This window comes from Mycobacterium marseillense (genome assembly GCF_010731675.1).
Taxonomy (GTDB): Bacteria; Actinomycetota; Actinomycetes; order Mycobacteriales; family Mycobacteriaceae; genus Mycobacterium; species Mycobacterium marseillense.
Genome location: NZ_AP022584.1, coordinates 2116475 through 2345163 on the forward strand (window position 1 = coordinate 2116475; position 228689 = coordinate 2345163).

Consider the following 228689-nt stretch of genomic DNA (forward strand, 5'->3'; position numbering starts at 1 on the left):
TGGCTGCCGGGATAGACCACTTCCATCGGGTGCGGGTCGAAGGTCATCAACACCGTCGGCACGTTGCGCGCGCGCCCCGCCTTCACCGCATGAGCGATCAGTTCGGCGTGGCCGCGATGCACACCATCGAACACGCCGATGGTGAGCACACACCTGCCCCAGTCCGTGGGAATCTCGTCTTGGCCGCGCCACCGCTGCACGACCGCAAGCCTACGGCGCCGAGTGCCCGGCCGGGAGATCCAGAGGGCCCGACACCCGCGAGGGTGGCGGGGAACACGCCGGATCCGGATTGGGTTGCCTAAACTTTGTCGTTGTGAGGGCTGACGAAGAGCGTGGCGGTCTCACCGCGGTCGGCCAGGACTACCTCAAGGCGATCTGGAACGCCCAGGAGTGGTCGCTGGACAAGGTCAGCACGAAGATGCTGGCCGAGAAGATCGGGGTGTCGGCCAGCACGGCCTCGGAGTCGATCCGCAAACTGGCCGAGCAGGGCCTCGTCGACCACGAGAAGTACGGCGCGGTGACCCTGACCGAGGCGGGGCGGCGGGCGGCGCTCGAGATGGTGCGCCGGCACCGGCTGCTGGAGACCTTCCTGGTCAACGAGCTCGGCTACGCCTGGGACGAGGTGCACGACGAGGCCGAGGTGCTCGAGCACGCGGTGTCGGATCGCCTGGTGGCCCGCATCGACGCCAAGCTGGGGTTCCCGCAGCGCGACCCGCACGGAGACCCGATCCCGGCCTCCGACGGCCAGGTGCCCACCCCACCGGCGCGCCAGCTGTGGGCGTGCGGCGACGGGGACGCCGGGACGGTGGCCCGCATCTCCGACGCCGACCCCGAGATGCTGCGCTATTTCACCGACGTCGGCATCAACCTCGACTCCCGGCTGCGGGTCCTGACGCGCCGCGAATTCGCCGGCATGATCTCGGTGGCGATCGAATCCGGCGATGGCGACGAGACGACCGTCGACCTGGGCAGCCCGGCCGCGCGGGCGATCTGGGTGACGGCCTAGCTCTGTCCGCGAACGTAACGTGGCTGCGATTATCGGCGACGATTTTCGCAGTGCGATTACCCTCGCGAAGCTCAGTCGGCCAGTAATCCCTTGGCGATGTGGGTGACCTGCACCTCGTTGCTGCCGGCGTAGATCATCAGCGACTTGGCGTCGCGGGCGAGCTGCTCCACCCGGTACTCGGCCATGTATCCGTTGCCGCCGAACAGTTGCACGGCCTCCATCGCCACCTCGGTCGCCGCCTCCGACGAGTACAGCTTGATCGCCGACGCCTCGGCCAGCGTCAGCGGTTTACCGGACTGCTGGCGCTCGATGGTGTGAAAGACCATGTTCTGCACGTTCATTCGCGCGATTTCCATCTTGGCCAGCTTGAGCTGGATCAGCTGGAACTGGCCGATGTTCTTGCCCCACAGCGTGCGGCTCTTCGCGTAATCCACACACAGCCGGTGGCATTCGTCGATGATGCCCAGCGCCATCATCGCGATCCCGATCCGCTCGGCGGCGAAGTTGGCGCGGGCACTGTCGCGGCCGTCGCCGTCGGTGTGCTGTTCGCTCTCGCCGAGCAGCCGATCCGGGCTCAACCGCACGTTGTCGAAGAACAGCTCGCCGGTCGGCGAGGACATCATGCCCATCTTTTTGAACGGCTTGCCCTGCGTCAGGCCTTCCATGCCCGCGTCGAGCACGAACACCAGCACCGGGCGGTTGCGCTTGTCCACACTCGCGTCGCCCTCGTCGAGCTTGGCGTACACCACCAGGACGTCGGCGCAGGGCCCGTTGGTGATGAACGTCTTCTGCCCATTGAGGATGTAATCCTCACCGTCGCGTTTGACGTAGGTCTTCATGCCGCCGAACGCGTCCGAACCCGAGTCCGGCTCGGTGATGGCCCACGCCGCAATCTTTTCCAGCGTCATCAGCTCGGGCAGCCAGCGTTCCTTCTGGGCCAGGGTGCCGCGGCTCATGATGGTCGCCGCGCCCAGCCCGAGGCTCACCGACGCGGTGCTGAGCAACCCGATGCTGACCCGGGCGATCTCGGACACCAGCACCGCGATCATCGATCCCTGGGCGCCGCCGCCGAAACCGCCTGCGTCGTCCGGCTTTTCGTCGGACTTCTCGGCCGCCGGCGCCCCGTCGAGCTTGGCCCGCTCCCGGTCGAGCATCTTCTTGACCGACTCGGCGGCCATCGCGTCCAGCCCGAACTGGCTGAACAGCTTGCGCGCGATCGGGTAGGGCGACATTGCGCCGCTTTCCAATTCGTCGAGATGCGGGCGGATCTCTTTGTCGACGAACTGCCGAACGGCATCCCGGACCATCAGGTCGGTGTCGGACCACTCGATCATGGCGCCCTTAGCGTTCGGCGCGCTGGTAGGCGGTGACGACGGCGGCGCCACCCAAGCCGATGTTGTGTTGCAGTGCGGCGGTGACGCCCTCGACCTGTCGCTTGTCGGCGGTCCCGCGCAGCTGCCAGGTCAGTTCCGCGCACTGCGCCAGCCCGGTCGCGCCCAGCGGGTGCCCCTTGGAGATCAGGCCGCCCGATGGGTTGACCACCCAGCGACCGCCGTAGGTGGTGTCGTGGTTGTCGATCAGCTTGGGCGCCTCACCCGGTCCGCACAGGCCCAGCGCTTCGTAGAGCAGCAGCTCGTTGGCCGAGAAGCAGTCGTGCAGCTCGATGACCTGGAAGTCTTGCGGACCCAGCCCGGACTGGTCGTAGACCTGTTGCGCGGCTTGGACATTCATGTCGTAGCCGATGAGGTTCTTCGCGCTTCCGTCGAACGTCGAGGCGAAGTCGGTGGTCATCGCCTGGCCGACGATCTCCACGGCCTGGCCCGCCAGCCCGTGGCTGTCGACGAAACTTTCCGAGGCCAAAATCGCCGCGCCCGATCCGTCGGAGGTCGGCGAACACTGCAGCTTGGTCAGCGGGTCGGAGATCATCCGCGCCGCCAGGATGTCCTCGAGCGTGTAGGACTCCTGGAACTGGGCGAACGGGTTGTTCACCGAGTGCTTGTGATTCTTGTAGCCGATCTTGGCGAAATGCTCTGCGGTCGAGCCGTATTGCTTCATGTGCTCGCGGCCGGCGGCGCCGAACATCCACGGCGCGACGGGCATCGCGAACTCGTCGATCTCGGCCATCGCCTTGACGTGCTTGCCCATCGGCGATTCGCGGTCCTGAGCGCCGCCGCCCAGCGAACCGGGCTGCATCTTCTCGAAACCCAGCGCGATCGCGCAGTCGACGATGCCGCCGCGGATGGCCTGGGCGGCCAGGAAAAGCGCCGTGGAGCCGGTGGAGCAGTTGTTGTTGACGTTGACCACCGGGATCCCGGTCATGCCGAGCTCGTAGAGCGCGCGCTGCCCGGACGTCGAATCCCCGGCGACGTAGCCGACGTAGCCCTGCTGCACCTCGTGGTAGGCGATGCCGGCGTCCTTCAGGGCGTTGGTTCCCGATTCGCGCGCCATGTCCGGGTAGTCCCAGCCCTCGCGGCGACCGGGCTTCTCGAACTTCGTCATGCCGACGCCGACGACGTAAACCTTGTTAGACATCTTGCTGGACATCTTGCTGGACATCTTTGTCCCCTTCCGTATGCCGCCCAGACACTCAGTGTGCAACGTAGCCCAACCAACCGCTCGGCCGGGACCCGCTAGAGCATCGCCGGGCGGGATTCGATGGCCCGACTCCTCCTCAGTCCGTTCCGGACTGCATCGTCGCCGGGCGGGATTCGATGGCCCGACTCCTCCTCAGTCCGTTCCGGACTGCATCGTCGCCGGGCGGACAACAACGACCGACTTCGTCCCCGCGCCCTCGTCGCGCAGCAGCGCCATCACCCGGCCGTCGGGGCCGCACGCGGCGTAGACGCCGTCGATGCCGGCCGGCGGCAGGGACCGGCCGTTGCCGGCGGCCTCGGCCTCCGCGGCGGACAGGTCGCGGCGCGGGAAGATCAGCAGGCAGGCCTCGTCGAGGGTGTAGCTCAGCCGCGGCCGCTCCGCGAGCTCGTCGAGCGGATACGCCTGATCCAGCCCGAAGCGGCCGACGCGGGTACGCCGCAACGCCGTCAGGTGCCCGCCCACCCCCAGCGCGGCGCCCAGATCGCGGGCCAGCGCGCGAATGTAGGTTCCCGACGAGCAGTCGACCTCGACGTCGACGTCGACGACGTCTAGGCCCTGCGGCCGGGGACGGACGTCGCGCACGTCGAAGCGGTCGATGCGCACCGGGCGGGCCTCGAGCTCGACCGCCCGGCCCTCGCGGGCCAGGCGGTAGGCGCGTTTGCCGCCCACCTTGATGGCGCTGACGGTCGACGGCACCTGTGCGATGTCACCGCGCAGCCCGCCCACGGCGGTCTCGATCGCCTCGCCGACCAGGTGCCCGGCCGGGACGCTGTGCAGCGGTTCGCCCTCGGCGTCGTCGGTCGACGTGCTCTGCCCCAGGCGGATGGTGGCCGTGTAGGACTTGGTGGCCGCGGTCAGCAGGCCGAGGATCTTGGTGGCGCGCTCGACACCGATCACCAGCACCCCGGTCGCCATCGGGTCCAAGGTCCCCGCGTGCCCCACCCGGCGGGTGGAAAAGATCCGGCGGCAGCGGCCCACCACGTCATGGCTGGTCATCGCCGGCGGCTTGTCGACGACGACGATGCCCGGACCGCTCATAGGACGATGGCGGTGAGCACCAGCCCGCGCTCGACCGACCAGCGGCCCGCCAGCTCCGTCAGCGGTGGACCGGACAGCGCCGCCGGATCGATCAGGATCCGCGAGACGAAACTGCCCGTCGTCGCGCCGGGGCCGTCGGACTCGAACGTGATGTGAGCGTCCTCGAAGCCCAGCCACCGCTTGGTCAGCGGAAACCACGCCTTGTACGTTGCCTCCTTGGCGCAGAACAGGATTCGATCCCAATGCAGATCCCCCGACAGTCTGGCGGGGATCTCGGCGCGTTCGGCGGGCACGCTGATCGCGTTGAGCACGCCGTCGGGCAACACGTCGTGCGGTTCGGCGTCGATGCCTACCGAACGCAGCGCGTCCGTGCGGCCCACCACCGCGCCGCGGTAGCCCGTGCAATGGGTCAGGCTGCCGACCACGCCGTCGGGCCAGCAGGGTTCGCCCTTCTCCCCCTTGAGGATTGGCACGGGCGGCAGGCCGAGCTCGCCCAGCGCGATGCGCGCGCAGTGCCGCACGGTGATGAACTCGTTGCGCCGCTTGGCCACTGACCTCGCGATCAACGGCTCCTCTTCGGGCAGCGGCGCGAGATCGGGCGGATCGGAATACACCTCCGAGGAGGCCAGACCCTCAGAGGCCGGCAGCACGGAGGACACCAGCGTGTGCTCCCCCGTCATCGTGATTGCCGCTGCCGCAACCGTTCCCGGAACTGCGTGGCCTGCTGCCGCATCTCGGGGGTGATTTCGAAGTGGCCGCCGAAGTCGTTGAGGTCGCCCGGCGCGTACTGCGGATCCGGCAGCACCTGCCGCAGCCAGCTGGGCGGCTTGCGGCGCCGCCACTCCCGCGGATAGCCCACCGACACCTCCTCGAAGCGCACGTCGTCATACCACGTGGTGCGCGGGATGTGCAGGTGCCCGTAGACCGAACAGACGGCGTTGTAGCGGGTGTGCCAGTCGGCGGTCTTGGTGGTGCCGCACCACAGCGAGAACTCCGGGTAGAACAGCGCGTCGCAGGGATCGCGGACCAACGGAAAATGGTTCACCAGAACGGTCGGCGTCATCCAGTCCAGCTCTTCGAGCCGCCGCCGGGTGATCTCCAGGCGCTCGCGGCACCACGCCTCGCGGGTGGGGTACGGCTCCGAGGAGAGCAGGAACTCGTCGGTGGCCACCACGTTGCGGTCCCGTGCGATGGTCAGGCCCTCGGCTTTGCTCGTGGCCCCCTCAGGCAAGAAGCTGTAGTCGTAGAGCAGGAACATCGGCACGATCGTGGCCGGGCCGCCGCGCTCGGTCCAGACCGGGAACGGATGCTCGGGCGTGACCACACCCATCTCGTCGCACATGTTGACCAGGTAGTCATAGCGCGCCTTGCCGAAGATCTGCACGGGGTCGCGGGTAGTGGTCCACAGCTCGTGGTTGCCCGGCACCCAGATCACCTTAGCGAACCGGCGTCGCAGCAGGTCAAGGGCCCACCGGATCTCGTCGGTGCGCTCGGCGACGTCGCCGGCGACGATCAGCCAGTCCTCCGGCGACGAGGGATGCAGCGATTCGGTGACCGGCTTGTTGCCGAGGTGACCGGTGTGCAGGTCGGACACCGCCCACAGCGTCGGTTGCCCACCGTTGGTCGAGTCCTGCCCCGATCTCTGCCCAGCCACGAATAACCACCCTAACGACCCGAACCCGGCGGTCCCCTTTCGCGCCCGGTCAGCGGGTGAACTAGAACAAGTTCAGGTTTGCCTGTGACCTCGAGCGCGCGACTTGTACACTCCCCCGAAAGGACCGCTGCGGCGTCAGGGGGTGTCGTGTTCGCCAATGTTCGTCTGATGGGGGCGCTCGGTGCGCTGCTCACAGCGGCCATCGGGGGCACGGTGGGCTTGCTGTCCGGTTCCCCTGCCATGCAAGGCGGCGACGACCGCTCCGTCGAGCTGCGCTCGACCGCCCAGCCGATGGAAACCACGATGAAGAGCCCGATCGTGGCGACCACCGATCCGCGCCCGTTCGACGCGTGCGAGGACATCCCGTTCGACGTCGTCCAGCGGCTCGGGCTGGGATTCACACCGCCCGAACACGAGGACGGCCTGCGGTGCCACTTCGACGCCGGCAACTATCAGGTGGCCGTCGAGCCGATCATCTGGCGCACCTACGAGGCCTCGCTGCCCGCCGACGCCGTCGAGACGACGATCGCGGGTCACCGCGCCGCGCAGTACTGGGTGCTCAAGCCGACCTATCACAACAGCTACTGGTTCTACTCCTGCATGGTCGTGTTCAAGACCAGCTACGGGGTGCTGCAGCAGGCGCTGTACTACTCGACCGTCTACTCCGACCCCGAGGTCGACTGCATGCAGACCAACCTGCAGCGCGCCAACGACCTCGCCCCGTACTACAAGTTCTAGGGTGAGCATCACCTCGATCCGACCCGCCCAGCCGGCCCTGCATACCCTGAAACACCTGGGCGGCAAGGCCCTCGGCCGATTGCTGGGCCTGCCGCCGGCGACCACCGAATACACCGTGGAGCGCGTGCGCGTGCCGATGCGCGACGGGGTCGCGTTGGTGGCCGACCATTACGCGCCCGCCACCTCCACGGCCGTCGGCACCTTGCTGGTCCGCGGCCCCTACGGACGCGGTTTTCCGTTCACCCAGATATTCGGCGCGCTGTACGCGGCGCGCGGCTACCACGTGGTGCTGCAGAGCGTGCGCGGGACGTTCGGATCGGGCGGGGTTTTCGAGCCGATGGCCGACGAGATCGCCGACGGCGCCGATACCGTCGCGTGGCTGCGTGAGCAGCCATGGTTCACCGGCCACTTCGCCACTATCGGCATGTCGTACCTGGGATTCACCCAGTGGGCGCTGCTGCAGGACCCCCCGCCGGAACTGGCCACCGCGGTGATCGCGGTGGGTCCGCACGATTTCAACGAATCAGTTTGGGGTACAGGCGCTTTCGCGGTCAACGACTTCCTGGGCTGGAGCGACATGGTGGCGCATCAGGAGGACCCGCTGCGCGCCCGGTCCGCGCTGCGCCAGTTGCAGACCCGCCGCAAGGTGGCGCAAGCCGCCGCCGAGGCACCGCTGGGCGATGCCGCACGGGCCCTGCTCGGCACGGGGGCGCCGTGGTTCGAATCCTGGGTCGAACACAGCGATCCCGACGATCCCTTCTGGAATGCCTTGCGCTGCAACGAGGCGCTGGACCGCGTGCAGGTGCCCGTGCTGCTCATCGGCGGCTGGCAGGACATCTTCATCCGGCAGACGCTGCAGCAGTACGCGCATCTGCATGGCCGCGGGATCGACGTCGCGCTCACCGTCGGCCCCTGGACGCACACCCACCTGCTCACCACCGGGCTGGCCACCTGCGTTCAGGAGTCGCTGAATTGGCTCGACATCCACCTGGGCGACGTCCCCGCCGCGCGCCGACCCAGCCCGGTCCGGGTCTACGTCACGGGCGTCGACCGGGGCCAGGCCTGGCGCAGCCTGCCCGAGTGGCCGCCCGCCACCACTGAGCGCGCGCTGTATCTGCGGCCCGGCGGCTACCTGGGCGAGACCGCGCCGACGCTGAAAGGGCTGTCCCCGGCGACATTTCGGTATGACCCGGCCGCTCCGACACCCACCATCGGCGGCCCGCTGCTGTCCGCCAACGGCGGCTACCGCGACGACAGCCGGCTCGCGTCGCGGGACGACGTGCTGGCGTTCACCAGCGCCGCCCTCACCGAGGACGTGTACGCCTACGGCACCCCGGTCGTCGAGCTCGCGCACGGCGCCGACAATCCGCACGTCGACCTGTTCGTGCGGGTGAGCGAGGTCGATCCCAAGGGCCGGTCGCGCAACGTCAGCGAGGCCTACCGACGGTTGCCCGCCGCCGCGAAGACGAAGTCGGAGAAGGTCGTTCGTCTCGAGCTCGACGGCATCGCCCACCGCTTCCGCGCCGGCTCACGCATCCGGGTGCTGATCGCCGGCAGTTGGTCCCCGCGCTACGCGCACAACCTGGGCGGCGACGAACCGGTGCTGACCGCCCGGCGCGCCACCCCCGTGACCCACAGCGTGCGCTACGGGCGCTCCCGGCTGGTGTTGCCCGTCGGCCCGGCCGAGTTGTCAGCCAACGGCGGCGCGGACACGGGCGGCGACCGCGTCTAGCGCGGCTTTGCCATGAACGGGGTCGCGGACCGGCGCCGCCAACGGTCCGTGCACCGGCAGCTCCACCCAGCTCTTGCAGCCGGCGTATTCGGGGGTCCGGACGATGCGCACCGGCTCGGCCAACGGAGTCACCGACACCACCAGTACGGCCAGTTTGTGCTTGGGGCGAAAGTCCAGCCGGTCGGTGCGCACCGACTCGGGCGTCCAGATGTGCAGGTCCGCGATGCCGGCAAGGCCTTCTGACCGGTTAACCGGCACTGCCGCAACGACTTTCGCCGCGGCGCGGATCACCAGCTCGTCGTCGGTGCTGTCGGTGGCGGCGGGTTCGAGCAGGTCTTGATGTTCGGCGCGCACCCGCTCGGCGTGGCTGTGCGCGACCGTCGGGAACAACAGGAATTCGCGGGCGGCCAGTTCGAAGCGCTTCTCGCCGATGCCGCCCTTGCGCAGCAGTACCCGCTGGCGGCCGTCGAGCAGGGCGTGCACGGCGGCGCTCCACTCCTTGAGCGCGGGCATCGTGGCGGTCACCGTCATGGCGCACCGGCCAACCGGGCCACCACCTCGGGCCGGCGCAACGGCGGCACCGTCTTGGGCGGCTGACGGCGCGGAGCCAGCCCCGCGAGCAGCCGCGCCGTTGTCTCGGTCACCGCCGCGACCGCCTCCTCGAAGGCCTCGGCGTTGACGGCCGACGGGTGGGTGATGCCGCTGACCTTGCGCACGTACTGGCGGGCCGCCGCCGCGATCTCCTCGGCGGTGGCCGCCGGCTGTAGACCGCGCAGTTCGGTGATGTTCCGGCACATGATGCCCACGATAAGCGCTGCGCGCGGCGCTCTCCACCTCACGAGCAGACACCAAAGCACCTCCTGACCGGCGTGTCGTGGGGCCTTTGCGTCCGCTCGCGGGGCTATCTCTACGGTTGCATTCATGACCGACGAGATCCTGCTGATCGATACCGAGGAACGGGTCCGCACCCTGACCCTGAACCGTCCCCAATCGCGCAACGCGCTGTCTTCGGCGCTGCGGGACCGCTTCTTCGGGGCGCTGGCCGACGCCGAAACCGACGACGGCGTCGACGTCGTCATCGTCACCGGCGCCGACCCGGTGTTCTGCGCGGGACTCGATCTCAAGGAGCTCGGCGGTTCTTCGGCGCTCCCGGACATCTCGCCGCGGTGGCCGGCGATGACCAAGCCGGTGATCGGCGCGATCAACGGCGCCGCGGTGACCGGCGGGTTGGAGCTGGCGCTGTACTGCGACATCCTGGTCGCCTCGGAGAACGCCCGCTTCGCCGACACGCATGCCCGGGTGGGCCTGCTGCCCACCTGGGGGTTGAGCGTGCGGCTCCCGCAGAAGGTGGGCATCGGCCTGGCCCGGCGGATGAGTATGACCGGCGACTATCTGTCGGCCGCCGACGCGCTGCGCGCGGGCCTGGTGACCGAGGTGGTCCCCCACGAGCAGCTGTTGGGCGCGGCCCGCCAGGTCGCGGCGTCGATCGTCGGGAACAACCAGGAGGCGGTGCGGGCGCTGCTGGCGTCCTACCACCGCATCGACGACGCGCAGACCGGCGCGGGGCTCTGGCAGGAGGCGATGGCCGCCCGACAATTTCGGACCAGCGGCGCCGACATCGCCGCCAACCGCGAGGCCGTGCTGCAGCGCGGGCGGGCTCAGGTCCGCTGACCGGGGCGGTCCATTCCGCCGACCCCCCGCCACCCAATACGATCAGGTGATGCGCGCGGTCGTCGAAATCAGCAGGGCGCTCGCCGGCATGACGCTGGCGGCGTCGGCGATCGCGGTCGGTGCGCCGCACGCGGCCGCCCAGCCACCCCCGAAATTCCCGAATCTCGACGGCTTCACCGCCGTCCCGGCCGACGGCTACCTCAGCCCCGGTGCCGCGGGCGCCTCGCCGCGGATCAGTTTTTCCGCCCCATATGCGCTGGTCTGTGACTTCTACGGCGGGCCGGCGCCCGCGCCGCAACCCTCGCAGGACATCAAGTGCAAGGGCGACATGTCCGGCATGGACGACGTCCCCATCCCCGGGGGCCGCCCCCGGCCGGGCGACTGCGTGGTGGGTTCCGTCGACTTCAAGGGCCCCGGCTACCAGCTGAGCCGGATGTCCTACAGCGGATGCGACGGCAACCCGCCCGCGCTGCCCACGGGTGCCAAATTGTTGGCCGCGGGCCAGAAGCTGACCTACCTGAACGTCACCTGCGCGGTGGGCGCCGACAACCTGGTCGCCTGCCTGGACACCACCAGCGGCGATCACGGCTTCGTCCTGCAACGCTCGGGCAGCTGGGCGTTTTAGCCCGCCGTCGTGGCCGCCCAGCGGCCCGAGACCGCCCGCCAGCCCACGAAGATCAGCCGCAGCACCACGAACGTGGTCAGCCCGGACCAAATGCCCGCCAGCCCCCAGTCGAACACCAGCGACAGCCAGATCAACGGCAAAAAGCCGACCAGCGCGCTGATCACGGTGGCGGTGCGCATGAACGCCGCATCCCCCGCCCCCAGCAGCACGCCATCCAGCGCGAAAACTATTCCGGCAAAGGGTAATTGAGCCACCAGGAACCACCACGGCACGCTGATCGCGGCCAGCACCGATCGGTCGTCGGTGAACAGTTCGGGCAGCGCGGAGAACCCGACCGCGAACACCGCGGCCAGTAGCGCGGCGGCCGCCGTCGAGAACAGCGTCACCCGCCACGCCACCGACTTGGCATGCGCGGCGTCGCCGGCCCCCAGCGCGGCGCCCACCAGGGCCTGCGCCGCTATCGCCAACGAATCCAGCACCAGCGCAAGGAATTCCCACAGTTGCAGCACCACCTGATGCGCGGCCAGCGCCGAGGCGCCGAACCGGGCGGCGACCGCGCCCGCCGAAACGAAGCAGGCCTGAAAAGCCAACGTCCGCACCACCAGATCCCGGCCCATCACGAGCTGGGCTCGCAGCACGGCCCGGTCGAGCCGCAACGGTGCCCGCTCGGCCAGCAGCGCCCGCCCGAACAGCACCGCGGCCAGCCACTGGCCCACCAGATTGGCCACCGCCGATCCGGCCAAACCCCACTGCGGCAACCCCAGCCAGCCGTAGACCAACAGCGGGCACAGCAGCGCCGAAAGCCCAAAGCCGGCAACCACATAACGCAGCGGGCGCACGGTGTCCTGCACACCGCGCAGCCATCCGTTCCCCGCCAGCGACACCAGGATGGCAGGGGCGCCGAAGATCGCGATCCGCAGCCACGGCAGCGCCGCCGCGGCGATCGCCTCTCCCCCGCCTTTGCCGCCGGCGATGGCCGACACCAGCGGCACCGCGGCGGCCTGCACCACGATCACGACGAGCGTGCCCAGCCCCAGCGCCAACCACGTCGCCTGCACGCCCTCGGCCACCGCCGACGCCCGGTTCCCGGCGCCGAAGTGGCGGGCCGAACGTGCGGTCGTACCGTAGGACAGAAAGGTGAGGTCAGAACCCACCAGGCTGAGCAGCAGCCCGCCGATGGCCAGCCCGGCCAGGCTCAGGGCGCCGAGCCGGCCGACGACCGCGGTGTCGAAGAGCAGATAGAGCGGTTCGGCCGCGAGCACGCCCAGCGCGGGCAACGCCAGTCCGGCGATCCGACGGCCCCCGGCGTCAGGTCGATCGCCGTCGGTCACCCGAGCGCGGTGCGCAGCGCCACGACGGCGTCGTCGATCGTGCCGGTGGTCGAGTAGCCGGCCGCCAGCCGGTGCCCGCCGCCGCCGAACGCGGACGCGACCGTCGCCAGGTCCACCTCGGACTTGGCCCGCATCGACACCGACCACTGACCCGGCGCGATCTCCTTGAAGACCGCGGCCACCTCGGCCTGCTGCGTGGTCCGCACGATGTCGACGATGCTTTCGACTTCCTCCGGGCGCGAACCGATCCAATCCTGGTGGCCGACAACCGCATACACCAGACCCCGGCCGCCTGCCGCGTCCGGCAGCAACTGGGCCGACGCCAGCACGCGCGACAGCAGCGGCAGCCAGCCGAACGGGTGGGTGTCCATCAGGGTCCGGCTGATCGCGGCGTTGTCCACGCCGGCGTCGACCAGCCGGGCGGCCAGGCGAAGGGCACGCGCGCTGGCCCAGCGGAACGATCCGGTATCGGTCGTCAGGCCGGCGTAGATGCAGTGCGCGACGTCGGGATCGATGGGCTTGCCCCACGCGTCGAGAATGTCGGCGATCATCATCGTGGTCGAATCCGCCGACACGTCAACGAAATTGGCGGTGCCGAACATGTCATTGGAGGCGTGGTGATCGATCACCAGCACCTCGGCGCCCGAGACGGCCAGGTCGCTCAGCGCACCCAGCCGTTTGATGCTCGGCACGTCAACGGTGACAACGAGATCGACGTCGCGGCGCATCGCGTCCGGGCGCACCAGCAGCCGTCCGCCGGGCAGCGAGGCCAGCGATTCCGGCAGACCGGCGGGCTCGGCGAAACTGATCTCGACCCGCTTGCCGCATTTGTCGAGCACCAAACCCAGCGCCAAACCGGCGCCGATGGTATCGGCGTCGGGATGCACGTGCGCGATCACCGCGACGGTGGCGGCGTCCGACAGTAGTTCGACGGCGGTCGGCGCGTCGACGCGTGCTCCCACACCGGCCAGTTCAGTATTCGCGTTGGTCGTCGTCACCGATGCTCCCGTCGAGGCCGGGCTCGGCGCCCGATCCGCTATCCCGGTATGGATCGGCCTCCCCAGCCGGCTTGGCGCCCGAACGAACCCGCGCCAGATCAGCGTCCGCGGCGCGGGCCCGCGCCAGCAACTCGTCCATCCGTTGCACGTTGTCCGACGTGGTGTCGCGGGTGAACGTGAGGGTGGGCGTGAAGCGCACGCCGGTGCCCGCGCCGACCATGGTGCGCAGCGCGCCCTTGGCCCGCTCCAGCGCGGCCGCGGCGGCGCCGTAGTCCGGCTCGTCGTCCAGCGTGCGTCCCATCACCGTGTAGAACACCGTCGCGTCGTGCAGGTCGGCGGTGACCTTCGCGTCCACGATGGTGACCCCGTCCAGCCCGGGATCCTTGATCTCAAACTCGATCGCCGAGGCGACGATCGTGTTGATCCGCTTGGCCAGGCGGCGGGCCCGAGCGGGATCCGCCATCAGGCGCGTTCCTTCTGGACCAGCTCGTAGGACTCGATGATGTCGCCTTCCTTGATGTCGGAATAGCCCAGCGTCATACCGCATTCGAAGCCCTCGCGGACCTCGGTCACATCATCCTTTTCGCGTCGCAGCGAGTTGATCGTGAGGTTCTCGGTGACCACGACGTTGTCGCGCAGTAACCGGGCCTTGGCGTTGCGGCGCACCACACCGGAACTGATCATGCAGCCGGCGATGATGCCCACCTTGGAGGACCGGAAGATCGCCCGGATCTCGGCGCGACCCAGCTGGTTCTCCTCGTAGATCGGCTTGAGCATGCCGCGCAGGGCCTTCTCGATCTCGTCGATCGCCTGGTAGATCACCGAGTAGTAGCGGATCTCCACGCCCTCGCGGTTGGCCAGCTCGGTGGCCTTGCCCTCGGCGCGCACGTTGAAGCCGATGATCACCGCGTCCGACGCCGACGCCAGGTTGACGTTGGTCTCGGTGATGCCACCGACACCGCGGTCGATGACGCGCAGCGCCACCTCGTCGTCGATCTGGATGCCCATCAGGGCCTCCTCGAGCGCTTCGACCGTACCGGCGTTGTCGCCCTTGAGGATCAGGTTCAGCTGGCTGGTTTCCTTCAGCGCCGAGTCCAGGTCCTCCAGGCTGATCCGCTTGCGCGACCGTGCCGCCAGCGCGTTGCGCTTGCGGGCGCTGCGCTTGTCGGCGATCTGGCGGGCGATGCGGTCCTCGTCGACCACCAGCAGGTTGTCACCGGCGCCGGGCACCGACGTGAACCCGATGACCTGCACGGGCCGCGACGGCAGCGCCTCTTCGACGTCGTCGCCGTGCTCGTCGACCATGCGGCGGACGCGTCCGTAGGCGTCGCCGGCCACGATCGAGTCGCCCACGCGCAGCGTGCCGCGCTGGATCAGCACGGTCGCGACCGGTCCGCGGCCGCGGTCCAGGTGCGCCTCGATCGCGACACCCTGGGCCTCCATGTCGGGGTTGGCCCGCAGGTCCAGGGCGGCGTCGGCGGTCAGCAGGACCGCCTCGAGCAGCTGCTCGATGTTGGTGCCCTGCTTGGCGGAGATGTCGACGAACATCGTCTCGCCACCGAAATCCTCTGCCACCAAACCGTATTCGGTGAGCTGTCCGCGGATCTTGGCCGGGTCGGCGCCCTCTACGTCGATCTTGTTGACCGCCACCACGATTGGCACGTCGGCGGCCTGCGCGTGGTTGATGGCCTCCACCGTCTGCGGCATGACGCCGTCGTCGGCGGCGACCACCAGGATCGCGATGTCGGTGGCCTTCGCACCGCGGGCACGCATGGCGGTGAACGCCTCGTGACCCGGGGTGTCGATGAAGGTGATCGGCCGCTCGTCGCCGTCGTGCTCGACGGACACCTGGTAGGCGCCGATGTGCTGGGTGATGCCGCCCGCCTCGGCCTCGCGCACGTTGGCCTTACGGATGGTGTCCAGCAGTCGGGTTTTACCGTGGTCGACGTGACCCATCACGGTCACCACCGGCGGGCGCGTCTGCAGGTCTTCCTCGGTGCCTTCGTCCTCGCCGTAGGTCAGGTCGAAGGACTCGAGCAGCTCGCGGTCCTCGTCCTCCGGGCTGACGACCTGGACGACGTAGTTCATCTCGCTGCCCAGCAGCTCGAGCGTCTCGTCGCCCACCGATTGGGTGGCCGTCACCATCTCGCCGAGGTTGAACAGCGCCTGCACCAGCGAGGCCGGGTTGGCGTTGATCTTGTCGGCGAAGTCGGAGAGCGATGCACCGCGCGCCAGCCGGATCGTCTCGCCGTTGCCGTGCGGCAACCGCACACCGCCGACGACGGGCGCTTGCATGTTCTCGTATTCGGCGCGTTTCGCCCGCTTCGACTTGCGGCCACGCCGGGGCGCGCCACCGGGACGGCCGAACGCGCCGGCCGCGCCACCGCGCTGGCCGGGACGACCACCGCCGCCACCGGGACGGCCGCGGAAACCGCCGCCACCTCCGGGCGGGGCGCCGACTCCGCCGCCACCGCCGCGGTAGTTGCCGCCTCCCCCGTCACGGCCGCCGGGACCACCGGGCCGGCCGCCGCCGGGGCGCGGGGCGCCGGGGCGCGGCGGGCGACCCTGTCCGGCCGCACCGGCGGGCCGGGGGGGCATGTTGCCCGGCGAGGCGCCGGGTCGCGGCGCGCCCGGGCGGGGCGCCCCGGGGCGGGGCGCCGGGCGCGGGATGGGCCGGTCGACGGGCTGCGCCGACGAGAACGGGTTGTTGCCGACGCGCGGGGCGCGGGGCTTGGGGATGGGGCCGGGGCGCGGGCCCGGTGTCATGCCGGGGTGCGGCGCCTGGCCGGGTGCGGGCGGCTTCGGCTGGCCGGGCGACGGCGCCGAGGGCCGGCCCCGGTCGCGCCGGGGCGTCGCCGGGCGCGGCTCCGGAGGCCTGGGCGGCGGACGTCGCCGCGCCGCCGGGCTGGGCGGGCGATGCCGTCGCTTCGCCGTTGCCGCCGGCCTTGTTGATCGCGTTGTCGAGGGCCGCGTCGAGCGACTTGTCGCGAGCCTTGGCGTCCCCTGGCGCGGGGGCCTTGGCCGCGCCCCTGGCGGCCTTCGCGGGGGCCTTCGCAGAGCCTTCAGCAGCGGGCTTGCCGCCCCCGAAGGACTCGCGCAGGCGGCGAGCGACCGGCGCTTCTACCGTCGACGATGCGGATTTGACGAATTCGCCCTGATCATTCAGCCGGGCGAGGACTTCCTTACTGGTGACACCGAGTTCCTTAGCCAACTCGTGTACGCGGGCCTTACCTGCCACTACATCTCCTGTCTATGAGGCGACAGTCGTGGGGCCGGCGCCTCGGGTTTAGCTATGACGCATGGTCATCGGGACTTCACGGTGTGCTCATGTTCTTTGCTACCTGTTCTGTTGCCGGGCGATCGGGCGCACTCAGAGACTCTATGTGCTCGACCACCGCGGAGGTGTCCGGTGAACCGGTGATGCGCAGCGCTTTGGTGAAAGCCCGCCGCCGGATCGCCTGTTGCGCGCACTGCGACACGGGATGCAGCCACGCACCCCGCCCCGGCAGGCTACTGCCTGTGTCAACGATCACGGCGAATTCGCCGTTCCCGGTCGGCACAGCCACCACGCGAAGCAGTTCGACGGCCAACTCTCGCTTTCGGCACCCGATACACGTCCGCACGGGTCCACCCATGTGTCGGTGCGCCCTTCTGGGTTTCGGAGGCCGAAGGCTCACGCTGGATCAGGAGCTAGTCTAGCGTCACCGAATCGATGGTCAGAACCGCCCGAGGGTGGCCGGTGCGCCGCTAGCGGTCGTGGGCCATTCCGTGGGTGGCGCCGTGTTCGGGCTCGTTCTCCGGATGCCCGCCGGTACCGGCGGGCGAGTCCCCGCGGATGTCGATGCGCCAGCCGGTGAGCCGGGCGGCCAGCCGCGCGTTCTGCCCCTCTTTGCCGATGGCCAGTGACAACTGGAAGTCGGGAACGACCACCCGGGCGGCGCGCGCGGACTGGTCGATGATCGACACCGAGACCACCTTGGCCGGAGACAACGCGTTGGCGACGAAGCGGGCCGGGTCCTCGTCGTAGTCGATGATGTCGATCTTCTCGCCGGAGAGCTCGCTCATGACGTTGCGGACCCGCTGCCCCATCGGGCCGATGCAGGCGCCCTTGGCATTCAGGCCGGGAAGGTTCGACTTCACCGCGATCTTGGAGCGATGCCCGGCCTCCCGCGCCACGGCCACGATCTCGACCGACTCGTCGGCGATCTCGGGAACCTCCAGGGAGAACAGCTTGCGAACCAGGTTGGGGTGGGTGCGCGACAGCGTGATCAGCGGCTCGCGGGCCCCGCGGGTCACCCCGATCACGTAGCACCGCACGCGGTTGCCGTGTTCGTAGCTTTCGCCGGGGACCTGTTCGGCCGCCGGGATCACACCTTCGGACGCCTTGGTCTCGGTGCCCATCCGGACCACCACCAGGCCCCGCGCGTTGGCCCGGCTGTCCCGCTGGATGACGCCCGCGACGATCTCGCCCTCACGCGTGGAGAACTCGCCGTAGGTCCGCTCGTTCTCCGCATCGCGGAATCGCTGCAGCATCACCTGGCGTGCGGTGGTGGCGGCGATGCGCCCGAAGCCCTCGGGGGTGTCGTCCCATTCACTGATGACGTTGTCGTCTTCGTCGGTCTCGCGGGCCATCACCCGCACGACGCCGGTCTTGCGGTCGATCTCGATCCGCGCGTCGTTCTGATGCCCCTCGGTGTGGCGGTAGGCGGTGAGCAGCGCGGACTTGATCGTCTCGAGCAGCTCGTTGACCGAGATGCCCCGATCCACCTCGATCGCATGCAGTGCGGCCATGTCGATGTTCATCTGCGCCGCTCCTCCTCATCGCTACGCTCCGCATCGTCGCCGGCGCGGTTCATCTGCGCCCGCTCCTCCTCATCGCTACGCTCCGCATCGTCGCCGGCGCGGTTCATCTGCGCCCGCGCCTCCTCATCGCTACGCTCCGCATCGTCGCCTCGACCCGTACCCGCCAGTTCCAGTTCCGCTTGGGCCGGGGGCGAAAACTCCACCTGGACAACAGCTTTGACGACATCACCGAGCGGGATCTCGCGTATCGCCCAGTCCCGGCCCGCGCGCACCACCAGCGCGACGGCGTCCTCGTTCGTCTCGCCGATGCGCCCGGTCAGCGTGGATCCGTCGGACAGGGCGACGTCGACCTTGCGGCCGCGGGCGCGACGGAAGTGCTTGGCGTTGGTCAGGGGGCGGTCCACGCCGGGCGAGGAAACCTCGAGCACGTAGTGGTCGCCGATGGTGTCCAGTCCGTCGAGCAGCGCCGATGCCGAGCGCGACAGCGTGGCCGCGGTGTCCAGGTCGAGGCCGTCGTCGCCGTCGGCGATCACCGTGATGCGTGGGGGGCGGGTGCGCGCGTCGATGACCACGTCTTCGATCTCGTATCCCGCGCGCGCAAACTCTCCATCGAGTAGCTCGATCACCTGCGTCTGCGACGGTAGCCCGGTGGTCACGGCGAGCTCCTCATCTTGAGTTGTCCGGTCATCTGGCGGATGTCGCCGCCGCGATGGCTTCGCGTCCGGCTTCCGGTGCCCCGGCGGAGAACATGCTGGCTGTCCTCTGCGAGAACCAGCTATCCACGATACGCCAGGAATCGCGGATGGCGGCGCGATCGCGTGCTGGCTTCATGCCCGCCGCCGCACCGGTGGCAGGATGTGCTTGTGCCTAGCGCAGTTCCGTTCGTCAACCGGCGAGACGTCCTCTCCGGCGGCGTCGCCTTGGCCGCGCTGGGGGTGGTCTCCGCGTGCGGCAAGTCCGCGCCCAAGCCCCCGCCCGTCGAACAACTGCTAGGACCGTTGGACCAGGCGCGTCACGACAGCGCGCTGGCGACGGCCGCCGCGTCGGCCCTCGGGAACCCCCCGCAGGTCGCCGCCGCGCTGACGGTGGTGGCGAGCCAACGCGCCGCGCACGCCCGCGCGCTGTCCACCGAGATCTCGCGAGCTGCCGGCAAGCTCGCCGCGCCGTCTTCGAGCGAAACGACCAGCCCGAGTCAGGCCGAACCGGCCGGGCCCCCGCCTCCCCCGCCGCCGGTGGCCGATGTGATCAACGCCCTGCACGCCTCGGCCGACAGCGCGGCTCGCCTGGTGGGCACCGAATCCGGCTACCGGGCGGGCCTGCTCGCCTCGATCGCCGCGTCCTGCACGGCGTCCTACACCGTGGCGCTGGTGCCCGGGGGGCCGTCGATATGAGTTCGGGAAAGGACGCCGACAACGCCGCGCTGTCCGACGCGCTGGCCATCGAACACTCGACGATCTACGGCTACGGCATCGTCTCGGCGCTATCGCCGCCCAGCGTGAACGACATGGTGGTGGAGGCCCTCGAGCAGCATCGGCAGCGCCGCGACGACGTCATCGCGATGCTGACCTCCCGCAAGGTCACCGCTCCGGTCGCCGCGGCCGGTTACCAGCTGCCCCTGGTGGTCGGCAGCCCGGCGGACGCGGCGCGGCTGGCCGCGCGGATGGAAAACGACGGCGCGGGCGCGTGGCGGGTCGTCGCCGAGCACGCCGAGACCGCCGAGGACCGGGCGTTCGCCTCGACCGCGCTGATTCAGAGCGCGGTCATGGCCGCCCGATGGAACCGCGTGTTGGGCGCCTGGCCGATCACGACGAGCTTCCCGGGCGGCAACGACTAACCGTTGAGCACGGCGGCGATGTCGGTGGCCAGCGACGGCCCGGTCCCCAGCTCGCGGGTCTGCCCGCCGAAGCGGTCGCGCAGCTCCACCACGCCGTCCGCCCAGCCGCGGCCCACCACCACGATCCAGGGCACGCCCAGCAGCTCGGCATCCTTGAACTTCACGCCCGGAGACGCCTGCCGGTCGTCCAGCAGCACGTCGACGCCCAGGCGGTCGAGCTCGCCGGCGAGCTCGGTGGCCCCCGCGCGAGCCTGCTCGTCCTTGTTGGCGATCACCAAGTGGACGCCGAACGGGGCGACGGCCGACGGCCACCGCAGCCCCAGCTCGTCGTGGTGCTGCTCGGCGATCACGGCCACCATCCGCGAGACGCCCAGACCGTAGGAGCCCATGGTCAGGCGCACCGGCTTGCCGTCCTCGCCCAGCACGTCGGCGGTGAAGGCGTCGGTGTATTTGCGGCCCAGCTGGAAGATGTGCGCGACCTCGATGCCGCGCGCGGACACCAGCGGGCCCGCGCCGTCCGGCGAGGGGTCGCCGTCGCGCACCTCGGCGGCCTCGATGGTGCCGTCGGCGGTGAAATCCCGGCCGGCCACCAGCCCGACGACGTGGCGGCCCGGCTCGTCGGCCCCGGTGATCCAGGCGGTGCCGTCGACCACCCGCGGATCAACCAGGTAGCGAACACCGTTGTCCCGCAACGCTTTCGGGCCGATATACCCCTTCACCAGGAAGGGGTACTTGGCGAAGTCGGCGTCGTCGAGCAGCGCGTAGTCGGCCGGTTCGAGCGCCGCGCCCAGCCGCTTGTCGTCGACCTCGCGGTCGCCGGGCAGCCCGATGGCCAGCAGCTCCCAGTCCCCGCCCGGTTCGCGCACCTTGAGCAGGACGTTCTTCAACGTGTCGGCCGCGGTGACGGTTCGGCCCAGGTCGGCGGTGTTGGCCCAGTCCACCAGGGTGGTGATGGTCGGGGTGTCGCCGGTGTCGTGGACCACGGCCTCGGGCAGCCCGTCGATCGGTTGCGCCTCCGGGCGCGCGGTGACGACGGCCTCGACGTTGGCCGCGTAACCGGACTCCAGGCAGCGCACGAAGGTGTCCTCGCCGACCGGGCTTTCGGCCAGAAACTCCTCGGAGGCGCTGCCGCCCATGGCGCCCGAGACCGCCGAGACGATGACGTAGCGCACCTGCAGGCGCGCGAAGATGCGCTGATAGGCCTCGCGGTGCGCGTGGTAGGCGGCCTTGAGCCCGGCGTCGTCGACATCGAACGAGTAGGAGTCCTTCATCAGGAACTCCCGCACGCGCAGGATGCCGGCCCGCGGCCGCGCCTCGTCGCGGTACTTGTTCTGGATTTGGTAGAGCAGGACCGGAAAGTCTTTGTAGGAGCTGTATTCGCCCTTGACGGTCAGGGTGAACAGCTCTTCGTGCGTCGGGCCCAACAGGTAGTCGTTGCCGCGGCGGTCTTGGAGCCGGAACACCGAGTCGCCGTATTCGGTCCACCGGTTCGTCGTCTCGTAGGGCGCGCGGGGCAGCAGGGCGGGAAACAGGATCTCTTGCCCGCCAATGGCATTCATCTCCTCGCGGACGATGCCCTCGATGCGGCGCAGCACCCGCAAGCCCAGCGGCAGCCAGCTGTACAGGCCGGGCGCGACGGGCCGGATGTAGCCGGCCCGGATCAGCAGCTTGTGGCTGGCGACTTCGGCGTCGGCGGGATCGTCGCGCAACGTGCGCAAAAACAGCTGGGACATCCGGGTGATCACAGCGGGCTAGCCTAGCTTGCTGGGTGAGACTGACAGGCGGGGCCGCCGCTGGGTGTGAGCTACAGCTCCCCGGCGTCCATCGCTTCCTTGACCTCTTGCGCGTGCGCGACCTGGTCGGGGGTGTAGCCGATGAGCAGGGCCGCGGCGCCGACGATGACGGCCACACCGGCCACCCACAGCAGGCCGTAGGTATAGCCGTGGTCGAGCGCCTGCAGCTGCGCGTCGTTCATGGTCTTCACCGGGCCGGTGGTACCGCCCAAATACAGTGTCCGCGAAGTGATCACGGCCTGGATGACGGCCAACACGAGCGGGCCACCGAGGCTTTGCAGCATCAACGTCACCGCGGAGACGGGACCGATCTGGTCGAAACCCACGCCCGCGATTGCCGACAGCGTCAGGGGCACGACGGCCATCCCGATGCCGATCCCGCCGACCACGATGGGCAGCACCAGGTTGGGGAAGTAGGCGACGCCGCGGTGCATGAACGCCCAGCCGTACAGCATCGCCCAGAAGAGCAGGATGCCGCCGCCGATGGTCAACACCCGCGGCGAGAACCGCGACACCAGCTGGGAGGAAATGCCGAGGCCGATTCCCATCGCGATGACGAACGGGATGAAGCCGACGCCGGCGTGCAGCGCGCTGTAGCCGAGGATGTCCTGCACGTACAGGCCGATGCACACGGTCAGGCTGAACATCAGCCCGCCGGCCAAGAAGATCGCGATGAAGGTGACCAGGCGGTTGCGGTCACGGAAGAGATCGAACGGCACGACGGGGTTCTCCGCGGTGCGCTCCACGATGATGAAGCCCATCGCCGCGAGCATCGCCACCACCCCCGAACCGATGGTGGTGATCGACACCCAGCCCTTTTCCGGGCCCATCGAGAAGGCGAACACCGCGGCGGTGCACGTCAGGGTCGCCAGCATGGCGCCGGTGGCGTCCAGCTTCATCCGCTCCCGGTTGGTCTCGCGCAGCGCGGTGCGGGCCAGGTACATCATCACCAGGCCGATCGGCACGTTCACCAGGAACGCCAGCCGCCACGACACCTCGGTCAGCGCTCCCCCGACCACGAGGCCCATCACCGAGCCGACGGCCGTCATCGCGGCGAAGACCGCGGTCGCGAAGTTGCGCGCCGGCCCCTTGGGGAAGGTGGTCGCTACCAGCGCGAGGCCCGTCGGCGAGGCGATGGCCGACCCGACGCCCTGCGACAGCCGGGCGATGACCATGGTCGCCTCGTCCCAGGCGACCGCGCACAGTACGGAGGAGATGGTGAACAGCGCGACACCGACGATGAACGTGCGCTTGCGCCCGATGGTGTCGCCGAGCCGCCCGCCGAGCAGCATCAGCCCGCCGAACGTCAGCACATAGGCGGTGATCACCCAGCTGCGGCCGGCGTCGGACAGGCTGAGCTCGTTCTGGATCTTGGGGAGCGCGACGATCGCGACGGTGCTGTCCATCGTCGCAAGCAGCTGCATACCCCCGATGGCGATGACGGCCGCGATGAATCGTCGCGACGGCAGCCACGCCGGGTAGTACTTGCTGATGCGATTGGAGGCGGTCTCCGCCGGGGGCTTTGCGGCGGTCTCCGCCGTGCGCACCGGGGCCGGACGATCGGGGCGTGCAGACGTCCAGTTTTGGACAGCGCGCTCTGAGTCGTTGAGAGCCGTCATAAAGGGTTACCTTACAGTAATCTTAAGAAGCGTTTAAACCCCGAAAGCCGCCACAGCGCCGATCACGATGATCGCGGGAGGTCGGATACCCTCGGCGCGAATCTTTTCGGGCGTGTCGGCCAGGGTGGCCCGCAAAGTGTGTTGAGCGGCCGTCGTTCCATGCTGAACGACAAGCACAGGTGTATCCGCAGGTCGGCCACCACTTATGAGGGCCTCGGCGAAAAGTTCGATGCGTTCGACGGCCATCAGCAAAACAATCGTGCCCGACAGCGCGGCTAGCGCATCCCAATTCACTAACGATTCGGGATGCCCGGGCGGCAGATGGCCGCTGACCACCACGAACTCGTGATTGATCGCCCGATGAGTGACCGGGACACCCGCCAATGCGGGCACTCCTATGGCGCTTGTCACACCCGGCACCACCGTGACCGGGATCCCGGCGTCGGCGCACGCGAGCACCTCCTCGTAGCCGCGGGCGAAGACGAACGGGTCCCCCCCTTTGAGGCGCACCACGAAGCCGCCGGCCCGGGCCCGTTCGATCATGACGTCATTGATGGCGTCCTGGGCCATCGCCCGTCCGTAGGGGATCTTGGCGGCGTCGATGACTTCCACGTGTGGGGCCAGCTCGGCGAGCAGTTCCGGCGGCGCGAGGCGGTCGGCGACCACGACGTCGGCCTGCGCGAGCAGGCGGCGGCCCCGCACGGTGATCAGTTCGGGGTCGCCGGGACCGCCGCCGATCAGCGCCACGCTGCCCGCCACCACGTCGGCGCTCACCGGGCCTTCGGGCGTGATGACCCCGGTCTGCAGCGCCTCCCGGATCGCCGAGCGGATCGCCGCCGAGCGCCGGTGCTCGCCGCCGGCCAGGACGCCGACGGACAAGCCCGCATAGCTGAAAGACGCTGGCGTCACTGCGGTTCCCTCGACGGCGACGTCCGCACGGACGCAGAAGATCTGTCGGCTTTCGGCCTCGGCGACCACGGCCTCGTTCACGCGCGGGTCGTCGGTGGCGGCGATCGCGTACCAGGCTCCGTCGAGGTCGCCGTCGCGGTATTCGCGCAGTGCCAGGGTGATTCCGGTCATCGCCTCGACCGAGCGGGTGGCGCTGCGGGAGATGACATGCACGTCGGCGCCGCTGGCGATGAGCAACGGCAGCCGGCGCTGGGCGACGGTGCCGCCGCCGACGACGACGACCTTCTTGCCGGTCAGCCGCAGCCCAACGAGGTAGGCGCTCTCAGTCACCCGGCAAGCTTAGTGGTTGCCGTCGCCGGCGCCGCGCGCGTAACGCCACGGCGAAGTTCGGCCGGATTTTTCGCCGCGACGTTACATTCGCCGACGGGCGGGCCGGGCCGCGTGGGCGACGAAGCGCGCCACCGCCTCCGGCGCAGCGGCAGGGTGGGTGTGCAGATACGACGCGTGAACGCCGTCGTGCACGACGCCGTCGCGCACCGTCCCGCCCGCGTCGTCGGCGTCGGGGGCCCGGTACATCCATGCCGGCTGGTAGCTGTCGCTGAATGTGACTGCGGTGCGGTGGAATTCGTGTCCCACCGCGCGCTGGCCCGCGGTGTACAGCGGGGAGTCGGCCACGGCGACGGCGTCGCGGTAGGCCAGCGTCAACTGCGGGGTGAACCGGGCCTGCCCGTCCAGCACGCCGCACATCGGGTGGCCGTCGAGTTCGGCGGCCAAGTAGATCAGCCCGGCGCACTCGGCATGGACGGGCGCTCCGGCCGCGGCCAGCTCCTTGATCTGCCGGCGCACGACCTCGTTGGCGGAGAGCTCGGCGGTGAATTGTTCGGGAAAGCCGCCGGGCAACAACACCGCAGCGCTGCCGTCGGGCAACGCGTCGCTGAGCGGATCGAATTCGGCGACGTCCGCGCCGGCGGCCACCAGCAGCTCGGCATGCTCGGCGTAGCCGAAGCTGAAGGCCTTCCCCGCCGCTACGGCGACCGTGACGCGCTCGCCGACCCGTCGCTCCCCCACCGCGGCCGCCGGATCCCACGGCTCTCCCGCCGCCGGGGCCCGCGCCGCCGCGAGCACGGCCGCCAGGTCGACGTGGCGGGCGACCAACGCGGTCATCGCGTCGACCGCGTCTCGGGCCCGGCGCCCGTACTCCACGGCGGTGACCAGGCCCAGATACCGTGTGGGCAGCTCCAATTCGACGGCGCGCCCGATGGCGCCCAGCACCGGGACCCCGGCCTGCTCGCAGGCCTGCCGCAGCACTTGCTCATGCCGGGCCGAGCCGACCCGGTTCAGGATCACGCCGGCGACCCGGGTCGCGGTGTCGAACGTCGAAAAGCCGTGCAGCAGTGCGGCGATGCTCTGGCTTTGACCCCGTGCGTCGACGACCAGGACGACGGGCGCACCCAGCAGGCCGGCGACGTGGGCGGTCGACCCCGCGGCCGGGGCGGTGGCGGTGGGCCCGATCCGGCCGTCGAACAGCCCCATCACCCCTTCGATCACGGCGATGTCCGCGCCGGCGGCACCGTGGGCGTACAGCGGGGCGATGAGGCCCTCGCCGACCAGTACCGGGTCGAGGTTGCGGCCCGGCCGGCCGGCGGCGAGGCCGTGATAGCCGGGATCGATGAAATCCGGGCCCACCTTGAACGGCGCGACGGTGTGTCCCGCCTGCCGCAGGGCGCCGATCAAACCCGTTGCCACGGTGGTCTTTCCGCTGCCGGAGGCCGGTGCGGCGATGACCACGGCGGGAACACTCACCACTCGATGCCCTTCTGGCCCTTGCGCCCGGCGTCCATCGGATGCTTGACCTTGGTCATCTCGGTGACCAGGTCGGCGGCGTCGATCAGCGGTTGTGGGGCATCGCGTCCGGTGATGACGACGTGCTGGTGGCCGGGCCGCGATGACAACGTCTCGACCACCTCGTCGACGTCCACCCAGCCCCACTTCAGCGGATAGGTGAACTCGTCGAGCACGTAGAAGTCGTGGCGCTGGGCGGCCAGTCGGCGCGCGACCTCGGCCCAGCCGTCGGCCGCGGCCGCCGCGTGATCGATGTCGTTGCCCGGCTTGCGCGTCCACGACCAACCCGCGCCCATCTTGTGCCACTCGACCGGGGCACCGATGCCCTGCTGCTCGTGCACGTCGCCCAGTGCGGCGAATGCCGCCTCCTCGCCCACCTTCCACTTGGCACTCTTGACGAACTGGAACACCGCGACGGAAAGCCCGGCGTTCCAGGCGCGCAACGCCATCCCCAACGCCGCCGTCGACTTTCCCTTGCCGGTGCCGGTGTGCACCGCCAGCACGGGCGTGTGACGGCGCGCCCGGGTGGTCAGACCGTCATCGGGGATCTGGAGTGGAACTCCTTGCGGCATAACGGATTACCTTTCTCAGGCCACGTCGCGCACCGCACGCGTCAACGAATCGGCGTGTAGCTGTTCCAGCCGAACGGCCGGTGCACCGAGTTGGCGGGCCAGCTGCTCGGCCAGGCCCAGCCGCACATACGACGTCTCGCAGTCCACGACCACCGCGGCGGCGCCTTCGGCGACCAACCGCGCCGCCGCGGATCGGGTGCGGCCCAACGGATCCGGGCCGGCGGTGGCCCGGCCGTCGGTGAGCACCACCACCAGCGAGCGGCGGGCCCGGTCGCGCGCCTTCTCCCGGACGATCAGCTCCCGCGCGGCGAGCAGGCCTTCGGCCAGCGGGGTCTTACCGCCGGTGTCGAAGCGGGCCAGCCGCCGGCCCGCGATGTGCGCCGAGGAGGTCGGCGGCAACAACAACCGGGCGTCCTGGTGCCGGAAGGTGATCACGGCGACCTTGTCGCGGCGCTGATAGGCGTCGCGCAGCAGCGACAGGGTGGCGCCGCTGACCGCCGCCATGCGGTCCCGGGCGGCCATCGAACCCGAGGCGTCCACCACGAAGATCACCAGGTTGCCTTCGCGTCCCTCGCGCACGGCGCGGCGCACGTCGTCGGGCTGTGGCCGCAGCGGCCCGGCCCCGGCGCGCTCGGCGGCCGAGAGCAGCGTGGCGAACAGGTGCAGTCCGTGCCCACCGCAACTGGTGTCGTCGCCCTCGGTGGCGGCGATGACGCTGCCGCTGGCGTTGCGCGCCCGTGACCGCCGCCCGGGCGCGCCCTCCCCGACACCCGGGACGCGCAGCGCGCGGGCGCGGAAGGTTTGCGACGGCGGCGCGCTGGGTTTCGTCGTCGAGGGCTGCGCCGGCGTGCTGTCCCCCGAGTCCCGTTGTGGCCCATCCTGTTCGGTGTCCGCCGATTGGCCGCCGCCGGGTGGGTCGGGCTCGGGTTCCGGGTCAGAGCCGGCCTGCGCCAGGGCCTCGTCCAGCTGGTCGCGGTCGATACCCGGATCGTCGAAGGGATCGCGGCGGCGCCGGTGCGGCAGCGCCAGCTCGGCGGCCACCCGGATGTCCTGCTCCTCGACGGTGCGCGCCCCGCGCCAGGCGGCATGCGCGACGGCGGTGCGGGCCACCACCAGGTCCGCGCGCATGCCGTCGACGTCGAACGCCGCGCACAGCGCCGCGATGCGGCGTAACTCGTTGTCGGGCAACACCACGTCGTCGACGAGCGCGCGGGCCGCGGCGATGCGCCCGGCGAGCTCGGCGTCGGCGGCGGCGTAGCGCTCGGCGAAGCCGTCCGGGTCGGCCTCATAGGCCATGCGCTGCCGGATGACTTGCGCCCGCACGTCGACGTCGCGCGAGGCGTGCACGTCGACGGTCAGCCCGAACCGGTCCAACAGCTGCGGGCGCAGTTCGCCCTCTTCGGGATTCATCGTGCCGATCAGCACGAACCGCGCCTCATGCGAATGCGAGATGCCGTCGCGTTCGATGTGCACCCGTCCCATCGCCGCGGCATCGAGCAGCACGTCGACGAGGTGATCGTGCAGCAGGTTGACCTCGTCGACGTAGAGCACGCCGCCGTGCGCGCGGGCCAACAGGCCCGGCGAAAACGCGTGCTCGCCGTCGCGCAGCACGCGCTGCAGATCCAGTGAGCCGATAACCCTGTCTTCGGTTGCCCCGAGTGGCATTTCGACCAGGCCGGAGTCACTGCCGGTCGCCGCGGACAGTAACGCGGCCAGGCCGCGCACGGCCGTCGACTTGGCGGTGCCCTTTTCGCCGCGGATGAGCGCGCCGCCGATCTCGGGGCGCACGGCGCACAACAGCAGGGCAAGCCGCAGCTGGTCGTGGCCGACGATGGCGCTGAACGGGTAGGGCCTCACGGCTTGGCCGCCGGACCGGAGCCGGGCCGCAGCATGGGCACGTGCGGGACGCCGTCGTCGAGGAAATCGTCGCCGTCGCGCACGAATCCGTGCTGGGCGTACATGTCGGCCAAATACGATTGCGCGTTGATCCGGCAAGGGTAGTCACCCACCTCGGCCAGGGCCGCGCGCAGCAACCGGGTGGTGTGTCCCTGCCCACGGGCGCTGCGCTTGGTGCACAGCCGCCCGATGCGGAACGCCTTCTCGCCTCCGGGGTGCTCCTCCATCAGGCGCAGGGTGCAGATCACCTCGCCGTCGGCCCTCTCCAGCCAGAAGTGCCGGGTTTCGGCCAGCAGGTCGCGGCCGTCCAATTCCGGATACGGGATCGCCTGCTCGACGACGAACACCTCCACCCTGAGCTTGAGCAGCTCGTAAAGTGTCTGGGCATCAAGGTCTTTGGCCCAGATACGCCGCAGTGCTTCACTCAATTGCGCCGCTCCTCCTCATCGCTACGCTCTGCATCGTCGTCGACGCGACTCAACTGCGCCGCCCCTCCTCATCGCTACGCTCTGCATCGTCGTCGACGCGACTCAACTGCGCCGCCCCTCCTCATCGCTACGCTCTGCATCGTCGTCGACGCGACTCAACTGCGCCGCCCCTCCTCATCGCTACGCTCTGCATCGTCGTCGACGCGACTCAACTGCGCCGCCCCTCCTCATCGCTACGCTCTGCATCGTCGTCGACGCGACTCAACTGCGCCGCCCCTCCTCATCGCTACGCTCTGCATCGTCGTCGGCGCGACTCAACTGCGCCGCCCCTCCTCATCGCTACGCTCTGCATCGTCACCCAACCCCAGCACTTTCGTTCCCCACGCAAAAACCTCGTCGTACAGCGCGGGCTCGTCCGACAGCGACACCCCTAGCGACGGCACCATCTCCTTGAGCGCGGGCAGCCACGACTGAAAGCGGTCGGCGAAGCACCGCTGCAACACGCCGAGCATGATCGGCACCGCGGTCGTCGCCCCCGGCGAGCCGCCGAGCAGACCCGCGATGCTGCCATCGGCGGCCCCCACCACCACGGTGTCGAAGTCGAGCACCCCGCCTTTGCGCTTGTCGCGCCGGATCACCTGCACGCGCTGGCCGGCCACCGTCAGCTCCCAGTCCGAACCCACTGCGGTGGGCGCGAATTCGCGCAGCATGCGTAGCCGGTCGGGTTCGGAGAGCCGCAGTTGGCCGAGCAGGTAACGCACAAGAGTCAGCTGGGTGACACCGACGCCGAGCAGCGAGGCCAGGTTGTGCGGCTTTACCGAGCGGGGCAGGTCGGTGAAATGCCCGTGCTTCAAGAACTTCGGTGACCAGCCGGCGTACGGGCCGAACACCAGCCACGGCTTGCCGTTGACGTAGCGCAGGTCCAGATGCAATGCCCCCAGGGGCGGGGCGCCGGGCGCGGGCGCTCCGTAGACCTTGGCTCGGTGCGCGGCGGTGAGCGGCGGGTTGTCGGCGCGCAGGAACCGGCCGCCGATCGGGAATCCCGCGAAGCCCTTGACCTCGCTGATGCCGGACTTCTGCAGCAGCGGCAGCGCGTCACCGCCGGCCCCGACAAACACGAACTTGGCGTGACAGCGCCGCTTTTCGCCGGTGCGGCGATTGCGGATCGACAGCGTCCAGCCGCCGTCGGACCCGCGGGACAGGTTGCGGACCTCGTGGCCGAACAGGGCCGTCGCGCCACCTTGCACACAGAAACCGACCAACTGCCGCGACAGCGCACCGAAGTCGACATCGGTGCCGTGGGCGGCCCAGTTGAGCGCGGTCGGCGCGGCGAAGTCGCGGCGGGCGGCCATGAACGGCAGCCGACGGGCGAACTCTCCCGCGTCCTCGATCAATTCGACGCCGGCGAACAACGGGTTGGCCGCCAGCGCCGCGCGGCGCCGCCGCAGATAGTCGACGCGCTGCGCCCCGCGCACGAAGCTCGCGTGCGGGATGCGGGTCAGGAAGCGCCGATCGGTCAGGATGCCGTTCTCGACCGCGTAAGCCCAGAACTGGCGGGTGACCTGAAACTGCTCGTTGATGCGCACCGCTTTGCTGATGTCGATCGAGCCGTCGGCGCGCTGCGGGGTGTAGTTCAGCTCGCACAGCGCCGAATGACCCGTGCCGGCGTTGTTCCAGGGGCCGCTGCTTTCGGCCCCGACGGCGTCGAGGCGCTCCACGAAGGTCAGCGACCACTCCGGCTGCAGCCGGCGCAGCAACGCGCCCAGCGTCGCGCTCATGATGCCCGCGCCCACCAGCACGACGTCCGTGCGCGTGGTTGTGGCTAGCGATGACACCGGTGTGCTGGTCCTTCCCTCGACTGGGCCGATCCTCAGGTTATCCCGCGGCAAAGTGGGCGCGAACGACGTGCGGCGGCCCCATGCCCAGCAAAAGCTCTAAGCTTGCCTCGTGACTGGCTGGGTGCCCGATGTCCTACCTGGATATTGGCAGCGCACCATCGCGCTCGGCCGTGATCCCGCCGGTGAGGGCGACATCGTCGCGACCCTGATCCGGCGCGGACCCGAACCGGCGCAAGCCGGCGGCCAGACAGGTCCGGCCGGGCAAGCGGTGCTGGCGGTGCACGGCTACACCGACTACTTCTTCCACACCGAGCTGGCCGACCATTTTGCCGCCCGCGGCTTCGCCTTCTACGCGCTGGACCTTCACAAGTGCGGCCGCTCGCGGCGCGACGGCCAGACACCGCACTTCATCACCGACCTCGCCAACTACGACGCCGAGCTCGAGCACGCCCTGGACGCCGTGCGAGCGCAGGCGCGCAACATTCTGGTGTACGGGCATTCCGCGGGCGGGCTCATCGTGTCGTTGTGGCTGGCTCGGTTGCGCCGCCGCAACCCGGCCGCGCACGCCGACATTGCCGGCCTGGTGCTCAACAGCCCGTTCCTGGAGCTGCCCGGACCGGGCGCGCTGCGGCATTCGGCGACCGTGGCGCTGATCGCGGGTCTGTCGCGGGTACGGTCCAAGGGCGTGGCCCGGTCGCCGGGTGAGGGCGGCTACGGCACCACGTTGCACCGCGACTATGGCGGGCAATTCGACTACAACCTGCAGTGGAAACCCGTGGGGGGCTTCCCGATCACCTTCGGCTGGCTGCACGCTATCCGCCGCGGCCAGGCCCGGCTGCACCGCGGCCTCGACGTCGGAGTGCCGAATCTGATCCTGCGCTCGGACCACAGCGTGCAGGAAACCGCGGACCCGGCGTCCATGCGGTGTGGCGACGCCGTTCTCGACGTCACCCAGATCGCCCGGTGGGCGGGCTGTGTCGGGAACCGCAGCACCATCGTTCCGGTGGTCGACGCCAAGCACGACGTGTTCTTGTCGTTGGAGGGCCCCCGCGGCGTCGCCTATCGGGAACTGGATCTCTGGCTCGACGAGTACCTGCCCACCAACAACAGCGATGCCCCGGCGTCGTTCGGAAAGGGGTGACGGTGGAGACCTACGACGTCGCGATCATCGGAACCGGTTCGGGCAACAGCATTCTCGACGATCGTTTCGCCGACAAGCGGGTGGCCATCTGCGAGCAGGGCACCTTCGGGGGCACGTGCCTGAACGTCGGGTGCATCCCGACCAAGATGTTCGTCTACGCCGCCGAGGTCGCCCAGAGCGTCCGGGAGGCGGCGCGCTACGGCATCGACGCCCGCATCGAGCGGGTGCGTTGGGATGACATCGTCTCGCGCGTCTTCGGGCGCATCGATCCGATCGGGGTGAGCGGCGAGGATTACCGCAATGCCGCACCCAATATCGATGTGTACAAACAGCACACGCGGTTCGGTCCGGTCCAGGCCGACGGGCGCTACCTGTTGCGCACCGACGCCGGCGACGAGTTCACGGCCGACCAGGTGGTGATCGCGGCGGGGGCGCGGGCCGTGGTCCCACCGGCGATCCTCGAGTGCGGCGCGACGTACCACACCAGCGACACGATCATGCGAATCGCCGAACTGCCAGAGCATTTGGTGATCGTCGGCGGCGGTTTCGTCGCGGCCGAATTCGCCCACATCTTCTCCGCCCTGGGCTCGCGGGTCACACTGGTGGTCCGGGGCTCCACACTGCTGCGGCATCTCGACGACGTCGTCGGCGAGCGCTTCACCCGCATCGCGGCCAGCAAGTGGGAACTGCACACCCACTGCAACGTCGTCGGTGCCGAAAACCAGGGTTCGGGCGTCGCGGTGCAACTCGACGACGGTCGCACCGTGAACGCCGACGCGCTGCTGGTGGCGACCGGCCGCGTACCCAACGGCGATCTGCTCGACGCCGAGCAGGCCGGTATCACCATCGACGACGGCCTGGTGGTCGTCGACGAGTACCAGCGGACCACGGCGCGTGGCGTTTTCGCGCTCGGCGACGTCTCCTCGCGGTATCAGCTCAAGCACGTCGCCAACCACGAGGCGCGCGTCGTGCAGCACAACCTGCTGTGCGACTGGGACGACACCGACGCGATGGCCGTCACTGACCATCGCTACGTGCCCGCGGCGGTGTTCACCGATCCGCAGATCGCCTCCGTCGGGCTAACCGAAAACCAGGCCATCGCACAGGGTTTCAAGATTTCGGTGAAGATCCAGAACTACGGCGATGTCGCGTACGGTTGGGCGGCGGAGGACACGACCGGGATCGTCAAACTGGTCGCCGAGCGCGGCACCGGCCGCTTGCTGGGCGCGCACATCATGGGTGATCAGGCCTCGTCGATCATCCAGCCGCTGATCCAAGCGATGAGCTTCGGGCTGACCGCCCCGCAGATGGCCCGCGGGCAGTACTGGATCCATCCGGCGCTGGCCGAAGTGGTGGAGAACGCGTTGTTGGGCCTGGACTGACCTCAGCGCCGGCGCGGCCGGGCCGGCAGTGTGTCGTTTTGACACTGGGGACATACGCCGTGCAGCGTCAGACCGGCCGCCTCCGACAGCGCGAAGGAACTGCCCGCGATCGCATGCTCGAGCGCCAGGCTCAGCCGGCGGGCGGGCACCTCGATGATCGTGCCGCACTGCGTACACACCGCGTGGTGGTGCGGCGCGGTGGCCATCCCGTAGGTCGTGACACCCCCCTCGAGGGTCAGCGCGTGCAGCACCCCCTGATCGACCAGGGTGGTCACCGTGCGGTAGACCGTGGCCACGTCGGGCGCCTGGGCTCCCGGGGGCAGGAACTCACGCATCCTCTTGTCGATCTCGGCCACCGACAGGTGTCCGTTGACCGGTTCGAGCACCGTCAACACCTGGATCCGCGACGCCATCCGCCGCAGCCCGCGGGCGCGCAGCAGATCGCCGATCCTCTCGGTGACCGACGCGTCCGGCAGTGGCGACTTGGGCGTCACCGCTTCAGTGTCACGCCGCGGCGCCGGGATCGCCAGCTTTCGCCGCGATCGAGGGGCGCACGATTCTGCGATTCACTTGCATCTGGCGCGAGGCGGAACTTACAGTCGTGCCGGTTGTGCCTGCCCGATACCGCGAGGACGCGCCGGAAGGACCCCAGTGGCCAGCACCGAGATCGACCGCCGGCCGTCACGGACGACCAGGCTTCTCGGCGCCCTGACAACAGCGGAGTGGTGGCGCCTGGCCGCAATGCTGGCGGCCATCGTCGCGCTGCACCTGCTCGGCTGGCTCACCCTGGTGCTGTTGGTGGCGCCGGCCCAATACAGCTTGGGCGGCAAAGCTTTCGGCGTCGGCATCGGGTTGACGGCCTACACCCTGGGCATGCGGCACGCGTTCGACGCCGACCACATCGCCGCCATCGACAACACCACCCGCAAGCTGATGAACGACGGGCAGCGCCCGCTGGCCGTCGGCTTCTTCTTTTCGCTCGGCCACTCCACGGTGGTCTTCGGGCTGGCGCTGTTGCTGGCCTGCGGGGTGAAAACGGTCGTTGGGCCGGTCCAGGACGGCTCCTCGACGCTGCACCACTACACCGGGTTGATCGGCACCAGCGTCTCCGGCGTCTTCCTTTATGCGATCGCCCTGCTGAACGTCATCGTCCTGGTCGGCATCCTGCGCGTGTTCGCGCGGCTGCGCCGCGGCGAATACGACCCGGAGACCGACGGTGCCGAACTCGAGCGGCAATTGCAGAGCCGCGGATTGATGAACCGGGTGCTCGGCCGGCTCACCAAGTCGATCACCAAGTCGTGGCACTGCTACCCGGTCGGATTCTTGTTCGGACTGGGTTTCGACACCGCGACCGAGATCGCGCTGTTGGTGCTCGCCGGCACCAGCGCCGCCGCCGGGCTGCCGTGGTACGCCATCATGTGCCTGCCGGTGCTGTTCACCGCGGGCATGTGCCTGCTGGACACCATCGACGGCTCGTTCATGAATTTCGCCTACGGCTGGGCCTTTTCCAATCCGGTCCGCAAGATCTACTACAACATCACCATCACCGCGCTGTCGGTGGCGGTCGCCCTGCTGATCGGCAGCGTCGAACTGCTCGTCCTGTTCGCCGACCAATTCGGTTGGCGGGGCGTGTTCTGGAACTGGATCGGCGGCCTGGACCTCAACGCGGTCGGCTACGTCGTCGTCGGCATGTTCGTCGTCACTTGGGCGGTGGCCCTGCTCGTCTGGCGCTACGGTCGCATCGAGGAGAAGTGGGGCCCCGCCGATCTCGGGGCCGAATCCGCGACCTAGCGGCTCACCGGGCACGGCCGTTCGGGTGTAGAACAGTGCTCATGGGCTTCTTCGCGTCAGCCCAGCCCTCGGACGGACCCGGCGGACCGGTGATCCGCGGTGCATGAGCTGTCGCTGTGCGAGGCGATCGCCGGTCTGGTCAGAGATCACGCCGACGGTCGGCACGTCGACGTGGTACGCGTGCGGGTCGGCGCCCTTCGGCAGGTGGTGCCGGAGTCGTTGTCCTTCTGCTGGACGCTCGTGCGGGACGCCGAGGACATGCCGGACGCCGAATTGGAGCTCGAATGCGTCAGCGCCGAGGTGAAATGCCGGGCCTGCGGCCATCGCTCCGAGATCACCTCGCCGTGGTCGATCTGGTGTCCACGCTGCGACAGCTCCGACGTCGAGGTGCTGCGCGGCAACGAATTCCTGGTGACGTCCATGGATGTCTCGTGACCAGGGGCCCCCGCCGCCATCAGCGTCTTAGACGCGGCATCGAAAGGTGTTGAGCATGGGTAGGTTTCATCGGCACGACGACGGTACCGTGCACACCCACGAGCACGATCACCTGCCGCATGAACACGACCACGGCGACCACAGCCGCTACCGGACCGGCGGCCAGCGCATCGACGTCCTGGAGGCGATCTTCGCCGAGAACGATCTCCTTGCCGAGGCCAACCGGGCGGCGTTCGAGAGCAACGGGGTCCGCACCCTGAACCTGATGAGCTCTCCGGGATCGGGCAAGACCACGGTCCTGCAGGCGACGCTCGACGAACTCGCCGGCGAGCTCGCGATCGGGGTGATCGAGGGCGATATCGCCACCGATCTGGACGCGGCCAAACTCAGGGGCCGCGGCGCCCAGGTGTCACTGCTGAATACCAGCAACGGATTTGGCGGTGAATGCCATCTGGACGCGCCGATGATCGACCGCGCGCTGCCGGGCCTCGACCTCGCCGTCCTCGACCTGGTGGTCATCGAGAACGTCGGCAATCTGGTTTGCCCGGCCGAGTTCGACGTCGGCGAGCACGCCAAAGCCATGGTGTATTCGGTGACCGAGGGCGAGGACAAGCCGTTGAAATATCCGGTGATGTTCCGGTCGGTCGACGTCGTGCTGCTCAACAAAATCGACCTGGTCCCGCACCTCGATGTGGACGTGGACACGTACATCGCCCACGTTCGCAAAGTCAATGCGGCAGCGACGATTTTGCCGGTCAGCGCGCGCACCGGCGACGGCATGGGCGCCTGGTTCGGGTGGCTGCGACGCTTCGCCGCCGAGGGGACCTGAACGGGAGGGATTGCAGGGCGCGCTCCTGCGAAGCATTCGCAGGACAACCACCACCCAGTTGGCGCTCTTATTTTGTCGAATCATACAGGCGCTCAATGTTTTTCGCTGCTATAACACACATGACTAGTAATCGGTAACCACCAACCGTTGACAACGCTCGATAGCGGGAGTAGACCCAAAAAATAGCGCTGCGCAAGTGGGCCGACGGTCGACTCCGGCGGCGCAGGAGCCCCAGCCCGGCTCCGGAAAGCTGCAGCATGCCAACGGAAGCAGCAGTCAAGGCAGAACAAACACTGATTCACGTTCTCTGGATCAATGCGGGCCTCAGTTGTGACGGTGATTCGGTGGCGTTGACTGCTGCCACCCAGCCGAGCGTCGAGGAAATCGCGTTGGGCGCCCTGCCCGGACTCCCCCAAGTCGCCGTGCACTGGCCCCTGATCGACTTCGAATGCGGACCCAACGGAGGCGCGGACGACTTCCTCGAGTGGTTCTTCAAAGCCGACCGCGGGGAGCTGGAGCCCTTTGTGCTCGTCGTCGAAGGATCGATCCCGAACGAGAAGATCAAGGACGAGGGCTACTGGTGCGGGTTCGGGAACGACCCGGCCACCGGCCAGCCGATGACCACCAGCGAGTGGCTCGACCGCTTGGCACCCAAGACCACCGCAATCGTGGCGGTTGGGACCTGCGCCACCTATGGGGGCATCCACGCGATGGCCGGCAATCCGACCGGGGCGATGGGCGTGCCCGACTATCTGGGCTGGGACTGGACGAGCAAGGCCGGCATTCCTATCGTCTGTGTCCCCGGCTGCCCGATCCAGCCGGACAACCTGTCGGAGACCCTGACCTACCTGCTCTACATGGCGACCGGTCAGGCCCCGATGATCCCGCTCGACGACGCGCTGCGCCCCCAGTGGCTCTTCGGCAAGACCGTGCACGAAGGGTGCGACCGGGCCGGCTACTACGAGCAAGGCGACTTTGCGACTGAGTATGGTTCGCCGAAATGCATTGTGAAGCTTGGCTGTTGGGGGCCTGTCGTCAAGTGCAATGTGCCCAAGCGCGGATGGATCAACGGTGTCGGGGGCTGCCCCAACGTCGGCGGGATCTGCATTGGCTGCACGATGCCGGGATTCCCGGATAAGTTCATGCCGTTCATGGACGAGCCTCCAGGCGGCAAGATCTCGAGTACCGCGTCGGGTTTGTACGGATCCGTGATTCGCAGTCTGAGGGGTATCACGGAACGCACCGTCGACAAAGAGCCGCGGTGGCGCCACAACGGCGACAAACTCACCACGGGAGCGCGCCGCACCTGGTAGGTCACCTACCGGTTCGGCGCGCTCCTTTCTCCAGTTCAGAAATAGCCGTCGGCACAACAGCCAACGCGGAGGGTAGTAGCGCAATGACAACCATCGTTCCTGAGCCCACACATGCCACGCGGGAACCCGGCCAACTGGTCGACATGGCATGGGATCCCATCACCAGAATCGTGGGCAGCCTGGGCATCTACACCAAGATCGACTTCGAGAACAAAGAAGTAGTCGAGTGCCACAGCACCTCGTCGATCTTCCGCGGCTACTCGATATTCATGAAGGGCAAGGATCCTCGCGACGCCCACTTCATCACCAGCCGCATCTGCGGCATCTGCGGCGACAACCACGCCACCTGCTCGTGCTACACGCAGAACATGGCATACGGGGTCAAGCCGCCGCACCTGGGCGAGTGGATCGTGAACCTCGGCGAGGCCGCGGAATACATGTTCGACCACAACATCTTCCAGGAGAACCTGGTCGGCGTTGACTTCTGCGAGAAGATGGTCTCCGAGACCAACCCGAGTGTGCTTTCCCTGGCCGAGAAGGCTCCGGCACCGCACGCGGATGCGCATGGGTACAAGACGATCGCGGACATCATGCGCTCGCTCAACCCGTTCAGCGGCGAGTTCTACCGGGAGGCACTCGTGGTCAGCCGGTGGACGCGGGAGATGTTCTGCCTCATGGAGGGCCGCCACGTGCACCCCTCCACGCTGTACCCCGGCGGGGTCGGCACCGTAGCGACCGTCCAGCTCATGACCGACTACATGACACGGCTGATGCGCTACGTCGAGTTCATGAAGAAGGTCGTGCCCATGCACGACGATCTGTTCGACTTCTTCTACGAGGCGCTCCCCGGTTACGAGAACGTTGGGCTGCGCCGCACCCTGCTGGGCTGTTGGGGCTCCTTCCAAGACCCCGAAGTGTGCAACTTCGAGTACAAGGACATGGAGCGCTGGGGTAACGCGATGTTCGTCACGCCCGGGGTGGTGGTCGACGGCAAACTGCTCACCCACTCGCTGGTGGACATCAACCTGGGCATCCGGATCCTGTTGGGCAGTTCGTATTACGACGACTGGACCGACCAGGAGATGTTCGTCGAGACCGACCCCCTGGGCAACGCGGTGGACCGGCGTCACCCGTGGAACCAGCACACCAACCCGCACCCGCAGAAGCGGGACTTGGAGGGCGGCAAATACAGCTGGGTGATGTCACCACGCTGGTTCGACGGCAAGGACCACCTGGCGCTGGACACCGGCGGCGGACCGTTGGCCCGGCTGTGGGCGACCGCCCTGGCCGGCCTGGTCGACATCGGCTATGTCCAGGCGACCGGCAACAGCGTCAAGATCAACCTGCCCAAGACGGCGCTGAAGGGACCCGTCGAGCTGGAGTGGAAGATCCCCAAGTACGGCAGCAACACGATCGAACGGGACCGGGCGCGCACCTACTTCCAGGCCTACGCGGCGGCATGCGCTTTGCACTTCTGCGAGAAGGCGCTCGAAGAGATCCGCGCCGGGCGCACCAAGACGTGGGAGAAGTTCGACGTGCCCGACGAGGCCATCGGCTGCGGCTTCACCGAAGCGGTGCGCGGTGTGCTCAGTCACCACATGGTGATCCGGGACGGCAAGATCGCCAACTATCACCCGTACCCGCCGACACCGTGGAATGCCAACCCGCGCGACAGCTATGGCACCCCGGGCCCGTATGAGGATGCGGTGCAGGGCCAACCGATCTTCGAGGAGAACGGCCGGGACAACTTCAAGGGAATCGATGTCATGCGCACGGTGCGCAGCTTCGATCCGTGCCTGCCCTGCGGCGTGCACATGTACCTGGGAAAGGGCAAGTCCCTGGACAGACTGCACACACCCACCCAGTCACCCGTCGAGGAGTGACGCATGGTGGATCGCCCGGGGAAGTCCGCGAACGATGCGCAGTGGCGTGAGGCGGGTGATCGGATCCAGACGCTGCTGGATTCCTGTGCAGCAAGTGGGACCGCCGCGTATGACCGTGCGCAGCAACTGGTTCGCGAGGTGGTCGGGCTCTACGGCACCGGGCTGGAGCGGATCATGCGGGTGGCCGGCGATCCCGGGCCCGAACGGGGGCTGGTCGAGCGGCTGGCCACCGACGACCTGGTGGCCAGCCTGCTCCTGGTGCACGGCCTGCATCCGCACGACGTGCACCGCAGGGTCCGCGACGCGCTGGATCGGGTGCGGCCCTACCTGGGTTCGCACGGCGGCGATGTCGATCTGCTCGACATCGCGGACGGTCCCGACGGTCCGATCGTCCGGCTGGCGTTCACCGGCAGCTGCAAGAGCTGCCCCTCGTCGGCGGTGACGCTGGAGCTGGCCGTGCAGGACGCGGTCCACGCGGCCGCGCCGGAGATTTCGTCGATCGAGGTGGTGGCCGCCGCTGACACGACCACTCCGGCGAACGTCATTCCCGCAGAATCACTGCTGGCGCATCTGCATCCGAATGGCACCGGGCCGACCGACTGGCACCCGATGCCCGAACTGGCCGAGCTGGCGCCCGGCGAGGTCGGGGGTTTCGTGCTCGACGGCGGTACCACCGTGGTCGCCTGCCGGGTCGGCGACCAGACGTTCGCCTACCGGGACCACTGCCCGGTGTGTGACGACTCGCTGGCGGGCTCTCAACTGCACGGTCGGATGCTGCGCTGTGCGGGCTGCCGGACGGATTTCGACATTGTCCATGCGGGGGTGGATGCGAGCGGTGGTTCCACCGGCCATCTCGATCCGATACCGCTGCTGAGCCGCGACGGCGTGCTGTCGGTGGCGGTGCGGGCACACGTGCTGGGCGCACCGGCATGACCGCCGGCGACGATGCAGAGCGAAGCGATGCTGAGGAGCGGCGCTGATGACAAGCCCGTACGAAGTCCTGGCCGGCATCAGAGGCGACCGGCGCGCCCCCGAGCCGGCGGGCGAGCGCTGCGAGATGTGCGCGGAGTCGATCGCCGACGAACACCAGCACGTGGTCAACGTGGCCGGCCGGCAGCTCATGTGCGTGTGCCGTGCTTGTTATCTGCTGTTCACCGACTCGGAAGCCGACTTGCGCTATCGCGCGGTGCCCGACCGGTATCTGTCGTTTCCCGACTTCGCGCTCGATCGGCTGGTGTGGGAGACGCTGCAGATCCCGGTCGGGGTCGCCTTCTTCTTCACCAACTCGGCCCTCGGGCACACCGTCGCCTTCTACCCCGGGCCGGCCGGCGCAACCGAATCCGAACTGGATATGGAGATCTGGCACACCATCCGCAACGCCGACTCACGAGTAAGCCTGTTGGCCGACGACGTCGAGGCGCTGCTCGTACGCGTCGCCGACAGCGCCCAGGATGGCGAATTGGCAGAGCCCCAAACATATCTGGTGCCGATCGACGCCTGTTACGAATTCGTCGGACGTCTGCGCATGTTGTGGCGCGGCTTTGACGGCGGCCAGCAGGCCCGCGAATTCATCGACGGCTTCTTCGATCGGCTCGCCGCCCGCGCCGTAAAGACACCGCGATGAACGGCGCGCCGATGACTGTGAACTTCGCGGTGCAGGACGTGACGGCCGAACCGTATACGGTCAGCCCGATACTCACCGCCCGCATCGGCGTCACCGCCGGCGGTGACGACCCGGTGCATGCCATCGCCCTGCGGTGCCAGGTCCGGATCGAGCCGCTGCGCCGTTCCTACTCCGATGACGAGGCCGCCGGACTGACCGATTTGTTCGGCGGCCGCGAACGCTGGGCGAGCACCCAGCGCACCTTCCTTTGGCAACACTGCACCGCCATGGTGCCGGGGTTCACCGGCAGCACAACCGTGGCACTGCCGCTGGAATGCACCTACGACTTCGAGGTCGCCGCCGCCAAATATCTGCACGCGCTGCGCGACGGCACCATCCCACTGCAGTTTCTGTTCAGCGGAACGATTTTCGTCAACTCCGAGCGTGGATTCTCGGTCCAGCAGGTGTCGTGGGACTGTGAGGACCGCTATGCCATGCCGGTCACGGTCTGGCGCGACCTGATCGCACAGCACTATCCCAACAGCGGATGGATCCGGCTGAGTCACGAAACCGTCGCGGAGCTCGCCGGTTACAAGTCGGCCCACGGAATGCTCGACTTCGACCACGCGATCACCGCACTGCTGGATACCAGCGTTGATCACGAGGTGACCCGATGACGTCGAGCTGGGACCGGGCCCGCGCCGTTGCCGACGCGGTGCTCTACGAAGGCTACCTGCTCTACCCGTATCGCGGGACGTCGAGTAAGAACCAATCACGTTGGCAGTTCGGTGTTCTGGGGCCGTGCGACGCGGCCGACGCCGGCCTGGGCGAAGACGACAGTCTGTCCGCGCAGTTCCTGCTCGACGGCGCCCAGGCGCTGACGCTGGTGGTGCGTTTCTTGCAGCTACAGCATCGCCGCGCCGAGCGGGAAACCGGTTCCGGCGAGTTCGAGCCGGTCGACGAACTGAAAACCCCGGCCGGGTCCTGGCTGACGTGGGACGAAGCGGTGGAATGCGAAATCTCCTTCGGCCCGCTGACATTCGACGATCGGTCGCTGCCGGTGATGGCCGGCGCGGTGACCGATATCGAAACCCTCGACGGTGGCCGGCTGGTTCGCACCAGACGGGAGGTAGCCGGCGTATTGACCGTGACCAGCGAGCCCGACGGCGACCTGCGGCGCGTTTCGGTTCGGCTCAGCAATACCGGCGCGGCCGCGCGTGACAAGGACGACGCCATCGCACGCTCCATGATCGGGACGCATATTATCGCCGAAGTGGTTGGTGGTCAGTTCATCTCGCTGCTCGAGCCACCGGACGAAGCGGCCGATGCGGCGTCCCGCTGTCGGCAACATCGCTGTTTCCCGGTGCTGGCCGGGCCGCCGGGCACCGACGACATGCTGCTGATCTCACCGATCATCCTCTACGACCACCCGGAGGTCGCCGAACAGAGCGATACCGCTTTGTACGACTGCACCGAGATCGACGAGATCCTCACGCTGCGCGTGATGACGATGACGGACGAGGAGAAGGCGCAGGCCCGCGCGACCGACCCACGGGCCGCCCGGATCATCGACGAATGCGATGCCATGTCGCCCGACGCGATGGCCCGATTGCACGGCGTGCTGCGCGATCCGCACTCGCTCAATGTCCCGACGGGCCTGGTGCCCGAGATCCCCGAGGGTGTGGACTGGTGGGATCCACTGGCCGACAACGCCGTCCGCCCCGAGATCGACGCGGTGCTGGTGAACGGGATCCGGGTAGCGCGCGGCAGCAAGGTCCGGTTGCGGCCCAGGCGCAACGCCGACGCACAAGACATTTTCGTCGCCGGCAAGTCCGCCCGCGTTACGTCGGTGCACGAGGACGTCGAGGGCAACAAGCACGTCGCCGTGGTCGTGGACGAGGATCCGGCCGCGGACCTGCACGACTGGTACGGCCGCTATTTGTACTTCTCGCCCGACGAAGTCGAGCCGCTGCAGTCGCAGCACAGCACAACAATCCCCGAAGGGAGCTCACCATGGAAGTCCTAGGTTGGATCTTCATCGCCATCGTCGCGCTGGTGGTCGCGGTGGCGTTGGCACTAGGCGTGATGTCCGTGCCGGACGCTCGCCGCTATCTCAAGTTGAGGCGGATGTAGCCGACGAGGGTGCCACCATGACAGCGCGCATCCTGGTAGCCGGGATCGGCAACATCTTCCTGGGCGACGACGGATTCGGCTCGGAAGTGGTCCGCCATGCCGAACTGCCCTACGACGATCCGACGGTCCAAGTCATCGACTACGGAATCAGGGGCATGCACCTGGCCTATGACCTGCTCGAGGAGTGGGACATGCTGGTTCTGGTCGACGCCGTACCCAGCCAGGGCCATCCGGGCACATTGCACGTCTTTCAGGCCGACCACGACTCATCGCCCGAAACGAACGGGCTGGACGCTCACAGCATGGACCCGGCCGCGGTCTTCGCCAGCCTGCGGGCGCTGGGCGGGCATCCGCCCTACACAGTGGTCGTCGGCTGCGAGGCGGCCAGCGTGCAGGAGGGCATCGGTCTGACCGAACCGGTCGCCGAAGCCGTGCCCCGGGCGGCGCGGGCGGTGGCAGACATCGTCGCGGCGTTGCACGCCCCGTCACCCGCCGAAAAGGGGTGCTGAGCCATGTGTTTGGGGATACCGGGGCAGGTCATCACAATGCTGGACGGTTTCGAGGGACAACTCGCGCTGGTCGACGTCACCGGAGAACAGCGCAAGGTCAACGTCGGCATGTTGCCGGAAGAAAACTTCGCGCCGGGTGACTGGGTGATCATCCACATGGGCTTCGTCGTCGAGAAGACCGATCGGGCCGGGGCCGAACAGGCCATGGCCGGCTTGGAGTTGATGGGCCGGGGCGGCACCGACCCGAGACTGCGACCGGAGGCCCGTTGAGATGACCAAAGTGACCGAAGCCCCCCTGCTGTTGTCGTCGCCCGCCGAGACCCACGTTCGTCGGCACGTCACGGTGACCGGCGTGGTTCAAGGGGTCGGCTTCCGTCCGTTCGTCCATCGGATCGCGACCGAGCTGGGTCTGGCCGGGTTCGTCGGCAATGACTCGGGCGCGGTGTTTCTCGAGGTGCAGGGCCGGCCCGACCGGGTTACGGAATTCGGGCGCCGGCTGCGCGCCGAAGCCCCACCCCTGGCCCGGATCACCGACGTATGCGTGGCCGACCTCGTCGCCGACCCCGGGTGCGCACCCGAATTCCGGATCGTGCCAAGCCAACTGGCCGCCGGGACGACCACCCCGATCCCTCCCGACATCGCCGTCTGCGACGACTGCGTCGCCGAGTTGTTCGACCCGCTCGATCGCCGTTACCGGCACCCGTTCGTGACCTGTACCAACTGCGGGCCGCGCTTCACCATCATCAAAGAATTGCCGTACGACCGCCCGGCCACCACGATGTCGGCGTTCGCCATGTGTGCGCGCTGCGCCGGCGAATACCACGATCCGTCCGATCGCCGCTTCCACGCCCAGCCGATCGCCTGCCCGGACTGCGGCCCGACGCTGCGGTTCGGATCACCGGCCGGTCAGGTGAGCGGCGCGGACGCGGCATTGGCCGCCACGCAGAACGCGCTGGCAGCCGGCGCCGTGGTGGCCATCAAGGGAATCGGCGGCTATCACCTGGCCTGCGCCGTCGACAATGCTACCGCCGTCGCGGCATTGCGGACGCGAAAGGCCCGCGCCGCCAAACCCTTTGCCATGCTGGTCCGCGATCTCGATACCGCGCGCCGCTACGCCGACGTCGACGACACCGAGGCCGGGGTGCTGTCCGGTCCGGCCCGCCCGATCGTATTACTCAGGCGGCGCCCCCGCGCCCCGGTCGCCGACGCCGTCGCACCCGGCAGCCCGCTGCTGGGACTGATGCTGCCGTACTCCCCCATCCATCACCTGCTGCTCACACCGGTACCGGGCATCGCCGGACCGGTACCCGACGCGCTGGTGCTGACCAGCGCCAACCGCTCCGACGAGCCCATCTGCTTCACCGATGACGATGCGGTGCAACGACTCCCGGCACTCTGCGACGCGGTCCTCGACCATGACCGGGCAATCCATGTGCCGTGCGACGACTCGGTGGTGCGAGTTGTCACAGCCGCGGAAAGCGAGGAAGGCGCCTACGAACTGCCGATCCGCCGCTCCCGTGGTTACGCGCCGCTGCCGGTCGAATTGAACCTCGCGCCTCCGGCGGCGACCGCCGTGCTGGCCGTGGGCGGCGAGCTGAAGAACACCTTCTGCCTGACCGACGGTTCGCGAGCCTACCTGTCCGGTCACATCGGCGACATGGCTACCTGGGAGACGCTGCGCGCGTTCGAGCGCGCGGTGGGCCAGCTCAGCGAAATCCGAGGCGAACCGGTGCGTTTGGCCGCCGACCTGCATCCCGGCTACCACACCCGAAGCTGGGCCGAGCGCCACGCGGACGACCGCCCGCTCGATCTGGTCCAGCACCACCATGCCCACGTGGTGTCGCTGCTGGCCGAACACGGGCGCATCGGCGAGCCCGTCATCGGTGTCGCCTTCGACGGCACCGGTTACGGCTGTGACGAGACGATCTGGGGCGGTGAGATTCTCGCACTGGGAACGCGAAGCCACCGTTTCGTCCGGGCCGGCCACCTGTTGCCGGTACCGTTGCCCGGCGGCGACGCCGCGGTGCGCAATCCGTGGCGGATAGCGCTGTCCCAGTTGTGGGTGGCCGACATCGACTGGACCCCCGACCTGGCGCCGGTCGCTGCGGCGACCGACGACGAACTGCGCTTCACCCGTTCGCAATTGGAGACCGGGACGGGCTGCGTGCCCTGTTCGAGCATGGGCCGACTGTTCGACGCGGTCGCCTCGCTGCTCGGGGTGCGCCACCGCATCGACTACGAGGGACAAGCCGCCATCGAGCTCGAGGCGCTGGCGGAGTCGGTCGGCCATAGGTGCACGCTGCCGTCGTTGCCGTTGGCGGTGCGCCCCGACGGGGTGATCGATCCCGTCCCGATGGTGCAGACCATGGTCTCGGCGCTCTACGCCGGGACACCACCGGCCGTGCTGGCCGCGGCGTTCCATCGCGCGGTCGCCATCGCCGTCGCCGAAGTGGTCGCCCAGGTGGCCGGCGGCACTCGGTTGGTGGGCCTGACCGGCGGCGTGTTCCAGAACGTCCTGTTACTGAGCGTGTGCCGTGAGCTCTTGCAGCGGAACGGCTTTGAGGTGCTGACCCATCATATCGTCCCGCCGAACGACGGTGGCCTCGCTTTGGGGCAGGCCACGGTCTCGGTGCTGATCGCGCAGGAGGAGGTGTTGACTCGATGATGACCACCGCCATCGATCGCGGGCTGAGCGCCGAGCTGGCCGAAGTCCTCGCGGCCACCGCACTGACGCTGGCCAAACGATTCTCCGCGGGTGCCACCATGTGGTCCATCGCGCCGTCGTGGGAACCGCATGCGATGCACATCGCCGTCGAATTCGTGCATCCGGTGATCATGGGCAAACGCGCGTTGCCGGCGGTGGCGCTGACCGGGTCCGACCTGGTGGACCTGGTGCGGATATCGGTGCGGCCCGGCGACATCGTGGTCGCGGTCTCCGGCGCGGCCGACGTGCAGGTGCGCTCGGTGATGCGCCGCAGCCCGGCCTGGGGCGCTACCACGGTCTGGATCGGCAGCGGCGATCCGCCCGAGGCCGCCGCTGCCGATCACGTACTTTGGCTCGACGACCCCGACCCGCGGGTGCCCGCCACCGGTGGCTTCGTGCTGTTCTACCACCTGCTGTGGGAGCTGACCCACGTGTGCTTCGAGCACGCGGGATTGCTCAAACCCCAGGGCTGCGACGACGAAGCGGTTTGCGTGACGTGCAGCGACGAAGGCCGGCTGGGCGAGGTGGTGAGCGCTTCGGCCGACGGCCAGGCACGGATACGCACCGCCCGGGGAGTCGAGACCGTCATCACCACACTCGTCGGCCCGGTCGCTCCCGGCGAGCTGGTGCTGGTGCACGCCGGCACGGCGATCAGCCGCGTCTGCGACGACGATGCCGGCGCAGCCGGGATCCGAGGAGCAGCGCCATTAGGCCGCGTCTGCGACGACGATGCCGGCGCAGCCGGGATCCGAGGAGCAGCGCCATTAGGCCGCGTCTGCGACGAAGAGCAAGAAGGTGTTTCATGAGTCCCGCGGACGAACCCACCAACTTCCTGTATCCGTTCATCGACGCCGAAGAAGACGATCCGTCTTCGCTGCTCACCGATCTGGCCGCGTCGGCACAAGCCAAAGCGTCCGAGAGCCTGGCGCTGCGGCGCTCCACCCTGGAAGCCAACGCCGATCTGCTGGCGTCGGCCGCCACCGAATTAGCGCGGCGATTCGACACTGGCGGAAGGATGTTCACCTTCGGCAACGGAGGCAGCTGTACCGACTCCACCACGCTGGCGGCATTGTTCGCCCGACCGCCGCTCGGCAAGCCGCTGCCGGCGTGGTCGTTGACCGCCGATCAGGCGATCCTGACCGCACTGGGTAACGACGTCGGGTTCGAGTTGGTGTTCGCCCGTCAGCTGATCGCCCGCGCGAAGGACGGCGACATCGCGATCGCCATGTCGACGAGCGGCAATTCACCCAACCTGCTGACGGCGCTGGCCGAGGCCCGCCGGCGCAGCCTGTACACCATCGGTTTCTCCGGGTACGACGGTGGCGCCTTCGTGGACAACCCGAACGTGGACGCCTGCTTCGTCGTTCGTTCGCAAAGCGTGCACCGGATTCAGGAATCGCAGGCGCTGCTGGGTTATCAATTGTGGCTGGCGGTCCACGAACGTCTCGGCAGCGATCAAGATTTGATGAGGAGCGGCGTATGAGCACCTCAAAGGGTGACTACCTCTCATCGGGGCCACGGTTCGCCGAAGGTGACGTGATCGAGCGGATCGAATCCTTCCGCCGGCGTCGCCCCCGGCTGGTCGATGACCATGTGACCCTGGCGCACGGTGCGGGCGGCAAGGCGTCGGCCGCACTGGTGGACGCGGTGTTCGTGGAGGCGTTCCGCAATCCGGTGCTCGAGTCGCTGGGCGACGGCGCGATTCTCACCCTGCCCAGCGGCGAGCGAGTGGCGATGTCGACGGATTCGTTTGTGGTGCAGCCCAGGCGCTTTCCCGGTGGATCCATCGGCGAACTGGCCGTCTACGGCACCTGCAACGACCTCGCCGTGGCCGGGGCGGTGCCGTCGTGGATCTCGGCGGCGTTCGTGCTCGAAGAGGGTTTCGGCATCACCGAATTGAAAGAGATCGTCGCCGACATGGCCGCGGCGGCATCGGCCGCCGGCGTGCAGATCGTCACCGGTGACACCAAAGTGGTGCCCAAGGGCGCGGCCGACGGCCTGTTCATCACCACCGCCGGGACCGGCGTCATCCCCGCGGGCCGCGCCTTGTCGCCGCAGTCCGTGCGGGCCGGGGACAAGGTGCTGTTGTCCGGGTCGATGGGCGATCACGGCATGGCGGTCATGCTCGCGCGGGGTGATCTGGCCATCGAGGCCGACATCGCCTCCGACACCGCGTCGGTAAGCCCGTTGGTGGAACTGCTGATGGCGGCGGCCCCGTCCACCCGGTGGCTGCGCGACGCGACGCGGGGCGGGGTGGGCACGGTATGCAACGAGCTGGCCCAGGCGTGCGGCCTGGGGGTGTTGCTCGAAGAGGAGCGACTTCCCGTGGCGCCCATGGTCAATGGTGCCTGCGAGCTGCTCGGCATCGACCCGCTCTACGTCGCCAACGAGGGCAAGTTCGTCGCCGTGGTCGCGCCGCACGAGGCGCACGCCGCACTCGACGCGCTGCGTTCGCATCCGTTGGGCACCAATGCGGCCGAGGTCGGGGAAATCGTCACCGAACCCGCCGAAAGCGTAGTGCTGCGCACTGGGTTCGGCGGTACCCGGATCGTCGACATGCTCGTCGGTGATCCGTTGCCGCGAATCTGCTGAGAGGAGATAACCGCTCATGTGTCTTGGTATTCCGGGACGGATCGTGGAAATCACCGATCCTGCCAACTGTTTGGCGAAGGTAGACGTCAGCGGCGTACAGCGGACCATCAGCGTCCGGCTGCTGGAAAACGACATGCCGGTACCCGACGAGTGGGTGCTGGTCCACGTCGGGTTTGCGATGGCCAAGATCGACGAAACCGAGGCGCTGCTGACGCTGGCCGCCATCAAGAAGCTCGGCGACGCCTATACCACCGAAATGCAGGCCTTCGACTCGTCGGCCATCGTTTGACTAGGAGCTGCAATGAAATTCGTCGACGAATTCCGCGACCCCGCCGCGGCGCGCAAACTGCTGGTGGCCATCGAGCACTTGGCCGGGTCCGGCGGCGAGGAGTTCAAGTTCATGGAGGTGTGCGGCGGGCACACGCATACCATCTACCGGCACGGCATCGAACACCTGCTGCCCGACAACGTCGAGCTTGTGCACGGCCCGGGCTGCCCGGTGTGCGTGATCCCGATGGGACGCATCGACGACGCGATGTGGCTGGCCGGTCAGCCCGACGTGATCTTCACTTGTTTCGGCGACATGATGCGGGTGCCCGGCTCGCACGGCAGCCTGTTGGATGCCAAGGCCCGCGGCGCCGACGTGCGGTTCGTCTACTCGCCGCTGGACGCCTTGAAGATCGCGATCGACAACCCGGCCAAACAGGTGGTGTTCTTCGCGATCGGGTTCGAGACCACGGCGCCGTCGACCGCGGTGACACTCGTGCGGTCACGCGACCTGGGGCTGAGCAACTTCAGCGTGTTCTGCAACCACGTCACCATCGTGCCGCCGATCAGGGCCATCCTGGAGTCGCCGGACCTGCGGCTGTCGGGTTTCATCGGCCCCGGGCACGTGTCCACGGTGGTGGGCAACCGCCCCTACCGGTTCGTCCCGGACGTGTACCGAAAGCCGTTGGTGGTAGCCGGTTTCGAGCCGCTGGACATCCTGGCCGCGGTCGCGATGCTGCTGCGCCAGATCCGCGAGGGACGCTGCGAAGTGGAAAACCAGTACAAGCGCGTGGTGCCCGAGCACGGCAACCCGGCCGCGCTGACGTTGATGGGGAAGGTGTTCGCGCTGCGTCCGCACTTCGAGTGGCGTGGACTGGGTTTCATCTCGCAAAGCGCCCTGCGCCTGCACGACGACTTCGCCGAGTTCGACGCCGAGCTGCGGTTCGCCATGCCCGGGGTGCGAGTCGCCGACCCGAAGGCCTGCCAGTGCGGCGAGGTGCTCAAGGGTGTGCTCAAGCCTTGGGAGTGCAAGGTTTTCGGTACCGCCTGCACACCGGAGACGCCGATCGGAACCTGCATGGTGTCCCCGGAGGGCGCGTGCGCGGCCTACTACAACTTCGGCCGCATGCACCGCGACGCCGTCAAGCTGGTGGGGCGCACTTGACCGCTGACATGGGCGTCGAGATGTTCGCCCGCTACGCGTATGCGCCCAACGCGCTCGGTTACTGCGGTCCCCCGCTGGGTGCCACCCTGCGCGACGGGTCGGTCGCCGACGTGCGCAGGGCGGCGACGAAGTTCTCCGGCGCGTGGCCGTACCTGCGGGTGCTGTCGGAACTGACCGGCATCGCCGACCCGCTGGATTACCGCCTGGTCGAATCGTATTGGCTCGGCGGGGGCGTCGCCGCAGGTCTGGACCCACAGCAATTCTTCGACGCGCTGCTCGCGATCCTGGGCCCGCAGGCGGGCCATTACTGGTCGCATCTCACCCCGGACCTGGCATGCGAGGCCGCCGCGAACCACTGCTTTCACGTGTTCGGGATTTACCCGTGGACGCGGTTTTTGGGCCGAATTTCTGACGAGCAGCCGCTGCGCGTGCTGGACAACTGCCGAATCAGTCCCGGCACAGTGCTTTCCCGCGACGGTGACCGCGTCGAGGTGCTGTGCCGCGGGCTGGCCTGGGACGGCCGGGCGCTCACGCTGTCGCCACCGTCGGCGCGCGTGCTCGAGGTGTGGGCCGACGGCTACAGCGCGGTGCCCGACGCGGCCGCCGGTGATGTGGTGGCGATGCACTGGGGCCGGCTGTGCGGCCGGCTCTCGCCGGCGCAGCTGTGCGCGCTGACCGACAGCACCCACCGACAATTGCTGGTGACCGACCGGCGACTGGCGCGCGTCTAGCTTCGTCGTCAGACTGGCCCGGTGTCCGGTTCCCTGTGCGACGTGCTGCCCGCCGCGGCCGCCCTGCTCGGGGTCCCGGGCGCTGTCGACACGCTGGCGGTGACGGACCGGGCGGGCCCCGAGCGGATCGACCGGGTGCTCGTCGTGCTGGTGGACGGGCTGGGCTGGCACCTGCTCCCGCAGTTGGCCGGCGGCGCCCCGCTGCTGGCCTCCGTGCTGAGCGGCGCGACGGGGTGGCTGACCCAGCTGGAGTGCACCTTCCCGTCGACCACCCCGACCAGCCTGGTGTCCCTGGGCACCGGCGCGCTGCCCGGCGAGCACGGCGTTCTGGGCTTCACCCTGCGGGTGCCGGGCACCGAGACGGTGCTCAACCACGTCCGCTGGCGGGACGACCCCTCCCCGGCCGTCTGGCAGCCGGTGCCGACCTGGTTCCAGCGGCTCAAAGAGGCCGGCGTCAGCGCCCGCGCGGTGCTGCCGGCGCTGTTCCTCGGCAGCGGGCTGACCGAGGCCGCCTACCGCGGCGCGGAATTCCGCCCGGCCGGTCCGGCCGACGACTACGCGCGGCTGGTGGTCGACGACCTGCGCTCGGCGCCCGGGCTGGTCTACGGCTACACCGCCGAACTCGACACCGCGGCCCACGTCTTCGGCGTCGGTTCCGAGCAGTGGCACGCGGCGGCGACCAGCGTCGACGCGCTGCTCTCGCGCCTCCTCCAGGACCTGCCGCCGAACGCCGCGCTGCTGGTGACCGCCGACCACGGCGGCCTCAACGTCCCGCCGGAGGCCCGAGTCGACCTCGACGCCGACCCTGGGCTGGCCCAGGGCGTCCGGGTGGTCGCCGGCGAGCCCCGGGTCCGCTACCTGCATACCGAACCGGGCGCCGGGCCCGACGTGCGCGCCGCGTGGGCCGAGGTGCTGGGCGGCCGGGCCACCGTGTACAGCCGCGAGGAGGCGGTGAGCACCGGGATGTTCGGGCCGGTCGCCGCGGCCCACCTGGAGCGGATCGGCGACGTGGTGGTCGTCTGCTCGGGCGACACAGCGGTGCTGGCCAGCGCGCACGAGCCCCCGGAAGTGTCTCGCCTGGTGGGTTTCCACGGCGGAGCCAGCCCGGCCGAGATGGCGATCCCGCTGATCGTTTTCCGTCCCTAGCTGCGCCGACCGTGGATTCGGACCGACTTCACAGCTCGTTCCGACCGGTTTACCACGATTGACGTTGTACATTCGCCCCACTGTGTTGTTCCGGGGTGGCGGTGAAACTCGGCGGTGGCAATTCGCCACCGCGATCGTCGCAGCGCTGGGTGTGTTCGTCGCCCTGATCGCGGGTTCGTCGCTGCGGCCCCAGTTCGCCGCGGCCACCCTTCCGGAACCGGCCGCCTGGTCCGGTACGGCCCCGGGGGCCGGTGCGCAGGTACTTCCGCGGGGCCGTGACGCCGCCGTCGCCCGCCCGGCGCCGGCCGCTGCGCAGTCGTCGACGCCGGCGAACAACGCCGACAAGAAGCCGTTCCACAGCATGTGGATGACGAAGGAACGGCCCCAGCCCTGGAACCGTTCCTCAGCGCAATCGGCCCTGTCACCGACACCGACGACGTTCAGCCCGGCGCGGGCAACACTCGGCGACGCCCAATCCCGTTCTCCCACAACCATTCCCGCCGACCGAGATACCTTGACCCGGCTCTGCATCGCCCGCGTCTGATCGCTGCACGCCGCGCATTCGCGCGAAAGGCCTGGTAAACCCCCGTGTCTATCTCGTGAAGGACGCCCCCATGTTTTCGACCACCAACCACACCACCCTCCCCCGGCGGAGGCTGTAATGGATTTCGCGACGCTGCCACCGGAGATCAATTCCGGGCTGATGTATTCGGGTCCCGGCGCGGGATCGATGGTCGCGGCCGCCGCGGCATGGGACAAGCTCGCCGCGTGGCTGTGCACCGCGGCGGCCGACTACCGGGCGGTGACCGCCAAGCTGGCCGCGCACGGGGAGGGCCCGGCGTGCTCGGCGCTGCGCGAAGCCGCCGCCCTCTACGTCGACTGGCTGGACGCCAACGCCGCGCGAAGCCAGCGCGCGGCCGCCCAGCTCAGCGCGGCGGCCGGGGCGCACGAGGCGGCGTTCGCGGCGACGGTGCCCCCGCCGGCGATCGCCGGCAACCGCACGCGCCGCAAGGCGCTGGTGTCGGCGAACTGGCTGAGCCAGCACAGCGCGGCGATCGCGGACGTCGACACCGAATACGACGCCATGTGGGCACAGAACTCCGGCGCCATGTACGCCTACGCCGACGCCGCCGCCGGCGCGGTGACGTTGACCCCGTTCACCCCTCCCCCCGCGGATCCCGGTGCACAGGGAGATACTTGGTCGTTGAAGGCGGCGCCCGACGTCATATCGGCCGCACGCCAGGTGATGTCGGCCATCCCCGGCGCCATCAAGCATTTGTCGTCGGCATCGCAGACCACGTTCGAGGCGTCCCTCTCCTCGGTGACACCGTCGCTGTCGAAACTGAATTCGCTGACGGCGCCGTCGGATTTCGCGATCGGCCACCTGAATTCGATGAACAAGGCGGCGGCGCTGCGCACATTGTTCCCGAGGCCGGCCGCCGTCACCGGCGTGCACGCGCGGCTGGGCCGCGCGATGCCGCTCGGCGCGCTGTCGGTGCCGCGCACCTGGACGGCGGCCGCGGCCGGCGCGCAGGGGACGGGCGGGGACCGGCGGGCGACCGCGCCGGTGTGGCCACGGCCGGTGCCTACGGCGGTGAGAGCGGAGTCACGTAGGCCGAGCTGATGCCGCCGTCGACCAAAAACGTCGACGCCGTGATGAACGACGCGTCATCGCTCGCCAAAAACGCGACCGCAGCAGCGATTTCGCCGGGCTCGGCGAAGCGGCCCACCGGCACGTGCACCAGCCGGCGCGCCGCACGTTCGGGGTCCTTGGCGAAAAGCTCTTGCAGCAGTGGCGTGTTGACCGGCCCCGGGCACAGCGCGTTCACCCGGATGCCCTCCCGGGCGAACTGCACACCCAGCTCGCGCGACATGGCCAGCACCCCGCCCTTGGAGGCGGTGTAGGAGATCTGCGACGTCGCCGACCCCAGGACGGCGACGAACGAGGCCGTGTTGATGATCGAACCGCGCCGCGCGGGAACCATGTGCCGCAACGCCGCCCGGCAGCACAGGTAGACCGACTTCAGGTTGACGTCCTGGACGCGTTGCCACGCGGGCACCTCGGTGTTCTCGATGAGATCGTCGTCAGGAGGCGAGATGCCGGCGTTGTTGAACGCGATGTCGACGCGGCCATAGGCCTGCACCGCTGTGTCGAACAGCGCGTTGACCGCGTCCTCGTCGGCGACGTCGGTGGGCACGAACAGACCGGACAGCTCGTCGGCCGCGGCGGCGCCCGCGTCGCCGTCGACATCGGCGACCACGATGGTGGCTCCCTCGGCGCGCATGCGCCGCGCCGACGCCAACCCGATGCCGCTGCCGGCGCCCGTGACGACGGCGACCCGGCCCGCCAACCGTTGGGTGAGATCGACCGCCACCGCCTAATCCTCTCCGATCGCGATAAACACATTCTTGGTCTCGGTGAATCCCAACGGCGCGTCCGGGCCCAGCTCGCGGCCCAGGCCCGACTGCTTGAAACCCCCGAACGGGGTGTTGTACCGAACCGACGAGTGCGAATTCACCGACAGATTCCCGGCTTCGACCGCGCGGGACACCCGCAGGGCGCGGGACAGATCGTTCGTCCAGATCGATCCGGACAGGCCGTAGGCGGTGTCGTTGGCCAGCGTCACCGCGTCCTGCTCGTCGTCGAAGGCCAGCACCGTGACCACCGGCCCGAAGATCTCCTCGGTGACGCAGCGGTCGGTGCGCTGTGGCGTGAGAACCGTTGGCGGGAACCAGAATCCGCGGCCACTCGGCGCGGTACCCCGAAACGCGACCGGTGCGTCGTCGGGCACGTAGGAGGCCACCTTGGCGCGGTGCGCGGCCGACACCAGCGGGCCCATCTCGGTGCCCCGGGACGCGGGATCCCCGACGACCACACCTTTGACGGCGGGTTCGAGCAGCTCCAGGAAGCGATCGTAAACGCTGCGCTGCACCAGGATTCGGCTGCGGGCGCAACAGTCCTGGCCGGCGTTGTCGAACACCCCGGCCGGCGCGGTCGCTGCGGCCCGCTCGAGGTCGCAGTCGGCGAACACGATGTTGGCGCTCTTGCCGCCGAGCTCCAGGGTCACTCGCTTGACGTGGGCGGCAGCCCCGGCCAGCACCTTTTTGCCGACGTCGGTGGAGCCGGTGAACACGATCTTGGCGATGTCGGGGTGCGTGACGAACCGCTCCCCGACCACCGGGCCCGGCCCGGGCAGCACCTGGAGCAGGTCTGGGTCCAGCCCTGCCTCCGCCGCCAGCTCGCCGAGCCGGATCGTGGTCAGCGGTGTCGCCTCGGCGGGTTTGATCAGCACGGCGTTGCCCGCGGCCAGCGCCGGCGCGAACCCCCAGGAGGCGATGGGCATCGGGAAGTTCCACGGGGTGATCACGCCGACCACGCCCACCGGTTCGTTGAACGTGACATCCAGGCCGCCGGCCACCGGGATTTGCTTGCCGGACAATCGTTCCGGGCTGGCGGCGTAGTAGGTCAGGACATCGCGGACGTGACCGGCCTCCCACTCTGCCGACGCGACGGGATGTCCCGAGTTGGCGACCTCGAGGGCCGCCAGCTCGTCGAGATGGGCGTCGACGACGGCGGCGAAAGCCCGTAGGCCGGAAGCCCGTTCGGCCGGGACCAGCCGCGCCCACCGCCGCTGCGCCGCCCGTGCCCGGCCTACCGCGTCGTCGACGGTCGTCGCGTCGACGTGCTCGACCGTGCGCAGCACCTCCTCGGTCGCCGGGTTGATCAGTTGCGTGGCGCTCACGTCAGCGTCCCGCGTAGGCCCGGGCCGCGTCCACGATCGCGGCGAACAACCGCAAATCCTCCAGGGACTGTTCCGGATGCCATTGCACCGCAAGAACAAACCGGTCCCCGGGGAGCTCCAGCGCTTCGACGACACCGTCGGGATCGGTCGCGCTGACCACCAGTCCGTCCCCGACCCGGTCGATGGCCTGGTGGTGATAGCACGGCGCGTCGACGGTCTCGCCCACCAGCGCGGCCAGCCGCGTGCCCGCCGCGGTGCGTACCGGCAAGCGGGTGAACACCCCGTTGCCGGCGCGGTGCCCGCAGTGCCCGAGTACGTCGGGCAGGTGCTGGTGCAGCGTGCCGCCGAGCGCGACGTTGAGCACCTGTGCGCCGCGGCAGATCCCGAGCACCGGCAGCCCGCGGTCCAGCGCGCCGCGCAACAGCGCGAACTCCCAGGCGTCGCGGTCGGTGCGGGGTTCGTCGGTCGTGGGATGCGGTTGCTGGCCGTAGCTGGCGGGGTCGAGGTCATAACCGCCGGTGATCACCAGCGCGTGCAGGCCGTCGAGCACCGAGCTGACGACCTCGGCCTCGGCCGGTTGCGGGGGCAACAGCACGGCGATCCCGCCGGCCTGGATGACGCCCTCGAAGTAGTCGGTCGGCAGGTACCCGGCGGGGATGTCCCAGATCCCGGTCTGCACCCGCTCCAGGTATGTCGTCAGGCCCACCACCGGACGCCTTGGTGACCTACAGCCGTTCAAAACCACGCGTCCTTTCCCAGTCGGTGACCGCCGTGTTGAAGGCCGCCAGTTCCACGCGGGCGTTGTTCAGGTAGTGGGCGACCACGTCGTCGCCGAACACCTCGCGCGCGAGCGTCGAGTGCTCGAAGACCGAGGCCGCCTCGGCCAGGGTGGCGGGCAACCGCTCGACGCCGGAGGCTTGATAAGCATTACCCGCGTAGGGCTCCTCTAACTCGAGGCCCCGTTCGATACCGTACAGCCCGCCGGCGACGATCGCCGCCACCGCCAGATAAGGGTTGACGTCGCCGCCGGGCACCCGGCACTCGACCCGGGTGCTGGAGCTGTGGCCGACCACCCGCAGCGCGCAGGTGCGGTTGTCCAGTCCCCAGGCCAGCGCGGTGGGCGCGAAGCTGCCGTCAGTGAATCGCTTGTAGGAGTTGATGTTCGGCGCATAGAACACGGTGAAGTCGCGCAGGGTGGCCAGCAGTCCGGCCACAAAGCTGCAAAACGTCGACGACATGCCGTGCGGGCGAGCGGGGTCGGAGAACACCGCGCCACCCTGGGGGTCGCGCAGCGAGAGATGTATGTGGCAGCTGTTGCCTTCTCGCTCATCGTATTTCGCCATGAACGTGAGGCTCCTGCCGTGCTGATCGGCGATCTCCTTCGCCCCGTTCTTGTAGATGACGTGGTTGTCGCAGGTGACCAGCGCCTCGTCGTAGCGGAAACCGATTTCCTGCTGCCCCCTGTTGCATTCGCCTTTGACGGCCTCGAATTGCAGTCCCGCGCCGGCCATCCCGTTGCGGATGTCGCGCAGCAGCGGCTCCATACGCGACGACGCCGCGATCGCATAGTCGATGTTGTAGTCGCTGGCCGGGGTCAGTCCGCGGTACGCGCTCGCCCACGCCTGGCGATAGGTCTCGTCGAACACCATGAATTCCAGCTCGGTCGCGGCGTCGGCGATCAGCCCGCGCCGGGCCAGCCGGTCGAGCTGGCGGCGCAGGATGGCGCGCGGCGACACGGCGACCGGGGCGCCGTCGGCCCAGCCCACGTCGGCGATCACCAACGCGGTCCCGGGCAGCCAGGGAATGCGCCGCAGGGTGGACAGATCGGGCGTCAGCACCGTGTCGCCGTATCCGGTGTCCCAGCTCGACATCGCGTAGCCACCGACGGTGTTCATGTCGACGTCGACCGCCAGCAGATAGTCGCAGCACTCGACGCCCTGGGCGGCCACCTCGTCGACGAACAGGTGCGCGGCCACCCGCTTGCCGACCAGGCGTCCCTGCATGTCGGCGAACGCCACGATGACCGTGTCAACCGCGCCGCCGGCCACCAGCTGCCGCAGGGCGGTCAGCGAGAGCATCGCATCGTTCGGGTCGGTCACGGCGCCGTCTTTAGAGGCCATGACCGTTAGTCAACCAGGCGCTACCAGGTGCTGGTGCGCAAAATGATCTCGGCGGCCAGTTGTGCCGTCGACTCCTGCACGGTGCGCCGGCCCAGGTGCACGACCCGGTAGTCGGCGTAGACGTACTGCTGGCTGGCCTGGGCCACCGACCGGGCGGCCGGCGAGCTGACCAACACCGTGGTGCCGATCTCCACCGGCGGGCAGTGCCCGTCGCGGATGGCGCCGTCGCGATCGCCGGCGCGCGGATGCCCGCGATCGATCACCACCAGGCCGACGAACCGGCCCAGCCGAGTCGCCGTCAATTCCCACGCGAGGTCGCCGCCGGCGCGGTCGCCCATGACGACGGCCCAGCCGATTCCCAGCGCGTCGAGAATGCCGATCACCGACTTGGGGGTCAGCCGCGGGTCGAAGCCGATCACGACCGTCCGCAACGACGCGGTGTGCAGGCGCTCGCAGACCGCGTCATACGCGGCGGGCGCGCGCTCCTCGTCGCCCAATATGACGACGACGACGCCCATCTCCGGGCCGGCCACAACGACCGGGACCGGGAACCCCTCCAGGGTGGTCATCATCGAGGACACCCAAGCACGCTACAGCCAAACGGTATGTGTGCGCGACGATTCTGGCCCATGTGATACAGGGACACAGTTTCCATCGGCATCCTATGACGGCGTGTCGGCCGCGCCGTCAACGGCGACGTTCACATCGGGACGGCGACGAATGTCCTACGGCCGCAACCGACTTGCGAGATGCGGTCGCTCCGGCGGTGGCCCCTGCAGCAGCCCGACGACGGCGTCGACGTCGAGGTGGGCGGCCAGCAGATCGGCGGCGAGGTCGAGTTGGGCGTCACGCCGCGCGGCGACGTTGGTGTCGCCGTCGACCACGAAGCCGCGCCGGCCGGCCGCGTCGGCGACCCGGGTGAGCCAGGCACGGCGGAAGTCGTCGTTGTCGAGCAAGCCGTGCCAGTGCGTCCCAAAGACCGCGCCCCGCACCACACCTTGGGGTTGCGGATCGGCGTCGGCGTCGAACCAGCTTTGCTCAACGCAGCGGGCGATCCGCCCGTGATGGATCTCGTACCCGCCCAACGCGCCGTCGATCCCACGCTGCCAGCGGCGCAAGGTCTTGGCCGGATCGAAGGCGATGTCGGCGTCCAGCAACCCCAACCCCGATACGTCGCCAGCCCCGGACTCCACCGCGTCATCGATACGATGGCACAGCATCTGAAATCCGCCGCAGATCCCCAGTACCGGTTTGCCCCCGCGGGCGTGCGCGGTGATCGCCTCGGCCAGCCCGCACTCGCGCAACCAGGACAGGTCGGCGACGGTGGCCTTGCTGCCGGGGATGACGATCAGGTCGGCGTCGGCCACGCCGGCGGGGTCGGCGACCCAGCGCACCAGCACGCCCGGTTCGCACGCCAGCGCCTCGACGTCGGTGGAATTGGAAATCCGGGGCAGCCGCACCGCGGCGACCCGCAACCACTCGTCGCCGCGCGGAGGCGCGGGCGTGCCGATGACGCGGTGGGCGACCACGGATAGCGAATCCTCGGCGTCGAGCCAGAGCTCCTCGGCATACGGCAGCACCCCGTAGGTGGGCCGGCCCGTCATGGCCTGCAGCTGGCGCAATCCCGGCTCGAGCAGCGCGGGATCGCCCCGGAACTTATTGACGATGAAACCGGAGATCAACGCCTGGTCGTCCGGCTCGAGCACCGCCACCGTGCCGAACAGGTGCGCGAGCAGCCCGCCGCGGTCGATATCGCCGACCAGGACCACCGGCAGGTTGGCGGCCCTGGCCAATCCCATGTTGGCCAAATCCGTGGCGCGCAGGTTGATTTCGGCGGGAGAACCCGCTCCCTCGCAGATGACCGCGTCGAATTCGTCTCGCAGGCAGGCCAATTCGTCCAGCACGACAGCGGCCAACCGATCTCGGTGTTGGACATAGCTTTTCGCGCTGACCGAGTCGGCGACGCGGCCCTTTATCACGAGCTGCGAGGTGCGGTCGCTGCCCGGTTTGAGCAGGACCGGGTTGAACCGCACGCTGGGTTCCAGACCGGCGGCGCGGGCCTGAATCGCTTGGGCGCGGCCGATTTCGCCGCCCTCGACGGTGACCACGGAGTTGTTGGACATGTTCTGCGCCTTGAACGGGGCGACCCGGGTGCCGCGGCGGGCCAGCAACCGGCACAGGGCGGCCACCACCACCGATTTGCCGGCGTCGGAGCTGGTGCCGGCGACCAGCAGCGCCCCGCTCACCTGTGCGCGGCAAGCAGTGCGGACGTCACGGCAGCGTGAGGATTTCGACGCCGGTGTCGGTGACCAGCAGGGTGTGCTCGAACTGCGCGGTCCACTTGCGGTCCTTGGTGACCACCGTCCAGCCGTCGTCCCAGATCTCGTAATCCAGGCCGCCAAGGTTGATCATCGGTTCGATGGTGAACGTCATGCCCGGTTGCATGATGGTCGACACGGACGGCTGGTCGTAGTGCAGGACCACCAGGCCGTTGTGGAACGTGGTGCCGATGCCGTGCCCGGTGAAGTCCCGAACGACGTTGTAGCCGAACCGGTTTGCGTACGACTCGATGACACGGCCGACAACCGACAGGGCACGCCCGGGCTTGACGGCGTTGATGGCGCGCATCGTCGCCTCCCGGGTCCGCTCCACGAGCAGCCGGTGTTCTTCGGAGACGTCACCGGCCAGGAACGTGGCGTTGGTGTCGCCGTGCACGCCGTCGATGTAGGCGGTGACGTCGATGTTGACGATGTCGCCGTCGGCGATCACCGTCGAGTCGGGGATGCCGTGGCAGATGACTTCGTTGAGCGACGTGCAGCACGACTTCGGAAAGCCCTTGTAGCCCAGCGTCGACGGGTAGGCACCGTGATCGACCATGTATTCGTGCGCGATCCGGTCGAGTTCGTCGGTGGTCACCCCGGGCGCGACGGCCTTGCCCGCCTCCACCAGCGCGCGCGCCGCGATCTGGCTGGCGACCCGCATCTTCTCGATCACCTCGGGGGTCTGCACCCACGGCTCGCTGCCCTCCTGGGCCGTGGCCTTGCCGACGTATTCCGGGCGCGGGACGCTGCCGGGCACCGGCAGAGTCGGGGACAACTCTCCGGGGGAAAGCGCGGTGCGAGCGGGCATGCGACCAGCTTAACCGGGGTCGCCCGGGCGATCAGAGTCGCTGGCGGCGCAGCAGCGAGCGGCGCGGTCCCCGGACGATCACCGAGCCGCACACCACCCGCCCGGTCAGCACGACGTGCGGCCTGCCCTCACCAGGCGGGTCTTTGCGGCGGTCGCTGGCGCTGCCCACGTAGACCTCGACGTCGTCGATCGACGCGCTGGCGCCGTCGGGCAATCGAATCTCCACCGAACCAAACCGCATGTCCAGCTCGACGACCACCACCGGCCCGGCGAACCGGGCCTTGGTGAGGTCGAGCTCCACCGAGCCCAGCCGGCGCACCAGCGCCAGGCGGGTGGGCACCGTCCATTCGCCGTGCCGCTTCAGCGAACCCGCCCAGCCGCGCAGTTCCACTCGGTCGGCCGCGGAGGTGACGATGGCGCCCGGCCCCGGCAGATCGCCGACCAGGCCGTCCAGTTCCCCGCGCGTGCGCGCGTAGGACACCTGCGACGAGCGCTGCTCGAACTCGTCGATGTCGATCAGCCCGAGCGCGACCGCGTTGTGCAGGCGGCGCATCGTGCCGTTGCGGTCGGCGTCGGAGACGCGCAGCGCCACCATGTCGCCGCCGGTATCGGTCATGCTCGCAATTTACCGTCGCCGCCGCGCTCGCGAGCGGCGCTAGGCCAGAAAGTCCGGCGGCAGCGACTCGAGCATCACCTTGGTCATCCGGACGGCGTACTCCGAGCTGCCACCCCCGACGATCAGCGCCGCGAATGCCAGATCGCCGCGGTAGCCGGCGAACCAGGAATGCGATCCGCCGGGGAACTCGGCCTCACCGGTCTTCCCGTACACCTCGCCGCAGCCGGCGATCTCCTTGGCGGTCCCGTTGGTCACCACCAACCGCATCATGGGCCGCAGCGCGTCGATCATCTTCGGGCTGATCGGCGTGGCGTCGCCCTGGACGGCCGTCTGACGGCCGGCGATCAATTGCGGCACGGGTGTCTTGCCGGCCGCGACCGTCGCCGCCACCAGGGCCATGCCGAACGGGCTGGCCAGCACCTTGCCCTGGCCGAAGCCGTCCTCGGTGCGCTCGGCGAGGTCGACCGTCGGTGGCACCGAGCCGGTCACCGTGGTGATGCCGTCGATCTGGTAGTCCAGCCCGAGCCCGTAGCGGGAGGCCGCCTGGGTCAGGCCACGCGGGGGCATCTTGCTGCTGAGCTCGGCGAAGGTGGTGTTGCACGAACTCGCGAACGCGCGCGACATCGGCACCACCCCGAGGTCGAAGCCCCCGTAGTTGGGGACGGTGCGGTGCCCGATGTCGAGATGGCCCGGGCAGCCCAGCATGGTGTTGGGGGTGGCCATGTCGCGTTCGACGGCCGCGCCGGCGGTGACCATCTTGAACGTCGACCCGGGCGGGAACAGCCCGGTGGTCGCCGGCAGGCCGTCGGCGTCGGCGCCGGCGTTCTGGGCGATCGCGAGGATCTCTCCGGTCGACGGCTTGATCGCCACGATCATCGCCTTGCCGCCGCGGGTGTCCACCGCATGCTGGGCGGCGTTTTGCACCGCCCGGTCCATGGTGAGCGACACCGACGGGGCCGGTGACCCCTCGACCTCGTGCAGCACTTCGACCTCGACGCCGTTCTGGTTGACGCTCACCACCCGCCAGCCCGCCTCGCCGTCGAGCTGGTCCACCACGGCCTTCTTCACCGCGGAGATGACCGCGGGCGCGAAATGCGGGTCGGTGGGCAGCATTTCGGGCTGGGGCGTGACCACGATGCCGGGCAGCCGGCCGATCGCCGGGAACACCTTGTCGTTGTCATCGGGGTGCAGCGTGACCGCGAGGTCGACCGGGTGGGGGGTCGAGCTGGCCTGCTCGGCGAGCAGCTGCGGGTCATTGAGCGCGTCGTTGAAGGGGTGCAGCACGTCGACCACCGCGCGCGCCGTGCCGAACAGCGCGGGTCCGGCCTGCGTGGCGTCCAGCGTGTAGTGGTACAGGTAGCCGGGCACCAGCACGTCGCTGCCGCCGAGTTCGTTGACCGAGGCGCGGCGCGGCCGATCCGCGCGCAGCGCGAATGTCTGGTGCTCGCCCAATTTGGCGTGCAGCGCGGTGGTGGCCCAGCGCACCCGCCAGTGGCCCTCGTCGCGCGCCATCCTCAGCTGGCCGTCGTAGCTCCAGATGCGGTTCTTGGGCAGGTGCCAGGCGAAGCGATAGCCGACCGTGCCGGAGTCCTCGGCGTACTTGGCATTGAGGACCTGCGCGTCGAGGTGGGTCGCTTGCAGGCCCGACCAGGCGGCGTTGAGCGCTTCGCGGGCCTCGTTGGGGCTGTCGCTGAGCTGGGCGGCCGTGGCGGTGTCGCCGACGGCGAGGGCGCGGAAGAACTTCTCCGCGGCCGGGCCCGGGCCGTCGGGCCGCGGCGTGCACCCGGACAGGGCGATCACCGCGACGAGCAGCAGGCCTGAAACGGATGAGGCCGCTGTTGTTCTAGTTACCATCGGTGCTGATGTTATGAGCTGGGGCGGGAACAGCGGCGCCGCCACACCGAGATCGAACCGTTATGCGTGGTCGACACCCGCGTTTGCCCGCCGAATGCGCGGCTGGCCGCTCCTTAACGGCCGAGTGTGCGGCGACCCGCACACTCGCGACCACGGGCGGGCGCAGCTAGTCGAGCAGCACCGTCGCGAAGGTGCCGATCTCGGCGAAGCCCACTCGGGCGTAGGCGGCGCGCGCCACCGCATTGAAGTCGTTGACGTAGAGGCTGGCGGTCCGCCCGCTGCCGACGATCACCGCGGCGACCGTGGCGGTGCCGGCGGTGCCCAGGCCCAGGCCGCGCCACTCGGGGTGCACCCACACGCCCTGGATCTGGCCCACCCCCGGCGACTGGGAGCCCACCTCGGCCTTGAAGACGACCTGGCCGTGCTCGAACCGCGCCCAGGCGCGACCGGCCGAGATGAGGCTGGCCACGCGGCGCCGATAGCCGCGGCCGCCGTCCCCGATCCTCGGGTCGACGCCCACCTCGCCGATGAACATGTCGACCGCCGCCACCAGGTAGGCGTCCAGTTCCTCGGGCCGGACCTGGCGCACCGCGGTGTCGATCTCACAGTTCGGGTGGCTGGACAACGCCAGCAGCGGCTGGTGGTCGCGCACGTCGCGGGCGGGCCCCCACGCCGCCTCGAGCCGCTCCCACATCGGCATCACCAGATCGGCCCGGCCGACCAGCGACGAGCAGCGCCGCGTCCCGCGCATGGCCTCGTCGGCGAACGCATTCAGGTCGGCCGGCGCGCCGCGCAGCGGGATCAGGTTGGCGCCGGCGAAGCACAGCGATTCGTCGGCACCGCGCAGCGTCCACAGTTCCCCGCCGATCGAATTGGGGTCGATGCCGTGGTCGGCCACGCGCGCGGCAACCATGCACGAGGCGACGGGATCGTCCTCGAGCACCCGCCACACCGCGGCCGCGTCACGCACCACCGACACCCGACGCTCGCCGACGAGGCGGAAAAGGGGCGGAGCCGACATGTGGCGAACTCTCTGTGGTGCGATCTCAGGGCCAGGGCGCTGGCCTTTATCAGCTTACGGTCACAACCGGCGAACCGCTCGATGTTGTGTCCGGTCCGTGATCGCCGCCCATCTCGGCGGCGATGCGCATCGCCTCCTCGATCAGGGTCTCGACGATCTGCGCCTCGGGCACGGTCTTGATCACCTCGCCGCGAACGAAGATCTGCCCCTTGCCATTTCCCGATGCGACGCCCAGGTCGGCCTCGCGGGCCTCCCCCGGACCGTTGACGACGCAGCCCATCACGGCGACCCGTAGCGGGACGTCGAGACCGTCCAGGCCGGCCGTCACCGCGTTGGCGAGGGTGTAGACGTCGACCTGCGCGCGCCCGCACGACGGGCAGGACACGATCTCGAGCCCGCGCGGGCGCAGGTTCAGCGACTCGAGGATCTGGATGCCGACCTTGACCTCTTCGACCGGGGGCGCCGACAGCGACACCCGGATGGTGTCGCCGATGCCGCGGCTCAGCAACGCGCCGAAGGCGACGGCGGACTTGATGGTGCCCTGGAACGCGGGGCCGGCCTCGGTGACGCCGAGGTGCAGCGGGTAATCGCACTGCGCGGCGAGCTGCTCGTAGGCCGCGACCATCACCACCGGGTCGTTGTGCTTGACGCTGATCTTGATGTCGCCGAAGCCGTGTTCCTCGAACAGCGACGCCTCCCACAGCGCCGACTCGACCAGCGCCTCGGGGGTGGCCTTGCCGTACTTCTCCAGGAACCGCTTGTCCAGCGAGCCCGCGTTGACGCCGATGCGGATCGGGATGCCGGCGGCGCCGGCGGCCTTGGCGACCTCGCCGACGCGGCCGTCGAACTCCTTGATGTTGCCCGGGTTCACCCGGACCGCGGCGCAGCCCGCGTCGATCGCGGCGAAGATGTACTTCGGCTGGAAGTGGATGTCGGCGATCACCGGGATCTGGCTGTGCCGGGCGATCTCGGCCAGCGCGTCGGCGTCCTCCTGACGCGGGCAGGCCACGCGGACGATGTCACAGCCGGCCGCGGTCAGCTCGGCGATCTGCTGCAGCGTGGTGTTGACGTCATGGGTCTTGGTGGTGCACATCGACTGCACCGAAATCGGATGGTCGCTGCCGACCCCGACGTCGCGGACCATCAGTTGGCGGGTCCGACGTCGGGGCGCAAGCGTGGGCGCCGGAGCGTCCGGCATGCCCAGGCCAATGGTCACTGTCGTAGTTCCTTAGCTATTGGAAGAGCCTGATCGGGTTGACCAGATCGGCGGTCACGGTCAGCAGCATGTAGCCGACCACGAACACCAGCACGACGTACGTCGCGGGCATGAGTTTGAGGTAGTTCACCGGCGCGGCCGCGACCATGCCGCGGGCCGACCGGATCAGGTTGCGGACCTTTTCGAACATCGCGATGGCGATGTGCCCGCCGTCGAACGGCAGCAGCGGCACCAGGTTGATCGCCCCCAGGATGAGGTTCAGCTGGGCCAGGAAGAACCAGAACGCCACCCACAGTCCGTGATCGACGGTGTCGCCGCCGATGATGCTGGCCCCGACCACGCTCATCGGGGTCTGCGGGTCGCGCTGGCCGCCACCGATCGCATGCACCAGCGCCCCGACCTTCGTCGGGATCGTGACAAGCGCCTTGCCCACCTCGACGGTCAGGTCCCCGGCGAAGACCAGACTGCCCGGGATCGCCGAGAGCACCCCGTAGTGCGTCGGGCCGGCGTGGACGGCGCCGACGCCGATGGCGCCGACCGTCGAGGCCTGCGGCTGAGCGCCCTGCCCCTCGGCCCCGGTGGTGAGGTAGCGCTGCGTGGGCGTGACATCGACATAGGTGGTGATCGCGGTGTCGTCCCGCTCGACGACGATCGGGGTGTTGCCGTGCACTTTGCGGATGGCCGCGGCCATCTCCTCGAAGGTCGACACCCGGGTGTCTCCCACCTTGACGATGACGTCGCCGGGACGGATTCCGGCCAGCGCCGCCGGCCCGGGCCCGGCGCAGTCGGCGATCTTGCCCGGAGCCACTTCCGGTGCCACACAAGCGGTTTCGCCGACCACCGCCTGGGTGGGCGGGTGCAGGTCGGGCAGGCCCCAGACCAGCGCGATGCCGTAGAGCAGCACCAGGCAGATGATGAAGTTCGCGGCGGGCCCGGCGAACAGCACCGCGACCCGCTTCCAGACCTTCTGCCTGAACATGGCGCGGTCGGTCTCGTCGGGCGCCAGCTCTTCCACCGAGGTCATGCCGGCGATGTCGCAGAAGCCGCCCAGCGGCACGGCCTTGAGGCCGTATTCGGTTTCGCCGCGCCGGGTCGACCACAGCGTCGGGCCGAAACCGACGAAGTAGCGCCGCACCTTCATGCCGGTGGCACGCGCCACCCACATATGGCCGCACTCGTGCAGGGCCACCGAAATCAGGATGGCCAGTGCGAACAGCACAATGCCGATGACGAACATCATTAGGCTGCGAGGACCTTTCTCACACCGCTCCGGAGGCTTTTACCGACGATTTGGCGGGCTGGGCTGCTGCGACGACACGCTGCGCCCGCTCCCGTGCCCAGCGCTGCGCGTCCAGTACCTCATCCACGTTAGCGGGTGAAACGTCCCATTGGTCGGCGGCGTGCAGCACGTCGGCGATGGTTTTGACAATCGCGCCGAACCCGATGCGGCCCGCCAGGAACGCCTCCGCCGCCTCCTCGTTGGCGGCGTTGTAGACCGCGGTCATGCAGCCGCCGGCCTGCCCGGCGTGACGGGCGAGCTCGACGGCGGGGAAAACGTCGTTGTCCAGCGGCTCGAAGTCCCAGCTGGACGCCGTGCTGAAGTCGCAGCGGGCGGCCGCCCCGGGCACCCGGTGCGGCCAGCCCAGGGCCAGCGAGATCGGCAGCTTCATGTCCGGCGGGCTGGCCTGGGCGATGGTCGAACCGTCGACGAAGGTGACCATCGAATGAACGATCGACTGGGGGTGCACGACCACCTCGATGCGGTCGTAGGGAAGGCCGAACAGCAGGTGGGTTTCGATGAGCTCGAGCCCCTTGTTGACCAGCGAGGCCGAGTTCAGCGTGTTCATCGGCCCCATCGACCACGTCGGGTGCGCACCGGCCTGCTCGGGGGTGACGTCCTCGAGCTGGGCGGCGGTCCAGCCGCGGAACGGGCCGCCCGACGCGGTCAGCACCAGCTTGGCGACTTCGTCGGGGGTACCGCCGCGCAGGCACTGGGCCAGGGCGGAATGTTCGGAGTCCACGGGCACGATCTGGCCGGGCCGGGCGGCCTTGAGCACCAGCGGACCGCCGGCGATCAGCGATTCCTTGTTGGCCAGCGCCAGCCGGGCCCCGGACTCCAGCGCGGCCAGCGTGGGCCGCAGGCCCAGCGCCCCCACCAGCGCATTGAGGACGACGTCGGCCTCGGTCTCCTGGACCAGCCGGGTCACGGCCTCGGGCCCGGAAAAGGGGATGTCGCCGGCCTGCCGCGCCGCGCGTTCGTCGGCGACCGCGATGTTGGTCACACCGGTGGCGGCACGCTGGTGCAACAGCGTGTCCAGGTTCGCCCCGCCCGCGGCCAGGCCGACCACCTCGAAGCGGTCCGGATTGGCCGCGATGACGTCCAGCGCCTGCGTGCCGATCGAACCGGTGCTGCCCAGCACCAGCACACGCACGCGGCCCGGGGTTTGCCCGTCGGTCGTCGGGTTGGTCACCCATTCATTGTGCCGCCCGACCCCGACGGGGGCCACGATGCGGCCGCGGCCACCGGGCCGGCGCGGGGTTATGCCAGAATTTGGGTTCAGCAAGCCGATCCGATCCGAAAGGGATGCGCCGTGGCCAGTACCGAGGTCGAACACTTCACCGGCGTCGACTCCGTCGAGGTGCCCTCGGCGCGGTGGGGTTGGAGCCGGATCAATCACCGGACCTGGCACATCGTCGGCCTGTGCGTCTTCGGGTTCTTGCTGGCGATGCTGCGTGGCAACCACGTCGGCCACATCGAGGACTGGTTCCTGATCGGGTTCGCGACGCTGGTTCTCGTCGTCCTGATCCGCGACCTGTGGGGCCGCCGGCGCGGCTGGATCCGCTAGCTACCTGTTCTCGAAGGCCAGCTGCCCGCACGCGGCACTGATCTCCCGGCCGCGGGTGTCGCGCACCGTGCAGGACACCCCCTGGGCACGGACCCGCCGCACGAATTCGCGCTCGACCGGTTTGGGGCTCGCATCCCACTCGCTGCCCGGCGTCGGGTTGAGGGGGATCAGGTTCACGTGCACCAGCGGCCCCAGCGCCCGGTGCAGCCGCTGCCCCAGCAGATCCGCCCGCCACTGCTGGTCGTTGACGTCACGGATCAGCGCGTACTCCACCGATACCCGCCGGCCGGTGACGTCGGCGTAGTACCGCGCGGCGTCGAGCGCCTCGTCGATCTTCCACCGGTTGTTGACCGGCACCAGGGTGTCGCGCAGTTCGTCGTCGGGCGCGTGCAGCGACAGCGCCAGCGTCACCGCGAGCCCTTCGTCGGCGAGTTTGCGGATCGCGGGCGCCAGGCCCACCGTCGACACCGTCACCGACCGGGCCGAGATGCCGAAGCCATGCGGCGGCGCGGCGACGATGCGCCGGACCGCGGCGACCACCCGGGCATAGTTGGCCAGCGGCTCCCCCATGCCCATGAAGACCACGTTGGACAGCCGGTCCCCGAAGTCGTCGCGTAGCGCCGCGGCGCCGGCGCGCACCTGCTCGAGGATCTCGGCCGTCGACAGGTTGCGGCTCAGGCCGCCCTGTCCGGTCGCGCAGAACGGACACGCCATGCCGCAGCCGGCCTGCGACGAGATGCACACCGTGTTGCGCTGCGGGTAGCGCATCAACACCGACTCCACGGTGACCCCATCGAGGGCCCGCCACAACGTCTTTCGCGTCTGGCCGGCATCGCAGGCCACCTCGGAGGCGGCGGTGAGCAGGATCGGGAACATCGTGTCGGCGATCGCGTCGCGCAGTCCGGCCGGCAGGTCGGTCATCTGCCGCGGGTCGGCGATCAGCCGCCCGTAGTACTGATGCGCCAGTTGCTTGGCACGAAAAGCGGGCAAGCCCAGCTCGGCGACGGCCGACGCGCGGCCGTCCGCGTCCAGGTCGGCCAGGTGCCGCGGCGGCCTGCCGGGGCGCGGCTCGGAGAAAACCAGTTGTTGGACCATGACCTGTCCAGTATCGGTCACGTTCGGCCTAGGGAACGAGCGTCAGCACCGTCCAGGCCGCGACCGCCGAGGGCAGGACGCCGTCGAGCCGGTCCATCAGGCCGCCGTGGCCGGGCAGCAGCCGGCCCATGTCCTTGATGCCGAGGTCGCGCTTGACCTGCGATTCCACCAGGTCGCCGAGCGTGCCGGTCAGCACCAGGACGACACCCAGCAGCACACCAATCCACGGCGGTTTGCCGGCCAGGAACGTCGCGGTCAGCGTCGCCGCGGTGATTCCGAACACCAGGGAACCGGCGAATCCCTCCCAGGACTTCTTGGGGCTGACCGCCGGCACCATCGGGTGCTTGCCGAAGAGCGCTCCCACGGCATATCCGCCGGTGTCGGAGGCGACGACGGTGATCATCAGGCAGAAAACGCGCCCGGCCCCGTCGTGCGGATAGACCAGCAGCACGCCGAAGGAGGCGAACAGCGGCACCCAGGCGGCCAGGAACGCGGTGGCCGAGGCGTCCCGGAGGTAGTTGGCCGACGGTGAGCCATCGAACGGCTCGGGCCGTTTGCTGTTGTCCTGCATGAATAGCCGCCACACGTTGCACACCACCACCGTGATGCCGAAGCCGGCCAGGGCGCCCGCGGCATGGAACGGCCAGGTCAGCCACACCGTGAGCTGACCGCCGGCCAGCAGCGGGATGACGGGTATGAGGTAGCCGGCTTCGCGCAACCGCCGAACCACTTCGTGGGTGGCCACCACGATGGCGAGCGCGACGATGGGCACCCAAAAGCGCGGCGCGAACACCAGCGTCACGACCAGGACCCCACCGATACCGGCCCCTACCGCGATGGCGGCGCGCAGGTCGCGGCCGGCGCGGGATGTCTTCTTCGCCGGGTGCGGCATCGCCGTGAAGGAGGGTTGCGGCTTGGCTGCGGCCGCCGGCTCGTCGGGCGGGGTGCCTGCGCCGGAATCTGGGTTAGCCACGGGCCTGAGTCAACTTAGCTGCCGAGCGGTCGCTAGACCTCGAGCAGCTCGCCTTCTTTGTGCTTGACCAACTCTTCGATCTGGGTGGTGTATTGGTGCGTGGTCTTGTCCAGGTCCTTTTCGGCGCGGCCGACCTCGTCCTCGCCGGCCTCGCCGTCCTTGCGGATGCGGTGCAGCTCCTCCATCGCTTTGCGACGGATGTTGCGCACCGAGACCTTGGCGTCCTCGCCCTTGCTCTTGGCCTGCTTGACCAGCTCCCGGCGGCGTTCCTCGGTGAGCTGCGGGACCGCCACGCGGATCAGGGTGCCGTCGTTGGTGGGATTGACACCCAGGTCGGAGTTGCGGATCGCCGTCTCGATCGCGCCCACCTGGCTGGCCTCGTAGGGCTTGATCACCACCAGGCGCGCCTCGGGGACGTTGATGCTGGCCAGCTGCGTGATGGGGGTGGCGGCGCCGTAGTAGTCGATCACGATCCGCGAGAACATGCCCGGGTTGGCGCGCCCGGTCCGGATGGTCGACAAGTCGTCGCGGGCCACCGCTACGGCCTTCTCCATTTTCTCTTCCGCGTCGAAGAGAGCCTCGTCAATCATGTGCGCCGCTCCTCATCACTACGTTCTGCATCGTCGCCACCGCATCCCCTCAGGTGGTGACCAGCGTCCCGATCTTCTCACCAGCGACCGCACGGGCGATATTGCCATTGGTCAACAGGTTGAACACCAGGATCGGCATGCCATTGTCCATGCACAGGCTGAATGCGGTCGCATCGGCCACGCGTAGACCGCGGTCGATCACCTCGCGATGGCTGATCGCGGTGATCAATTCGGCCTCGGGATACTGCCGCGGATCCGCGGAGAAGACGCCGTCGACGGCCTTGGCCATCAGCACCACCTCGGCGCCGATCTCCAACGCCCGCTGCGCGGCGGTGGTGTCGGTGGAGAAGTACGGCAGTCCCATGCCGGCACCGAAGATCACCACCCGTCCCTTTTCCAGGTGGCGCACGGCGCGCAAGGGCAGGTAGGGCTCGGCGACCTGACCCATGGTGATCGCGGTCTGGACGCGGGTGACGATCCCTTCCTTCTCCAAAAAGTCTTGCAGCGCGAGGCTGTTCATGACGGTGCCCAGCATGCCCATGTAGTCCGACCGCGTGCGTTCCATGCCGCGCTGTTGCAGCTGCGCGCCCCGGAAGAAGTTGCCGCCGCCGATTACGACGGCGACCTGGACGCCGCCGCGGACCACCTCGGCGATCTGCTGCGCGACCAATGCCACGACGTCGGGATCCAAGCCGACCTGGCCGCCGCCGAACATTTCGCCGCCGAGCTTGAGCAGCACTCGCGAATACCTGGCCCGGGTCAGCGGCTGGCCGGAAGCCAGTCCATTCGTCGGCTCCCGCCTCGGGGCCGCCGGACCGGCGGCGGGTGGCTCCCTGGACTCCGTCATCAGACTCCTCGCATGAGAGTGCCATCCCGGGCGATCTCATCCGGAACGGCATTTCACATCCTGCCTCATCGCAGCACAATGCGGCGTCGGCGGGGTGCATTATGCGCACAGTTGGCGCGCGGGAGCGATTTTCGAGTCTGGCGGTACCGGATTATCCCGGCGCCAAGCGGGGCGTTTGAGCCGTCGACGGCGGGGGAATCCGCTACAACGCGGCGACATATGCGGTCTTGAGCAAGGAGGGCCGGCTTCGTCGTATGACCGGATCGATCGCTCGCGATCGTCGTTGAGCGCGTGGATCGCTCACAGTACGCCAACGAGGAGGAACGGATCCATGGCGGAAGAAAACAAGTCGGGACCCGCTGAAGCGGTGAAGGGCGTCGTCGAGGACGTCAAGGGTAAGGCCAAGGAGGCCGTAGGCGCGGTGGCCGGTCGCGATGACCTCACCCGTGAGGGTCAGGCGCAGCAAGACAAGGCCGAGGCGCAGCGCGACGCGGCGAAGAAGGAAGCCGAGGCGGAAGCCGCACGTGGCGGCGCCGAGGCGGCCGAGGAACGCCAGAAGTCCAACCAGTAAGCCTGCTGGGAAAGATGGGTCCGGTCCATGAAAATGGGCCGGGCCCATCGACTTTCTTCGGGTAAACGGCCTGAGTTTGCATAGGTTTGCATAGTTTTCCGCCGAGCGGGTAATCAAGCCTGGCGCTACCAGACATCTCGCGCGAGGCGCCTACGGTCCGGGGGGAACGCAGGGACCTCACGAGGGTTGGAGATGTCGTTGGACATGCCGATGCACATTGTGGTGCTCACCGACGAGGCTGATTTCGACTCAGCCTTACCGGATTTGGCCACGCTCGCGCTGCCGGCGCGCGCGGCGTTGACCGCCGGCACCGACGGTCAGTGCGCCACCGCCGATGTGGCGATCATCGACGCCCGCGGCAATATGGCTGTGGCCCAGGCGGTTAGTCGCCGGCTGGCGGCGCAGCATCCCGCTACCGCGGTGGTGGCCCTCGTCGCTCCGGTCGATTGCGCCGCGGTCGACGTCGACTGCAACTTCGACGATGTGGTGCTGCCCGGAACCGGCGCGGACGAGCTGCGGGCGCGGTTGCGGCTGGCGGTCGGCCGTCGTCGTGGCATCGCCGACGGCATCCTCAAATTCGGCGACCTTCGCCTGCACCCGGCCAGCTTCACCGCCTTGCTGGACGGCCACGACCTGGCCTTGACACTGACCGAGTTCAAATTGCTGAATTTCCTTGTGCTGCATGCCGGTCAGGCATTCACGCGCACCCGGCTGATGCGGGAGGCCTGCGGCTATGACAGCAGCAGCCGGGCCCGCGCCGTCGATGTCCACATCCGGCGACTGCGCGCCAAGCTCGGGAGCCGGCACGAGTTCATAGTCGGCACCGTCCGCGGTGTCGGTTACCGGGCGGCGAGGCCCCCGCAGCCGGAGTGGGTCGTCGCCGAGCCGGCGCTGGCGCGCTGACCGGCGTGACCGCAACCGGTTTCGCGGAGGTCACCCGAAGAAGGGGAAGGCGCGCTTGCGCGCGAGCGCGTCCATGCCTTCCTGGATGGAATCCTGCACTTCGCGGTATTTGCGGTCGATGTATTCCTCGTCGTCCGCCCGCGCGGGATCGTGGTCGAGTTCCACGGCGGGCATGAAACGCGTCCTGATCTTGGCCGGCAGCGGCAGTTGGGGAAGCGCCGCCGGGGCGATCCCCCACGGCAGCGAGATCGCCAGCGGGAACACCTTGAGCCGCAGTAACCGGTCCAGTTGCAAGGCTTTTGACAGCCGGTCGCCGCGGATCAGCACGGGCATCGCGTCGGCCCCGCCGACGGTGGCGATGGGCACGATCGGGACGCCGGCTCGGATCGCCATCTTGACGAAGCCCGTCCGCCCCGCGAGGTTGGCGCGATCGCGCTCGGTCCACGGGCGCAGCGAGTCCACTTCCCCGCCGGGCCACAGCGCGACGTCACGGCCTTCGGCCAAGGCGGTGGCGATCGCGTCCGGGGCGGCCGGCAGCACTCCCATCGACCGGAAATAGCGCCCGAACAACGGGATCGCCATCAACGCGTCGTGGGCGGTGCCGTGCAGCGTGCGTTCTTGGCCGAACCGTCGCCACCATTGCAGACCAACCGTCCAGGCGTCCCAGACGAAGGGTGCGCCGGAGTGGATGCCGACCAGCAACGCCGGCGGCGATTCCGGAATGTTCTCCCAGCCGTCGATCTCCATCCGAAACCAATAGTCCACCAGCACATTCCACAGATACTTCTGTCGCTGTAGGGCGGCCTCGTCCTGGCCGGAGAGGTCCCAGCGGCCGGCGCGCTCGGCGACCCAGCCGCTCAGCCCGCCGTGGTGTTCGCTGCGCCGCTCGTCCATCGCCGCGCGCGTCTGCTCGGCGTTGCGTTGCGCTTGTTTGCGCACGCGAGGCGGCCTGTGGTCCGGGTTACTCATGAGTGCCGGGTACCCGGTTCCGGCACGCCCGATTCCCCCGCCGTAAAAACTCCCCGCACCCTGGGGGTACGGGGAGTTTTTTTACGGCGAGATCAGGCGCTGGGCGCCGGCGGGGCACCAGGTGCCGGGCTGTTCGGCGCGCCGGGTGCCGGGCTGTTCGGCGCACCGGGTGCCGGGCTGTTCATGGTCCCGGGCGCGGAGCCGCCCTCCATGTTCGACGTCCAGATCAGGATGTCCTGCATTCCGTCGTTGTAGACGACGCCGTTCGGGGGCGCGCCGGTCACGTCGAAGTACAGGGTGCCGGTCGACTCGCTGCCCTGCGGGATCGGGGCGGGGCTGAGCCCGTTCGGCGTTCCGACCTTGTCGATCACCCGGTAGTTCTGGCCGTTAGGTCCGCGGGCGATGAAGTCGTTGACCATCGGGGTGACCAGGCCGGCCTCCGACCGGGCGCTGATGTCCGCCTGGTAGAGCGTGCCCTTCGGCGTGTAGCCCGGGATGGTGACATTGCTGGGCTGCAGGTTGCTCACCGTGTAATTGGTGATCAAGGCGCCGTCCACGAGCTGTTCGCTGGTGCCGAAGCCCTGGATGTTGGGCGGCGGCGATGCCAGAGCCGGTGCCGCGGCGAAAACGCTCGCGGCCGCGATCCCGGCGGCGGCAACTGTCTTAACGGCCGTCTTGCTGACCTTCATTGTCCATTCCTTTCGTCACGCACAATCGCCCCCCGTCAAGGGCATGCAGATATACGCTGCGAAATAGCCATACGGCTTCGGCTTTAAACATCTGGCCTGGGCGCGTGCCAATTCCCGGTCCGTTAGCTGGCGTAATGCCGTTCTTTTCGCGGACAACATCGTTGGTAACAACGGCAACAGCTGCATCACCACTCACACCCGCGGCGCCCCGATTAAGGCGCGCGCCGCGGGGTAGTCGGTGCGCGAAGGCGTTCCCGGCAAAGGCCGGGACATCCGCAATGGGGGCGATCGCATGCAACGTGGCAACTCCAAGCACAGCTCACGCGAAGACGACGAGCTCAAGCACGAATTGGAAGGCACGGTCCGCGGCAATCGATCCAGCCGTAGCGAGGAGTGGCGGGACCCCGAGCCGCCGGCCGACGACGATCCGGACGTTCCCACCGCCGGCCCCACGGGTCGCGAAACGTAAAAGAGAAAGCGGGTCGGGCGTTTGCCGGGCGGCTACTGAATGGCAAGGCGAATTTTCTAGCGAGGCAAAGGAAATCACATGGGTTTTACCGCGCAACAACAATCCGTCCCCGGCGTGCAGGCCCAGATGGATCCAATTCCCGATTGTGGTGAAAACACTTACCAGGGCTCGGGAAAACTGCTCGGCAAAAAGGCGATCGTCACCGGCGGAGACAGCGGCATCGGGCGTGCCGTCGCGATCGCCTTCGCCCGCGAAGGCGCCGACGTACTGATCGCGTATCTCAACGAGGACGACGACGCGCGCGACGTGGCCCGCTACGTCACCAACGCCGGACGCAAATGCGTCCTGGTGCCCGGCGATCTCTCCGACGCCGCCCACTGCCGTGCCGTGGTGGACCGGGCGGTGCAGGAATTGGGCGGCGTGGACATCCTGGTCAACAACGCCGCGTATCAGATGATGCACAAGAGCCTCGACGAGATCAGCGACGAGGAATGGGATTACACCTTCCGGCTCAACGTGGGCGCCTATTTCTACCTCGTCAAGGCGGCCCTGCCGTTCATGAACGCCGGCTCGTCGATCATCGGCAGTTCATCGGTCAACTCCGACACCCCCAATCCGACCCTGGCGCCCTACGCGGCGACCAAGGCGGCGATCGCCAACTTCTCGGCCAGTCTTGCTCAGTTGTTGGGCGAGAAGGGAATTCGGGTCAACAGCGTGGCCCCCGGCCCGATATGGACACCGCTGATCCCGTCGACCATGCCGCCGGACAGCGTGGAATCCTTCGGCGACAATGTGCCGCTGGGCCGCGCGGGCCAGCCCGCCGAACTCGCGTCGATCTACGTGCTGCTGGCCTCCGACGACGCGAGCTACATCTCCGGGGCGCGGGTGGCCGTCACCGGCGGCCGGCCGATTCTGTAGGCGGCGATCTTTCGCGTCATCTCGCAGGTGTAACGGGGCGCTCGCCGGGGTACAGGCCGGACGGGCAAACGGTGAAAGGATGGCACCGATCGTGGCCATCGGGAGCGGTCAGGGGCGACGGTTGCGACGACGACGATGGTCGGTCGCGGCGGCGGCCGGAATCGTGGCGATAGCAGGATGTTCGGCGCCCGGATCCTCGCTGGAAAGTGCGCCGACGGTCAGCCTGGCGGCCACCGGGGCCACCCTGCATGACCCGGTGTGGTCGTATCACGACAGCCACCTGCTGGGCCTCACCGAGGATCACCGGCTGGCCGTGATCACCTACACCGGACCGGGCACCGCCCATACCCGGCTGTCGGCCCCGATGGGGTCTGGGCGCAACCTGCAGATCAGCCAGAAGGACGACCGTCACGTCTTCGTGCCGCAGCCCGAGCGCGGCAAGGTGGCCGTCGTCGACATCGCGAGCCTGCAGCCGGTCGCCGAATTCGACGCCGGGCCCGCGCCTTCCTATCTCGCCGAGGACGCCGGCATGCGGGTGCTGCTGGCGCTGGCCGCGGACGGTTCGTCGGTAACGCCAGTGGACCAGTACGGATTCCGCAAGCTGCCGACGGCGACCTACTCCGGTGAGTCCGCCGACACCATCGACGGATCCAACCGCGGGCGGGCAATCGAGTACCACCTCTACGGTGCCTCGGGCATCCGCTATTACAAGGGGCCGACGTCGCCACCCGAGGAGCGCGGCTCGCTGCCGATGGCCGTCGCCGTGTGGGCCGGCGACGGGACTCAGGTCACGCGCAGCTATGTGGCCGGGCGCGACGACAAGGTGCTGTACGCGGTCGACTCGCGTCGCGGCGGCGAGGGGCTCGACGTGCTGGCCCACACCGAGCTCTCGTCGCCGATTCGCTATCTGGGCACCGACGACACGCGCATCTACGCGGCCACCGACCGCGACGTGACGGTGCTGGAAACGGCGAGCTTCACCGGCTTCCCGAACGGGTCCATCCGGGTGATCCGCACGATCGACTACCGGACGGGGTTGCCGTCGGGCCCGGTCGCCTCGGCGCCGCTGTCCGGGATGGCGATCGGCCCCGAGCGGGTCTATCTGACCCTGCGCGGCCAGCCCTACGTGATCAGTGTGGCCAAGCCACACCTGTGAGGGGATCGCAGATGAGCACGATAGCGCAGAAACCCGAGCCGATCGGGGTCGATGACGACCTCGGACAGCTCGACGAGCAGGTCGCGGCGCTCAAAGCGCTCGCGCGCCTCGACGATGTGCCCGAAGGGCGGGCCTACGATTTCGGAATCCGTTGGGGGGCAGCGCTGGCCGGCAGGTTCCGGCGGCTGGTGCACTACAGCTGCCTGGGCGTGCTCGGCGAGGCCGACGAACGACGGTTCCAATCCCTGTGTGACGACCTGCGTTCCGTGTCGGAGCTGATCGAGAGGTTCGATCTCGCCCGGCCCCGGTTCACCGATACCCCGAGCCACCCCACGTTGCGCTAGCCTGTCTCGCCCTGGCGCGGGCCGCGACGTCGGCGACGTCGGCGATCTCTCGGTAATCCGAGAGAAACTCGTTGGCCGCCAACACGATTCCGGTGCGCGGCGCGGGACAGTCGCCGTTGCGGCACGTCAACGCCACCATGAAGGCGTCGTCGTCCTCGTCGAGGAACAAAAACCCGAGATACAGCGCGTGCCCGACGGCGAAATCCTTGGCGCCGCACCCGGCGCAGTGCCCGCCCTTGACGGCCACCAGCTCTAAAACCCGGTCGCGCTCAACGCTTTGCAAGTCGATCAGCTCCGGGCGCACGCCATTTGCCGTCATGTCAGATCTCCACGTCCTTGTCGTAGTGGACGTTGTCCTCGCGCCAGCCCCCCAGCCCGTGGCCGATGCCGGAGTAGTCGTCGATGAACTCGATCTGGTTGATCCACTTCGCCATCTTGAACCCGACCTGGGTCTCCACCCGCAACCGCAGCGGCGCCCCGTGCTTGATGGGCAGCGGCTTTCCGTTCATCTCGTAGGCCAGCAACGTCTGCGGCTTATAGGCGAGTTCGAGATCGATCACCTCGTAGAATTGGCCCTCGCCTTCCGCGCTGGGCTCGTCGCGGCCGGTGTCCTGCATGGTCAAAAAGCAGATGTATTTCGCCTGCGGGAGCGGGCGCACATGTTCGGCGAGCTGAGCCAGCGGAACGCCGCTCCACTGGCCGATGCTGGTCCAGCCCTGCACGCAGTTGTGCATCACGCGTTGCGATTCCTGATCGGCCAGGGAACGCAACGCGTCCAGGTCCAGCGTCACCGGGTTTTCCACCAGGCCGCCCACCCGCACGCGCCAATCGACGAAGTTGTGCACGGCCATCACCTTGTACTCCGCACTCGTCGGCGGCTTGCCGTTGACCCGGTGTTCCTTGGAGGTCATCCGCTCGGGGTAGTCCTGCTTCGAATTCAGCGGCCGCAACAGGATTTTGCGGGCGCGGGTGACCACGGCGCCGAGCACGCGGCGCACCTGGACGGGGCGGCGCAGACTCCACACCGTCGCCGCGACGTGGACGGCGACGATGGCCGCGATGATCACCAGCGACAGCGCGGTGGCCCAACCGATGTTGCGCACGGAACCGAAGATCATCGACGCGGTGAGCTGGCCCCAACTCCAGAAGAAGATCATCGACAGGTGGATGACGATGAACACCACAAACGCGATCAGGCCGAGGAAGTGCAGGCTGCGCGCCCATTGCCGGCCGCCCCACATCCGCACATACCAGGGGAAGGCGGCCTCGATGGCCGGTGACTGGGCGGCGCCCGTCAGGATCTGAAACGGCGCCAGCACGAAGATGACCCCCGCGTAGGTCAGCTTCTGGATGGCGTCCAGGGGCTCGCCCGGCAGCAGCGGCGGCAGGTTGAAACTCATGTAGGTGACGATGTCGTTCCACGCCTCACCGAAGATCGACCAGGACGCCGGCCAGTACCGGTGCCACTGCCCGGTGGCGAACAACAGGATGTAATACGACAGCCCGACGAGAACCCAGCAGATCACCGAGAAGAAGTGCCAATGCCGGCCCATGCCCAGCTTCTTGTGGCCGGGCAACGAGAACAACGAGCTGTAGTCCTCCTCCTCGTCGAGGGTGTCGTAGAGCTTGTTGACCGGCATTTCCTTCACGGTGAAGCGCGCCCACTCGCTGCCCGGCTTGCTGTCGTCGTGCCAGTACAACTTCGGGTGGGTGGACAAGATCTCGATGCCGCTGCGCAGCACCAGCGTCAAAAAGAGGACATTGAGCCAGTGGTCGATGCGCAGCCACGCCGGATAGTCGAGCACTGTCATGTCGTCACCGTTCAGTCGTGCCAATTCTGACGTTGCGGATACGCGACGTTGATGCCGGACAAGACCGTGGTGTGCACGGCGATGAAGGCGCCGGCGAACGCCATGGCAAACGTTCCCGGCGCCAGGTCCCAGCGGCCGGTCACCGCCACCAGACCCGGCAGGCTGACGAACCGGCTCGACAGATAAATCACCAGGAAGGCCGCGCACACCAAGCTCCCGGCGAACCAACCCGCTTGCGGCACAAGGGGTTTGGCGGCAAAGACCATCGCGGCGGTCACACCCAGGCAGGCGGCGGTAAGCACGGCCAGATACACCCAGAAATACAGCGGCAAGCCGGGCCGGGTGGCCGCCAGGTAGGCATGCACCGCCACCAGGCCCATCAGCAGCGAAGTGCCCAACCCGGTTACGGTGCGCGGCAAGTCGAAAGCGACGTAGCCGTTGAGCGTGAGGAGGGGCGAGGACAGCACCTTGTGCCACGCTTTGAGCCCCAGTCGCCCCAGGAGACCGGCCATTGCGGCTGACTACCCTGCCAGATCGGCGCACAAACGGTCGACCACGCGACCCTTACCGGATCAACCCGCAGCGTCGGAGAAGCCCTCCTCGCCTTCCTCGCCGGAGCGGCCGGCGAGCGTCGTGTAGGTCTCCTGCACCAGATCCCCGTGGCCGTCGGTGACGACGCTCTTGGTGACGATGATGTCGGCGCCGTGCGCTTTGCGCACCGAATCGACGTAGATATCGCAGCAGAGGCGGTCGCCGGCCGTGATCGGCTTCAGGAACTTCAACACCTGATCCACCTGAACGATCTGCGCATCGTGGATCGCGATATTGGCGCTCTCGAAGAACGCCAATTGGGCCTTGTAGCCGAACACCGAGGTGAACGTCAGGGGAGCCGGCAGGCTGCCGTAGCCGAGCTCGGCAGCCGCCGTCTCCTCGAAGAACGCGGCTTCTTGGTTTTTGACGGCCACCGCGTACTCGCGGATCTTCTCGCGCTCCACTTCATAGTGGTCGGGGTATCGATAGTGCATCCCAACCATGTCCGAGGACAATGACACACGCAACGCCTTACCCAAATGGCGGCGTAATAATCACCCTCACTGCGGGTTTCGCGGCGCGCGGCAACGCGCCACCGGCGAGCCGACCAGCCTAAATTCCTCGCTCGTGTCCAGTTGGGGATCGACCCCCTCCTGGAACAGAATGATGATGTCGGAGCCGCCGAACTGGAAGTAGCCGAACTCCTCGCCCTTGGCCATGTGTCTGCCGGGCACAGCGGTGAGCACGACCGACGACACGTGGGCCATGCCCACCGGGATGACCGCCACGATGCCGATGTCGCCGCAGTCGGATTGCGACGTGTCGATGGTGACCACCCCGCGGGTCTGGGAGAACTCGTAGCCACTGCTGGCGCTGTCGCTGGCGGCGAACTCCTGGTCTTGCAGGCCGACCCGCATGAAGACTTTCCCGTTGATCCGGAACGACTCCTCGACCACGCCGGCGACCGGCAGGTGGTAGCGGTGGTAGGCGTGCACGGGCAGCATGTAGTGGACGAACGTGCCGCGGGCAAAGCTTTCGCTGTATCGGCTGCCCTCGATGAGTTCCTTGATGTTGCCGTATTTTTCGTTCTTCACGGTGGTGGCCGGGATGCTCGAGTCGGCGCCGATGTCGTAGGCGTGCTGGTAGTGGCAGTCGGCCGGCGAGGTCACCACCAGGTTGGTGGTCGGCTCGGCGATCGGGCGCAGCCCGCCGTTGATTTCCCGCGCGATGAACTGGTTGGCCGTCAGCCAGCCGCTGGGGGCGTTCGGCGCCCCGTCGACCAGTGACTCATGGATGCGGTACTCGGGCGCGTTGTCGATGAACGACCGCAGGACTTCGGGGCTGAACGACTCGGGTGTGTCCAGGAAATTCCCCCACTGGCGGGCGAACTCGGTCATCCAGTCCCGAAAGACGCCGGAGCTTTGCGGCGGCTCGTCACCCTGGTCGACCAGGAAGTAGAAGTGCGACATGCGGTCGCTGACCTCCTGGGCCTGCCGCTTCTCGTTCTTCCAGGCGTCGGCGTCCGACTCGTGTGGCACCCACCTGACGAAGCGCTTCAAGTAGGCCTCGTACTCGCCGATGTCGCGCGGCCACTCGAGCGCCTTGTAGAGGTCCGGGTTCAGTTCGTCCTCGGCCCGCCGGCGCGCCGTCTGCAGCGATCGCTCAAGGCGGCCGGCAAGATCGGGCTCTTTGTCGAGCGTGTCGCGCAGATGTCGGCTGACGGAATCCGGCTCGCTCATTTCACTGCTCCTTGGTGGTCTCAGCGGCCGCGGACCCGGCGATTGTGCTTCTTGATCGCGTCGACCAACTCCGACTTGTTCATCGTCGACCGACCCGGGACGTCGAGCCGGCGGGCCAGGTCGAGCAGATGCTTTTTGCTTGCGTTGGCGTCGACGCCCTCGGCCGACTCGCCGGACGGTTGTAGACCGCCACGCTCGGCGCGCTCGTCGGACGGGCCCTTCTGCTCTTTGGGTTCCCAGTGGTCGCCGACCTTTTCGAAACTGTGCTTGACGGCGGCGTAGGCCACCCGGTGGGCACGTTCCTCGCTGCCGTACTCGTCGGCGGCCGCGTCGTGGGATTTCGCGAACGTGCGTTGCGCTTTGGCGTTGGATCGCCGCAAAGTGCTGGGCAATTCACTCTTTTTGGGCGCTCCGCCTTTCGTCGTCTTCGGCATCGAACCTCCTCGTGCGCCAAAAGCGGTGCGGGAAACGTGGCACCGCCCGTCGGTTACCCCGTTGCGGGCCGGGCAATCGCGGTCGGACCAATGTGCGCATCGGCCAGGCGCAAATATGTCAACATGGTTGACATGAATCAGGACGACGCCCCGCTCGGCTATCTGCTCTACCGGGTGGCGACGGTGCTGCGGCCGGAGGTTTCCGCCGTGCTGAGTCCGCTGGACCTCGCCCTGCCCGAATTCGTTTGCCTGCGCATCCTTTCGATGTACCCGGGGATGTCGAGCGCCGAGCTCTCCCGCCACGCGGGCGTCACCCCGCAGGCGATGAACACGGTGCTGCGCAAGCTAGAAGACGTCGGGGCGGTGGCACGGCCCTCGTCGGTGTCGTCCGGGCGCGCGCTGCCGGCCAACCTGACCGGTCAGGGCCGCGCCCTACTCAAGCGCGCCGAAGCGGCGGTGCGAGGCGCCGACGCCCGGATCCTGAGCAAGCTCACCGACACGCAGCAGCGCGAATTCAAAAGGATGCTCGAAAAACTCGGGTCGGATTACCGGGGCTGATCACCCGTCCTGGATGCGCGCCCACGGCCGCGCCTCTTCGAGCTCGTAGGCCAGCTCGAGCAACAGCGACTCCTGCCCCACCGCAGTCGACAGCATCATGCCCACCGGCATGCCGTGGGCGGACTGCGCCAACGGCAGCGAGATCGCCGGTTCACCGGTGACGTTGTGCAGCGGAGTGAACGACACCCATTCGATAAGCCGATTCATGAGCTGCTGATAATCGGTCGGCGCCAGCACTCCGAGGCGGGGCGTCTCGTCGGCCAGGGTCGGCGTGAGCACCGCGTCATAGGTGCCGAAGAACCGCGCGGTGCGCCGGCGTGCGCCGCGCAGGCGCATGATCGCCCGCGGGAGCCGGTGCAGGTGGCGACCGGTGTGTCGCGCCAAACCCAGCGTCAGGCAGTCCAGCTTGGCGCGGTCGAACGTCTCGCCGAACATGTGCCGTCCGCTGCGCACCTGGGCCAGGGCCAAAAATCCCCAATACAGCACGAAATCGTCGACGAAACTGGCCGCCACCGGCGGTGCGTCGACGTGTTCGACGCGGTGGCCGAGCTCCTCGAGCAGTCCCGCGGATTTCAGCGTCAGCTCCCGCAGCGCGGGGCTGCACTCGCGCCGTACCGAGCGGGTCAACGCCGCGATCCGCAACCGCTGCCGGCCGGGCCCGGTGACGTCCCCGATCGGGGCCAGCTTGGGGTTGCGCCAGATCCGCTCGGCCTCCCGGTAAAACGCCGCGGTGTCGCGCACCGAACGGGTCAGGACGCCGTTGACGACGACGCCGACCGGCATCCGGCGCAGCGTGGCGTCTAGGGGCAACCGGCCGCGCGACGGTTTGAGCCCGACGAGCCCGTTGCAGGACGCCGGAATGCGGATGGAGCCCCCGCCGTCGTTGGCGTGCGCGATCGGCACCACACCGGCGGCGACGAACGCCCCCGACCCCGATGATGATGCGCCGGCACTGTATTCGGTGTCCCACGGGTTGCGGACCGGACCCAACCGCGGGTGTTCGGCCGATCCGCTGAAACCGAACTCCGACAACTGCGTCTTGCCCAGCGAGGTCAACCCGGTGGCCCGGTACAGCTGGGTGAACACGCTGTCGGCGACGGCATCCCAACGCGTCCACGCGTCAGTGCCGTGCATCGTGGGCTGCCCCGCGACATCGACGTTGTCCTTGATGAACGTCGGGACGCCGGAGAAGTAGCCATCGGCCCCATGCTCGGCGGCCGCCCGCGCATGCTGAAAACCCGCGTACGCCAACCCGTTTAGGGCCGGGTCGACGGCCTCGGTGCGGGCAATCGCCGCCTCGACCACCTCGGCCCTGCCGACCCGCCCGGAGCGGATGGCCTCGGCGAGCCCGACCGCGTCGAGATCGCCGAGGGCGTCGTCGCCGAACGCGTGCACATGCCGCATAGCAGTGACGCTAACGGCGCACGCGTGTCACCGGATGGTTTTCGGGCCGGTTGGCCCGCGGGAGGCCGCTAGGCCTGACCCACCTCGAAGCGCACGAAGCGCGTCACCGTCACACCGGCGTCGTCGAGCAGGGCCTTGACCGTCTTCTTGCTGTCGGACACCGACGGCTGCTCGAGCAGCACGGCGTCCTTGAAGAAGCCGTTCACCCGTCCCTCGACGATCTTGGGCAGGGCCTGCTCCGGCTTGCCCTCCGCCTTGGCGGTTTCCTCGGCGATGCGGCGCTCGCTGGCCACCACGTCCTCGGGCACGTCGTCGCGGGACAGGTAGCGGGCCTTGAGCGCGGCGATCTGCAGCGCCACGGCGTGAGCGGCGTCGGAGTCCGAGCCCTGGTACTCGACCAGCACACCGACCGCCGGGGGCAGGTCCGCCGCCCGCCGGTGCAGGTACGCCTCGACGGTGCCCTCGAAGTTCGCGACGCGGCGCAGTTCCAACTTCTCGCCGATCTTGGCCGACAGCTCGGCGACCGCCTGCTCGACGGTCTTATCACCGACGCTGGCGGCTTTGAGCGCGTCGACGTCGGCGGCCTTCGACGACACGGCGGCCGACACGATCTGGTCGGCCAGCGCCTGGAACTCGGCGTTCTTGGCGACGAAGTCGGTCTCGCTGTTCAGCTCGATGAGCGCGCCGCCCTGCGCGGCGACCAGACCCTCGGCCGTCGCCCGCTCGGCGCGCTTGCCGACGTCCTTGGCGCCCTTGATCCGGAGCGCCTCGACGGCCTTGTCGAAGTCGCCGTCACTTTCGGCCAGCGCGTTCTTGCAGTCGAGCATGCCGGCACCGGTGAGTTCCCGAAGCCGCTTGACGTCGGCAGCGGTGAAGTTCGCCAATGTTCAGCCTTCCTAAGAGGATTCAGTGGTTGGTTCGGGGGTGCCCGCAGCGGCGTCGGTGGGGGCGCTGGCAGCGGCGGAAGCCAGCAGTTCCTGCTCCCATTCGGGCAGCGGCTCGGCCGCCTCGGCCTCGGGCTTGCCGTCTCCGCGGCCGACCCCGGCGCGGGCCTGCAGGCCCTCGGCGACGGCGGAGGCGATGACCTTGGTCAGCAGCGCGGCCGAACGGATCGCGTCGTCGTTGCCCGGGATCGGGTAGTCGACCTCGTCGGGGTCGCAGTTGGTGTCCAGGATCGCGATGACCGGGATACCGAGCTTGCGGGCCTCGCCGACGGCGATGTGCTCTTTGTTGGTGTCGACGACCCAGATCGCCGACGGCACCTTGGCCATGTCGCGGATACCGCCGAGGCTGCGGTCGAGCTTGTTCTTCTCGCGGGTCAGCATCAAGATTTCCTTCTTGGTGCGACCTTCGAAGCCACCGGTCTGCTCCATCGCCTCGAGCTCCTTGAGCCGCTGCAGACGCTTGTGCACGGTGGAGAAGTTGGTGAGCATCCCGCCCAGCCAGCGCTGGTTCACGTAGGGCATGCCGACGCGGGTGGCCTCGGCGGCGACGGACTCCTGCGCCTGCTTCTTGGTGCCGACGAACAGCACGCTGCCGCCGTGGGCGACGGTCTCCTTGACGAATTCATACGCCTGATCGATGAAAGTCAGCGTCTGCTGCAGGTCGATGATGTAGATGCCGTTGCGGTCGGTGAAGATGAACCGCTTCATCTTGGGATTCCAGCGACGGGTCTGGTGCCCGAAGTGGGTGCCGCTGTCGAGCAGCTGCTTCATGGTTACGACGGCCATGCTTGTGCCTCACGTGTGTCGGTTGTCGCCCGGCATCGGGTGAAGCCGGGCCCTGGCGCCTGCTGCGATGCCGGACCCGGCCGGGAAACCCCGGTCGGGACCGCCCGGCATGCGATGCGTTCTCCTCGTGGAACCAGAGACGCGATGCGGACGCGCGAAGTCAGCCCGCGGACGAGCTGCGACCAGCAGTTTACACCGGATCGGCCGGTGCTTTTGCCACGCTTCCCCAGGGGCATCGTCGTCCACAGCGCCGGCGAGGCCGGGTGGCGGCGCGGACTGTGCCGCGCTGAACTGTCTGGATGCGGTGGATGGCGCTGGCGTTGGGTGCGGCCCTGGTCAGCGCGGTGCCGGCGGCGGCCGACGCGGATCGCCTGGACTGGCCGTTGCGCCCGCCGCCGGCCGTCACCCGTTCGTTCGACGCCCCTGCGCAGGATTGGCATCCCGGCCATCGTGGTGTCGACCTGGCCGGTGCCGCCGGCCAGCCGGTGTACGCGGCGGGCGCGGGCACCGTGGTGTTCGCCGGGGTGCTGGCCGGGCGCCCGGTGGTGTCGCTGGCGCATTCCGGGGGGTTGCGGACCAGCTACGAGCCGGTCCGGGCTGTTGTGCGGGCCGGGCAGTCGGTGACGGCCGGGACGGTGATCGGCGCGTTGGTGGCCGGCCACCCGGGGTGCCGGGCCGCGGCGTGTTTGCACTGGGGTGCGATGTGGGGTCCCGCGTCAGGGGCTCACTATGTCGATCCGCTGAGCCTGCTGAAGTCGACCCCGATCCGGCTCAAGCCGCTGGGGCCGCCGGTCGCCGGTGCGCACCATGGGTAACAGGCGCCACAGCGGTGCGCCCTCCGCCAGGGTCCTGATGGGGCCGAGTGGGACGTGGGACGTGGCGGTGCTTAGGCCCTGGGATGGGCCTGGTCGTGCACCGCGCGCAGCCGGGACACCGCGACGTGGGTGTAGAGCTGGGTCGTCGCCAGGCTGGAATGGCCGAGCAGCTCCTGGACGACGCGCAGGTCGGCCCCGCCCTCAAGGAGGTGCGTGGCGGCGCTGTGTCGCAGGCCGTGGGGGCCCATGTCCGGTGCGCCGTCCACCGCGGCGACGGTCTGGTGCACCACCGTGCGGGCCTGGCGAACGTCGATCCGGCGCCCCCGCGCACCCAGCAGCAGCGCCGGCCCCGACTCGGCGGTCACCAGGGCGGGACGCCCGTCGGCCAGCCACGCGTCCAGCGCCTCGGCGGCCGGCGTCCCGAACGGCACGCTGCGCTGCTTGTTGCCCTTACCGAGGACGCGCACCAGCCGATGCCGGGTGTCCACGTCGTCGAGGTCGAGGCCGCACAGCTCGCTGACGCGGATCCCGGTGGCATAGAGCATCTCGACGATGAGCCGGTCCCGCAGCGCCATCGGATGACCTTGCTGCGCACCGGATTTGGCGGCGGCCATGGCGTCGAGGGCCTGGTCCTGGCGCAGCACCGAGGGCAGGGTGCGGTGTGCCTTGGGAACCTGGAGCCGCGCGGCCGGGTCCGCGTCCAGCAGGCCCCGCCGGACGGCCCAGGCGGTGAACGCCTTGACCGCCGAGGTGCGCCGGGCCAGTGTCGTGCGGGCGACGCCGGCCGCGGCCGCGGCGGACAACCACGAACGCAGCAGCGGCATGCTCAACCCGTCCAGGCCGGCGTCGCGCTCATCGGCGAACGCGAGCAGCGAGCGCAGGTCGCCGAGATAGGCGCGACGGGTGTGCGCCGAACGCAGGCACTGCAAATCCAGGTATTCGTCGAACTCCTCGAGGATCGCCTGCACTCCCCCACGGTCGCAGGGCCGCCCGGGGCGCTCTAGCCGACGCGCCGAAGCGTGTCCGGGGTGAGATCTTTGAGCGTGGGATAGCACGTCGACGGCCATGATGAGGTCCGCCTCGGCGAGGATCGAGCGCAGCACGTGCACGATGCCGTCGTCGCCGCCCAGCGCCAGGCCGTAGGCATAGGGCCGGCCGACACCCACCGCCGTCGCGCCCAGAGCGAGCGCCTTGACGACGTCGGCCCCGCTGCGCACACCCGAGTCGAACAGCACGGGCAGCCCGTCGGCCGCCTCGACCACGCCCGGCAGGCACTCCAGCGCGGGTAGGCCGCCGTTGGCCTGGCGCCCACCATGGGTGGAGCAGTAGATGCCGTCGACGCCGCCGTCCTTGGCTCGCCGGGCGTCCTCGGGATGGCAGATGCCCTTGAGGATCAGCGGCAGGTCGGTCAGCGACCGCAGCCAGGCAAGGTCGTCCCAGGTCAACGGATTCCCGAACGTCGTTATCCATTGCAGCACGGTGCCTTGCGGGTCCTCCTCGGGCGGGCGCTGCAGGCCGGCGCGAAAGACCGGATCGCTGGTGTAGTTGCTCAGGCAGAGCCCCCGCAGCTGGGGGAAGTTGGCCGTGGACAGGTCGCGCGGGCGCCACCCGGGAATCCAGGTGTCGAGGGTGACGATGATGCCCGCAAAGCCGGCGGCTTCGGCGCGCTGCACCAGGCTGGCGGCCAGGTCGCGGTCCTTGGGCGTGTAAAGCTGGAAGAAGCCGGGTGTTTCGCCGAACTGGGCGGCGACGTCTTCCATGGGGTCGGCGGTCAGCGTCGAAACCACCATCGGGACACCGGTTTTCGCCGCCGCGCGCGCGGTAGCCAGGTCGCCGTGACCGTCTTGGGCGCAGATGCCGATGACACCGATCGGCGCCATGAACACCGGCGACGGCAGGGTCAGGCCGAACATCTGCACCGACAGGTCGCGATCGGCGGCGCCGACGAACATCCGCGGGATCAGGCCCCAGCGATCGAACGCCTCCCGGTTGGCCCGCTGCGTGCGTTCGTCGCCGGCGCCGCCGGCGACGTACGACCACACCGACGGCGACATCGCCCGCTCGGCGCGGGCCTCCAGCTCCGCGAAGGCCATCGGCAGCGCGGGCGCGACCCCGCCCAGGCCCTTGAAGTAGATCTCGTTCTGGTAGTCCCCGAATGCCATGGAAAAGAGAATGCCAGTCGAGCCGTCAGGCGGACGAGTTCGCCGGCTCTGACTCGGATTCTGTCTGGGCCAGTTCCTTCTTCCACTGGCGGAATGTCTCTTCGGTGCGGCCGCGGCGCCAGTACCCCGAGATGGACGAGGCCCATTTGGCGTCCACGCCCCGCTCCTTGCGGATGTAGGGCCGCAGGTTGTGCATGACGGCCTGCGCCTCGCCGTGGATGAAGACGTGTACCTGCCCCGGCAGCCACGGGGCGCTGGTGACGGCCTCGATCAGGGGCGCGTGATCGCCGGCGCGGTCCTCGGGCACCAGGTCGGCGCGCCCGCCGCGATACACCCAGTGCACCTCGACGCCGTCCGGGGCGGTCAGCGGGATCTCGTCCTCCGGCCCGGCCACCTCGATGAACGCCTTGCCGACCGCGCTGGGCGGCAACGCTTCCAGGGCCGCGGCGATGGCCGGCAGCGCCGATTCGTCACCGGCCAGCAGGTGCCAGTCGGCGGCCGGGTCGGGCGTGTACGCGCCGCCGGGGCCCATCAGGTAGATCGGCTGGCCGGGTTGGGCGGCGGACGCCCACTGGCCCGCCGTGCCGTGCTCGCCGTGCGTGACGATGTCCAGCGCGATCTGGTGGGCCTCGGCGTCGACGTGACGAACGGTGAGGGTGCGCACCGTCGGCCGTTTCTCCAGGGGCAGGCCGGCGAAGCTGTCCAGGGTCAGCGGCTCGGGCAGGCCGGCCACGTCCACATCGTCGGCGACGAACACCAGCTTGACGTAGGAGTCGGTGAACTTGCTGGGCACGAACGCGTCAAAATTCTTGCCCCGCAGCACCACCCGCACCATGTGCGGGGTGAGTTGCTCGGTACCGACAACTTCGAAGCATTGCAGCGGTCGACCTGCCACGTGTCCTCCTGTCCGACGCCCGACTCGCCTCGACTATACGAGCCGCGGCGTTGACGCAGCGTGGCCCGCGGCGGCCCGCACGATCCGCCAGCGCCCGTCCTGGCGCTGCACCAACCCGGCCAGCTCGAGCATCGCCAGCGGCCCCAGCACCCGCTCGGGCACCAGCCCCGACGCGACCGCGACCTGATCGACCGTGGCGGCGCCGCGCCCCGGCAATGCCTCGTATACCCGGCGTTCGGCGTCGCTCAGGCCGTCCAACGGTGTGACCGGGCGCGGCTCGTCGGGCGCCAATTCGCCGATGTGACCGATGAGCTCGACGATGTGCTCGGCGCGGGTGATCAGCTCGGCGCCGTCGCGCAGCAGCGCATGGCAACCGGCCGAGGCCGACGACGTCACGGGCCCGGGCACCGCGGCCACCACCCGGCCCAGCGCCCGCGCCCAGGCCGCGGTGTTCGCCGCCCCGCTGCGCAGGCCCGCTTCCACCACCACCGCGGCCCCGGCGACGGCGGCCACCAGGCGATTGCGGGTCAGGAACCGGTGGCGGGCGGGGCGGACTCCGGGCGCGTATTCGGTGAACACCAGCCCGTGCTGGCCGACGCGGTGCAGCAGCGCGGTGTGACCGCTCGGGTAGGGGACGTCGAGCCCACCGGCGAGGACCGCCACGGTGATCCCGTCGCAGTCCAGCACGGCCCGGTGGGCGGCGCCGTCGATGCCGTAGGCACCGCCCGAGACGACGGCGACGTCGCGTTGCGCCAGGTCGGCCGCGAGTTCGCCGGCCATCTGCTCGCCGTACGGCGTCGACGCGCGTGTCCCCACCACGGCGGCCGCCCGCTGCGCGACCTCGTCGAGGCGGGCGGGTCCCTGCGCCCACAACACCATCGGCGCAACCGTCGGCGGAGCGCCGCGGCGCCGCGGTTCGGCGCCGCGGAAGGCGGCGAACGCCAGCAGCGGCCACTCGTCGTCGTCGGGGGTGACCAACCGCCCGCCCCGCCGGGCGATCGTCTCGAGATCGGCGGTCGACGTGTCGATGTCACGCCTGGCCTCGGTGTGCCGGGCCAGGTCGTCGTCGACCGCTCCCCGCCGGACCCGCTCGGCCGCCTCGACCGGGCCGACCCGTTGCACCAGGGCGGCGAGCCCGGCGCAGGGCGGTTCGGCCACCCGGGACAGATAGGCCCACGCGCGCAGCGCGGCACCGTCGGCCGCGCTCATCGCCGCGCTCCCGGCGCCAAGGATTCGCCAAGAATCCGACCAGCCGCGCGCGCGAACGTGATGTCGTCAGCCGCCGACCGCCACACACCGACCCGCACCGAACGGAGCGCACCATGATCCTCGACCTGCCGATGGCGTACACGACGTCCGGGCGACCCAAAAACCCTTGGGCGGTCGCGGCCTTCGCGCTGAGCCTTATCAGCTGGATCGGCTTTCCCATCCCCGTCCTCAGCATCGGTCTGGCCTGCATCGCGCTGCGGGAGATGGAACAGCGGGGCGAAAGTGGCCGCGCCATGGCGCAATTCGCCCGTGCGTTCGCGATCCTGGTGAGCGTCGCGATCGCGGTGCGCGGCGGGCACACCGATTGGCTGACGCTGGTCAGCTGGTGAGCCGGGCGGCCGGGCGGTCGCGGCGCTCACCGCTGCGTCCCTGGCTGGCGAAAGCTCAGCGCGGCGGCGACCTCGTCGAGCCCGGGCGACGTGCGGCCGGACAGGTCAGCCAGGCTCCACGCGACCCGCAGTGTGCGGTCGAGGCCACGGATGCTGAGCAGACCGCGATCCAGCGCTTTTTGTAGCGGCTCCATCGTCGCGGCGCTGGGGCGGAACTTGCGGCGCAGCAGGGTCCCGCTGACTTCGGCATTGGTGCCAAAGCCGTGCGGCCGCCAGCGCTGCGCGGCGGCCGCACGCGCGGCCGCCACCCGCTGCCGCACCTGTGCCGTGGATTCGCCGTCGCGACCCGAAAACGCCGTCCCCCGTATGGAATCCATCTGCACCCGCAGGTCCACGCGGTCCAGCAGCGGCCCGGACAGCTTGCCCAGGTAGCGGCGTTTGGTCGCCGCCGGGCACATGCAATCCTGCGGATTGGCCGGCGCGCACGGACACAAATTGGCGGCCAGCACCAGCTGGAATCGGGCCGGGTAACACGCCACCCCGTCGCGGCGGGCCAGACGAATTTCGCCGTCCTCCAACGGTGTTCGCAACGCCTCCAGGGCGCTGACCCGGATCTCGGCACACTCGTCGAGGAACAGCACCCCGCGATGGGCCCGGCTGACGGCGCCCGGGCGCGCCATCCCGGAGCCCCCACCGACCAGCGCCGCGACGCTGGAACTGTGATGGGGCGCCACGAACGGCGCCCGGGTGATCAACGGCGTGTCCCCCGACAGCAACCCGGCCACCGAGTGGATCGCGGTGACCTCGAGTGACTCGCTCTCCGAGAGCGGCGGCAGCAGGCCCGGAAGGCGTTGCGCGAGCATCGTTTTGCCCACCCCCGGTGGGCCGGTGAGCATGAGGTGGTGGGCCCCGGCGGCGGCCACCTCCACCGCGAACCGCGCCTGCGTCTGCCCGACCACGTCGACCAGGTCCACCACCGGCTCCTCGGGCGTGCGGTCCGGCTGCATCCTGGTGTCCAGGGCGCCGGTGCCGCCGAGCCATTGCTGCAGTTGCCTCAGGGTTCGCACGCCCCACACCTCGATGCCGTCCACCAGGCTGGCCTCGGCGAGGTTGTCCGCCGGGACCACCACGGCCGGCCATCCGTCGCGTTTGGCGGCGAGCACGGCGGGCAGCACCCCGCGCACCGGCCGGACCCGCCCGTCCAGTGACAGCTCGCCGAGCAGCACCGTCTTTTCCAGCCGGTCCCACGGGTGCCTCCGCTGCGCCGAGAGCACCGCCGCGGCCAGGGCGATGTCGTACACGCTGCCCATCTTCGGCAGGGTCGCCGGCGACAACGCCAGCGTGAGCCGCGCCTGGGGCCAGTCGTTGCCGCAGTTGGCGACCGCGGCCCGGACCCGGTCGCGCGACTCCTGCAGCGCGGCGTCGGGCAGGCCCACCAGGTGCACGCCCGGCAGTCCGGACGTGATGTCGGCTTCGATCTCCACGATCTCCCCGTCCACGCCGCGCACCGCGACGGAGAACGCGCGCCCCAGCGCCATCAGCCGACTCCGCGCAGGTGGGTGATCTCGGGGGTGCGGCGGCGGCCGACGCGCACGCCGATCACGTCGATGCGGATCGCCGCCCACCGCCGATCCTGGCCGGCCAGCCACAGCCCGGCCAGCCGGCGCAGCCGCCGGACCTTGCGCGGGGTGACGGCATGCGCCAGTCCCCCGTAGCCGTCGCCGGTGCGGGTCTTGACCTCGACGAACACCACCGTGCCGGTGCGGTCGCAGGCGATGATGTCGAGTTCGCCGTAGCGACAGCGCCAGTTGCGGTGCAGGATCCGCAATCCCGCGCGGGTCAGATGATCCACGGCGAGCGCCTCACCCATCGCCCCCAGCTGGATCCGCGTCATCGTCGGTTCGGTTGTCATGCGGGCCACCGTGCCCGCCGGCCCCGACGGGTCGGGCCGCCGTCGCGACCCGCGCCCGCCCGCACCGACCGGTTATCCCCAGTGCGGCCTTTATCCACAGCGGGCGGTGCAGCGGGTCGCCGCCCTCGTCGGCTTAGGTGATGCGGTCGGCCCGGGTGTAGATGTTCATCGAGTCCTCCCGCAAGAACGCCACCAGCGTGATGCCGGACTCCTCGGCCAGTGAAACCGCCAGCGACGACGGCGCGGACACGGCCGCCAGCACCGGAATCCCCGCCATGACGGCCTTCTGGGTCAGCTCGAACGATGCCCGCCCGCTGACCAGCAGCACCGAGGCCTGAAGGGGTATCCGCCGCTGCTCCAGCGCCCAACCGATCACCTTGTCGACGGCGTTGTGCCTGCCGACGTCCTCGCGCACCACCAGCATCGTGCCGTCGACCCCGAACAGCGCCGCCGCGTGCAGTCCCCCGGTGCTGTCGAAAACCTTTTGCGCGGACCGGAGTTGGTTGGGCATCGCCTTCAGCGTGCGCGCGGCGACGGTCGCCGGATCGGCGGCCGGGGTGAACCGGCTGATCAGCCTCACCGCGTCCAGGGATGCCTTGCCGCAGACCCCGCACGACGAGGTGGTGTAGAAGTTGCGGGTGACGTCGAGGTCGGGTTTGGCCACCCCCGGCGCCAGCGTCACGTCCAGCACGTTGTAGGTGTTGGCGCCGTCGTCGTCACGCCCGGCGCAATAGCGGATGCTGTGGATGTCGTCGCGGCCGAAGATGACCCCTTCGGTGAGCAGAAACCCTTGGGCGAGTTCGATATCGGCGCCCGGCGTGCGCATCGTCACGGTGACCGCCGCGCCGTCGATCCGGATCTCCAACGGCTCCTCGACGACCAGGGTCTCCGGTCGGGTGATCGCTTTCTCGGCGGTCAGATGCGTGACTCGCCGGCGCGACGTTACGTGCCCCACTACGCGATGTCACCGCCGGCCGCGGGCTCCACCCGGATGACGATGGCCTTCGACACCGGGGTGTTCGACTTGGCCGCGGTGTGATCCAGCGGAACCAGCGAGTTGGTCTCCGGGTAGTAGGCGGCGGCGTTGCCGACCGGGGTCGAATAGGCAACCACCAGAAAGTCTTTGGCGCGCCGCTCCTGAAGCCGGCCCTCGGCGTCCGTCCACTCCGACACCAGGTCGACGCGGCCGCCGCCGGTCAGGCCCAGCGCTTCGATGTCGGCGGGGTTGATGAACACCACGCGCCGCCCGCCCTTGACCCCGCGATAACGGTCGTCGAGCCCGTAGATGGTGGTGTTGTACTGGTCGTGGCTGCGCATCGTCTGCAGCACCAGGCGGCCCTCGGGCACGGGCACCCACTGCAACGGATTGACGGCGAAGTTGGCCCGCCCCGTGCTGGTGTGGAATTCGCGTGTGTCGCGCGGCGGGTGCGGGAGCTGGAATCCGTCGGGCTGGCGCACCTTGCGGTTGTAATCGCCGCAGCCGGGGACCACCGCGGCGATCGCGTCGCGGATGGTGTCGTAGTCGGCGGCGAAGGTTTCCCACGGAACCGGGTGCGCCGCACCGAGCAGCGTGCGGGCCAGCTGGCAGACGATCTCCACCTCGCTGCGCACCTCGTCGCTGGGCGGGTGCAGGCTGCCGCGGGACAGGTGCACCATCGACATCGAATCCTCAACCGAGACAACTTGTTTCCGTCCACCGCGGATGTCGCGGTCGGTGCGGCCGAGGGTGGGCAGGATCAGCGCGGTGTTCCCGTGCACGAGATGGCTGCGGTTGAGTTTGGTCGAGATCTGCACGGTGAGCGCGCAATTGCGCAACGCGGCCTCGGTGACGACGGTGTCGGGGGTGGCCGACGCGAAGTTGCCGCCCATGCCCACGAACACCTTGGCCCGCCCGTCACGCATCGCCCGGATCGCGGCCACGGTGTCATACCCGTGCCGGCGGGGACTGGCGATGCCGAACCGATCGTCCAGGGCCGCCAAGAACTCCTCGGGCATCTGTTCCCAGATGCCCATCGTGCGGTCGCCCTGCACGTTCGAATGTCCGCGCACCGGGCACACCCCGGCGCCCGGCTTGCCGATCATGCCCCGCAGCAACAGCAGATTGGTGATCTCGCCGATGGTGGCCACCGCGTGGGCGTGCTGCGTCAGGCCCATCGCCCAGCACACCACCGTGCGCCGCGACGTCATCAGCATGCCGGCGACGCGGTCGAGCTGCTGACGTTCGATGCCGGTGGCGGCGAACACGTCGTCGAGGTCGATGTCGAGAGTCCGGCGCCGGTATTCGTCGAACCCCGCGCAATGCGCGTCGACGAACGCGGTGTCGATGACGGTCCCCGGGGCGCGGTCGTCGGCCTCGAGCAGCAACCTGCCCAGCCCGGCGAACAGAGCCATGTCGCCACCCAGGCGGATCTGCACGAATTCGTCGGCGATCGGGATGCCGTGCCCCACGACTCCGTGCACCTTCTGCGGGTCCTTGAACCGGATCAGCCCGGCCTCGGGCAGCGGGTTCACCGCAATGATCTTGGCGCCGTTGGCCTTTGCCTTCTCCAGCACCGACAGCATCCGCGGGTGGTTGGTGCCCGGGTTCTGTCCGGCGATGACGATCAGGTCGGCCAGCTCGACGTCCTCCACGGTGACCGAACCCTTGCCGATACCGATCGATTCGGTCAGCGCCGAGCCCGAGGACTCGTGGCACATGTTGGAGCAGTCCGGCAGGTTGTTCGTGCCGAACGAGCGGACCAGCAGCTGGTAGCAGAACGCGGCCTCGTTGCTGGTGCGTCCCGACGTGTAGAACACCGCCTCATCGGGGCTGTCCAGGCTCCCGAGCTGTCCGGCGATCAACCGGTAGGCGCCGTCCCAGTCGATCGGGCGGTAGTGGTCGTCGCCGGGGCGCAACACCATGGGGTGGGTGAGCCTGCCTTGCTGCGACAGCCAATACTCGGGCTTGGCCGACAGTTCGGCGATCGAGTGCCGGGCGAAGAATTCCGGCGTGGCGGTGCGTTTCGTGGCCTCTTCGGCGACGGCCTTGGCGCCGTTCTCGCAGAACTCGGCCAGTTTGCGCCCGCCGTGCTCCTCGGGCCACGCGCATCCGGGGCAGTCGAAGCCGTTGCGCTGGTTGAGCCGGGCCAGCGCCGCCGCGGTGCGCACCGCACCCATCTGCTCGAAGCCGCGCTGCAGCGAGACCAACACCGCCCGAACGCCCGCCGCTTCGCGCTTGCGGGGCGTGACGGTGACCGCGTGTTCGTCGTAATCGACGGCGGCAGGCCCGGACACGGCCGAACGGTGAGACCTCACAGCATCAAATTACCGCGTTGCGGGAGGGCCGCGCGCTCTCCCGGTTTCAGACCGCCTGGGACCGCCGCAGACCGCCTCAGACCGCTGACGCCAGCGCCGCCAGCGCCTGCGCCGAGGAGTGGATGGGTCGCCAGCCCAGCTGGGTCTTGGCCTTGGTGGTGTCCATGACCATCGACGTGCGCGCGGTGTGCAGCCATTCCAGCATCGACGGCACAAGCGGAACGCGCGAAATCGCCGCCGAGGCCGCCGAGGCCGCGACGGCGGGAACCCGGACCGACCGCGCACCCAGCGCGCGGGCCACATCGGCCACCGCCACCACACCGTCGCCGGCGATGTTGTAGACGCCCGGCGGCGCCGGGGCGGTGGCCGCCAGCGCGATCGCGGACGCGACGTCGTCATGGTGGACCAGCTGCAGCGGGACGCCCGGATCGGGAACCACCGGTTTGAGCATCGGAACGGCCTTGATCGCCTTGACAATGGCGCGCATCGGGCCGGGCAGCTGATTCCACGGCATGGCGTCGGCCAGGGCGGTGGCGTTGGGCCCGGCGACGACGCACGGCCGCAGGACGAAGACCTCGAGCGGCGAATCCCTGGTGATGTCGGCGAGCATCGCCTCGCAGGCGGCCTTCTGTGCGGAGTAGTAGTGCTCCGCGGAGCCGCGCGCCGGCACGTCCTCGGTGAGCGGGACCGGGTGATCCGCGTGGTAGCCGTAGGCCGCCACCGACGAGGTGTAGACCAGGCGCCGCGGCCGCTCGGCCGCCACCGTCGCCTCGAAGACGTTGCGGGTGCCTTGCAGATTGACGCGGGCGCTCTCGTCGCGCGAGCCCATGATGATGAACGCGAGGTGGATCACCACGTCGGCCTGGGCGACCACGGCGTCGACCGCCTCGCGGTCCAGAATGTCGCCCCGCTGATAGGTAGTCTTGACCCAGCCGCGCGAGGACGGGTCGAACGGGCGACGCGCCATCCCGATGATGGCGTCGACGGCCGGTTCGCGCTCCAGCGCCGTCACCGCGGACATTCCGATCTCCCCGGTGGGTCCGGTCACCGCGACGGTTACACCCATCTAGACGTCCTTCCCTGCCTCTCCCACCCGAAACTCTGCGCGGAAACGGCACCGCGGTCAAAGGCGCCCGCCGATTCGCTGCAACCGAACCAAACCGCGTGCAAGGGTGGGGGCGGCGACCGATAATCTACGGCGACCAACAGGCCACCCCGCCACCACCGCAGGAACGAGGCAACAGCATGGCGGACGACCCGACAACCCGCGCGGGCGCGCCCCCGACTGGCGGCGATAAGGCCGACCCGGCGACGGTTTTCGCGGCTCTGGCCGAAATCATCTACCGGGGCTCGGACGCCAACGAGATGTACGCGGCCATCTGCGTCGCCGCCACCCTGGCCATCCGCGGCTGCGACCACGCCAGCCTGCTGGTGCGCGAGAACGACCAATACATCACCGTCGGCGCCAGCGACCGGCTGGCGGAGCACGTCGACGAGCTGGAGCGGCGCGCCGGCGACGGCCCGTGCATCGACGCGATCGAGGAGGAGACGCCTCAGATCGACCCGGACCTGACCACGCCGTCGCTGTGGCCCAAGCTGGCGGCGGTCCTGGTCGCGGAGACACCGGTGCGCGGGGCCATGGGATTCCGCCTCCTGGTCGACAAACGCAAGGGCGCCGCGCTCAATCTGTTCAGCGACACCCCCAACGTGTTCGACGCCGAGTCCGCCGGGCGGGCGGCGGTGCTGGCCGCCTTCGCCAGCGTCGCGATCAACGCGGTCGCCAAGGGGGAAGACGCCGCGAGCCTGCGCCGGGGACTGCTCAGCAACCGGGAGATCGGCAAGGCGGTCGGGATGCTGATGCTGCTGCACGAGATGAGCGAGGACGACGCCTTCGACCTGCTGCGCCGCCACTCCCAGACGCTGAACATCAAGCTGGCCGAGGTCGCGCGCGCGGTCATCGACCAGCGCGGCCAGCTGCCCGCCCTCGCGGACAACCAGCTGCCCCCGAACGCCTAGAACGCCGGCTATTCGGGGAGCCGCAGCTCGGGCTTCTCGACCTCTTCGATGTTGACGTCCTTGAAGGTGACCACCCGCACCTGCTTGACGAACCGCGCCGGCCGGTACATGTCCCACACCCAGGCGTCGGACAGCCGCAACTCGAAGTAGACCTCGCCGTCGGCGTTGCGCGGCGTCATCTCCACGCTGTTGGCCAGGTAGAAGCGTCGTTCGGTCTCCACGACATAGCTGAACTGGCCGACGATGTCCTTGTATTCGCGGTAGAGCGAGAGCTCCATCTCGGTTTCGTACTTTTCGAGATCTTCTGCGCTCATCTGCCACTCATCCGCTCAGACGTCCTTCTCCCACATACTGTCCCCGGGACCCTGGCCCCATCTTTCCTCACCGATATCCATCGCGCTGCAGCGGTGGGTCCGGGTCGCAGTCCGCCACCAGCTTGGCACCCGACCCGTTCGCGACGCGCCGCACGTTGATGAACGAATAACGATGCTCCGGGCACGGCCCCAACCGGGTCAGCGCGGTGCTGTGCGCCGGGGTGCTGTAGCCCTTGTGCAGGGCGAAGCCGTAACCGGGGTGGTCGGCCTCCATCGCGACCATCAGCCGGTCCCGGCTGACCTTCGCCAGCACGCTGGCCGCCGCGATGCACGCGGCGACCGCGTCGCCACCGATGACGGGCAGCGACGGGACCGCCAAACCGGGCACCCGGAAACCGTCGCTCAACACATATCCCGGCCGCACGGACAGTCCGGCGACGGCGCGGCGCATCCCCTCGATGTTGGCGACGTGCACGCCGCGCCGGTCCACCTCGGCCGGCGGGATGAACACGACGTGGTAGGCCAGCGCGTAGCGGCGGATCAGGGGGAACAACTTCTCCCGGGAGGCCTCGGTGAGCTTCTTGGAATCATCAAGCGCGGCAAGGCTTTCCATTCGCCCCGGCCCGAGCACACAGGCGGCCACCACCAGCGGGCCCGCGCAGGCGCCGCGACCGACCTCGTCGACGCCGGCCACCGGGCCCAGCCCGCTGCGGTACAGCGCCGACTCCAGGGTGCGCAACCCTGACGACTTCCGGATCACCGTCCGCGGCGGCCACGTCGTGGCCATGACTACCGAGTCTGCTGCGGGTTCACCGACTCCACGCCGCCCCAACGGGACGGCGGCCACACGATGAACCTGGCCTTGCCGATGACGTTGGACACCGGCACGGTCCCCGAGGTGGGATCGCCCGTGCACAGCACACCCTTGAGTGCCTCGGCCGGCACGCTGGTGCAGTGGGCGCGTGAATCCGCCGAGTGCGTCCGGTTGTCGCCCATCACCCACAGCCGTCCGGCGGGAACGGCGACCGGCCCGAACTCGCTGCCCAGGCACGGGTAGACCGACGGGTCGGCCGCCATGGTGTTGCGATCCAGATACGGCTCCTTGAGCGGCTTGCCGTCGACCGTGAGCCCGGTCTCCGCCCGGCACGCCACCGTCTGCCCCCCGACCGCGATCACCCGCTTGACCAGGTCGTTTTCGTCAGGGGGTACGAAGCCGATGAAGGACAGCGCATTCTGCACCCAGCGCAGCACGGTGTTGTTCGACCGGATCGACTTGTAGCCGAGGTTCCACGGCGGCGGGCCCTTGAAGACGATGACGTCGCCCGGGCTCGGTGCGCTGAACCGATAGGTGATCTTGTCCACCATGATCCGGTCGCCGACGCAGCCCGTGCAGCCGTGCAACGTGGGCTCCATGGATTCCGACGGGATCAGGTAGGGCCGCGCCACGAACGTCAACATGACGTAGTAGAGCACGATGGCGATCACCGCCAGGAGGGCGAATTCGCGCAGCGTGGAGTGCTTGGCGCCGTCGCGCTCGGACACCTCTTCCGCGGGGCCCGGTTCGGGAACCGGCCGGTCGGCCGTCTCGGCGTCGTCGGGGCGCGTCTCCAGATTGCGCGTAGAGACCTTCGGATCTGATTCGCCAGCGTGGGACTGGGGGTTAGATGAATCCGCGGTGTCGGTCACGAGATCAGCGTAGCCAGCGCGGGTTGTGGCCCGGCAAGGCGGCGAGTGATCCGCTTCGGAAACCCGTAAGGCGAATCACCAGCGCCGCCAAGGCGTCCCGGGTCAGCGCTTCTCCTTGATCTTGGCCTTCTTGCCCCGCAGCTCCCGCAGGTAGTACAGCTTGGCGCGGCGGACATCGCCACGGGTCACCACCTGGATGTGGTCGATGTTGGGCGAGTGCACCGGGAAGGTGCGCTCGACGCCGACGCCGTAGCTTTCCTTGCGGACGGTGAAGGTCTCGCGGATGCCACCGCCCTGGCGGCGGATCACCACGCCCTTGAACACCTGGATGCGCTCCTTGGCGCCCTCGATGACCTTGACGTGCACGTTGATGGTGTCGCCCGGGCCGAAAACCGGGATGTCGTCGCGCAGCGACGCCTGATCGACGAAGTCCAGCCGGTTCATCTGAGAGACACTTCCTTGAGGTCGCGGCCGACGGCAGCTACCCACACGCAGGTGTGAGGCGGTCGCCGAGCCGATGGGCTTTCTGGCGTATCTCGCAGCGGGCGGGAAAAGGCCCAACCGGCCTGCAACCGCTGGAGACAACTGGTCAATTGTGCCAGACAGTGCGCGTGCCGCGAAAATCACACGAAGTCGGCGGTTCGCGGCGAGCCGAATGCGCTGGTGAATGGTACATATGACTGGGGTCAGAACGCGCTACCCGCACCGTTGCGTGATGGCCGGTGTGGGTGGCTCGAAAAATCTGGCCGTTGCGCTGCGTCCAGATCAAGTCGAAGTCACGCCGGAGGAGTCGAATGCGGGTACGGCCGCTGACGCTGCTCACCGCCACTGCGGCGGTGACGTTGCTGGTCGCCGCCGGTTCCGAGGCGCTGGTCCAGGCCAAGGTCTACAGCCTTCCGGTCAACGCGCCCGTGCGGGTCATCCCCCAGCGGCCCGCACCCGCACCGCCGCAGTCGGCGGCGCTGATGCTCGAGGCCGCCACGCCGCCGCAGGAGCCGCAACCGCCCCGGGCACTGCCGGGCGCGGGGCCCGCCCAGCTGCAGGCGCGCGTTCAACAGGCCACCGACGAGGCCGCCGCCAGCGGCGCCGCGCTGTCGGTGGCCATCCTCGATCGCCGCACCCACCAGCTGGTCTCCAACGGCAACGGCCAGGTCGTGGGCACCGCGTCGGTGGCGAAGCTGTTCATCGCCGACGACCTGTTGCTGCACGAGGCCGAGGGTAAGGCCGCCTTGAGCGCTGAGGACCGCCAGGCGCTCGACATCATGCTGCAGTCCTCCGACGACGGCGCGGCCGAGCGGTTCTGGGGGCAGGGCGGCGGGTCCGCCATCATCTCCGAGGTGGCCGCCCGCTACGGCCTGGCGTCCACCACCCCGCCCAGCGACGGGCGCTGGTGGAACACCATGAGCTCGGTGACCGACCTGATCCGCTACTACGAGATGCTGCTGGACGGCTCGGGGGGCCTGCCCGCCGACCAGGCCAAGATCATCGTGAACGACCTGGCGCAGTCCACTCCCAACGGCCTCGACGGCTACCCCCAGCGATTCGGCATCCCGGACGGTCTCTACGCCGAACCGGTCGCGGTCAAGCAGGGCTGGATGTGCTGCATCGGCAGCGACTGGATGCACCTGTCGACGGGCGTGATCGGGGCCGACCGCCGCTACATCATGGTGGTGCAATCCCTGCAGCCCTCCGACGACGCCACCGCGCGGGACACCATCACCCGGGCGGTCAAGACGATCTTTCCCGAGGGCCGCATCGACGCGGCCGCGAGCGGCCTCTAGTCTCGCGTTCAAGCCGATGGCCCGGCTCCTCCTCGGTCCGCGTCGCGGACCGCATCGTCGCCGAGCTCAAGCAGCTCCGGGCGCCGTTCGCGGGTGCGCTGCAGCGAGATCTCCCGTCGCCACGCGGCAATTCGCGCGTGGTCACCGGAGAGCAGCACCTCGGGAACCTCGAGTCCCCGCCAGTTCGGCGGCCGGGTATAGCTGGGCCCCTCGAGGCGGCGGTCCAGGGCCGGCGAGTGCGAATCATCAAGGCGCGACGCGGGATTGCCGAGGACGCCGTCGAGGAGCCGCAGCACGGCCTCGATCATCACCACCGCGGCCGACTCCCCGCCCGGCAAGACGTAGTCGCCGATGGAGACCTCTTCCACCCGCATCCGCCGCCCGGCGTCCTCGATGACCCGCTGGTCGATGCCCTCGTAGCGGCCGCACGCGAACGTCAGGTGCTTCTCAGCACTCCAGCGCGCGGCCGTGGCCTGAGTGAATAGGGCACCGGCCGGCGTCGGGACGACCAAAAGCGTTTCACCGGAGCAGATCTCGTCGAGCGCGTCGCCCCACACCGGCGCCTTCATCACCATTCCCGGGCCGCCGCCGTACGGCGCATCATCGACCGAGCGATGCACGTCGTGCGTCCACCGGCGCAGATCGTGGACGGTCAGATCGACCAGTCCAGACTGAATCGCCTTGCCGGGCAACGATTGCCGCAGCGGGTCCAGGTAGCCCGGAAAGATCGTGACGACGTCGATCCTCATCCCAACCGCCCCTACAGATCCAGTAGGCCGTCGGGCGGATCGATCTCGATCCTGCCCTCGTCCAGCGACACCGACGTCACGATCGCGCTGACGAACGGCACCAGCACTTCCCCCTGTTCGCCGGCGGCGTCCACGCGCCGCACCGCCAACAACTCCCCCGCGGCGGTATGCAAGACCTCGCCAACCACACCGACGTCCTGGCCCGTGATCGTGCGGACGTGCAGCCCTTCGAGTTCGTGGTCGTAGTAGGTGTCGGCCTCGTCGATCGGCGGCAAGTCGTCGGAATCGACGACGAACAACGTGCCGCGCAGCGCATCGGCCGAGTCACGGTCGGCGACGCCGGCCAGCCGTATCAGCAGCCGCCCGCCGTGTTCGCGCACACTCTCGACGACGAAATCCCGTTCCCCGCCGCCGCGAGACGCCTTACCGCGCAACGTATTACCCGGCGCGAATCGGGCGTCCGGGTCGTCGGTGCGGATTTCGACGACGATTTCGCCACCGATCCCGTGCGCCTTCACGACGCGCCCGACGGTCAACTCCACCGGAGTTCTCTACTGGTCGGTGTCCACCACGTCGACGCGGATACCGCGACCGCCGATGCCGGCGACCAGCGTGCGCAGCGCGGTCGCGGTGCGGCCGCCGCGGCCGATCACCTTGCCCAAGTCGTCGGGATGGACGTGGACCTCGACCGTCCGCCCCCGGCGGCTGGTCACCATGTCCACCCGGACGTCGTCGGGGTTGTCGACAATCCCGCGAACCAGGTGCTCAACAGCGTCAACGACAACCGTACTCATCGCCGCGATCAGCTTTCGGTGGTCGACTCGGCCTGCTCGCCGCCCTCGGCGGGCGCCTCGGCGGGCGTGGTCTCGGCGGTCTCAGCGGCGCCCTCGGACTCGGGCTTGGACTCGGCCTTGGGCTCGCCCTCGGCGGCCTTCGCGGTCTTCTTCGCCGGGGACTTCTTCTTCGGCTTCGCGGCCTCGGTGGTCGGTCCACCCTCGGCCTCGGCCAGCGCGGCGTTGAACAGCTCCAGCTTGCTGGGTTTGGCGGACTTGACCTTCAGCCGGCCCTCGCCGCCGGGCAGCCCCTTGAACTTCTGCCAGTCGCCGGTGATCTTCAGCAGCTTGAGGACGGGCTCGGTGGGCTGGGCACCCACGGACAGCCAGTACTGGGCGCGCTCGGAGTTGATCTCGATGAGGCTCGGGTCTTCCTTCGGGTGATACCGGCCGATGACCTCGATGGAGCGACCGTCGCGCCGGGTCCGTGCGTCGGCGACGGCGATGCGGTACTGGGGGTTGCGGATCTTGCCAAGCCGGGTGAGCTTGATCTTGACAGCCATGGTTAAGCGACTTCTCCTGTGTGTGTCACGCTGCAATTCAGCGATCGGGGCCCGATGCCCGGATCCGGTTTTGCCTCGCGTTTCTGACCGGCCGACGATGCGTGATCGCACGGCGGACAGCCGCCCATTGTGCCAGACCAGGGCCGGCGATCAGAAATTCGCTCACATCACCTTCTGGAAGACCTTGGTCTCCACCCGCCGGGTCATCCGCCAGCCCTCCGAGGTACGCGCGAACTCGTCGTCGTACCAGAGGCCGCAGAACAGCACCTGATCCGCGTCGCCACCGAGCACCATCGGGTTGAAGCAGATCACCCGCGACGACGCCGTGTCCCCGTCGATGCGCACCGAGAAGTTGCCGAGCATGTGCGCGTACACCGGGAAGTTGGGCAGCACCTCGGACAGCCACTTCTTCACCTCGGGATAGTGGCCCTCGATGCCGCCCAAGGCCGTGTAATCGATGTAGGCGTCAGGAACGAACACGCGGTCCAAGTCGTCGAAGCGGCGGTTGTCGATGGCGGTGGAGTAATCCACCAGAAGCTGCTGGATCTCAAGGCGGTCGGATATCTCGGCCAGGCTCAACATGCCTCGGACAGTAGACGAAAATCCGCGCCCAAAAGGGCCGGAAGTTAGACTTTCGGCCCATGCGGAAGCTCTTGGGCACAGCCGCGGTGCTGCTCGCCGTCACTGCCACCGTCGTCACCGCCACCCCGTCACGCGCCGACAGCAGCCAGCCGATCGGCTCGATCCCCATCCCCGACGGCCCGGCGCAGACCTGGATCATCGCCGATCTCGACAGCGGCCAGGTGCTGGCAGGCCGCGACCAGAACGCGGCCCACCCGCCGGCCAGCACCATCAAGACGCTGCTGGCCCAGGTGGTCCTGGATTCGGTGAGCCTGGACTCCACCGTGGTCGCCGACGTCGCCGATACCCAGGTCGAATGCAACTGCGTCGGCATCAAGCCGGGCCGCACCTACACCGCGCGCCAACTCCTCGACGGCCTGCTGCTGGTCTCGGGCAACGACGCCGCCAACACCTTGGCCCACATGCTGGGCGGCCCGGACGTCACGGTCGCCAAAATGAACGCCAAGGCGGCCTCCCTGGGAGCCACCAACACGCATGCGGCCACACCGTCCGGCCTGGACGGCCCCGGCGGCTCGGGCTCGTCGACGGCGCACGACCTGGCCGTCATCTTCCGCGCCGCGATGGCCAACCCGGTGTTCGCGCAGATCACCGCGGAACCATCGGCGATGTTCCCCGGCGACAACGGCGATCACCTCATCACCAACCAGGACGAACTGCTGCAGCGCTACCCCGGCGCGATCGGCGGCAAGACGGGATTCACCAACGCCGCCCGCAAGACCTTCGTCGGCGCCGCCGCGCGCGGGGGGCGCCGGCTGGTGATCGCCATGATGTACGGGCTGGTGAAAGAGGGCGGGCCGTCGTACTGGGATCAGGCGGCGACGCTGTTCGACTGGGGATTCGCGCAAAGCCCGCAGGCCGGCATCGGCTCGCTGTAATCGCCGCTCGCGCAGCTCAATCCCGCAGCGCGGCGGTCAGCAGCGCCGTCAGCACCGGGATCCGCTGGGCCGCGATCTCGGGTTGGGGCAGCACCCCCTCCACCACGGCGGCCCCGTCGAACACGTTGGTCATCAGCGCCACGAACACCGGGAAGGTGTCGGCCGGGAACCGGTCGGCGCCCGGCAGCGACCGCGCGGCGTCGTGGATCTTCGCCGCATAGTGCCCGAGCTCGTGTTGCAAAGTCTCCCTGAGCTTTTCGTCGGTGCGTGCGGCGACCAGAAGTTCGTAGAGCACGGCGTTGGACGGTCCGCTGGTGATGTCGCGCAGGATCGTCAGCGCCGCCTCGAGGGTCGGCTGGTCGGCTGGTATTTCAGTGACCCCCTTGGTGAACGACTCCAGTTGGCGGCGCAGCACCTCGGACGCCGTGGCCGCCATGAAGTCGCCCATGGTGTCGAAGTGACGGAACAACGCCCCGACCGACACCCCGGCCCGTTTGGTGATCACCGCGGCCGACGCCCGGGCGTAGCCGATCTCGATGATGGTGGCGATGCACGCGTCCAGCAGCCGCCCGACGGTTTCCTCGCGGCGCTGTTGCTGGGTTCTGGCCATGTCAGGCGCTTCGGCTCAGGGCGCCCCGGGCACCGCGGGCGCGCTCGCCGGCCCGCAGGTAGCGGCCGGACTTCACGGTTTTCCCGTAGCCGTCGCGGAATTGGCCCTCGCTGAATACGACCGCGCCACCCACGCCGGTGGCGACGACGGCGTTGTCGTTGCGGTTGACCATCCGGCGCAGGCCCCCGTAGAACGGCACCGCTTCCTCGTGGTAGCCGTCGACCGATTCGTCGAGGCCGGCCGGGTCAATCACGACGAAGTCCGCGCGGTCACCCACCCTCAGCGTGCCGGCGTCGATGCCGAACCACTCGGCCAGTTCGCCGGTGAGCCGGTACACCGCCTGCTGGGTCGACAGGAACGGCGCGCCGGCCCGATGGGCGTCCTGGGTGCGCTTGAGCATGCGCAGTGCGAAGTTGTAGAAGGCCATGTTGCGCAAGTGCGCCCCGGCGTCGGAGAAGCCCATGTGGATGCTGGGGTCGACGGCGAGCCTGTTGAGCTGCTTGGGCCGGTGGTTGGCCACGATCGTGGTCCACCGGACGTTGCGCTCGCCGTTTTCGACGAGCACGTCGAGGAACGCATCCAGCGGGTGTAGGCCACGCTCGTCGGCGATCGCACCAAAGCTCTTGCCGACCAACGACGTATCGGGGCATTCCACGATGACCGCGTCGTGGAAGTCGCGGTGCCACAGCGACGGCCCCAGCTTGACGCGGTCGAACTGGCGGCGGAACCGACGGCGATAGGCCTCGTCGGCCAGAAGTTCGTTGCGCTGCAACTGGTCCCGCAGATGCAGCGCAGCGGTGCCCGCGCCGAACTCCTCGAACACCGGCAGATCGATTCCGTCGGAATACAATTCGAACGGCACCGGCAGGTGCTGGAACCGCACGCTGGACCGCAGCAGCGTGTTGAGGATCCGGGTGCCGAGCCCGAAGGTGTGCACGGCGAGCGGCATGGACTTGGCGTCCGCGGAGACCAGCATGCTCATCCGGACTCCCTTGCCGCGCCCGAAGATTCGGCTGCTGGTCAAGAAGAACATCAGTGACAGGATCGGGTTCTCCAGATTCGGTGCGCTCTGCAGGATCCGGCCGCGCTTGCGCAGGACTTTGATCAGCTTGCGCCGTTCCCGCCAGGTCGCGAAGGTGGACGGCAGGGCGCGCGACCGGAAGCGTTCGCCGTCGAGTTTGTCGATGGCCGCGTCCATCCCGGACATGCCGAGTAGCCCGGCGTCGAGGGCCTCGTCGAGCCGCGCCGCCATTTCCTTCAGCTCGTCGTCGGTGGGCCGGACCGTGGGGTCGGTGGCCCGTTCCAGTCCGAGCACCGAGGTACGCAGGTCCGAATGACCAAGCAGCGAACCGACATTGGGGCCAAGCGGCAGAGAGTCGATCGCCTTGACGTAGTCCGCCGCCGTCGACCAGGACCTGCCCGAGTTCAGCGCGCCGAAGACGTACTCGCGCGGCACCGCCTCCACCCGGCTGAACAGATCGGCCGCGTCCTCGGAATCGGCGTAGACCGTCGACAGCGAGCAGTTGCCCAGCAGCACGGTGGTGACGCCGTGGCGCACGGACTCGCGCAGGCCGGGGTCCAGCAGCACCTCGGCGTCGTAGTGGGTGTGCACGTCGAGGAAGCCGGGCACGACCCACTTGCCGGCCGCCTCGATCACCTCGGGGCAGCCGGTGTCATCCAGCGACTCGGCCGAGACGGCGACCACGACGCCGTCTCGGATGCCCAGCGTGCGGGTGAGCGGCGCGGCGCCGGTGCCGTCGAACCACAATCCGTCGCGAATGATCACGTCGTAGGCCATGGATTCCTCCAAGTCATTGGTTGCCCGAAAGCTAACATAGATAGCAAGCACTCGCAATCTTTTCTTGGCGGCGCGTGGCAGAACCCAACCCTGCTGGTGAGTGTGCGCTATCGAACGCGGGTGTGGCGCGCGACGCGCCCGACTAGGCCGGTGAACGGAAGATCTTGCCGCGCAACATGATCAGCTCGGGATTGTTCAGCACGGCGGGCCCCGACCGCGGATCGCGGGCGAAGCACAACAGGTCGGCCGACGCGCCGTGATCGAGCCCGGGCCGGCCGAGCCAGCGGCGCGCGTCCCAGCAGGCCGCCCCCAACGCCTGCGTCGGGCTCATCCCGATGCCCTTGAGCGCTTCGATCTCGTCGGCGATGCGGCCGTGCGGGACCATGGTGCCGGCGTCGCTGCCGGCGTAAATGGGCACGCCCGCTTCCCGCGCCGCGGCAATGCGGGACGGGCCGCTGGCATGCAGGTCGCGCATGTGGGCGGCGTAGGCCGGGTACTTCGCGGCGGCCTCGGCGATGCCGGGGAAATTTTCGGTGATGTTGACCAGCGTGGGGACCAGCACGGTGCCGCGCTCGACCATCAGCTCGATGGTGTCATCGTCCAGGCCGGTGCCGTGCTCGATGCAGTCGATGCCGGCGTTGATCAGGCCGGGGAGCGCGTCCTCGCTGAAGACGTGCGCGGTGACGCGGGCGCCGTGGGCGTGGGCGCTCTCGATCGCCGCCTTGAGCACGTCGTCGGACCACAGCGGCGCGAGGTCACCGACGCTGCGGTCGATCCAGTCGCCGACCAGCTTGATCCAGCCGTCGCCGCGGCGCGCCTCCTCGGCCACCGCGTCCGGCAGTTGCCATTCGTCTTCGAGCTCGCGGGAGAAGCCCGCCGCGTACCGCTTGGGCCTGGCCAGATGCCGGCCGGCGCGGATGATGCGGGGCATGTCGTCGCGGTCGTCGAGGCTGCGCGTGTCGGTGGGCGACCCGCAGTCCCGCAACAACAACGCGCCGACGTCGCGTTCGGTCTCGGCCTGGGCGATCGCCTCGTCGAGCGGGATCTCGCCGTGCTGGCCCAGGCCGACGTGGCAGTGGGCATCGACGAGCCCGGGCACAATCCACCCGCCGTCGAAGACGGTGTCGGCGCCGGCGACCGGTTCGGTGCTGATGCGGCCATCGACGATCCACAGTTGGATCTCGGTCTCGTCGGGCAGCCCCACACCCCGCACGTGCATGCGCACGGCGGTTAGTTTCTTCCGGTCCAAGGGTGACGACCCGCTTCGCCCGGCTCCGCCGCGCGCGCGATCGTCACGATTTCTTACCCTGGTTGCCCGGGAACTTGAGCTTGGACAAATCGAAGTCGGCCAGCCCGGGCGGCAGCTCGTTGAGGCCTTCGGGCATCTGCGACAAGTCGGGGAACCCGGCCGGCATGCCCGGCATCCCGGCGGCCAGGGGGTTGCGGGCCTTCGGTGGTGTCGGGCCACGCCCGCCCTTCTTGCCCTTCTTACCTTTCCCGCCCTTGGCCTTACGGGTCGCCGACTTGCGGCCCATCCCCGGGATGCCCATGCCGCCGAGCATGGACGACATCATCTTGCGGGCCTCGAAGAAGCGGTCGACGAGCTGGTTGACCTCCGAGACCGTGACGCCCGAACCGTTGGCGATGCGCAGTCGCCGCGACGCGTTGATGATCTTCGGGTCGGCGCGCTCGGCGGGGGTCATGCCGCGGATGATGGCCTGCAGGCGGTCGAGTTGCTTGTCGTCGACCTGGGCCAGCGCGTCCTTCATCTGCCCGGCCCCGGGCAGCATGCCCAGCAGGTTGCCGATCGGACCCATCTTGCGGATGGCGAGCATCTGCTCCAGGAAGTCCTCGAGCGTCAGCTCGCCGCTGCCGATCTTGACCGCGGCGGCCTCGGCCTGTTCGGCGTCGAAGACCTGCTCGGCCTGCTCGATCAAACTCAGCACGTCGCCCATGCCCAGGATGCGGCTGGACATCCGGTCGGGGTGGAAGACGTCGAAGTCCTCCAGCTTCTCGCCGGTGGAGGCGAAAAGGATTGGGACACCGGTCACCTCGCGGACCGAGAGCGCCGCGCCACCGCGGGCGTCCCCGTCGAGCTTGGTGAGGACCACCCCGGTGAAGCCGACGCCCTCGCGGAACGCCTCGGCGGTGGTGACGGCGTCCTGACCGATCATCGCGTCCAGGACGAACAGGACCTCGTCGGGGTTGACGGCGTCGCGGATGGCCGCGGCCTGCGCCATCAGCTCGTCGTCGATGCCCAGCCGGCCGGCGGTATCGACGATGACGACGTCGTGATGCTTGGCGTTGGCCTCGGCGATGCCCGCCGCGGCGACCGCGACCGGGTCGCCCGGTCCGGACTCCGGGGACTCGCCGGGGTGCGGCGCGAACACCGGCACGCCGGCCCGCTCGCCGACGACCTGCAGCTGGTTGACCGCGGCGGGGCGCTGCAAGTCGCACGCCACCAGCAGCGGGGTGTGGCCCTGCCCGCGCAGCCAGGCGGCCAGCTTGCCGGCCAGCGACGTCTTACCGGAACCCTGCAGGCCCGCGAGCATCACCACGGTCGGCGGCGTCTTCGCGAACGCGAGCTGGCGGGTCTGTCCGCCCAGGATGCCGATGAGCTCTTCGTTGACGATCTTGACGACCTGCTGTGCCGGGTTGAGGGCACCGGAGACCTCGGCGCCCTTGGCGCGGTCCTTGATCCGGGTGACGAAGGCGCGCGCCACGGGCAACGACACGTCGGCTTCCAGCAGCGCCAGCCGGATTTCGCGGGTGGTGGCCTCGATATCGGCGTCGGTCAGTCGACCCTTGCCGCGGAGCCCGGCAAGGGCGCCGGTCAATCGGTCGGACAGCGATTCAAACACCCCGCCAGCCTAGTGGCACCGCAAGCGCGACCCACGCCGCCGGGCGCAGCTTGCCGCGCGGACGACGAGTGTGCGGCCCGCCGCCCATTCGGCCGCGAGTGCGCGCCCGGGCGCACACTCGGCCGTCCCGGTCGGCACGAATCCGCCCCGGACACTCGTCGGCGTGGCTTATGTTCGGCAGGGGCTAGCGAAGGGATGACCTGATGCTCGAGCTGATCGACAAAGGGTCCTGCACTGCCGAGCACCCGGTGCCCCTGCTCTTCGTCCACGGCGGGTGGCACGGCGCGTGGTGCTGGGAACACTTCCAGGACTTCTTCGCCGACGCCGGCTACCGCACGGTCGCGGTGAGCCTGCGCGGGCACGGCACCAGCCCCACGGCGAAGCCGCTGCGGAAGGTGTCCATCGCCGACTACATCGAGGACGTCCGTTCGGTGGCCGACGACCTCGGTGGCGCGCCGATCCTGATCGGGCACTCCCTGGGTGGCTTCGTGATCCAGCGCTACCTCGAAGAGCGCGGCGCCCCGGCGGCGGTGCTGGTGGGCTCGGTGCCGCCGCAGGGCGTGCTCCGGTTGGCGTTGCGCGTCTGGCGCCGCCGCCCGTCGATGACCATGGAAGCCTGGAACGATCCCACGCTGCTGAAATTCTTGGCCACCCCGGCGCTGGCCCGCGAGTACCTCTTTTGCCCCGACACGCCCGAGGACGTCGTCGAAGCCTGCCGGCAACAGGCCGGGGCCGAGAGCGTGCGCGCCGCGATGACCGATCCGATGATCCGCCGCGTCCGGACCCGGCGGGTGACGACGCCGATCCTGGTCCTGGGCGCCGAGCACGACGGCTTCGTCAGCCCCGCCGATGTGCGCGCCACCGCGCGCGCCTACCGCACCGAACCGGAATTCTTTTCCATGGGCCACAACATGATGCTCGAACCGGGCTGGGCCGAGGTCGCCGCACGCATCCGCGACTGGCTGCAGGCCCACGAAGCGGTGACCCACGCGCGATAGCGGGTCGAGTCGCTCCAACACCGAAAAGCGTTGGCGTGCTAGATTTCACAGCCGCCACTCAACCGAGCTGGCCGTGTCGAACAGCAACGATTGGGGGGCCTGTGTCGATGCCGGCCAGCAGCATCCAAGCGCGGACCGACACCGACCACAGCGACCACAGCGGAAGCGCGGTGCTGCGCGGCTGGCAGCGCAGGGCGCTCGTCAAATATCTCGCCGGCCAGCCGCGCGACTTCCTGGCGGTGGCCACCCCCGGATCCGGCAAGACGACGTTCGCGCTGCGGGTGGCGGCCGAACTGCTCGGCCAGCGCGCCGTCGAGCAGGTCACCGTCGTGGTGCCCACCGAGCACCTCAAGGTGCAGTGGGCGCAGGCCGCGGCGCGGCACGGCATCGCGCTGGACCCGAAATTCTCCAACAGCAACCCGCGGATCGCGCCGGAATTTCACGGCGTCATGGTCACCTACGCGCAGGTGGCCGCGCATCCCACGCTGCACCGGGTCCGCACCGAACAACGCAAGACGCTGGTCGTCTTCGACGAGATCCATCACGGCGGGGACGCCAAGACCTGGGGCGACGCCATCCGCGAGGCCTTCGACGACGCCACCCGCCGGCTGGCGCTGACGGGAACGCCCTTCCGCAGCGACGACAGCCCCATCCCGTTCGTGACCTACGAGGCCGGCCCGGACGGGATACGGCGCTCGCAGGCCGATCACACCTACGGCTACACCGACGCCCTGGCCGACGGCGTGGTCCGGCCCGTGGTGTTCCTCGCCTACTCCGGGGAGGCGCGGTGGCGCGACAGCGCCGGTGAGGAGCACGCCGCCCGACTGGGCGAGCCGCTGTCCGCCGAGCAGACCGCGCGCGCGTGGCGCACCGCGCTGGACCCGGCCGGCGAGTGGATGCCCGCGGTGATCACCGCCGCGGACCTGCGGCTGCGCCAGCTGCGCACGCACGTGCCGGACGCCGGCGGCATGATCATTGCGTCGGACCAGACCGCGGCCCGCGCCTATGCCACCCTGCTGAAGAAACTGACCGGCGAAGCGCCGACGCTGGTGCTCTCCGACGATCCCGGCTCGTCGGCGCGCATCAGCGAATTCGCCGCGAGCACCACCCGCTGGCTCGTCGCGGTGCGCATGGTCTCCGAGGGCGTCGACGTGCCGCGGCTGTCGGTCGGGATCTACGCCACCAGCGCCGCGACGCCGCTGTTCTTCGCTCAGGCCATCGGCCGGTTCGTGCGGTCGCGGCGCCAGGGCGAAATCGCCAGCATCTTCGTGCCGTCGGTGCCCAACCTGCTGCAGCTCGCCAGCGAGCTGGAGGCCCAGCGCAACCACGTGCTCGGCGAGCCGCACCGGGAATCCGAGGGCGACCCCCTCGACGGCGATCCCGCGACCAAGACGCAGGACGAGAAGACCGACCTCGACAAGGGATTCACCTCGCTGGGCGCCGACGCGGAACTCGATCAGCTCATCTTCGACGGATCCTCGTTCGGCACCGCCGCTGCGGCCGGCAGCGACGAGGAGGCGGACTACCTCGGCATCCCCGGCCTACTCGACGCCGAGCAGATGCGTGCGCTGCTGCACCAGCGTCAGGACGAACAGCTGCAGAAGCGGGCCCGGCTGCACCAGGAGGCCGGATCGCCGGGTGCCGTCGAACCCCCGTCGGCCACCGTGCACGGCCAGCTTCGGGAGTTGCGCCGCGAGCTCAACGCGCTGGTCTCGATCGCCCATCACCGCACCGGCAAGCCGCACGGCTGGATTCACAACGAACTGCGGCGCCGTTGCGGCGGTCCCCCAATCGCCGCGGCGAGCCGCGAACAGCTGCGGGCGCGCATCGACGCCGTGCGCCGGCTCAACGCCGAGCAGTCCTGAGCCAGGGCCCCGCTTGTGCATGTGCCGAATAGGGGCCAGAGTGGATTTATGACCGAACAGAATGTGATCGAGCAGTGGCTCGAGGGCTGTGCGGTGCAGCGGATCATGTTCCACGACGGGCTGGTGCTGAATTTCGAGGACTACAACGAGCTGGTGATTACGGCACCGATGCGTCTGACGCTGCCCGCCATCGAAAGCTCGCCCGCCGAAGTAATCGCTATCGACCCGACCGACCCGGCGGACCAACTGCGCCCGCTCTTCGATTTCGCCGGGTCGACCTGCACGGGTGCGGTCTGGGACGACACCGGGAATCTCCGCCTCGAATTCTCCGACGATCACACGATCGAGGTGCCGTCGAACGACAAGGTCACCGCGTGGGAGCTCTACAGCAAATACCACGGGTACGCCGCCTGCCTCACGCACGGCAAGGTGCGAGTCGTTCGCCTTGATACGGCCGAAGCCGACGGCGACAGGTGAGTTAGCGCGCGCTGGGCTACCCACCGACGAAACCGGCTGCAGCGCAGTGCTTCCGAATCGTTGGTCGATACCATGGATTTCATGCGCCGCGTCGATTACGTCATCCAATATGTCGAGTCGCTCGAGAGCTCGGTGGCGTTCTACCGCGACGTGATCGGGCTCAAGGTGCGGATCGAAGGCGACGGCTACGTCGAGTTCGAAATGGCCAATACCAAGTTCTCGCTGTTCGAACGGTCCAAGCTTCCCGAGCTCATCGGCCGCGAAGGCGGCCGCCCGCCGTGCGGCGAGATCGGCTTCGTGATCGACGACGTCGATAAGGAAGCGAAGCGGTTGCGCGACCTCGGCGTCGAGATCCTCACCGGACCGATTGACCGGCCGTGGCACGAACGGACGCTCCACATCGCCGACCCAGACGGCAACATCATCGAATTCGCCCAGAAGTTGCGGTGATCACCCGGCCGCGGTCGTGATCCGGGCTAGTCGCCGACGGGTTCCTCGAGCACCTCGACCGCGGGGCCGCCGAGCGCGGCGAGCAGGCTCTGTTCGACCGCGTCTCGCGAGGCTTGCCCGCCTGAGGCGGCCGTCACGCAGAAGACGTCGGCCGCCGTCGACCCGAACGTGTTGACCTTCGCCCAGACGATGTCGGTCCCGGCCCGCTCCAGCGCCCGGGTCAGCAGGGCAAGCAGCCCGAGGCGGTCCATGGCGCGGACCTCGACGATCAACTGGCCGGCGGTGGCCGTATCGACCCACAGGATGCGGGGCGGGGCGGTCGAGCGCGTCACGGGCACCCCGACTTGAACCTCGCCGGCCCTCGTGGACGCGGCGCCGGTGGCGTCGCTGTCGCGCTTCTCCAGCGTGCCCAGCACGTCGACATCCCCGGCCAGCGCGCCGGTGAACTGCTGGCGCAGCAGGCCCGCCTCCGGCGGCGAGCCGAACAGCGGCGACACCACGAATTCGACGACCGCGAAACCCGCGTCGGTGCTGGCCGATGCCGAATGGATGCGCAGCGAGTTCAGCGCCAGCACCGCGGCGGCCTTGGAGACCAGCCCCCGCTGATCGGGGGCGGCCATCACCACGTCCAGCCGTTCACCGCCGCTGGGCTTGATCTCCACGTGCACCGCGCGTTGGGCGGCGAGCGAAAGATATTGGGGTGCCGTGGGTTCGGCTTCCGGGAGCGGCTCCCCCGCCATCACCAGCCGGCAGCGCCGAACCAGCTCCTCGATCAGGGACGCCTTCCATTCGCTCCACACCCCCGGCCCGGTGGCCTTGGAGTCGGCTTCGGTCAGCGCGTGCAGCACCTCGAGCAGCAGCGGATCGCCGCCGAGCGATTTCGACACGCGCTCAATGGTTTTGGGGTCGTTCAGGTCGCTGCGGGTCGCCACCACCGGCAGCAGCAGGTGGTGGCGCACCAGCTGCGCGAGCGTCTCGGCGTCGGCGGGCGAGATCCCCAGCCGGGGGCCGATATCCAGGGCCAGCCCCGCGCCGAGCACGCTGTGGTCGACGCCGCGGCCCTTGCCGATGTCGTGCAGCAGCGCGCCGAGCGCGAGCAGGTCGGGCCGCGCCACGCGGGTGGCCAGCGGCGCGGCGTTGACGGCCGTCTCGATGACGTGGCGGTCCACCGTCCATTTGTGCGCGACGTCGCGCGGCGGCAGGTCGCGGATCGCGTCCCATTCGGGCAGTAGCCGGCCCCACAGGCCGGTGCGGTCGAGCGCCTCGATGGTGGCCACCGTCGTCGGCCCGGCGGACAGCACAACCAGCAAGTCGTCCAACGCTTCCCGCGGCCAGGGCACCGGCATCTCGGGCGCGCCGGCGGCCAGGCGGCTCAGGGTGGCGGCGCCGATCGGCAACCCCGTGTCGGCCGCCGCGGCGGCCACCCGCAGCACCAGGCCCACGTCGGTGTCGGGCCGGGCGTCGCGGGCCAGCACGATCTCACCGGCGTATTCGACGACGCCCTCGTCCAGGGGGCGGCGCTTGGGCCGGCGTACCAGCACCGAGACGCCGCGGCGCGGCAGCGCGTTCTCGGCGGTGCGCAGCCCCGTCTCCGCGTGGTAGGCGATGGTGCGTCCGGCGTCGGATAGCTTGCGGGCCAAGTCGAATCGGTCACCGATGTGCAGCGCGGCGCTGAGTTCGTCGCCGTATTGGGCGAGCAGCTGATCGCGTCCGCGCCCGGACACCCGGTGCAGCTCGGTACGCACGTCGAGCAGCGTCAGGTGGGCGTCGTCCAGCGAGCCTCCCGGCGATTCCGGGCGGGCCATGCCGTGGCGGTCGATGAGTTGGGCCACGCCGAGCGCGTCAAGCAATTGCACATCGCGGAGGGCGCCACGGCCCGATTTCAGGTCCGGTTCGGCCCGTTGCGCGATCCGCCCGCAGCGCTCCCAGCGGGCCTGCGTCATGGCGACGAGCTCGTCCATTCGGGAGCGAATTGCGCTGCGCCACTGGCGTCTTGCGCCCGCGATCAGTTCCTCGGACAGCCGCGCATCACCGGCGATGTGGCGCGCGTCCAGCATGCCCAGGGCCGCAATCATGTCGGCGTTGGCCACGCCCAGGGCGCCGGACACGGTCCGCACGCTGTGGTCGAGCCGAACGTTGGCGTCCCACAGCGGATACCACAGGCCGTCGGCGACCTTGCCCAACACGTCGTCGGACTTGTTGTCGTGCAACAGCATCAGGTCCAGGTCGGAATACGGCAGCAGCTCGTGGCGGCCCAGCCCGCCGATGCCGACGATCGCGAAGCCACTGTCGTCGTCGATCCCGATCTCGGCGGCCTTGGCCATCAGCCATGATTCGTGCAGGTCCAGCCAGGCGTGCCGCAGTTCGGCGGCGTGCAGCTTGGCGCCCTCGGAGAGCAGCTGGCGCCGCGAGGCGGCCAAATCGACTGCCCCGCCGGCGCTTCGCATCCCCGCTAGGCGCCCGGGCGGTTCGGAGCCGTTCGGAGTCATGCCCTCGCGGCCCGCCCGGGGCGAATCAGCAATTGACGAAAAGTGTCATAGCGCATCGGTTCCGCGCTCGCCGGTGCGCACGCGCACAATGGTTTCCACGGGACTCACCCATACTTTGCCGTCGCCGATCTTGCCGGTGCGCGCCGCCCGGACGATGCTGTCCACGACCTTGTCGACGATGGAGTCGTCGACGACGACCTCGATCCGCACCTTGGGCACGAAGTCGACGGAGTATTCGGCACCGCGGTAGACCTCGGTGTGACCCTTCTGCCGTCCGTAGCCCTGGATTTCGCTGACCGTCATCCCCAGGACGCCCGCGTCCTCGAGACTGGTCTTCACGTCATCGAGCGTGAACGGCTTTACGATCGCGGTGATCAGCTTCATGACTGCTCTGCCTCCACTTTGTCGCCCACTCGGTCCTCCTTCACGCCGTTGCGGGTGTCCGCGACAGCGACCCGGGGCGGGAGCACCGAGCCGGTAGCCACCGCGAAATCGTAACCACTCTCGGCGTGCTCGGCCTCGTCGATACCCGTGGCTTCCGCTTCTGGGTTGAGGCGAAGCCCGATGGTGTACTTCAGGATCAAAGCCAGGATCAGCGTAACCACCCCGGAGTAGAGGAGGACACTGAACGCGCCGATCGCCTGCCGCTCGAGCTGAGCCCAGCCGCCGCCGTAGAACAATCCCTTCGACACCCCGACCACGCCGTTGATCGCCGGGCTTTCCGGGGCGGCGAGCAGCCCGACCAGCAGTGTGCCGGCCAGGCCGCCGACCAGGTGCACACCGACCACGTCGAGCGAGTCGTCGAAGCCGAACTTGAATTTCAGGCCGACGGCGAGCGCGCACAGCACCCCGGCGACCAGGCCCACGACCAGCGCGCCCAGGACGTTGACCGACGAGCAGGACGGCGTGATGGCGACCAGCCCGGCGACGATGCCCGACGCCGCCCCCAGCGTCGTCGCCTTGCCATCGCGGATGCGTTCGGTGAGCATCCAGCCCAGCATCGCGGTGGCCGTCGCGACCGTCGTGGTGATGAAAGTCGTCCCGGCCACGCCGTTGGAGCTGGTGGCCGAACCGGCGTTGAATCCATACCAGCCGAACCACAGCAATCCGGCGCCGAGCATCACGAACGGCAGGTTGTGCGGGCGGAACAAGGTGGTGGGCCAGCCGCGCCGCTTCCCCAGCACGATGGCCAGCATCAGGCCCGCCACACCGGAGTTGATGTGGACCGCGGTCCCGCCGGCGAAGTCGATCGCGTGCAGCTTGTTGGCGATCCAGCCGCCGTGCTCGGAGGCGAAGCCGTCGAACGCGAAAACCCAGTGGGCGACCGGGAAATAGACGAACGTGGCCCACAGGCCGGAAAACACGAGCCACGCGCCGAACTTCAGGCGGTCGGACACCGCGCCGGAGATCAGCGCGACCGTGATGATCGCGAACATCAGCTGGAACGCTACGAACACCGTGGCGGGCAGGGTGCCGGCGAGCGGAATGTCCGTTGCCGCAGTGCCTTTGGCCGGGTCAGCGGCCACCGCGTTGACCCCGATGAGGCCCTTCAGTCCCCAATAGGACGTCGGCTTGCCCATGAAGTTGCCGACGTCGTCGCCGAAGGCGACCGAATAGCCGTAGAGCACCCACAGCACGGTGACCACGCCCATCGCGCTGATGCTCATCATGAGCATGTTCAGCACGCTTCGGGCGCGCACCATACCGCCGTAGAAGAACGCCAGGCCCGGCGTCATCAACAGCACCAGCGCGGAACTGGCCAGCATCCAGGCGGTATCGCCGGTGTTGGGCTGGCCCAGCATCGGGTATGTCACTCGCAATCTCCTCCGGTCGGGCCGCAATGGGACGTCAGACATGCGTCTGGTGACCTGATCCAGAAGATTGCGCAATGGTTGTTTCGGCGATGGTGCCGTCGTGTTTCGGCGGGATTAACGTCCCGCGCGGCGCGGCGGCGGTGTCAGCCGAGCAGCGCGTCGACGAAGGCGGCCGGTTCGAACGGCGCGAGGTCGTCGGGGCCCTCGCCGAGTCCGACCAGCTTGACGGGCACGCCGAGCTCCTGCTGGACCCTAAAGACGATGCCGCCCTTGGCCGTTCCGTCCAGCTTCGTCAGGACGGCGCCGGTGATCTCGACGACCTCGGCGAACACGCGCGCCTGGGCCAAGCCGTTCTGCCCGATGGTGGCGTCGAGCACCAGCAGCACCTCGTCGACCGCGGCGCGGCGTGTCACCACGCGCTTGACCTTGTCGAGTTCGTCCATCAGCCCGACCTTGGTGTGCAGCCGGCCCGCGGTGTCGATGAGCACGACGTCGACGCCGGCGTCGATGCCCTTGTCGACGGCGTCGAACGCCACCGACGCCGGGTCGGCGCCTTCCGCCCCGCGCACCACCTCCGCGCCGACCCGCGACGCCCAGGTTTGCAGCTGATCGGCGGCCGCGGCCCGGAAGGTGTCGGCGGCGCCCAAGACGACGCGTCGCCCGTCGGCGACCAGGACCCGGGCCAGTTTGCCGACGGTGGTGGTTTTTCCGGTGCCGTTCACGCCGACGACCAGCAGCACCGACGGGTGGTCGGCGTGCGGCAACGCCCGGATCGACCGGTCCATGCCGGGCTGCAGTTCCTTGATCAGCACGTCGCGCAGCACGGCCTTGGCGTCGGCCTCGGTGCGCACGTCGCTGCCGGCCAGCCGGGCGCGCAGCTGGGCGATGACCGACTCGGCGACCACGGGGCCCAGATCGGCGACGAGCAGGGTGTCCTCGACGTCCTGCCAGGCGTCTTCGTCGAGGTCGCCACCGCCGATCAGGCCCAGCATGCTGCGGCCGAACGCGCTCTGCGAGCGGGCCAGCCGGCCACGCAGCCGTTCCAGGCGGCCCTCGGGCGGCGCGATCTCCTCGATCTCGGGGGCGGCCGGGGTTTCGGGCTGTGGCTCCGGCTCCGGCTCCGGAGCAGGTGCCGGCTCCGGCTCCGGCTCCGGTGGGGTGACGGTCTCGGGTTCGGGGAGGTCGACGTCGGAGATGGTGCGCCGCGGCGCGTCGCGCGGAATGGCCGCGTCGTCGCCCACTCCGGGCAGTCCGGTGGTGTCCAGCCGCTCGGGCGGCGCCACGGTCGGTGTCTGGCTGAACGTGATGCCCGAGGACGCGGTGTAGCCGCCGGAGCGGTCGATCGCCCCGGGTTCGGCGCGCGTCGAGAAGCTGATCCGGCGCCGACGGTACCGCAGCAGGCCGAAGACCAGCGCGGTGATGACAACCAGGACGGCTATGACCGCGAGCGCGATCCAAAGACCTTGGGACACGCTGACATTGTTTCAGGGGCGGCGCGGGCACCCGGCAGCCACCACCTTCGGGCGCGCGATCACCCGCTCGCGATCGGCGCTCGCTCGATGGCGCCGACCCGCAGCGCCCGGCTCCGCCGCACTCGCGATCGGCGCTCGCTCGATGGCGCCGACCCGCAGCGCCCGGCTCCGCCGCACTCGCGATCGGCGCTCGCTCGATGGCGCCGACCCGCAGCGCCCGGCTCCGCCGCACTCGCGATCGGCGCTACGACGAACTGGTGACCAGCTGCTCCACCTGCTGGCCGCGCATCCGCTGCGAGATCACCGCGGTGATGCCGTCGCCCTGCATGGTCACGCCGTAGAGCGCGTCGGCGACCTCCATCGTCGGCTTCTGGTGGGTGATGATGATGAGCTGCGAGCGCGCCCGCAGCAGCTCGAACAGCGAGATCAGCCGGCGCAGGTTGGTGTCGTCGAGGGCGGCCTCCACCTCGTCCATGATGTAGAACGGCGACGGGCGGGCCCGGAAGATCGCCACCAGCATCGCCACCGCCGTCAGCGCCTTTTCGCCACCGGACAGCAGCGAGAGCCGGGTGACCTTCTTGCCCGGCGGCCGGGCCTCGACCTCGATGCCGGTGGTGAGCATGTCGCCCGGGTTGGTCAGCCGCAGCCGGCCCTCGCCGCCGGGGAACAACACGGTGAACACTTCGGTGAATTCGCGTTCCACGTCGGCGTACGCCTCGCTGAACACCTGCAGGATGCGGGCGTCGACCTCGTCGACCACGCCGAGCAGGTCCTTACGGGCGGCCTTGACGTCCTCGAGCTGGGTGGACAGGAAGTTGTAGCGCTCCTCGAGGGCCGCGAACTCCTCCAGCGCCAGCGGGTTGACCCGGCCCAGTTCGGCCAGCTCGCGCTCGGCCCGCTTGGCGCGGCGCTCCTGGGTGGCGCGGTCGTAGGGAATGGGGGCCGGCGCGAAGACCTGCTCGCCGCGCTCCTTGGCCTGCTCGTATTCGGCCATCTCCAGATCAGAGGGAGGGAGTTGATTCTCCGGGCCGTACTCGGCGATCAAATCGGCGGGCGCCATGCCGAACTGCTCGAGCACCATCTGCTCGAGCTGCTCGATGCGCAACGCCGCCTGGGCGTTGGCCACCTCGTCGCGGTGCAGCGAGTCGGTCAGGGCGGCCACCCGGGCGCTGAGCGCGTTCACCTCGTCGCGCACCGCGGCCATCGCCGCCGCGCGCTGCTGGCGTTCGGCGGCCAGGGCGTCGCGGATCTTGGACGCCGAGTCGACCACCCCGTTCAACCGCTGCGCCAGCAGCCGGCCGGAATCGGCGACCGCCGCGGCCACCGCCGCGGCCCGCAGCCGCGCCTCCCGTGCCTGCTGGGCCCGCACCCGGGCTTCGCGTTCCGCGGCGGCCGCGCGGCGCAACGAATCCGCCCGCCCGCGCACCGCGTTCGCGCGCTCTTCGGCGGTGCGCACCGCCAGCCGGGCCTCCACTTCGACGCTGCGCGCGTTTTCGGTGGCGGCGGCGATCTGCTGACGGTTTACGGGTTCTTCCGCCGGCGTCTGCTGGGTCTCCTGGGCGTTGCGCAGCCGGGTTTCCAGTTCGGTGACCTCGGCGACGGTCTGGGTCCGGCCCGCTTCGAGCTCCTCGCGTTGCCGCAGCAGCCTGCTCCAGTCGTCCTCGGACATGCGGGCTTCCTGGCCGAGCCGGCCGAGCTGTTCGTACATCCCCGAGATGGCGCTGTCGGATTCGTTGAGGGCGGCCAGCGCCTGTTCGGCGGAGTCCTGCCGGGCGGCCTGCTCGGTCAGCGCGCCGGACAGCGCCGCGCTCAGCTGGGCCACCTGGGCCTCCGCGGCGGTCAGCTCGTCGCCGGCCTTGTCGATCTCGGAGGTCACCTCGAGCGTGGACAGCTTGCGATCGGAGCCGCCGCTCACCCAGCCGGCGCCCACCAGGTCGCCGTCGAGGGTGACCGCCCGCAGCCGGGGATGCTCGGCCACCAGGGCCAGCGCTTGGTCCAGGTCGTCGACCACCGCCACGCCCGAGAGCATCGCCGTGATCGCGCCGCGCAGCCGCCCGGGAGCGTCGATCAGGTCGAGCGCCCACAGCGCCCCCGCCGGGGCGGCCTGCGGCGCGGGGTGATCGGCGGGCCAGTCGCCGAGCACCAGCGCGGCGCGTCCGCCGTCGGCCTGTTTGAGTGCGGCGACCGCGGACCGGGCAGCGCCGAAGCTCTCGGCCGCCAGCGCGTCGGCCGCCGATCCCAGCACCGCGGCCAGCGCCGCTTCGTAGCCGGAGCGCACCTTGACCAACTTGGCCATCGGACCCAAAAGGCCTGTGCCGGAATGGTTTTCGGTGAGCCAGGCGGCGCCGTCCTTGCGTTCGAGCCCCACGGCGAGCGCGTCGATGCGGGCGCGCAGCGAGGCGACCTGACGTTCGGCGTCCCGCTCGGCGGACTGCAGTTCGGCGACCCGCGCGTCGGCCAACCGCAACGCGGCCACGGTGCGCTCGTGGTGCTCGTCGAGGCCCATCTCGCCCTGATCGAGTTCACCGACGCGGCCCTGCACGGTTTCGAATTCGGCCTTGGCCTGCTGGGCGCGGGCGGCGGCCTGTTCGATGCGCTCGGACAGCCGCGCGACGCTGTCGTCGATCGACTCGACGCGCGCCCGCATCGTCTCCACCTGACCGGCCAGCCGCGCCAGGCCTTCCCGCCGGTCCGCCTCGGCGCGCACCGCCGCCATGTGGGCCCGGTCGGCCTCGGCGGCCTCGCGCTCGCGCTCGGCCAACTCGGCGCGGGCGCCGTCGAGCCGGCTGCGCGCCGTGGTCAATTCCGCCAGTAGCCGCTGCTCGGCGACCGCGACCTGCTCGGCCTCGGCTTCCAACGCGTCGGGGTCGGTGTCGCTGGTCGCCACCGGCTCCACATCGAGGTGCTGGGCTCGCTCGCTGGCGATGCGGACCGTGGCCGCCACCCGTTCGGCCAGCGCGGACAGTGCGAACCAGGTGTGCTGCACCGATTCGGCACGACCGGAGAGTTCGCCGACGGCGGTTTCGTGCGCGGTGAGCTCCTCGGACGCGACGGCCAGCCGCGAGGAGGCCTCGTCGTGGTCGCGCCGCATGGCGGACTCGGCCTCGAAGATGGCCTCGCGCTCGCCCTTGCGGTTGACCAGGTCGTCGGCGGCCAGCCGCAGCCGCGCGTCGCGCAGGTCCGCCTGGATCGTCTGGGCGCGACGGGCCACCTCGGCCTGGCGGCCCAACGGTTTGAGCTGACGGCGCAGCTCGGTGGTCAGGTCGGTGAGCCGGGCCAGGTTCGCCGACATCGCGTCGAGCTTGCGGAGCGCCTTCTCTTTGCGCTTGCGGTGCTTGAGCACGCCGGCGGCTTCTTCGATGAACGCCCGGCGGTCTTCGGGCCGCGATTGCAGGATCTCGTCGAGCTTGCCCTGCCCGACGATGACGTGCATCTCCCGGCCGATCCCGGAGTCGCTGAGCAGTTCTTGAACATCCATCAAACGGCAACTGCTGCCGTTGATTTCGTATTCGCTGGCGCCGTCGCGGAACATCCGCCGGGTGATCGAGACCTCGGAGTACTCGATGGGCAGCGCGTTGTCGGAGTTGTCGATGGTGACGGTGACTTCGGCGCGGCCCAACGGCGCGCGCGACGAGGTCCCGGCGAAGATGACGTCTTCCATCTTGCCGCCGCGCAGGGTCTTGGCGCCCTGCTCCCCCATCACCCACGCCAGGGCGTCGACGACGTTGGACTTGCCCGAGCCGTTGGGCCCGACGACCGCGGTGATGCCCGGCTCGAAACGCAGAGTCGTCGGCGAGGCAAAGGACTTGAAGCCCTTCAGCGTCAGACTCTTGAGGTACACGGCGAGCCAGACTACCGCTCAAACCACGCGCGGCAGGCTCACCGAGGGGTGTCGTCCAGCCCCAAATGTGCCGGCGGCGCCGCGGCGCGACGCACTGGTCACAATGGTCACATCCGCCACGAAATGACGGGCACCGCGGCGGCCGCGTCACCGCTCGACGAACCCCTCGAAACGCTCCTGGGGCTGCGACCAGTCGGCGACCACCTCGTCGACCCTGCCGGGTCGGGCGGGCCACGACGCGCCGCCTTGCAGCAGCTCCAGCAGCTTTTCGCCGGCCTCCCGCGGCCCCTGGGCGACTACCAGCACCCGGCCGTCGGCCTGGTTGGCCGCGTACCCGGTGAGGCCGAGCTCCAGCGCCCGGCACCGCGTCCACCAGCGGAAACCCACCCCCTGGACGTCCCCGTGGACCCAGGCGGTGAGCCGGGCGTCAGGATCCGACATCGGTGACCTCGACGTTGACGGTGGTGCCGGACTGCAGGGTGCGCCCGACCGTGCACACCTGGTCGATGGCCCGGTTGACCACGACCAGCAGGCGCTCCTTCTCGTCCTCGGCCAACGCCGACAGGTCCAGCTCCAGCGCTTCCTCGAGCAGCGGATAGCGTTCCTGCTCGCGGTCGGCGGCGCCGGACACCTTGATGACCGCCTTGTAGTCGTCGCCCAGCCGGCGGGCCAGCGGCATATCGCTGGACATCCCGCTGCAGGCCGCGAGCGCGATCTTGAGCAGCTCGCCGGGCGTGAACACGCCGTCGACGTCCTCGGAGCCGACGAGTACCTGCGCCCCCCGCGAGCTGTATCCCGTGTAGCGGCGAGTTCCGGTGCGTTCCACCCATAGTTCGGCCATGGCTCATTTCTACCGGGCGGCCACGGCGTGACGCGCGGGCATACTGTTTGGCATGGCCACCGTCGTCGCGTTCCACGCGCACCCGGACGACGAGGTGGTCCTCACCGGTGGCACCCTGGCGCGCGCGTCCGCGGCCGGACATCGCGTCGTCGTGGTCACGGCAACCGACGGACGCGTGCACAACGACGACGACAACCGACTGGGCGAATTACGGTCGAGTGCAAGCATTCTCGGGGCCCAGCGGGTGGAGTGCCTCGGCTACGCCGACAGCGGCTACGGCCCCCTGTTCTACCCGGATCCGCCCGGGCGCACCCGATTCGGGCGCGCGGATCTCGACGAGGCGGCGACGCGGCTGGCCACCATCCTTCGCGACGAGGACGCCGATCTGCTGCTCAGCTACCAGCCCAACGGCGGCTACGGGCACCGCGATCATGTGCAGGTGCATCACGTCGGCAAGAAAGCCGCCGAACTCGCCGCGATTCCCCGCGTCCTCGAGGTGACGATGCCGCGCGAAATGCTGCTTCGCGTCAGTGATCTCGCGCACCTGCTGCGTCTTCCCGGACCGTACGAACGTGACATCGTCCGCGGCGCGTACGCCCCACGCGCGACGATCACCCACCGGGTCAACGTCTTTGGCTTCGCGCGCCAGAAGCGGGACGCTTTTGCCGCGCACCGTTCCCAGATCGGCACTTCCGGACTGGCCGCGCAGCTGTTCGGCGTCCTGATGCGGTTGCCGCCTCAGGTGTTCGGCGCGCTGTTCAGCCACGAGTGGTTCGTGGATCCGGCACTGCCCACGGGGACGCTGCGCCGCGACATCTTCGAGTGATTCACCTGTTTCGCCCTTGAGTGTGAACGCTGGTCACCCGGTGTGAACACCGGTCACCCACGCTCGTCGTGTCGCAACCGTGTGCTCACGATCAAAGCCAAGGCCTCACACTCAACCACGCGGGCGCGGTTGGCATTTGGGGCAATAGAACGACGAGCGGTTCATGAACTTCTCCCTGCGCATCACCGCGCCGCAGCGGCGGCAGCTCTCGCCTTCGCGGCCGTAGGCGTCCAGTGAACGGTCGAAGTATCCGGATTCGCCGTTGACGTTGACGTACAGCGAATCAAACGAGGTCCCGCCCTTGGCCAGCGCCTCACGCATCACGTCGGACGCCGCGTCCAGCACGGCGGTCAACTGCTTGCGGGTCAGGGTGTCGGCGATCCGTGCCCCGTGCACCTTGGCCCGCCACAGCGCCTCGTCGGCGTAGATGTTGCCGATGCCCGACACGACCTGCTGGTCGAGCAGCTGGCGCTTGATTTCGGAGTGCTTGCGCCGCAACACTTTTACGACCGCGTCGGCATCGAACCGGGGGTCCAGCGGGTCGCGCGCCAGGTGTGCGACGGGCTCGGGGACCACGCTGCCGTCCACCTCGACCAGGTCGGCGAGCATCCACCCGCCGAAGGTGCGTTGGTCGGCGAAGCTCAGCACGGTCCCGTCGTCGAGCAGCGCGGAGATCCGCACGTGGTCGGCGCGCGGCACCGTACCGAGCAGCATCTGCCCGCTCATGCCGAGGTGAACGACGAGCGCCGCGTCGCTGTCGAGCAGCAGCCACAGGTATTTGCCGCGCCGGTCGGTGCCGGTGATGCGGTCGTTGAGGAGCCGGGCGGCGAGGTCCGCGGGCCCCGCCTCGTGGCGGCGCACCGCGCGGGGGTGATGCACCCGGACGGCCGTGATCGTCTTGCCCACGACATGGGCGTGCAGGCCGCGGCGCACCACCTCGACTTCGGGCAGTTCGGGCATCTAATTGCGGGGAACGGCGGTGTCCAGCGCTTCCAGCGCTTTCCAGGTCGCCGCCGCGGCCTTCTGCTCGGCTTCCTTCTTCGAGCGGCCCACGCCCGAGCCGTACTCGGTGTCGGCGACCACGACCACCGCGGTGAACTCCTTGTCGTGGTCCGGGCCGGTCGAGGTGACGACGTAGGACGGCGCGCCCATGCTGCGGGCCGCGGTGAGCTCCTGCAGGCTGGTCTTCCAGTCCAGCCCGGCCCCCAGCGTCGGCGCGGCGTCCAGCAGCGGACCGAACAGCCGCAAAATCACCTCGCGGGCCACGTCGATCCCGTGCTCGAGGTAGATCGCGCCCAGCAGCGATTCCATGCCGTCGGCCAGGATGCTCGACTTGTCCGCGCCGCCGGTGTTCGCCTCCCCGCGCCCCAGCAACAGGTGCACCCCGAGGCCCCCCTCGCACAGCTTTCGCCCGACGTCGGCCAGCGCCTGGGTGTTGACGACGCTGGCCCGCAGCTTGGCCAGGTCGCCCTCGCTACGGTCGGGATGGCGGTGGTAGAGCTCGTCGGTGATGGTCAGGCCCAGCACCGCGTCGCCGAGGAATTCCAGCCGCTCGTTGGTCGGCAGCCCGCCGTGTTCGTAGGCATAACTCCGATGCGTCAGCGCCAAGGACAGCAGTTCGTCGGGCAGCTCAACCCCCAGGGCGTCGAGCAGCGCCCGCCGTGAGCTCACCGCTCACCCCGCGCTTCGTCGGACTCGGGGGTGAACATGCCCGCCAGCTTGGCCCACCGCGGGTCGATGCGGTCGTGCTGGTGTCCCGGCTCGGCAGCCAGCGACACCCCGCATTCCGGGCACAGCCCCGGGCAATCCGGCGTGCACACGGGCGAAAACGGGAGTTCGAGCCCCACCGCGTCGACGATGGACTGCTCGAGGTCGATGGTGTCGTCGACGATGTGGCCGACCTCGTCTTCCTCGGTGGTGGCCTCGGTGGTGCTGTCCGGGTAGGCGAACAGTTCGGTCAACCGCACGTCCACGTGGCCGTCGAGCGGGGTCAGGCAACGCGCGCATTCGCCGGCCGTGGGCGCGCTCACCGTCCCGGTCACCAGGACGCCCTCGGACACCGACTGCACCTGCAGGTCCAGTTCCAGGGGGGCGCCGGCCGCGATGGCGATCATGTCCAGCCCGATGCGCGCCGGGCTGGGCACCGTTTCGCGCACGGTCACCATGGCGCCGGGCCGCCGCCCGAGCCGGGTGATGTCGAACGTCATCGGCCCAGACGGCCGAGGCGCACCGCCGCGAGTCGATGAGGTGCTGTGCTGGCGCGTCATACGAGAAATCCTACGGCGCCGGCCGGACAATTCCAGGGCGCGTCCGCCCGGTGAACGGGCCGCGAAACGTTAGCGCACGGCGTAGTCGTGCGTCCCGGCCGCCGTCCGCAGTTGGTGGCGGCCGCGCCCCACCGACCGCAGCGTGCCATTGAGGAATTCCTCGAACTCGGCGAGCTTGTTGTCGACGTAGATGTCGCATTCGCCCCGCAGCCGGTCGGCCTCGGCGTGCGCCGAGTCGATGAGCCGGGTGGCCTCGGCGTTGGCCGCCTCGACCACGCTGTTCTGCGACACCAGCCGCTGCTGCTCCTTGATGCCCTCTTGCACGGCCTTCTCGTAGGAGATGTTGCCGTTTTCGAGCAGCCGGTCGGCTTCGGCCTGGGCGCGCCCGACGCTGGCCTCGTAGTCGCGTTTGGCCGCGGTGGCGATGCGCATCGACTCCTCGCGGGCCTCGCCGACCATCCGTTCGCTGTGCTGGCGGGCTTCGCTCACCATCCGGTCGGCCTGCGCTTTGGCGTCGGACAGCAGCCGATCGGCCTCCGCGCGGGCGTGGTTGAGCATGGACTCCGACTCGGTGGTCGCCGAGTCGACCATGGACTCGGAATGCGTCTTGGCGTCCTGCAGCATGGAATCGCGCGCGTCCAGCACGTCCTGGGCGTCGTCCAGCTCGCCCGGAATCGCGTCCTTGATGTCGTCGATCAGCTCCAGCACGTCGCCGCGGGGCACCACGCAGCCGGCCGTCATCGGGACGCCGCGGGCTTCTTCGACGATGGCGCTCAATTCATCCAGCGCTTCAAACACTCGATACACGGCCGTACCCTCCTGGCGTCTGCAAAACTGTTGTTACCAGTGTGCCTGGTGTTGTCTCTGTGACAGCGGTGGCGACACCGGTGTGTCGGGTATTTGCCCATTCCCGGCGTCCTAAACGCCCTGGCGCGCCGGTCCCGGCGTGGCCATATCGGCAGAGTTTCATACGAAAGCGCCCGTTCACGCTGTTTTCGCGGCGGCGACGGCCGCGCGAGATGGTTTGTCCATATTCGTCGCCGGCCCCCGCCGCTGAGGCGTTTGCCCACATGTGGGTTTGTGTCGATGCGCCCGGACCCGGCTATTTGCCAGCGATTCTAGAGTCCGGAAAGGTCGCCCCAGGAGCGAACCCTGCGCGCATATACCCCCGATGGGTATAGTCCGATGGGTCGGAACTTCGCGCACGCTCACGCAGGAGGTTTCAGCGATGACGGTGCTATCGGCGGTCGGGCACGCCCTGACGCTGGCGGGTTCGATGACGTGGGAAATCCTGTGGGCGCTGATCGTGGGCTTCGCGCTGTCGGCGGTGGTGCAGGCCGTCGTGCGGCGCTCGACAATCGTCGCCCTGATGGGCGACGACCGCCCGCGCACCTTGGCGGTGTCCGCCGGGCTGGGGGCGGCGTCGTCGTCGTGCTCGTACGCCGCGGTGGCCCTGGCGCGATCCCTATTCCGCAAGGGCGCCGACTTCACCGCCGCGATGGCGTTCGAGATCGGTTCGACCAACATGGTGGTCGAGCTGGGGATCATCCTGGCGCTGCTGATGGGCTGGCAGTTCACGGCCGCCGAATTCGTCGGCGGCCCGTTGATGATCGTGGTGCTCGCCGTCTTGTTCCGGCTGTTCGTGCGTTCGCGACTCGTCGACGCCGCCCGCGAGCAGGCGGAGCGGGGAATCGCCGGCTCGATGGAAGGCCATGCCGCCATGGACATGTCGATCAAAGGAGACGGATCGTTTTGGCGACGGCTGTTTTCCCCGGCCGGCTTCACCTCGGTCTCGCACGTGTTCGTGATGGAGTGGCTGGCGATCCTGCGCGACCTTGTTCTGGGCCTGCTGATCGCGGGCGCCGTCGCGGCGTGGGTTCCCGAGAAGTTCTGGCAGAGCTTCTTTTTGGTGGACCATCCGGTCTGGTCAGCGCTGTGGGGCCCGCTCGTGGGTCCTGTCGTGGCGATCGTGTCCTTCGTGTGCTCGATCGGCAACGTCCCGCTGGCCGCGGTGTTGTGGAACGGGGGCATCAGCTTCGGGGGCGTCATCGCGTTCATCTACGCCGACCTGTTGATCCTTCCGATCCTGAACATCTATCGCAAGTACTACGGCACCAAGATGATGCTGACCTTGCTGGGCACCTTCTACGCCGCGATGGTCGCCGCCGGATACCTCGTCGAATTGATCTTCGGCACAACGCATCTCATTCCTGCGCAGCGCAACGCGACCGTGCTGGAGGCGTCGATCTCGTGGAACTACACGACCTTCCTCAACATCGCCTTCGGCGCGCTCGCGGTCATCCTCGTCGTCCGGTTCATCACCTCCGGGGGGCTGCCGATGCTGCGCATGATGGGCGGTTCCCCCGACGCCCAGGAATCGGGGCATCGGCACTGATTCGCGTCAGGGTAGCGGCAACTGCACGTCGAGCACCGCGCACCGGCCTTGGTCGGCCTCGGCGAGCGCCCAACCGAGGGCCTCGCGCATCTCCGCCGGCGTGGTCACGCTGCGTCCGCTCCCCCCGCACGCCCGCGCCAGGGCGGCGTAGTCGGTGTCCGGCGTGAGCCGAGTCTCGGGAAAGTCGTTCTCCCGCACCGATATTCCTTGCTGGTAGAGCTCCATCACCGGCAGCTTGGACGCCAGGTACGAGTGGTTGTTCAAGACCACCGTGACGAACGGCGCGCCATGGCGATGCGCCGACCACAACGCGGCGGTCGGCACACCGAAGTTGAACGAACCGTCACCGCAGATCGCGACGACGGGCGCCTGCGGCCTGGCCAGCTTGACCCCGAAGGCCCCGCCGAGCGCCCACCCCAATGCCGGCGCGCCCGTGTCGAAGAACTGCCCCGGCGGCCGCTGGACCTGCCGGGCCACGGCGGCCCGGTTGGTCACCGCCTCCTGGACGACCACGGCGTTTTCCGGCAGCGCGCCACCCAGCGCGGCCAGCATCGCGTCGGGTGCGTCGGCCGGGCGGTCGGATGCGGCCCGTCGGATCGCCTCCCGGCGGCGTTGCGCGACATCGGATTCGGCGGCGTGGCGCCGCGCGCTCCACTTCTCGCGCAGCTCGTCGGTGGCCAGCCGCAACAGGGTCTGCTCGAGCAGCAGCAGCGTCACCCGGGTGTCGGCGGTCAGCGCGATCTCGACCGGATAGGACCACAACGGCATGCCGGCCTTGACGGGGTCCGCGTCGATCTGCACCACGCGGGCGTCCGCGGGTGGGGCCAACTGTGCGGGCACCCACGGCACTTCGCAGTCCAGCAGCAGCACGGTGTCGGCGGTTTCCAGCGGGCCTGCGTCGCCCACCACTTGCAGCGGGTGCCCGAGCGGCAAGTTGGCGCGGTCGCCCTGATCGATCACCGGCGCACCGAGTAACTCGGCGATGCGGGCCAGCACGACCGCGGCCCCGGGTTCGGCCGCGGTCCTCGACGTGACGATCACGACCCGCTGCCCGGCGACCAGGATCCCGGCCAACTTGCCCAGGGCGCCCGGGTCCGGGCCGGGCGGGATGGCCGGTGGCAGCCGCCGCGGCAACGCACGGCCACCGGGCTCCATCAAGGCTTCTCGGGGCAGCATGACGTAGGCGGGCCCGGACGGGCTCGACTGGGCCACCTGGAACGCCCGCCGGACGATCGGGGCCAGCTCCCGACCGCGCGGAACCTCCATGTGCCATTTGGCGTAGTTGCGCACGACGCCCGGCTGGTCGAGTTGCTCCTGCTGCCAATGGATGTAGGTGTCGCGGTGGCCGCGGACCTCCGGCGCCGAACTGTAGGGGGTGCGCCCGGCGAACACCACCACCGGAGTCCCGTTGCGCTGGGCGTTGTGCAGCTGACAGCCCAGGTTGAGCGTCCCCGCATCGACATGCACCATGACCGCCTGCGGTCGACCGCTGGCCATGTGGTGGCCGATGGCCGCCGCCAGGGCGACGCTCTCGTGGACACACAGCACGGCCCGCGGGCTCGGCGTGCCGGCCGCGCGCGCCGCCGCCAGCGCTTCCTGGATCGGGGCGGAATCGGTACCGGGGTTGATGAAGAAGTGCGCGACTCCCTCGTCGGCGAGCAGGGCGATCAGGTCGGTCGCGGCCTCGGGAACGTCGAAAAGATTCTCTACCGTCATGGCTGCCGTTCTCCTATCGACGTCGGCGACCGCGCGAACCCCCCTTTACTTCGGATCAGATCTTCAAGATACGTTCCGCGGTGGCGTCATTGGTCGTTTCCGGTCGAGTGGGCTCTACGTTGCGCGCTGGAAGCCACCGGGTACCCACCCAGCGGCCGGTTACTCCCCACCATCGCGGTCTCGTCAATAATGTTGCCGCCCAACGCTTTCGGCGTTGACTGGAAGGTGTTCGCGGGGCTGTCGAGCACCGGCGCGGGTCGGGGACCGAAACTTGTCGTACCCCGCTGTCATGATGGCGTCGTGTCGTCGATCGCATCGCCTCCCGCGACGCTGAGCCCTGCCCAACGCCTTGAGGTGTTGTTCGAGGAGCTGGCGGAATTGGCCGGTCAGCGCAACGCGATCGACGGGCGCATCGTGGAGATCGTCGCCGAGCTCGATCGCGACGGGCTCTGCGGTCTCACCGGCGCGCGCTCGGTGCGGGCGCTGGTGGCCTGGAAGCTGGGCTTGTCATCGGCCAACGCCCACACGATCGCCACCGTGGCGCACCGGCTGGCCGAGTTTCCCCGCTGCGCCGCCGGCATGCGGGAAGGCCGGCTGTCGCTGGATCAGGTCGGGGTCATCGCGGCGCGCGCGGGCGAGGGATCCGATGAGCATTACGCGGAGCTCGCCGCGGTCGCGACCGTTAACCAGCTGTGCACCGCGGTCCGGCTGGAACCGCGACCCCAGCCGGATGCCGGGCCGCAACCGCAGCCCTCAATCACCAAGACCTCCGACGATGAGTTCAGCTCGTGGCGGATCAAACTTGGGCGCCTCGATGCGGCGAAGTTCGACGCGGCGTTGGCGTCGCATCGTGAGGCGCTCATCGCCCAGTGGAAGCGCGACAATGACGACGGCACCCGCGCCGGTGATCAGATGCCGCCGTTGCCGGGCACGCTCGAGGCGTTTATGCGCCTGGTCGAGGCCGGCTGGGACGCCGAGGCGGCCCGCCGCCCCCACGGGCAGCACACCACCGTGGTGGTGCACCTCGATGTTGCCCAGCGCGCCGCCGCACTGCATCTGGGTCCCCTTCTCACCGACGCCCAGCGCCGATACCTCACCTGCGATGCCAGCTGTGAAGTTTGGTTCGAACGCGACGGGCAGCCCATCGGAGCCGGCCGTGCCACCCGCGTGATCAACCGGCGGCTTCGCCGCGCGCTCGAGCACCGCCACCCGACCTGCGCGGTCCCCGGTTGTGGGGCCAGCCGCGGTCTGCACGCCCACCACATCCAACACTGGGAGGACGGCGGTCCCACCGAACTGTCCAACCTGGTGTTGGTATGCCCCTCTCACCACCGGGCACACCACCGCGGCGATCTCACCCTCGCCGGACCCGCAGACGATCTGCGCGTCACCGACAGCTCCGGCCGACCGCTGCGTGCGGGAACGCTCGCACGTCCCCCGAACCGTCCCCCGCCCGGCGTCCCCCCGTGTCCCGGGCCGACCGGCGAACGCGCCGACTGGTGGTGGTATGACCCCTTCCAGCCGCAACCACCACCAACCAACTAGGTCGGATGGAAATACCAAACACGCCGGGACATAGAGCAATTCATGCCCAGGTTAGCCAAATCCCTTGCTGCCCAACGATTTCGCGGTAATCGCAGCGCTCAGCAGCGACCAGAACGCTTTTCGCGCAAGCGACGGTTGACGGGCTCGGGCAGCAGCTCCGACACGTCGCCACCGAGCATCGCGACCTCCTTGGCCAATGACGACGACACGAACGAATACCGCGGCGCGGTCGCGACGAAAAACGTGTCGACACCGGCGACGTGCTTGTTCATCTGCGCCATCTGCAGCTCGTATTCGAAGTCGGTGCCGGTGCGCAGCCCCTTCACGATGGCGGTCATCCCTTGTGAGCGGACGAAGTCGACGACCAGGCCTTGCCCGGCCTCCACCCGCAAATTAGGCAGGTGCGTCGTCGATTCGTTGATCATCGCGATCCGCTCGTCGAGGTCGAACATGCCCTTCTTGGCGGGGTTGATCAGGATCGCCACCACCACCTCGTCGAACTGAGCCGACGCGCGCTCGAAGACGTCGATGTGGCCCAACGTCACCGGGTCAAACGAGCCCGGGCATACCGCGCCGCTCATGACGAATGACGGTACACGCCCCCTCACAGGCGCTCGGCGAGCTCCAAACGGGTGTCGCCGTAAACACGTTGCGGCCACACCGACCAGCCGGCGGGCCAGCTCAGCGGCGCACCGCCAGCCGCGCGCTCGACGACCGCGACGGCGCCCTCGCGCAGCCACCCATGCGTCATCAGCGCCGCCAGCACGGCCTCGACCTCGGCGGCGGAGACGTCGTAGGGCGGGTCGGCCAGCACCAGGTCGACGGGCGACGCGGTCCCGGCGGCCAGCACGGCCGCCACCGCGCCCCGGCGCAGTGTCGCGCCCGGCAGCCCCAGGGTGTCGATATTGCGCGCGATGACGGACGCGGTGCGCGGGTCGGACTCCACGAACAGCGCAGTGGCCGCCCCCCGGGAGAGCGCCTCCAATCCCAGGGCGCCCGAACCCGCGTAGAGGTCCAGCACCGCAAGGCCGCTCAGCTCGCGGCGCGCGGTCAAGATGTTGAACAGCGACTCGCGGACCCGGTCGGTGGTGGGCCGGGTGCCTCGCGGCGGGACCGCGATGCGCCGGCCCCCGGCCACGCCGCCGATGATCCGGGTCACGTCCAGATACCTACAGCAGGGTCGACCAATAGTCCCAGAACCGCACCATGCACAGCAGAAACACCGCGGTGAACCACAGCGCGGCGAGCGACCATCGCCATTGGTAGACCAGCCACGCCGGGCCGGATTGCCGGGCCTGCAGCGCCGGGCGAGACGCGATCGAGGCGACCACCACCAGCAGCGACATGGTGACCGCCCACACCACCATGCAGTACGGGCACAACGCGCCGATGCGATACAGGCTCTCGAAGATCAGCCAGTGCACGAACACCACCCCGGCCAGCACCCCGGCCGTCAATCCCAGCCAATACCATTGGGGCAAATCAACTTTCGTCAACGCGAGCAGCCCGGTGACGATCACCACGGTGAAGGCCATCAGGCCGAGCAACGGATTGGGGAACCCCAGCAGCGACGCCTGCGGCGTGACCATCACCGAGCCGCACGACAGGATCGGGTTGATGTTGCACGACGGCACGTACGACGGGTCGAGCAGGATGTCGATCTTCTCGACGGTCAGCGTCATCGACGAGACCAGGCCGATCACCCCGCCGATCAGCAGCCACCAGGCGCTGAGCGCCGGCACCCGGGCCGAGGCCAGATGCCCGCCGGGATCGGCCGATCCGGTCGACACCGCGCCGGTCACATGGCGGCCGGCGCGACCGCGCCGTCGATGCCCGGGATGTTGCCGACGATCTCTTTGATCTTGCTCACCAGCGCGTCGGGCGTCGACGGGTCGTAGTCCTCGCCGTTGATCTTGATCGTCGGCGTGGCTTTGATCTGTGCGGCCGCCGCTTCGCCGGTGACCTTGTCGAGGTACTTGCCGCTGTTGATGCAGTCGGGCACCTTGCCCACGACGCCGGCCTCACGGGCGAGTTCGATCAACCGCGCGTTGTCCGGGAAGCTCTTGCCGGTTTCGCTGGGCTGGATGTCTGTGGTGAACAGCGCGGTATGGAAACGGCGGAACGCGTCGAGGGATTCGTCGGCGACGCAGCGGGCCGCGTTGGCCGCCCGCGACGAATAGTTGTGGTTTCGCGAGCTGTCCAGGATCGACACCATGGAGTAATCGGCCGCGATGGCCCCGACGTCGATGAGCCGCGACACCGTCGGCCCGAAGGTGCGTTCGAAGTTACCGCAGGCCGGGCACAGGAAGTCCTCGTACAACGTCACCACGGCCTTGGGGTTGGTGCTGCCCGGCTGGGTGACCAGCTTGCTCGACGTCACCCGCACGGTGTCGCCCGCGCCGGTGGCGGCGGGCTTCTTGTGGTTCGACGTCACGATGTAGAAGACGAGGACGACCGCGAAGATCACGACGAACGCGGTGCCACCGATCTGGACGAGCCGACCGGACTTACCGCCGGAGGCCGACTTCATGTCGAATCGTGGGGGGCGTTTGGGTTTGTCGGCCACAGGTTCCCTGATCTTTCGGTACTCGAGTTGTCGGTCTGCCGACAAAGCGATCGGACAAGGCGCCTCTAGATTACCGGCGCCGGCCGCTCACCGACTCAGACCCGGCTCAGGTGTGCGCGCAGGGCCGAGATCAACTCGGTGGTCGCGACCATGCTGTCGCCGCCCAGCTGGAACAGATTGGCGAAGCCATGGGTCAGCGAGCCCAGGTAACGCAGGTCGACCGGCGTCCCGGCGGCCCGCAGCGCCTCGGCGTAGCTCTCGCCCTCGTCGCGCAGCGGGTCGAATCCGGCGACGGCGATCAGCGCGGGGGCCAGTCCGGCCAGCGATTCGGCCAGGGCCGGCGACACACGCGGATCCGTCCGGTCCAGCTCGGAATGCCGCAGGTACTGCGATTCGAACCAGTCGATGTCCCGCTTGGTCAGCAGGAAGCCGCGCGAGAAGAGGCTCAGCGACCGGTTCTGCGCGGTGAAGTCGGTCCGCGGATAGATCAGCCACTGCAACACCGGTGCGGGGCCGCCCTCGTCGCGCGCCAGTTGGCTGACGACGGCGGCGAGGTTGCCCCCGGCGCTGTCGCCGCCGACCGCGACCCGACCGGGGGTAGCGCCCAGCTCGCCGGCGTGCTGGTACGCCCATGTGAACGCCGCGTACGCGTCCTCGATCGCGGCGGGCGCCGGGTGCTCGGGAGCCAGCCGGTAGTCGATCGATAACACGTGGACACCGGCGTCACGGCAGGTCAGCCGGCACAGCGTGTCGTGGGTGTCCAGGTCACCGATCGACCAACCGCCGCCGTGGTAGAAGACCAGCAGGGGGGCCGCCGCACCATCGGCCGGGCGGTAATGCCGGGCCCCGATCTCGCCGGCCGGGCCGGGCAGCGACAACTCGGTGACCTCGACGTGGATCTGCGGACCGGGGAACCCCACGGTCGACTCGTGCATCTGGGCCCGGGACACCTCCGGGTCGTCGCCGACGACCAGCCCGTCGATGCCGACGGCACGCAGGCCCGACAACATCAGCTGCAAGGTCGGATCGAGGGTGTTGCCGTCGATGATGACCGATCGGCCGCGGACGAGTCCGCGGCGCACCGCGGTCGGGATCCACGGGATGACCTTGACCCCGACGCCGGTGACGGCGCCCTGGATGCGACTGGCCAGGGGCACCGATGCGCGTTGCGCTGCGGTGTGCACGCCCGGCGCGGCAGACAGAGGCTTGGTCATGGACAACCCCCTTTTTCAAATGACGTGGCACCGCGTGACGACGAAAGTGATTTCACCCTCGCAGCCGCCAATTCCGGCGTGCCGCGCGACCAACTGTACGTGGTGGCATACCCGGTACCGAGGGGCGCGGATGGACACCTGCCCAGGTGTTGATTAGGTTGCATTTGCTCCCTCGGTAATATCGTGATCCCCAAGCCGGTGAAGCCTTCACGGATTGCGAGCAGCTTCGACGTGTTCGATTTCGAACGCAGCGCCTCGAACTCGGCGCCAACGCCGTTGATCTCCTCGCCCGATGGCGGAACCCGGCTCGGTGCACACTCTCGAACCTTTAATTTCACAGGCAGGTGAATGAATTGACTGGCGAGTCGGGCTCCGCCGCACCCTCAATTGCTCTCAACGACGAAAACACGATGCCGGCCCTGGGCCTGGGCGTCGCGGAATTGTCGGATGACGAGACCGAACGCGCGGTGTCGGCGGCACTGGAGATCGGGTGCCGGCTCATCGACACCGCCGCGGTCTACGGCAATGAGGCCGCCGTCGGGCGCGCCATCGCCGCCTCCGGGATTCCGCGCGCCGAGCTGTTCGTGACCACCAAGCTGGCGACGCCCGATCAGGGTTTCAAGGGCGCGATGGACGCCTGCAGCGCCAGCCTGGAACGGCTGGGGCTGGACTACGTCGACCTGTACCTGATTCACTGGCCGGCCCCGTCGCTCGGCAATTACGTGAACTCCTTCGGCGGATTGATCCAGACCCGCGGGGACGGGCAGGCCCGCTCGATCGGTGTCTCCAACTTCACCGACGAGCACCTGACGACGGTCATCGACCTCACGTTCGTCACCCCCGCGGTCAACCAGATCGAGCTGCACCCGCTGCTCAACCAGGAGGCACTGCGCAAGACCAACGCCGAGCACAACGTCCTCACCCAGTCCTACACACCGCTGGCGCTGGGCAAGTTGATGGACAACCCGACGGTGACCTCGGTCGCCGGCGAGTACGGCAAGACCGCCTCGCAGGTGCTGCTGCGGTGGAACCTGCAGTTGGGCAACGCGGTCGTCTTCCGTTCGGCCAAGGACGAGCACATCGCGACCAACATGGACGTGTTCGATTTCGAGTTGGCCGCCGAGCACATGGATGCGATCAACGGGCTCAACGACGGCACCCGGCTGCGCCCGGACCCGGAGACCTACGAGGGCTCGTAGCGGCCCGTCACGGGGCTTCCCCCGCTGGGCAGGTCGCGGCCCCCTGACGCAGGGCACCGGTCGACGCCGCATCCACCGGCAGCGAATAACCGCGCAGCACGGCGATGAATTGCATGGCGTACTGGCAGGCGAACGCCGCGTTGGGCGGCATCCACTGCCCCGGGGGTGAATCGCCCTTGTCCTGATTGGCCGGCCCGTCGACGGCGAGCAGGTTGGCGGGGTCGTTGGCGAAGCGCCGCCGCTCGGGCGCCGGCCACGCGTATGCGCCCATGTCCCAGGCGTACGCGAGCGGGACGATGTGGTCGATCTGCACCGATTCGCCGACCTTGGGGCCGCGCCGAAAGGCGATCGTCTTGTTGGTGTACGGGTCGTGCAGCGTGCCGGTGGCCACGGCGTCGGGGCAGCGCTTGATCGACACATAGGTCTTGTCGACGAGATCGCGGTCGAGGATGTCGTCGCGGGTGTCGCATCCGTTGTGCCCCAACGGGGCATCGTTGTCGTCATCCCAGGCGTCGCCGAACGCCGCCCGCAGGTAGTCGTAGCGGTGCAGCCGCAGCGGCACGACGGCGATGCCCGCGAGCACGTCGGCGCCGGGCAGCACCGTCGGAACATCGGCGCGCGCCGCGTATTCGGCGGAGTGCCTGGTGGCCGAGGACCCGACGGTCTGATAGGCGACCACCACCGCCAGCGCCGCCGCGGCGGCCAGCCACAACAGCACCTTGCGGTTCAACTCTTGTCCAGGTATTCGATGCGGTCGGTGTCGGTGAATCGCGCGGCCAGCACGGCCAATCCGGGATCGGAAGGATCCTCGGAATAGGTCCGGATGCAGAAGTCCCGCGCAGCCTCGATGTACTCCAGGTGGTCCGCCAGGGACAGCAGTCGCAGCGTGATTGCCCGGCCGGACTGGTTGCGACCCAAGACATCTCCTTCGCGGCGCTCCTTGAGGTCGAGGTCGGCGAGGGCGAAGCCGTCCAGCGTCCCAGCCACCGCGCTCAGCCGCCGGCCGGCGGGCGAGTCCGGCGCGGACCAGCTGGCGAACAGGCACAGGCTCGGGTGCTGTCCCCGGCCGATGCGGCCGCGCAGCTGATGCAGCTGGCTGATCCCGAACCGGTCGGCGTCCATCACCAGCATCACGGTGGCGTTGGGGACGTCGACGCCGACCTCGATGACGGTGGTGCACACCAGCACGTCGACCTCGCCGGCGCGGAAGGCGGCCATCACCGCGTCCTTCTCGTCGCCGGACAGCCGCCCGTGCATCAGCCCCAGCCGCAGGTGCGCCAGCTCGCCGGAACGCAGTCGGGCGTAAAGGCCTTCGGCGGTCTCGGGCGCCTTGGCGTTCTGTTCCTGGGTGCCCGCCTCGTCGTCCTCGTCGATGCGGGGAGCCACCACGTAGGCCTGCCGGCCGGCGGCCACCTCTTCGCTGATGCGCTGCCAGGCGCGGCCGAGCCACGTCGGCTTGTCCTTGACGAAGATCACATTGCTGGTGATCGGCTGGCGACCGCGCGGAAGTTCGCGCAGCGTCGACGTTTCCAGGTCCCCGTAGACGGTGAGCGCGACGGTGCGGGGAATCGGCGTCGCCGTCATCACCAGCAGGTGCGGGGTCACACCCGGACGGGCCTTGGCCCGTAACCGATCTCGCTGCTCGACACCGAAACGATGTTGCTCGTCGACGACCACCATGCCCAGGTTGTCGAACTCCACCGCGTCCTGCAGTAGCGCGTGGGTGCCGACGACGATGCCCGCCTCACCGCCGGCGATCTCGGCCCGGATCTGCTTCTTTTGCGCGGCGGTCATGGAACCGCTGAGCAGCGCGATCCGGGTGGCATGGTCGGCGCCACCCAGCTGGCCCGCCATCGCCAGCGGGCCGAGCACGTCGAGGATCGAGCGAAGATGTTGTGCGGCAAGCACTTCCGTCGGGGCCAGCAGCGCGCACTGATAACCGGCGTCCACCATCTGCAGCATCGCCAGCACCGAGACGATCGTCTTGCCCGAGCCCACCTCCCCCTGCAGCAGGCGATTCAGCGGGCGGCTGGACGCCAGCCCCTCGGACAGCACGCCGAGGACGTCACGCTGGCCCGCGGTCAGCTCGAAGGGCAACCGCCCCAACAGGTCTGCGGCCAAACCGTCCATACGCGACGGCGCCGGGGGTCCCGATGCCGAAAGCTCACCGTGCCGGCGGGCCACCAGCGCCCACTGCAACCCGACGGCCTCGTCGAAGGTCAGCCGCTCGCGCGCCCGCTGGCGGGGGGCTTCGGTTTCGGCGAGGTGGATGTCGCGCAACGCCTGATCTTCGGAGATCAGGCCGAATTTCGCGCGCAGGTCCTCGGGCAGCGGATCGGGCACCGGGTCGAGGACGTCCAGGACTTGGCGCACGGAGGCGAAGATGTTCCAGCTCTGCAGCTTGGCGCTGGCGGCATAGATCGGGAAGAAGTGGCGCTGGTATGCGTCCGCGATGTCTTCGCCGGTGGCGTGCGAGGCGTTGGCGATGCTCTTGAGGGACACGGTGCCGCGGTTGCGCCCGTCCGGCGTGTCGAGGAGGAGGAACGCGGGATGGGTGAGCTGCATGACGTTCCTGAAGAACCCGACCTCGCCGGAGAGCATCACCTTGGTGCCCTTGGTCAGGTCCTTTTTGATGTAGTTCGCGTTGAAGAACGTGGCGGTCACCTTGTTGCGGCCGGAGCCGAGCGTGATGCGATGGCAGACCTTTTTCGGGGTCTTTTTCATCGGAAACGTCTCGGTGTCGGCGATCGTGTCGACGATGGTGATGTGCTCACCGGCCGGCGGCCGCTCGTCGTCGGCGTCCCAGCGGCTGGCGCCCTCGGTGTAGCTGCGCGGGTAGTGGCGCAGCAGGTCGTTGACGGTCCGGATCCCGAACACCTCGTCCAGGAGTTCCGCGACCTTCCCACCAGTGATGAAGTCCAGCCGGTCGGACAGCGACACCATCGCTATTCGACCCCGATCAGCAGCGCGTCACCGTGGTGTCCGGTGCGGTAGGTGACCAGTTCGGTCCCCGGGTGGTGGTCGTGCATGTGCTCTTCCAGGATGTCCCCGACGGCGCCGGCGTCCCCGTCGGTCTCGATGCCGGTGCCCAGCAGCACGGTCACCAGGTCCCCGCCGGAGGCCAGCAGCAGATCGAGCAGGCCGATCGCCGCCCCGACCGCGTCGGCGGCCACGATCAGCACCTCGTCGCCCGCGATGCCCAGGCCGTCGCCGGGATGGCAGCGGCCCGCCCACGTCAACGCGCTCTCGGTCGCGATGCGCACCGATCCGTGCCGTGCCGCGCCGGCCGCCCGCGCCATGGTGTAGCCGTCGTCGACGGCCTGCCTACCGGTTTCGTGCACGGCCAGCGCGGCCAGCCCCTGCACCATCGACCCCGTCGGGATCGGCACCACGTCAATCCCCCAACCGATGGCCGCCGTGCATCCGGCGACCAACTCCTCGGCCGCCACATAGCCGTTCGGCAACACCATCACCTGCGCCGCGCCAGTGTCGACGACGGCCCGCATCAGCTGGTGCGCGCTGATGTTGGTCGCGGGGTCGTGCGCCGCGGGGTCGCGTCGCAGCACGCTGGCGCCCTCCCCGGCGAACAGCTCGGCCGCGCCGTCGCCGTCCACGACGGCCAGCACGGCCCGCTCCCGCGTCCAGCCGCCCGGCGGCAACCCGGAGGTGCCGGAGCTCAGGGCCGAGATGACGATGCGGCTCAGTTGTCCGGCCGCCAGTCCCGCCTCGACGGCGGCGCCGGCGTCGTCGGTATGCACGTGCACGGAATAGGTGCGCCGGGCCGACGACGGCGCGGAGGCGATGCCCACCGAATCGCCCAGGTCCGCCAACCGATCCCGCAGCGCGTCCGCCGCCGCGGGTTCGCAGCCGTCCAGCCGGTACATCACCTCGAATTGCGGCGCCGGGCGCGGCGCGGCGGCTTCGGTGCGCTGCGCCCGCGGCGAGAGCTCGTAAACCGTCCGGGCAGGCGCCGGCCCCGCGATGGTGGTCCGCAACGCGTCCAGCAGGACCAGCAGACCCCGCCCGCCGGCATCGACGGCTCCGGCGTCGGCGAGCACGTCGAGCTGCTCTGGAGTCTTTTCCAGCGCGACCACGGCCGCGTCCCCGGCGGCGATGACGGCCGGGGCGAGCCCGTCCCCGGCCCGCGCGCACTGCGCGACGGCGGTGGCGGCCGCCCGCAGCACCGAGACGATGGTCCCCGGGACTTCCTGCCCGCCCATCGAGGTGATGACCAGTTCCACGCCGCGCTGCAGCGCGTCGCCCAGCACGCCGACGTCGATGTGGGGCAGGTCGCCCCCGACATCGGTTGCGGCCGTGGCGGTGACGTCAGCGAGGCCGCGCAGGATCTGCGACAGGATCACGCCGGAGTTACCGCGGGCGCCGTTGAGCGCTCCGGCCGACAGCGCCGCCGCGGCCCGGCCGGCGCAGGCCGAGCCGCCCTGCGCGTTCAGTTCCGCCAGGGCCGACCTCATGGTGAACAGCATGTTCGCGCCGGTATCGGAGTCGGCGACGGGGAAGACGTTGAGCCGATTGATCTCGTCGATGTGGGTGATCAGGTCGCTGACGGCGGTGTGCGCCCAGTCCCGCAGGGTCATCGCGTCCAGGAGACGTAGCTGCGACGTATCAGCAGTGCCCAGTTGACCCACCTCCTCCGCACCAGTCTCCCGGTGGGCGCCAGCGTAGCCCGGCGACGGAGCCGCTGCGCTCGGTTGCTCTGCGCCGCTGAGGAAGATCGAGCAGCCGGCCGGCAGCGGCAGACCCATCGGCGTCGAGATCGTCCTCGACGCCACGTTTCCCGCCAAGAAGTTACCGTAGGCGGCCTTAATAGCCCTGCCGGATACCGGGATTGGCCTGCCCCACCAGCATGCGCTCGTTGCTGCCATCGCGGCTGACGCCGTAGCGGCTCATCTGATAGTTCATCGACGCGCACGCGGCCGCCACCGGATCCCACGCCGAGTTCGACGTCCCGGGCTGGTGGAAGGCCGCGAAGGTATCCGGCATTACCTGCCACGGGCCGCGCGTCGCGTGCAGCGGGCCACCGTCGAGCTGAGAAGGCCCGTAGGCATTGCTGTCTGACAGGTTGATCGCACCCGAATGGAACTGCGATTCGTGGTCGGCGATGGTCATCATGCCCTCGATCCAGCGACCACGGGCCGATGCCTCGGTGACGCCGATCCGGGTCAGTGCCTCCTCGAGATAGCCGCGGATCGCCTCGGGTCCGTCCGGCCACACTTCCCGACCGTCGAAAGCGACCTGCCGCAGCTGGATACCGCCGCGCACGGCGGCCGCCTCTTGCACCACGGGACGGGGCGCACCGGGCTGCCACCACCACGTCGCACCGACTTGACCGGCCCCCGAGGCTCTCGGGCCCGGGCCGCCCTGCCCGATGTCGTACTGCCCGCCCACAGCGGTCGGGCAGTTGACCGACGTACTCCCTATGGCGACGCTGCCCAGCGCCGCCACCACCAGATAGGCCGCCGCCACCCGGCGCAACCTCAAGACCAACCGTCCTACGCCCACCGGTGAGCCCCGCCGGTTTTCGACGCGGGCTAGACCGGCAGCGTTTTCGGCGCGCGCAACCACCCCGCGCACTCCCCTCAAGCCTGCCGATATTTGCTTCCCAGCCTCATCCGCAGCTCCGCGCGGGCCGGTACCGCCGGGAAGAAGACTTCAGCCGAATCAGCGCGCCGTCACACCTGAGGTAGGCAGCGACCGCACCGGCCATCGGCGGCGCTGCCATCCTAGCGGCCGGACGTCCCGGCAACCGCGACGCAAGCCGGTAATGTGATCGACTGCATGTAGACCGCGCAGGAGGGTTCCAGCGCACAGCCGGGCCGCGCGACGGCGCGTAACCGCAGGGTCAGCCCATGATGACCGTTTTGGTGGTTGCCGGAGGAGTCGGTATCCTGATTGGGCCCGGTGCAGCTGGGCTGTCCCGGCCGGATTGCCGGACCCCCGAGATTTGAGGAGCTTGAACAATGGCCGCTGTGTGCGACATCTGCGGGAAAGGCCCCGGCTTCGGCAAGTCGGTGTCGCACTCCCACCGCCGCACCAGCCGCCGGTGGGACCCCAACGTCCAGACCGTGCACGCCGTCACCCGTCCGGGCGGCAACAAGCAGCGCCTCAACGTCTGCACGTCGTGCATCAAGGCCGGCAAGGTCGTTCGCGGCTAGCGGCAGCGGGTTTTTCGGCGTCTCACTCGTCCAGGAAAACCACGTGCTTGTCCACGCTCTCGCGGCCGATGCGCAGCGAGTTGCCGGGGAAATCGGGGTCGGGGTAGCCGACCGCGAGACCACACAGCAGCGTCATCTCGGGTGGGATGCCGAGTTCCTCCCGCACGATGTCGGGATAGCCCGCGATCGACACCTGCACGCAGGTGCCCAGCCCGCGGGCCGTCAGCGCCAGTAGCAGCGTCTGCAAAAACATCCCGACGCCCATGCTGTCGACCAGGCCGAAGTCCCGATGCATCGAGACCACGCCGCCCAGCGGGGCGCGGAAGAACTCCCAGTTGCGCAGCACGGCGACGCGCCGGGCTTCGGTGTCGCTGCGCAGAATGCCCATCGAGCCGTAGACCTGCGCGCCCAGTTCGCGGCGCAGGTGGGCGAACGCCTCGGGCAGCTGCGGCACGTTCGGCGATTCGGATCCCGCCTTGGCCAGCATGGCCGCTACCAGCCGCTCGCGCGCCGCTCCGGAGGCGAAGACCACCTGCCACGGCTGGACGTTGGAGTTCGACGGCGCCCGCATGGCGAGCTCCAGCGACTCGTCGACCAGGTGGCGCGGCACCGGGGTGGGCAGGAACATGCGCGTAGAGCGCCGCGCCCGGATGGTCTCGTCGAGGTCGTACACCCCTACCCCCTACATGACGATGTGGCCGGCGTCGACCGGCATCGACACGCCGGTCACGTAGCGCGACCGCGGCCCGGCCAGCCACAGCACCGCCTCGGTGACGTCCTGCGCCTCGACCAACGGCACGCCGGGCAGCAGCATCTGAGAGATGGCCGGGTTCGGGTTCTCCATCATCCGGTTCACCACGAAGTCGTTGAGAATCATCGGCGTCGCGACGCCGCTGGGGTGGACCGAATTGACCCGAATCTTATGCGGCGCATAGGCATTGGCCGCCGAGCGCATCAGACCCACGACACCGTGCTTTGACGCGGCGTAGGCGAACATCGCGGCGCTGCCGTCACCGCCGCGGCCCGTGAGGCCCTGCGACGAACTGACCAGCACGACCGATCCGCCCCGACCCTTGCGCACGATCGAGGGGACCGTCGCCAGCATCGTGTGCCACACGCCCTTGAGGTTGGTGTCGACGATCGTGTTGAACACCGGCTCGGAGTCGGGCTCAGTGACGCCGATCGCCACCACCCCGGCGTTGGCGATGACGACGTCGACCTCGCCGAGTTCGTCGATACCCGCCTGCACCCCGGCCCGCAGACCCGCAAGGTCGCGGACGTCGGCGATCACCGGAACCGCCTTGCGGCCCGCGGACCCGACCAGCTGGACGGTTTCGGCCAGCTCGGTCTCGGTGGCCAGGGCGTAGGGGATCGCCTCGAGGTCGGCACAGATGTCGACGGCGATGATGTCGGCACCGTGGGCGGCCAGTGCGCCGGCGTGGCTGCGGCCCTGGCCCCGCGCGGCGCCGGTCACGACGGCGACGACGTTGTCGAATTCACCCATGCTCAGATCTCCAATTTCGTGCCGGTCTCGCGCTCGGCGAAGGCCACCAGCCGCGCGGCCGCGTCGTAGTCGCACGCCAGCGGCGTCCGGCCGATCAGCACCGGTCCGCCGCGCAGCCCGAACCTGCCGCTGACCCCGACGTAGCTGCCCGGCGGAATCGGCTCGCTGATGCAGTACAGCGTCGGCGCCGCGCCCTCGTCGATGTCGTTGGCCAACCGGTCGGCCACCGCCTTGACCCCCTTGTGCGCCAGCGACATCAGCGGCGAGTCGCCCAGGTTGGACAGGTTCGAGGCCACCCAGCCGGGGTGGGTGAGGTGCGTGACGAGCGGAGCTGCGGCCACGCGCAGCCTGCGGTCCAGCTCGAGCCCCCACAGCATGACCGCGAGCTTGGACTGCGCATAGGCGCCCAGTCTCGTCCACTTGTGGCGGCGCAGGTGCAGGTCGTCGAGGTGCAGCGTCGCCGACCGGTGGGCGTCGGAGCCGACGTTGATGATCTGCGAACGCACCTTGGGCAGCAGCAGATTGGTCAGCGCGAACGGCCCGAGCAAATTGGTGCCCAGCGTCATCTCGAATCCGTCGACCGTCTCGGTGCGGCGGTCGGTGAGGGCGCCGGCGTTGTTGATCAGGATGTCCACCGGCTCGTCGATCAGGTCCGCGAAGGCCCGCACCGACGACAGGTCGGCGAGGTCGAGCTTGAGCACGGATGTCGCACCGCCGATTGCTGAGATTTCAGTCGCGCGTTGCGCGCCGAGTTCGGTGTTGCGCGCGGCCAGGATCACGTGCGCGCCGGCGTTGGCGAGCGCGCGCGAGGTGCCCAGCCCGACCCCGTTGGTCGCTCCCGTCACGATCACGCGCTTGCCGGTCAGGTTGCCGAGCCTGCTCGGCGTCCACGGTAAGGTCACGGCGACTAAGAGTAATCGGCGGTTCTATGTAAGTTGGACCGGTTCTGCCAACATTGGTCGCGGAAGCACAGCGGACGGACTTTTCCGAGGCGGTTCGACATGAGTGACAGCGGCACCGAGATCACCAATCTCATCTACACCTATGCGCAGCTTCTCGACGGCGGCGACCTGGACGGGGTGGCCGGCCTCTTCGAGCACGGCCGCATCTGCGGCGTGGAGGACGGGCCGCCGGAGACGGTGTTCGCCGGGTCGGCCCGGGTCCGCGAGATGTACGAGATGGCCACGCGCATCTACGAAGACGGCACCCCGAAGACCAAGCACAACACCACCAACGTGCAGCTGTACATCGACGAGGCGCAGGGCACCGCGACGAGCACCTCCTACTACTGCGTCACCCAGGCCACGCCCGAGCTGCCGCTGCAGGTCATCGTGACCGGGCATTACAGGGACACCTTCCACCGGGTGGACGGCGCTTGGTGTTTCGACAGCCGCACGATGTTCGTCGACCAGGTCGGCGACGTCAGCCAGCACCTGAAATTCTGACCCTCGTGACATCCCCCAGCGTCTTCGAGCGGGCCGCCATCCTGGCCGACGCGCAACGCAAGGAAGCGCTCACCGACTGGGGCCCCGGCGAATTCGAAGAGCCGCTGGCCGTGCTGCTCCGCGACTATGCGCGCGCCGATCTCAACGCGATCGGCGCCCACATCCTGCGGTCGGGCATCGTGCACAGCCTGCGGATGCGGCTGCGCGCGCAGGAGTGGGTCCGCCGCCATCCCGAGATTCTCGACGAGCGGGTGGCCGCGCCGATCGTCGTCGTCGGGATGATGCGCAGCGGGACCACGCTGTTGCAGCGCCTGCTGGCGGCCGATCCGCGCTTCGTCTGCGCCTACGGGTGGGAGGTCGTCGAGGTCGCACCGCGGTTGAACCAGCCGTTCACCGGGGTGGATTCGCGCATCGCCATCAGCCAAGCGCGCGAAGCGAAATCGCGCGAATTGGCGCCCGAGCTGTTCTCCATCCACCCGATGTACGCCACCGAAGCCGAGGAGGAGATCGTCTTCCTGGCGGACGCCTTCTTGTCGCATGTCCCCGAGTCGGGCGCCCACCTGCCCCACTACCGGTCCTGGCTCGACCGCCGGGACTTCTCCCCCGCCTATGCCTACCTGCACCGCATGCTGCAGTTCTTGCAATGGCAAAAACGCCGCCGGGGGCTGGTCGGTCAGCGTTGGGTGCTCAAATCGCCTGCGCACCTGGGGTATTTGAATACCCTGCGCGCCCAGTTTCCCGACCTGCATATCGTGCACATGCATCGCGACCCGCGTACCACCATCGCGTCGGGGGCCAGCCTGAACGCGACCCTGCACGCGATGCACGCCGATACCGTCGACGCGCACCGAGTCGGTGCGCAATGGTTGGCACGGATGGGCTGGACCAACGACCGGGCGATGGCGGTCCGCGACGGCTGGACTGATCAGGATGCCGTGGTCACCGACATCGGGTTCGACGAGGCGGTGGCCGACCCGATCGGTCAGGTCGCCCGGGTCTACGACGCGATCGGGGTGCCGCTGACCGCCGAGGCCGAGGACGCGATGCGGCGCTGGCTGCGTGAGCGTCCGCGCGAGGTGGCCCGCCCGCCGTACGGGCTGGAGAACTACGGCCTGCGTGCCGAGCAGGTCGATGAGCGATTCACGTTGTACAACGAGCGTTTTGCGCAATTCATCGGAGGAACAGCACATGCCTGATGACCCGGTCGCGACGGCGTCCCAGCACGAGCAGGAGCTGGCGGCCCTCGACCTGATCGAGCACCCCACCGTCAAAGCCGCCTACCGCACAGTCGCCGAGACCTGGCTCAGTCGCGCCAAGGCGTCGGACGCGATGCGCGAACGATTCGACGACGCGTTCGCCGAGGTGATGTTCTCGGCGGCGGTATGGTCGTCCAACCAGGACAAGCTGCGGCCGAAGGTCAGTTGCATCACTCGGCTGGCGCACCCCGTGGACGGGCGCCGGATCCCCGGATCGCGTTGGGGCATCGACAATCCCGACAGCGTGTACCGGGTGATCCCCATCTCCGGTGACGAGCGCTACGAGATTCACGGCCGGGTCGGGCAACACCGGATGACCGAGAACTACTTCACCCTCTGGGACGCGAACATGGGCACCGTCGACGTGCTCAACGGCCGCACCATGTCGGTCGACTCCGACGGCAGCTTCACCATCACCGTCGACTCCGAACCCGCCAACGGCCGGCCCAACCACGTGCGTACCTCCCCGGCGGCACACGAGTTCTACATTCGCGACGTGCTCCTGGACTGGGGCCGCGACGATCCCAATCACCTTGAGGTGCAACGGCTTGGCCGCCCGGCCGCAACACCGGCGCGCACCCTCGACGAGCAGGCCGAGGCCACCGCGGCGATGATGGACTACTTCGCGAACTTCACCGGCAAGCTCAGCCACGGCGTGTACAAGATGCCGGCCAACCATTTCAACCTGGCCTGGTCGGCCGACAAGGTCGGCGCCATGCGCAACCAGGTGTACGTGATGGGCCGTTTCGATCTCGCCCCCGACGAGGCGTTCGTCGTCGACGTCAACGACGGCGGCGCCGAATACTTCACCGTGCCGCTCAGCAATATCTGGGGCACCACGCTCGAACTCGTCGACCGCACCGGCAGCCTCAACAAGGCGCAGTCGGTCGCAGGCGAGGACGGCACCTACACGTACGTGATCTCACCCGTCGATCCCGGAGTGGCCAACTGGATCGACTCCGACGGCCTGCGCGAAGCCATCCTGACGCTGCGCATGGCGGAGTTCGGTGAGAACGGTCCCCGCGAAGACCTCGGTGCGCGGGGCCGCGTCGTCAAGCTGGACCAGCTCGACGCCGAGGTGCCCCACCTCGCCCGGGTGAGCCCGCAGCAGCGGGCCGCCCACCTCGCCGAGCGCCGCAAGGCCTATCTGCGCCGCCTACCGGAAGGAACAAGCTAGATGGCTCGCTGGCTGATCACGGGATGCTCCACCGGCTTCGGACGCGAAATCGCCCGCGCCGCACTGGAAGCCGGTCACAGCGTGGTGGTGACCGCGCGGCGGGCCGAGGCCGTGCGGGACTTCGCCGACGAGTTCGGCGATCGGGCGCTGGCCGTCGCCCTCGACGTGACCGACACCCGCCAGGTCGCGGCCGCCGTGGCGGCGGCCGACGAGGCCTTCGGCGGAATCGATGTGCTGGTCAACAACGCCGGGCACGGCTACCTGTCCGCGGTGGAAGAGGGCGAGGACGCCGAGGTCCGAAAGCTGTTCGACGTGAACTACTTCGGCGCCGTCGACATGATCAAGGCGGTGCTGCCGGCCATGCGGGCCCGCGGGTCGGGCCACATCATCAACATCTCCTCGATGACCGGCCTGGTGGCCAACCCGCCCAACGCCTACTATTCGTCGACCAAGTTCGCGCTGGAGGCGGTCACCGAGGCGCTCGCCGCCGAGGTCCGTCCCCTGGGCATCAAGGTGACCGCCGTCGAACCGGGCGCGTTCCGTACCGATTGGGCCACGAGGTCGATGAAGGAATCCGAGGCTCCGATCACCGATTACGCCGATGTGGCGGCCCGCAAGGACCTGATCAAGCAATTCGCCGACCACCTGCCCGGCGACCCGCGCAAGGTGGCCGAGGCGGTGCTGATGGTGGCCAAGCTCGACGACCCGCCGCTGCGGTTGCTGCTGGGCCGCGACGTGCTCAAGGCCATGCGCGACAAGATCGCCACGTTGTCGGCATCCATCGACGAATGGGAAGCCGTCACCAAGGACGTCAATTTCGCGGGCTCGTGACGCCCGTCAATCGCGCACGACGAGGACCGTCTTGCCGGCGCGGCCGCCGTGCTCGCGGCTTTCGAATGCCGCCCGGCCCTCGTCGAGCGGGAACGTCTGGGCGACCGCGATGTGCAACTTGTCGCTGTCGACGAGCGCGGCGAGCTCGGCAAGCTGGTCCCGATTGGGCGTGACGATGAAGAAGGTTGCGCTGATGCCGAATTCGTCGGCCTTGCCGTCGGGCGGCGGTGCCGACAAGGTCACCAGCCGGCCGCCGCGGCGCACCACGCCGTAGGACCTTTCCAGCACCTGGCCGCCGACGGTGTCGACGACGACGTCGTAGGCGGCGCCGGCTTCGTCGAATGCCTCGGTGCGCGTGTCGATCACGTGCTGCGCGCCGCAGCCGCGCAGGAGATTCGCGGTGTCGCTGCGCACGGTCGCGGTCACCTGCGCGCCCAACAGGGCGGCCAGCTGAACGGTCAGCAGGCCGACTCCCCCGGCGCCGCCGTGCACCAGCACGGTCTCTCCCGGCTGCACCGCGGCATGGTCGACCAGAGCCTGCAACGCGGTCAGGCCGGCCAACGGCAGCGCGGCGGCGACGACGTGGGAGACCGTCGACGGCTTGGCGGCCAAATCGGCTGCGGGCACGGCGACGAAATCGGCGGCCGCGCCGTCGCGGTCGAACGCGACCAGCCCATAGACCTCGTCGCCGGGCACGAAATCGGTGACGCCGTCGGCCACCGCGGACACCACACCGGAGACCTCGTGGGACGGGATGACGGGGGTCCGGCTGACGCCGTCGCGGGTCCACGTCTCCTCCCACGTCAGCTCGTCGAAGGTGATGGCGGCCGCGTGCACGGCCACCAAGGCTTCGCCGGTGGCCGCCACCGGCACGGGCGCCCGCTCGATCACCAGTTGTTCCGGGCCGCCGCGACGGTTCGCCCGTAGCGCGGTCATCTCGTTCAGGGCAGCCGCCAATCGATCGCGTCCGCACCCATTCCGGCCAGCAGTTCGTTGGCACGGCTGAACGGGCGGGAGCCGAAGAAGCCCCGTGACGCCGACAGCGGCGAGGGGTGCGGCGACTCGATGGCCACGCAATTGCCTTGGGCGAGAATCGGTTTGAGCGTCGAGGCGTCGCGGCCCCACAGGATGGCCACCAGGGGCAGCGAGCGCTCGGTCAGCGCCCGGATGGCGCATTCGGTCACCGTCTCCCAGCCCTTGCCCCGATGCGACGCCGGATTGCTGGGGCGCACGGTGAGCACCCTGTTCAACAGCAGCACGCCGCGCTGCGCCCAGGGCGTCAGGTCACCGCACGAGGGCGGCGGGTGGCCCAGGTCGGAGGCGTACTCCTGAAAGATGTTGGCCAGGCTGCGCGGCAGCGGCCGCACCTCGGGGGCCACCGAAAAGCTCAGGCCCACAGCGTGTCCGGGCGTCGGGTAGGGGTCCTGCCCGACGATCAGCACCCTGACCTGGTCGAAGGGATAGGTGAAGGCGCGCAACACATTCGGCCCCGCGGGCAGGTATCTGCGCCCGGCCGCGATCTCGTCCCGCAGGAATTGCCCCATCTGGGCGACCTGCCCGGCCACGGGTTGCAGCGCGCTCGCCCAGCCCGGCTCGACCAATTCGCTCAACGGGCGCGCCGTCATCGTCGGCCCTTCGCGATCGGGTATACGGTCACCGCGTCACCCTAGTACGACTGCCAGCCGGCGTGGCCGCTCCACTCCTGATCGTCGACCAGCACCCGGGCCGGCCCGTCGAGAACCCGCCCGATGATGCGCCATCCGGCCGGGGCGGGTCCGGTGAAACATGCCACCAGGGCGTGGTCTTCGCCGCCGCCCAGCACCCACGGCCAGGGATCGACGCCCGCGGCGCCCGCCGCCGCGGCGAGCGCATCGCGGTCGGCGGCCAGGGCCGCCGTGGACAGGTCGATGCCCACGCCCGACGCGTCGGCGATATGCCGTAGGTCGGCGATCAGGCCGTCGGAGACGTCGATCATCGCCTGCGCACCCCCGGCGGCCGCGGCCGCGCCCTGACCGTACGGCGGCTCGGGCACCGCATGCCGGCGCCGCAGTTCGTCGAACCCACCAATATCGTTGTGCCACAGGGCAAACCCCGCCGCGGAGCGGCCCAACTCCCCGGCGACGGCGACCAGCGATCCGGGCCGTGCGCCCGATCGCCGCACCGGCTCGCGCCCGCCGAGGTCGCCCAGCACCGTCACCGAGATCACCCACTGCGGGCAGCTCACCAGGTCGCCGCCGGCGATGCCGGCCCCGACCCGCTGCGCCTCGTCCCACATCCCGTCGACGAGCGCGTCCACCGCCGCGGCCGGGGTCTCGCCGGGCGCGCCGAAGGCGACGACGAACGCCGTGGGCCGCGCGCCCATCGCCTCGATGTCCGCGGCGTTCTGGGCGATCGCCTTGCGGCCGATGTCGTGGGGTGTCGACCAGTCCAGCCGGAAGTGGCGGTCCTGCACCAGCATGTCGGTCGATACCACGGCGCGGCCGTCGCCCGCCGCCACCAGTGCCGCGTCGTCACCCGGCCCGAGCACCACGGCATCGGGCTGTCGGCGGCCGGCCACCAGGCGGTCGATGACGGCGAACTCGCCGAATTGCTGCAGCGTCGATTCGTCCCGCACGACACCCACGATAATTGGCCATCGGGGTGAGCTGAGGTGATAGTGATGTGGGGACAGGAGGTGGCCGCGGTGGCAACCGGATCGGACGCCGACGGCGCGCCGCCGCGCGCGGTGATCATCGTCGCGGTCGCGCTGGCCGTCGCGACCATCGGGGTGATCCTGGCGATCGCGGCCACCCGTGAGGCTCCCCCGCAACCGGTCGCCGTCGCGGGCGTCCCGGCGCCGCAGGCCGAAAGCCCCGCGTGCCGGGCGCTGATGGACGCACTGCCGCCGCGCCTGGGCGATTACCAGCGGGCGGTGCTCGAGCAGCCCGAACCGGCGGGCGCGGCGGCCTGGCGGACCGGTCGCGGCAGCGACCCGGTGGTGCTGCGCTGCGGGCTGGACCGCCCGGGCGAGTTCGTCGTCGGCTCCCCGCTCCAGGTGGTCGACCGGGTGCAGTGGTTCCAGGTGCGCTCCGAACAGCAATCCGCCGGGGACGCCGGCAGATCCACCTGGTACGCGGTGGATCGCCCGGTCTACGTGGCGCTCACGCTGCCCACCGGGTCAGGACCGGCGCCGATCCAGCGCCTCTCCGAGGTGATCGAGCAGCGCATCCCCGTCGCGCCCATCAACCCCGGGCCGGCCCGCTAGCGCAATGGTGGCGACCCCCCGCTAGCGCAGGCCTACCCCGCGGGCCAACGCCGTCTCGACCATCGTCGCCAGCAATGTCGCGTAGTCCACGCCGCTGGCCGCCCACATCCGCGGATACATCGAAATCGTGGTGAATCCGGGCATCGTGTTGATCTCGTTGAGCACCGGCCCGTCCTCGGTGAGGAAGAAATCCACCCGGGCCAGCCCCTGGCAGTCGATGGCCTTGAACGCGCGGATCGCCAATTGGCGCACGGCGTCGGCGATTTCGTCGTCGACCTTGGCGGGCACGTCCAATTCGGCGGCGTCGTCGAGGTACTTGGTGGCGAAGTCGTAGAACGAATCCTCGCGGCCGCGAACACCGGCCACCCGGATCTCGCCCAGCGCGCTGGCTTCGACTGTGCCGTCGGGCATTTCGAGCACACCGCACTCCAGCTCGCGGCCGACGATCGCGGCCTCGACGATGACTTTGGGGTCGTGGTGGCGCGCGGCGGCGACGGCGGCGTCCAACTGATCCCAGCTCGACACCCGGCTCACGCCGATCGAGGAACCGCCCCGTGCGGGCTTGACGAACACCGGCAATCCCAGCCGCTGACATTCCTCGGGCCGCAGCCTCGCGCGCGAGGGACGCAGCACCGCGTAGTCGCCGACCGGCAACCCCTCGGCGGCGAACAGCTTCTTGGTGAACTCCTTGTCCATGCCGGCCGCGCTGGCCAACACACCGGCCCCCACATACGGCACCCCGGCGAGTTCGAGCAGCCCCTGAATGGTGCCGTCCTCGCCGTAGGGCCCGTGCAGCACGGGGAACACCACGTCGACGGACGCCAGGACCTCGCTGGCGCCGGGCGCGAGGGACACCAGTTGGCCGCCGCGCCGCGGATCGGCCGGCAACGCCAACTCGGTTCCCGAATCGGCGGTCACCTCGGGCAGTCGCCGCTCGGTGATCGCCAGCGCGGCAGGGTCAGCGTCGGTGAGCACCCAGGAACCTTCCGGGGTGATGCCGATCGCGACCACCTCGAAACGCTCGGGGTCGAGGTTGCGCAAAATGCTGCCCGCCGAGACGCACGAGATGGCGTGCTCGTTGCTGCGCCCGCCGAAGACGACGGCCACGCGCGCCCGCTCACCGCCCCCTGAGCCGGGGTGCGGCGTCGACCGATCGCTGGCATTCACAATCTCAAGAGGCTACCGGGTTGGTGGGGGCTCATTCGGGCTTGGTGCTGCGGCCCAACAGCAGCGCCATCGCCTCATCGACCGACAGCCCCTTGTGGCAGACCCGGTGCACGGCGTCGGTGAGTGGCATTTCGACGTCGTAGCTGGCCGCCAGCGCCAGCACCGCCTCGCAGGACGTCACACCCTCGACGACGTGCCCGTCGCCGCTGTCCGGCGTGCCGGAAAGGACCGACTCGATGGTTGCTCCGCGGCCGAGCCGCTCGCCGAACGACCGGTTGCGCGAGTGCGGGGAGCCGCAGGTGGCCACCAGGTCACCCACGCCGGCCAGCCCGGCGAGCGTCGCGCCCTTGGCGCCCAGCGCGATCCCCAGCCGCATGATCTCGGCCAGGCCCCGGGTGATGATCGCCGCGGCGGTGTTTTCGCCGAGTCCCACACCGGCCGCCATCCCGCAGGCGAGCGCGATGACGTTCTTGCACGCCCCGCCGATCTCGGTGCCGACCACGTCACTGTTGGTGTACGGGCGGAAGTATCCGCTGTTCAGCATGCGCTGCAGGGCGACGGCCCGGCCCGAGTCACTGCAGGCGACCACCGTCGCCGCGGGCTGGCATATGGCGATCTCGCTGGCCAGGTTCGGCCCCGAGATCACCGCGACCTGCGCCGGGTCGACGCCGGTCACCGCGACGATCACCTGGCTCATCCGCATCAGGGTGCCCAGCTCGATGCCCTTGGCCAGGCTGACCAGGGTCGCGCCCTCGGGCAGCAGCGGCGCCCAGCGCTCGAGGTTGCTCCGCAGCGTCTGGGCCGGCACGCCGAGCAGCACCGTGGACGCGCCGCGCAGCGCGTCGGCGGCGTCGGCGGTGGCCCGGATGCCCGGCGGCAGCGACGTGCCGGGCAGATAGTCCGGGTTCGATCGGGTGGCGTTGATCCGCTCGGCGAGCTCGGGCCGGCGGGCCCACAGCGTGACCTCCGTGTCCGGCCCACCCGCCTCCACGAGCACCTTAGCCAGCGCCGTGCCCCACGCCCCGGCGCCCATGACCGTCACACCGGCATGCGTGCTGGTCATGCGTCACCCCCTGTCGTGGTCGGTCTTGCTCGCGCGGCACCTGCAGCCGCTACACCCTAGATCAGCGACGGACCGGGCGTCACGCGCGCCAGCGTCTCCCCGCGCGCCCCCGGGGCCATGACGCCGGCGCCCGCGGCGCCGCTGGCAGGATGACATCCCATGAGCGGCATGCGAGCCGACGGCGCACCTGGCGGCGCGGGCACTGTGGGTGATGTCGCGTTGATCATCGCCGTCAAGAGGCTCGCCGCGGCCAAGACCAGACTGGCGCCGGTGTTCTCGGCGCGCACCCGCGAGAGCGTGGTGCTGGCGATGTTGATGGACACCCTGACCGCCGCGGGGCGCGTGGAAGCGCTGGGGTCGATCACCGTGATCACGCCCGACGAAGCGGCGGCCGCCGCGGCCGCCGAGCTGGGTGCCGAGGCGCTGGCCGACCCGACGCCCGAGGGCCACCCCGATCCCCTCAACAACGCGATCGCCACCGCGGAGCGTGCGGTGGGCGCTTCGTTCTCCAATGTCGTTGCGCTGCAAGGCGATTTGCCGGCGCTGCAAACCCAGGAGCTGACCGAGGCCGTCGCCGCCGCGCGCCAGCACCGGCGCAGTTTCGTCGCCGACCGGCTGGCGACCGGGACCGCCGCGCTCTTCGCGTTCGGGGGCCCGCTCGATCCCCGGTTCGGTTCCGATTCGTCGGCGCGGCACCGCAGTTCGGGTGCGATCGAGCTGACCGGCGCGTGGCCCGGCCTGCGCTGTGACGTCGATACCCCGACCGACCTCGCCGCCGCCCGCCGCCTCGGGGTGGGGGCCGCGACCGCCCGCGCCGTCGCCGCGCACTGATTCCGGTCACGACGGCCGAGCTGTCCGGAAGGTGAACGTCGGCCCAACGGCGAATGGATGTTCCGGCGACCACCGGCGCCGATGGTGTGACCCGCTTCGCCCGGCAGCGCCGCGCTCGCGATCACCACTGGCAGCACCCGCGCGTAATGAGCGATGATCGCAGGGTGACTGAAATCGAAGCTGAGGCGCGACCCGACGAGAATTTGTGGCATTCAGGCGACTCGGCCGTGGCGGCGCCCCCGGCTGCGACCCCCACCGCGATGACCGATCTGCCGGACGATCGTTACCTCAACCGGGAACTGAGCTGGCTGGACTTCAACGCCCGCGTGCTGGCGCTGGCCGACGACAATTCGTTGCCGCTGCTGGAACGGGCCAAGTTCCTGGCCATCTTCGCCTCCAACCTCGACGAGTTCTACATGGTGCGGGTCGCCGGCCTCAAGCGCCGCGACGAGATGGGGTTGTCGGTGCGCTCCGCCGACGGCCTGACGCCCCGCAAGCAGCTGGCCCTGATCGGGGAGCAGACCCAGCGGATCGCCACTCGGCATGCGCGGGTGTTCCTCGATTCGGTGCGGCCGGCGCTCGCCGAGGAAGGCATCCACATCGTCACGTGGGCCGACCTCGATCAGGCCGAGCGCGACGAACTCTCGACGTATTTCACCGAACAAGTCTTTCCCGTCCTGACGCCGCTGGCCGTCGACCCCGCGCACCCGTTCCCGTTCGTCAGTGGGCTGAGCCTGAATCTGGCGGTCATGGTGCGCCAGCCCGAGGATGGGGGGCAGCACTTCGCCCGAGTCAAGGTGCCCAACAACGTCGATCGCTTCGTCGAACTCGCCGCCCCCAAGTCGGGCCGGGACAGCGCCGCGGGCGACGGCCGGTCCATCGTGCGCTATCTGCCGCTGGAAGAACTGATCGCGGCCTTCCTTCCTCTTCTGTTCCCCGGCATGGAAATCGTGGAACACCACGCCTTCCGCATCACCCGCAACGCCGACATGGAGGTCGAAGAAGACCGCGACGAAGACCTGCTGCAGGCGCTCGAACGCGAATTGGCGCGCCGGCGGTTCGGTCCGCCCGTGCGCCTCGAGATCGCCGACGACATGACCGAGGGCATGTTGGAATTGCTGCTGCGCGAACTCGACGTGCATCCCGGTGACGTCATCGAAGTCCCCGGCCTTTTGGATCTTTCGTCGCTGTGGCAGATCTACGATCTGGACCGCCCGGCGCTCAAGGACCCGGCGTTCGTTCCGGACACGCACCCCGCCTTCGCCGACCGCGAATCTCCCAAGAGCATCTTCGCGACGCTGCGCGAGGGCGACGTGCTGGTGCACCACCCGTATGACTCCTTCTCCACCAGCGTGCAGCGATTCATCCAGCAGGCCGCGGCCGACCCCAACGTGCTGGCGATCAAACAGACGCTGTACCGCACCTCCGGTGATTCGCCGATCGTGCGCGCGCTGATCGAAGCGGCCGAGGCCGGAAAGCAGGCCGTGGCGCTCGTCGAGATCAAGGCTCGCTTCGACGAGCAGGCCAACATCCGCTGGGCGCGCGCACTCGAACAAGCGGGCGTGCACGTGGTTTACGGGCTCGTCGGGCTCAAGACGCACTGCAAGACGTGCTTGGTGGTGCGCCGCGAAGGCTCGGCGATCCGACGGTACTGCCACATCGGAACCGGCAACTACAACAGCAAGACCGCCCGTCTCTATGAGGATGTCGGCCTGCTGACGGCGGCCCCCGACATCGGTGCCGACCTCACCGATTTGTTCAATTCGCTGACCGGCTATTCGCGAAAGGTCTCCTACCGCAATCTGCTCGTGGCGCCGCACGGAATTCGCACCGGCATCATCGAACGCGTCGAACGCGAGATCGCGGCGCACCGCGAACGCGGCCAGGGACGGATACGCCTCAAGATGAATGCGCTGGTTGATGAGCAGGTCATCGATGCGCTGTACCGGGCGTCGCAGGCCGGCGTGCGGGTCGAGGTGGTCGTGCGCGGCATCTGCGCGCTGCGCCCTGGCGCGCAGGGCTATTCCGAAAACATCGTTGTGCGCTCCATTCTCGGGCGCTTTTTGGAGCACTCGCGGATCATCCATTTCCGCAACATCAACGAATTCTGGATCGGCAGCGCCGATATGATGCACCGCAACCTCGATCGGCGGGTGGAGGTGCTGGCTCAGGTCAAGGACCCCAAGCTCACCGCGCAGCTCGACGAATTGTTCGAGTCCGCATTGGATCCGTCCACGCGTTGCTGGGAACTTGGGTCCGACGGACAGTGGACCGCGTCGCCGCAAGAGGGCCATACGGTGCGCGACCACCAAGTATCGTTGATGGAGCGGCATCGCAGCCCCTAGGCCTGTGCGGTGATTTCGGAGTTGTTTCCGGGCCGCGGCGTGATCCAACGTGCGACTCTGACCGAATTGACCTGCAGGAGTTGAGGTGCCGCCTTCGAGCTCGTCTAACGCCCGGCGCTCTGGAAGCCGGATCGTCCATGCCGCCGGTGCGGTGCTGTGGCGACCGCGCGATGCCGACGGCGCCGACCACGACGTCGAGATCGCCGTCATCCACCGCCCCCGCTATGACGATTGGTCGCTACCCAAAGGCAAAGTGGATCCCGGCGAGACCGCGCCCGTGGCGGCGGTGCGGGAAGTGTGCGAGGAGACCGGACAGCACGCCGTCCTCGGCCGGCGGCTCAACGCGGTGAGCTATCCCATCGAGGCAGGTGTCAAAAAAGTCTTCTACTGGTCGGCGCGCGCCGTCGGCGGCGAATTCGTTCCCGGCGACGAGGTCGACCGGTTGCTGTGGCTCCCGGCGGCCGAGGCCATGCAGAAACTCGATTACGCCCAAGATCGAAAAGTGTTGCGCCACTTCAACAAAAAGCCAGCGGACACCCACACCGTGCTAGTGGTTCGGCATGCCACCGCGGGGCGCAAATCGCGCTTCTCCGGCGATGACACCAAGCGGCCGCTGGACAAGCGGGGGCGGGCGCAGGCCAAGGCGCTGGTTCCGCAGCTGCTGGCCTTCGGCGCCTCGCGGGTGTATGCGGCCGACCGGGTTCGCTGCCACCAGACGGTGGAGCCCCTCGCCGAGGACCTCGGCTCGGTCGTGCACAACGAGCCGACGCTCACCGAAGAGGCCTACGCCAAGAACGCCAAACGCGGCCGCCACCGGATGCTGGATATCGCCGACGAGCACGGCACGCCGGTTGTCTGCACGCAGGGCAAGGTGATTCCGGACTTGATCGCGTGGTGGTGCGCCCGCGATGGGGTGCGGCCGGACAAATCGCGCAACCACAAGGGCAGCACCTGGGTGCTGTCGTTGTCCGGCGGCCGACTGGTGGCCGCCGACCACATCGGCGGTGCGCTGGCCGCCAACGTGCGCGCCTAGCTTGACGGCGGCGGCCCGCCGCCATTTTGATGTGGCCCGCCGCTAGCACACGAATACCCTCCGGGGCACCGCTGCCGCCGAAGGGTATTCGTGTCTAGTACGTGCTCTGCCTACCGGCGGCCGCGACGCGCGGTCGTCTTCTTGGCAGAAGCCTTGCGGGCCGTGGACTTGCTCGCGGCCTTCTTGGCCGGAGCCTTCTTGGCCGCAGCCTTGCGGGCCGGCGCCTTCTTGGCCGCAGCCTTCTTGGCCGGCGCCTTGGTCGCGGCCTTGCGGGCCGGAGCCTTCTTCACTGCCGCCTTCTTGGCCGGGGCCTTCTTCACTGCGGCCTTTTTGGCGGGAGCCTTCTTGGCCGCAGCCTTCTTGGCGGGTGCCTTCTTGGCCGCAGCTTTCTTGGCGGGAGCCTTCTTGGCCGCGGTCTTCTTGGCCGCGCCCGTGCCACCTACCACACCGCGCTTGACGGCCGGGCCGTCCGACGGGAGACGCTGTGCGCCAGACACAACCGCTTTGAATTGGGCACCGGGACGGAACGCGGGGACGGAAGTCGGCTTCACCTTCACCGTCTCACCGGTCCGCGGGTTGCGGGCCACGCGCGCTGCGCGGCGCCGCTGTTCGAAAACACCGAACCCGGTAATCGTGACGCTGTCGCCCTTGTGTACCGCACGCACAATGGTGTCGACAACGTTCTCGACCGCTGCGGTCGCCTGCCGACGGTCCGTGTCCAATTTCTGTGTGAGCACATCAATGAGCTCTGCCTTATTCATCAATCCCTCCGACACTAGTGGTCCTCGATTTTGAACCGACTAGTGGACACGGTAAACCCTCACCCAGCAAATTTCCAAGAGCCACGCGCAATTTCACGGCAAGGCCTACGGCGATTTCGCAATCCGGTTGCCGCCCTTGACCGGTGGGAGATCTTGAAAACGGCCCGGTTTAGTTAGCCGATCGAGCAGAAATTCGGGTCCGTCCGACCGTTCAGGAGGTGGACAGAGTTCGTGGCTTCCAGTCCGGATAAGCCGCCTCGAAAGACTCGATTTCGTCGAGTTTCCGCAGCGTAAGGGCTATATCGTCAAGGCCTTCGAGTAGCCGCCACGCGGTGTGGTCGTCAATCGTGAACGGCAGCACCGTCGTTCCCGCGGTGATATTTCGATCTTGAAGATTGGCAGTGATTTCCAAGCCGGGGCTCTGCTCGATCAGCTTCCAGAGCAGCTCCACGCCATCTTGAGAAACTTCGGCCGCCAGCAGCCCCGCCTTGCCGGCGTTGCCCCGGAAAATGTCACCGAATCGAGACGAGATGACCACTCGGAACCCGTAGTCCATGAGCGCCCACACCGCGTGCTCGCGCGACGAGCCCGTCCCGAAATCGGGTCCGGCGACGAGTACTGACCCCCGGTCAAAGGGACTGAGGTTGAGCACGAATGACGGATCCGACCTCCAGCTCGCGAACAAGCCATCCTCGAAACCGGTTCGGGTGACACGCTTCAAATACACCGCCGGAATGATCTGATCGGTGTCGACGTTGGAGCGCCGCAGCGGCACACCGATGCCGGTGTGGGTGTGAAATGCTTCCATGCTCATCCCTTCAGACGTCGAATAAGTCAGCTCAAATCGGCCGGAGCAGACAATGTGCCGCGGACCGCTGTCGCCGCGGCAACGGCCGGAGACACCAAATGCGTGCGGCCGCCTTTACCCTGGCGCCCTTCGAAGTTGCGGTTGGACGTCGCCGCGCAGCGCTCTCCGGGCGCCAACTGGTCGGGGTTCATCCCCAGGCACATCGAGCAGCCCGCCTGCCGCCATTCGGCACCGGCGGCGGTGAAAACCTCGCCCAGCCCTTCGGCTTCGGCCTGTGCGCGCACTCGCATCGACCCCGGCACGACGAGCATTCGCATCCCCGGGGCGATTTTGCGCCCGCGCAAAATGTCGGCTACCACCCGCAGATCTTCGATACGACCGTTGGTACAAGAGCCCACGAACACCGCGTCGACGGCGACGTCACGCATCGGGGTACCCGGTCGAAGGTCCATGTATGCCAACGCTTTCTCAGCGGCTTGGCGCTCCCCGTCGTCGGTCATCAATTCGGGGTCGGGCACGGCGGCGGCCAGCGGCACACCCTGGCCGGGGTTGGTGCCCCATGTCACAAACGGGCTCAGCGACTCCGCGTCGAGATAGACCTCGGTGTCGAATTCGGCGCCCGGGTCGGTGCGCAGTTGCTGCCAATAACGCATGGCCGCATCCCATTGCGCGCCTTTCGGGGCGTGGGGGCGGTCACGCAGGAACTCGTAGGTGGTGTCGTCGGGAGCCACCATCCCCGCTCGGGCGCCGGCCTCGATGCTCATGTTGCAGACGGTCATCCGGCCTTCCATCGACAGCGATTCGATGGCACTGCCGCGGTATTCGATGACATGGCCCTGCCCGCCGCCGGTCCCGATCTTGGCGATCAGCGCGAGGATGATGTCCTTGGACGTCACGCCCGGCGGCAATGTCCCGTCGACATTGACCGCCATCGTCTTGAACGGCCGCAACGGCAGCGTCTGAGTCGCCAGTACGTGCTCGACCTCCGAGGTGCCAATTCCCATGGCCAGGGCGCCGAATGCGCCGTGCGTCGAGGTGTGACTGTCCCCACAGACGATCGTCATTCCCGGTTGGGTAAGGCCCAGCTGCGGCCCGACGACGTGCACGATGCCCTGCTCGAGGTTGCCCATCGGGTATAGCCGCACACCGAATTCGGCACAATTTCGCCGTAATGTCTCGACCTGCGTGCGTGACACCGGGTCGGCGATCGGCTTGTCGATGTCGATGGTCGGAACGTTGTGATCCTCGGTGGCCAGCGTCAAATCGGGGCGGCGCACCGGCCGGCCGGCCAGGCGCAGGCCGTCGAAAGCCTGTGGGCTGGTGACCTCGTGCACCAGGTGCAAATCGATGTAGATCAAGTCGGGTGCGCTCGCCTGCCCCGAGGCGCCCCCGGAGACCACAACATGGTCGGCCCAGACTTTTTCGGCCAGAGTGCGCGGCTTGGTGGCCGCCCCCGTGTCGATCCCCATATCGAACTCGCCTCAATTCGCTTCATCCGCGGCTCGCCGACCATTCGGGCTGTGATCTCAGAATGCGAGACGCTAGTATCTTCTTGTGAGACAGCATAACGGTATCGGCGTCCTGGACAAAGCCGTGGGTGTCCTGCACACCATCGCCCAATCCCCGTGTGGATTAGCCGAACTGTGTGAGCGGACCACGCTGCCCCGGGCCACGGCCTATCGGCTGGCGGCGGCCCTGGAAGTCCATCGCCTGCTGGCGCGCGACGACGAAGGGCGCTGGTGCCTCGGCCCAGCCGTCACCGAACTCGCCGCTCACGTCAACGATCCGCTGCTGGCCGCCAGCAGCGCGGTGCTGCCCCTGTTGCGCGAGACCACCGGCGAAAGCGTGCAGCTGTACCGGCGTGAGGGCACCGACCGCGTCTGTGTGGCTGCCCTGGAACCCGCTGCGGGCCTTCGCGATACGGTTCCGGTCGGGGCGCGACTGCCCATGACGGCGGGTTCGGGCGCCAAAGTGCTGCTGGCCCATAGCGACGCCGCCACCCAGAAAGCGGTGCTGACGACGGCGAAATTCACCGAACGAACGCTGGCCGAGGTGCGCCGGCGCGGCTGGGCCCAAAGCGTGGCCGAGCGCGAGCCGGGCGTGGCCAGCGTGTCCGCGCCGGTGCGCGACGGCCGCGGCGCCGTCATCGCGGCCATCTCGGTGTCGGGCCCCATCGATCGGATCGGCCGGCGTCCGGGCGCGCGCTGGGCCGCCGATCTGCTGTCCGCCGCCGACGCGCTCGCCCGCCGGCTCTAGTTCCCGAGTCCTCCCGCGAGCAGCGGGCCTGACAGACTGACCGTCATGGGAACCAATCAGCGCGCGAGCATCGTCATGTCGGAAGACGAGATCGCCGAATTCGTCGTGAAAAGCCGCACCGGAACGCTGGCCACCATCGGCTCCGACGGCCAGCCTCACCTGACCGCCATGTGGTACGCCGTGGTCGACGGCGAGATCTGGCTGGAGACCAAGGCCAAGTCGCAGAAGGCGGTCAATCTTCAGCGGGACCCGCGGGTGAGCTTTTTGATCGAGGACGGGCACACCTACGACACGCTTCGCGGGGTGTCCTTCGAGGGCGTCGCGGAGATCGTGGACGACCCCGCCGTCTCGCACCGGGTGGGGGTCAGCGTCTGGGAGCGCTACACCGGCCCCTACACCGACGACATGAAACCGTTCGTCGAGCAGATGATGAACAAGCGGGTCTGCGTTCGCATTGTGGCCCGCCGGGCTCGTTCGTGGGATCACCGCAAACTCGGCCTGGCGCCGATGCCGGTGGGTGGTTCGACCGCACCGGCCGTCCTGGGGGACGACCAGTAACCGCGGTTTTAGTTTGTAGCCCCGATGGGATTCGAACCCACGCTACCGCCGTGAGAGGGCGGCGTCCTAGGCCGCTAGACGACGGGGCCAGAAACGATCCGAGCAGTCAGCATAGCTCACCGCGCTAAGCCCACCTAATCGCTTGAAACGGTGAGGATTTTGCTGGGGTACCAGGACTCGAACCTAGAATGGCTGAACCAGAATCAGCTGTGTTGCCAATTACACCATACCCCATTGGCTGCCTAAAACTGCTGGTCAGCGCCGATCGCGGGCCTTTTCAAGCTCTTTGGGGACCGCTGCTGCCAGTCGTTGTCGGCTTTGGTAAACCGCAGTGCAGACTACCAAAGTCTCGCGGGGCAGTCCGCACGCGTGGTCGGGGTCTCTCCTAACCGATCGCCGCGCGCGCCGCGCGCAGCCGCTGCACGCTGCGGTCGCGGCCCAGCAGCTCCAGCGACTCGAACAACGGCGGGCTGACCGTCGTCCCGGTGGCGCCCACCCGGATCGGGCCAAACGCCTTGCGCGGTTTGAGGCCCAGCTCGTCGATGAGCGCCTCCTTGAGGGCGGCCTCGATCCGGGGCGTCGTCCAATCCGCGACGCCATCCAGCGCAACCAGCGCCGCATCGAGCACCGCGGCCGCGCCCGGACCGAGTTCTTTGTTGGCGGCCCTGGGGTCGATCGCGTACTCGTCGTCGTTGAGGAACTTCAACAGGTCCCAGGCATCACCGAGCACCACGATCCGGGTCTGGACCAGGTCGGCGGCCGTGGCGAAGCCGGCGTCGTCGAGCTCGAGGCGATGACCGTGGACGCCGAAAAAATTGCGCAGCCTGGTGGTGAAGTCCTCGACGGTGAGCATCCGGATGTGCTCCGCGTTGAGCGCGTCGGCCTTCTTCTGGTCGAAGCGGGCCGGATTGGAGTTGACGTCGACGACATCGAACGCGGCCACCATCTCATTGAGACTGAATACGTCGTGGTCGTCGGCGATGGCCCAGCCCAGCAACGCCAGATAATTGAGCAGCCCTTCGGGGATGAAGCCGCGGTCGCGGTGGGCGAACAGGTTCGACTGCGGGTCGCGCTTGGACAGCTTCTTGGTGCCCTCCCCCAATACCGTTGGCAGGTGTGCGAACTGGGGAGTGCGCTCGGCGACACCGATCCGGATCAGCGCCTGATACAGCGCGAGCTGGCGCGGTGTCGACGGCAGCAGATCCTCGCCGCGCAGCACATGGGTGATCTTCATCAGCGCGTCGTCGCACGGGTTGACCAAGGTGTACAACGGATCTCCGTTGGCGCGGGTGAGCGCGAAGTCGGGCACGGACCCGGCCGCGAAGGTGGTGGTTCCGCGCACCAGGTCGTCCCAGCCGAGGTCGTCATCGGGCATCCGCAGCCGCACCACCGGCTGGCGGCCCTCCGCGAGGAGCGCGGCGCGCTGCGAGTCGGTCAGCTGCCGGTCGAAATTGTCGTAGCCCAGCTTGGGATTACGGCCCGCGGCGATATGTCGCGCCTCGACCTCCTCCGGCGTCGAGAAGGCGTAGTAGGCCTCCCCCGCCTCGACCAGCTTGGCCACCACGTCGCGGTAGATCTCGCCGCGCAGAGATTGGCGGTACGGGCCGTACGGGCCGCCCACCTCGGGCCCCTCATCCCAGTCCAGGCCGAGCCAGCGCAGCGCGTCCAGCAGCGCCAGATAGCTTTCCTCACTGTCGCGTTGGGCGTCGGTGTCCTCGATGCGAAAGACGAAAGTGCCCCCGGTGTGTCGGGCGTAGGCCCAGTTGAACAGCGCGGTGCGGACCATGCCGACGTGCGGGGTGCCGGTGGGCGATGGACAGAATCGGACCCTCACGGGAGTTGATGCAGTCACGATTTTCCTTTGCGGAGCACGGGATTGGTGAGGGTGCCGATGCCCTCGATGGTGATGGAGACGGTGTCGCCGTCCTCGATGGGCCCGACGCCCGCCGGGGTTCCGGTGAGGATGATGTCGCCGGGCAGCAAGGTCATCACCGCCGAAATCCACTCGACGATGGAGCCGATGTCATGGATCAGCAGCGACGTGCGGCTGTGTTGTTTGACCTCACCGTTGACTTCGGTGCGCAATTCGAGATCGCCCGGGTCCAGCGGCTTGAGGTCGGTGACGATCCACGGGCCGACCGGGCAGAAGGTGTCGTGGCCTTTGGCCCTCGTCCATTGGCCGTCGGCTTTTTGTTGATCGCGTGCCGACACGTCGTTGCCGATGGTGTAGCCAAGGATGTTGTCGGCCGCCTGGGCGGCCGAGACGTCCTTGCAGGGCCGGCCGATGACCACGGCCAGCTCGCCCTCGAAGTGCACCGGTGATGCGTTGGCCGGCAAGCGAATCGGGACGTTGGGCCCGATGATGGCGGTGTTGGGCTTGAGGAATATCACCGGCTCGGCTGGCGCGGGGCCGGTCATGTCTTTCATCTCGGCGATGTGATCGGCGTAGTTCTTCCCGACGCAGACCACCTTGCTGGCGAGTATCGGGGCGAGCAGCCGGACGTCGGCCAACGGCCATGTCCGGCCGGTGAAGTTCGGCGTGCCGAAGGGATGCTCGGCGATCTCGCGCGCGATCATCTCGGCTGGGTCGTCGAGTTCACCTTCGATACTGACGAAGGCGACACCGTCGGGGCTGGCGATTCGACCAAGGCGCATTCGGTTGAGCCTAGTGACGGTCGCGAGCGTGGCGTAGCCGGGCGTAGGTGGGCCTCGCGGGTCAGGCGATGACCAGCAACGGCGCACGTCCTGCGGCCAAATTTCCCGCTGGTATGCAAGCATGGGGAATGCAGACCGACTCGACCGCTACGCCCGAAATCGGCGCGGGCGCGCGCTGGTCGATCATGATCGTTTCGCTGCTGGCGACGGCAAGTTCGTTCCTCTTCATCAACGGCGTCGCGTTCTTGATCCCGTCGCTGCGAGTGCGCGGAGTCCGGTTGGACGAGGCCGCCCTGCTGGCTTCGATGCCCAGCTGGGGCATGGTGGTGACGCTGGTGCTGTGGGGTTATGTGCTGGACCGGGTCGGCGAACGGTTGGTGATGGCCACAGGTTCGGCCCTCACCGCAGCCGCGGCCTACGCCGCGGCCTCGGCGCATTCGATGGTGCTGATCTCGGTGTATCTGTTTCTCGGCGGCATGGCCGCCGCCAGTTGCAATACAGCGGGCGGGCGACTGGTGTCCGCCTGGTTTCCGCCGCACCAACGCGGCCTGGCCATGGGCATCCGCCAGACCGCGCAGCCCTTGGGAATCGCCTTGGGCGCGATGGTAATTCCCGAGCTGGCCGAACACGGACCGCAGCACGGCCTCAGGTTCACCGCGTTGGCATGCGTGGTCGGGGCGATCGCGAGCGTCATCGGAATCGTCGACCCGCCGCGCAAACCGCGCGCGAGCGCAACCCATCAAGAACTCGCCAGCCCCTATCGAAAGTCGTGGACGCTGTGGCGGATTCACGCGGTCGCGGGCCTGATGATGATGCCCCAAACGGTGACGGTGACGTTCATGCTGGTGTGGCTGATCCGAAATCTGCACTGGTCGGTTGCGGCCGCCGGCGCGTTGGTCACGCTGTCCCAGCTGCTCGGTGCGCTCGGCCGGGTCGCCGTGGGCCGCCTGTCCGATCGGGTCGGCTCACGGATGCGGCCCGTGCGCTACATCGCGGCGGTCGCGGTGTTGGCGCTTCTCCTGCTGGCGTGGGCCGACTACATGAATTCGCGATGGCAGGCCGGGCTCATGGTCGCCATCGCGGTGATCTCCGTGCTCGACAACGGGCTGGAGGCCACGGCCATCACCGAATTCGCCGGTCCGTACTGGAGCGGTCGCGCCCTGGGCATCCAGAACACCACCCAGCGAATGATGGCGGCCGCCGGGCCCCCGCTGTTCGGCGCCTTGATCTCGGCCGCGAAATATCCACCGGCGTGGCTGTTGTGCGCGTTGTTCCCGTTGGCGGCGATGCCGCTGGTGCCGACGCGGTTGCTGCCGCCCGGCTTGGAGGACAGAGCCCGTCGGCAAACCGTCCGTCGCGTTCGGTGGTGGCGGGCCGTTCGTTCCCACGCATTGCCCAATAAGGCGGAGCGACGTTTGCCGCAACGATCCGGTGAGAACTATTAATAGGTGCAGCTGACATCGACACGTCGATGGTTGATGCTGGGGACGGGACTGATCGCCACGTTGAGCGCGACGGTTTTCATCAACGGCATCGCCTTTCTGATCCCCGCCCTCAACGACGTACGCGGCATCGACCTGGCCGAAGCGGCGCTGCTCTCAGCGATGCCCAGCTTCGGCATGGTGGTCACGCTGATCGCCTGGGGCTACGTACTCGACATCGTCGGCGAGCGGATCGTGCTTACGGCGGGCCTGGCGCTGACCGCGGCGGCAGCCCTTGCCGCCGCGGCGGTGCCGGAGTCCATGCTGACCGAGGGGATCGCCCTGTTCGCCGGCGGCATGGCTGCGGCGAGCGCCAACACCGCCAGCGGCCGGCTGGTGACGGGCTGGTTTCCCCCGCAGCAGCGCGGCCTGGCGATGGGGATCCGTCAGACCGCGCAGCCGTTGGGAATCGCGTTGGCCGCCTTGGTACTTCCCGAGCTTGGTGAACGCAGCATCTCGGTAGCGCTGTTGTTCCCCGCGGCGGTGTGCGCGGTGTCCGCGGTGCTGTGCGCGATCTGGGTGCGCGATCCCGAACGTCCCGACCGGTCGGCCGCCGACAAAACGGAATTGGCCAGCCCGTACCGAGGCACCACGGTGCTGTGGCGCATTCACTTCGCGTCGGCGCTGCTCATGGTGCCCCAGACCGTGGTCCTGACGTTCATGCTGGTCTGGTTGATGAAAAACCAGCATTGGTCGATCGCGACCGCCGGTCTCCTGGTGAGCTTCTCGCAGCTGCTGAGCGCGCTGGGCCGCATCGCCGTCGGCAGATGGTCCGACCACCTGGGATCGCGCATGCGTCCGATCCGCATCATCGCGGCGGCGGCCGCCGTGGTGATGATCTTGCTGGCGATCGCCGATCATGCGCACTCGGCGATAGCGGTGACGCTGATGGTCGCCGCGTCGGTGATCACCGTGCTGGACAACGGATTGGCGTTCACCGCCATTCCGGAAGTGGCCGGGCGTTTCTGGAGCGGGCGCGCCATGGGCGCGCAAAACACCACCCAGCGGCTCACCGCGGCGGTCGGGCCGCCGGTATTCGGTGAGGTGATCGACGCGACCGGGTACCCGTTGGCCTTCGCGGTGTGCGCGCTGTTTCCGTTGCTGGCCTTGCCGATGGTGCCCTCGGAGGCGCGCTCGCGCACCGCCGCCCGAGACTAGAGCCCGGCAGCGATCCGTTCGCCGACTTCGGTGGTGGCGCGCCGTTCGTTCCCCCGCGTTGCCAGGTACTGCTCGACGGCGCGGTCCACCCGCTTGGCGGCGGCGTCCTCGCCGAGATGGGCGAGCAGCAGCGCCACCGACATGATGGCCGCGGTCGGATCGGCGATGCCTTGACCGGCGATGTCCGGCGCGCTGCCGTGGACGGGCTCGAACATCGAGGGATTGGTCCGGGTCCCGTCGATGTTTCCGCTGGCGGCCAAGCCAATTCCGCCACACACCGCCGCCGACAGGTCGGTGATGATGTCGCCGAACAGGTTGTCGGTGACGATCACGTCGAAGCGACCGGGGTCGGTGACCATGAAGATGGTCGCGGCGTCGATGTGTTGGTACGCCACCTCGACGTCGGGATAGTCCTTGCCGACCTCGGCCACGATGCGCGACCACAGCTTGCCGGCGAAGGTCAGCACGTTGGTTTTGTGCACCAGTGTCAAGTGCTTTCGGCGCCGCTGCGCCCGCTCGAACGCGTCGGCCACCACGCGGCGCACACCGAAGGCCGTGTTCTGGCTGACCTCGGTGGCGACCTCGTTGGGCGTACCGACGCGGATGGCGCCGCCGGTTCCGGTGTAGGGACCTTCCGTTCCCTCACGCACCACCACGAAGTCGATCTCGGGGTTGCCGGCCAGCGGGCTGTTCACTCCCGGGTACAGCCGGCCGGGCCGCAAGTTGATGTGATGATCCAGCTCGAAACGCAAGCGCAGCAACAAACCTCGCTCCAGCACGCCGCTGGGCACCGACGGGTCACCGATGGCGCCGAGCAGGATGGCGTCGTGCGCGCGCAGCTCCTCGACCGCCGAGTCCGGCAACAACTCACCGGTGGCGTGGTAGCGGCGCGCACCCAGGTCGTAGTGGGTCTTCTCCACCCCGGGTAGCACCGCATCCAGGACCTTGATGGCCTCGGAGACGACCTCCGGCCCGATGCCGTCGCCCTCGATCACCGCGAGTCTCATCGGTGCCGCTCTCCCCCGCAGGCGGGGGGTGTCCCCGCCTCATCGCTCCAATTTTTCTTGTCGCCGGCGCGTCTCATGAAAGATCAACCACCTCAAGCTTGTTGGCGCCGACGGACGCACCGATTTCCGCCCGCACGTCGCCCGGCACGTCCCGGTCCAGGCGCAACAGGATCGTCGCCCCCGGGCCCTCGGCGTCCTCGGAGAGTTGCGCGGCCTGGATATTGACCCCGGCCGAGCCCAGCAGGGTGCCGATCTTGCCCAGCGCGCCGGGCTGGTCAGCGTAGTTGATCACGAGGTTGATGCCGCGGGCGCGCAGATCGAAGTTGCGGCCGTTGATCTGGACGATCTTCTCCACCAGCTGCGGCCCGGACAGGGTGCCGGCGACGTTGACCGCGGTGCCGTCGTGCGCGACCGCGCGCACGTCGACCACGCTGCGGTGGTTCGGGCTTTCCGACGCCGTGCCGATTTCGGCGGTGACGCCGCGCTCCTCGGCCAGCGCCGGCGCGTTGACGAACGTCACCGGCCCCTCGACGACGGCCGAGAACAACCCGCGCAGCGCCGAAAGCTTCAGCACCTCAACGTCTTCGGAGGCGAGCTCCCCGCGCACCTGCACCGACACCGACACCGGTGGGCCGTCGGACAGCGAGGCGGCCAGCAGGCCGAGCTTGCGCACCAGATCCAGCCACGGCGCCACCTCCTCGTTGACCACGCCGCCGCCGACGTTGACGGCGTCGGGAACGAATTCCCCCGCCAGCGCGAGCTTCACGCTCGCCGCGACGTCGGTGCCGGCCCGGTCCTGGGCCTCCTCGGTGGACGCCCCCAGATGGGGTGTGACCACCACCTGCGCCAGCTCGAAGAGCGGGCTGTCGGTGCACGGCTCCTTGGAGAACACGTCGAGGCCGGCCGCGCGCACGTGGCCGCTGCGCACCGCGTCGGCCAGCGCCGCCTCGTCGACCAGGCCGCCACGGGCGGCGTTGACGATGATGACGCCGGGCTTGGTTTTCGCCAGCGCGTCCTTGCCGATCAGTCCGGCCGTTTCGGGCGTCTTGGGCAGGTGCACCGAGATGAAGTCGGCGCGGCCCAGCAATTCGTCCAGCGTCAACAGCTCGATACCCAGCTGCGCGGCGCGGGCCGGGGACACGTAGGGGTCATAGGCGATCAGGTGGGTGCCGAAGGCGCTGAGCCGCTGGGCAACCAGCTGCCCGATCCTGCCCAGCCCGACGACGCCGACCGTCTTGCCGAAGATCTCGGTGCCCGAGAACGACGATCGCTTCCAGGTGTGCTCGTGCAGCGAGGCGTCGGCGGCCGGGATCTGACGGGCCGCGGACAGCAGCAGCGCCAGCGCGTGCTCGGCGGCGCTGTGGATGTTCGACGTCGGCGCGTTGACCACCAGGACACCGCGCTCGGTGGCGGCGTTGACGTCGACGTTGTCCAGGCCGACCCCGGCGCGCGCGACGATCTTCAGCTTGGGGGCCGCCGCCAGCACCTCCGCGTCGACGGTGGTGGCCGAACGCACCAGCAGCGCGTCGGCCTCCGGCACGGCCGCCAGCAGCTTCTCCCGATCGGGCCCGTCCACCCAGCGCACCTCGACCTGGTCGCCCAGGGCCGCGACGGTTGATTCAGCGAGCTTGTCGGCAATGAGTACAACAGGCAGATTCACCCGGCCAGCCTATCGGCTGTAATTGACGGGTGGACGTCACCATCGTCGGCAGCGGACCCAACGGGTTGACCGCCGCCGTAATCTGCGCCCGGGCCGGCCTGAAAGTGCAGGTCGTCGAAGCTCAACCGACGTTTGGCGGGGGTGCGCGCACCGCGGCCGACCCGGATTCTGCGGGAGTCTTGCACGACATCTGCTCGGCGGTGCACCCCTTGGCGTTGGCCTCGCCGTTCTTCGCCGAATTCGATCTGCCCGCGCGCGGTGTGCAGTTGGCGGTGCCCGAGATCTCGTATGCCAACCCGCTGCCGGGGCGCCCGGCCGCCATCGCGTACCGCGACCTGGACCGCACCTGTGCCGAATTGGAGCGGGGCGCCTCCTTCCGACGGCTGCTCGGGCCGTTGGTCGAGCGCTCCGACGACGTGGTGGCCCTGCTGCTGGGCGACAAACGGTCGGTGCCGAACTCGGTGCCGTCGGCGCTGCGGCTCGGGCTGCGGATGCTGGCCCAGGGCACCCCCGCGTGGGGGTCGCTGGCCGGCGAAGACGCCCGCGCCCTGTTCACCGGCGTTGCCGCCCATATCATTTCGCGGATGCCGTCGTTGACGGCGGCCGGTGCCGGGATGATGCTGGCCACCCTCGCCCATTCGGTGGGCTGGCCGATTCCGGTGGGCGGCAGCCAGGCGATCACCGACGCGCTGATCGCCGACCTGCGCGCGCACGGCGGCGAGCTGATGGCGGGCACGGAGGTCACCGAGCCGCCGGGCGGAGTCGTGGCCTTCGACACGGCGCCGACCGCGCTGCTGCGGATCTACGGCGACTCCCTCCCGGGCCGTTACGCCAAAGCGTTGCGGCGCTACACGTTTGGCCCAGGCGTCGCCAAGGTGGACTTTGTTTTGAGCGACGAGATCCCATGGGCGGATCCTCGGCTGCGGCAGGCCCCCACCCTGCATCTCGGCGGCACCCGAGCGCAGATGGCCCGCGCCGAGGCCGACATCGCCGTTGGCCGGCACGCGCAGTGGCCGATGGTGCTGGCCGCTTCCCCGCACGTCGCCGATCCGACCCGCATCGACGCCGCCGGACGCCGCCCGTTCTGGAGCTATGCCCATGTGCCGTCGGGGTCGACCGTCGACCCGACGGAAGCCGTGACCGCGGTGGTCGAGCGGTTCGCGCCCGGCTTCCGCGACGTCGTGGTCGTGGCGCGCGCGGTGCCCGCCGCGCGGTTGGCCGACCACAACGCCAACTATGTGGGCGGCGACATCGGGATGGGCGGCAATTCGGCCTGGCGAGCGATCGCGGGCCCGACTCCGCGGCTAAACCCTTGGTGCACACCCATTCCCAAGGTGTACCTGTGTTCGGCGGCCACGCCCCCGGGCGGCGGCGTCCACGGCATGGCCGGCTACTACGCCGCGCGCACGCTATTGCGCCGCGAATTCGGGCTCGGCGTGCCTAAGCTGGCCCCGTGACGAAACTCGCGATCATCTACTACTCGGCCACCGGTCACGGCACCACGATGGCGCAGCGCGTCGCCGCGGCGGCCGAGTCGGCGGGGGCCGACGTGCGCCTGCGCCATGTCGCCGAAACCCAGGATCCCGCCTCGTTCGCGCACAACCCGGCCTGGACGGCCAACTACGAGGCCACCAAGGACCTTCCGGTGGCGACCGGCGACGACATCGTGTGGGCCGACGCGGTGATCTTCGGCTCTCCGACGCGGTTCGGTTCTCCGGCAGCGCAATTGCGCGCGTTCCTCGACTCGCTGGGCGGGCTGTGGGCCCAGGGCAAGCTCTCCGACAAGGTGTATGCGGGCTTCACGTCGTCCAACACCATGCACGGCGGTCAGGAAACCACCCTGCTCTCGCTGTACATCACGCTGATGCATTTCGGCGGCATCATCGTGCCCCCGGGCTACACGGATCCGTGCAAGTTCGTCGATGGCAACCCGTATGGGGTCAGCCTGGTCACCACGCACGACAACATCACCGAATTCGACGAGCCCACCGAGAAGGCCCTCGAGCATCTGGCCCGCCGGGTGGTGGAGACGGCGGGCCGCCTCGCGGCGTCCTAAGCGCCGAGCGTGCACTCACGGCGAAAAAATCGCTGACGATTCGCCCTGGGTGCACGCTCGCGCGGAGGCTAAGCGGTCTCGGTGATCGGCCGATCGACCCAGCTCATCAGGTCGCGCAGCTTCTTGCCGGTGACCTCGATGGGGTGCTCGGCGTTCTCCTTGCGCAGCTGCTCGAGCTGCTTGTTGCCGCCCTCGACGTTGGCGACCAGCTTCTTGACGAAGTCGCCGTTCTGGATGTCGCGCAGGATCTCCCGCATGCGGTCCTTGGTGCCGGCGTCGATGACGCGCGGCCCGGACAGGTAGCCGCCGAACTCCGCGGTGTCGGACACCGAGTAGTTCATCCGGGCGATCCCGCCCTCATACATCAGATCCACGATCAGCTTGAGCTCGTGCAGCACCTCGAAGTACGCCATCTCCGGCGGGTAGCCCGCCTCGACCATCACGTCGAAACCGGTCTTCACCAATTCCTCTGTGCCACCGCACAAGACGGCCTGCTCACCGAAGAGGTCGGTTTCGGTCTCGTCCTTGAAGGTGGTCTTGATGACGCCGGCCCGGGTGCCACCGATGGCCTTGGCGTAGGACAGCGCCAGCGCCTCCCCCTTGCCGGACGGGTCCTGGTCGACCGCGATCAGGCAGGGCACGCCCTTGCCGTCGACGAACTGGCGGCGCACCAGGTGGCCGGGCCCCTTGGGGGCGACCATCGCGATGGTGACGTCGGCGGGCGGCTTGATCAGGTCGAAGTGGATGTTGAGGCCGTGACCGAAAAACAAAGCGTCACCGGGCTTCAGGTTGGGCTCGATGTCGCTGGCGAAGATGTCGGCCTGCGCGGTGTCGGGCGCCAGCAGCATGATCACGTCGGCCCACTTGGCGACCTCGGCGGGGGTGTCGACGTCCAGGCCCTGCTCGGAAACCTTGGCGCGGGACTTCGATCCCTCCTTCAGGCCCACCTTCACCTGCACGCCGGAGTCGCGCAGGCTCAGCGAGTGCGCGTGCCCTTGGCTGCCGTATCCGATGACCCCGACCTTGCGACCCTGGATGATGGTCAGGTCCGCGTCGTCGTCGTAGAACATCGGCAATGTCTCCCCAGACGGGTTAGCCACTTCTCTATCTCCTTCTTGTTTTCGCTGAAAAATTACTTGGCCGTGCCGATTCCGCGCGGACCGCGAGACAACGACACCACTCCGGATTGGACGATTTCACGGATACCGAATGGTTCCAGGATCCGCAGCAGCGCCTCGATCTTGCCGCGGTCGCCCGTCGCCTCGATCGTCAGCGCCTCCGTTGAAACGTCAATCACCTTGGCGCGGAACAGATTCACCGCTTCGATCACCTGACTGCGGGTCCCGGCGTCGGCGCGCACCTTGATCATCGCCAATTCCCGCGACACCGAGTTGTCGTCGTCCAGCTCGACAATCTTGATGACGTTGATCAGCTTGTTGAGCTGCTTGGTGATCTGTTCGAGCGGGGTCTCCTCGGCGGAGACCACGATCGTCATCCGCGACATGTCCTTCTGCTCGGTCGCGCCGACCGCCAGCGACTCGATGTTGAACCCGCGTCGCGAGAACAGCGCCGCCACCCGGGCGAGCACACCGGGTTTGTCCTCGACCAGCACCGAGAGCGTGTGGGTTTGCGGACTCATCAGGCGTGCCCTTCACTCTCGTCGTCGAACAGCGGGCGGATCCCGCGGGCCGCCTGAATCTCGTCGTTGCTGGTGCCGGCGGCCACCATCGGCCACACCTGCGCGTCCGCGCCGACGATGAAGTCGATCACCACCGGGCGGTCGTTGATCGCCCGGGCCTGGGCGATGACATCTGCCACGTCTTCCTCACGCTCGCAACGCAACCCGACGCAGCCCAACGCCTCGGCCAGCTTCACGAAGTCCGGGATGCGGTGCGAGTGCGTGGCCAGATCCGTTTGCGAGTACCGCTCTTCGTAGAACAGCGTCTGCCACTGGCGCACCATGCCCAGGTTGCCGTTGTTGATCAGCGCCACCTTGATCGGCACGCCCTCGATCGCGCAGGTGGCCAATTCCTGGTTGGTCATCTGGAAACAGCCGTCGCCGTCGATCGCCCACACCTCCGCGTCCGGGCGGGCCATCTTGGCGCCCATGGCGGCCGGAATGGCGAACCCCATGGTGCCCAGGCCGCCGGAGTTGAGCCAGGTGCGCGGCTTCTCGTAGGAGATGAATTGGGCCGCCCACATCTGGTGCTGCCCGACTCCGGCGACGTACACCGCGTCGGGGCCGGCGATCTGGCCCAGCTTCTCGATGACGTATTCGGGGCCCAGGCTGCCGTCGCTCTGCGGCCCGTAGCTCAGTGGATAGGTGGACCGGACCCCGTCGAGGTAGGTCCACCACTCGGTCATGTCGATCTTGCCGGGCACCCCGTCGTGGCGGAGCTGCTCGACCAGCTCGCCCACGACGGCCTTGACGTCGCCGACGATCGGCACGTCGGCATGGCGGTTCTTGCCGATCTCGGCCGGGTCGATATCGGCGTGGATGACCTTGGCTTCGGGCGCGAAGGTGTCCAGCTTGCCGGTCACCCGGTCATCGAAGCGGGTGCCCAAGGCGATCAGCAGGTCGCTGCGCTGCAGGGCCGCCACCGCGGCGACGGTGCCGTGCATGCCGGGCATGCCCATGTGCTGACGATGGCTGTCCGGGAACGCGCCGCGCGCCATCAGGGTGGTCACCACGGGGATGCCGGTCAGCTCGGCCAGCTCGCGCAGCTGCTCGGTCGCGTCTCCCCGGATCACGCCCCCGCCCACGTACAGCACCGGTTTGCGGGCCGCCGCGATCAGCTTGGCGGCCTCCCGGATCTGCCGGTTGTGCGGTTTGACGGTCGGCTTGTAGCCGGGCAGATCGATGCGCGGGGGCCAGCTGAACGTGCACTGACCCTGCAGCACGTCCTTGGGGATGTCGACGAGCACCGCGCCGGGCCGCCCCGAGGAGGCGATGTGGAAGGCCTCGGCGAGCACCTGGGGGATCTCGTTGCCGGAGCGGACCAGGAAGTTGTGCTTCGTGATCGGCATCGTGATGCCCGAGATGTCGGCTTCCTGGAAGGCGTCGGTGCCGATCAGCGTGCGCCCGACCTGGCCGGTGACGGCGACGACGGGGATCGAGTCCATCTGGGCGTCGGCCAGCGCGGTGACCAGGTTGGTGGCGCCGGGGCCCGACGTCGCCATGCAGACGCCGACCTTGCCGGTGGCGTGCGCGTAGCCGCTGGCGGCGTGGCCGGCGCCCTGTTCGTGGCGGACCAGCACGTGGCGCAGCTTCTGCGAGTCGAACAGCGGGTCATAGACCGGCAGCACCGCGCCGCCGGGGATGCCGAAGATGACGTCGACGTCGAGTTCCTCCAGCGACCGGATCACCGACTGCGCGCCGGTAAGTTGCTCGGGCCCAATGCGTTTCGGCTTGCCGTTCGCAGACTTCGCGGCCGGCTTCACCGCGTCGGTGGCGATGTCGGCGGCGCCCGGTGTGTCGGGGGCGGGCCGCCTGGTGGGAACGCTCACTGTCGTTAGTCCTTATTCACTCTGGGAATCTCGCGGGGGCAACAAAAAACCCCCGACAGCTCATCTGCTGCACGAGGGTTGCGCGTTGGTGCTGGATTGCTTCAAATGCTGAAGGGCAAGTCAGGCACCAACGCGCCTAATTACTACGAGCATCCCGGGCTTTCCGGCGGTATCCATAGCGCTCGACGGTAGTCTTCGCACAGCTCAGCAGTCAAATCCGTCACCGTCACCAGCCGGGTTGCCCGCGGCGCCGCGGCGGGGACGCTCGCGGGATCCTCCGGGCGGGCCGGGTGAAATGATGGTCGGGTGGCTACCGGCTCGTCTTCCCGAACACCGCTCGTGATCAAGGTGTCCCCCATCGCGCACCTGGCCGTCGGATTCTTGGTCTTGGGATTGCTGATCCCGGTGATGCTGTTTCCGCCGTCGGCGCCGCTGCTGATCATTCCGGTGGTGCTGTCGGCGATGATCATCCGGTTGCGCACCGTCGCCGACGACGGCGGCGTCACCGTCCGGACGCTGCTGGGCAGCCAGACGGTGCGTTGGGACGACATCGACGGGCTGCGTTTTCACCGCGGTTCCTGGGCGCGGGCGCGCCTCAAGAGCGGCGCCGAGGTGCGATTGCCGGCGGTCACCTTTGCGACGCTGCCGGAGCTGACCGCGGCCAGCTCGGGGCGGGTTCCCAACCTCTATCAGTGAATGCGGCCCCGGGTCAGCCGATCGGGTTCACGCCGTTGAGCGCCACCCACACGCCGATACCGGCGGCGATGCCGGCCAGCAGGGCGACGAAGGACCCGATGAAGGGTCGATGGGCCCAGCCGCGGCGCGCGTCGAGGCCGTAGCGGCCGGGCCCGCACAGGATGACCGCCGCGGCCATGGCGATCAGCGTGATCTGGTATTCGTGCCCTTCGGGCAGGAAGAACGAGAAGGTGTGCGTGTGTGGGCGCGCCGAGACGGTGGCCAGCAGGCCGTTGATCAGGAACGCCAGCGCGCCGGCCGCGGCCAGCGGCGTGAACAGGCCCAGCACCAGCAGCACGCCCGCCACGAGCTCGCCGCCGGCGCTCACGTAGGCCAGGATGTCGGCGTGCTGGTAGCCGACGTCGGACAGTGAGTTCCTGAAGCCGGTCACGCCCGAGCCGCCCCACCAGCCGAACAGCTTCTGCAGCCCGTGGGCGGCGAGCACCACGCCCAGCCCGACCCGCAACACCAGCAAACCCAGATGCTGGGTTCCGCGCCGGCCGACGTCGTGCAACCGGTCGTCGTGCTCGTCGTCGTCGATCTCGGTGGAGTCCGGCGCGGCGTGCCGGGCGGCCGAGTGCGGCTGGACGTACGGCAGCGGCTCCTGCTGTTCGAGCAGGTTGTAACCCGCGCCCGCGGAGCCGGCCATCGCCGCGGCGGCGCCGTAGGGGATGACGGTGGTGGTCCCGGTGGACGGGTTGAAGTCGCCGGGGTAGCCGACTGGCGTCAGATCATCTTCGGGGTCGACCAGGCGCGCCGAGGCGGGGCGTCCCGGGGTCGGCTCCGGGGATTCGCCGGGCCGCTGCCAATCTGCGTCATTCGGTTGACTGGTCACGGGTGTCAGGGTAAGGGCAGATGGCCCCGAATTGGGGATTTGAGCGGCGCTTTCGCCAGGCAATCGGCGGTTTGCCCGCCAAACGGCCCGAAATCGGCCCCCGGGCCCGTCTGCGGGGCCCGGACGGCACGATTCGGGGCCCGTCGGCGCCGCGCGGAACGTGGGACCCGATCGGGTGTTCGGCGGCGGTCGAGCGGGACGTGTGTGGCGGCGGCGCTGGCGGTGTCCGTAGCCTGACGGTCATGCGACTAGGGCGATCGGGGCGGTCGGTTCGGCGCGGGCTCGCCGCGCTGTGTGCCCTCGTGCTGGTGACGGGCGGGTGCGCGCGCTTCAACGACGCGCAATCACAACCGTTCACCACCGCCCCGGAATTGAAGCCGCAGCCGAGCTCGACGCCTCCCCCGCCACCGCCGCTGCCGCCCACCCCGTTCCCCAAGGCCTGCCCGGCCCCGGGGGTCATGCAGGGCTGCCTGGAGAGCACCAGCGGCCTGATCATGGGGCCGGACAGCAAAACCGCGCTGGTCGCCGAGCGCACCACCGGTGCGGTCAAGGAGATCTCGGTCAGCGCCGAGCCGAAGGTGAAGATGGTCATCCCGGTCGACCCGTCCGGGGATGGCGGGTTGATGGACATCGTGCTCTCACCCACCTACACCCAAGACCGCCTGATGTACGCCTACGTCAGCACCCCGACCGACAACCGGGTCATCCGGATCGCCGACGGCGACATCCCCAAGGACATCCTGACCGGAATCCCCAAGGGCGCCACCGGCAACACCGGCGCGTTGATCTTCACCAGTCCCACCACGCTGGTCGTGCTGACCGGCGACGCCGGCAACCCGGCGATGGCCGCCGATCCCAATTCGCTGGCGGGCAAGGTGCTGCGCATCGAGCAGCCGACCACCGTCGGTCAGGCACCGCCCACCACGGCGCTGTCCGGTGTGGGTTCAGGCGGCGGCCTGTGCATCGACCCGGTCGACGGCTCGTTGTATGTCGCCGACCGCACACCGACCGCGGATCGGTTGCAGCGCATCACCAAAACGTCGGACGTCTCCACGGTGTGGACCTGGCCGGACAAGCCCGGTGTCGCCGGCTGCGCCGCGATGGACGGGACCGTGCTGGTGAACCTGATCAACACCAAGCTGACGGTGGCCGTCCGGCTGGCGCCCACCACGGGTGCTGTCACCGGCGAACCCGACGTCGTCCGCAAGGACACTCACGCCCACGCGTGGGCGCTGCGCATGTCACCCGATGGAAACGTCTGGGGTGCAACGGTAAACAAGACGGCGGGCGACGCCGAGAAGCTGGACGACGTGGTGTTCCCGCTCTTCCCGCAGGGCGGCGGCTTCCCGCGCAACAACGACGACAAGACCTGACGCGGGATTTGGTGAGCTAGCCCTGGCCGCAGGCCGCCAGGACCAGTTCGCGCACCCGGGCGGCGTCGGCCTGCCCGCGGGTGGCCTTCATCACCGCGCCGACGATCGCGCCCGCCGCGGCCACCTTGCCACCCCGGATCTTTTCCGCCACATCGGGATTGGCGGCCAGCGCTTCGTCGACCGCCGCCTGGGTGATCGAGTCGTCACGCACCAGCGCCAGGCCGCGGGCGGTCATGACTTCTTCGGGTTCGCCCTCCCCGGCCAGCACGCCCTCGACGACCTGGCGGGCCAGCTTGGTGGATAGCTTGCCCTCGTCGACCAGTGCCACCACCGCGGCGACCTGTGCGGGCGTGATGGCCAGTTCGTCGAGCGCGACGTTGGCCTCGTTGGCCTTCTGCATCAAGAAGTTGCCCCACCAGGCGCGCGCCTGTTCGCTGGACGCGCCGTGTTCGATGGTGGCAGTGACCAGTTCGATCGCGCCGGCATTGACCAGGTCGCGCATGACCTCGTCCGAGATCCCCCACTCTTCCTGGATGCGCTTGCGGCTCAACCACGGTAGTTCGGGGATGGTTTGGCGCAGCCGCTCGACCAGCTCGCGGCTGGGCGCGACGGGCTCGAGGTCGGGCTCCGGGAAATACCGGTAGTCCTCGGCCGTTTCTTTGGTGCGGCCCGGGCTCGTGTAGCCACCGGACTCGTGAAAGTGCCTGGTTTCCTGGGTGATTCGACCGCCGGACGCCAAGACGGCCGCTTGGCGCTGCATTTCGTAACGCACCGCGACCTCGACGCTTTTCAGCGAGTTGACGTTCTTGGTTTCCGTGCGGGTACCGAACTCGGCCTGACCGGTCGGCTTCAGCGACACGTTGGCGTCGCAGCGCATAGAGCCCTGGTCCATCCGGACATCGGATACATCCAAGGCGCGCAACAGGTCTCGCAACGCCGTCACGTAGGCCCGGGCGATTTGCGGCGCCCGGTCGCCCGCCCCGACGATCGGCTTGGTGACGATCTCGATCAGCGGCACGCCGGCGCGGTTGTAGTCGATGAGCGACGTGGTCGCGCCGTGGATGCGCCCGGTCTCGCTGCCGATGTGGGTGAGCTTGCCGGTGTCTTCCTCCATGTGCGCGCGCTCGATCTCGACCCGCCAGGTGGTGCCGTCTTCCAGCGGGGCCTCGAGGTAGCCGTTGATGGCGATGGGCTCGTCGTACTGCGAAATCTGGTAGTTCTTCGGCTGGTCCGGGTAGAAGTAGTTCTTCCGGGCGAAGCGGCACCAGGGCACGATCTCGCAATTGAGCGCCAGCCCGATGCGGATGGCCGACTCGACCGCGCTCTCGTTGACCACCGGCAGCGAGCCGGGCAGCCCGAGGCACACCGGGCACACTTGGGTGTTGGGTTCGGCGCCGAATGCGGTGGAGCAGCCGCAGAACATCTTGGTGACGGTGGACAGCTCGACGTGCACCTCGAGGCCGAGTACCGGATCGAAACGTGCGATGACGTCGTCGTACTCCATCAGGTCGGCGCTGGCGGCAACACTCATGCGCTCGATCCTAGTGGTGATCGCGAGCGCGGCGGAGCCGGGCGAAGCGGGTCACCACCGATCAAGACCCGTGGTGATCGCGAGCGCGCTCCCCTCCCCTGCCGGGGAACATCCCGGCCAGCACGGCGGCCATCTCGAGGTAGCTGCGCCGGCTTTCCTTGCTCATTCGGTCCAGCGCGATCTTCCTGCCCTCGTGCACGTGCCGGTCGAACGGCAGCACCACCGTGGCGGCGACGCGTGCGGACAGCCGGTCGAGTTCCGTGACGGCCACACTGTCCACCTTGGCCGGCTCGAGGTGATTGACCGCCAGCACAGTCGAGGCCATCAATCGTTGATACCCGTTGTGGCACAGCCACTCCAGGGTGGTCTGGGTCTTGCGTATCGCGTCGATGGAGGTGCTCGTGACCACTACGAGGGCCCGCGACTCCGGCAGAACAGCCTCCATCACACTGGAATTGAGCGCCTTGACGCAGTCGACCAGCACCACCGAATACTGGTTCCTCAGCATCGAGAACGCCCGAAGAACATCGCGGCGTTCCAGGCGCCAGTCGGTGCGCGCGTAGTCCGGCAGCCCGAGCACCTCCAAGCCGAAGCCGTTCATGTAGGTCAGCGCCCGGATGTCCTCGTAGTGCGTTGCCGGGCCGCCGCGAAGAAGGTCGGCCAGGCTGTGCGGGTTGCGACGGCCGTGACGTTCGGCCAAGTCCCCCGCGTCGATGTCGAGGGCGAGCACCCGGTCGTTGCGCACCGCGGCGAACGTCGACCCGAGGGCCTCCACCACCGCGGTCTTGCCCACCCCGCCTTTGAGGCTGAGGACCGCGATCGGGAAGGCGCCGCCCACGGTCGCGCGGATGCGATCTCGCAGCTCGTTTTCGTAGGCGGTGTTTTTGCTGGGGCCGAGATCAATGCCGGTGACGCGATGGACTAGTCCGCGCCAGTTGAGCCTGGCATCGGTCTCGGGCTGGTCGAAGCGGTCCAGCGCCGTCTCGCCCAGCACCGAACCGGGGCGGGGCGGTTGCGGAATCCCCTGCGGCGGCCCCGGACGGCGGGCGGGGCCGCGAGTTTGGGGCACCGTCGTGTCGAACGGGTCGGCGTCGGGACGCCATCCTGGCGGGCGCGGATTGTGGTGTGCCGGGCCCGGCGGGCCCGCCGACCCAACGTGCTGTTGAACGGCGCCGCGACTCGCACCACGGTTGCTCATACCCCCGTATAGCCGCTACGCACGGGTCCGGAAACCACCAAGACGAGGTGATTACGCACCGCTCATGCCGTGGCCGACTGAAAGCCGCCGGTTGTTTGCCCGGCGGGCCTAGCCGAAGAAGGCGGCGGCGTCGTCATAGCGGCTGTCGGGCACCAGCTTGAGCTGGCGTACCGCATCGGCCAACGGCACTCGCCCGATGTCCTGGCCACGCAGCGACACCATCTGGCCGTATTCGCCGGCATGCGCCGCGTCGGCCGCGTTCACGCCGAACCGGGTGGCCAGCACCCGGTCGTAGGCCGTCGGGGTGCCCCCGCGCTGGACGTGGCCCAGGACGGTCACGCGGACATCCTTGTTGATCCGCTTCTCCACTTCGGCGCCCAGCTGCGCGGCGACACCGGTGAACTTCTCGTGGCCGAATTCGTCGATTCCGCCTTCCCGCAATGCAATCGAGCCGGGTACGGGTTTGGCGCCCTCGGCGACCACGCAGATGAAGTGCGAATCTCCGCGCTGGAAGCGACGTTTGACGAGTCGGCAGACTTCTTCGACGTCGAAGGGTTGCTCGGGGATCAGCGTCATGTGGGCGCCGGAAGCCAGGCCCGCGTTGAGCGCGATCCAGCCCGCGTGCCGGCCCATCACCTCGACCAGCATCACGCGCTGGTGGGACTCGGCGGTGCTGTGCAATCGGTCGATCGCCTCGGTGGCGACGGTCAGCGCGGTGTCGTGGCCGAAAGTCACGTCGGTGCAGTCGATGTCGTTGTCGATGGTCTTCGGCACGCCGACCACGGGAACGTTTTCCTCCGACAGCCAGTGCGCGGCCGTCAGCGTGCCTTCCCCGCCGATGGGGATGAGGACGTCGATCCCGTTGTCGTCGAGGGTCTGCTTGACCTGGTTCAGCCCGGCCCGCAGTTTGTCGGGATTCACGCGGGCGGTGCCCAGCATCGTTCCGCCCTTGGCCAGCAGGCGGTCGTTGCGGTCGTCGTTCTGCAGCTGGATGCGCCGGTTCTCCAGCAATCCGCGCCATCCGTCTTGAAATCCGACCACCGAGGAGCCGTACCGGGAGTCGCACGTACGCACCACCGCCCGGATGACGGCGTTGAGCCCGGGGCAGTCGCCGCCTCCGGTGAGCACTCCGATCCGCATAGCCCTATCTTGCCGGGCGGTGGGCTACTGGCGCGAGCAGACGTCAGATCGCGCTCGGCAACGGCCCGCGCGCCGCTTCGTAGGCGGCCCCGACCCGGTACAGGCGGTCGTCGGCCAGCGCGGGCGCCATGATCTGCAATCCGACGGGCAGGTCGTCGTCGGGCGACAGGCCCGACGGCACCGACATGCCGCAATGACCGGCCAGGTTCAGCGGCAGGGTGCACAGGTCGAACAGGTACATCGCCAGCGGATCGTCGACCTTCTCGCCGAGCGCGAACGCGGTGGTCGGGGTCGCCGGCGACACCACCACATCCACCGACCGGTAGGCCTCGTCCAGGTCGCGGGCGATCAGGGTGCGCACCTTCTGGGCCTGGTTGTAGTAGGCGTCGTAGTAGCCGGCCGAGAGCGCGTAGGTGCCGATCATGATGCGCCGCTTGACCTCCGGGCCGAAGCCGGCGGCGCGGGTCAGCGCCATCACCTCCTCGGCGCTGTGGCTGCCGTCGTCGCCGATCCGCAGGCCGTAGCGCATCGCGTCGAAGCGCGCCAGATTGCTCGACACCTCCGACGGCAGGATCAGGTAGTAGGCGGCCAGGGCGTACTCGAAGTGCGGGCAGTCGACTTCGGTCACCTCGGCGCCGAGCGCGGTCAGCTGCTCGACAGCGGCCTCGAACGAAGTGAGAACCCCAGGCTGATACCCCTCGCCGCGCAGCTGCTTGACCACGCCGACGCGCACGCCCTTGAGGTCCCCGGCCGCCCCGGCCTTCGCCGCGCCGACGACGTCGGGAACCGCCGCGTCGACCGACGTCGAGTCGCGGGTGTCGTGCCCGGCGATCACCTGATGCAGCAGCGCGGTGTCCAGCACGGTGCGCGCGCACGGGCCGCCCTGATCCAGTGACGACGCGCACGCCACCAGGCCGTAGCGCGACACCGTGCCGTAGGTCGGTTTGACGCCGACGGTCGCGGTCAGCGCGGCCGGCTGCCGGATGGAGCCCCCGGTGTCGGTCCCGATCGCCAGCGGCGCCTGGAACGCGGCCAGCGCCGCCGCGCTGCCGCCGCCGGAGCCGCCGGGCACCCGGTCGACGTTCCACGGGTTGCGGGTGGGCCCGTAGGCGGAGTTCTCGGTCGAGGAGCCCATCGCGAACTCGTCCATGTTGGTCTTGCCCAGGATCGGGATGCCGGCGGCGCGCAGCCGCGAGGTGACGGTGGCGTCGTACGGAGAACGCCAGCCCTCGAGGATCTTGGACCCGCAGGTGGTCGGCATATCAACGGTGGTGAAGACGTCCTTGAGCGCCAGCGGCACCCCGGCCAGCGGCGACGGCAGCCGCTCGCCCGCGGCCACCGCCTCGTCGACGACGGCGGCCGCGCCGAGCGCTTCGTCGGCCGCGACGTGCAGGAAGGCGTGGTAGCGGTCGTCGGTGGCCTCGATCTGGTCCAGGCACGCCTGGGTGACCTCGACCGATGACAGCTCCTTGGCGGCGATCCGGGCGGCCAGCGTCGCGGCGTCGGACCGGATGACCTCGTTCACTCGCTGTCCCCCAGGATCTGCGGGACCGCGAAGCGGCCGTCGACGGCAGACGGCGCTTCGGCCAGCGCTTCGGCTTGCGTCAGGCAGGGTGCCGGCTCGTCCGGGCGGGTCCCGGTGACGTCTTTCGAGACGTCACTGAGCGGGTTGTCGGTGGCTTCGACGCCGGTGACGTCGACCGCCTGCACCTGGCTGACGTGGGTCAGGATGGCGTCGAGTTGGCCGGCGAAGCTGTCGAGCTCGCTGTCGGTCAACGCCAGCCGGGACAGCCGGGCCAGGTGCGCTACCTCGTCGCGGGAGATCTGGGACACGACTGGAAAGCCTAATCGGAAACGGGTCGTGGACTCGTGGTGGGTTTCGCCCACCGACGAGGCGGGCTGCGGATCGGCAGGTTTGCTTCAGGAGCAGTTCATTCCTGGTTGTCGCCATAGGCGTTGGAGTTGTCAAGCAGACGTCGTAAGAGATCCATCGGATCGCCTGTCCCAAGGCGGTGTCCGAGAACTCCTCCATTGCCGGCGATCGGAATCCTGTCCGGCGAGACGGGGTTCAGGATGCCGCCCGCATTCGGATCCTCATTCACATTGTCGGGTCCCACCACCGGGATGTCCGCTGTGCCAGTTTGCGGCAATTCGGGCATGTTCGGCCCCGGACCGTTGCCGGTCGCAGGCTGCGGTGCCGGCGGACTCGACGGCGAAGGGCTCGACGGCGGCGGGCTCGACGACGGGAGGCCAGGTATGGGCGGCGCCGAACTGGCCGGGGTAAGGGAGGTCGGTGGAGGCTGACGTGTCACTGTGGCGGCCGGCAGGGGCGGGGCACCAGGCGGCGCGTGGAGCAAATCCAATTTCTGTCGCAACCGGGTTATCGCGGAATTTCTGATCGCGCGACGGTCGGGGTTGGGATCGGTGTTGCCCGCGAAGCACGCCGGAGGAGCATCGCTGGCCAGCGCGATCGCCTCAGTGTAGAGGCGTGCAGCCTCGTCGCGGTTTCCGGCACGAGTAGCCAAGTCCCCCAACGTTTCTCGTACCAGAAGTAGGTTGATGCGTACAGGGCAGGATTGCCCCTTGCCGGTGCGAGTCAGGGATTGGGAAAAATGATCGTCGGCCTCGTGCAGGCGACCTTCCAAGACGCTCAAATCGCCGGCTGCAAATGACGTCTTGGCCGGGTCGATCACGTCGAAGATGCCGAGCGACGAAAGGTCGTGGCGCAGCGCCTCGATGTCGTGCCGGTCGAAATCGGCTATCGTGCGGTCGCCGACGACACCCACGGCAATCATCTTGAACGCGGCCAGCAGCACCAGGATGGCCACCGGGGCAGAGAAGACATACAGCCTTCTGCGGAGTCGGACACGCGCGGATGACGGGCGGAACTCGGCGATTACCCGCCCGCCGAGGTTGCGCAGCGCCGCCCGCGGCACCTGTCTCAGCATCATCGCGCTACGTCCCGCCGCGACATACGATTTCGTCGGTATTCACGAATGGTCAGAGCGATCTCTATCAGCAACAGAACCGCAGCGGTCAGCGTGAAAACCCAGTACATTTCGCGGCGTTCGAGCAACTGCGCCGTCACTTTGTGTCCGTCGTGCCGTACGGCGGCACTGTGGTCCACCGGCGGCAACACTCCGCTAATAGGTTGTCCGCTTTCGCGATGGAAGTAGGGCACGTCGAGTTGCGCGGCGATGTTTTTCAGCCGGCTTTCATCGATCGACGAATTCAGCGCCGCACCATTTCCGCTGGGGTCGCTCTGGTACGCCTTCGTGCCGTCCACCCACCCAGCGGGAATAGGGCCGCCCGTCAGGGTCCCGTAGCCGAGAACCGCACCGCCGGCAACCTTATCGCGATCGATGTTGAACGGGGCGGTCGGTACGCGGGAGCCCGCTGCGCCCTCACCGAAATAGAACACGAGGCTTTTCGAACCGGAATATGTTGCCGAAGCATCTTTTACCTTGCTGACCAATAAGTCTCGCGCGATAGCAGGGTCGACTTGGTATACCGTATCCGGAGCCACCAGTGTGTAGGGCGACAGCCCGTCGACCATGGATTGCAGGCTCCAAGCATCGTCGGAAAGTGGCCAGTCCACCGAGGCCTTGCTGGCGAACGAGATCACCGAGAAGCGTGCGTGTGGGTACTCGTCGATGAGGGCATGGATATCTGCGCGGATCCCCGACATTCGAGATTTGCCGTCGCCGAAATCCTCGACGCGCGAGTTGACGGACCGGTCAACGACAAAGAACACGTTCAGATTTGGATCGAATTTCGCCACCGGGTTCAGGTCTACCGAATACGAGCCTCGATCGTTGTCGAACCCAGGTCGAAAGGCCGCGAGCAGAAGCAAGATGACCGCGGCTGTCAGCCCGCTCCACCGGATCGCAACTCTCCGATAGCGTCCGGTACCCGTGCGGAGGAGCAACCGGTACAGCGCGGCCATACGGATCGCGAGCAGCGCCGCGGCGATTATGAGCAGCAACGCCGTCGGCAGTACGGGGTAGAAACTCATCGCCGTAGCACCGCCAGGGCGACGCAAAGCAGTGCTGCGGCGACGACGCCGGCGATCAGCACGGTTTCCGGTGAATCCCAGGATCGGCTGCTGATGACTTGGCCGCCTGGCAGTTCGGCCCTGGGTGCATTGGACCGAATCTCGTCGAGGTAGCGGATCAGAGTGGGGTCGGCGCCATTGCCGGTTTGAGCGGCGCCAACAGGGTTGTACAAGAAGAACTTGCCGCCGCTGGCGTCGGCGATCGCACGCAACGAGTCGTTGCTCTGGGGCGATAATGCGGCGATGTCCGATCGTGCGACGGCATTGATCTGGACACCGGCCTGCGTGGCCATCTGTCGGACGGCCTCGTCGGAGAACAGCGGCGGGCGATGATCTGAGGGGTCGCGCAAAGCGCTGGGACCAAGGTAGATCAACTGTCGGCGGTGTTGACTCCGTGTTTCGTGCGATGGAAAGCCCGTCATACAAAGCGCGAGCACATCATTCAGGCTCGGAACGTAGTCGACATAGTCGACCCGTCGGGAGAACTCGTCGACTCCGCGTTGAAGGGCCGCGCGGCGCGCGTTGGACACCGGCTTTCGGCCATCGAGGTCTTGCTGGATCGGGGCAAGCCCGGCCAGGGATTTCAATCGTTCGGCGACGTAATGGTAGTCACGGGTCAGTGGGATGACGCGCAATGTCGTTGAGGTAAGCCCGATCCGGAGTGCGTCGGTCTGTTTCAGCTGCGCCGCGTATGCGGCGTAGTAGTTGAGAAGATCAGCCGTCGTGCGATCGCTTACGGGTTCGCCGACGCACAGCATCACATCCTCGGGGTAGGCGGTGTCGAAGGCGCGGGTCGATGACGACATCCCCGCCGGTCGGGCGCTGGCCGTCAACGCGGTGAGAAATGTCGCCACCAGCAGCACCGCGGTCACGATCACGGAGAAGAAGTACAACCGGTAGACGCGCGCATACTCGGGCAGCCGGGTGAGTCGATCGATGTGCGCCAGGGGTCGAAGGGCCCGGCGCACCTGGGCCATCGGGAGCAGCGCAGCGGCGGCAGTCGCGGCCGCCAGGCTGAACAGCCCGACGACGACCACAGGCCACCATTTCAGGTCCACGAGGAGATCAGCTCCTTCGCCGAGCGACCCAACATGGTGACGTCCACCTGCGCCTCGGGGTTGAATTGAGCGTCGTTGCAATCGTCAAGGATCGGGATGGCCGCGGCGAGGGGGCCGTCGGACAGTTGCGCGACATGCAGGTATTGAGCCCGGACCCCGGTCGCTACATAAAGGAAAGTGCGCACCACCCGGCTGATTTGCGCACTGGCCTGGGCATCGGTCAGCCCGCCGTTTCGGCGGTGGGTATCGATCTCACGTATCGCGATAACGAATCTGCGGCGAGTGACCCGTGTGTGGACGATCCGGATCCCCGGCAGTCGGCGCAACCTGGACGGCGGCAACGTCCACACGAAAACTGCTGCGTACCAGACGATCACCGCGAGAACTAAGAGAATGCCGAGCACGCGCCACCACGACGGGAAGGGCAGCGGCCCTCCGATGAAACGGAGCAAATCGTCACCCGGCATTGCGATACGCTTCGGTGAGTTCGACGATCTTCGGGCGTATTTCGGCACTGCCGGCGATTCTGGCCACACGTACCTGGTGTGCGGTGAGGAATGCGTCGAGGTGCGCGGCTCTGCGCTGCTCGGCCGCCTGATAGGCGGCCACCACACGCGGCCCCAAGGCTGCTCCGCCGAGCACGAAGCGCCCGGTGGCCACGTCGAAGCCGTCCTGCTCGCCATCCATCGACCCGGTCGCCGGCATATCTGCGATCATGAGCCAGATGAGTTCGTGCCTCCCGCTCAGCTGCTTGAGGACGTCATCGAGCGCGGGGGTGACGTCCGGCTCGTCGGACACCACGACGAGCAACAGGCGCCGGCGCTGCGCCCGTGCCACGAACTCGAGCTGGGTGACGATGTCGCTGGCGCCGGCTTCGCCAATGCTGTTCTGGTAGAAGCGCTCCAATATGCTTTCGATGTGCGTCTCGCCGCGTTGGCTACGAATCGCCGCGGAGCCACGCGCATCCCCGTAGACGATGCCGATCTCGTCGCTTCGCCCCATGGCGATGAGCCCCACCGCACCCATCACGTTCGTGGCCACCTCGCGCTTCAGCTCGCCACCCTTGGCCAGCGCCGACATGTTCCGTCCGGCGTCGGCGACCAGCAGGATCTTGTGATGCTTTTCCGAGACGAATCGCTTGATGAGCACCGAGCCCGAACGCGCCGATGCCTTCCAATCGATATCGCGCACGTCGTCCCCGGGGACATATGGCCGGAGATCGTCCAGCTCCAGGCTTCTGGTGTGCAGCAAGGCATACCGGCCACCTTCGAGCATGCGGCGCGTGTCGGTCCCGAAGTACGATTTGGCCCGGTTCAGGTGTCGGCCCATGGGAGGCGTCAGGGTACCCGAACCGATTGCAGCACGGCGTCTATCACCATTTCGGGGGTGACGTCGACGGTGACGGCCTCGAATCCCAGGATCAGCCGGTGGCGCAACACTCGATGCGCCAGCTTCCGGATGTCGTCGGGGATGACGTGGTTACGTCCCGACAGCACGGCCAACGCCCGAGCCGTTCTGCAGAAGGCGATGGTCGCGCGCGGGCTGGCACCGTACTGCACCAACCGAGCCTGTTCGGGTGGCAGAAATTGTTTGGGGTTCCTGGTGACGTGCACGAGCTGACTGGCGTAGCGAATCAGCACCGGATCCATGTGGACGTTGCGAACGATGTGCTGCAACCGCACGATTTCATCGAGAGTGACCACAGCAGGCGCCTTTTCACCTCGGTCGTAGACTCCCGCGTCCATTCGGGCGATCACCTCGACCTCGTCATCGGGTGACGGGTAGCGAAGCACCTCCTTGATCATGAACCTGTCGGACTGCGCCTCGGAAAGTGGATACGTGCCCTCCTGATCGACCGGATTCTGAGTGGCGATCACGAGAAACGGGTCGGCTATGGGGTGCACCTGACCGGCAATAGTGGTCTGTCGTTCCTCCATGGCTTCCAGCATTGCGCTCTGTGTCTTTGCACTCGAGCGGTTGATTTCGTCCAAGAGGACGATGTTGGTGTGTACTGGACCCAACTGTGTGGTGAAGGAATTGGTCGAAGAGTCGTAGATCTGGGTTCCGATGATGTCGCTGGGCAGCAAATCAGGTGTGCACTGGATGCGACGAAAACCACCGGAAATGGCGTCGGCGATCACGCGCGCCGCCGTTGTCTTGGCCAGGCCGGGAACGCCTTCCAGCAGAATATGCCCCCCGGCGAGCATGCAGAGTAACAACGACTCTCGCAGATAGTCCTGGCCAACAACTTTGCGCGCGAAGGTTTGTGAGATAGCGGTCACTACGCGGTAGACGTGTTCCATCTCCTGATGGTTGGGCTGGGTGCGGGTCGTTGTCATGTTCACCTATCGAAGTGGCCCCACCGTGGGCGGCTCTTTGGTCAGATTGACTGCCATTTCGAACGAAACTGTGTCTTGGAAATTTGCCGTTGTCCCGCTTGAGGTTTGCGCGGTGGCGTTGTAGCGCGCGATTCCGGTGGTCAGCACACTTAGCGTCATCGGCATCAAGTTTTGGGTCAGCCCGCTGAAATCGATCGGTCCGGTGATTTTTGCGGTCGTCGGGTTGATCGGCGTATCCCGCTGCATCGTGGGGCATCTGAAGAAGCGATCGGGCGCGGTAAGGCATCCGTTGAGCCAGGTCTCGAGTGCGGCCGTGATCGCGGCGTGCCCCGCGTCGTTGATCGAGAATGCGACGTTGATCAGCGCGGGGTTATCCCCTAGCAGGGATTCGAGTAACACCGGTTGGGCGATCACGTCCACATAGCGCACCGACGAGATACCGAGGTAACCGGGAAACACATAGGCGTGCTGTCCCTGCGCCAGCGGCTTGCCCAAAATGGTCAGGCTGCCCGCCGCGTCTCCTAAAAGGCCTTGCATGAGACCCGAGATGTTGATGGCCGAACTGACCATCTTCCAGACACCGTCAGATTTTCTGACCTGAATCTGGCCCTGAGAGTGATTGTCACCAAAGTCCGCGGCGGCCTTCACGATGGCGAAGTCACCCGGTTCAACTTTGGACGAATCTTCAAGTATCGCAATGTTTTTTATTGGCCAATGGTCGATCTGCTGCTTGAGCATCTCTTTGGTGAGAAATTCATTCGATGCCGGCTCCCCGGCGGCAAGACCCAGCGCGGTATCGGCGTCCCCCTTGGCCAACGCCTCGAGATATGTTTTGACCACGTCTCCGGCGCTGCCGTTGCCCACTCGTTTGGAGTTCGCGCCGTTGCCCGTCATCAACACGATCGCCAAGACCACGCCAACGGTCACCAGCACCGCCACTCCCGCCACAAGCGTGATCACGAGTGGCTTACGTCGCTTGGGCGGTGGCCGCCACCCACCGGGAGGCGGGAACCCCATGGGCGAGAACGCCTGCGGTCCGTTTGCGAAGTTAGGCGCCGGGCCGGGCGGGTGCATCGGTGAGTCGGCGCCGCTCCCCGGGTGCGGCATACCGCCGGGCCAACCTCCTGGCTGCGGGCCGATGGGTTGGCCCCAGTTCTGGTCCGTCACGCTGTCGCCCCGTTGCTCACGTTTGATCGCATGCTGAGTTACTTGAAGGTGATCGCAGGTGGACTTTTGCTGAGATCAGCGACCGCTTTCGCCAGCGTCGGCACCCTTCCCGTGTCCGGCGCTCCGGATGCCGACTTTGCCGTCAACTGAAAATCGACGATTCCGTACACGTTGACCGCCATCTTCTCGGCGTCGAAAGACCCGATCGTCATTCCACTGATATCGGTCGGTGGCGCCCATTGCGCCGTTCCGTCTACCAAGTCGGAGGCCAGCGCCATCTGAGGGCAGTTGGGCGGTCGCAGCTGCGTGGACTTGGCACATTCGGCGAAGGCGTTCTTCAACGCGGTCTGAATCCCTGCACGGCCGGCGTCGCTGATGTCGTAGTCCAGGTTCACCGACGTGCCCGAGCTGATGGAGTTCAAGTCGTCCAACAACAAGGGACGAGTTGGGGTGCGCTGGGTGATATTCGGGTTGCTGTTGCCAAAATCGACCCAGCCCGGGAACACATACGTCGCCTGGTCGGCGTTGACCGGCTTTCCGAACAGCGTGAGCGTGCTCGCCGCTTTCGCGCTCTGCGAACTGAAGAATGTCACCTTGATGGCGCCGGCCTCGAGCTTCCAGCCCCCGCCGTCGACCTGCTTGACGAACATCTTCTGATCCGACGTCTGGTCACCGAAGTTAGCGGCCACGTGCACCGACAGGGAGTCGCTGTCGAGAACCCGAATGTTGGTGATCGGCCACTTCGAAATCTGCTTCTTCAATACGTCATCGGTGAGGAACTGCGTCGTCGCGGGTTGATCCTTGGCGTAGGAAAGGGCGGCCTTGGCATCGCCCCGAGCGAGGGCCCCCAAATATCCTTTGACCGCATCGACCGCGGTTAGCGGTTTCTTTTCGCCGCCAGAGAGCGTGACCGCGATGGCAATGACCGCCGCGATCACGACAACGACCACACCGGATATGAGGGCGATGACCAACCGCTTGCGGCTGTTTCGTGGTGGTGGTCCGAAATGCATCATTGGTTGCTGCGACGCGATCGGCGGCCCCGGCCATGGCGGCCCTTGCCAACTGGGCGGCGCCCCGTCGGTCAGCGCGCCTGGTGCGGCGAAGGCAGGGGGAACCACGTCGGGCGGTGGTTGGGGCGGCGGCGAATCGTTGGGCGCACCACCTGCACTGGGGCCGCCGATCGGGTTGGGCCCGCCAAAACGCCCCGCCGACTCCGACCCTTCAGTCACATCGAGCCCCCTGGGTAATTCGTGCCGCGCCTATCTGACCACGCATATTCGCGCTCCACACCGTTCCGCGGCACGTCTTGTTATACACCTGCCGACCAGCCCGCTCAGCTTATTTGTAGGGCGGCGCAGTCGACCAGTCACCCGCTGGGTCGGCGGACGGCCGAAATGCCGCCGACACATCGCTGTGCAACAGTGTTGGCCGTGCCCTCCTATCTGTTGCGCATCGAGCTGGTCGACCGTCCGGGAAGCCTGGGCTCCCTGGCGGTGGCGCTCGGTTCGGTGGGAGCTGACATCTTGTCCCTCGACGTCGTGGAGCGAAGCTCGGGGTACGCGATCGACGATCTGGTCATCGAGCTGCCGGCGGGAGCGATGCCGGACTCGCTGATCACCGCCGCCGAATCACTGTCCGGCGTTCGGGTGGACAGCGTGCGTCCACACACCGGTCTGCTTGAGGCGCACCGCGAGCTGGAGCTGCTCGACCATATCGCTGCGGCCCGCGACACGGCGTCCAGGCTGCAGGTGCTGGCCAACGAGGCGCCCAGGGTGCTGCGCGTCAGTTGGTGCACGGTCTTGCGCAGTTCGGGCGGCGAGCTGCAGCGCCTTGCCGGCAGCCGCGGTGCCCCGGAGACCAAGGCGGACACAGCCCCGTGGCTGCCGCTCGAGCGTGCCGTGCCGCTGGACAGCAACGCCGAGTGGGTGCCGAAAGCATGGCGCGACATGGACATGACGATGGTCGCGGCCCCGCTGGGAGACCCGCACACCGCGGTGGTGCTCGGTCGCCCGGGTCCCGAATTCCGGCCGTCGGAGGTCGCGCGGCTGGGCTACCTCGCCGGGATCGTCGCCACCATGCTGCGCTAATCGGACGCCAACACAATCGAATCCGGTTGGGCATACCTCGAAGGATGGGCATGGCGAATCGGTATGGGCAGTTGTTCGCTCGCGTGCGAGCCTCGTGCTTCTCTGGCGAACAAAAGCGAGGCGGCGCAGTCGTCTGAACCAATTCCTCCATGCACCAACATGTTTGCGTCGATGCAGTCCCGGTAGGGGCCGGCCCCGGTAGCCGGGCTAGTTGTTTGTCGGTGGTGGTTGGGGTTGGAAGGGGTCATACCACCACCAGTGGGCGCGTTCGCCGGTCGGGCCGGGGCAGGGCGCCACCGCGGGCGGGGGCCCCGTGGGTGGGCGTGCCAGCGATGCCGGGCTCAGGATTCGGCCGTCCTCGTCGGTGACCACCAGAGCGTGCGCGGGTCCGGTGAGGGTGATCAGGCCCCGATGATGCAACCGGTGGTGATAGGGGCAGACCAGCACCAGGTTGGCCAACTCGGTGGGGCCGCCGTCTTCCCAGTGCCGCAGGTGGTGGGCGTGCAAACCCCGGGTGGCGCCACAACCCGCAACCACACACATACGGTCGCGGTGCTCGAGCGCGCGGCGCAGGCGCCGGTTGATCACCCGGGTTGCCCGCCCGGCCCCAATGACCTCGCCGTGGCGCTCGAACCACAGCTCACAGGTGGCATCACAGGTGAGGTATCGGCGTTCGGCGTCGGGCAGCAGCGGCCCCAGATGCAGCGCGGCAGCGCGCTGGGCGACATCGAGGTGCACCACCACCGTGGTGTGCTGCCCATGAGGCCGACGAGTGGCCTCGCTGTCCCATCCCGCTTCGATCAGGCGCATGAACGCCTCGGCCGTGCCCGGCACCGGCGGACGCTGATCACCCACGCCCGCGCCCTCGCCGTGGTCGCGGCGCCACTCGCTAATGAGCGCGTCACGATGCGAGGCCAACGCGGCGTCGAACGTCGCGGCATCCACGTGACCCAGGGTGATCCGATAACACGCCCCCTGCTCGGTGGCGGTCGCGATAAACGACCGCTCGGGCTCGGGACGCGGGTCGGGGTCAGGACGCGGCTCCAGCTTGACCGCGGTGCGCAGCTGATTGACCGTGGCGACCGCGGCCAGTTGGGCGTAATGGTCATCAGATCCCTGGCCCGCGTGTGCGGCGATTACCCCCACCTGATCGGCCGAGAACCGGCCCTCGCGCATCCCCTGAGCACACCGCGGGAACTCGCTCAGCCGGCCAGCGATGGTGCTGATCGTGTGGGCATTGGCCGATGAACACCCCAACTTCCAGGCCACCAACGCCGGCACTGAGCGCGCACCGGTCACACCGCACAATTGGTCGCGATCGATCTCGGCGACGATCTCCACGATGCGCCCATCAATCGCATTGCGCTGACCGGCCAACTCCGCCAACTCCTCGAACAACACCTCAAGGCGGTCGCTCGCAGTCACCACCTCGGCGTCAGCAGGTGCGGTCGAAGACATGACGCCATCATCGCAGCGACCACCGACAAAACCGGCTGCCCGAAAGCCCAGCTCCGAAGTTGGTGCGCGCATCCCCCAGCCCACGCCGGATGCCACAGGTCAGTGCGCTGAAACTACCGCGAATCCCGATTCGCAGCCCGGCACAACCCCATCAGCGAGCTTCTGATGACATCGCCACCGGGTCGTCGTCTTCCCACAGCAGCAGCTGACGCACCGCCGGGCGCGGGCCGTAGGGGCGCAGCATGGTGCTGGCCGGTCGTGGGCGCACCCGCTGCGGCCACCAGAACCAGCGCCCGAGAAGCCGTGCGACAGAAGGCGTCATGAACGACCGCACGATCAGTGTGTCGAACAAAAGGCCGAGGCCGATGGTCGTGCCGATCTGGCCGAGCACCTGAAAACCACTGAACACGAACGCACACATGGTGACCGCGAACACGATGCCGGCCGAGGTGACCACCGAGCCGGAGCCGGCCATCGCCCGGATGATCCCGGTATTCAGGCCCGCATGAATCTCTTCTTTGAACCGCGAGATCAACAACAGGTTGTAGTCGGATCCGACGGCGAGTAGCAGGATCACGGCCAGCGCCAGCACAACCCAATAGAGCTGAATGCCGAAGATGTACTGCCACACCAGAACCGACAGCCCGAACGAGGCGCCCAGCGACAGGGCCACCGTGCCCACGATGACGAGCGCGGCGATCAGACTGCGCGTGATGATCATCATGATCAGCAGGATGAGGCTCAGCGCCGCAAACGCGACGATCATCAGGTCGTACTTGGCTCCGTCCTGAATGTCCTTGTACGTCGCGGCGGTGCCGCCGAGATAGATCTGCGCACCGGCCATCGGCGTGCCCTTCAAGGCCTCGTGCGCGGCCTTGGCCATCGGGTCGATGTGTGAAATGCCTTCCGGCGTCGCGGGATCGCCCTCATGCGTGACGATCATGCGGGCGGCCTTGCCGTCCGGTGACAGGAACAGTTTCAACCCGCGCTTGAAGTCGGGATTGTTGAACACCTCGGGCGGCAGGTAGAAGGTGTCGTCGTTCTTGGCCGCGTCGAAGGCCCGCCCCAGCGCCGTCGCGTTGTCGATCGCCGCCGCGGTCTGCGCGTAAATGCCCGAGAGCGTGGCGTAATTCGCCAACGTCAGGTCGCGATTGGTTTCCTGGCTCTGGATCTGCGGCGGGATCAGCGCCGTTAGTTTGGGCTGCAGCGCGTCGAGCTTGTCGAGGGAGGCCGTGAGGTTTTCGAATTTCTCGGTGAGCTGGTCGACGCCATCGAGCGCGTCGAAGAGGGATCTGAAAGCGAAGCAGGCGGGAATGTCGTAACAATGCTTTTCCCAATAGAAATAGCTACGCACCGGTCGGAAGAAGTCGTCGAAATTCGCGATCTTGTCGCGCAGGTCCCGGATCGTGACGAGCGTGTCGCGGAAGCTCTCGGTCTCCTCGTGGGTGGTGCCGGCGAGCTGCTGCTGCAACACGTACTGCTGCTTCAAAATGTTGATGGTCTTGCTCAGCTCATTGGCCTGCTTGAGCGCGTCGTCGGCCCGATCGCGTTGGTAGGTCAGGTTTTGCTGCTGCGCCGCACTGGAATTGCTGACCACGAAGGCGAGCGAGCTGTGGACCAGCGGGGTGCCCAACGGCCGGGTGATGGACTGCACCTGGGCGATGCCGGGGACGTGGAACACGGCCTTGGCCACCTTGTCCAGGATGAGCATGCTCTCCGGATTACGCATGTCGTGATCCGTTTCGACCATCAGCAATTCGGGCTCCAGGCGGGCCCGCGAGAAGTGCTTCTCGGCGGCGGCGTAACCGATGTTGGCCGGTGCGCTCGCGGGCATGTACGGCCGGGTGTCATAACTCGTCTTGTATCCGGGCAGGGCGAGCAGACCGACGAGGGCCAGCGCGCACGCCGACGCCAGGACCGCGCCCGGCCAACGGACGATGGCGGTGCCGATGCGCCGCCAACCTCGCGTCCGGATCGCCCGCTTGGGGTCGAAGATGCCCACCTTGGCACCTAGGGTGAGGATGGCGGGCCCCAGGGTGAGCGCGGCGAACAGCGCGACGAGAATGCCCAATGCGGCCGGAATGCCGAGGCTTTGGAAGTAGGGCAGCCGGGTGAAGCTCAGGCAGGCGACCGCACCCGCCACGGTGAGCCCCGATCCCAAAACGATGTGCGTCGTGCCGTGATACATGGTGTAGAACGCGGTTTCGCGATCCTCACCGGATCCGCGCGCTTCTTGATAGCGGCCGACAAAAAAGATCGCGTAGTCGGTTCCGGCGGCGATCACCAAGAGCGTCAGCAGATTCGTCGCATAGGTCGACAACCCGATGACTCCCGCGTTCCCGAGGAATGCGACAAGACCTCGGGCGGCTGACATTTCGATCAGGACCGTGGCGAGCACCAGCAATGTGGTGAACACCGAGCGGTAGACGAAGAACAACATCACCGCGATCACCCCGACGGTGATCCCGGTGACCTTGGCGGTCCCCTTGCTGCCGACGTCGAACTGATCGGAGATCAGCGGCGCCGCGCCGGTCACATAGGTTTTGACGCCGGGGGGCGGCTTCATGTGTTCGACGATGTCGCGGATGGCGCCGACGCCCTCGTTGGCCAACGCCGAGCCCTGATTGCCGGCAAGGTTGACCTGAACGTAGGCGGCCTTGCCGTCGCTGCTCTGCGATCCCGCGGCGGTGAGGGTGTCGCCCCAGTAATCCTGGACGTGTTGGACGTGCTTCTTGTCCCGCTCGACCCTGCGGATCATCTCGTCGTAGAAGCGGTGGGCATCCGCGCCGAGCGGCTTGTCACCTTCCAGCACGATCATGGCCGAGCTGTCGGTGTCGAACTCGTGGAATTTCTCACCGATGCGCTTGATCGCCTTGAGCGACGGGGCGTCGGGCGAGTTCAACGCCACATTGTGGGTTTTCCCAACGTCTTCCAGTTGCGGTACCGCGATGTTCGTGAGGGCGGCGAGCCCCACCCAGAACAGCAGGATCGGCAGCGCGAGCCGGCGAATGGTGCGCGGCACAAAGGACCGCGGCTGTTGATCGTTGCTCATCCAGATTTGTCCAGACAGAAGGTGTAGGCGTCGACTTTGTGAACCGTGCGTTGGTCTTTCACTTCACCGTTGACGGTGATGCGGCAGCCGAGGGTGTCCCCATTGCCCTGCGCCACGACGTTGCCAATGACCGCGGGCTCCGTGGTGGTGATGGTGAACGACCATGGCAAGGGGGCGTCTTTGACTTGCTGCGGCTGCGCGTTGACGTCCAGGTAGTTGATGGTCGCCACCGATCCCGGAGCGCCAAACACTTCGAGGACAACCTGCTTGGGGTTGAACGGGACGATCTCGTTGGACAGGCCGCTGTTGGGCGACGTGGTGTTGTGCGAGCCGAAGATCCCGTGCAGCCGGTAGATCCCGAACCCCGCGAGCGCGACGACGAGCACGGTGACGATCACCATCCATCCCCGCTTGACCAGGGATGCGATCGAAAAGCCTTTCACCCGTTAGCCTTTCGAATGTCGGGCGACAGGGGCGCGCCCAAGCCGAGCGCGGCTGCCAACATCGTAAGCGTGATCGACAGCTTTGACAGTACGGTACGGGACCGTACTGCACAAGAGACGCGCGCGTATCTATGTTTTCCCCGCGTCGGGCCGGCGCGAAATGGCCGTGTGGTTACCCGGTGGGCCTGGTCAGGCCCGGAATGAGGAACCCGTCGACGAACGCCTCCACGGTGCGACGGGTGGGCGGTCGGTCGGGAATTATGGCCCGGAAGATGAGGTACCCGGGCAACAGGTCCCAGAGTTCGTCGGTGATGACGTCTTCGGTGATCTCGCCCCGGGCCACGGCCTGGTGCAGCACGTGGTGGATCAAGGCTCGCCGGTAATCCATGAACTGGTGCTGCATCACGTCGTTGAGGGCCGGATTCCGCGACACCTCGACCAGCACCGCGCGGACCGTCCCGGCGTGCTGGACCACCTCTTGGCAGATCGTCTCCCCCAGGCTCAGCAGGTCGTCGCGCAACGTGCCCTTGTTCGGCGGGACGGCCACCTGACGGACGCCCTCGATAAAGGCGGCCAGCACCAGTTCGGCTTTCGACGGCCACCGCCGATACACCGTGGCCTTGCTGGCGCGCGCGGCGCCGGCCACCGCGTCAACGGTCAATCGGTCATAGCCGTGTTCCTGCAGCAGCTCCACGGTCACCGCCAGGATTTCGGCCTCGCGCGGCGACCACGGCGATGCCTGCTCGCACTCCTCGGCCGTCTGGGTCATAGAGCCCACGATAGAGCCGCTCGTGCGGTGCGGCGTGGGTATGTGGCTTATCGGGAGGTCATGAGCGCGCGTTCGATATCGGCGACGAGGTCGTCGGTGTCCTCGATGCCGAGCGAAATGCGCGCGAATCCGTCGGCGACCGGGTCCCCCCAGCGGGCCCGCCGGTCCACCGAGGTGTGCAGCCCCCCGAAGCTGGTGGCCGCGATCAGCAGCTCGCTGGCATCGACGAGGGCGTGCACGGCGGCCGCGCCAGCCAGTTCGACCGAGAGCAGGCCTCCGAATCGGCGCATCTGCGCCATGGCCACCGGATGCGCCGGATCCTGCGCCAACCCCGGGTAGCGCACGGCCCGCACCGCCGGGTGGCGGGCCAGCATCGTCGCCACCGCTCGGGCGTTTTGGCACTGGCGCTCGAATCGCAGTCCGGCAGTTTCCAGGCTGCGCAACAGAAGCCACGCCTCGAACCCGCCCAGGACCGCTCCCGCGAGCAGGCGTTGGCGCTCGGCGGCGGCGAGTAACTCGGGCTGACTGGTGGCGACGTATCCGGCCAGCAGGTCGCTGTGACCGGACAGGGCCTTGGTGGCGCTGGCCACCACCGCGTCGGCGCCCAACGACAGCGGCTGCTGACCCAACGGCGTGGCGGCGGTGTTGTCGACGACCAGTTGCGCGCCGCGACCGTGGCAGATGGTGGCCAGCCGGTGCAGGTCGACCACGTCCAGCCCCGGATTGGTGGGGGTTTCGGCCAGTACCACGTCGGCCCCGGCGGCGGCGTCATAGATCTGTGAGCTCGGCGCCGCGATGACCGTCACCCCCACCAGGTCCTCGGTGGCGTGACGGCGCACCTGGTAGTAGCCGTCGGCCGGCGCCACCAGCGTCGACCCCGGCGGCACCCAGGCCCGCAGCACCGCGCTGACGGCCGCCATGCCGGAGCCGAACACCACAGCACCCGCGGCCCCCTCCAGCTCGGCGAGCGCCGACTCCAGTTGCCGCCAGGTCGGATTGGAGCTGCGGCCATAACTGTCCAGGGTTTCGTCGGCCGAAAGATGATACGTGGCGGCGAGCACCGGCTGCGGCGCGACCGGCTGGCCCGAAACCGCTTGGGAATTCACAGCTTTGAGGCTGCGGGTGGAATCGCCGTAGCGACCGCTCATCGGCTTATTCCGCCGGAGTTTCGGACGGCCCATCGGCGAGCAACTGCCGGAAGCCGTCCTCGTCAAGGACGGGCACCCCCAGCTCGACGGCCTTGTCGTATTTCGACCCTGGTGAATCCCCGGCCACCACGTAGTCGGTCTTCTTGGACACCGACCCGGCGGCCTTGCCGCCGCGTGCCAGGATCGCCTCCTTGGCGTCGTCGCGGGAAAAGCCGGCCAGCGACCCGGTGACCACTACCGTCAACCCCTCGAGCGTGCGCGGCACGCTGGTGTCGCGCTCATCGGCCATCCGCACGCCGGCGGCGCGCCACTTGTCGACGATCGCCCGGTGCCAGTCGACGGTGAACCATTCGGTGAGTGCCGCGGCGATCGTCGGGCCCACCCCCTCGACCGCGGCGAGCCGCTCGGTGGAGGCGGACATGATGGCGTCCAGGTCGCCGAATTCGGTCGCCAGGGCGCGCGCCGCCGTCGGCCCGACGTGCCGGATGGACAACGCCACCAAAATCCGCCACAGCGCAACCTTTTTGGCCTTGCCGAGGTTGTCGAGCAGCCGTTTGCCGTTGGCAGACAACGCGCCCGCCTTCGTCCGGAAAAGCTCGGTGCGTAGCAGGTCGTCCTCGGTCAGGGTGAACAGGTCGCCCTCGTCGGCGATCACCTCCGCCTTGAGCAGGGCGATGGCGGCCTCGTAGCCGAGCCCCTCGATGTCGAACGCCCCGCGACCGGCGACGTGGAACACGCGCTCCCGCAGCTGCGCCGGACAGGACCGGGCGTTGGGGCAGCGGATGTCAGCGTCGCCCTCCTTGGCCGGTGCCAGCGTGGTGCCGCATTCGGGACACGTTGTGGGCATGACGAATTCGCGCTCGGAGCCGTCGCGCAGGTCGACGACGGGCCCTAGCACCTCCGGGATGACATCGCCGGCTTTGCGGATCATCACGGTGTCGCCGATCAGCACGCCCTTGCGTTTGACCTCGGCGGCGTTGTGCAGGGTGGCCAGCCCGACCGTCGACCCGGCCACCTTGACCGGCGTCATGAATGCAAACGGCGTGACGCGCCCGGTGCGCCCGACGTTGACGCGGATGTCGAGCAGTTTGGTCTGCGCCTCCTGGGGCGGGTACTTGTAGGCGACCGCCCAGCGCGGCGCGCGCGACGTGGTCCCGAGCCGGCGCTGCAACGCGACGTCGTCGACTTTGACCACCACGCCGTCGATTTCGTGTTCGAGGTCGTAGCGGTGCTCGCCCCAGTAGGCGATCCGATCCTCGACCGCAGCCAGGCCGCGCACGCGTGCCGTTTGTTCGGCCACCGGCAGGCCCCAGGCCTTCAGCGCGGCGTAGGCCTCGTGCTGGGTCTTCGGCGCGAACCCTTCCGTGCGGCCGATGCCGTGACAGATCATCCGCAGCCTGCGCCGGGCGGTGACGGCCGGATTCTTCTGGCGCAGCGAGCCGGCGGCGCTGTTGCGGGGATTGGCGAACGGCGCCTTGCCGTCCTCGACCAAGCTGGCGTTGAGCGCCTCGAAGTCGGCGAGCAGGAAGAACACCTCGCCGCGCACCTCGAGCAGGGCCGGCGCCGGGAAGTGCTTGTCGGCCGACAGCCGCTCGGGCACGTCGTCGATGGTGCGCGCGTTGAGCGTCACGTCCTCGCCGACGCGGCCGTCGCCGCGGGTCGCGGCGCGTTCCAGCCGACCGTCGCGGTACACCAGTGACAGCGCCACCCCGTCGATCTTGAGTTCGCACAGGTAATGGGGCTCCTTGCCGACCTCGTTCTCGACGCGATTGCTCCAGGCGACGAGCTCGTCGCGGTCGAAGACGTCGTCGAGGCTCAGCATCCGTTCCAGGTGCTGCGCCTCGGCGAAGTCGGTGGCGAAGCCCGCCCCGCCGACCAGCTGGGTCGGCGAATCGGCGACCCGGAGCTCGGGGTGGCGCTCCTCCAGCGCGAGGAGCTCGTTGAACATCGTGTCGAATTCGGCGTCCGAGATGATCGGCGCGTCCTTGATGTAGTAGCGAAACTGGTGTTCACGGACCGATTCGGCCAGGTCCTGCCACTGCCGCCGAACCTCGGGCGCTACCGAATCAGCTTCTGCTGAGCTCACCTTGGCAGGCTATCCGAGAACACCGACGCAAAACCCGCTCGGCCGCCTATTCGATGGCGTCGGGATCCTCGGCGAACATCTCGGCCGCCTTGCGGGCGAGCTCGATCGCGGTGCGCGCCCACTCGGGCGTGGCGCCGGCGAGACCGCAGGCCGGGGTGACGCCGATGCGTTCGCGCAGCGCCGAGCGGGCGAAGCCGAGGCGATCGGTCACCGCGACCACCGCGGCGGCGACCTGCTCCGCCGACGGCCGCCGTGACGGGGCGCGGGTGGCGCCGGTGTTGATGACGCCCAGCATGACGGCGCGGTCCGACTCGACGAACGCGGCGATGCCGTCGAGATCCGCCGCGCTCAACGTGCCCGCGTCGACCGATATCGCACTGAAGATGCTGCGCTGCAACAGATCCCACGGTATCCCGGGTGCGCAGCAGTGCAGCGCCACCTCGCCGCCCACCGTCTCGGCGCAGGAGTCGAGCAGGCTGCCGGCCACGGCCTCGTCGAGCGCAGCGACCGGGCTGAGAGCGGTCACCCCGCTCAGCGCTCCCCCCAACGCTTTTGGCAGCGACGGCTCGTCGAACTGGACCACCACCGGCGTTTCCAGGCGTCGGGACAGCTGCGCGCGATGCGCGGCGACGCCTTCGGCCAGCGACGCCGTGAGGTCGCGCAGCGCGCCGGGGTCGGTGATCGCCCGGTGCCCGTTGGCCAGCTCGACCTCAGCGGCGAGCGTGATCGGGCCCGGGGCCTGCACCTTGACCACGCGGCCGTCATTGCGCAGGCCGGCGGTCTCCCAGGCCTCTTCCAACGCGTCCATGTCCTCGTCGAGGAGGCTGATGGCGCGGCGGGTGACCGCGCCCGGCCGGGCGGCGAGGCGGTAGCCGCGCGGCACCGTGTCGATGGCCACGTCGACCAGCAACGCCCCGGCGCGGCCCAGCAGGTCAGCGCCCACCCCGCGGGCGGGCAGCTCGACGAGGTGGGGCAGCGCGCCCGCCAGTTCGCCGACGACCACGGCGGCGGCCTCCCGCGCGGCGATGCCCGGCCAGGAACCGACGCCGCTGGGCCCCGCGAAAACACTCACTGGCCAACCGTATTCGACGTCGCTTCGGCCCCCGGTCGGCAGGGGCTGTGTGCCGGGGGGCCGCGCGGGTAGGTTCAACCCCAGAGGGGTGCAAAAACGGTGTCGCAGAGGACGAAGTGGGCGAGGCTGCCGCTGTGGTGCGCGGCGGCGCTGCTGGCGGTGTCGTGCACCCGGGTGGTCGACGGCGCGGCGCTGGCGGGGCCCGACGCCAACCGCAGGGTGGTGCAGGGCGTCAACGTCGACACGATCCTGCTGGACCAGTCGCGGATGCGGGCGATCACCGGCGCCGGCGAACACCTGACCATCATTCCCTCGATGGACGGCACCAGCCCGGTCAACATCGACGCGCTGGCCCAGACCGCGCCGCGGGAGTGCCGGTTCATCTACGACGAGACGGCCACCTTCGGGCCCGACCTCGAGGCGTTCCACAAGACGACCTTTCAGGACCCGCCCGACGGCGCGTTGATCTCGGAGGGCGCCGCGGCCTATCGCGATGCCGACACCGCGCGGACCGCCTTCAACGCGCTGGTGGGCACCGTCGGGGACTGCGCGAACGGCTCGGGTGGTCAGCTCTACGTCGGTGACTGGAACTCCGACGGCACCTCGCTGCACCTGCGGCCCGGTGGCTGCGGCCGCGACTACCGGCTCCTGTCGGTGGCCATGTTGGAGGTGACGTTCTGCGGCTTCGCGCAATCGGTGTCCGACATCGTGATGACGAACATCGTCGCGAACGTGCCGCGTTAGGCCGGGATCAGCGCGACGTTGCGGCGATGACGGCGCTGCCCAGTACCTCGTCCCCGTCGGGGTCGGGCCGGTACAGCACCAGCGTCTGGCCCGGCGCGACGCCGCGCAGCGGGACGCGCAGCCGCACGACGAGTTCATCGTCGATGCGTTCGGCCACCGCGTCGGCCGTCTCACCGTGCGCGCGCACCTGGACCGCGCACTCGATGGGGCCCGACGGCGTCAAGCCCGAGGTGAATACCGGTGTGCGCCCGACCAATTCGCGCACTTCGAGGTCGGCCGCCTCCCCCACCCGCACGGTCGCGGTCTCGGCGTCGATTGCGGTCACGTAGCGGGGGCGGCCGTCGGGGCCCGGCCCGGCGATGCCCAGGCCCTTGCGCTGGCCGATGGTGAAGCCGTGCACCCCGTCGTGTTCGGCGAGCACCGTGCCCTCCGCATTGACCACGGCGCCGCGGCGAACCCCGATGCGCGCGCCCAAGAAGGCGCGCGTGTCCCCCGACGGGATGAAGCAGATGTCGTGACTGTCCGGCTTTTCGGCGACGGCCAGGCCGCGCCGGGCGGCTTCGGCGCGGATCTGCGACTTGGGGGTGTCCCCGATGGGGAACGCGGCGTGGCGCAACTGCTCGGCGCTCAGCACCGCCAGCACATAGGACTGGTCCTTGTCGTGGTCTACGGCGCGGCGCAGCCGCCCACCGGAAAGTCGGGCGTAGTGGCCGGTGACCACTGTGTCGAACCCGAGCGCAACGGCCCTCGCCGACAGCGCCGAGAACTTGATCTTCTGATTGCACACCACGCACGGGTTGGGCGTCTCCCCGCGGGCATAAGACGACACGAATTCGTCGATGACGTCGGCCTGGAACTTCTCCGCGAAATCCCAGACGTAGAACGGTATTCCGAGCACGTCGGCGACCCGACGCGCGTCCGAGGCGTCCTCCTTCGAGCAGCATCCCCGCGAGCCGGTGCGCAGCGTGCCGGGCGCGGTCGACAGCGCCAGGTGCACGCCCACCACATCGTGACCGGCGTCGACCATCCGGGCCGCGGCGACCGACGAGTCGACGCCCCCGCTCATGGCAGCAAGCACTTTCACCTACGACGCCCCCGCTGCGGCCAGCGCCGCCCGGCGCGCCCGCTCCACCGCCCCGGGCAGCACCCGCAGCACCGCGTCGACGTCGGCGTCAACACTGGTGTGCCCCAATGAGAGCCGCAGCGATCCGCGGGCGCTGGTCGGGTCGGCGCCCATGGCGATCAGCACATGCGAGGGCTGCGCGACGCCGGCGGTGCACGCCGAACCGGTCGAGCACTCGATTCCGTTGGCGTCCAAGAGCATCAGCAGCGCATCGCCCTCGCAACCGCGGAACGTGAAGTGCGCGTTGCCGGGGAGGCGCAGCGAGTCGCGGGCGCCGTTGAGGCTGACATCCTCGATGCCGCCCAGCACGCCGTCGACGAGGCGGTCCCGCAACGCCCGCAGGCGGGCGCTGTTGACCTCGAGCCCGTCGACCGAGATCCGGGCCGCCGCGGCCATTCCGACCGCACCGGCCACATCGGCGGTGCCCGAACGGATGTCGCGCTCCTGCCCACCGCCGTGGGCGAGCGGCACGCACGCGAGGTCGCGGCGCAGCAGCAGCGCGCCGACGGCCGCGGGGCCGCCGAATTTGTGTGCGGTCACGCTCATCGCCGAGAGGCCGCTGGCGGCGAAGTCGACGGGCAGCTGCCCCACCGCCTGAATGGCGTCGCTGTGCATCGGGACGCCGAATTCTGCTGCGACGGCGGCGAGTTCGGCGGCGGGCATGACGGTGCCGACCTCGTTGTTGGCCCACATGACCGAGACCAGCGCGACATCGTCGTGGCGTGTGAGCACCTCGCGCAGCGCCGCCGCCGACACCGAGCCGTCGGGCGCGGTGGGCAGCCACGTCACCTCGGCGCCTTCGTGCTCGACGAGCCAGTTGACCGAGTCCAGCACGGCGTGGTGTTCGACCTCGCTGGTGACGATGCGCCGGTGTCGCGGCTCGGCGTCGCGCCGGGCCCAGTAGATGCCCTTGACGGCGAGGTTGTCGCTCTCGGTGCCGCCCGCGGTGAAGATGACCTCGGAGGGACGCGCCCCCAGCTTGTCGGCGATCAGTTCACGGGATTCCTCGATGCGGCGCCGCGCCGCCCGGCCGCTGGTGTGCAGCGAGGAGGCGTTGCCCACCGTGCCCAGCACAGCCGTCATCGCCTCGACGGCGGCGGGGTGCATCGGGGTGGTGGCGGCGTGATCCAAATAGACCATGACGCGACCCACGATACCGGCCCACCGGTGGGCTCAGGCCACCAGCACGCGCCCGTGACCAGCGCACCGGGCCGTCCCAGCGCCCACCGCCGACTGGCAGCGTCCGGCCAGAACCCGTCGATCGGTCCCCGGGAGCTGCAGAGACTCGACGTGCACCCGCGCCAGCGTGCGGCGCACCGCGAGCAACCGTCGGATGGAGCCCGGCAGGGTCTCGTCGCCGACGAAGGCCGGCACCGTCGAGGGGCTGCCGTCGACGTGGTGGTAGGTCAGCCGCAGGGGCTGCACCGGCCGGCCCGCGTCGATCGCGGCCTGGAACATCGCCGGATAGAAGGCCCCGCGGCCTCGGTGTGATCGTCCGGCTCCTCCTCCGGCCGCTTCCCCGCCGCACCACGTGGTGCCCTCCGGGAACGCAACGACCGTCTGCCCCGCGCGCAACCGGTGGGCGACGGTGTCCACCACGGCGGGCAGCCGCCGCAAACTGGACCGCTCGATCGGGATGACCTTCAAGATGCGCGCCACGATCCCGGTCGCCGGCCCGGTGAACATGTCGGCGCGGGCGACGAACGACCCGGGCAACACCGCGCCGATGGCGAAGACGTCGAGCCACGACACGTGCGGACTGACCACCAGCACACCACGCAGGTTGCGAATCGGGTTGCCCGACACCGTAATCCGGATGCCGAAACATCTCAGCACCAACCGGCAATAGATGCGCTGCACGCGGGTGCGCCCCGGCAGCGGCACGGCCAGCAGCGGCAGCCCCGGCGCCAGCAGCAGCGCCAGCGACAGGCGAAGGGCCATCCGCACCAGCTTCAGCAGCGGCGGGGAGGCAACCGCGTCGCCGGCGTGCACACAGCCGGCATCGCACGAGGCGCGCGGCAGCCAGGAATGCCCGGTGCCGGTCATTTCCCCGCCAGTTCCGCAGCGGCCGACACCGATCGGAGGCGTTTGAGGTATCGGGTGTCGGCGTGCGCCTTGCCCAGTAGCACGCAGAAGTCGCCGACACCGAAATCCGGGTCGTGCGCGGGTTCCCCGCACACCTGGGCGCCCAGCCGCAGGTACCCGCGCATCAGCGCCGGCACCGACGGCCGCGCGGGCGCCGGGATGTCGTCGAGCGCGGTCCCGTCGACGATGACGGGGCGGTGCGGCCGCACCCGGTACTGCGGCGGCGCCCCGTGCCGGGCCAGGATGGCGTCGCGGACGCCGCGCAGCCGGCTGCCCGGGGGCTGATCGTCGGGCTCGCCGCCGATGGGCACGGACACGCATCCGGTGACGTGGTCGTAGCCGTAGCGGTCCAGGTAGGCCAGGATGCCGGCCCACATCAGCAGCACCACGCCGCCGTTGCGGTGCCCGTCGCGCACCACGGCGCGGCCCATCTCGACCAGGGACGGCCGCAGCGGATCGAAGGCGCGGATGTCGAATTCCGTCGCGGTGTACAGGCCGCCCGCGGCGATAGCGCCCGCGGGCGCCAGCATGCGGTAGCAGCCCACCAGCTCGCCGGTGTCGTCGTCGCGGACCAGCAGGTGGTCGCAGAACTCGTCGAAGCGGTCCTGGTCGACCCGGTCCGATCCGGGCCCGTCGGCCGCCGGCAGGGCGAAGCCCGGCGTGCTGGTGAAGACGTCGTAGCGCAGTCGCTGCGCCGCCTCGATCATGGCGGGGTCGGTGGACAGCAACAGGGAATAGCGCGGTGCGGCCGAAGGGCCGGTCGCCGCGCCGCTGGGCTTGTCGGCGGGTATGAGGACAGAAGCGATGCTCATGGGACCAACGTGGCGTAGCCGGTGAGCTGGTCGGCATCGGCGCTGTGACGTGTCGGTGCACGTCAGATGACGAAATGAGACCGAGCCCAGCGGCTGCCGGCGGGTGCCGACGGCCCATCGGTCACTCGATCACTGGAAGGCGGGACGAGGTTTTTGCCCACCGCGGCAGATCCCCGCGGCGGGGGCCCGGTGGGGCCCTTGCGGCGCACGGGATCGGCGAGACGGCAGAAGAAAGCCCCCGGCACCGCGGCGCCGGGGGCTCTTCGAGGCCGAGAAACTCAGCCCTTGCGTGCCTTGATCGCGTCGGTCAGCTGCGGGGCGACCTTGAACAGGTCGCCCACCACGCCGTAGTCGGCGATCTCGAAGATGGGTGCCTCTTCGTCCTTGTTGACCGCGACGATGGTCTTGGAGGTCTGCATCCCCGCGCGGTGCTGGATGGCACCGGAGATGCCCAGCGCGATGTAGAGCTGCGGCGAGACCGTCTTACCCGTCTGGCCCACCTGGAACTGGCCCGGGTAGTAGCCGGAGTCGACGGCGGCACGTGACGCACCGACGGCGGCACCCAGCGAGTCGGCCAGGGCCTCGACCACGCTGAAGTTCTCCGCGCTACCCACGCCGCGACCGCCTGACACCACGATGGTGGCCTCGGACAGCTCCGGGCGGTCACCGGCGACCGCGGGCTCGCGGGCGGTGATCTTGGTGGCGTTCTCGGCGGGAGCCGGGACCTCGACGGTGACCTCTTCGCCCGCACCGGCGGACGGCTCGGCGTCGACGGCGCCGGCGCGCAGGGTGATCACCGGGGTGTCGCCGTTGGCCTGGGCCTCGACGGTGAACGCGCCACCGAAGATGGAGTGGATGGCCTTCGGGCCCTCCTTGACCTCGACCACGTCGACCAGCAGACCGGAACCGATCCGGGCCGCGAGGCGGCCGGCGATTTCCTTGCCGTCGGCGGTGGCGGCCAGCAGCACCGCCGCGGGCGCGTTCGACTCGGCCAGCGCGGCCAGCACGTCGACCACCGGGGTGATCAGGTACTTGTCCACATCATCGGACTCGGCGACGTAGATCTTCGCGGCGCCGGCCTCCTTCAGCCCGTCGGCCAGCGGGGCGGCCGTGCCCGACGCCCCGACCACGACGGCGGACGGCTCGCCCAGCGCGCGGGCGGCCGTGATCAACTCGGAGGTGACCTTCTTCAGCGCACCTTCGGCGTGCTCCACGAGCACCAATACTTCAGCCATGGGTTATATCGCTCTTCTCGTCTCTCGAATGGTCAGGTGTGGGGTGCTCGACTAGATGATCTTCTGGCCGACCAGGTACTGCGCGACCTGGTTGCCGCCCTCGCCCTCGTCGGTGACCTTCTCACCCGCGGTCTTCGGCGGCTTCGGCGTCGACGACAGCACGGTGGATCCGGCGTTGGCCAGCCCGACCTCGTCGCCTTCGACCCCGATCTCGGCCAAGGTCAGCACCGTGACCTCTTTCTTCTTGGCGGCCATGATGCCCTTGAACGACGGGAAGCGCGGCTCGTTGATCTTCTCGGTGACGCTGACGACCGCGGGCAGCGTGGCCTCGAGGTTGAAGACACCGTCGTCGGTCTCGCGCTCACCGGTGACCTTGCCGCCCTCGAGCGACAGCTTGCGCAGGTGAGTGAGCTGCGGCAGGCCCAGGTACTCGGCGATGATGGCCGGCACCGCGCCGCCGGTGCCGTCGGTGGCCTCGTTACCCGCGATCACCAGCTCGGTGCCCTCGATGGTGCCCAGCGCGCGGGCCAGGGCCCACCCGGTCTGCACCACGTCGGAGCCGTGCAGGCCGTCGTCCTTGAGGTGGACGGCCTTGTCGGCGCCCATCGACAGGGCCTTGCGGATCGCCTCGGTGGCGCGCTCGGGGCCCGCGGTCAGCACGGTCACCGAGCCTTCGCCGCCCTCCCGCTCGCGGATCTGCAGGGCCTCTTCGACGGCGCGCTCGTTGATCTCGTCAAGCACCGCGTCGGCGGCCTCGCGGTCGAGCGTCCAGTCGCCGTCTGTCAGCTTGCGCTCCGACCAGGTGTCTGGGACCTGCTTAATCAGGACCACGATGTTCGTCATGGGTGTGGTTCGTCCTCCTCGAAGGGGTCCGCAGCGCTCGACTGCGAGACCTCGGTACGCGTTTTTCGCAACGCACAGCCGTGTTACTACCCGGTAACTTTGTGCGGTATGCCTTCACACCATAGCTGGTGGTACTGCGCGTTCTTGCGGGCGCTCCTCCCCCTGCGAGCGCGGGGCTACCCACTTTCGTGGTTCGCGAATCCGACACTTCGCGTTAGCCTGCCTATGCAATGAGCGCACTGGTCCCTGACGGTCCCCCGCACACCCCGCCGATACCGCGTCGTCGGGTGACGCGGTGTTGATGCTGACGGGTGAGCGCACCATCCCGGGTTTGGACATCGAAAACTACTGGTTTCGCCGCCACGAGGTCGTTTACCAGCGGCTTGCCGAGCACTGCGAGGGCCGCGAGGTGCTCGAGGCGGGCTGCGGCGAGGGATACGGCGCCGATCTGATCGCCGGGGTCGCCCGCCGCGTCATCGCCGTGGACTACGACGAGTCCGCCGTGGCCCACGTCCGCGCCCGGTACCCCCGGGTGGACGTTATGCAGGCGAACCTCGCGCAGCTGCCGCTGCCCGATTCGTCGGTGGATATTGTGGTCAACTTCCAGGTGATCGAGCATCTGTGGGACCAAACACAATTCGTGGTCGAGTGCGCGCGGGTGCTGCGCCCGTCGGGACTGCTGATGATGTCCACGCCCAACCGGATCACGTTCTCCCCCGGCCGCGACACCCCGATCAACCCGTTCCACACCCGCGAACTCAACGCCGCCGAGCTGGGTGAGCTGCTCATCGCCGGGGGCTTTTCCGACGTGTCGATCAGCGGGCTGTTCCACGGCCCGCGGCTGCGCGAGATGGACGCCCGGCACGGCGGCTCGATCATCGACGCGCAAATCCAGCGGGCACTGGCCGCTGACCAAGGGGCACCGTGGCCACCCGACCTGGCGGCCGACGTCGCCGCGGTCACCACCGATGACTTCGAGCTCGTGGAGCGCGGATCCGGAGCGGTCATCGGCCAAGACATCGACGACAGCCTCGATCTGATCGCGATCGCGGTAGCGCCGTGAACTCGACGCAAGACCGGGTTCCCGGCATGTTCACCCTGGTTTTGCACACCCACCTCCCGTGGCTGGCCCATCACGGTCGCTGGCCGGTCGGCGAGGAATGGCTTTATCAATCCTGGGCGGCGGCCTACCTGCCGCTGATGCGCGTGCTGACCACGCTGGCCGGCGAGGACCGCCGAGGACTGATCACGCTGGGCGTCACGCCCGTGGTGAACGCGCAACTCGACGACCCGTATTGCCTTGGCGGCATGCATCATTGGCTGGCGAACTGGCGGCTGCGCGCGACGGAAGCCTCTGCGGCGGCCAGTGTGCGGTCGATTCCCCGATCCAAGTCGGCCGGCTATCAGTCATGCACACCGGAAGCATTGCGCGCCTTGGGCATTCGCGAATCGGCTGAGGCGGAGCGGGCCCTCGAGGACTTCGCCACCCTGTGGCGGCACGGCGGCAGCCCGCTGCTGCGCGGGCTACTCGACGCCGGCACGGTGGAACTGCTCGGCGGGCCGCTGGCCCACCCGTTCCAACCGCTGCTCGCCCCCCGGCTGCGCGAGTTCGCCCTGCGCGAGGGGCTGGCCGACGCGGGTCAGCGGCTGGCGCATACCCCCAGCGGCATCTGGGCACCCGAATGCGCGTACGCGCCCGGGCTGGAACACGACTACACCGCCGCCGGGGTCACGCATTTCATGGTCGACGGCCCGTCGCTGCACGGCGACACCGCGCTGGGCAGGCCCGTCGGCGACACGGACGTGGTGGCATTCGGGCGCGACCTGCAGGTCAGCTACCGGGTGTGGTCGCCGAAGTCCGGCTACCCCGGGCATGCCGCCTATCGCGACTTCCACACCTATGACCACCTCACCGGGCTCAAGCCGGCCAGGGTCACCGGCCGCAACGTGTCCTCGGAGGGCAAGGCGCCCTATGAGCCGGAGCGCGCCGACCACGCCGTCGACGTCCACGTCGCCGACTTCGTCGAGACGGTCCGCAACCGCCTGACGAGCGAGTCCGCGCGCATCGGGCGGCCCGCCCACGTGATCGCGGCCTTCGATACCGAACTGTTCGGCCACTGGTGGTACGAAGGCCCGACCTGGCTGGAGCGGGTGCTGCGCGCCCTGCCCGAAGCCGGCGTGCGGGTGGGCACCCTGAACGACGCGATCGCCGACGGCTTCGTCGGCAACCCGGTGGCTCTGCCGCCCAGCTCGTGGGGTTCGGGCAAGGACTGGCAGGTGTGGGCCGGCGACCAGGTCGCCGATTTAGTACAGCTCAACAACGAGGTGGTCGACACCGCGCTGAGCACCGTCGACAAGGCGCTGTCCCAAACCGCGACGCTGGACGGGCCGATCCCCCGCGACCACGTCGCCGACCAGATCCTGCGCGAGACGTTGCTCACCGTCTCCAGCGACTGGCCGTTCATGGTGAGCAAGGACTCGGCCGCCGACTACGCCCGCTACCGCGCCCACCTGCACGCGCACGCCACCCGTGAGATCGCGGGGGCCTTGGCGTCCGGCCGGCGCGACACCGCGCAGCGCTTGGCCGAGGGGTGGAACCGCGCCGACGGACTCTTCGGCGCCCTCGACGCGCGCAGGTTGCCGCGATGAGGTGGGCCGCGACGTGAAAGTCCTGATGGTGTCGTGGGAATACCCCCCGGTGGTCATCGGCGGGCTGGGCCGGCACGTCCATCACCTGTCCACCGCGCTGGCCGCCGCCGGCCACGACGTCGTCGTGCTGTCACGCCGGCCCACCGGAACCGATCCCCGCAGCCACCCGTCCTCCGACCAGATCAGCGAGGGGGTCCGGGTGATCGCGGCCGCCCAGGACCCGCACGAATTCACCTTCGGCACCGACATGATGGCCTGGACGCTCGCGATGGGGCATTCCATGATCCGCGCCGGGCTGAACCTCAAGGAACCCGGCAGCAACAACCCGTGGCGTCCCGACGTCGTGCACGCCCACGACTGGCTGGTGGCTCATCCGGCGATCGCGTTGGCCCAATTCTATGACGTGCCAATGGTTTCCACGATCCACGCGACCGAGGCGGGTCGCCATTCCGGCTGGGTCAGCGGTGCGCTCAGCCGCCAGGTGCACGCGGTCGAATCCTGGCTGGTGCGCGAATCCGATTCGCTGATCACCTGTTCGGGGTCGATGGCCGACGAGATCACCGAACTGTTCGGCCCCGGCCTGGCCGAGATCACCGTGATCTGCAACGGCATCGAGACGGAGCGGTGGCCGTTCGCGGCGCGCCGACCGCGGCCTGGGCCGGCCGAACTGCTCTACCTGGGGCGGCTGGAGTACGAGAAGGGGGTGCACGACGTCATCGCCGCGCTCCCCCGGATCAGGCGCACCCACCCGGGCACCACGCTGACCATCGCCGGCGAGGGCACTCAGCAGCGCTGGCTGATCGAGCAAGCCCGTAAACACCGGGTGCTCAAGGCGATTCGGTTCGTCGGTCACCTCGAGCACGCGGAATTGTTGGCGGTATTGCATCGCGCCGACGCCGCGGTGTTGCCCAGCCACTACGAGCCCTTCGGCATCGTGGCGCTGGAGGCGGCCGCGGCCGGCACTCCCCTGGTGACGTCGAACATCGGTGGGCTGGGCGAGGCGGTGATCGACGGTCAGACCGGTGTGTCGTGCCCGCCGCGGGACGTGACCCGGCTGGCCGCGGCGATCCGCCGGGTGCTCGACGATCCGGACGCCGCGCAACAACGCGCGCGGGCCGCCCGCGAACGCCTCACGTCCGACTTCGATTGGCATACGGTGGCCGACAAGACCGCGCAGGTGTATCTGGCGGCCAAGCGCGGTGAGCGGCAGCCGCAGGCACGGCTCCCCATCGTCGAACACGCCTTGCCGGACCGGTAGCGAGCTTTCTAACGTTTCAGGATGGGCCTGGACTATTCGAGCGTGGTGCATGCGCCGATCACGGACGTCTTCGATTGGCATGCCCGGCCGGGAGCTTTCCATCGGCTCTCGCCGCCGTGGCAGCCGATGCGCCTCATCGCCGAGGCGTCCTCTCTGGAGGACGGACGGGCGACGCTGGCGCTGCCCGGCGGCCTGCGCTGGGTCGCGGTGCATCAGCCCGACGGCTACGACCCGCCGCGCCGGTTCGTCGACGTCCTCGGCGGTGACGGCCTGGCCACGCTGCCGGCGCGAACAGTGGTGCGGTGGCGGCATACCCACCAGTTCGAAGACATCGGTGATGGCCGCACCCGGGTGATCGACCGAGTCGACACCGGAGTGCCCGGATCGCTGTTGCGGCCCATGTTCGATTACCGCCACCGCCAGCTGGCCGATGACCTGGCCGCCCACCGGCTGGCCACCGAGAACGGCATGCATCCGTTGACGATCGCCGTCACCGGATCGTCGGGCCTGGTCGGTTCGGCGCTGACGGCGTTTTTGCGCACCGGCGGACATCGGGTCATCGCGCTCGTTCGGCGCAGCGCGCGCGGCACCGACGAACGGCGGTGGGATCCGGACGATCCCGACCCGCAGCTGTTCGCGGGCGTGGACGCGGTCATCCATCTCGCGGGCGCCTCGATCGCCGGACGGTTCACCGATAAGCACCGGAATGCCGTCCGTGACAGCAGGATTGGGCCGACCAGGCGGATCGCCGAACTGCTGGGCCGCAGCGACCCCAGCCCGGCCGTCCTGATCTCGGCGTCGGCGGTGGGCTATTACGGCTACGACCGCGGCGACGACACGCTCGCCGAGGACAGCGAGCGCGGTGCGGGATTTTTGGCCGACGTCGTGGCCGATTGGGAGCAGGCGACCGCACCCGCGCAGGAGGCGGGGCTGCGGGTGGTGCGGGTGCGCACCGGCATCGTCCAATCACCGCGCGGCGGCACCCTGAGGCTGATGCGTCCGCTGTTCAGCGCCGGGCTCGGGGGCCGACTGGGCGACGGCCGACAATGGCTGTCCTGGATCGGGATCGACGACCTGGTCGATGTGTATCACCGCGCCCTGTGGGACGAGACGCTGTCGGGGCCCGTGAATGCCGTTGCGCCGCAACCTGTCCGCAACGCGGAGTACACGTCGACCCTGGCGGCGGTGCTGCACCGGCCGGCGGTGCTGCCGGTGCCTCCGCTGGGGCCTCGCCTCCTGCTCGGCGGGCAGGGCGCTCGCGAACTCGCCTGCGCGAACCAGCGCGTGGCTCCCCGCAAGCTCGTCGCGGCCGGGCACCGGTTCCGTCAACCCGACCTGAACCAGGCACTGCGCCACCTGTTGGGGCGTACGGCTTGACGGGTCAGGGCACCCGCCGCACGGTCAGCGGGCCCTCATAAAGGTCACGACTGATCGCCTCGACGCACGAACGCGCGCGAAGGACCGGGCTTTGGGTGCCCCAGGTATGCAAGAAGCCGTCGACGAGGTCGGCCAGCGCAGCCTCGGAACTCCACCGCGGCGACCATCCGAGGACGTCACGCGCGCGCTCCGTGGCCAGCAGCGGCAACGAAAACGCCATGTCCAGCCAGCCACGATCCAGCGGCTGCAACCTCGCCCGCCACGTCGCCTCCACCAGCAGTCCCAACACCGGCGAGGGCACGTGAATCGGGCGTGCCCGCACCGCCTTTGCGATGTCGCGGCGGCCGACCGGGGGTTCGGCGGCCAGGTTGAAGGGCCCCAGCGCGCGGTGCTCGATCGCTGTGACGCACGCGTCGGCGACGTCGTCGGCGTGCACCACCGACACGCTCAGCGCGCGGTCCAGCGGTAGCAGCGGCAGCCAGCGCACCCAGCGCGGGTCCACGTAGGCGGGCAGCGTGTAGCGCCGCAGGCCCAGTGCGGCGTCCCGCTGCAGGATGAAACCCGGCCTCATCCGGGTGATTCCGACGCCGTCGGGGTTGTCCCGCTCGTAGCCGTCGAGCATGTGTTCCACCGCGGATTTCGGCCGGCTGTAGGCGGAGGATGGGATGCCCGCGGTCGAGAACGTCTCGTCGACCTTCTCGCCGTAGCACCCGGCGGCGTAGGTCCCCACCGACGACATGTGCAGCAGCTGCGGCACTTTGGCGTCGTGTGCCGCGCTCAGTACCGCCGCGCTGCCGTTGACACCGACCGCATCCAGATAGCGCCTGTTGCGGGTCGGCTGGAATCCCCACGCGAGGTGAACCACACACGCGGCTCCGCGAAAGACGTTGAGCAACTGGATTTCGACGCCCGGGTCGGCCAGGTCCACCTCATGCCAGTGGACGGACCGATAGACGTCGTCGGGAGGCGGCCGCCGGCGGACGATCCCGACGATGTCATAGTCGGAGCCGTCGTCGGCGAGCCGGCGCAGCAAGGCGGTGCCGACGTTGCCGCTGGCCCCGGTGATCACGATGCGCTTGGACACCGGCTACCTCCTACTCATCGGCATCCCGACCGTCGCGGCTCTGCCGATATGCCCGGGTGCGCAGATCGGCGAGCCACCGCGGGCGCAGGCTCAAGCCCGGCGCCGTGTTGACGACGGGATCGAACGACACGTCGTGGTGTCGCCCCGGATCGATGGCGGTGGTCAGCGTCAAGTGCGCTAACGGTGTGAAATCGCCGCTGCCGCACGCCTGGTCGAGTGCGATCTCGATTGTGCCGCGCTCGAGGCGCTTTCGGACGCTGTCCAGCGACAAGCCGTTTCCGCCGATGTCGCTCGGAGTTCGGGCTCGCAGCCACCAATTGTTGTCCTGGAAATGCGACGGCATCAGCGTGGTCAGCGTCTGACCGTTCCACGACGCGGTCGGCCGCAGCGCCACCGCACGGGAGAGCACCCCGGACCCCGACGAGACCAGCAAGATGTCCCATGGCGTGCCAGCAGGCTCCCGAGGGGGCAGCCGGAAAGCCAGACCGATGAAGTCGGGCAGCGGTCCAGGCGTGCCACCGGCCTTGGACACGCGCGCCACGATCTCCGACGAAGGCACCGGTAAGCCCTGGCCCACCGGGGCGACGCGTTCGACGAAGCCTTCCGCCAGCACGCCGATCGGGTGAAAGAACCGCTTGCCGCGGATCGCGGAGCCCCACTGGAACGGCACCGCCACAAGATCTAAAACACTCACCGGCGGCGAGTTCCCGTTCTGCGTCGGCGGAAACACGCCCAGCGGCCCCACGTGCGCCGGGCGGCGGGACAGTTACGGTGCGGCAAAAGCGCGAGCGCCGGTGTGCCAGTGGATCATGCGCAGAGCGGGGAGCTGTTGCTGCGCGCCGGTGGAGTGACTGTCGATGTAGACCTGCGCCATGACCGCCTGCCACGACTCGAACTGGGGGGAGGACTTCCACATGCCCTCGTAGAGCCCCACGATGACGGCCTTGTTGTCGTCGGTCAGGGCGTAGACGGGGCCGCCGAAGTCCCGACCGTCCACGACCATGTCGGCCATGGCGAAGCGACCGTTGGTGACCGTGCTGACCGAGCCGCAGCGTTGGCCGGTGGAGCGGCGCAGCTGACACACGGGGAGGCCCGGTTGTGCGCGCAGGCCTGGCACCGACCGCAGCTGGCGGCCGGTGGGCAACACGTCCGAGGCCGTGACATTGCCTGCAAGAGCGATGACTTCGTATTCCACCGGCAGCATCGAGGTGTCCGAAGCGGATTCGGTGTCAACCTGGCGACGGCCGAGGACCACGTCGCCGATCGGGTTGCGGTCGCGGTCGGTCACCATCGACTGACCGCCGTCGCATTGGCCGCTGGTGAGGGCGACCCGCAGCCGCGGCTCGACCATTCCGAGCATGCACACCGTGTTGCCCTGACGAATCTCCATTCCGGGAAACGCGGTGACGCCCGGGTCGGCGGCGGCCCACCCCGGAGCGCCGATGAGCATCATCGTGGCAGCGGGCGCAACCGCTAACCGGTACCAGCGGCGGCCGATCTTTTCCATTGGGCCGCACCACCCCTCGCGTCCGTCAAGGGATACGTCGCGTTTGTTACGTGGTCCGCGTGTACCCGTCGGCAACGCGGCCAAACGCCCTTTCCACATCGGTTTCACCGGCGGGCAGAACACCGTTGCCGCGGTCCAAAAAACGAAACTTAGCTACTGAGCCATGGCGCCGGCGCTAGGCTGCTGTCAGGTTGAGTTCACAGCTGCGTCTCTAACGGGAACGGTGTGCAAAACACTGATCACTTCCGTCTCACCGCCATCGACAGGCGCTTCAATGGCTGCTCTTCATTCCGCGACTCCGGCGGACCAACGACATCCCGCACGCCACATGGCTAAATTCGCCCGGGCACACGTGTTCGTCTATGCGCGCTGCCTCGCCACGGTGGTGCGCATCGACGGCGAGATCGATGCCGCGAATGCCGACGACCTCACCGAGGCCATCCGCGGCTTCGCCCGACTCAAGACCCCGGTGGTCCTCGATTTGAGCAGGCTGTGTTTCGTCAGCGTCGAAGGCTTTCGGGCGTTGCTGGTCGTCAACGACGAGCTCCGCAAAGCCCGCGTGCACTGCGGCGTGGTCGCCGGCACGGCCCTCCGGCCGCTGCTGCGCATCGTGCACGACAACGGGTTGGCGACCGCCGGCTCGGTACCGGAAGCGTTTCAAACCATCGAAGACATCGTTCGAGCGCGACGTCGCTTTGTCTCCGATCTTACCCGTAGCCGACAGCCGCGAAGCCAGGTCAGTCGCAGCGCCGCGTCTTAACCTCGGCGGCGTTAAAGCGCTGCCCGAGTTGGTGTTTCGGCTTCGCGCTCCGTCCCATCCCAGCGTGACGCGGCGAGCCTCGTGATATTAAAAATATGAATGTTTAAGTTACTTAACAAGGTGGTATGTCCCTACCGGGCGGCGCGGGGCGGGGCCTGGCGGTTCGCGCTGTGGTTTGCCCACCTCGTCGGCGGGTATGACCGCGTGTGCCGGGGCCGCGCAGGCCAGGGCATTCCAAGCCGTCCGGGAGGGAGCGCTTGGGCAACATGGGAGCTTTGTCGTTTTCGCCCGCTGCCGCGTCAGCGCCAGCGCCCGGCTGGTCGGACAGCGACGACTTCGGCGAGTGGCGGTCGAACGTCCGGCAGACGGTGCTGGCCGAGGTCGCAGACTTCGTCGCCGAGCGACGCGCCGCCGAACTGGCCGGGCCGGGTATCGAAGCGGTAGGCGAAATTCTGGCCGACTTCGTCTCCGGCGGCAAATGCCTGCGGTCGACGTTCATGTATCTGGGGTGGCGGTGCGGTGCGCCGCCCGACCCCGCGGCCTTGCGGGCGGCGGCGAGTTTTGAGTTGGTGCACGCCTTCGCGCTGCTGCAAGACGACGTCATGGACGGCTCCGACGTGCGGCGCGGCCGCCCGTCGGCGCATCGCCAATTCGGGCAGTGGCACCGGGAGCGCGGATTGCCGGGCCCCTCACGGCGATTCGGCGAGTCCGCCGCGATCCTGCTCGGAGACCTCTGCCTGATATGGGGCGAACAGATGCTGCGCGACAGCGGAGTCGATCCCCAACGGCTGCAACGGGCGTGGCCGCGCTATGACGCGATGCGGGCCGAGCTCGCCGTGGGACAGTTCGCCGACCTGACCAACGACGCGCGGCAGGCGCCCGGGCTGGAATTCGTGCTCGACGTGGCACGGCGTAAATCGGGCAACTACACGGTGCGCCGGCCCCTGGAGATCGGGGCGGCCATGGCCGGCTGCGACGCCCACACACTGTCCCAACTTGGCCGCTACGGCGGCGCCGTCGGCGAAGCGTTCCAGCTCCGCGACGACGTGCTCGGCGTCTTCGGATCCCCCACGGTGACGGGTAAGCCCGGCGCCGGAGATCTGCTCGAGCGCAAGGCAACCAGCGTCGTGGTGGCCGCCCACCAGCTCGCCGGCCCGACCACCCGCCGTGAACTCACCGAGCTGGCGAATCGTGAGGCCCTCGGGGAGGACGCGATCGCCAGGTGGAAAGCGCTGATCATCGAGACCGGCGCCGTGGGGCTGATCGAGCAGATGATCAGCGACCGGGTCGCGTCCGCGCGTGCCCACCTCGGCGACCTGCCGATCGAGGAACCCGTCCGCATCGCGCTGGACAAAATGGCCACGGCCTGTACGGATCGCGCCGTATGAGTAACACCGAGGCGGGAGCACCTTGACCATGCGCACCATCGAAGGACGCGCCGATCACGTCGTGGTGATCGGCGCCGGGCTGGCCGGCCTGTCCGCGGCCCTGCACCTGGCCGGCCGGGACCGCGCGGTCACCGTGGTGGAACGTGAGCCATGGCCGGGCGGGCGGGCCGGCCGCCTCGACATCGACGGGTACCGGATCGACACCGGGCCAACGGTGCTCACCATGCCGGACATCATCGACGAGACGTTCGCGGCCGTCGGCGAAACTCGGTCCGACCGGCTGGAGCTGTTGGCCGTCGATCCCGCCTACCGCGCCGTGTTCGCCGACGGCAGCGCGCTCGACGTGCACAGCGATGCGGACCGGATGGCCAACGCGATCGTCGAGTTCGCCGGTTCCGGGCAGGCGGCAGGCTACCGCCGGCTGCGGGAGTGGTTGACACGGTTGTACCGCACCGAATTCGACGGGTTCATCGGTGCCAATTTCGATTCCCCGCTCTCGCTGCTCACCCCACAGCTGGCGCGGCTGACGGCGATCGGCGGCTTCCGCAAATGGGACCGGATGGTCAAGCGGCACATCAGCGATCCGCGCCTACAGCGGATCTTCACCTTCCAATCGCTGTATGCCGGGGTGGCGCCGCGTGACGCCCTGGCGGTCTACGCGGTCATCGCCTACATGGACACCATCTCGGGCGTGGTGTTTCCGCGCGGCGGCGTGCGCGCGCTGCCCGACGCGCTGGCCGCGGCGGCCGCCGATGCCGGCGTCCGATTCTGTTACGGCGCAACCGTGACCGCACTCGAACAATCCGGCGGCCGAGTCACGGCCGTACGCACCGAACAGACCGGGCGCATCTCGTGCGACGCAGTGGTGCTGACCACCGAACTGCCCCAGACCTACGCGCTGCTGGGCCGCACACCGCGTCGCCCCGTGCGGCTGCGAGCCTCACCGTCGGCGGTGGTGGCTCACCTCGGATGCCCCGCGGTCGCCCCCGACACGGCCCACCACACGATCCTGTTCGGCGGGGCCTGGGATCAGACCTTCACCGACATCATCCGCGACGGCCGGGTCATGGCCGATCCGTCGCTGCTGGTGACGCGCCCGACGGCTGGTGACCCGGCCCTGGCGCCGGAGGGGCGCGATCTGCTCTACGTCCTGGCCCCGGCGCCGAACCTGGAGCGCGGCTCCATCGACTGGTCGCGGGCCGGCGGCGCCTACACCGAGGGCCTCATCGCCCACGTTGCGGACCGGCTGCTCCCCGGATTGCGGGACGACGCAACGGTTCTCGACGTCGTCACCCCCGCCGACTGGGCCCGTCAGGGCATGGCGGCCGGCAGCCCGTTCGCGCTCGCCCACACCTTCGGGCAGACCGGACCGTTCCGCCCGGCCAACATGGTCCGCGGCGTCGACAACGCGGTGCTCGCCGGGTCCTCGACGGTGCCCGGCGTCGGCGTGCCGACCACGTTGATTTCCGGGCGGCTCGCCGCGGACCGCGTCACCGGGGCCGCCGAGCGGTCAACCACCCACCTCGACATGAAAGCCGGATTGCCATGATGCGCAGCGAATTGGCCGCGGCCGGCATCGACGATCCGCGGCTGCGCGAGGGGTATCGCCAGTGCCGGGAACTCAATGCCGCCCACGGCCGCACCTTCTTCCTGGCCACCCGGTTGCTCGCACCCGACCAACGGCCGCCGGTGCACGCGCTGTACGGCTTCGCCCGCTACGCCGACGATATCCTCGACGACCTCGATCCGCGGCTCGACATCTCCAGTCGTGGCAGGCGCCTGCAGCAACTCTCCGAGCGCTTCTTCTCCGACGATGCGCATCTCGACGATCCGCTGGTGGCGGCCGTGACCCACACCGTGCGCCGCTACCAGATCAGCGGCGGGCTCTTCGAGGACTTCCTGACGTCGATGCGCATGGACCTCACGGTCACCGACTATCCAGACCGCAAAGCGCTCAACCTCTACATGCGCGGATCCGCGGAAGCGATTGGGCTGCAAGTACTCCCGATCCTGGGGACCGTCACGCCGGTCGAGGAGGCCGCCCCTCACGCCGCGGCGTTGGGCCGCGCCTTCCAACTCACCAACTTCCTGCGCGATGTCGACGAAGATTTGGTGCGCGGCCGGGTCTACCTGCCGGCCGACGAACTCGCCGCCGACGGAGTCGATCGGGAGCTGCTGGCCTGGTGTCACACGCACCGCCGCACCGACCCGCGGGTGCGCCGCGCCCTGGCCGCGCAGCACGAAATCGCTCGTCAGACTTATCGATTCGCCGCGGCGGGAATCGCCACGCTCGCGTGTCGCTCACGGCCGTGCGTGGCGACGGCGGCCGCCCTGTACGCGGAGATCCTGGACTGCATCGAAAAAAGCGAGTTCGCGGTGTTCGACCACCGGGCCGCCGTGGGCAAGGCTCGACGGCTTCGGGTCGCCGGTGCGGGGCTGATACGGTCGTGGCGGGCGCGAAATGGCGAGCGGGACGATCTCAACTCGGGGGCCGCATGAGCGATCGGTGGCAATACCTTGTGGTCCTGGCCGCATGCCTGGCGATCACCGCACCGCTCGAGGCGTTGGGCCCCGGCGTCTACCGACAATGGCGACGCCTCATCAAGGCGGTGCTGCCGGTCGCCGCGGTGTTTTTGATCTGGGATGAGATCGCCGTCGCCGCGCACGTGTGGACCTATGACGGCGCGTACCTCAGCGGCCTGGGCATCCCGTTTCGGGTGCCGATCGAAGAGGTGCTGTTCTTTTTCGTCATCCCGGTATGCGCGCTGCTCACCTACAACGCCGTGAGCGCCATCCTGGCGAAGGTGCGCCGGCGATGACCGGCCTGGGTTACACCCTGCCCGCCGCGTTGGCGGTATTCGCCGTCTGCGCATTGGAATTGGCGCTGTTGCGAACCGGGCTGTTCCGCCGGCCGGCCTACTGGCTGTCGATGCTGATCGTTCTCGGATTCCAGATACCGGTCGACGGATGGCTGACCAAGCTCAGCTCGCCCATCGTCATCTACGACGACCGGCAGCTGAGCGGGGCGCGCTTCCCGTTCGACATCCCGGTCGAAGACTTTCTGTTCGGCTTCGCGTTGGTCACCGCGGTGCTGCTGCTGTGGGAGCGGCAACGTGCGCGTCGGTGATGCGGGGCGCGCCCCCGGCGATCTGGCGGCGGCGTTCGACGCGGGCGCCGCGGCCTACGACCGGCTGGTCGGCGCCAGCCCCGGCTACCACGAACAGTTGCTGTTGACGGCGCGCCGGATGCGGATTTCGGCCCGCGGCAAGGGCTTACGGTTGCTCGACGCCGGGTGCGGAACGGGCGCTTCGACGGCCGCCCTGCTCGCCGTCGCGCCCCACGCCGACATCGTCGCCGTGGACGCGTCGCGCGGCATGCTCGACGCGGCACGCGCGAAGGACTGGCCCGCCACGGTGCGCTTCGTCCACACACCCGTCGAACAACTGGCAGAGCAGGGGATCACCGGGCCGTTCGACGGGATCCTGGCCGCCTACCTGATCCGCAACGTCGCTGACCGCGACGACCAGCTGCGCAAGTTCCGCATGCTGTTGCGCCCGGGTGGCACCCTGGCGGTGCACGAGTATTCGGTGCGCGACTCCCCCGGCGCCACCCGCATCTGGCACGCGGTCTGTTGGGGCATCATCATCCCGTCCGGGTGGTGGCGGACCCGGGACACCACGCTGTACCGCTACCTGTGGCGTAGCGTCCTCGCGTTCGACGGCGCCGCCCGGTTCCGCACCCGCCTCGCCGACGCCGGCTTCACCGCCGTGCACAGCGAGACCATGCCCGGCTGGGAAGCCAACATCGTGCACACCTTCCTGGCGGATGCGCCGTCATGACCGCGCCCACCGATCGGCGCCGCCGAACACTGCCCGCGCCAACGGGATTGCCCGACGCCGGCGCGCTGCCGTCGCGTCCGCGGGTCGCCGTCGTCGGCGGCGGGATCGCGGGCCTGGCCGCCGCCACCGGACTCGCTGAGCGTGGCGTCGCCGTCGACGTCATCGAACGCGAAGACTACCTCGGCGGTCGGGTCGGGGGCTGGACAGAGCGCGACGGCAGCGTCGACCTCGCGATGAACCGCGGCTTCCATGCGTTCTTCCGGCAGTACTACAACCTGCGCGCCCTGCTGAGACGGATTGATCCCCGATTGCGGATGCTC

220 protein-coding genes, 2 tRNA genes and 7 pseudogenes (2 of these 229 running past the window's edge) are annotated in these 228689 nt (G+C 68.8%); 84 read left to right on the forward strand and 145 right to left on the reverse strand.

Features of this window, described 5'->3' with window-relative positions; genetic code table 11:
• On the reverse strand, positions 1–200 hold the 5' end (the start) of the coding sequence (locus G6N26_RS09380) for a bifunctional riboflavin kinase/FAD synthetase (RefSeq protein WP_083017415.1). 775 nt of this gene lie to the left of the window's left edge; the window shows 200 of its 975 coding nt (coding positions 1–200); the start codon lies at positions 198–200; its stop codon lies off the left edge, out of view.
• Positions 201–313: 113 nt separating this feature from the next.
• Between G6N26_RS09380 and mntR the strand changes: the two genes are divergently transcribed.
• Complete coding sequence (gene mntR / locus G6N26_RS09385; protein ID WP_067176449.1) at positions 314–1006, forward strand: manganese-binding transcriptional regulator MntR; 693 nt, start codon at positions 314–316, stop codon at positions 1004–1006.
• A gap of 71 nt (positions 1007–1077) precedes the next feature.
• Here mntR and G6N26_RS09390 read toward each other — a convergent pair whose 3' ends face one another.
• The 5 genes from G6N26_RS09390 to G6N26_RS09410 all read right to left on the reverse strand — a co-directional run bounded on the left by G6N26_RS09390 (position 1078) and on the right by G6N26_RS09410 (position 6293).
• The gene (locus tag G6N26_RS09390) at positions 1078–2340 is read right to left on the reverse strand and encodes an acyl-CoA dehydrogenase family protein (protein ID WP_083017417.1); all 1263 of its coding nucleotides are present in this window, start codon (positions 2338–2340) and stop codon (positions 1078–1080) included.
• A gap of 7 nt (positions 2341–2347) precedes the next feature.
• Positions 2348–3538, reverse strand: a complete 1191-nt coding sequence (locus G6N26_RS09395; protein WP_179960358.1) for a lipid-transfer protein — start codon at positions 3536–3538, stop codon at positions 2348–2350.
• A 195-nt stretch (positions 3539–3733) separates the two neighbouring features.
• Positions 3734–4639, reverse strand: coding sequence for a tRNA pseudouridine(55) synthase TruB (gene truB / locus G6N26_RS09400; RefSeq protein ID WP_083017420.1), 906 nt, complete (start codon positions 4637–4639; stop codon positions 3734–3736).
• Complete coding sequence (pptT, locus tag G6N26_RS09405) at positions 4636–5319, reverse strand: 4'-phosphopantetheinyl transferase PptT (protein WP_083017422.1); 684 nt, start codon at positions 5317–5319, stop codon at positions 4636–4638. Before pptT ends, truB begins: the two co-directional genes overlap by 4 nt.
• A complete protein-coding gene (locus G6N26_RS09410; protein WP_083017424.1) occupies positions 5316–6293 on the reverse strand; it encodes a metallophosphoesterase family protein in 978 nt (325 codons plus the stop codon). Before G6N26_RS09410 ends, pptT begins: the two co-directional genes overlap by 4 nt.
• 147 nt (positions 6294–6440) lie before the next feature.
• Here G6N26_RS09410 and G6N26_RS09415 point away from each other — a divergent pair, with 147 nt between their 5' ends.
• Together G6N26_RS09415 and G6N26_RS09420 are read left to right on the forward strand one after the other, a co-directional pair.
• The gene (locus tag G6N26_RS09415; protein WP_083017427.1) at positions 6441–7031 is read left to right on the forward strand and encodes a DUF3558 domain-containing protein; all 591 of its coding nucleotides are present in this window, start codon (positions 6441–6443) and stop codon (positions 7029–7031) included.
• Between the two features lies 1 nt (position 7032).
• Positions 7033–8763 carry a CocE/NonD family hydrolase gene (locus G6N26_RS09420; RefSeq protein ID WP_083017430.1) on the forward strand — a complete coding sequence of 577 codons (1731 nt, stop codon included), beginning with the start codon at positions 7033–7035 and terminating at the stop codon, positions 8761–8763.
• Here the strand turns inward: G6N26_RS09420 and G6N26_RS09425 are convergent.
• Both G6N26_RS09425 and G6N26_RS09430 read right to left on the reverse strand, forming a co-directional pair.
• Positions 8722–9294 (reverse strand): DUF1802 family protein, encoded by a 573-nt coding sequence (locus G6N26_RS09425; protein WP_083017432.1) that lies wholly within the window; start codon positions 9292–9294, stop codon positions 8722–8724. The genes G6N26_RS09420 and G6N26_RS09425 overlap by 42 nt on opposite strands.
• Complete coding sequence (locus tag G6N26_RS09430; protein ID WP_067176424.1) at positions 9291–9560, reverse strand: DUF2277 family protein; 270 nt, start codon at positions 9558–9560, stop codon at positions 9291–9293. The genes G6N26_RS09425 and G6N26_RS09430 overlap by 4 nt, the downstream gene beginning before the upstream one ends.
• A gap of 124 nt (positions 9561–9684) precedes the next feature.
• Here G6N26_RS09430 and G6N26_RS09435 point away from each other — a divergent pair, with 124 nt between their 5' ends.
• Both G6N26_RS09435 and G6N26_RS09440 read left to right on the forward strand, forming a co-directional pair.
• On the forward strand, positions 9685–10434 hold the full coding sequence (locus tag G6N26_RS09435) for an enoyl-CoA hydratase (protein ID WP_067176421.1): 750 nt from the start codon (positions 9685–9687) through the stop codon (positions 10432–10434).
• 49 nt (positions 10435–10483) lie between these two features.
• Complete coding sequence (locus tag G6N26_RS09440; RefSeq protein ID WP_067176418.1) at positions 10484–11059, forward strand: hypothetical protein; 576 nt, start codon at positions 10484–10486, stop codon at positions 11057–11059.
• On the opposite strand, the gene G6N26_RS09445 is transcribed toward G6N26_RS09440, so the two are convergent.
• The 7 genes and pseudogenes from G6N26_RS09445 to rimP form a co-directional block, all read right to left on the reverse strand.
• The gene (locus G6N26_RS09445) at positions 11056–12390 is read right to left on the reverse strand and encodes an MATE family efflux transporter (protein ID WP_067176416.1); all 1335 of its coding nucleotides are present in this window, start codon (positions 12388–12390) and stop codon (positions 11056–11058) included. The two genes, G6N26_RS09440 and G6N26_RS09445, sit on opposite strands and share 4 nt — an antisense overlap.
• Positions 12387–13388 carry a DHH family phosphoesterase gene (locus G6N26_RS09450; RefSeq protein ID WP_179960309.1) on the reverse strand — a complete coding sequence of 334 codons (1002 nt, stop codon included), beginning with the start codon at positions 13386–13388 and terminating at the stop codon, positions 12387–12389. The genes G6N26_RS09445 and G6N26_RS09450 overlap by 4 nt, the downstream gene beginning before the upstream one ends.
• Positions 13363–13851 (reverse strand): 30S ribosome-binding factor RbfA, encoded by a 489-nt coding sequence (gene rbfA, locus G6N26_RS09455; RefSeq protein WP_008258717.1) that lies wholly within the window; start codon positions 13849–13851, stop codon positions 13363–13365. The genes G6N26_RS09450 and rbfA overlap by 26 nt, the downstream gene beginning before the upstream one ends.
• Positions 13851–16626 (reverse strand): annotated as a pseudogene (infB, locus tag G6N26_RS09460) (translation initiation factor IF-2). The gene rbfA and the pseudogene infB overlap by 1 nt, the downstream one beginning before the upstream one ends.
• Before the next feature lie 76 nt (positions 16627–16702).
• Positions 16703–16978, reverse strand: a complete 276-nt coding sequence (locus G6N26_RS09465) for a YlxR family protein (protein ID WP_067166163.1) — start codon at positions 16976–16978, stop codon at positions 16703–16705.
• Between the two features lie 157 nt (positions 16979–17135).
• Positions 17136–18191 carry a transcription termination factor NusA gene (nusA, locus tag G6N26_RS09470; protein ID WP_067166159.1) on the reverse strand — a complete coding sequence of 352 codons (1056 nt, stop codon included), beginning with the start codon at positions 18189–18191 and terminating at the stop codon, positions 17136–17138.
• Between the two features lie 134 nt (positions 18192–18325).
• Positions 18326–18847 (reverse strand): annotated as a pseudogene (rimP, locus tag G6N26_RS09475) (ribosome maturation factor RimP); the annotation flags it as partial.
• 207 nt (positions 18848–19054) lie between these two features.
• On the opposite strand from rimP, the gene G6N26_RS09480 reads away from it, so the two are divergent.
• Positions 19055–19582, forward strand: a complete 528-nt coding sequence (locus G6N26_RS09480) for a hypothetical protein (RefSeq protein ID WP_067166155.1) — start codon at positions 19055–19057, stop codon at positions 19580–19582.
• Positions 19579–20025 (forward strand): ferritin-like domain-containing protein, encoded by a 447-nt coding sequence (locus tag G6N26_RS09485; protein WP_067166151.1) that lies wholly within the window; start codon positions 19579–19581, stop codon positions 20023–20025. The genes G6N26_RS09480 and G6N26_RS09485 overlap by 4 nt, the downstream gene beginning before the upstream one ends.
• Here the strand turns inward: G6N26_RS09485 and G6N26_RS09490 are convergent.
• The 8 genes from G6N26_RS09490 to mqo all read right to left on the reverse strand — a co-directional run bounded on the left by G6N26_RS09490 (position 20022) and on the right by mqo (position 30862).
• Positions 20022–21770, reverse strand: coding sequence for a proline--tRNA ligase (locus G6N26_RS09490; protein ID WP_067166148.1), 1749 nt, complete (start codon positions 21768–21770; stop codon positions 20022–20024). The two genes, G6N26_RS09485 and G6N26_RS09490, sit on opposite strands and share 4 nt — an antisense overlap.
• Positions 21771–21829: 59 nt before the next feature.
• Positions 21830–23437, reverse strand: coding sequence for an MFS transporter (locus tag G6N26_RS09495; RefSeq protein WP_067166144.1), 1608 nt, complete (start codon positions 23435–23437; stop codon positions 21830–21832).
• Positions 23438–23470: 33 nt separating this feature from the next.
• Positions 23471–24676 carry a uroporphyrinogen-III C-methyltransferase gene (gene cobA / locus G6N26_RS09500; RefSeq protein WP_067166141.1) on the reverse strand — a complete coding sequence of 402 codons (1206 nt, stop codon included), beginning with the start codon at positions 24674–24676 and terminating at the stop codon, positions 23471–23473.
• 81 nt (positions 24677–24757) lie between these two features.
• A complete protein-coding gene (locus G6N26_RS09505) occupies positions 24758–26149 on the reverse strand; it encodes a cobyrinate a,c-diamide synthase (RefSeq protein WP_163648763.1) in 1392 nt (463 codons plus the stop codon).
• Positions 26146–26760 (reverse strand): cob(I)yrinic acid a,c-diamide adenosyltransferase, encoded by a 615-nt coding sequence (gene cobO / locus G6N26_RS09510; RefSeq protein WP_067166133.1) that lies wholly within the window; start codon positions 26758–26760, stop codon positions 26146–26148. The genes G6N26_RS09505 and cobO overlap by 4 nt, the downstream gene beginning before the upstream one ends.
• 15 nt (positions 26761–26775) lie before the next feature.
• Positions 26776–28617 (reverse strand): magnesium chelatase subunit D family protein, encoded by a 1842-nt coding sequence (locus tag G6N26_RS09515; RefSeq protein ID WP_083018091.1) that lies wholly within the window; start codon positions 28615–28617, stop codon positions 26776–26778.
• A complete protein-coding gene (locus tag G6N26_RS09520; RefSeq protein WP_067166127.1) occupies positions 28614–29084 on the reverse strand; it encodes a GNAT family N-acetyltransferase in 471 nt (156 codons plus the stop codon). The genes G6N26_RS09515 and G6N26_RS09520 overlap by 4 nt, the downstream gene beginning before the upstream one ends.
• Before the next feature lie 314 nt (positions 29085–29398).
• On the reverse strand, positions 29399–30862 hold the full coding sequence (gene mqo / locus G6N26_RS09525; protein ID WP_232067586.1) for a malate dehydrogenase (quinone): 1464 nt from the start codon (positions 30860–30862) through the stop codon (positions 29399–29401).
• A 169-nt stretch (positions 30863–31031) separates the two neighbouring features.
• Between mqo and G6N26_RS09530 the strand changes: the two genes are divergently transcribed.
• Together G6N26_RS09530 and mtr are read left to right on the forward strand one after the other, a co-directional pair.
• Positions 31032–32063 (forward strand): alpha/beta hydrolase, encoded by a 1032-nt coding sequence (locus G6N26_RS09530; protein ID WP_232067553.1) that lies wholly within the window; start codon positions 31032–31034, stop codon positions 32061–32063.
• A 2-nt stretch (positions 32064–32065) separates the two neighbouring features.
• A complete protein-coding gene (gene mtr / locus G6N26_RS09535) occupies positions 32066–33445 on the forward strand; it encodes a mycothione reductase (RefSeq protein ID WP_067166120.1) in 1380 nt (459 codons plus the stop codon).
• A gap of 2 nt (positions 33446–33447) precedes the next feature.
• On the opposite strand, the gene G6N26_RS09540 is transcribed toward mtr, so the two are convergent.
• Positions 33448–33939, reverse strand: a complete 492-nt coding sequence (locus G6N26_RS09540; protein WP_083018097.1) for a Fur family transcriptional regulator — start codon at positions 33937–33939, stop codon at positions 33448–33450.
• Between the two features lie 157 nt (positions 33940–34096).
• On the opposite strand from G6N26_RS09540, the gene nicT reads away from it, so the two are divergent.
• From nicT to G6N26_RS09645, 22 genes and pseudogenes are all read left to right on the forward strand, one after another.
• Positions 34097–35236 carry a Nickel transporter NicT gene (gene nicT / locus G6N26_RS09545; RefSeq protein ID WP_083018099.1) on the forward strand — a complete coding sequence of 380 codons (1140 nt, stop codon included), beginning with the start codon at positions 34097–34099 and terminating at the stop codon, positions 35234–35236.
• 99 nt (positions 35237–35335) lie between these two features.
• A complete protein-coding gene (locus tag G6N26_RS09550) occupies positions 35336–35671 on the forward strand; it encodes a hydrogenase maturation nickel metallochaperone HypA (RefSeq protein ID WP_064941431.1) in 336 nt (111 codons plus the stop codon).
• A gap of 55 nt (positions 35672–35726) precedes the next feature.
• Positions 35727–36500, forward strand: coding sequence for a hydrogenase nickel incorporation protein HypB (gene hypB, locus G6N26_RS09555; protein ID WP_064941433.1), 774 nt, complete (start codon positions 35727–35729; stop codon positions 36498–36500).
• Positions 36501–36757: 257 nt separating this feature from the next.
• Complete coding sequence (locus G6N26_RS09560; RefSeq protein WP_083018100.1) at positions 36758–37813, forward strand: NADH-quinone oxidoreductase subunit B family protein; 1056 nt, start codon at positions 36758–36760, stop codon at positions 37811–37813.
• A gap of 83 nt (positions 37814–37896) precedes the next feature.
• Positions 37897–39696 carry a nickel-dependent hydrogenase large subunit gene (locus G6N26_RS09565; RefSeq protein ID WP_067172256.1) on the forward strand — a complete coding sequence of 600 codons (1800 nt, stop codon included), beginning with the start codon at positions 37897–37899 and terminating at the stop codon, positions 39694–39696.
• A gap of 3 nt (positions 39697–39699) precedes the next feature.
• Positions 39700–40629: a NifU family protein gene (locus G6N26_RS09570; protein WP_083018102.1), complete on the forward strand. Its 930-nt coding sequence runs from the start codon at positions 39700–39702 to the stop codon at positions 40627–40629.
• A gap of 46 nt (positions 40630–40675) precedes the next feature.
• Positions 40676–41320, forward strand: coding sequence for a DUF5947 family protein (locus tag G6N26_RS09575; protein WP_083018104.1), 645 nt, complete (start codon positions 40676–40678; stop codon positions 41318–41320).
• Positions 41317–41976 (forward strand): DUF6084 family protein, encoded by a 660-nt coding sequence (locus G6N26_RS09580; RefSeq protein WP_179960310.1) that lies wholly within the window; start codon positions 41317–41319, stop codon positions 41974–41976. Before G6N26_RS09575 ends, G6N26_RS09580 begins: the two co-directional genes overlap by 4 nt.
• Positions 41973–43325 (forward strand): hypothetical protein, encoded by a 1353-nt coding sequence (locus tag G6N26_RS09585; protein WP_067172252.1) that lies wholly within the window; start codon positions 41973–41975, stop codon positions 43323–43325. The genes G6N26_RS09580 and G6N26_RS09585 overlap by 4 nt, the downstream gene beginning before the upstream one ends.
• The gene (locus G6N26_RS26550) at positions 43313–43432 is read left to right on the forward strand and encodes a DUF6893 family small protein (RefSeq protein WP_095577505.1); all 120 of its coding nucleotides are present in this window, start codon (positions 43313–43315) and stop codon (positions 43430–43432) included. Before G6N26_RS09585 ends, G6N26_RS26550 begins: the two co-directional genes overlap by 13 nt.
• Positions 43433–43449: 17 nt before the next feature.
• Positions 43450–43941 (forward strand): hydrogenase maturation protease, encoded by a 492-nt coding sequence (locus G6N26_RS09590; protein ID WP_064941447.1) that lies wholly within the window; start codon positions 43450–43452, stop codon positions 43939–43941.
• 3 nt (positions 43942–43944) lie between these two features.
• Positions 43945–44211: a HypC/HybG/HupF family hydrogenase formation chaperone gene (locus G6N26_RS09595; protein WP_083018106.1), complete on the forward strand. Its 267-nt coding sequence runs from the start codon at positions 43945–43947 to the stop codon at positions 44209–44211.
• 1 nt (position 44212) lies between these two features.
• A complete protein-coding gene (gene hypF, locus G6N26_RS09600; protein WP_083018108.1) occupies positions 44213–46606 on the forward strand; it encodes a carbamoyltransferase HypF in 2394 nt (797 codons plus the stop codon).
• Positions 46603–47316 (forward strand): annotated as a pseudogene (locus G6N26_RS09605) (hydrogenase assembly protein HupF); the annotation flags it as partial. The gene hypF and the pseudogene G6N26_RS09605, both read left to right, overlap by 4 nt.
• Before the next feature lie 131 nt (positions 47317–47447).
• Entirely contained in the window at positions 47448–48128 is a 681-nt protein-coding gene (locus G6N26_RS09610; protein WP_064941453.1) for a D-sedoheptulose-7-phosphate isomerase, read from the forward strand.
• Complete coding sequence (gene hypE / locus G6N26_RS09615) at positions 48125–49237, forward strand: hydrogenase expression/formation protein HypE (protein WP_067172386.1); 1113 nt, start codon at positions 48125–48127, stop codon at positions 49235–49237. The genes G6N26_RS09610 and hypE overlap by 4 nt, the downstream gene beginning before the upstream one ends.
• Positions 49238–49253: 16 nt before the next feature.
• Positions 49254–49526: a HypC/HybG/HupF family hydrogenase formation chaperone gene (locus G6N26_RS09620; protein WP_064941457.1), complete on the forward strand. Its 273-nt coding sequence runs from the start codon at positions 49254–49256 to the stop codon at positions 49524–49526.
• 12 nt (positions 49527–49538) lie between these two features.
• Positions 49539–50669: a hydrogenase formation protein HypD gene (gene hypD / locus G6N26_RS09625; RefSeq protein ID WP_067172388.1), complete on the forward strand. Its 1131-nt coding sequence runs from the start codon at positions 49539–49541 to the stop codon at positions 50667–50669.
• 20 nt (positions 50670–50689) lie between these two features.
• A complete protein-coding gene (locus G6N26_RS09630) occupies positions 50690–51400 on the forward strand; it encodes a DUF6390 family protein (protein WP_082991476.1) in 711 nt (236 codons plus the stop codon).
• Between the two features lie 21 nt (positions 51401–51421).
• Positions 51422–52546, forward strand: a complete 1125-nt coding sequence (locus G6N26_RS09635) for an alkaline phosphatase family protein (protein ID WP_083018110.1) — start codon at positions 51422–51424, stop codon at positions 52544–52546.
• An 82-nt stretch (positions 52547–52628) separates the two neighbouring features.
• Entirely contained in the window at positions 52629–53090 is a 462-nt protein-coding gene (locus G6N26_RS09640) for a hypothetical protein (RefSeq protein WP_067172395.1), read from the forward strand.
• A gap of 117 nt (positions 53091–53207) precedes the next feature.
• The gene (locus G6N26_RS09645) at positions 53208–54170 is read left to right on the forward strand and encodes a PPE family protein (RefSeq protein ID WP_067172397.1); all 963 of its coding nucleotides are present in this window, start codon (positions 53208–53210) and stop codon (positions 54168–54170) included.
• On the opposite strand, the gene G6N26_RS09650 is transcribed toward G6N26_RS09645, so the two are convergent.
• From G6N26_RS09650 to dxr, 13 genes are all read right to left on the reverse strand, one after another.
• Positions 54133–54921, reverse strand: coding sequence for a 3-oxoacyl-ACP reductase (locus tag G6N26_RS09650; protein WP_083018111.1), 789 nt, complete (start codon positions 54919–54921; stop codon positions 54133–54135). The two genes, G6N26_RS09645 and G6N26_RS09650, sit on opposite strands and share 38 nt — an antisense overlap.
• 3 nt (positions 54922–54924) lie before the next feature.
• Complete coding sequence (locus tag G6N26_RS09655) at positions 54925–56289, reverse strand: aldehyde dehydrogenase family protein (RefSeq protein ID WP_067172399.1); 1365 nt, start codon at positions 56287–56289, stop codon at positions 54925–54927.
• A gap of 1 nt (position 56290) precedes the next feature.
• A complete protein-coding gene (locus tag G6N26_RS09660) occupies positions 56291–57034 on the reverse strand; it encodes a gamma-glutamyl-gamma-aminobutyrate hydrolase family protein (RefSeq protein WP_231122228.1) in 744 nt (247 codons plus the stop codon).
• On the reverse strand, positions 57015–58409 hold the full coding sequence (locus G6N26_RS09665) for a glutamine synthetase family protein (RefSeq protein WP_083018113.1): 1395 nt from the start codon (positions 58407–58409) through the stop codon (positions 57015–57017). Before G6N26_RS09665 ends, G6N26_RS09660 begins: the two co-directional genes overlap by 20 nt.
• Positions 58410–58429: 20 nt before the next feature.
• Positions 58430–58981 (reverse strand): alpha/beta hydrolase, encoded by a 552-nt coding sequence (locus tag G6N26_RS09670; protein ID WP_067172463.1) that lies wholly within the window; start codon positions 58979–58981, stop codon positions 58430–58432.
• Positions 58982–59134: 153 nt separating this feature from the next.
• Positions 59135–60655 (reverse strand): cobyric acid synthase, encoded by a 1521-nt coding sequence (locus G6N26_RS09675; RefSeq protein WP_083018115.1) that lies wholly within the window; start codon positions 60653–60655, stop codon positions 59135–59137.
• A gap of 25 nt (positions 60656–60680) precedes the next feature.
• On the reverse strand, positions 60681–61538 hold the full coding sequence (map, locus tag G6N26_RS09680) for a type I methionyl aminopeptidase (protein ID WP_067172405.1): 858 nt from the start codon (positions 61536–61538) through the stop codon (positions 60681–60683).
• Positions 61539–61569: 31 nt separating this feature from the next.
• Entirely contained in the window at positions 61570–62154 is a 585-nt protein-coding gene (locus tag G6N26_RS09685; RefSeq protein WP_067172407.1) for a DUF1707 SHOCT-like domain-containing protein, read from the reverse strand.
• A gap of 39 nt (positions 62155–62193) precedes the next feature.
• On the reverse strand, positions 62194–64008 hold the full coding sequence (locus G6N26_RS09690) for a penicillin-binding transpeptidase domain-containing protein (RefSeq protein WP_083018117.1): 1815 nt from the start codon (positions 64006–64008) through the stop codon (positions 62194–62196).
• 166 nt (positions 64009–64174) lie between these two features.
• A complete protein-coding gene (locus G6N26_RS09695) occupies positions 64175–65029 on the reverse strand; it encodes a GNAT family N-acetyltransferase (protein WP_083018119.1) in 855 nt (284 codons plus the stop codon).
• Between the two features lie 49 nt (positions 65030–65078).
• Entirely contained in the window at positions 65079–66245 is a 1167-nt protein-coding gene (gene ispG, locus G6N26_RS09700; protein ID WP_067172414.1) for a flavodoxin-dependent (E)-4-hydroxy-3-methylbut-2-enyl-diphosphate synthase, read from the reverse strand.
• A 16-nt stretch (positions 66246–66261) separates the two neighbouring features.
• Positions 66262–67485 carry a M50 family metallopeptidase gene (locus G6N26_RS09705; protein WP_083018121.1) on the reverse strand — a complete coding sequence of 408 codons (1224 nt, stop codon included), beginning with the start codon at positions 67483–67485 and terminating at the stop codon, positions 66262–66264.
• Between the two features lie 19 nt (positions 67486–67504).
• A complete protein-coding gene (dxr, locus tag G6N26_RS09710) occupies positions 67505–68716 on the reverse strand; it encodes a 1-deoxy-D-xylulose-5-phosphate reductoisomerase (RefSeq protein WP_163648765.1) in 1212 nt (403 codons plus the stop codon).
• A 120-nt stretch (positions 68717–68836) separates the two neighbouring features.
• On the opposite strand from dxr, the gene G6N26_RS09715 reads away from it, so the two are divergent.
• Entirely contained in the window at positions 68837–69091 is a 255-nt protein-coding gene (locus G6N26_RS09715) for a DUF2631 domain-containing protein (RefSeq protein WP_067172465.1), read from the forward strand.
• Here G6N26_RS09715 and rlmN read toward each other — a convergent pair whose 3' ends face one another.
• The 4 genes from rlmN to pyrH are packed head-to-tail and all read right to left on the reverse strand — an operon-like array spanning position 69092 to position 72596.
• Positions 69092–70186, reverse strand: coding sequence for a dual-specificity RNA methyltransferase RlmN (gene rlmN, locus G6N26_RS09720; protein WP_067172420.1), 1095 nt, complete (start codon positions 70184–70186; stop codon positions 69092–69094).
• Positions 70187–70214: 28 nt separating this feature from the next.
• Complete coding sequence (locus G6N26_RS09725) at positions 70215–71159, reverse strand: phosphatidate cytidylyltransferase (protein ID WP_083018125.1); 945 nt, start codon at positions 71157–71159, stop codon at positions 70215–70217.
• Between the two features lie 32 nt (positions 71160–71191).
• Positions 71192–71749 (reverse strand): ribosome recycling factor, encoded by a 558-nt coding sequence (frr, locus tag G6N26_RS09730; protein WP_008258791.1) that lies wholly within the window; start codon positions 71747–71749, stop codon positions 71192–71194.
• A 49-nt stretch (positions 71750–71798) separates the two neighbouring features.
• Positions 71799–72596: a UMP kinase gene (gene pyrH, locus G6N26_RS09735; protein ID WP_067172425.1), complete on the reverse strand. Its 798-nt coding sequence runs from the start codon at positions 72594–72596 to the stop codon at positions 71799–71801.
• A 331-nt stretch (positions 72597–72927) separates the two neighbouring features.
• On the opposite strand from pyrH, the gene mbp1 reads away from it, so the two are divergent.
• On the forward strand, positions 72928–73167 hold the full coding sequence (gene mbp1, locus G6N26_RS09740; protein ID WP_008258793.1) for a microaggregate-binding protein 1: 240 nt from the start codon (positions 72928–72930) through the stop codon (positions 73165–73167).
• Between the two features lie 204 nt (positions 73168–73371).
• Positions 73372–74070 carry a winged helix family transcriptional regulator gene (locus tag G6N26_RS09745; protein WP_179960359.1) on the forward strand — a complete coding sequence of 233 codons (699 nt, stop codon included), beginning with the start codon at positions 73372–73374 and terminating at the stop codon, positions 74068–74070.
• 30 nt (positions 74071–74100) lie between these two features.
• Here G6N26_RS09745 and G6N26_RS09750 read toward each other — a convergent pair whose 3' ends face one another.
• Positions 74101–75039: a lysophospholipid acyltransferase family protein gene (locus G6N26_RS09750; RefSeq protein ID WP_082991474.1), complete on the reverse strand. Its 939-nt coding sequence runs from the start codon at positions 75037–75039 to the stop codon at positions 74101–74103.
• 92 nt (positions 75040–75131) lie between these two features.
• Entirely contained in the window at positions 75132–75728 is a 597-nt protein-coding gene (locus G6N26_RS09755; RefSeq protein WP_067172427.1) for an MPT63 family protein, read from the reverse strand.
• 292 nt (positions 75729–76020) lie between these two features.
• Between G6N26_RS09755 and G6N26_RS25770 the strand changes: the two genes are divergently transcribed.
• From G6N26_RS25770 to G6N26_RS09770, 4 genes are all read left to right on the forward strand, one after another.
• Positions 76021–76197 carry a hypothetical protein gene (locus G6N26_RS25770; RefSeq protein WP_165605084.1) on the forward strand — a complete coding sequence of 59 codons (177 nt, stop codon included), beginning with the start codon at positions 76021–76023 and terminating at the stop codon, positions 76195–76197.
• Between the two features lie 78 nt (positions 76198–76275).
• Positions 76276–77115, forward strand: a complete 840-nt coding sequence (locus G6N26_RS09760; protein ID WP_067172432.1) for an SDR family oxidoreductase — start codon at positions 76276–76278, stop codon at positions 77113–77115.
• 79 nt (positions 77116–77194) lie between these two features.
• Entirely contained in the window at positions 77195–78271 is a 1077-nt protein-coding gene (locus tag G6N26_RS09765; RefSeq protein ID WP_083018129.1) for a YncE family protein, read from the forward strand.
• Between the two features lie 11 nt (positions 78272–78282).
• Entirely contained in the window at positions 78283–78615 is a 333-nt protein-coding gene (locus tag G6N26_RS09770; protein ID WP_083018131.1) for a hypothetical protein, read from the forward strand.
• On the opposite strand, the gene G6N26_RS09775 is transcribed toward G6N26_RS09770, so the two are convergent.
• From G6N26_RS09775 to G6N26_RS09800, 6 genes are read right to left on the reverse strand one after another with little or no spacing between them, the layout of a single operon-like run.
• Positions 78581–78934, reverse strand: a complete 354-nt coding sequence (locus G6N26_RS09775) for a hypothetical protein (protein WP_083018133.1) — start codon at positions 78932–78934, stop codon at positions 78581–78583. The genes G6N26_RS09770 and G6N26_RS09775 overlap by 35 nt on opposite strands.
• Before the next feature lies 1 nt (position 78935).
• Positions 78936–80426 (reverse strand): molybdopterin-dependent oxidoreductase, encoded by a 1491-nt coding sequence (locus G6N26_RS09780; protein ID WP_083018135.1) that lies wholly within the window; start codon positions 80424–80426, stop codon positions 78936–78938.
• Positions 80427–80437: 11 nt separating this feature from the next.
• Positions 80438–80938, reverse strand: a complete 501-nt coding sequence (locus G6N26_RS09785; RefSeq protein ID WP_083018136.1) for an oxidoreductase — start codon at positions 80936–80938, stop codon at positions 80438–80440.
• A 60-nt stretch (positions 80939–80998) separates the two neighbouring features.
• On the reverse strand, positions 80999–81478 hold the full coding sequence (gene hadA / locus G6N26_RS09790) for a (3R)-hydroxyacyl-ACP dehydratase subunit HadA (RefSeq protein WP_067172444.1): 480 nt from the start codon (positions 81476–81478) through the stop codon (positions 80999–81001).
• Between the two features lie 39 nt (positions 81479–81517).
• Positions 81518–82696: a phosphatidylserine decarboxylase gene (locus G6N26_RS09795; RefSeq protein WP_083018138.1), complete on the reverse strand. Its 1179-nt coding sequence runs from the start codon at positions 82694–82696 to the stop codon at positions 81518–81520.
• A 20-nt stretch (positions 82697–82716) separates the two neighbouring features.
• Complete coding sequence (locus G6N26_RS09800; protein WP_067172448.1) at positions 82717–83130, reverse strand: ChaB family protein; 414 nt, start codon at positions 83128–83130, stop codon at positions 82717–82719.
• A 132-nt stretch (positions 83131–83262) separates the two neighbouring features.
• Between G6N26_RS09800 and G6N26_RS09805 the strand changes: the two genes are divergently transcribed.
• The gene (locus G6N26_RS09805) at positions 83263–83688 is read left to right on the forward strand and encodes a MarR family winged helix-turn-helix transcriptional regulator (RefSeq protein ID WP_064941499.1); all 426 of its coding nucleotides are present in this window, start codon (positions 83263–83265) and stop codon (positions 83686–83688) included.
• On the opposite strand, the gene G6N26_RS09810 is transcribed toward G6N26_RS09805, so the two are convergent.
• From G6N26_RS09810 to rpsB, 3 genes are all read right to left on the reverse strand, one after another.
• Entirely contained in the window at positions 83689–85092 is a 1404-nt protein-coding gene (locus tag G6N26_RS09810; protein WP_064941501.1) for an amidase, read from the reverse strand.
• A 68-nt stretch (positions 85093–85160) separates the two neighbouring features.
• Positions 85161–85976 carry a translation elongation factor Ts gene (tsf, locus tag G6N26_RS09815; protein ID WP_083018140.1) on the reverse strand — a complete coding sequence of 272 codons (816 nt, stop codon included), beginning with the start codon at positions 85974–85976 and terminating at the stop codon, positions 85161–85163.
• Positions 85977–85988: 12 nt separating this feature from the next.
• Positions 85989–86822, reverse strand: coding sequence for a 30S ribosomal protein S2 (rpsB, locus tag G6N26_RS09820; RefSeq protein ID WP_064941505.1), 834 nt, complete (start codon positions 86820–86822; stop codon positions 85989–85991).
• A gap of 338 nt (positions 86823–87160) precedes the next feature.
• Between rpsB and G6N26_RS09825 the strand changes: the two are divergent.
• Positions 87161–87631, forward strand: a pseudogene (locus G6N26_RS09825) (M23 family metallopeptidase); the annotation flags it as partial.
• A gap of 77 nt (positions 87632–87708) precedes the next feature.
• Here the strand turns inward: G6N26_RS09825 and G6N26_RS09830 are convergent.
• The 4 genes and pseudogenes from G6N26_RS09830 to dprA form a co-directional block, all read right to left on the reverse strand.
• Positions 87709–88605: a tyrosine recombinase XerC gene (locus tag G6N26_RS09830; RefSeq protein ID WP_083018142.1), complete on the reverse strand. Its 897-nt coding sequence runs from the start codon at positions 88603–88605 to the stop codon at positions 87709–87711.
• Positions 88606–88637: 32 nt separating this feature from the next.
• A pseudogene (locus tag G6N26_RS09835) lies at positions 88638–89799 on the reverse strand (lactate 2-monooxygenase).
• A 25-nt stretch (positions 89800–89824) separates the two neighbouring features.
• The gene (locus tag G6N26_RS09840) at positions 89825–90694 is read right to left on the reverse strand and encodes a siderophore-interacting protein (RefSeq protein ID WP_083018144.1); all 870 of its coding nucleotides are present in this window, start codon (positions 90692–90694) and stop codon (positions 89825–89827) included.
• A gap of 33 nt (positions 90695–90727) precedes the next feature.
• The gene (dprA, locus tag G6N26_RS09845) at positions 90728–91903 is read right to left on the reverse strand and encodes a DNA-processing protein DprA (protein WP_083018145.1); all 1176 of its coding nucleotides are present in this window, start codon (positions 91901–91903) and stop codon (positions 90728–90730) included.
• Between the two features lie 113 nt (positions 91904–92016).
• Between dprA and G6N26_RS09850 the strand changes: the two genes are divergently transcribed.
• Entirely contained in the window at positions 92017–92292 is a 276-nt protein-coding gene (locus G6N26_RS09850; RefSeq protein ID WP_083018147.1) for a DUF4190 domain-containing protein, read from the forward strand.
• A gap of 26 nt (positions 92293–92318) precedes the next feature.
• Here the strand turns inward: G6N26_RS09850 and G6N26_RS09855 are convergent, their stop codons facing one another.
• The 5 genes from G6N26_RS09855 to G6N26_RS09875 form a co-directional block, all read right to left on the reverse strand.
• Positions 92319–93830 carry a YifB family Mg chelatase-like AAA ATPase gene (locus G6N26_RS09855; protein WP_083018149.1) on the reverse strand — a complete coding sequence of 504 codons (1512 nt, stop codon included), beginning with the start codon at positions 93828–93830 and terminating at the stop codon, positions 92319–92321.
• Positions 93830–94204, reverse strand: a complete 375-nt coding sequence (locus G6N26_RS09860; RefSeq protein ID WP_083018151.1) for a YraN family protein — start codon at positions 94202–94204, stop codon at positions 93830–93832. Before G6N26_RS09860 ends, G6N26_RS09855 begins: the two co-directional genes overlap by 1 nt.
• 133 nt (positions 94205–94337) lie before the next feature.
• Complete coding sequence (gene fdhD / locus G6N26_RS09865; protein ID WP_067168815.1) at positions 94338–95159, reverse strand: formate dehydrogenase accessory sulfurtransferase FdhD; 822 nt, start codon at positions 95157–95159, stop codon at positions 94338–94340.
• Positions 95159–97498: an FdhF/YdeP family oxidoreductase gene (locus G6N26_RS09870; RefSeq protein ID WP_179960312.1), complete on the reverse strand. Its 2340-nt coding sequence runs from the start codon at positions 97496–97498 to the stop codon at positions 95159–95161. The genes fdhD and G6N26_RS09870 overlap by 1 nt, the downstream gene beginning before the upstream one ends.
• 76 nt (positions 97499–97574) lie before the next feature.
• Positions 97575–98564: an NAD-dependent epimerase/dehydratase family protein gene (locus G6N26_RS09875; RefSeq protein ID WP_083018154.1), complete on the reverse strand. Its 990-nt coding sequence runs from the start codon at positions 98562–98564 to the stop codon at positions 97575–97577.
• Positions 98565–98743: 179 nt separating this feature from the next.
• On the opposite strand from G6N26_RS09875, the gene G6N26_RS09880 reads away from it, so the two are divergent.
• On the forward strand, positions 98744–99514 hold the full coding sequence (locus G6N26_RS09880; protein ID WP_067168820.1) for a GAF and ANTAR domain-containing protein: 771 nt from the start codon (positions 98744–98746) through the stop codon (positions 99512–99514).
• Between the two features lie 8 nt (positions 99515–99522).
• Here the strand turns inward: G6N26_RS09880 and G6N26_RS09885 are convergent, their stop codons facing one another.
• From G6N26_RS09885 to rplS, 4 genes are all read right to left on the reverse strand, one after another.
• A complete protein-coding gene (locus G6N26_RS09885; RefSeq protein WP_003875077.1) occupies positions 99523–99828 on the reverse strand; it encodes a DUF2469 domain-containing protein in 306 nt (101 codons plus the stop codon).
• Between the two features lie 67 nt (positions 99829–99895).
• Positions 99896–100615 (reverse strand): ribonuclease HII, encoded by a 720-nt coding sequence (locus G6N26_RS09890; RefSeq protein WP_083018156.1) that lies wholly within the window; start codon positions 100613–100615, stop codon positions 99896–99898.
• Positions 100616–100617: 2 nt separating this feature from the next.
• Positions 100618–101514: a signal peptidase I gene (gene lepB, locus G6N26_RS09895; protein ID WP_083018158.1), complete on the reverse strand. Its 897-nt coding sequence runs from the start codon at positions 101512–101514 to the stop codon at positions 100618–100620.
• Positions 101515–101616: 102 nt separating this feature from the next.
• Complete coding sequence (rplS, locus tag G6N26_RS09900) at positions 101617–101958, reverse strand: 50S ribosomal protein L19 (protein ID WP_064877853.1); 342 nt, start codon at positions 101956–101958, stop codon at positions 101617–101619.
• Between the two features lie 350 nt (positions 101959–102308).
• Here rplS and G6N26_RS09905 point away from each other — a divergent pair, with 350 nt between their 5' ends.
• Positions 102309–103295, forward strand: a complete 987-nt coding sequence (locus tag G6N26_RS09905) for a serine hydrolase (protein WP_067168827.1) — start codon at positions 102309–102311, stop codon at positions 103293–103295.
• Between the two features lie 8 nt (positions 103296–103303).
• On the opposite strand, the gene trmD is transcribed toward G6N26_RS09905, so the two are convergent.
• The 5 genes from trmD to G6N26_RS09930 all read right to left on the reverse strand — a co-directional run bounded on the left by trmD (position 103304) and on the right by G6N26_RS09930 (position 105962).
• On the reverse strand, positions 103304–104044 hold the full coding sequence (gene trmD, locus G6N26_RS09910; protein ID WP_083018160.1) for a tRNA (guanosine(37)-N1)-methyltransferase TrmD: 741 nt from the start codon (positions 104042–104044) through the stop codon (positions 103304–103306).
• A gap of 11 nt (positions 104045–104055) precedes the next feature.
• Positions 104056–104586 (reverse strand): ribosome maturation factor RimM, encoded by a 531-nt coding sequence (gene rimM / locus G6N26_RS09915; protein WP_083018162.1) that lies wholly within the window; start codon positions 104584–104586, stop codon positions 104056–104058.
• Between the two features lie 9 nt (positions 104587–104595).
• On the reverse strand, positions 104596–104838 hold the full coding sequence (locus G6N26_RS09920) for an RNA-binding protein (RefSeq protein ID WP_003878715.1): 243 nt from the start codon (positions 104836–104838) through the stop codon (positions 104596–104598).
• An 8-nt stretch (positions 104839–104846) separates the two neighbouring features.
• Positions 104847–105380 carry a 30S ribosomal protein S16 gene (gene rpsP / locus G6N26_RS09925; protein ID WP_083018164.1) on the reverse strand — a complete coding sequence of 178 codons (534 nt, stop codon included), beginning with the start codon at positions 105378–105380 and terminating at the stop codon, positions 104847–104849.
• 162 nt (positions 105381–105542) lie between these two features.
• Positions 105543–105962 (reverse strand): nuclear transport factor 2 family protein, encoded by a 420-nt coding sequence (locus G6N26_RS09930; protein ID WP_067168835.1) that lies wholly within the window; start codon positions 105960–105962, stop codon positions 105543–105545.
• Positions 105963–106021: 59 nt separating this feature from the next.
• Here G6N26_RS09930 and G6N26_RS09935 point away from each other — a divergent pair, with 59 nt between their 5' ends.
• Complete coding sequence (locus tag G6N26_RS09935) at positions 106022–106897, forward strand: D-alanyl-D-alanine carboxypeptidase family protein (RefSeq protein WP_083018166.1); 876 nt, start codon at positions 106022–106024, stop codon at positions 106895–106897.
• A gap of 16 nt (positions 106898–106913) precedes the next feature.
• Here the strand turns inward: G6N26_RS09935 and G6N26_RS09940 are convergent, their stop codons facing one another.
• The 4 genes from G6N26_RS09940 to ffh form a co-directional block, all read right to left on the reverse strand.
• A complete protein-coding gene (locus G6N26_RS09940) occupies positions 106914–107507 on the reverse strand; it encodes a TetR/AcrR family transcriptional regulator (RefSeq protein WP_083018168.1) in 594 nt (197 codons plus the stop codon).
• Between the two features lies 1 nt (position 107508).
• Entirely contained in the window at positions 107509–109305 is a 1797-nt protein-coding gene (locus tag G6N26_RS09945; protein ID WP_083018170.1) for an N-acyl-D-amino-acid deacylase family protein, read from the reverse strand.
• Positions 109306–109447: 142 nt separating this feature from the next.
• On the reverse strand, positions 109448–110524 hold the full coding sequence (locus G6N26_RS09950; RefSeq protein ID WP_139799140.1) for a metal-dependent hydrolase family protein: 1077 nt from the start codon (positions 110522–110524) through the stop codon (positions 109448–109450).
• 73 nt (positions 110525–110597) lie between these two features.
• Positions 110598–112166 carry a signal recognition particle protein gene (ffh, locus tag G6N26_RS09955; RefSeq protein ID WP_083018174.1) on the reverse strand — a complete coding sequence of 523 codons (1569 nt, stop codon included), beginning with the start codon at positions 112164–112166 and terminating at the stop codon, positions 110598–110600.
• Positions 112167–112369: 203 nt separating this feature from the next.
• Between ffh and G6N26_RS09960 the strand changes: the two genes are divergently transcribed.
• The 4 genes from G6N26_RS09960 to G6N26_RS09975 all read left to right on the forward strand — a co-directional run bounded on the left by G6N26_RS09960 (position 112370) and on the right by G6N26_RS09975 (position 115956).
• Entirely contained in the window at positions 112370–113164 is a 795-nt protein-coding gene (locus G6N26_RS09960) for an alpha/beta hydrolase (RefSeq protein ID WP_067168847.1), read from the forward strand.
• A gap of 101 nt (positions 113165–113265) precedes the next feature.
• Positions 113266–115029: a DEAD/DEAH box helicase gene (locus tag G6N26_RS09965; RefSeq protein WP_083018176.1), complete on the forward strand. Its 1764-nt coding sequence runs from the start codon at positions 113266–113268 to the stop codon at positions 115027–115029.
• Between the two features lie 48 nt (positions 115030–115077).
• Positions 115078–115506: a DUF6188 family protein gene (locus G6N26_RS09970; protein WP_067168851.1), complete on the forward strand. Its 429-nt coding sequence runs from the start codon at positions 115078–115080 to the stop codon at positions 115504–115506.
• 81 nt (positions 115507–115587) lie between these two features.
• Positions 115588–115956 carry a VOC family protein gene (locus G6N26_RS09975; RefSeq protein ID WP_083018193.1) on the forward strand — a complete coding sequence of 123 codons (369 nt, stop codon included), beginning with the start codon at positions 115588–115590 and terminating at the stop codon, positions 115954–115956.
• Positions 115957–115982: 26 nt separating this feature from the next.
• On the opposite strand, the gene G6N26_RS09980 is transcribed toward G6N26_RS09975, so the two are convergent.
• From G6N26_RS09980 to G6N26_RS10010, 7 genes are all read right to left on the reverse strand, one after another.
• Complete coding sequence (locus G6N26_RS09980) at positions 115983–118403, reverse strand: [protein-PII] uridylyltransferase (RefSeq protein ID WP_067168853.1); 2421 nt, start codon at positions 118401–118403, stop codon at positions 115983–115985.
• Between the two features lie 87 nt (positions 118404–118490).
• Positions 118491–118829 carry a nitrogen regulatory protein P-II gene (glnB, locus tag G6N26_RS09985; RefSeq protein WP_003878721.1) on the reverse strand — a complete coding sequence of 113 codons (339 nt, stop codon included), beginning with the start codon at positions 118827–118829 and terminating at the stop codon, positions 118491–118493.
• Positions 118826–120247 carry an ammonium transporter gene (locus tag G6N26_RS09990; RefSeq protein ID WP_083018178.1) on the reverse strand — a complete coding sequence of 474 codons (1422 nt, stop codon included), beginning with the start codon at positions 120245–120247 and terminating at the stop codon, positions 118826–118828. The genes glnB and G6N26_RS09990 overlap by 4 nt, the downstream gene beginning before the upstream one ends.
• A 155-nt stretch (positions 120248–120402) precedes the next feature.
• The gene (gene ftsY, locus G6N26_RS09995; RefSeq protein ID WP_067168857.1) at positions 120403–121731 is read right to left on the reverse strand and encodes a signal recognition particle-docking protein FtsY; all 1329 of its coding nucleotides are present in this window, start codon (positions 121729–121731) and stop codon (positions 120403–120405) included.
• A 244-nt stretch (positions 121732–121975) separates the two neighbouring features.
• A complete protein-coding gene (smc, locus tag G6N26_RS10000; protein ID WP_083018180.1) occupies positions 121976–125572 on the reverse strand; it encodes a chromosome segregation protein SMC in 3597 nt (1198 codons plus the stop codon).
• A 147-nt stretch (positions 125573–125719) separates the two neighbouring features.
• A complete protein-coding gene (locus G6N26_RS10005; protein ID WP_083018182.1) occupies positions 125720–126013 on the reverse strand; it encodes an acylphosphatase in 294 nt (97 codons plus the stop codon).
• Positions 126000–126413: an OsmC family protein gene (locus tag G6N26_RS10010; protein ID WP_067168863.1), complete on the reverse strand. Its 414-nt coding sequence runs from the start codon at positions 126411–126413 to the stop codon at positions 126000–126002. The genes G6N26_RS10005 and G6N26_RS10010 overlap by 14 nt, the downstream gene beginning before the upstream one ends.
• Before the next feature lie 52 nt (positions 126414–126465).
• Here G6N26_RS10010 and G6N26_RS10015 point away from each other — a divergent pair, with 52 nt between their 5' ends.
• Entirely contained in the window at positions 126466–127239 is a 774-nt protein-coding gene (locus G6N26_RS10015; protein ID WP_067168865.1) for a PIG-L deacetylase family protein, read from the forward strand.
• A gap of 111 nt (positions 127240–127350) precedes the next feature.
• On the opposite strand, the gene mutM is transcribed toward G6N26_RS10015, so the two are convergent.
• From mutM to sepIVA, 4 genes are all read right to left on the reverse strand, one after another.
• Entirely contained in the window at positions 127351–128199 is an 849-nt protein-coding gene (gene mutM / locus G6N26_RS10020) for a DNA-formamidopyrimidine glycosylase (RefSeq protein WP_067168867.1), read from the reverse strand.
• A complete protein-coding gene (gene rnc, locus G6N26_RS10025) occupies positions 128200–128910 on the reverse strand; it encodes a ribonuclease III (RefSeq protein WP_083018184.1) in 711 nt (236 codons plus the stop codon).
• Positions 128907–129506 (reverse strand): YceD family protein, encoded by a 600-nt coding sequence (locus tag G6N26_RS10030; protein WP_179960314.1) that lies wholly within the window; start codon positions 129504–129506, stop codon positions 128907–128909. Before G6N26_RS10030 ends, rnc begins: the two co-directional genes overlap by 4 nt.
• Positions 129507–129575: 69 nt before the next feature.
• On the reverse strand, positions 129576–130313 hold the full coding sequence (gene sepIVA, locus G6N26_RS10035) for a cell division protein SepIVA (protein ID WP_067168872.1): 738 nt from the start codon (positions 130311–130313) through the stop codon (positions 129576–129578).
• Positions 130314–130734: 421 nt separating this feature from the next.
• Here sepIVA and G6N26_RS10040 point away from each other — a divergent pair, with 421 nt between their 5' ends.
• Entirely contained in the window at positions 130735–131901 is a 1167-nt protein-coding gene (locus G6N26_RS10040) for a permease (RefSeq protein WP_067168875.1), read from the forward strand.
• A gap of 6 nt (positions 131902–131907) precedes the next feature.
• On the opposite strand, the gene G6N26_RS10045 is transcribed toward G6N26_RS10040, so the two are convergent.
• Positions 131908–133617 carry a thiamine pyrophosphate-requiring protein gene (locus G6N26_RS10045; RefSeq protein ID WP_083018188.1) on the reverse strand — a complete coding sequence of 570 codons (1710 nt, stop codon included), beginning with the start codon at positions 133615–133617 and terminating at the stop codon, positions 131908–131910.
• 300 nt (positions 133618–133917) lie between these two features.
• Between G6N26_RS10045 and G6N26_RS10050 the strand changes: the two genes are divergently transcribed.
• Complete coding sequence (locus G6N26_RS10050) at positions 133918–135162, forward strand: HNH endonuclease signature motif containing protein (protein ID WP_232067554.1); 1245 nt, start codon at positions 133918–133920, stop codon at positions 135160–135162.
• 98 nt (positions 135163–135260) lie between these two features.
• Here the strand turns inward: G6N26_RS10050 and coaD are convergent, their stop codons facing one another.
• From coaD to G6N26_RS10075, 5 genes are all read right to left on the reverse strand, one after another.
• Complete coding sequence (gene coaD, locus G6N26_RS10055) at positions 135261–135743, reverse strand: pantetheine-phosphate adenylyltransferase (RefSeq protein ID WP_067168878.1); 483 nt, start codon at positions 135741–135743, stop codon at positions 135261–135263.
• A 23-nt stretch (positions 135744–135766) separates the two neighbouring features.
• Positions 135767–136321 (reverse strand): 16S rRNA (guanine(966)-N(2))-methyltransferase RsmD, encoded by a 555-nt coding sequence (gene rsmD / locus G6N26_RS10060; protein ID WP_232067555.1) that lies wholly within the window; start codon positions 136319–136321, stop codon positions 135767–135769.
• A 10-nt stretch (positions 136322–136331) separates the two neighbouring features.
• Positions 136332–136964: a vitamin K epoxide reductase family protein gene (locus G6N26_RS10065; protein ID WP_083019788.1), complete on the reverse strand. Its 633-nt coding sequence runs from the start codon at positions 136962–136964 to the stop codon at positions 136332–136334.
• Positions 136961–137728, reverse strand: coding sequence for a DsbA family protein (locus tag G6N26_RS10070; RefSeq protein ID WP_067168884.1), 768 nt, complete (start codon positions 137726–137728; stop codon positions 136961–136963). The genes G6N26_RS10065 and G6N26_RS10070 overlap by 4 nt, the downstream gene beginning before the upstream one ends.
• A 95-nt stretch (positions 137729–137823) precedes the next feature.
• Positions 137824–138942: an alpha/beta hydrolase gene (locus G6N26_RS10075; RefSeq protein ID WP_067168886.1), complete on the reverse strand. Its 1119-nt coding sequence runs from the start codon at positions 138940–138942 to the stop codon at positions 137824–137826.
• A 119-nt stretch (positions 138943–139061) separates the two neighbouring features.
• On the opposite strand from G6N26_RS10075, the pseudogene G6N26_RS26125 reads away from it, so the two are divergent.
• A pseudogene (locus tag G6N26_RS26125) lies at positions 139062–139290 on the forward strand (aldo/keto reductase); the annotation flags it as partial.
• Positions 139291–139295: 5 nt separating this feature from the next.
• Entirely contained in the window at positions 139296–140141 is an 846-nt protein-coding gene (locus G6N26_RS10080; RefSeq protein WP_163648904.1) for an aldo/keto reductase, read from the forward strand.
• Positions 140142–140148: 7 nt separating this feature from the next.
• On the opposite strand, the gene G6N26_RS10085 is transcribed toward G6N26_RS10080, so the two are convergent.
• The 4 genes from G6N26_RS10085 to G6N26_RS10100 all read right to left on the reverse strand — a co-directional run bounded on the left by G6N26_RS10085 (position 140149) and on the right by G6N26_RS10100 (position 145646).
• Positions 140149–140871 carry an HNH endonuclease family protein gene (locus G6N26_RS10085; protein WP_067168890.1) on the reverse strand — a complete coding sequence of 241 codons (723 nt, stop codon included), beginning with the start codon at positions 140869–140871 and terminating at the stop codon, positions 140149–140151.
• A complete protein-coding gene (gene recG / locus G6N26_RS10090) occupies positions 140868–143084 on the reverse strand; it encodes an ATP-dependent DNA helicase RecG (RefSeq protein WP_083019786.1) in 2217 nt (738 codons plus the stop codon). Before recG ends, G6N26_RS10085 begins: the two co-directional genes overlap by 4 nt.
• A gap of 2 nt (positions 143085–143086) precedes the next feature.
• Positions 143087–144736 carry a DAK2 domain-containing protein gene (locus tag G6N26_RS10095; protein WP_083019784.1) on the reverse strand — a complete coding sequence of 550 codons (1650 nt, stop codon included), beginning with the start codon at positions 144734–144736 and terminating at the stop codon, positions 143087–143089.
• A 226-nt stretch (positions 144737–144962) separates the two neighbouring features.
• A complete protein-coding gene (locus tag G6N26_RS10100; protein WP_308015788.1) occupies positions 144963–145646 on the reverse strand; it encodes a transglycosylase SLT domain-containing protein in 684 nt (227 codons plus the stop codon).
• A 473-nt stretch (positions 145647–146119) separates the two neighbouring features.
• Between G6N26_RS10100 and rpmB the strand changes: the two genes are divergently transcribed.
• Complete coding sequence (rpmB, locus tag G6N26_RS10105; RefSeq protein ID WP_067168895.1) at positions 146120–146314, forward strand: 50S ribosomal protein L28; 195 nt, start codon at positions 146120–146122, stop codon at positions 146312–146314.
• 22 nt (positions 146315–146336) lie between these two features.
• Here the strand turns inward: rpmB and G6N26_RS10110 are convergent, their stop codons facing one another.
• Genes G6N26_RS10110 through G6N26_RS10120 form a run of 3 tightly spaced genes read right to left on the reverse strand, consistent with a single transcriptional unit; the run spans position 146337 to position 148720 of the window.
• Positions 146337–146942 (reverse strand): nitroreductase, encoded by a 606-nt coding sequence (locus G6N26_RS10110; RefSeq protein ID WP_232067588.1) that lies wholly within the window; start codon positions 146940–146942, stop codon positions 146337–146339.
• Between the two features lie 54 nt (positions 146943–146996).
• Positions 146997–147818, reverse strand: a complete 822-nt coding sequence (locus G6N26_RS10115) for a mycofactocin-coupled SDR family oxidoreductase (protein WP_083019780.1) — start codon at positions 147816–147818, stop codon at positions 146997–146999.
• A gap of 2 nt (positions 147819–147820) precedes the next feature.
• Entirely contained in the window at positions 147821–148720 is a 900-nt protein-coding gene (locus G6N26_RS10120; protein ID WP_067168899.1) for an SDR family NAD(P)-dependent oxidoreductase, read from the reverse strand.
• A 99-nt stretch (positions 148721–148819) separates the two neighbouring features.
• Between G6N26_RS10120 and G6N26_RS10125 the strand changes: the two genes are divergently transcribed.
• The 4 genes from G6N26_RS10125 to G6N26_RS10140 are packed head-to-tail and all read left to right on the forward strand — an operon-like array spanning position 148820 to position 152527.
• Positions 148820–149263 carry a nuclear transport factor 2 family protein gene (locus tag G6N26_RS10125; RefSeq protein ID WP_083019778.1) on the forward strand — a complete coding sequence of 148 codons (444 nt, stop codon included), beginning with the start codon at positions 148820–148822 and terminating at the stop codon, positions 149261–149263.
• Between the two features lie 5 nt (positions 149264–149268).
• Positions 149269–150459 (forward strand): sulfotransferase family protein, encoded by a 1191-nt coding sequence (locus G6N26_RS10130; RefSeq protein ID WP_083019776.1) that lies wholly within the window; start codon positions 149269–149271, stop codon positions 150457–150459.
• The gene (locus tag G6N26_RS10135) at positions 150452–151696 is read left to right on the forward strand and encodes a hypothetical protein (protein ID WP_083019774.1); all 1245 of its coding nucleotides are present in this window, start codon (positions 150452–150454) and stop codon (positions 151694–151696) included. The genes G6N26_RS10130 and G6N26_RS10135 overlap by 8 nt, the downstream gene beginning before the upstream one ends.
• Positions 151697–152527, forward strand: coding sequence for an oxidoreductase (locus tag G6N26_RS10140; protein ID WP_083019772.1), 831 nt, complete (start codon positions 151697–151699; stop codon positions 152525–152527).
• Between the two features lie 6 nt (positions 152528–152533).
• Here G6N26_RS10140 and G6N26_RS10145 read toward each other — a convergent pair whose 3' ends face one another.
• The 3 genes from G6N26_RS10145 to G6N26_RS10155 are packed head-to-tail and all read right to left on the reverse strand — an operon-like array spanning position 152534 to position 155141.
• Complete coding sequence (locus tag G6N26_RS10145) at positions 152534–153463, reverse strand: NADP-dependent oxidoreductase (protein ID WP_083019771.1); 930 nt, start codon at positions 153461–153463, stop codon at positions 152534–152536.
• A 5-nt stretch (positions 153464–153468) separates the two neighbouring features.
• On the reverse strand, positions 153469–154152 hold the full coding sequence (locus G6N26_RS10150; RefSeq protein WP_067168911.1) for a uracil-DNA glycosylase: 684 nt from the start codon (positions 154150–154152) through the stop codon (positions 153469–153471).
• A 41-nt stretch (positions 154153–154193) separates the two neighbouring features.
• Positions 154194–155141, reverse strand: a complete 948-nt coding sequence (locus tag G6N26_RS10155; protein WP_179960316.1) for a thiamine-phosphate kinase — start codon at positions 155139–155141, stop codon at positions 154194–154196.
• Between the two features lie 45 nt (positions 155142–155186).
• Here G6N26_RS10155 and G6N26_RS10160 point away from each other — a divergent pair, with 45 nt between their 5' ends.
• Positions 155187–155771, forward strand: coding sequence for a DUF3515 domain-containing protein (locus G6N26_RS10160; RefSeq protein WP_083019769.1), 585 nt, complete (start codon positions 155187–155189; stop codon positions 155769–155771).
• 21 nt (positions 155772–155792) lie between these two features.
• Here the strand turns inward: G6N26_RS10160 and G6N26_RS10165 are convergent, their stop codons facing one another.
• Positions 155793–156938: a D-alanine--D-alanine ligase family protein gene (locus G6N26_RS10165; RefSeq protein WP_083019767.1), complete on the reverse strand. Its 1146-nt coding sequence runs from the start codon at positions 156936–156938 to the stop codon at positions 155793–155795.
• A gap of 31 nt (positions 156939–156969) precedes the next feature.
• On the reverse strand, positions 156970–158001 hold the full coding sequence (locus G6N26_RS10170; RefSeq protein WP_083019764.1) for an NAD(P)H-dependent glycerol-3-phosphate dehydrogenase: 1032 nt from the start codon (positions 157999–158001) through the stop codon (positions 156970–156972).
• Between the two features lie 159 nt (positions 158002–158160).
• On the opposite strand from G6N26_RS10170, the gene cofC reads away from it, so the two are divergent.
• The 3 genes from cofC (at position 158161) to mutT1 (ending at position 162210) form a co-directional block, all read left to right on the forward strand.
• Positions 158161–158832 (forward strand): 2-phospho-L-lactate guanylyltransferase, encoded by a 672-nt coding sequence (gene cofC, locus G6N26_RS10175; protein ID WP_083019762.1) that lies wholly within the window; start codon positions 158161–158163, stop codon positions 158830–158832.
• A 146-nt stretch (positions 158833–158978) separates the two neighbouring features.
• The gene (locus G6N26_RS10180) at positions 158979–161177 is read left to right on the forward strand and encodes an RNA degradosome polyphosphate kinase (RefSeq protein ID WP_083019796.1); all 2199 of its coding nucleotides are present in this window, start codon (positions 158979–158981) and stop codon (positions 161175–161177) included.
• An 85-nt stretch (positions 161178–161262) separates the two neighbouring features.
• A complete protein-coding gene (gene mutT1 / locus G6N26_RS10185; RefSeq protein WP_067168922.1) occupies positions 161263–162210 on the forward strand; it encodes an 8-oxo-(d)GTP phosphatase MutT1 in 948 nt (315 codons plus the stop codon).
• Between the two features lie 110 nt (positions 162211–162320).
• On the opposite strand, the gene G6N26_RS10190 is transcribed toward mutT1, so the two are convergent.
• The 3 genes from G6N26_RS10190 to leuC all read right to left on the reverse strand — a co-directional run bounded on the left by G6N26_RS10190 (position 162321) and on the right by leuC (position 165248).
• A complete protein-coding gene (locus G6N26_RS10190) occupies positions 162321–162971 on the reverse strand; it encodes an HU family DNA-binding protein (RefSeq protein WP_083019795.1) in 651 nt (216 codons plus the stop codon).
• A 211-nt stretch (positions 162972–163182) separates the two neighbouring features.
• On the reverse strand, positions 163183–163779 hold the full coding sequence (gene leuD / locus G6N26_RS10195) for a 3-isopropylmalate dehydratase small subunit (protein ID WP_067168926.1): 597 nt from the start codon (positions 163777–163779) through the stop codon (positions 163183–163185).
• A 26-nt stretch (positions 163780–163805) separates the two neighbouring features.
• Positions 163806–165248 carry a 3-isopropylmalate dehydratase large subunit gene (gene leuC, locus G6N26_RS10200; RefSeq protein WP_067168929.1) on the reverse strand — a complete coding sequence of 481 codons (1443 nt, stop codon included), beginning with the start codon at positions 165246–165248 and terminating at the stop codon, positions 163806–163808.
• An 85-nt stretch (positions 165249–165333) separates the two neighbouring features.
• On the opposite strand from leuC, the gene G6N26_RS10205 reads away from it, so the two are divergent.
• On the forward strand, positions 165334–166035 hold the full coding sequence (locus G6N26_RS10205) for an IclR family transcriptional regulator (RefSeq protein ID WP_083019760.1): 702 nt from the start codon (positions 165334–165336) through the stop codon (positions 166033–166035).
• A gap of 45 nt (positions 166036–166080) precedes the next feature.
• Positions 166081–166593, forward strand: a complete 513-nt coding sequence (locus G6N26_RS10210; RefSeq protein WP_083019758.1) for a pyridoxamine 5'-phosphate oxidase family protein — start codon at positions 166081–166083, stop codon at positions 166591–166593.
• A 16-nt stretch (positions 166594–166609) separates the two neighbouring features.
• Here the strand turns inward: G6N26_RS10210 and G6N26_RS10215 are convergent.
• The 4 genes from G6N26_RS10215 to G6N26_RS10230 form a co-directional block, all read right to left on the reverse strand.
• Positions 166610–166682 (reverse strand) — tRNA-Glu (locus G6N26_RS10215).
• Between the two features lie 73 nt (positions 166683–166755).
• Positions 166756–166827, reverse strand: a tRNA-Gln gene (locus G6N26_RS10220).
• 151 nt (positions 166828–166978) lie between these two features.
• On the reverse strand, positions 166979–168445 hold the full coding sequence (gene gltX, locus G6N26_RS10225; protein ID WP_139799210.1) for a glutamate--tRNA ligase: 1467 nt from the start codon (positions 168443–168445) through the stop codon (positions 166979–166981).
• Positions 168442–169248: a fumarylacetoacetate hydrolase family protein gene (locus G6N26_RS10230; protein ID WP_083019754.1), complete on the reverse strand. Its 807-nt coding sequence runs from the start codon at positions 169246–169248 to the stop codon at positions 168442–168444. Before G6N26_RS10230 ends, gltX begins: the two co-directional genes overlap by 4 nt.
• Positions 169249–169376: 128 nt before the next feature.
• Here G6N26_RS10230 and G6N26_RS10235 point away from each other — a divergent pair, with 128 nt between their 5' ends.
• The gene (locus G6N26_RS10235; RefSeq protein WP_139799209.1) at positions 169377–170693 is read left to right on the forward strand and encodes an MFS transporter; all 1317 of its coding nucleotides are present in this window, start codon (positions 169377–169379) and stop codon (positions 170691–170693) included.
• Positions 170694–170696: 3 nt separating this feature from the next.
• Complete coding sequence (locus tag G6N26_RS10240) at positions 170697–171887, forward strand: MFS transporter (protein WP_194164285.1); 1191 nt, start codon at positions 170697–170699, stop codon at positions 171885–171887.
• On the opposite strand, the gene G6N26_RS10245 is transcribed toward G6N26_RS10240, so the two are convergent.
• On the reverse strand, positions 171884–172894 hold the full coding sequence (locus tag G6N26_RS10245; RefSeq protein WP_083019750.1) for a 3-isopropylmalate dehydrogenase: 1011 nt from the start codon (positions 172892–172894) through the stop codon (positions 171884–171886). The two genes, G6N26_RS10240 and G6N26_RS10245, sit on opposite strands and share 4 nt — an antisense overlap.
• Before the next feature lie 73 nt (positions 172895–172967).
• On the reverse strand, positions 172968–174554 hold the full coding sequence (gene serA / locus G6N26_RS10250) for a phosphoglycerate dehydrogenase (protein ID WP_067168944.1): 1587 nt from the start codon (positions 174552–174554) through the stop codon (positions 172968–172970).
• Positions 174555–174583: 29 nt separating this feature from the next.
• Here serA and G6N26_RS10255 point away from each other — a divergent pair, with 29 nt between their 5' ends.
• Together G6N26_RS10255 and wrbA are read left to right on the forward strand one after the other, a co-directional pair.
• Positions 174584–176011 (forward strand): phytoene desaturase family protein, encoded by a 1428-nt coding sequence (locus tag G6N26_RS10255; protein WP_083019748.1) that lies wholly within the window; start codon positions 174584–174586, stop codon positions 176009–176011.
• A complete protein-coding gene (gene wrbA, locus G6N26_RS10260) occupies positions 176008–176610 on the forward strand; it encodes an NAD(P)H:quinone oxidoreductase (protein ID WP_067168948.1) in 603 nt (200 codons plus the stop codon). The genes G6N26_RS10255 and wrbA overlap by 4 nt, the downstream gene beginning before the upstream one ends.
• 68 nt (positions 176611–176678) lie before the next feature.
• Here the strand turns inward: wrbA and ilvC are convergent, their stop codons facing one another.
• The 3 genes from ilvC to G6N26_RS10275 all read right to left on the reverse strand — a co-directional run bounded on the left by ilvC (position 176679) and on the right by G6N26_RS10275 (position 180117).
• Entirely contained in the window at positions 176679–177680 is a 1002-nt protein-coding gene (ilvC, locus tag G6N26_RS10265; RefSeq protein WP_067168950.1) for a ketol-acid reductoisomerase, read from the reverse strand.
• A gap of 62 nt (positions 177681–177742) precedes the next feature.
• Positions 177743–178249: an acetolactate synthase small subunit gene (ilvN, locus tag G6N26_RS10270; protein ID WP_008259035.1), complete on the reverse strand. Its 507-nt coding sequence runs from the start codon at positions 178247–178249 to the stop codon at positions 177743–177745.
• On the reverse strand, positions 178249–180117 hold the full coding sequence (locus tag G6N26_RS10275; RefSeq protein ID WP_067168952.1) for an acetolactate synthase large subunit: 1869 nt from the start codon (positions 180115–180117) through the stop codon (positions 178249–178251). The genes ilvN and G6N26_RS10275 overlap by 1 nt, the downstream gene beginning before the upstream one ends.
• Before the next feature lie 339 nt (positions 180118–180456).
• On the opposite strand from G6N26_RS10275, the gene G6N26_RS10280 reads away from it, so the two are divergent.
• Positions 180457–180813 (forward strand): PH domain-containing protein, encoded by a 357-nt coding sequence (locus tag G6N26_RS10280; RefSeq protein ID WP_083019746.1) that lies wholly within the window; start codon positions 180457–180459, stop codon positions 180811–180813.
• 13 nt (positions 180814–180826) lie between these two features.
• Here the strand turns inward: G6N26_RS10280 and G6N26_RS10285 are convergent, their stop codons facing one another.
• On the reverse strand, positions 180827–181687 hold the full coding sequence (locus tag G6N26_RS10285) for a DoxX family protein (RefSeq protein WP_083019744.1): 861 nt from the start codon (positions 181685–181687) through the stop codon (positions 180827–180829).
• A 242-nt stretch (positions 181688–181929) separates the two neighbouring features.
• Between G6N26_RS10285 and G6N26_RS10290 the strand changes: the two genes are divergently transcribed.
• Positions 181930–183060: a PQQ-dependent sugar dehydrogenase gene (locus tag G6N26_RS10290; protein WP_083019792.1), complete on the forward strand. Its 1131-nt coding sequence runs from the start codon at positions 181930–181932 to the stop codon at positions 183058–183060.
• Between the two features lie 16 nt (positions 183061–183076).
• Here G6N26_RS10290 and gatB read toward each other — a convergent pair whose 3' ends face one another.
• From gatB to G6N26_RS10355, 13 genes are all read right to left on the reverse strand, one after another.
• Positions 183077–184591 carry an Asp-tRNA(Asn)/Glu-tRNA(Gln) amidotransferase subunit GatB gene (gene gatB / locus G6N26_RS10295; protein ID WP_067168959.1) on the reverse strand — a complete coding sequence of 505 codons (1515 nt, stop codon included), beginning with the start codon at positions 184589–184591 and terminating at the stop codon, positions 183077–183079.
• Between the two features lie 61 nt (positions 184592–184652).
• The gene (locus G6N26_RS10300; protein WP_083019742.1) at positions 184653–185585 is read right to left on the reverse strand and encodes a MinD/ParA family ATP-binding protein; all 933 of its coding nucleotides are present in this window, start codon (positions 185583–185585) and stop codon (positions 184653–184655) included.
• Between the two features lie 312 nt (positions 185586–185897).
• Positions 185898–186929, reverse strand: coding sequence for an ATP-dependent 6-phosphofructokinase (locus G6N26_RS10305; protein ID WP_067168961.1), 1032 nt, complete (start codon positions 186927–186929; stop codon positions 185898–185900).
• 43 nt (positions 186930–186972) lie between these two features.
• Positions 186973–188454, reverse strand: coding sequence for an Asp-tRNA(Asn)/Glu-tRNA(Gln) amidotransferase subunit GatA (gatA, locus tag G6N26_RS10310; RefSeq protein WP_083019740.1), 1482 nt, complete (start codon positions 188452–188454; stop codon positions 186973–186975).
• Positions 188451–188762 carry an Asp-tRNA(Asn)/Glu-tRNA(Gln) amidotransferase subunit GatC gene (gatC, locus tag G6N26_RS10315; protein WP_083019738.1) on the reverse strand — a complete coding sequence of 104 codons (312 nt, stop codon included), beginning with the start codon at positions 188760–188762 and terminating at the stop codon, positions 188451–188453. Before gatC ends, gatA begins: the two co-directional genes overlap by 4 nt.
• Before the next feature lie 98 nt (positions 188763–188860).
• Complete coding sequence (locus tag G6N26_RS10320) at positions 188861–189757, reverse strand: tetratricopeptide repeat protein (RefSeq protein ID WP_083019736.1); 897 nt, start codon at positions 189755–189757, stop codon at positions 188861–188863.
• Positions 189758–189876: 119 nt separating this feature from the next.
• Complete coding sequence (locus G6N26_RS10325) at positions 189877–190944, reverse strand: vWA domain-containing protein (protein ID WP_083019734.1); 1068 nt, start codon at positions 190942–190944, stop codon at positions 189877–189879.
• Positions 190941–191861, reverse strand: a complete 921-nt coding sequence (locus G6N26_RS10330) for a hypothetical protein (protein ID WP_139799207.1) — start codon at positions 191859–191861, stop codon at positions 190941–190943. Before G6N26_RS10330 ends, G6N26_RS10325 begins: the two co-directional genes overlap by 4 nt.
• 170 nt (positions 191862–192031) lie before the next feature.
• Complete coding sequence (locus tag G6N26_RS10335) at positions 192032–192508, reverse strand: hypothetical protein (protein ID WP_067168973.1); 477 nt, start codon at positions 192506–192508, stop codon at positions 192032–192034.
• The gene (locus G6N26_RS10340) at positions 192498–193370 is read right to left on the reverse strand and encodes a DUF58 domain-containing protein (protein ID WP_083019731.1); all 873 of its coding nucleotides are present in this window, start codon (positions 193368–193370) and stop codon (positions 192498–192500) included. Before G6N26_RS10340 ends, G6N26_RS10335 begins: the two co-directional genes overlap by 11 nt.
• A gap of 8 nt (positions 193371–193378) precedes the next feature.
• Positions 193379–194380 carry an AAA family ATPase gene (locus G6N26_RS10345; RefSeq protein ID WP_067168996.1) on the reverse strand — a complete coding sequence of 334 codons (1002 nt, stop codon included), beginning with the start codon at positions 194378–194380 and terminating at the stop codon, positions 193379–193381.
• 6 nt (positions 194381–194386) lie between these two features.
• Positions 194387–195340, reverse strand: coding sequence for a nuclear transport factor 2 family protein (locus G6N26_RS10350; protein WP_163648767.1), 954 nt, complete (start codon positions 195338–195340; stop codon positions 194387–194389).
• A gap of 245 nt (positions 195341–195585) precedes the next feature.
• Complete coding sequence (locus G6N26_RS10355; RefSeq protein ID WP_083019727.1) at positions 195586–196563, reverse strand: DUF4878 domain-containing protein; 978 nt, start codon at positions 196561–196563, stop codon at positions 195586–195588.
• Between the two features lie 417 nt (positions 196564–196980).
• On the opposite strand from G6N26_RS10355, the gene G6N26_RS10360 reads away from it, so the two are divergent.
• Positions 196981–197637 (forward strand): ACT domain-containing protein, encoded by a 657-nt coding sequence (locus G6N26_RS10360; RefSeq protein ID WP_095578268.1) that lies wholly within the window; start codon positions 196981–196983, stop codon positions 197635–197637.
• A 207-nt stretch (positions 197638–197844) separates the two neighbouring features.
• On the opposite strand, the gene G6N26_RS10365 is transcribed toward G6N26_RS10360, so the two are convergent.
• From G6N26_RS10365 to G6N26_RS10395, 7 genes are all read right to left on the reverse strand, one after another.
• A complete protein-coding gene (locus G6N26_RS10365) occupies positions 197845–199095 on the reverse strand; it encodes an HNH endonuclease signature motif containing protein (RefSeq protein ID WP_163648769.1) in 1251 nt (416 codons plus the stop codon).
• 151 nt (positions 199096–199246) lie between these two features.
• Entirely contained in the window at positions 199247–202147 is a 2901-nt protein-coding gene (locus G6N26_RS10370) for an MMPL/RND family transporter (protein WP_067172370.1), read from the reverse strand.
• The gene (locus G6N26_RS10375; protein WP_067172374.1) at positions 202144–202548 is read right to left on the reverse strand and encodes an MmpS family transport accessory protein; all 405 of its coding nucleotides are present in this window, start codon (positions 202546–202548) and stop codon (positions 202144–202146) included. The genes G6N26_RS10370 and G6N26_RS10375 overlap by 4 nt, the downstream gene beginning before the upstream one ends.
• A 214-nt stretch (positions 202549–202762) precedes the next feature.
• Entirely contained in the window at positions 202763–203371 is a 609-nt protein-coding gene (locus G6N26_RS10380) for a TetR/AcrR family transcriptional regulator (RefSeq protein ID WP_095578269.1), read from the reverse strand.
• Positions 203372–203406: 35 nt separating this feature from the next.
• Positions 203407–204507, reverse strand: a complete 1101-nt coding sequence (locus G6N26_RS10385; RefSeq protein WP_083018945.1) for a cystathionine gamma-lyase — start codon at positions 204505–204507, stop codon at positions 203407–203409.
• Positions 204508–204511: 4 nt separating this feature from the next.
• Positions 204512–206593 carry an NAD-dependent DNA ligase LigA gene (ligA, locus tag G6N26_RS10390; RefSeq protein WP_083018943.1) on the reverse strand — a complete coding sequence of 694 codons (2082 nt, stop codon included), beginning with the start codon at positions 206591–206593 and terminating at the stop codon, positions 204512–204514.
• A 46-nt stretch (positions 206594–206639) separates the two neighbouring features.
• Positions 206640–207665 carry a uroporphyrinogen decarboxylase/cobalamine-independent methonine synthase family protein gene (locus tag G6N26_RS10395; protein WP_083018941.1) on the reverse strand — a complete coding sequence of 342 codons (1026 nt, stop codon included), beginning with the start codon at positions 207663–207665 and terminating at the stop codon, positions 206640–206642.
• A gap of 99 nt (positions 207666–207764) precedes the next feature.
• Here G6N26_RS10395 and G6N26_RS10400 point away from each other — a divergent pair, with 99 nt between their 5' ends.
• On the forward strand, positions 207765–208409 hold the full coding sequence (locus G6N26_RS10400; RefSeq protein ID WP_067172362.1) for a sensor domain-containing protein: 645 nt from the start codon (positions 207765–207767) through the stop codon (positions 208407–208409).
• Positions 208410–208416: 7 nt separating this feature from the next.
• Here G6N26_RS10400 and mnmA read toward each other — a convergent pair whose 3' ends face one another.
• The 6 genes from mnmA to G6N26_RS10430 all read right to left on the reverse strand — a co-directional run bounded on the left by mnmA (position 208417) and on the right by G6N26_RS10430 (position 214507).
• Positions 208417–209493 carry a tRNA 2-thiouridine(34) synthase MnmA gene (gene mnmA / locus G6N26_RS10405; protein WP_083018939.1) on the reverse strand — a complete coding sequence of 359 codons (1077 nt, stop codon included), beginning with the start codon at positions 209491–209493 and terminating at the stop codon, positions 208417–208419.
• Positions 209494–210672 (reverse strand): cysteine desulfurase family protein, encoded by a 1179-nt coding sequence (locus G6N26_RS10410; protein WP_083018937.1) that lies wholly within the window; start codon positions 210670–210672, stop codon positions 209494–209496.
• 33 nt (positions 210673–210705) lie between these two features.
• The gene (locus G6N26_RS10415) at positions 210706–211578 is read right to left on the reverse strand and encodes a lysophospholipid acyltransferase family protein (protein WP_067168682.1); all 873 of its coding nucleotides are present in this window, start codon (positions 211576–211578) and stop codon (positions 210706–210708) included.
• A complete protein-coding gene (locus G6N26_RS10420; RefSeq protein WP_083018935.1) occupies positions 211575–212429 on the reverse strand; it encodes a GNAT family N-acetyltransferase in 855 nt (284 codons plus the stop codon). The genes G6N26_RS10415 and G6N26_RS10420 overlap by 4 nt, the downstream gene beginning before the upstream one ends.
• A gap of 278 nt (positions 212430–212707) precedes the next feature.
• Entirely contained in the window at positions 212708–213664 is a 957-nt protein-coding gene (locus G6N26_RS10425; protein WP_067168678.1) for an electron transfer flavoprotein subunit alpha/FixB family protein, read from the reverse strand.
• 51 nt (positions 213665–213715) lie between these two features.
• Positions 213716–214507 carry an electron transfer flavoprotein subunit beta/FixA family protein gene (locus G6N26_RS10430; protein WP_067168676.1) on the reverse strand — a complete coding sequence of 264 codons (792 nt, stop codon included), beginning with the start codon at positions 214505–214507 and terminating at the stop codon, positions 213716–213718.
• Between the two features lie 230 nt (positions 214508–214737).
• Between G6N26_RS10430 and G6N26_RS10435 the strand changes: the two are divergent.
• From G6N26_RS10435 to G6N26_RS10450, 4 genes and pseudogenes are all read left to right on the forward strand, one after another.
• A pseudogene (locus G6N26_RS10435) lies at positions 214738–215570 on the forward strand (class I SAM-dependent methyltransferase).
• A gap of 26 nt (positions 215571–215596) precedes the next feature.
• Entirely contained in the window at positions 215597–217156 is a 1560-nt protein-coding gene (locus G6N26_RS10440; protein ID WP_276058601.1) for a glycoside hydrolase family 57 protein, read from the forward strand.
• Between the two features lie 13 nt (positions 217157–217169).
• On the forward strand, positions 217170–218414 hold the full coding sequence (locus G6N26_RS10445; RefSeq protein ID WP_083018957.1) for a glycosyltransferase family 4 protein: 1245 nt from the start codon (positions 217170–217172) through the stop codon (positions 218412–218414).
• A 21-nt stretch (positions 218415–218435) separates the two neighbouring features.
• Positions 218436–219791 (forward strand): TIGR01777 family oxidoreductase, encoded by a 1356-nt coding sequence (locus G6N26_RS10450; RefSeq protein WP_083018929.1) that lies wholly within the window; start codon positions 218436–218438, stop codon positions 219789–219791.
• Between the two features lie 4 nt (positions 219792–219795).
• Here the strand turns inward: G6N26_RS10450 and G6N26_RS10455 are convergent, their stop codons facing one another.
• The 3 genes from G6N26_RS10455 to G6N26_RS10465 all read right to left on the reverse strand — a co-directional run bounded on the left by G6N26_RS10455 (position 219796) and on the right by G6N26_RS10465 (position 222382).
• Positions 219796–220875, reverse strand: coding sequence for an NAD-dependent epimerase/dehydratase family protein (locus tag G6N26_RS10455; protein WP_083018927.1), 1080 nt, complete (start codon positions 220873–220875; stop codon positions 219796–219798).
• Positions 220876–220885: 10 nt separating this feature from the next.
• Complete coding sequence (locus G6N26_RS10460; RefSeq protein ID WP_083018955.1) at positions 220886–221569, reverse strand: phosphodiesterase; 684 nt, start codon at positions 221567–221569, stop codon at positions 220886–220888.
• Between the two features lie 72 nt (positions 221570–221641).
• Positions 221642–222382, reverse strand: a complete 741-nt coding sequence (locus G6N26_RS10465; protein WP_067168666.1) for an Rv1815 family serine proteinase — start codon at positions 222380–222382, stop codon at positions 221642–221644.
• A 328-nt stretch (positions 222383–222710) separates the two neighbouring features.
• On the opposite strand from G6N26_RS10465, the gene G6N26_RS10470 reads away from it, so the two are divergent.
• From G6N26_RS10470 to G6N26_RS10505, 8 genes are all read left to right on the forward strand, one after another.
• Positions 222711–223142, forward strand: coding sequence for an STAS domain-containing protein (locus G6N26_RS10470; RefSeq protein WP_067168664.1), 432 nt, complete (start codon positions 222711–222713; stop codon positions 223140–223142).
• 266 nt (positions 223143–223408) lie between these two features.
• On the forward strand, positions 223409–224530 hold the full coding sequence (locus tag G6N26_RS10475) for a polyprenyl synthetase family protein (protein ID WP_083018925.1): 1122 nt from the start codon (positions 223409–223411) through the stop codon (positions 224528–224530).
• A gap of 28 nt (positions 224531–224558) precedes the next feature.
• A complete protein-coding gene (gene crtI, locus G6N26_RS10480) occupies positions 224559–226079 on the forward strand; it encodes a phytoene desaturase family protein (protein ID WP_083018923.1) in 1521 nt (506 codons plus the stop codon).
• The gene (locus G6N26_RS10485; protein ID WP_067168658.1) at positions 226076–227029 is read left to right on the forward strand and encodes a phytoene/squalene synthase family protein; all 954 of its coding nucleotides are present in this window, start codon (positions 226076–226078) and stop codon (positions 227027–227029) included. Before crtI ends, G6N26_RS10485 begins: the two co-directional genes overlap by 4 nt.
• Positions 227026–227349, forward strand: coding sequence for a lycopene cyclase domain-containing protein (locus G6N26_RS10490; RefSeq protein WP_067168656.1), 324 nt, complete (start codon positions 227026–227028; stop codon positions 227347–227349). Before G6N26_RS10485 ends, G6N26_RS10490 begins: the two co-directional genes overlap by 4 nt.
• On the forward strand, positions 227346–227657 hold the full coding sequence (locus tag G6N26_RS10495; RefSeq protein WP_083018921.1) for a lycopene cyclase domain-containing protein: 312 nt from the start codon (positions 227346–227348) through the stop codon (positions 227655–227657). Before G6N26_RS10490 ends, G6N26_RS10495 begins: the two co-directional genes overlap by 4 nt.
• Complete coding sequence (locus G6N26_RS10500) at positions 227644–228369, forward strand: class I SAM-dependent methyltransferase (RefSeq protein WP_083018919.1); 726 nt, start codon at positions 227644–227646, stop codon at positions 228367–228369. Before G6N26_RS10495 ends, G6N26_RS10500 begins: the two co-directional genes overlap by 14 nt.
• Positions 228366–228689, forward strand: partial view of an FAD-dependent oxidoreductase gene (locus G6N26_RS10505; protein WP_083018918.1) — the 5' end (the start) only. The gene runs 1209 nt beyond the window's last position; 324 of the gene's 1533 nt are visible here — the first part of the coding sequence; the start codon lies at positions 228366–228368; its stop codon lies beyond the right edge, outside the window. The genes G6N26_RS10500 and G6N26_RS10505 overlap by 4 nt, the downstream gene beginning before the upstream one ends.

What these genes read in the sequence shown, in the direction of transcription:
- G6N26_RS09390 (WP_083017417.1), bottom strand. Translation starts at nt 2,340, where the DNA reads ATGATCGAGTGGTCCGACACCGACCTGATGGTCCGGGATGCCGTTCGG.
- G6N26_RS09395 (WP_179960358.1), bottom strand. Translation starts at nt 3,538, where the DNA reads ATGTCTAACAAGGTTTACGTCGTCGGCGTCGGCATGACGAAGTTCGAG.
- truB (WP_083017420.1), bottom strand. Translation starts at nt 4,639, where the DNA reads ATGAGCGGTCCGGGCATCGTCGTCGTCGACAAGCCGCCGGCGATGACC.
- pptT (WP_083017422.1), bottom strand. Translation starts at nt 5,319, where the DNA reads ATGACGGGGGAGCACACGCTGGTGTCCTCCGTGCTGCCGGCCTCTGAG.
- G6N26_RS09425 (WP_083017432.1), bottom strand. Translation starts at nt 9,294, where the DNA reads ATGACGGTGACCGCCACGATGCCCGCGCTCAAGGAGTGGAGCGCCGCC.
- G6N26_RS09430 (WP_067176424.1), bottom strand. Translation starts at nt 9,560, where the DNA reads ATGTGCCGGAACATCACCGAACTGCGCGGTCTACAGCCGGCGGCCACC.
- G6N26_RS09435 (WP_067176421.1), top strand. Translation starts at nt 9,685, where the DNA reads ATGACCGACGAGATCCTGCTGATCGATACCGAGGAACGGGTCCGCACC.
- G6N26_RS09440 (WP_067176418.1), top strand. Translation starts at nt 10,484, where the DNA reads ATGCGCGCGGTCGTCGAAATCAGCAGGGCGCTCGCCGGCATGACGCTG.
- rbfA (WP_008258717.1), bottom strand. Translation starts at nt 13,851, where the DNA reads ATGGCGGATCCCGCTCGGGCCCGCCGCCTGGCCAAGCGGATCAACACG.
- nusA (WP_067166159.1), bottom strand. Translation starts at nt 18,191, where the DNA reads ATGAACATCGACATGGCCGCACTGCATGCGATCGAGGTGGATCGGGGC.
- G6N26_RS09485 (WP_067166151.1), top strand. Translation starts at nt 19,579, where the DNA reads ATGAGTTCGGGAAAGGACGCCGACAACGCCGCGCTGTCCGACGCGCTG.
- G6N26_RS09495 (WP_067166144.1), bottom strand. Translation starts at nt 23,437, where the DNA reads ATGACGGCTCTCAACGACTCAGAGCGCGCTGTCCAAAACTGGACGTCT.
- cobO (WP_067166133.1), bottom strand. Translation starts at nt 26,760, where the DNA reads ATGCCGCAAGGAGTTCCACTCCAGATCCCCGATGACGGTCTGACCACC.
- mqo (WP_232067586.1), bottom strand. Translation starts at nt 30,862, where the DNA reads ATGAGCGCGACGCTGGGCGCGTTGCTGCGCCGGCTGCAGCCGGAGTGG.
- hypB (WP_064941433.1), top strand. Translation starts at nt 35,727, where the DNA reads ATGGGTAGGTTTCATCGGCACGACGACGGTACCGTGCACACCCACGAG.
- G6N26_RS09560 (WP_083018100.1), top strand. Translation starts at nt 36,758, where the DNA reads ATGCCAACGGAAGCAGCAGTCAAGGCAGAACAAACACTGATTCACGTT.
- G6N26_RS09565 (WP_067172256.1), top strand. Translation starts at nt 37,897, where the DNA reads ATGACAACCATCGTTCCTGAGCCCACACATGCCACGCGGGAACCCGGC.
- G6N26_RS09570 (WP_083018102.1), top strand. Translation starts at nt 39,700, where the DNA reads ATGGTGGATCGCCCGGGGAAGTCCGCGAACGATGCGCAGTGGCGTGAG.
- G6N26_RS09575 (WP_083018104.1), top strand. Translation starts at nt 40,676, where the DNA reads ATGACAAGCCCGTACGAAGTCCTGGCCGGCATCAGAGGCGACCGGCGC.
- G6N26_RS09580 (WP_179960310.1), top strand. Translation starts at nt 41,317, where the DNA reads ATGAACGGCGCGCCGATGACTGTGAACTTCGCGGTGCAGGACGTGACG.
- G6N26_RS09585 (WP_067172252.1), top strand. Translation starts at nt 41,973, where the DNA reads ATGACGTCGAGCTGGGACCGGGCCCGCGCCGTTGCCGACGCGGTGCTC.
- G6N26_RS26550 (WP_095577505.1), top strand. Translation starts at nt 43,313, where the DNA reads ATGGAAGTCCTAGGTTGGATCTTCATCGCCATCGTCGCGCTGGTGGTC.
- G6N26_RS09590 (WP_064941447.1), top strand. Translation starts at nt 43,450, where the DNA reads ATGACAGCGCGCATCCTGGTAGCCGGGATCGGCAACATCTTCCTGGGC.
- G6N26_RS09595 (WP_083018106.1), top strand. Translation starts at nt 43,945, where the DNA reads ATGTGTTTGGGGATACCGGGGCAGGTCATCACAATGCTGGACGGTTTC.
- hypF (WP_083018108.1), top strand. Translation starts at nt 44,213, where the DNA reads ATGACCAAAGTGACCGAAGCCCCCCTGCTGTTGTCGTCGCCCGCCGAG.
- G6N26_RS09610 (WP_064941453.1), top strand. Translation starts at nt 47,448, where the DNA reads ATGAGTCCCGCGGACGAACCCACCAACTTCCTGTATCCGTTCATCGAC.
- hypE (WP_067172386.1), top strand. Translation starts at nt 48,125, where the DNA reads ATGAGCACCTCAAAGGGTGACTACCTCTCATCGGGGCCACGGTTCGCC.
- G6N26_RS09620 (WP_064941457.1), top strand. Translation starts at nt 49,254, where the DNA reads ATGTGTCTTGGTATTCCGGGACGGATCGTGGAAATCACCGATCCTGCC.
- hypD (WP_067172388.1), top strand. Translation starts at nt 49,539, where the DNA reads ATGAAATTCGTCGACGAATTCCGCGACCCCGCCGCGGCGCGCAAACTG.
- G6N26_RS09630 (WP_082991476.1), top strand. Translation starts at nt 50,690, where the DNA reads ATGTTCGCCCGCTACGCGTATGCGCCCAACGCGCTCGGTTACTGCGGT.
- G6N26_RS09645 (WP_067172397.1), top strand. Translation starts at nt 53,208, where the DNA reads ATGGATTTCGCGACGCTGCCACCGGAGATCAATTCCGGGCTGATGTAT.
- G6N26_RS09665 (WP_083018113.1), bottom strand. Translation starts at nt 58,409, where the DNA reads ATGGCCTCTAAAGACGGCGCCGTGACCGACCCGAACGATGCGATGCTC.
- G6N26_RS09670 (WP_067172463.1), bottom strand. Translation starts at nt 58,981, where the DNA reads ATGATGACCACCCTGGAGGGGTTCCCGGTCCCGGTCGTTGTGGCCGGC.
- map (WP_067172405.1), bottom strand. Translation starts at nt 61,538, where the DNA reads ATGCCCGCTCGCACCGCGCTTTCCCCCGGAGAGTTGTCCCCGACTCTG.
- G6N26_RS09685 (WP_067172407.1), bottom strand. Translation starts at nt 62,154, where the DNA reads ATGACCGATACCGGCGGCGACATGGTGGCGCTGCGCGTCTCCGACGCC.
- G6N26_RS09690 (WP_083018117.1), bottom strand. Translation starts at nt 64,008, where the DNA reads ATGGTAACTAGAACAACAGCGGCCTCATCCGTTTCAGGCCTGCTGCTC.
- G6N26_RS09695 (WP_083018119.1), bottom strand. Translation starts at nt 65,029, where the DNA reads ATGTCGGCTCCGCCCCTTTTCCGCCTCGTCGGCGAGCGTCGGGTGTCG.
- G6N26_RS09705 (WP_083018121.1), bottom strand. Translation starts at nt 67,485, where the DNA reads ATGATGTTCGTCATCGGCATTGTGCTGTTCGCACTGGCCATCCTGATT.
- rlmN (WP_067172420.1), bottom strand. Translation starts at nt 70,186, where the DNA reads ATGGTCCAACAACTGGTTTTCTCCGAGCCGCGCCCCGGCAGGCCGCCG.
- frr (WP_008258791.1), bottom strand. Translation starts at nt 71,749, where the DNA reads ATGATTGACGAGGCTCTCTTCGACGCGGAAGAGAAAATGGAGAAGGCC.
- pyrH (WP_067172425.1), bottom strand. Translation starts at nt 72,596, where the DNA reads ATGACGGAGTCCAGGGAGCCACCCGCCGCCGGTCCGGCGGCCCCGAGG.
- mbp1 (WP_008258793.1), top strand. Translation starts at nt 72,928, where the DNA reads ATGGCGGAAGAAAACAAGTCGGGACCCGCTGAAGCGGTGAAGGGCGTC.
- G6N26_RS09745 (WP_179960359.1), top strand. Translation starts at nt 73,372, where the DNA reads ATGCCGATGCACATTGTGGTGCTCACCGACGAGGCTGATTTCGACTCA.
- G6N26_RS09750 (WP_082991474.1), bottom strand. Translation starts at nt 75,039, where the DNA reads ATGAGTAACCCGGACCACAGGCCGCCTCGCGTGCGCAAACAAGCGCAA.
- G6N26_RS09755 (WP_067172427.1), bottom strand. Translation starts at nt 75,728, where the DNA reads ATGAAGGTCAGCAAGACGGCCGTTAAGACAGTTGCCGCCGCCGGGATC.
- G6N26_RS25770 (WP_165605084.1), top strand. Translation starts at nt 76,021, where the DNA reads ATGCAACGTGGCAACTCCAAGCACAGCTCACGCGAAGACGACGAGCTC.
- G6N26_RS09760 (WP_067172432.1), top strand. Translation starts at nt 76,276, where the DNA reads ATGGGTTTTACCGCGCAACAACAATCCGTCCCCGGCGTGCAGGCCCAG.
- G6N26_RS09765 (WP_083018129.1), top strand. Translation starts at nt 77,195, where the DNA reads ATGGCACCGATCGTGGCCATCGGGAGCGGTCAGGGGCGACGGTTGCGA.
- G6N26_RS09770 (WP_083018131.1), top strand. Translation starts at nt 78,283, where the DNA reads ATGAGCACGATAGCGCAGAAACCCGAGCCGATCGGGGTCGATGACGAC.
- G6N26_RS09775 (WP_083018133.1), bottom strand. Translation starts at nt 78,934, where the DNA reads ATGACGGCAAATGGCGTGCGCCCGGAGCTGATCGACTTGCAAAGCGTT.
- G6N26_RS09780 (WP_083018135.1), bottom strand. Translation starts at nt 80,426, where the DNA reads ATGACAGTGCTCGACTATCCGGCGTGGCTGCGCATCGACCACTGGCTC.
- G6N26_RS09785 (WP_083018136.1), bottom strand. Translation starts at nt 80,938, where the DNA reads ATGGCCGGTCTCCTGGGGCGACTGGGGCTCAAAGCGTGGCACAAGGTG.
- G6N26_RS09795 (WP_083018138.1), bottom strand. Translation starts at nt 82,696, where the DNA reads ATGAGCGAGCCGGATTCCGTCAGCCGACATCTGCGCGACACGCTCGAC.
- G6N26_RS09800 (WP_067172448.1), bottom strand. Translation starts at nt 83,130, where the DNA reads ATGCCGAAGACGACGAAAGGCGGAGCGCCCAAAAAGAGTGAATTGCCC.
- G6N26_RS09805 (WP_064941499.1), top strand. Translation starts at nt 83,263, where the DNA reads ATGAATCAGGACGACGCCCCGCTCGGCTATCTGCTCTACCGGGTGGCG.
- G6N26_RS09810 (WP_064941501.1), bottom strand. Translation starts at nt 85,092, where the DNA reads ATGCGGCATGTGCACGCGTTCGGCGACGACGCCCTCGGCGATCTCGAC.
- rpsB (WP_064941505.1), bottom strand. Translation starts at nt 86,822, where the DNA reads ATGGCCGTCGTAACCATGAAGCAGCTGCTCGACAGCGGCACCCACTTC.
- dprA (WP_083018145.1), bottom strand. Translation starts at nt 91,903, where the DNA reads ATGAGCGCGGCCGACGGTGCCGCGCTGCGCGCGTGGGCCTATCTGTCC.
- G6N26_RS09850 (WP_083018147.1), top strand. Translation starts at nt 92,017, where the DNA reads ATGATCCTCGACCTGCCGATGGCGTACACGACGTCCGGGCGACCCAAA.
- G6N26_RS09855 (WP_083018149.1), bottom strand. Translation starts at nt 93,830, where the DNA reads ATGGCGCTGGGGCGCGCGTTCTCCGTCGCGGTGCGCGGCGTGGACGGG.
- G6N26_RS09860 (WP_083018151.1), bottom strand. Translation starts at nt 94,204, where the DNA reads ATGACAACCGAACCGACGATGACGCGGATCCAGCTGGGGGCGATGGGT.
- G6N26_RS09875 (WP_083018154.1), bottom strand. Translation starts at nt 98,564, where the DNA reads ATGGGTGTAACCGTCGCGGTGACCGGACCCACCGGGGAGATCGGAATG.
- G6N26_RS09880 (WP_067168820.1), top strand. Translation starts at nt 98,744, where the DNA reads ATGGCGGACGACCCGACAACCCGCGCGGGCGCGCCCCCGACTGGCGGC.
- G6N26_RS09885 (WP_003875077.1), bottom strand. Translation starts at nt 99,828, where the DNA reads ATGAGCGCAGAAGATCTCGAAAAGTACGAAACCGAGATGGAGCTCTCG.
- G6N26_RS09890 (WP_083018156.1), bottom strand. Translation starts at nt 100,615, where the DNA reads ATGGCCACGACGTGGCCGCCGCGGACGGTGATCCGGAAGTCGTCAGGG.
- rplS (WP_064877853.1), bottom strand. Translation starts at nt 101,958, where the DNA reads ATGAACCGGCTGGACTTCGTCGATCAGGCGTCGCTGCGCGACGACATC.
- G6N26_RS09905 (WP_067168827.1), top strand. Translation starts at nt 102,309, where the DNA reads ATGCGGGTACGGCCGCTGACGCTGCTCACCGCCACTGCGGCGGTGACG.
- trmD (WP_083018160.1), bottom strand. Translation starts at nt 104,044, where the DNA reads ATGAGGATCGACGTCGTCACGATCTTTCCGGGCTACCTGGACCCGCTG.
- G6N26_RS09920 (WP_003878715.1), bottom strand. Translation starts at nt 104,838, where the DNA reads ATGAGTACGGTTGTCGTTGACGCTGTTGAGCACCTGGTTCGCGGGATT.
- rpsP (WP_083018164.1), bottom strand. Translation starts at nt 105,380, where the DNA reads ATGGCTGTCAAGATCAAGCTCACCCGGCTTGGCAAGATCCGCAACCCC.
- G6N26_RS09930 (WP_067168835.1), bottom strand. Translation starts at nt 105,962, where the DNA reads ATGTTGAGCCTGGCCGAGATATCCGACCGCCTTGAGATCCAGCAGCTT.
- G6N26_RS09935 (WP_083018166.1), top strand. Translation starts at nt 106,022, where the DNA reads ATGCGGAAGCTCTTGGGCACAGCCGCGGTGCTGCTCGCCGTCACTGCC.
- G6N26_RS09940 (WP_083018168.1), bottom strand. Translation starts at nt 107,507, where the DNA reads ATGGCCAGAACCCAGCAACAGCGCCGCGAGGAAACCGTCGGGCGGCTG.
- G6N26_RS09945 (WP_083018170.1), bottom strand. Translation starts at nt 109,305, where the DNA reads ATGGCCTACGACGTGATCATTCGCGACGGATTGTGGTTCGACGGCACC.
- G6N26_RS09950 (WP_139799140.1), bottom strand. Translation starts at nt 110,524, where the DNA reads ATGCACGTGCGGGGTGTGGGGCTGCCCGACGAGACCGAGATCCAACTG.
- G6N26_RS09960 (WP_067168847.1), top strand. Translation starts at nt 112,370, where the DNA reads ATGCTCGAGCTGATCGACAAAGGGTCCTGCACTGCCGAGCACCCGGTG.
- G6N26_RS09970 (WP_067168851.1), top strand. Translation starts at nt 115,078, where the DNA reads ATGACCGAACAGAATGTGATCGAGCAGTGGCTCGAGGGCTGTGCGGTG.
- G6N26_RS09975 (WP_083018193.1), top strand. Translation starts at nt 115,588, where the DNA reads ATGCGCCGCGTCGATTACGTCATCCAATATGTCGAGTCGCTCGAGAGC.
- G6N26_RS09980 (WP_067168853.1), bottom strand. Translation starts at nt 118,403, where the DNA reads ATGCGAAGCGCCGGCGGGGCAGTCGATTTGGCCGCCTCGCGGCGCCAG.
- glnB (WP_003878721.1), bottom strand. Translation starts at nt 118,829, where the DNA reads ATGAAGCTGATCACCGCGATCGTAAAGCCGTTCACGCTCGATGACGTG.
- G6N26_RS09990 (WP_083018178.1), bottom strand. Translation starts at nt 120,247, where the DNA reads ATGCTGGGCCAGCCCAACACCGGCGATACCGCCTGGATGCTGGCCAGT.
- G6N26_RS10005 (WP_083018182.1), bottom strand. Translation starts at nt 126,013, where the DNA reads ATGTCGGATCCTGACGCCCGGCTCACCGCCTGGGTCCACGGGGACGTC.
- G6N26_RS10010 (WP_067168863.1), bottom strand. Translation starts at nt 126,413, where the DNA reads ATGGCCGAACTATGGGTGGAACGCACCGGAACTCGCCGCTACACGGGA.
- G6N26_RS10015 (WP_067168865.1), top strand. Translation starts at nt 126,466, where the DNA reads ATGGCCACCGTCGTCGCGTTCCACGCGCACCCGGACGACGAGGTGGTC.
- mutM (WP_067168867.1), bottom strand. Translation starts at nt 128,199, where the DNA reads ATGCCCGAACTGCCCGAAGTCGAGGTGGTGCGCCGCGGCCTGCACGCC.
- G6N26_RS10030 (WP_179960314.1), bottom strand. Translation starts at nt 129,506, where the DNA reads ATGACGCGCCAGCACAGCACCTCATCGACTCGCGGCGGTGCGCCTCGG.
- G6N26_RS10040 (WP_067168875.1), top strand. Translation starts at nt 130,735, where the DNA reads ATGACGGTGCTATCGGCGGTCGGGCACGCCCTGACGCTGGCGGGTTCG.
- G6N26_RS10045 (WP_083018188.1), bottom strand. Translation starts at nt 133,617, where the DNA reads ATGACGGTAGAGAATCTTTTCGACGTTCCCGAGGCCGCGACCGACCTG.
- coaD (WP_067168878.1), bottom strand. Translation starts at nt 135,743, where the DNA reads ATGAGCGGCGCGGTATGCCCGGGCTCGTTTGACCCGGTGACGTTGGGC.
- G6N26_RS10075 (WP_067168886.1), bottom strand. Translation starts at nt 138,942, where the DNA reads ATGACCAAGCCTCTGTCTGCCGCGCCGGGCGTGCACACCGCAGCGCAA.
- recG (WP_083019786.1), bottom strand. Translation starts at nt 143,084, where the DNA reads ATGGTGTCGCTGTCCGACCGGCTGGACTTCATCACTGGTGGGAAGGTC.
- G6N26_RS10095 (WP_083019784.1), bottom strand. Translation starts at nt 144,736, where the DNA reads ATGACCCTGCGGGACTGGGCGCACACCGCCGTCAGCGACCTGATCACC.
- rpmB (WP_067168895.1), top strand. Translation starts at nt 146,120, where the DNA reads ATGGCCGCTGTGTGCGACATCTGCGGGAAAGGCCCCGGCTTCGGCAAG.
- G6N26_RS10110 (WP_232067588.1), bottom strand. Translation starts at nt 146,942, where the DNA reads ATGTTCCTGCCCACCCCGGTGCCGCGCCACCTGGTCGACGAGTCGCTG.
- G6N26_RS10115 (WP_083019780.1), bottom strand. Translation starts at nt 147,818, where the DNA reads ATGGGTGAATTCGACAACGTCGTCGCCGTCGTGACCGGCGCCGCGCGG.
- G6N26_RS10125 (WP_083019778.1), top strand. Translation starts at nt 148,820, where the DNA reads ATGAGTGACAGCGGCACCGAGATCACCAATCTCATCTACACCTATGCG.
- G6N26_RS10135 (WP_083019774.1), top strand. Translation starts at nt 150,452, where the DNA reads ATGCCTGATGACCCGGTCGCGACGGCGTCCCAGCACGAGCAGGAGCTG.
- G6N26_RS10140 (WP_083019772.1), top strand. Translation starts at nt 151,697, where the DNA reads ATGGCTCGCTGGCTGATCACGGGATGCTCCACCGGCTTCGGACGCGAA.
- G6N26_RS10145 (WP_083019771.1), bottom strand. Translation starts at nt 153,463, where the DNA reads ATGACCGCGCTACGGGCGAACCGTCGCGGCGGCCCGGAACAACTGGTG.
- G6N26_RS10150 (WP_067168911.1), bottom strand. Translation starts at nt 154,152, where the DNA reads ATGACGGCGCGCCCGTTGAGCGAATTGGTCGAGCCGGGCTGGGCGAGC.
- G6N26_RS10160 (WP_083019769.1), top strand. Translation starts at nt 155,187, where the DNA reads ATGTGGGGACAGGAGGTGGCCGCGGTGGCAACCGGATCGGACGCCGAC.
- G6N26_RS10170 (WP_083019764.1), bottom strand. Translation starts at nt 158,001, where the DNA reads ATGACCAGCACGCATGCCGGTGTGACGGTCATGGGCGCCGGGGCGTGG.
- cofC (WP_083019762.1), top strand. Translation starts at nt 158,161, where the DNA reads ATGAGCGGCATGCGAGCCGACGGCGCACCTGGCGGCGCGGGCACTGTG.
- G6N26_RS10180 (WP_083019796.1), top strand. Translation starts at nt 158,979, where the DNA reads ATGAGCGATGATCGCAGGGTGACTGAAATCGAAGCTGAGGCGCGACCC.
- G6N26_RS10190 (WP_083019795.1), bottom strand. Translation starts at nt 162,971, where the DNA reads ATGAATAAGGCAGAGCTCATTGATGTGCTCACACAGAAATTGGACACG.
- leuD (WP_067168926.1), bottom strand. Translation starts at nt 163,779, where the DNA reads ATGGAAGCATTTCACACCCACACCGGCATCGGTGTGCCGCTGCGGCGC.
- leuC (WP_067168929.1), bottom strand. Translation starts at nt 165,248, where the DNA reads ATGGGGATCGACACGGGGGCGGCCACCAAGCCGCGCACTCTGGCCGAA.
- G6N26_RS10210 (WP_083019758.1), top strand. Translation starts at nt 166,081, where the DNA reads ATGGGAACCAATCAGCGCGCGAGCATCGTCATGTCGGAAGACGAGATC.
- G6N26_RS10230 (WP_083019754.1), bottom strand. Translation starts at nt 169,248, where the DNA reads ATGCGCCTTGGTCGAATCGCCAGCCCCGACGGTGTCGCCTTCGTCAGT.
- G6N26_RS10235 (WP_139799209.1), top strand. Translation starts at nt 169,377, where the DNA reads ATGCAGACCGACTCGACCGCTACGCCCGAAATCGGCGCGGGCGCGCGC.
- G6N26_RS10245 (WP_083019750.1), bottom strand. Translation starts at nt 172,894, where the DNA reads ATGAGACTCGCGGTGATCGAGGGCGACGGCATCGGGCCGGAGGTCGTC.
- ilvC (WP_067168950.1), bottom strand. Translation starts at nt 177,680, where the DNA reads ATGTTCTACGACGACGACGCGGACCTGACCATCATCCAGGGTCGCAAG.
- ilvN (WP_008259035.1), bottom strand. Translation starts at nt 178,249, where the DNA reads ATGAGTCCGCAAACCCACACGCTCTCGGTGCTGGTCGAGGACAAACCC.
- G6N26_RS10290 (WP_083019792.1), top strand. Translation starts at nt 181,930, where the DNA reads ATGCGACTAGGGCGATCGGGGCGGTCGGTTCGGCGCGGGCTCGCCGCG.
- gatB (WP_067168959.1), bottom strand. Translation starts at nt 184,591, where the DNA reads ATGAGTGTTGCCGCCAGCGCCGACCTGATGGAGTACGACGACGTCATC.
- G6N26_RS10305 (WP_067168961.1), bottom strand. Translation starts at nt 186,929, where the DNA reads ATGCGGATCGGAGTGCTCACCGGAGGCGGCGACTGCCCCGGGCTCAAC.
- G6N26_RS10325 (WP_083019734.1), bottom strand. Translation starts at nt 190,944, where the DNA reads ATGAGTTTCTACCCCGTACTGCCGACGGCGTTGCTGCTCATAATCGCC.
- G6N26_RS10335 (WP_067168973.1), bottom strand. Translation starts at nt 192,508, where the DNA reads ATGCCGGGTGACGATTTGCTCCGTTTCATCGGAGGGCCGCTGCCCTTC.
- G6N26_RS10340 (WP_083019731.1), bottom strand. Translation starts at nt 193,370, where the DNA reads ATGGGCCGACACCTGAACCGGGCCAAATCGTACTTCGGGACCGACACG.
- G6N26_RS10345 (WP_067168996.1), bottom strand. Translation starts at nt 194,380, where the DNA reads ATGACAACGACCCGCACCCAGCCCAACCATCAGGAGATGGAACACGTC.
- G6N26_RS10355 (WP_083019727.1), bottom strand. Translation starts at nt 196,563, where the DNA reads ATGATGCATTTCGGACCACCACCACGAAACAGCCGCAAGCGGTTGGTC.
- G6N26_RS10365 (WP_163648769.1), bottom strand. Translation starts at nt 199,095, where the DNA reads ATGTCTTCGACCGCACCTGCTGACGCCGAGGTGGTGACTGCGAGCGAC.
- G6N26_RS10370 (WP_067172370.1), bottom strand. Translation starts at nt 202,147, where the DNA reads ATGAGCAACGATCAACAGCCGCGGTCCTTTGTGCCGCGCACCATTCGC.
- G6N26_RS10375 (WP_067172374.1), bottom strand. Translation starts at nt 202,548, where the DNA reads ATGGTGATCGTCACCGTGCTCGTCGTCGCGCTCGCGGGGTTCGGGATC.
- G6N26_RS10385 (WP_083018945.1), bottom strand. Translation starts at nt 204,507, where the DNA reads ATGAGCGGTCGCTACGGCGATTCCACCCGCAGCCTCAAAGCTGTGAAT.
- G6N26_RS10410 (WP_083018937.1), bottom strand. Translation starts at nt 210,672, where the DNA reads ATGGTCTATTTGGATCACGCCGCCACCACCCCGATGCACCCCGCCGCC.
- G6N26_RS10415 (WP_067168682.1), bottom strand. Translation starts at nt 211,578, where the DNA reads ATGACCGGCACCGGGCATTCCTGGCTGCCGCGCGCCTCGTGCGATGCC.
- G6N26_RS10420 (WP_083018935.1), bottom strand. Translation starts at nt 212,429, where the DNA reads ATGAGCATCGCTTCTGTCCTCATACCCGCCGACAAGCCCAGCGGCGCG.
- G6N26_RS10425 (WP_067168678.1), bottom strand. Translation starts at nt 213,664, where the DNA reads ATGGCTGAAGTATTGGTGCTCGTGGAGCACGCCGAAGGTGCGCTGAAG.
- G6N26_RS10430 (WP_067168676.1), bottom strand. Translation starts at nt 214,507, where the DNA reads ATGACGAACATCGTGGTCCTGATTAAGCAGGTCCCAGACACCTGGTCG.
- G6N26_RS10440 (WP_276058601.1), top strand. Translation starts at nt 215,597, where the DNA reads ATGTTCACCCTGGTTTTGCACACCCACCTCCCGTGGCTGGCCCATCAC.
- G6N26_RS10450 (WP_083018929.1), top strand. Translation starts at nt 218,436, where the DNA reads ATGGGCCTGGACTATTCGAGCGTGGTGCATGCGCCGATCACGGACGTC.
- G6N26_RS10465 (WP_067168666.1), bottom strand. Translation starts at nt 222,382, where the DNA reads ATGGAAAAGATCGGCCGCCGCTGGTACCGGTTAGCGGTTGCGCCCGCT.
- G6N26_RS10470 (WP_067168664.1), top strand. Translation starts at nt 222,711, where the DNA reads ATGGCTAAATTCGCCCGGGCACACGTGTTCGTCTATGCGCGCTGCCTC.
- G6N26_RS10475 (WP_083018925.1), top strand. Translation starts at nt 223,409, where the DNA reads ATGGGAGCTTTGTCGTTTTCGCCCGCTGCCGCGTCAGCGCCAGCGCCC.
- crtI (WP_083018923.1), top strand. Translation starts at nt 224,559, where the DNA reads ATGCGCACCATCGAAGGACGCGCCGATCACGTCGTGGTGATCGGCGCC.
- G6N26_RS10485 (WP_067168658.1), top strand. Translation starts at nt 226,076, where the DNA reads ATGATGCGCAGCGAATTGGCCGCGGCCGGCATCGACGATCCGCGGCTG.
- G6N26_RS10490 (WP_067168656.1), top strand. Translation starts at nt 227,026, where the DNA reads ATGAGCGATCGGTGGCAATACCTTGTGGTCCTGGCCGCATGCCTGGCG.
- G6N26_RS10495 (WP_083018921.1), top strand. Translation starts at nt 227,346, where the DNA reads ATGACCGGCCTGGGTTACACCCTGCCCGCCGCGTTGGCGGTATTCGCC.